The organism is Streptomyces sp. NBC_01294 (genome assembly GCF_035917235.1).
Classification (GTDB): domain Bacteria; phylum Actinomycetota; class Actinomycetes; order Streptomycetales; family Streptomycetaceae; genus Streptomyces; species Streptomyces caledonius.
This window is the reverse complement of the sequence record NZ_CP108423.1, coordinates 1250697-1481382: the sequence shown is the minus strand read 5'-3', so window position 1 is coordinate 1481382 and position 230686 is coordinate 1250697. Positions and strand designations below refer to the sequence as shown.

Below are 230686 nucleotides of genomic sequence, written 5' to 3'. Positions count from 1 at the left end.
CGAACTCGACGGCGCCACCGTGCTCGTCCTGGAGGAGGCCAAGGGGTCCCTGGACGCCCTGCTGGCCGACGGAGTGCCCGCCGCGGGGCCCGCCCTCCTCGCCCAGGTCTGCGAAGGGCTCGACCAACTGCACCGGGCGGGCTGGGTGCACGGCGACCTCAAGCCCGGCAACGTCCTGCTGATGCCCGACGGCACGGCGCGTCTCGGCGACTTCAACATGGCGGCGGAGCTGGAGGGCACCCACGCGTACTCGCCGGCTTTCGCGACGCCCGACTACACCCCGCCCGACCTGCTCTGGTCGGAGGTCGGCGAACGCGGCATGAAGATCCGCCCGACGGCCGACATCTGGGCCTTCGGGGTGCTGGCCCACGTCGTCCTGACCGGCTCGCTGCCGCTGCCCGGCGGCACGACCGCGGCCCGACGGGACGCTGCGCTGCGCTACGCCAGGGGCGAGGAGGAACTGCGCCTGTCACCGGAACTGCCGGAGCCCTGGCGGGACATCGTCCGCGACTGCCTGGCCCGACGGCACGAGGACCGGGCCGGGCACACCGCGGCGTCCCTGCTGCACCGGGTGGAGGCGGCCGCGGCGGCCGCCGCCGACGGGCCCGGCCGGGGCTGCGCACCGCCGGTAGCGCGCGGCGGCCCGGAGCCGCGCAGCCCGGTGTCGCGCGCGCCGGAGCAGGGCAGCCCGGAGCCGCGTAGCCCGCAGCCCCGCGGCCCGGAGCCGGGCGGCGCCGGCCCGCGACGGCGGCGGCGCGTACTGATCGCGGCCGGCGCGGCGGCGCTCGCGGGCCTGGGGGCCGCGTGGGGCTCCGGCCTGTTCGGCCTCGGGGGCGACGACGAGGCGAAGGGGTACGACCGGTGCCGGCGCGGGGCGGTCTGCTTCTTCGCGAAGGAGGACGGCCAGGGCGAGATGTGCTCCTGGGTCGACGGCGACGCCGACTGGAACGACGGCCTGAACCCCTGTCCGTGGACGGCCCGCAGCACGCCCCGCTCGGTCTTCAACAACGGGTTCGACCTCGCCGAGGGGGCGACCCAGGTCGACGTCCTCTACTACGCGCAGACCGACAAACGGGAGCTGCTGGGCTGTGTGAAGGTGCGCACCAGGACCAACCTCGCCGGCACCGACAACCCGCGCTCCCACTCCTGGGTCCCGAACTGCTGACCGCGCCCCGGTGTACCTCGCACCTGCGAGGTACTGCCGGGCCCGCCGCTCCGTGAGCCTTGAGGCACGTCACACCGCTCTGACAAGGGGTTCACGATGCACGTCAAGCGTTCCATTCTCGGCATGTTCGGCGCCACCGCGATGCTGCTCACGGCGGCCTACACCACCGGGTCCGCCCAGGCCGCCACGCCCGCCGACCAGGGTGCGGGTGCCCGCGTCCTGGTCGCGCCGGCCGCCCCGGCAGAGGCCCGCCCGGCGTCCCTCGCGGCCGCCGCGTCCCCGGGCATCTCGCCCGCCGTCACCACCTCCCACGTGGCCCCCGGCGGCAGCTACACCTGCAGCAGCGGGAACCTCTGCACCCTCGTCTGGGACCCGACCAGGTCGGACTGGAAGGTCTTCTACCTCTACAACTGCAACCGGTACTCGGTCTCCAACTGGAACGGCAACGGGGCCTACTGGAACAACCAGACCGGCAACCCGACCTCGTACTTCTACAACCAGAGCGGCGGCGTCGTGAAGTCCATCCAGCCCGGCGGCGGCCAGCTCGGCCAGGACTGGTCGCCGATCTGGTCCGTCCGCAACTGCTGATCTCCCCCCACAGGCCCGGCCCCGGTCACTCCCGACCGGGGCCGGGCTCTTTCCGTTTCCCCTTCCCCTCATCCGGACCCGGGTCCCCAAGGCACTTCCGGCTCACCACGGCCGTCCCACCCGCCTGCGAGGCGGCGCCTGATCTCGTCGGCCTCTCCGGAACGCCCCAGGTCGTCCAAGAGCATGACCTGCAGGTTCAACGCTGCCCGAAGATCATCGGTGAAGGCTGCCGGTGACGTGGCCGCCAGCCTCGTGTACAGCCGCGCCGCGTCCACCGCGGCCCCCAGCGCACCAGGAGAGTCGTACTGCCCCATGACCCGAACCATGGCCGACACCAGAAGGGACTTCGCGAGACCGGGCTCATGGGCGGCAGGGTTGCCGGCGGCCAGCCGACGCCGGATGTCCACCGCCCCGTCGGCCGCGACCAAGGCTTCCCCCGTGCGTCGTGCAGCCGACAGGTGGATCCCGAGGTTGGACAGCGACGTGGCGAGGTCGGGCTCGAAGGCGGCCGGATCGGCGGCCGCGAGCCGGCGCCTGACCTCCACCGCTTCCGCCTCGGGGCCCAGGGCTTCATCCTGGCGCCCCACTCCCAACAGGCGGATCCCCAGGTTGGAGAGCGACTTCGCGAGGTCGGGCTCGTGGGCGGCGGGGTTGGCGGCGGCCAGCCGGCGCCTGATCGCCACCGCCTCCAACTCGACGGTCAGCGCCTCCTCCTCCCGCTTCACCTGCGCCAGGTAGATCCCGACGTTCGACAGCGAGGTGGCGAGGTCGGGTTCGTGGGCGGCGGGGTTGGCGGCCGCGAGCCGGCGCCTGATGTCCACCGCCTCCCCTTCAGCCGCCAGGGCGTCCTCCTGGCGTCCCACCAGCGAGAGGCGGCTCCCCAGATTGGACAGCGCCCTCGCGAGGCCGGGCTCGTGGGCGGCGGGACGCGCCGCGGCCAGCCGGCGGTGGAGGACGACGGCTTCGTCGGCCACGGGCAGCGCCTCTTCCCGGAGCCCGGCTTCCGACAGGTGGAGGCCGAGGCTGGACAGCGAGGCGGCGAGGTCGGGTTCGTGGGCGGCGGGGTTGGCGGCCACGAGCCGGCGCCGGATGGCCACCGCCTCCACCTCCGCGGTCAGTGCTTCTTCCCGGCGCCCTGCCTCCGCCAGGCGGGCTGCGAGGTTGGACAGCGACGTCGCCAGGCCGGGTTCGTGGGCGGCCGGGTGGGCGGCCGCGAGCCGGCGCCGGACTTCCGCCGACTCCACGACCGCGACCAGCGCCTCCTCCCGGCGTCCTGCTTCCGCCAGGCGGGCTGCGAGGCTGGACAGTGACATCGCGAGGCCGGGTTCGTGGGCGGCGGGGTGGGTGGCCGCGAGCCGGCGCCGGATGGCCAGTGCCTCCACCTCCGCGGCCAGGGCTTCTTCCCGGCGACCCGCTTGCGACAGGCGGGACCCGAGGCTGGACAGCGTGGTGGCGAGGTGGGGCTCGTGGGCGGCGGGGTTGCCGGCGGCGAGCCGTCGGCAGATGTCGACGGCTTCTTCGGCCGGGCGCAGCGCTTCCTCCCGGCGCCCCACCCCCGACAGGTGGGTGCCGAGGTTGGACAGGGTGGTGGCGAGGCCGGGTTCGTGGGCGGCGGGGTGGGCGGCCACGAGCCGGCGCCGGATGGCCACCGCCTCCACCTCCGCGGACAGGGCCTCGTCCCGCCGCCCCACCTCCGACAGACAGGACCCGAGGCTGGACAGCATGGTGGCGAGTTCGGGCTCGTAGGCGGCGGGGTCGGTGACGGCGAGCCGCCGGTAGATCTCGACGGCCTCTGCCGCGGGGTGCGGCGCTTCTTCCCTCCGCCCTGCTTCCGACAGGTGGGTCCCGAGGTTGGACAGCGAGGCCGCGAGCTGGGGTTCATGGGCGGCGGGGTTGCCGGCGGCGAGCCGCCGGTAGATGTCGACGGCCTCCTCGGCCGGCTGCAGTGCCTCTTCCCGGCGTCCCGCATCCGCCAGGTGGACCCCGAGGTTGGAGAGCGATTTCGCGAGGTCGGGCGTGTGGGTGGCGGGCGTGGTGGCGGCGAGCCGCCGGTGGATCTCCACCGCCTCCTCGCTACGGGACTGTGCCTCCGCCCGGCGCCCCACTTCCGACAGACGGGCCCCGAGGTTGGCCAGCGAGGCGGCCAGGCCGGGCTCACCGGCCACGGGACTCGCGGCGGCCAGCCGACGGCGGATCTCCACCGCCTCCTCGGTCGGGCGCAGCGCCTCCTCCCGGCGCCCCAGGCCGGACAACATGATGCCGAGGTTGGACAGCGACAGCGCGAGGAGGGGCTCGTGCGCCGCGGGATCCGCGGCGGCCAGCCGACGGCGGATCTGCACCGCCTCCTCGGTCGGCTGCAGAGCCTCCTCGCGGCGCCCCGCATCCGACAGGAGCATGCCCAGGTTGGACAGCGCGGCGGCGAGGTCCGGCTCGTGGGCGCCGCTGTTGCCGTGATCGAGCCCGTGATCGAGCCCGTGATCGAGCCCGTGGCCGGGTCCGTGGTCGAGCCCGTGGTCGAGCAGGCGCCAGTCCCGTACGGCGTCCTGGGCCGCGGTGACGGCCTCATGGCGTAGTCCGGCGTACGCCAGGCGAGGCGCCAGGCCGTCGCGGATCCTCGCGCGCACCAGCGGATCCTCAGTGCCGGCGAGGCGGTGCCGGGCGAGCTGGTCGACCACGCGGGCGATGCCGAGGTCGAGGTCGGTGTGCCTGTCCTGCGGGAAGCGTGTCTCGACGGCTTCGAGCACCGGGATCACGTCCGGGAGCCGGGCGAGGATCGCCAGGGCGCTGCTTCCGGCGTCGATCGCCAACTGGGGGTCGTCCAGCAGGAGGGGGTTCAGGTACTGCGGGCCGAGATGCTCCCAGTGCTGTGCGGCCGACACCAGGAAGGTGATCGCGCGGGGTGTCCAGGGCGCGGGGGTGCGCTGCGGCCCGTCCCGGCGGATCAGCGCGGAGGCGGTGGGAACGGCCCAGGGCTGGGCCGGGTAGGGGGCCGCGTGGCCCGGGATGGTCAGGGCGAGGAAGTCTTCGGCGAGACGGTCCGGGTAGAGGGGCTCCAGGACCTGGCCGGTGGACTCGGCCGGCGGGTAGCAGGAGGTGTGGTCCCTCAGCAGTCCTGGAGGATCGGGAAGGCGCAGCCGATCCAGGACTTCCCTGCCCGCAGGGCGCGGGAGCGTGCCGGTGAGGATCGCGGTGAACACGGTCTGGTTCATCGCTGCGGGCGGGGTGCCGTAGCCGTTTCCGTCGGGTGTGGCGTGGGCGCCGTCGCCGTAGAGCCGTGCCCAGTGCAGCTGCTCGCGGTCCAGGAGGTACAGGGTCAGGCCGGCTCTGTCCGCCGGCGGATCCGTACGGGTGGCGTGCGCGTCGACGGCGACCAGTGCGGCCATGTGCACGGCCAGGGTCAGACCGAACTCCGCGTCGGCCAAGGGTATGGAGGACCGGATCCCGGTGGCATCGGACAGCTGGTAGACGGAGGCGAAGCTGTCACGGGCGGTGGCGAACATCGCGCCCCGCGCATCCCCCTCGACCGGCAGAGCGGCGAGGGACTGACTGGAGACCTCGGCCTGGTAGGTGTCCAGAAGGGCGCGGAGCGGGGGGAGTTCGTTGAGTGTGCGTCCCAGCAGCAACACCCGGGTGGCCTGACCGGTGTGCAGCAGCGCGTTCTTCAGCAGCCACGTCAGGTTCGTCGTCAGCCACCGGTCGGCGTAGTCGACGATCACCAGCACTCCGGTGTACCCGGTCGGGCTCAAGTCCTGGCTTCCCGGTGCGATCGGGTCGGCGTCGGGGCCGTGGAAGGCGGCGATGACCTTCCAGCCGGCCGCCGCGGACTCCGCGGCGAGCTGTGCGGCCAGCCGGGTCTTGCCCTGGCCGCCCGGTGCGTACAGCCAGCGGGCACTCAGCCGCTTGTCGCTCTCGCGCCACTGGCGCAGCCGCGCGAGTTCGTCCTGCCGTCCGGTGAAGGGCACCACGGCGCGGCGGGCGTTGAGCATCCGGCTGGGGAGTTCCTGGAGCCATTCCGGATCGGTGCCGGGCGCCATCTGCCAGTTGCCCAGCAGGTACAGCGGAAGGCCACTGCCGCCGTGTACGTGGATGTCAGCCCCTATCGCTCCGTACGCGAAGCCGTTGACGGCGACGACGTTCTGTACGAACTGCGGCCGGGGGCCGTCTGCCTCGCTCACGCGCTGCCCTCCGGCGTTCGGGCACCGTCATCGCCCTCGGCCTCGTCCTCGCTCTCGCCCTCGGGGGCGGTCTCAGCGGAGGTGGCTTCCGTCGGGCTGCCGTAGTGGTTGTGCTGAATGACGTTCCCGTGGATGGTGCCGAAGGCAGTGGACCGTGGGGCGGAGGCGGTGATGTTCTGCACGACCCAGGCCTGCTCGGCTCGGGGCAGCTCGTTCCGGGTCCGGGCGATGAGGGCAGAGAGGTCGCCGGCGGCGTCGGGGTGCCGGCTCAGGAACGTCTCCAACTGCTGTCCCCACACCGGGAGCAGGATCTGGCGGACCTGTTCGGTGTCCTCGGTCTGCCGGACGAGGTGGTCGTGGGCGGTCAGTTGGCCTTGGACGGTGTGCTGCTCGGCGGTTTCCCTGCTGCGGAACATCCGGACGACGGCGTCACGCGTACTGTCCCAGGCCGTGGTGGCCATCGCCGCCACCACGGTCGTGGCTCCGGCCATGGCCAGCGCTGTTGCTTCATCCACCATGTGCGACTCCTTGCACGAGGACGGGGATCGTTCGGCCTGCGACGGCCGCCCGCCCCTGGCGTCATGCGGCGGGCTCCTCCCGAGGGGAGAACCCCTCTGCGGCAGCCGTTCCGGCAGGGGCAGTGCCACCCCTACCCCCGCGTGCCCCAGTGCACACGGGAGGAGGAGCGGCGCTGCCCCGGCCCCGGTCCGTACCTCGCCCTCAACGAAGCAGGGTGAGTGCGCCGGCGACGGCGCCGGTCAGCGCGGCCGCGAGGGTGAGGACAGCGGCGAAGGCGGCGGCTGCGCGGGTGAGTGCGCCGGGGTAGGTGGCGCCATCCAGGCGGGCGAGTTTGCCCGCGGCCGCGGCGGCCAGCAGTGCGAAGATGATCACCAGTGCGGCGACCAGCAGGACCACGGTGATACCGGACACGGCAAGCTCCCTTGTGGGGATGGGGTGTTGACGTGCCGAACGTCGCGGAATCGCTGTGCGCCATGGTGCGGCCCGAACGAAGATGAACAACGGCAGACACACGGCCTGGGGGACGGACGCGTGCACGAGGAATCGACCGGGGCCGAGCGGGCGGGTACCGACGGGGCGGCAGCCGATGCGGAGCGTGCTGCCGGAGCGGGCGCCGATGCGGCGCTTGCCGAACTGAGGGACCACCTGGCCGATGCGCTGGCCGGCAAGCGGCTGACCAAGACCCAGCTCGCGACGCGTACGGGGCTGAGCCGCACCACCGTGCAGCTGGCGTTCCAGGGAGGTGCGACTCCTCCGTCGGCGACCACGGTGGCGACGCTGGCTCGTGCGCTGGGTCTGGCGGAGGACGAGTTGCTGGAACTCCGGCGACGCGCGGCCGCGGCGCCCGCCTGCGACACTCAGCCGGCCCCGCAGGCGGCCCGGCAGACGACCCCCCAGGGTGAGGCCGCGACCGGTGCCGAGCCGGTACCGGGCCAGCCGATCACCGATTGGAACCCCCACGACCTCGAGGTCCACCCGGCCGGACTCGCACCTGCAGGTCACGGCGCGGACGCCGGCACGCCTCCGCTGCCCGGCTACGTACGCCGGCGCCACGACGACGTACTCGCCCGGGCGGTACGAAGCGCGGTGCAGGGGCACAGCCGCATGGTCGTGCTGGTCGGAACCTCCTCGACCGGAAAGACCAGAGCGTGCTGGGAAGCGGTCCAGCCCCTCGCGAACGAAGGGTGGCGGCTGTGGCACCCCTTCGATCCGACCCGCGCCGACGCCGCACTGGAGGACCTCCAACGCGTCCGCCCGCGCACCGTCGTGTGGCTGAACGAGGCACAGCACTACTTCGGCGACTCCCTGGCCGGCGAGCGCATCGCGGCCGCCGTGCACGCCCTGCTGGCCCACCCCGGCCGGGCACCCGTCCTGGTCCTGGGGACCATGTGGCCCGAGTACGAGCGCCAGTACACCGCCCTGCCCACACCCGGCCGGCCGGATCAGCACAGCCGGGTCCGCGAGCTCCTGGCCGGACGCACCCTCACCGTCCCCGACAGCTTCGACGCGCAAGCGCTGCGGGCCGCAGCCGTACTGGCCAAGGACGGCGATCAGCTGCTGGCCGACACCCTCACCCGGGCAGGCATCCACGGGCAGGTGACACAGGACCTGGCCGGTGCCCCCGAACTCCTGCGCCGCTACGAACACGGCACGCCGGCCGCCAGGGCCGTCACGGAGGCCGCGATGGACGCCCGCCGCCTTGGCGCGGGGCTGCACCTGCCGCAGGCATTCCTGATCGACGCCGCGACCGACTACCTGAGTGACGGCGACTACGGGGATCTCGGCGACGACTGGGCGGAGGCCGCCTTCGCCGAGCTGGCCCGCCCCGTCCACGGCAAGAAGGCTCCGCTGCACCGAGCCGCCGCCCGCCCGAGGCGCGAGCCTCCGAGCAGCCTGTCCCCGTCCCCGTCTCCGTCCCCGTCTCCGTCCCCGTCCCCGTCCCCGACGCCGGTGTCGGCAGGGACGGTGTTCCGGCTGGCCGACTACCTCGAACAGCACGGCCACACCGCCCGCCGCGCCCTGTGCCCCCCTGCTTCGTTCTGGCACGCGGCTCACACCCACCTCACCCACGCGGACGACCTCAACAACCTCGCCGACGCCGCCTTCATCCGGAACCGCCTCCAGTGGGAGCACCACCTCCGCAGCAAGAGCGCCGGCGCCGGGCACACCTCCGCACTGCTGCGCCTGGCAGAACTGCGGGAGGACACGGGGGACCGGGACGGGGCCGAGGCCCTCTACCGGCAGCTCGCGGCCGACGGCCACGCCTACGCACTGCTCCGCCTCGCCGGGCTGCGGGGGAGCGCCGGCGACCTCGACGGCGCCGAGACCCTCTACCGGCAACTGGCCGACGCAGGGGACCCCTTCGCGCTGCCACGGATGGCACGGCTGCGGGAAGAAGCGGGCGACCTCGACGGCGTCGAAGCCCTCTACCAGGAGCTGGCCGACACGGGGGACACCCACGCCCTGGTCCGCGTGGCCGGTCTGCGGGAAGAGGCCGGCGACCTCGACGGCGCCGAGGCCCTCTACCAGCGGTTGGCCGATGCGGGCGACACCTACGCATTCTTCCGCCGAGCATGGCTCCGGGAGCGGGCAGGGGACCCCGACGGCGCCGAAGCCCTGTACCTGCAGGCTGCCGAGGCCGGCCACACCTCCGCACTGGTGCGACTCGCCGGGCTGCGGGCGAGCGCCGGCGACCTCGAAGGAGCCGAAACGCTCTACCGGCAGCTGGTCGACGCCGGTGACACCTACGCCCTCTTCCGCCTGGCACGGCTGCGGGAAGAGGCCGGGGACTCCGACGGCGCCGAAACCTCTACGAGCAGGCGGCCGACGCCATCAACCCCGGCACCCTGGTCCGCCTGGCCAGGTTGCGGGAGGACGCCGGCGACCTCGACGGCGCCGAAGCCCTCTACCGGAGGCTGGCCGACAGCGGCCAGACCGTCGCCCTGCTCCACCCCTCGATGAGGGTGCTCGGCGGCACGGAGCTGAAGGACCGCTGGCCGTACGGGCTGGACCCGGACGGCACCCCCTCACAGCCGTGGCGCTGGGGGCCGAGGACGCCGTGACACCGCGGCCTGATCACGCATCACCCGCCCTCCGGTTCCCTAGAATTAGTCATGCGCCTGACAGAAATAAAAGAATGACACCGCGCACGGCACTGCTGCTGCGCGCACTGCGCCACTCCCACGAAAGGCACCACACCCCAAAGGGAGCGATCAGCGATGACCAAGCCCGAGAACACGGAACAACACGACGACAACTACAACACCAACAACACCAACAACTACGACGTCGTCATAGGCGGATCCGGCCTCGCGGGCAGTGCCGCGGCGATCCTGCTCGCTCGACGCGGTGTCCGCGTCGCACTGCTGGAACGCCGCTCGGACCCCGAAGCGTACAAAGTGCTGTGCACCCACTCCCTCACTGCCAACGCCTACCCGGTGCTCGACCAACTCGGCCTCGTCCCCGCCCTGGAGAAGGCGGGAGCCGTCCGCAACGAGGCCCGCTGGTACACCCGTTGGGGATGGATCGAGCCGAGGGCCGCGCCAGGGGGACCCGAGCTGCCGTACGCGTACAACATCCGGCGCAGCATCCTCGACCCGTTGATCAGGTCCCACGCGGCGCACACCCCTGGTGTCGACCTGCTCCTCGGCCATCAGGTGTCCGGGCTGGTCCGGGAAGGCGGGCGAACCGTGGGGGTGCGCGCGTCGACACCCCGGGGCGAGCGCGAGATCCGGGCCCGCCTGGTGGTTGGCGCCGACGGCAAGGACTCGGCCGTGGCGAATTACGCCGGGGTGCCCGCCCGGCAGTACGAGAACGCGCGCTTCGGCTATCTCGCGCACTACCGCAACCTTCCGCTGCACGGCGGGATCGGTCAAACCTGGTTCCTCGAGCCGGACATGGCGTACGCGTTTCCCAACGACGACGGGGTAACGGTCATCGCGGTGCTCCCGGACAAGAAGCGGCTGCCGGCCTTCCGGGAAGACCTGGAGGGCAGCTTCTCCGCATTCGTCCGCGCCCTGCCCGAGGCACCGCCCATCGACTCCGCCGAGCGCATCACGAAGATCATCGGCTTGGTCAACTACCCGCTGCACAGCCGCCAGCCGACCGCACCGGGCCTCGCGCTCATCGGCGACGCCGCCCTGACCGGCGACCCCCTGTGGGGCGTGGGATGCGGGTGGGCTCTGGAGTCCGCGCACTGGCTGGCCGAGGCGGTCGCCCCGGCCGCGGCCGGTCGCGGAAACCTCGACAAGTCGCTCATGCTGTACGCCCGCAGACACCGCCGCCGGCTGCGAGGACACCAGTACCTGGCCGCCGACTTTGCCAGGGCCCGCCCGTTCAACCCCATGGAGCGCCTGATGTTCTCGGCGGCGGCGCGCGACGCGTCGGTGGCACGGCACATGCACCGGTTCGCATCCCGCCTGATCGGCCCCCTGCACTTCCTGAACCCCGCGGCCCTGGCCAAGGCTGCGCTCGTCAACATCAAGCACCACAGGTCGGCCACCCCACCCGCACACCTGTCCCCCACGAGGCCGTGACCGACTCCCTTCCCACAGGCTGACGCAGACGACTGCCATCAGCAGGATTGCGAAGGGGTAGCCGCCTGCCCATTTGAGTTCGGGCATGTTTTCGAAGTTCATGCCGTAGATCGTGCCGACCAGGGTGGGGGCGAAGAGGGTGGCGGCCCACGAGGAGATCTTCTTGATCTCCTCGTTCTGTTCGAAGCCGGCTTAGGCGAGGGCGCGCATTTCGGCGTTCTGTTGTGGGGAGGCCAGGGTGGCGTTGACCGTCAGAGTCTCTGTGAGGGCCTGGCGGAAGCCGTCCACGCGTTCGCTGGTGTGCGTGACGTGGTCGGCCACGTCGCGGAGGTAACGCTGGAGTTCCTCGTTCGTGCCGTACTTCGTGAAGCCGGCCCTCAGGCCGTGGAGCATGCCGACCAGGGGGCGGGTGGCGCGTTGGAACTCGACCGTTTCTCGGGAGAGTTCGTAGATGTGGAGTTCGCCGAAATCGACCTCCTCCTGGGCGTCGAGGTGGCGCGTGGCGCGCAGGGCGACGAAGAGGGTGTCTCCGTAGCGCTCCAGCTTGGGGCGCCGGTGGGATTGCAGGGCGTCTTCGACAGCGAGTTCGCCGAACTCCACTCCCTTGCCGCCGAGTTCAACCTCCACTCGGTGGGGCGGTGCAGGCCGATCCACGCCATCCCCTCGGGCTCTTCGCACAGTTGCCGGAAGGTGTCGGAACGTGTCGGCCAGGGTGCCGGGGGAGGCGACCCGGCGTTCGTCGCGGTAGACGGCCGAGTCGATCACGTTGCGGTGGTTCGGCGGTGTGGGGGCCGCAGGTGCGGGCTGTGGGGCGGCCAGCGGCCCCGCCGGGGGTGCGGCGGCCGGGGAGGCGGGGCGGCGCCATCCCGCGCGCTTCGCGGCGGACGGCGGGGGCGGGGGGCGGCGGGCAGGGCGCTCCGACGTCGCAGGTCAGCTCCCGATAGCACGTGCGTTTGCGGGTGGCAAAAGGGCAGGATGCCTGTGGGGTGGCTTCCATCGACCGTGGAGTCGGGTGGAGTTGAGCAGAGTGGAGTGGGGTTGCGGACTGAATGTGTCCGCAATGGAGGTTAGCTTGCTGTCATGGCCTCCAGGACGATGCATCCCGTACTCGACACCCGCGCTCTGAACCGTGCCACGCTCGCCCGCCAGCTGCTGCTGAGTCGCGCCGAGATGTCCGCGCGCGACGCCGTCGCGCACCTCCTCGGACTGCAGGCGCAGAACGTGAAGCCGCCCTACTTCCAGCTCCACGCCCGCCTCGCCGGCTTCCGGCCCGCCGAACTCGCCGGACTCATGGAGTCCCGGGAGGTGGTCCGGATGGTCACGATGCGCTCCACCATCCACACCCACACCGCGCACGACGCCCTGACTCTGCGCCCGCTAGTCCAGCCCGCCCGCGACCGGGAGGTCGCCTACTTCCGGAAGGGGCTCGTGGGGGTGGACCTCGACCGGCTGGCGCAGCGGGCCCGGGCCTTCGTCGAGAGCGGGCCGCGCACCATGGGCGAGATCCGCGAGGACCTGCTCGAAGAGTGGCCCGATGCCGACCCGCAGTCGCTGTCCGTCGCCGCGCGCTGCCGACTGCCGCTGGTGCAGGTCACGCCCCGCGGGGTGTGGGGACGCAGCGGGCAGGTCCGGCTCACCACCGTGGAGAACTGGCTCGGGAAGCCCGCCGGGGAGGCACGGCCCGTGGACGACGTCGTGCTGCGCTACCTCGCCGCCTTCGGGCCCGCCTCCGTCAAGGACATGCAGACCTGGGCCGGACTGACCCGGCTGCGCGAGGCGTTCGAGCGGCTGCGGCCGGGCCTGGCCGCCTTCCGGGACGAGAACGGCGTGGAGCTCTTCGACCTCCCCGACGCGCCCCGTCCCGATGCGGACACCCCGGCGCCGCCCCGCTTCCTCCCGGAGTTCGACAACCTCCTGCTCTCGCACGCCGACCGCACCCGCGTGGTCCCTCCGGAGATCAAGGGGCGTACCTGGACGGGGAACCAGGCCCACTGCACGCTGCTCGTCGACGGGTTCCTCGCCGGTCTGTGGAAGCTGCAGGACGGGGTGCTCACGGTCGAGTTGTTCGGACCGGTCCCGAAGGCGGCGAAGGACGAGATCGTTGCCGAAGGGGAGCAGATGGTCGCAGACATGAGTGGGACCGGCGAGGTCACCGAGGTCACCGGGGCCACCAAAGCCACCAAAGCCACGAAGGCCTCCGGTGCCGGAGCAGGAGTCGTGCGTTTCGGGGTGGTCAAGCCCTGATCCGACGGTAGGTCGTCGGGATGTGGCACACCCCAATTGGGCGGATACTCAAAGGAGTTGCGGGGGAGTGTGGGTGGCCGCATCATCCTCGGATGGATGACAGACCGAGCCGGATCCCGGCCTCCCTGCCGGCCCTGCGTGCCGCGGCGCGCGAAGCGGGCTTCGTCATGTCCTGCGAGGAGCGCACCGGCGGCCTGCTGGCGCTCCTCGCGGCCGCCCGCCCCGGTGGCCGCATCCTCGAACTCGGCACGGGCGCGGGAGAGGGTACGGCCTGGCTCCTCAGCGGGATGGACGCGGCCGCCCGGCTGGTCACGGTCGAACTCGACGGGACCGTACAGAAGACCGCGCGCGAGCACCTGGGGACCGATCCGAGGGTGACCTTCGTGGCCGCCGACGGCGGGGAGTGGCTGCAGGGCTACGACGGGGAACCGTTCGACCTGGTGTTCGCGGACACGTGGCCCGGCAAGTTCACACACCTGGACCGCGCCCTGGAACTCGTGGCCCCGTGCGGCATGTACCTGATCGACGACCTCTTCCCGCAGCCCGGATGGCCGGACGGCCACGGCGCCTCGGTCGAGCGCCTGTTGGCCGACCTCGAAGGGCGGGAGGACTTTCGTTGCGTCCGTATGGGCTGGGCGAGCGGGCTCCTCATGGCAGTACGGTCATCCCACGTACGGGACCGGTCAACTCCCGGCTGACGCCGCCCTGGTGGTCCGTACACCGAGCGCGGCACGATACCTGCCATGACGAGCGACAGTACGCAGGACAGCGCCATCGCCACCGCCCAGTTCCTGGCCGCGCGGGACTTCCTCCTGGAACGCCGCGGTGACTACGAGGCCGCCCACACCGGATTCACCTGGCCCCGCCCCCACCGTTTCAACTGGGCCCTGGACTGGTTCGACCACATCGCCGCCGGGAACGACGCCGACGCCCTGCGCATCGTCGAGGAGGACGGCACCAGCCAGAGCCTCTCCTTCGCGGAGCTGTCCGTGCGGTCCGCCGCGGCCGCCAACTGGCTGCGCGAGCAGGGCGTCGCGCCCGGCGACCGGATCCTGGTCATGCTCGGCAACCAGCGCGAACTGTGGGAGGTGATGCTCGGCGCGATGAAACTGCGCGCCGTCGTCATCCCCGCCACCCCCCTGCTCGGCCCCGCCGACCTGCGCGACCGGGTCGAACGCGGCCGGGTGCGCCACGTCATCGCGCGCGCCGAGGACACGGCCAAGTTCGACGAGGTGCCCGGCGGCTACACCCGGATCGCCGCCGGGCCCGCCGGGGACCGGCCCCCGGCCGGCTGGCGGCGGCTGGCGGACATGCAGAGCGCCGACGCCGCCTTCACTCCCGACGGGGAGACCCTCGCCACCGACCCGCTGATGCTGTACTTCACCTCCGGCACCACCGCCCGCCCCAAGCTCGTCGAGCACACGCACGCCTCGTACCCCATCGGGCACCTCTCCACCATGTACTGGCTCGGGCTGCGCCCCGGCGACGTACACCTCAACATCGCCTCGCCCGGCTGGGCCAAGCACGCCTGGTCCAACCTCTTCGCACCCTGGAACGCCGGCGCGACCGTCTTCGTCCACAACTACGCCCGCTTCGACGCCGAGCGGCTGATGGCCGAGATGGACCGGCACGGCGTGACCACCTTCTGCGCCCCGCCGACCGTGTGGCGGATGCTGATCCAGTCCGACCTCACCAAGCTGGCCCGGCCCCCGCGCGAGGCCGTCGCCGCCGGCGAACCGCTCAACCCCGAGGTCATCGAGAAGGTCCGGGAGGCCTGGGGCGTCACCATCCGCGACGGCTTCGGCCAGACCGAGACCACCCTCCAGGTCGGCAACTTCCCCGGGGTGCCCGTCAAGCCCGGCTCCATGGGCCGCCCGGCACCCGGCTACGAGATCGTCCTGCTGGACCCGGTCAGCGGAAAGGAGTCCCCCGACGAGGGCGAGCTCTGCGTGGACCTGCGGTCCAAGCCGGCGGGAGTGACGACCGGCTACCGCGACGACCCGGAGCGCACCGCGGAGGCGATGGCGGACGGGCTCTACCGCACCGGCGACATCGCGGCGCGCGACGCCGACGGGTACCTCACCTACGTCGGGCGCTCCGACGACGTCTTCAAGGCCTCGGACTACAAGATCAGCCCGTTCGAGCTGGAGAGCGCGCTGCTGGAGCACGAGGCGGTCGCCGAGGCCGCCGTCGTACCGGCCCCGGACGCGCTGCGGCTGGCGGTGCCGAAGGCGTACGTGACGCTCGCCGGCGGCTGGGAGCCCGGGCCGGAGACGGCCCGGGTGCTGTTCGAGCACTCCCGCGCGGTGCTGTCCCCGTACAAGAGGATCCGCCGCATCGAGTTCGGCGAGCTCCCGAAGACCGTGTCGGGCAAGATCCGCAGGGTGGAGCTGCGGGAGCTCACCGCGGCCGGCTCGACGGGGGAGTACGACGAGGCCGACCTCGACTGAGAGGTACGAGCGCCGGTACGAGCGCCGGTACGAGCGCTGGTACAAGCGCCGGTCGGGGCCGACTGCCGGGGCCCCGGCGAGGTTCCGCCGGGGTCCGCCGGGGTCCGTGCTTCGCCCCGCGCAGCAGCCCGTACGGGGGCCTTACGCCGGGAGGTGCGCCTCGATCGCGGCGATGACCTCGGGGGCCTCGGGCTCGGTGCGCGGGCGGAAGCGCGCCACGACGTCGCCGGCGGGGGAGATCAGGAACTTCTCGAAGTTCCACTGGATGTCCCCGGCCGCGCCCTCCGCGTCCGGGGTCTTCACCAGCTCCTGGTAGAGCGGGTGCCGGTTCTCGCCGTTGACCTCGGACTTCTCCAGGATCGGGAAGGTGACGCCGAAACCGGCCGCGCAGAAGGTCTGGATGTCCTCGGCGTTGCCGGGCTCCTGCTCGCCGAACTGGTTGCAGGGCACGCCGATGACCGTGAAGCCCTTCTCCTCGTACTTGAACTGCAGACGGGCCAGTCCCGAGTACTGAGGGGTGAGCCCGCACTGCGAAGCGGTGTTCACCAGGAGGATCACCTTGCCCTTGTGGGCCGCGAGGCTGGTGGGCTCGTCGGACAGGGTGGTCAGCGGGATGTCGTACAGGCTCATCAAGCTCTCCGGGGCAGGATTGGCGGCAGCGGCAGCGGCAGCCGGCGAACAGCCGCCGACGGGCGACGGGTAACTCCTACGAGCTTAGGGGGTGGCTCGCCGGGCACGCCGGGCCGGTCGCCCCGGCAAGATCCGGAAGACACGCCCTAGGCTCCCGAGCCGACCAGCTCGTCCGCCGGGTCGTTGACCGGCTGGGGCATGCCCGTGAGGTCCATGACGAACAGCGGTATCCCGAGGTCGTCCGCGCGGGCGCGGGCGTCGTCCGTGTACCCGGCTAGCGAGAAGTAGACGCTGGTCGCGGAAGCTGTGAGTCCGTTCAGCCAGACGCACTCCACCGCCCGAAGCCCGGCCGGTGCGGTGGTCGGGTCGACCTGGGCGACCAGCCCCGGAGCCCGCAGGTCCACGGTCGCCGCGGGGATCGGGCGCCCGTCGGGCTGCCGTACGTCCTGGAAGCCGAGCCAGCGCAGGTACAGCGCGGCCGTGGCCACCGCGTCGCGGGCCGTACGGATGGTCACCGGCCGGAACGCGGGCCGGGGCACCGGCGCGGTCGGGGGAAGCGGAATGTGCGCCGGGGCCGTGTGGGCCGGGTGCCCGCCCGTCCGCCGCGGTGCGTCGTTCCTGTCCCCCTTCCCCTTCCCCTTCTCGTTCTCGTTGCCTTTTTCGTTCCCCGGTCCGTCCCCTGGCCCGTCCCGGCGTTCGTCACCGCGCGGATCCGGCCGGGCGGCGGACCGGGCCGGGCCGGCCGGACCGGCAGGGGCGCCCGCGCCCGTGCCCCGCCCCGCGTCGGTGCCGTCCGCCGCGATCCCGCCGGTGGCCGGCACCGGCGCCTCGTCCCCGGGCGCGCCCGTCAGCGGGTGTACCGGAAGCCGCACCACGGTCCCGCACGATCCGCATCCCAGCTCGGGATGCGGCCACTCGCTCTCCCGCCCGCAGGCCGTGCACCGCACCGCCACCCAGCTGTCCGACCAGGTGCGGTGCGTCAGGGGCACCGGCGGCGCCGCCAGGTCCAGCGGGGGATTGACCGGGCTTCCGCACGCGCAGGGGAACACCGGAGCGGTGTAGCCGTTCTCGCGCAGGCACGCCGGGCAGCGCACCGGTACCGCTTCCGCCATGAGACCTGGACCCCCTCCGTCGCTGTGCGTAGGTCCATGCTCCACCACCGGCGACCGCAGGGGCGAGGGTGCACGCCATTTCCAGGCGATTCCCGCCGCCGGATCGGTCATTTGTACAAGTCACCGAGCGAGATGTGGCTTTTGGTGTCTTCCGGGGTCTCCAACCGCCTTGACGCCGAAGGGGTCGCCGCTTAACTTGTTCCGTATAGCAGAACAAAACTTCCGGATTACGGAAAAGCCTGACCGCCAGACCCGCAGGAGAACCTGATGCCTCGTATGACAGCCGCCGCCGCTGCAGTTGAGATCCTCAAGCTCGAGGGTGTCGAACAAGCGTTCGGCGTGCCCGGTGCTGCGATCAACCCGTTCTACCGCGAGCTCAAGAACGTGGGCGGCATCAAGCACACGCTGGCCCGCCACGTCGAGGGCGCCTCGCACATGGCCGAGGGCTACACCCGCGCCAAGGCGGGCAACATCGGTCTCTGCATCGGCACCTCGGGCCCGGCCGGCACCGACATGATCACCGGCCTGTACTCCGCGATCGCGGACTCGATCCCGATCCTGTGCATCACCGGTCAGGCTCCGGTCTCGAAGCTCCACAAGGAGGACTTCCAGGCCGTCGACATCGCCTCGATCGCCAAGCCCGTCACCAAGAAGGCCACCACCGTCCTCGAGGCCGCGCAGGTCCCGGGCGTGTTCCAGGAGGCCTTCCACCTGATGCGCTCCGGCCGTCCCGGCCCGGTCCTGATCGACCTGCCGATCGACGTCCAGCTCACCGAGATCGAGTTCGACCCGGAGACGTACGAGCCGCTGCCGGTCTACAAGCCGCGCGCCACCCGCGCCCAGGCCGCGAAGGCCGTCCGCTTCCTGCTGGAGTCCGAGCGTCCGCTGATCGTCGCCGGTGGCGGCATCATCAACGCCGACGCCTCCGACCTGCTGGTCGAGTTCGCCGAGCTGACCAACATCCCGGTCATCTCCACCCTCATGGGCTGGGGCGTCATCCCGGACGACCACGAGCTGAGCGCCGGCATGGTCGGTGTCCAGACCTCGCACCGCTACGGCAACGCGACCTTCCTGGAGTCGGACTTCGTCCTCGGCATCGGCAACCGCTGGGCCAACCGTCACACCGGTTACAACCTGGACGCGTACCGCGGCGACCGCAAGTTCGTCCACGTCGACATCGAGCCGACCCAGATCGGCAAGATCTTCGCCCCGGACTACGGCATCGCCTCCGACGCCAAGGCCGCGCTGGAGCTCTTCGTCGAGGTCGCCAAGGACCTCAAGGCCTCGGGCGAGCTGCCGGACTTCTCCTCCTGGGCCGAGTCCGCCCAGGAGCGCAAGGCCACCCTGCAGCGCCGTACGCACTTCGACAACATCCCCATGAAGCCGCAGCGCGTCTACGAGGAGATGAACAAGGCGTTCGGTCCGGAGACCCGCTACGTCACCACCATCGGTCTGTCCCAGATCGCCGGTGCGCAGATGCTGCACGTCTACAAGCCGCGCAACTGGATCAACTGCGGCCAGGCCGGCCCGCTCGGCTGGACCATCCCGGCCGCGATCGGTGCCGCCACCGCGGACCCGGAGACCCCGATCGTCGCGCTCTCGGGCGACTACGACTTCCAGTTCATGATCGAGGAGCTGGCGGTCGCCGCCCAGCACAAGGTCCCCTACGTCCACGTCCTGGTGAACAACGCCTACCTGGGTCTGATCCGTCAGGCGCAGGGCGGCCTGGGTATCAACTTCGAGGTCAACCTCGAGTTCGAGAACATCAACACCCCGGAGCTCGGCGTCTACGGCGTCGACCACGTCAAGGTCGCCGAGGGCCTGGGCGTCAAGGCCATCCGCGTCACCGACCCGAACGAGCTGGGCGCCGCCTTCGAGCAGGCCAAGAAGCTGGCCCAGGAGTTCCAGGTCCCGGTCGTCGTCGAGGCCATCCTGGAGCGCGTCACCAACATCTCGATGAGCAAGACGGTCGACATGAGCGACGTCACCGAGTTCGAGGAGCTCGCGACCGAGCCGGGCCACGCCCCGACCGCGATCAAGGCCCTCAAGGTCTGATCCGTCCGACCGGCAGGTCGAGCGGTACGCGGCGACCCCCGTCCCTCCGTCAGGAGGGGCGGGGGTCGTTCCGTTTTCGGCGCACCTGTTCCGGCCCGGTCAGGTGGCAGGCGGGTGGGCCGGAGCGGCGCTGGGCGGGCGCTAGTCAGGCACCGGGCCGAGTTCCGCGTCCACCGCGCCGGTCAGCAGCTCGCGGGCCCGGTCCAGGGTCAGGGAGCCGCTCAGCCAGCGCTCGCTGAGGCCCTCCACCAGGGCGGTCAGCCGCTCGGCGGCGTCCAGCGGCGTGACGTGGAGGTCGGCGAGGCCCGCCGCCTGGGCGTCCGAGATGGCTTCCGCCGTGTCCTGGGACCAGGAGCGGGTGGAGACGGCCAGGGTCTCGCGCAGGTCGGTGTCGAAGACGGCGCTGGCCCGCAGCTCGCCCCACGCGGTGCTGTTCTCGCGGACCCGGGGGGTGTCCTGGAGCTCGCTCAGCAGCAGCTGGAGCAGGGCGGCGCGGGCGTCCGGGGTGTGCTTGAGGGCCTCGTCGGTATAGCCGGTCGCGCGGTCGCTGATGAAGGAGAGGGTGCGCTGGACCAGGCCGGCGCGGTCCTTGAAGTGGTAGTAGATGAGCGCGGTGGAGACGCCCGCCTCGGCCGCCAGCTCCTCGACGCGCAGTCCTCTGACGCCGTTGCGCGCGATCACGCGTACGGCAGCTTCCAAGATCAACGCCTGGCGATCGGCCACTCTCGTGCGCACCTTTCGGTCGGGTACCCCTTGACTGACCTTTCAGTCAGGTCCCACGATAGCTCCCACCCGACCTCCTGACTTCGTTTTCAGTCGCGCTCTGGATCCTGACTGAAAATTTAGTCAGGATGGGTGAGGTGCGGCGCGCCGACCGCATCACCGACCGACCGCACCACCGACCGACAGCACCGACAGCACCGACAGCACCGAGGGAGCATCCGATGAGTCCGCTGACTCCGCCACATCCGCGCATGCCCGCCGAGTGGGCCGAACACGAGGCCTGCCTGATGGTCTGGCCGACGCGCGCCTCCCTGTGGGGGCCGGCCTTCGAGGCCGCCAAGCGCGAGTACGCGGCCGTGGCCCGCGCCATCGCCGACTTCGAGCCCGTGGTCATGATTGCCGCGCACGGCCTGGCCGACGAGGCCCGCGCCGCCTGCGCCGGCGACTCCGACGGGAAGGGCGACAGCGCCGCCGGCGCCGCCGGTCACTCCATCGAGGTCGTCGAGCTGCCCGTCGACGACTCCTGGCTGCGCGATTCCGGCCCGATCTTCGCCTACGACGCGCACGGCCACCGGGTCGGCGTCGACTTCCGCTTCAACGCCTGGGGCGAGAAGCACCACCCCTGGACCGCCGACGACAAGCTCGCCTCGCTCCTCCTGGACCGGCTCGGCACCCCCCGCGTCCACTCCTCCATGGTCCTGGAGGGCGGCGCCCTGACCGTCGACGGCGAGGGCACGCTCATCACCACCGAGCAGTGCCTGCTGCACCCCAACCGCAACCCGCGCATGAGCCGTACCGAGATCGAGGACGAGCTGAAGCGCCGCCTCGGCGTCGAGAAGGTCATCTGGCTGCCCTATGGCGGCCTGGAGGACACCGAGATCGACGGTCACGTCGACGGGGTCGCCGCCTACGTCGCCCCCGCCAAAGTGGTCGTCTCCCTTCCCGAGGACAAGACCCACCCCGACTACGCCCGGATGCGCGCCAACCTCGCCGTCCTGGAGGCCTCCACCGACGCCCGCGGCCGCGCCCTGGAGATCGTCGCCCTCCCGCAGACCACCCACGGAGAGGTCGAGGGCACCCCGGTCGAGGTCGGCCACCTCAACTTCTACCTCGCCAACGGCGGTTGCGTGGTCCCCGTCGGCGGCGACCCCGACTCCACGAGCGACGCCGAGGCCCTCGCCGTCCTCGCCGCCGCGCTCCCGGGCCGCAAGGTGGTCGGCGTACCGACCCCGGTCCTCGCGTACGGCGGCGGCGGAATCCACTGCATCACCCAGCAGCTCCCGAAGGACCTGAACGCATGAGCACCGACGCCACCACCAATGCCACCACCGACGCCACGACCTACGCCCTCCTGACCTCCTTCGGTTCCCCGCTCGGCTCCCCGGCCCGCACCGAGCCCGCCGAGCGCGTCCCGCTGCGCGTCGGCCTCGTCCAGATGCGCTGGTACGCCGACGAGAACGAGCACGACGACCGGCTGCGCGAGGGCGTGGCCCTGGCCGCCGCCCAGGGCGCCACGATGGTCTGCTTCCCCGAGCTCACCCGCAGCCCGTACTTCTGCACGACCGACGACCCGATGGCGCACGGCGCCGCCCGCCACCTCGAAGACGTCGAGGACGGCCCGACCGTCCGCCTGGCCGCCGAGCTCGCCACCGGACTCGGCATCACCGTGCACGCCTCGCTCTACGAGCGGGCCGAGGACGGCGGTCTCGGATACAACACCGCCGTCTGTGTGGACCCGCACGGCAAGCTGATCGCCAGGACCCGCAAGAACCACATCCCCGCGTTCCCCGGCTACCGCGAGGACCTCTGCTTCCGCCCCGGCGACAGCGGCTTCCCCGTCGTCACCCACCAGGGCGCCCGCTTCGGCTTCCCCACCTGCTGGGACGAGTGGTTCCCCGAACTCGCCCGCGCGTACGCCCTGCACGGTGCCGAGATCCTCGTCCACCCCACCGCCATAGGCTCCGAGGTGGACCTGCCGGACTTCGACACCCGGCCCATGTGGGAGCACGCCATCAGCGCCAACGGCCTCGCCAACGCGCTCTTCATGATCGTGCCCAACCGCACCGGCACCGAGGGCCGTTCCACCTTCTACGGCTCCTCCTTCATCTCCGACCCCTACGGCCGGGTCGTGCTGCGCGCCCCCCGCGACCGCCCCGCCGTCCTCGTCTCCGACCTCGACCAGCGCTGCGACTGGCTTCAGTTCGGCCTGCTGCAGACCCGCCGCCCCGAGCTGTACGGCCGCCTCACCGAGCCCCTTCACCCGTAGGGCCCGGCCGCGGGAGCCAACGCCGGCCGGCGCCGCCGGGTACGACAAAGCGCCGAGTCACGGGACCGTCCGTGGCTCGGCGCTCTGGTTTGTGACCGCCCGACGGAGCGAGGCTGGCGCGACAGGACGTTCGCACCGCCGGGCGGAGTCAATGGGGAGGTGTGTTCCTGCTGGTACAGGGGACTCTGTGCGTGGCCCCTGTACGAAGAGGATTGGCTGGGACCGTGGCGGGCGGGCGACGAGAACTCCGGCGTCGTCTCCCTCAGGTCAAGAGACGGGCCTCGGAACCCATTACCACCGCACTGGCTCGCACGCTCGCCACGGTCCTCGTCCTGCCCTCGCCGCGCACCACCCCTCATCCGGGTCCACGGGTCGGGCTCAGCACCCGGGGCCTGACCTCCCGTCAGGCCCCCGGTACAGCTGTGTGGCTCAGGCGTCGCGCAGGGCGCGGACGGCCTCCTCGACGCGCTTGCCGTAGTCGGCGTCCGCGGCGTGGAAGTGAGCCAGGTTCTTCTCGATGACGTCCTCGAGGGTGACCTGAGACAGGCCGCCGGCGATGTTCGCCACCAGACGCTGCTTCTCGGCCTCCGACATCAGGCGGTAGAGCTCACCGGCCTGGAAGAAGTCGTCGTCCTTGGTGTGGGCCGGGGCCTCGTGGGTGCCCGTGTAGCCGGAGACGGCCTTCGGGGCGCCCAGCGCCAGACCGGTCTCGGCCGGACCCTGGTACGAGTTGGGCTCGTAGTTCTTGTCGTGGCGCGAGCCGTTGCGCAGCGCCATGACACCGTCGCGGCCGTAGTTGTCGGCCTTCGTCGCCTTCGGGGCGTTGACCGGCAGCACGGTGTGGTTCACACCGAGGCGGTAGCGCTGGGCGTCGGCGTACGCGAAGAGACGGCCCTGGAGCATCTTGTCCGGCGAGGCGGTGATGCCCGGGACGAAGTTGTTCGGGGAGAAGGCGGACTGCTCGACCTCGGCGAAGACGTTGTCCGGGTTGCGGTCGAGGACCAGGCGGCCCACGCGCTGCAGCGGGTAGTCGCTGTGCGGCCACACCTTGGTGAGGTCGAACGGGTTGAAGCGGTAGTCCGCGGCCTCGGCGGCGGGCATGATCTGGACGTAGAGGGTCCAGCTCGGGTTCACACCGCGCTCGATGGCCTGGAGCAGGTCGGTCTGGTGCGAGTTCGCGTCCTTGCCGACGAGCTCGGCGGCCTGCTCGCCCGACAGGCAGCGGATGCCCTGGTTCGTCTTGAAGTGGTACTTGACGAAGAAGGCCTCGCCCTGCTCGTTGGTCCACTGGTAGGTGTGGGAGCCGTAGCCGTTCATGTGACGGTACGACGCCGGTATGCCGCGGTCACCCATGAGCCAGGTGATCTGGTGCGTCGCCTCGGGGGCGTGCGCCCAGAAGTCCCAGACGTTGTCCGGCTCCTGCTTGCCCGTGAAGGGGTCGCGCTTCTGGGAGTGGATGAAGTCGGGGAACTTGATCGGGTCCTTGATGAAGAACACCGGGGTGTTGTTGCCGACGAGGTCGTAGTTGCCCTCTTCGGTGTAGAACTTCAGCGCGAAGCCGCGCGGGTCGCGGACCGCGTCCGCGCCGCCCAGCGAGTCGGCGACGGTGGAGAACCGCAGGAAGGTCTCGGTCTTCTTGCCGACCGTGTTCAGGAACGCGGCGCTGGTGTACGCGGTGACGTCGTCGGTCACCTCGAAGTAGCCGTACGCGGCCGAGCCGCGGGCGTGCACCACACGCTCCGGGATGCGCTCACGGTTGAAGCGGGCAAGCTTCTCAAGGAGCTGCTGGTCCTGGACCAGCAGCGGGCCACCGACGCCGGCGGTGGCGGAGTTCTGATTGTCGGCGACCGGGGCGCCGGACTCGGTCGTCAGCGTGCGCTTCGACATGGTGACCTTCCGTACGGGTAACTGCCGACGGAAAGTGTCTTCCGTCATGCGGAACAGCCTAATTTCGGCGAGAACTAAACGTCAACAGTTTGTTGAACGAAGTTGAAGAGAGATATTCCGGACGGTGCCGGCGCTTGGGCGCGACAGGACAGGTGTCAGCACCGGCACCATCCGGAAACTCAGGTCCCCCGGTGAGGGGGAGGGGGTTCGGCCCGCTCAGATCTGGGCGCCGGAGAGGCGCTCGACGGCGCGGAGCAGGGCCGAGTGGTCCAGGCCGCCGTCACCCTGGGCGCGCAGCGAGGCGACCAGCTGGGCGACGACCGCGCCGACCGGAAGGGCGGCACCCACGTTGCGGGCGGCGTCGGTGACGATGCCCATGTCCTTGTGGTGCAGGTCGATCCGGAAACCGGGCTTGAAGTCGCGGTTCAGGAAGTTGTCCTTCTTGCGGGTCAGGACCGTGGAGCCGGCCAGACCGCCGTTGAGGACGTCCAGGGCGGCCTGGAGGTTCACGCCCGACTTCTCGAGGAAGACGACGGCCTCGGCGCACGCCTGGATGTTCACCGCGACGATGAGCTGGTTGGCGGCCTTGACCGTCTGGCCGGAGCCGTGCGGGCCGCAGAGCACGATGGTCTTGCCGAGGGCCTGGAGGACCGGCAGGGCCTCGTCGAAGTCGGCCTGCTCGCCACCCACCATGATCGACAGGACGGCCTCGATGGCGCCGGCCTCGCCGCCGGACACCGGGGCGTCGATGACGCGGATGCCCCTCTCGGAGGCGTTCTTCGCGAGGTCGATCGAGGTCTGCGGGGTGATCGACGACATGTCGATGATCAGCGCGCCGGACTTCGCGTTCTCCAGGATGCCGTTCTCACCGTAGGAGATGGCCTCGACCTGCGGGGAGGCGGGCACCATCGTGATGATGACGTCGGCGTCCTTGACGGCCTCGGCGATCGAGCCGGCCGCGGAGCCGCCGGCGGCGGCCAGACGGTCCAGCTTGTCCTGCTCCAGGGTGAAACCGGTGACCGGGTAGCCGGCCTTCAGGAGGTTCTCGGCCATGGGGGAGCCCATGATGCCGAGACCGATCCAGGCAATCGACGGGAGCGCAGCGGGGTTGCTCATGATGAGGGTCCTTCTCTTAAAGCTTGGTACGAAAAGTTCGTGACGTGCCTGGCTGATCGCCTGGACTTTGTCCGCCTACTTCGCGGCGCGGGCCTCGGCCGGCAGCCATGCGAAGGACGCGGCAGCGTCGGCGGCCTTGTACTCCAGGCCTACGTAGCCCTCGTATCCGGCCTTCTTCAGCTGGTCGAGCAGCTCCTCGAGGGGCAGCTCGCCGGTGCCGGGGGCACCTCGTCCGGGCTTGTCCGCGATCTGGACGTGCCCGGTCTTGGCGGCGTACTTTTCGATGACCTCGGAGAGGTCCTCATCGTTCATCGCCAGGTGGTACAGGTCGAGCAGGAACTTGGCGTTGCCGAGGCCGGTGGCCTCGTTCACCTTGTCCACTACCTCGATGCCGGCCGGGGCGCTCACCAGCGGGTAGAGCGGCGACTCGGGCTTGTTGAGGGTCTCGATCAGGAGGATCGCGCCGACGCGGTCCGCGGCCCGGGCCGCCACGACCAGGTTCTTCAGCGCCAGCTCGTCCTGAACGGCCGGGTCCACGCCTTCGACGCGGTTGCCGTAGAGGGCGTTCAGCGCCTTGCAGCCGACCGAGGCCGCGAAGTCGGCGGCCACGTTGATGTTGGCGTTGAAGCGCTCCGACTCCTCACCGGGAACCGAGACCGCACCGCGGTCCGGCCCCGGCAGCCGGCCGGCGTAGAAGTTCAGGCCCACCAGCTGGGTGCCGGCGTCCTCAAGGGCCTGCTTGAGGGCGTCGAGCTCCTCCTGTGCGGGGGTGGGGGTCTCGATCCAGGGCCACCACAGCTCGACCGCCGTGAAGCCCGCCGCGGCGGCAGCCGCGGGACGCTCCAGGAGCGGGAGTTCCGTGAAGAGGATCGAAAGGTTTACATCGAAGCGCTGGTCCGTGTATCCCATGAGGGGTGTGCGCTCCTTCCGTATTGCGGAAGTTAGTTTCTGCTTGATGGAAGACTGCATCGGGCTTGTCCCGGATGTCAAGTACGGACTGCCGGAAAATCGAGACCGCGGGGTAGCTTGACCGCGTGCGATTGAGAGTGGAGTTCACGACCGAGCCCTTCGACCTCGAAGAGGCTCCTGCCCATGCCGTGGCCGCCCGCGAGGTCATCCAGAAGGCCCAGCTGGACGCGGTGGACGTCGGCCCGTTCGGCAACACCGCAGAAGGCGAGGCCGACCGGGTGCTGGCCGCGGTGGGCGCCCTGCTGCGCGACTCCCTGGAGGCCGGAGCCACGCGCGTCTCGCTCCAGGTCAACGTGATCGGGGAGGACACCCCATGACCGAGCCCCGCGACCACCCGTTCGTCGCAGCGGTCAAGCCGCTCGTGGACGCCATGGGCGGCGAGCTGATGGATCCGGCCCTGGCGCAGCCCGACGACGTCGTGCTCACCTGGGAGGGCCAGGACCTGCTGGCCGTGCGACTTCCGCAGCTCTCCGACTCGCTGGACCACATCCTGGCGGCCCTGGAGCGCCGGCACGGCGTACCGCTGTCGCAGCTCGACCGGAAGTCCAAGCAGGACGTCGTGCGGATACTGGAGGCGCGAGGCGCCTTCTCCGTCCGGCACGGTGTGGAAACGGTCGCGGGCGCCCTGGGGGTAAGCCGTTTCACGGTCTACAACTACTTGAACAGGGACGCGGGCTCCGCCAAAGGTGGCGGCAAGACCAGCCAAGGGTGAACGATCCCTGACCCACGGTGACGAGCCGCCGCCCAATTCACCCGGGCGGCGGCTTTTGTGTACGGGAAGTTTCAACAAAGTGTTGACGCCGTGTTGTGGAGGGCGTTAGCTATGCGCAGCCCGTCAAAGCAACAACAGGCCACGGAGGCCTACCGTGACTTCGAGTCCGACCCCGGGTCTCACCCGGTTCAACGCCTTGGACGACAGCGCGGCCACGGCCGAGCTGCACGAGGTGTGCGCCAGCTCGGCGTGGGGGAGCAAGCTGCTCGCCCAGCGCCCCTTCGCCACCGCTGAATCCCTGTTCGCCGCCAACGAGGCCGCCATGGCGGAGCTCACCGCGGAGGACCTGGGCGAAGCGATGGGAGGCCACGCGCCGATCGGCCGGCCGAAGCCGGGAGACCCGACCTCCGCCCGCGAGCAGCGTGGCATGGCCGGTGCCTCGGAGGAGCTCAAGAACGAGCTCCTCGAACTGAACCTGGCCTACCAGGAGAAGTTCGGCCACGTCTTCCTCATCTGCGCCACCGGTGCGACCGGTGCGTTCATGCGGGACGCGGTCAAGGTCCGGATCGACAACTCGCCGGAACAGGAGCGGGAAATCGCCCGCGGCGAGCTCGTCAAGATCAACAAGATCCGCCTGACCCGCCTCGTCGAACTCGTAGGAGGAGAGTGAGCATGAGCACTGAGACCACCGCGTCGGTGTCCACGCACATCCTGGACACCAGCATCGGCAAGCCCGCAGAGGGCGTCGCCATCTCCCTGTCGGCCCGTACGGGTCTCGACGGCGAGTGGGCGGCCCTGGGCGGTTCCGCCACCGATGCGGACGGGCGCTGCAAGGACCTGCCGGCGCTGCCGGAGGGCACCACCCACGTGCGTCTCGACTTCGAGACCGAGACGTACTTCTCCAAGAAGCAAGCCGAGGCGCAGCAGGACGCCCCCCGCGTAAGGGACAGCGGTGCGTTCTTCCCCGAGGTCACCATCACCTTCGCGGTGAACCCGGGCGAGCATTACCACGTACCGCTGCTGCTCAACCCGTTCGGCTACTCCGTTTACCGAGGGAGCTAGCATGGCCACGATTCTGGGCCAGAACCAGTACGGCAAAGCAGAGAACCGCGTCGTCAAGATCACGCGGGACGGCGACACGCACCACATCAAGGACCTGAACGTCTCGGTCGCCCTCTCCGGCGACATGGACGACGTCCACTACTCCGGCTCGAACGCCAACGTCCTGCCGACGGACACCACCAAGAACACGGTGTACGCGTTCGCCAAGGAGTACGGCATCGAGTCCGCCGAGCAGTTCGGCATCCACCTGGCGCGCTGGTTCGTCAACAGCCAGGAGCCGATCCAGAAGGCGCGCATCCGGATCGAGGAGTACTCCTGGTCCCGGATCGCCACCTCGGACGCCAACTCCAAGTTCATCGGCTCCGACGAGGTGAACCACTCCTTCGTCCGTGAGGGCATGGAGACCCGCGTCACCCAGATCACGTACGACGGCAAGAACTGGGAGGTCATCTCCGGCCTCAAGGACCTCGTCGTCATGAACTCCACGAACTCCGAGTTCTGGGGTTACGTGAAGGACAAGTACACGACGCTGAAGGAGGCCTACGACCGCATCCTGGCCACCCAGGTGTCGGCTCGCTGGCGCTTCAACTGGTCGGACGACGAGCAGCGGATGCCCAACTGGGAGAAGTCCTACGCCGAGACCCGCAAGCACATGCTGCAGGCCTTCGCGGAGACCTACTCCCTGTCGCTGCAGCAGACCCTGTACCAGATGGGTTCGCGCATCATCAACCACCGTTCGGAGATCGACGAGGTCCGCTTCTCGCTCCCGAACAAGCACCACTTCCTCGTGGACCTTGAGCCGTTCGGCCTCAAGAACGACAACGAGGTCTACTTCGCCGCGGACCGTCCGTACGGTCTGATCGAGGCCACTGTTCTGCGGGACGGCGTCGACGCCCGTATCCCCGTGGACATGACCAACCTCTGATGCGGCACGCGCGTCCCGGGGCTCCGCAGTGGCCCCGGGACCGCGACACACCTTCACTTCCTGAATCGGCACCCGGACGCATCACTCGGGGCGGCAGTACTGTCAGCTGTCAAGGCCCCCGGCTCCGGCACTCAAATCTCCTGGGCCTTGCCGTGCCCATACCGCCACTGAAAGCACGAGGAAGTCCCATGGCAGCATCGGCAGCCCATGACAGCGCGGTCGAGCGCATCGTCATCGAGAACTGTGCGATTGCGACCGTCGACGCGAACGACACCGAGTACGCCTCGGGTCACGTCGTCGTCGCCGGCAACAAGATCGAGTCGATCGGTGCGGGCAAAGCCCCCGAGAACCTCGAGAACGTCGTCCGCCGCATCGACGGCACCGGGCACCTCGTGACCCCCGGCCTGGTCAACACGCACCACCACTTCTACCAGTGGATCACGCGTGGCCTGGCCACCGACCACAACCTCTTCAACTGGCTGGTCGCGCTGTACCCGACGTGGGCGCGCATCGACGAGCAGATGACGTACACGGCCGCGCAGGGCTCCCTCGCCGCGATGGCCAAGGGCGGCGTCACCACCGCCATGGACCACCACTACGTGTTCCCCAAGGGCTCCGGCGACCTCTCCGGCTCGATCATCCGCGCCGCGTCCGAGATGGGCGTACGGTTCACCCTCGCCCGCGGCTCGATGGACCGCAGCGAGAAGGACGGCGGCCTGCCGCCGGACCACGCCGTCGAGACCCTCGAAGGTGCGCTCGCCGACACCGAGGCGACCGTGAAGAAGCACCACGACGCCTCCTTCGACGCGATGACCCAGGTCGCCGTCGCCCCGTGCTCCCCCTTCTCGGTCTCCACCGAGCTGCTGAAGCAGGGTGCCGAGCTGGCCCGCCGCCTGGGCGTGCGCATGCACACGCACGGCTCCGAGACCGTCGAGGAAGAGCAGTTCTGCAAGGAACTGTTCGGCATGGGCCCGACCGACTACTTCGAGTCGACCGGCTGGCTCGGCGAGGACGTGTGGATGGCGCACAGCGTCCACATGAACGACTCCGACATCGCCGCGTTCGCCCGCACCAAGACCGGTGTCGCGCACTGCCCGTCCTCCAACGCCCGTCTGGCCGCCGGCATCGCCCGCGTCCCGGACATGCTCGCCGCCGGTGTCCCGGTCGGCCTCGGCGTGGACGGCACCGCCTCCAACGAGTCCGGTGAGCTGCACACCGAGCTGCGCAACGCGCTCCTCATCAACCGCCTGAACCCGGTCCACCGCGAGCGCGCCCTCAACGCGCGCCAGGCCCTGCGCCTCGGCACCTACGGCGGCGCCCAGGTCCTCGGCCGCGCCGACAACATCGGCTCGCTCGAGGTCGGCAAGTGCGCCGACCTGGTGCTGTGGAACCTGAGCACCTTCCTGCACTCCTCGATCGCCGACCCGGTCACCGCGCTGGTCTTCGGCGCCGCGGCCCCCGTGACGGCTTCGTTCGTCAACGGCAAGCAGATCGTCGAGAACAACCGACTGCTCTTCGCGGACGAGGACGCCATCGCCGTGTCCACCCGGGAAGAGGCCCAGCGCCTCGCGCGGATCTCCGCGCAGGCCTGATCCCACGGAGTCCGGCCGGGGGGGACGGCCCCCGGCCGGCGGCCGCGGACCCGAGCGGGGTCCGCGGCAGCCGTTCCCGGGAAGCGCCTGAGGACATCCGAAGGCGCCCCCGGGGCGGTGACTCGTGCCACTGGCATCGCCATGCGCAAAATACCCGCGGAACGGTTTGGGCGAATCGTTTCTGCACCCCTTGGGACAAGCATCCGCACCACCCACAACTCCATACAGCTCGACTCGCACCGCTTTCGCACCACCTCCAAGACACCCACGTCCCTGCCGACGTGTTACCCGACCGGAGGAAGCCGTGGCCCAGTCGCCCAGGTTTCGCAAAGACGCAGTCGCAGTACCGCAGGTCTCCGGGGAGAAACACCCGGTCGACGAGACCCTGCCCCCGCTGAAGATGTTCACCAGCGGTCTCCAGCACGTGGCCGCCATGTACGCGGGTGTCGTGGCCCCGCCCATGATCGTCGGCCCTGCCGTCGGCCTCTCCGCCACCGAGACCGCGTTCCTGATGGGCGCCTCGCTCTTCACCGCCGGCCTCGCCACCCTCCTCCAGACCCTCGGGTTCTGGAAGATCGGCGCCAAACTCCCCTTCGTCAACGGCGTCTCCTTCGCCGGTGTGACCCCGATGATCGCGATCGGCAAGGGGGAGGGGGACGACGCGATACCGGTCATCTTCGGCGCGATCATCGTCGCCGGAGTCATCGGCTTCTTCGCCGCCCCCTACTTCGGCAAGCTCGTCCGCTTCTTCCCACCGGTAGTGACCGGAACGGTCATCACCCTGATCGGCGTCTCGCTCCTGCCGGTGGCCTTCAACTGGTCGCAGGGCGGGAACAGCACCGCCGGCGACTACGGCTCGATGAAGAACATCGGGATGGCCGCCCTCACCCTCGTCATCGTGCTGCTGATGCGCAAGTTCCTGCGCGGCTTCCTCCAGCAGATATCCATCCTGCTCGGCCTGGTCGCGGGCACGCTCATCGCCCTCCCGCTGGGCATGACGAGCTTCGAGGCCGTCCGCAACGCCTCCGTCGTCGGCTTCCCGACGCCGTTCCACTTCGGCGCCCCGCAGTTCCAGGTCGCCGCCATCATCTCGATGTGCATCGTCATGCTCGTCTGCATGACCGAGTCCACCGCCGACATCCTGGCCCTGGGCAAGATCGTCGGCCGTCCGGCGGACGCGAAGACCATCGAGGGCGGCCTGCGCGCCGACACCCTCGGCAGCGCGATCAGCCCGCTGTTCAACGGCTTCATGTGCAGCGCCTTCGCCCAGAACATCGGGCTCGTCGCCATGACCAAGGTGCGCAGCCGGTTCGTGGTCGCCGCGGGCGGCGGCATCCTGATCCTGCTCGGCCTGTGCCCGATGGCGGCCTCCGTCATCGGCGTCGTCCCGCTGCCGGTCCTCGGCGGCGCCGGCATCGTCCTCTTCGGATCGGTCGCGGCCAGCGGCATCCAGACCCTGGCAGGCGCGGCCATGGAGAAGGGCGAGAACGCCCTGATCGTCGCCGCCTCCGTGGGCATCGGCCTGATCCCGATCGCCGCGCCGCAGTTCTACCACGCCTTCCCGAAGGACCTCCTCGTCGTCCTCGACTCCGGCATCAGCACCGGCTGCGTCGTGGCCATCCTGCTGAACCTGGCCTTCAACCACCTCGGCGCCAGGAAGGGCGCGGCCTCGGGGGCCGCGGCGGACCCGGTGCCGGTGCACTGACGCCCGGCTCCTGCCCGGGCGCACGGAACGGCGGTGCGTACGCCACCCACTGCGGGTGTGGCGTCCGCACCGCCGTTCGCGTGCCGCCGTTCGCGTGCCCGGTCAGCCGGTCAGCCGGTCAGCCGGTCAGCCGGTCAGCAGGTCGGCAGGTCAGCAGGTCGAGTGGAAGAGGCCGGCGACCCGCTCGGTGGCGGCCAGCCGGTTGTAGACCTCCACGGCCGCGGTCGTCTCCGCCACGTGTACCTCGACCCCGGCCGCCCGGAGCACCTCCAGCGTCTGCGGGACGATCCCGAGGCGCTTGTCCATGCCCTGGCTGAGCACCACCGCGGTCACCCCCAGGTCGAGGAACTCGCGCACCTCCTGCGGCTGGATGCCGGGCTCGTGCCGCGTGCCGTGCTCGGACCAGTCCCAGGGGCGGCCGCCGCCCGGGTACAGCCTGAAGTCCTTGCCGGGGGCCAGCCCTTCGGCCTCGATCCGGCCCCACGCGAGGTGCGTGATCCGCGGGGAGCGCTCGGCGGCCGGGTCCGGCACCGGGGGCTGCCACAGCATCAGGTTGCTCATCAGGTCGGCCTGTTCGATCGCGTCGTCGAGGGCGTGGTGCGTGTGCCGGCGCCGGGAGAGCAGTGCGCGGGGCATCCGGCCCTTGACCGCGGCCCGCAGCGGCACCCGCGCCTTCGTCGCGTAGAGGGTCTTCATGTCCAGGCAGCCCGAGTGGCCGAAGGGGCTGTCCCCGCCGAAGCGGATCAGGTACCAGTAGAGGAAGGTCCAGTCGAAGGAGGCCGGGTAGCCGCACATCACCGGCTGCGCCCCCGCGGAGACCTCCCGCACCCAGGTGCGGAACTCGGCCATGGCGACCGCCGGATCGGCGCCCTCCCGCACCAGCCGGTCGCGGTCGAGCCCGCTGACGGCGAGCGCCTCGGGAACGTACGCGTCGCTGATCGGCCGCAGCTCCCGGTAGAAGGTCCGCTCCTGCGGATCGGCGGCCGTGTACGTGGGGCCGTCCTGGCGGCCGGCGACCGCGGCCCCGAAGCTGATCATCGAATACGGGCCGGGAATGGGTCCGTCGGCCTCGATGTCGACGGAGATGTAGAGACTGGGACGTGCGGTGCGGGCTGCCATGCGCGAGAGCATGCCAGCCCGCACCGCACCGTTCACCCGGATTTACGCGGGCCCACGCACGGTGGCCGGCAGTGGACCCTGCGTGCGTACGGCGTCCCGCGTCCGGTCGGCGGCCGGTCGACGGTCGGCGCCGCCGGGGGGAGGACGGAAGGCGGGGAGCGCAGCGTCGGAGCGAAGGAACGGTCATGTTCGCAGACACCAAGGCATTCAGCGGATTCTCGGTCGACGACCTCGGCAAGGCCAAGGAGTTCTACGGAGGCACCCTCGGCCTGCGCGTCTCGGAGGACGAGGACATGGGCCTGCTGTCGCTGCACCTGGCGGGCGACACCACGGTCATGGTCTACCAGAAGGACGACCACGAGCCGGCGAGCTTCACGATCCTCAACTTCCCCGTCGACGACGTCGACCGGGCCGTCGACGAGCTCACCACCCGTGGCGTCCGGTTCGAGCGCTACGACGGGTTCGGCATGGACGCCAAGGGAATCGTCCGGCCGGAGGGGAACGAGCCGACCATCGCCTGGTTCAAGGACCCGGCGGGCAACGTCCTGTCCGTGCTGGACGGATCTCCCTAGCCCCTCCCGCCGGCCCCCGGCCCCCGGATCCCCCTGACCCCGCCCTACGAGGCCGGGGTCAGGAACATCCCGGTGTGGTCCCCGCCCGCGGTGTTCTTGCAGCTGAAGCCCGAGGCCGCGGGCTGCGCGACGACCAGGGAGAGGCAGCGCCCGGCGGCCAGCTGGCCGTAGTAGTTCGGGTGCATGGATTCCTGGATGAGGCCCTGCGACTCGTTGTTGTCGATCCAGCGCGCCCACTCGCTCGTCTTCGCCGACGCCGGGACGGTGGAGCTCACCTGCTTGCTCGCCTTGGCGCACACCTCGCGGCCCTGCAGCATGTCCCGCAGGTCCAGGAACTGCACTCCCTTGGCCGCGGCGACTGCCTTGATGCGGCCCGCGATCTGCGGCACGAGCGAGTCCCGCGCCCAGTCCGAGTCCCGGTTCCAGAAGGGGCAGCCGCCCGTGTTGAGCCGGCTCCAGTCGCTCTGCGTGTACCGGTTCTCGGCGCCGCGCGGGATCGGCGACGGGTAGGACTGCAGCACGATCCGGTACGAGGAGTCGGCGTACCCGGCCGCGCGCATCACGGCCCGTACCTCGTCCACGGACTTCCCGACCTTGCCCATGACCGCGTCGATCTTCTGGTCGACGGAGTACTGCTGGTCGTCGTGGCAGTAGGAGTTCCAGATGATGAAGTCGTACGCGCAGCTCTTGATGATGTCGGCGAAGCCCAGGTCGTTCCCGCCGATGGACAGGGCGATGACCTTGACGTCGTGGCTCGCGGCCACCGCGGCGAGCTGATCGGCCTGCGGGGCCTCGCCCTTGAAGGCGACGCCGCCGTTGGAGGCGCGGAACACGTTGTCCGAGACCGCCCCCGAGCAGGCCAGGTTCACGGCGACGTCGGCGATCGGTCCGGCGCTGCGCACCTCGGCGGAGTCGGAGCGGTGACATCCGCCGGCCGTGGTCCCGTAGACCTTGCCGGGGTCGTAGGTACTGCCGCTGACCCAGCCCCGGTCGGTGCCGTTGCGGCTCCCGGTGTTGGTCAGGGTGTTGCCCTTCCAGCGTCCGGCCTCGCCGGAGATGTAGCTGTCGCCCATGGACACCACGGCGGTGGGTCCGCTTCCGGGGCTGGCCGCGGAGGTCCCGGCGCCGCCGGCCACCAGGGCGGTGACGGCGAGCGGCAGAACCATCCCGGCACCGGCCAGTCGTCGCACGCGACTGCGGTCACGGTCCTTGCTGAGGTTGCGGAATCCGATCACTGCGGAACTCCTGCGTTCGGCCACGCCGAAGTCGGCAACGACTCCGTTGCGTGGCTGGGAAGTGGGGGTACCGCCGGCCGGTGGCATCGGAAAGGTGACACGGGGCCGCTTGTTACCGCTAGGTACAGGCAAGTTACGAACAAGTAACAACCGACCGGTCGTTCGGCGCCCCGCCTGCGGAACAATCACTTCCGCGGGCTTGGTCCGGGCCCCTGGCGGAGTCTGACGGCCCGTCCGGGCACATCGGCCGCATCGCACGCGGACCGGCCGCCGCACCGGGCACGGACCGGCCGCCGCACTGGGCACGGACCGGCCGCCGCACCGGGCGCGGACCGGCCGCCGCACCGGACGCCCCATCGGCGCTGCGTCGACGTCGTGTTGTGGAACGCAAACGGCTCCGCCCCCGTGCCGTGAGGCGACGGGGGCGGAGCCGGCCGGCTTCGACTGCTGTGCGATTCAGCCGAACCCGGGTCTCAGCCGACCAGCTGGTCGTACGCGGGGAGCGTGAGGAAGTCCGCGTAGTCCGCGTCCAGGGAGACCTGGAGGAGGAGGTCGTGGGCCTGCTGCCACTTGCCGGCCGCGAAGGCCTCCTCGCCGACCTCGGCGCGGATGGCGGCCAGTTCGTCGGCCGCGATCGTGCGGGTCAGGTCGGCCGTGGCCGTCTCACCGTTCTCGAACACGACGCCGGCGTTGATCCACTGCCAGATCTGCGAGCGGGAGATCTCGGCGGTGGCGGCGTCCTCCATCAGGCCGAAGATGCCGACGGCGCCGAGGCCGCGCAGCCAGGCCTCGATGTAGCGGATGCCGACCTGGACCGCGTTGCGCAGGCCCTCGTACGTGGGCTTCGCGTCCAGCGAGTCGATGGCGATGAGCTCGCCCGGGGCCACGTGGACGTCCTCGCGGAGGCGGTCCTTCTGGTTGGGCTTCTCGCCGAGGACGGCGTCGAAGGAGGCCATCGCGATCGGGACCAGGTCGGGGTGGGCGACCCAGGAGCCGTCGAAGCCGTCGCCCGCCTCGCGGTCCTTGTCGGCCTTGACCTTCTCGAAGGCGACCTTGTTGACCTCGGCGTCCTTGCGGGACGGGATGAAGGCCGCCATGCCGCCGATGGCGTGCGCGCCGCGCTTGTGGCAGGTGCGGACCAGCAGTTCGGTGTACGCCCGCATGAACGGGGCGGTCATCGTCACCGCGTTGCGGTCCGGCAGGACGAACTTCTCGCCGCCGTCGCGGAAGTTCTTCACGATGGAGAAGAGGTAGTCCCAGCGGCCCGCGTTCAGGCCGGCCGCGTGGTCGCGCAGCTCGTAGAGGATCTCCTCCATCTCGTACGCGGCGGTGATCGTCTCGATCAGGACGGTCGCGCGGACGGTGCCCTGCGGGATGCCGACGTAGTCCTGGGAGAAGACGAAGATCTCGTTCCAGAGGCGCGCCTCCAGGTGCGATTCCGTCTTCGGCAGGTAGAAGTACGGGCCCTTGCCGAGGTCGATCAGGCGCTTCGCGTTGTGGAAGAAGTACAGGCCGAAGTCCACGAGCGAGCCGGAGGCCGGGCCGCCCTCGAACTGCAGGTGGCGCTCCTCCAGGTGCCAGCCGCGCGGCCGCATGACGACGGTCGCCAGCTCCTCGGCGGGCTTGAGGGCGTAGGCCTTGCCGGTGCGCGCGTCGGTGAAGTCGATGCGGCGCTCGTAGGCGTCGATGAGGTTGAGCTGGCCGAGGACGACGTTCTCCCAGGTGGGAGCCGAGGCGTCCTCGAAGTCGGCGAGCCAGACCTTGGCGCCCGAGTTCAGGGCGTTGATGGTCATCTTGCGGTCCGTCGGACCGGTGATCTCCACACGACGGTCGTTCAGCGCGGCCGGGGCCGGCGCCACCTTCCAGTCGCCCTCGCGGACCTGTGCGGTGTCCGGGAGGAAGTCGAGGGTGGAGGTCCGGGCGATCTCCGCGCGGCGCTCGCCGCGGCGGGCGAGGAGCTCGGCGCGGCGGGGGGCGAACCGCCGGTGGAGCTCGGCCACGAAGGCGAGGGCCGCTTCGGTGAGGACTTCGTCCTGCCGGGGCAGGGGCTCGGCGTCGACGATGGCCAGCGGGGACGGCGCTGGTGCGGACATATCTGTCACTCCTTCAGCGGCGGTGCCTGGCGGCCGCGGGGGAATGCTCGCGCGAGACGGCACGCAGTGCCGTCGGGTGTGGAGAGTTCCGGGATACGGTCGCGGGCGCCGTCTGTGGGTTCAGGGCGCTTCTGACCAGTGGATAGTAATTTCCTCATGGTGGAAGTTCAATGGTTTGTTGATGTCGAGATTCTCTGGGTCGACAGATTCCGCTCTCTGGTGGCCCTCAGTGCCATTGTCGTCACGCCGTGCTCAGAGGAGACGTGCCAGGTCGGCGGGCGTGTCGATGTCGAAGGCCTCCGCGATGTCCGAGCACTCCACCAGCATGAGCTCTTCGGCATGTCGTGCGAGGTGTACCCGCGCGCCCTTGTCGCCCGTCGCCGTCGCCGCGATGTCGGCCCAGCGGTCCGCGCCGAACAGCACGGGGTGGCCGCGCTCCCCGCCGTACGCCGCCGCCACCAGGCTCGCGGGGGAGCGGTAGGCCTCCCGGACCCGGGCCACGGCCGCCGGGCCGATGCCCGGCTGGTCCACCAGCGAGACCAGGGCCGCGCGGGCGTCCGTACCGGCCAGGGAGGCGAGGCCGACCCGCAGGGAGGAGCCCATCCCCTCCGCCCAGTCGGGGTTGTCCACGACCACGCAGCCGGTCAGGTCGGCGCGCTCGCGGACCTCGGACGCCGAGGCGCCGAGCACCACGTGGACCGGGCCGCAGCCCGCCTCGCGCAGCACCCGTACGGCGTTCTCGACCAGCGGGCGGCCGCGGTAGGGGAGCAGGGCCTTGGGCCGGCCGCCGAGGCGGCGGCCGCCGCCGGCGGCCAGGAGCAGGCCCGCGATCACGGGCGCATCGGTGCGGGAGTCGGCTGACATGCCACCGATTCTCGCTCCTGCGCGCGGTCCCGTGAGTGCCGCCCCAGGGTGCGCCGTACGGAGGCCAGCGCGGCCCCGATCCGCAGCGGCCGGGAGATCCGGTTCTCGGTGGCAGACAGCAGGGCGCGTTCGTCACGGTCGGTCAACATCTCGGCGTCTCCTTGCCAATCGCGGGCCAATACGGCGAGTCTGGTCCCCGATTGGCCTGGCCGTCAGAGCCAATCAGGGGAGGTTGGCATGGCAAACGGGCGAGTGGTCCAGACAGCGGACAGAACCATCGGCAGCCGGCAGCTCGCGGCCCTGCTGCCCGCCGACGTACTGACCCGCCCCGGCTACCGGGCGCTCGCCGACGCCGTCCGCACGCTGATCCTCGACGGCCGGATCGCCCTGCACGTGCGGCTGCCCGCCGAACGCGAACTCGCCGAGGCGGTCGGCGCCAGCCGGGCCACCGTCACCGGCGCCTACGACCTGCTGCGCGAGAGCGGCTACGTCCGCAGCCGGCGCGGCTCCGGCACCTGGACCGAACTGCCCGACGGCCACCTGCCGGTCGGCTCGCCCGCCATCATCGGCGGGGGCACCGGAGGCCGGCCCGACGGCGACCCCGGGATCGACCTCGCCATCGCCGCCATGGGCGCCCCCGAGGGCAGCCTCGCCGAGGCCTTCGCCTGGGCCGCACCCCGGCTCTCCGGGCTCGCCCGCCACCCCGGCTACCACCCCTTCGGCCTGCCCGACCTGCGGGCCGCCGTCGCCGACCGGTTCACCCGGCGCGGGCTGCCCACGCGCCCCGAGCAGATCCTGGTCACGGCCGGAGCCCAGCAGGCCTTCGCGCTGGTCATGAGCCTGCTGTGCCGGGCCGGGGACCGGGTCGTGACCGAGAACCCCACCTACGCCAACGCCCTCGACGCCCTGCGCCACGCACGGCTGCGCACCGGGTCCATCGCCGTCTCCGACGCCGGCTGGGACATGGACATCGCCGAGTCCACGCTGCGCCAGACCGTGCCGAGGATGGCGTACGTGATCCCCGACTTCCAGAACCCCACGGGCGCGCTGATGCCCCCGGAGCAGCGGCTGCGGCTGCTCGCGACGACCCGGGCGACCGGGACCTGGCTGGTGGTCGACGAGACCATCGCCGACATCGCGCTGGACGTCCCCGCGCCCGCGCCGCTGGCCTCCCTCGCCCCGCGCGGCGGCGCCGACCACGTGATCACCATCGGCTCGCTCAGCAAGACGCACTGGGGCGGCCTGCGCGTGGGCTGGGTCCGGGCCACCGCGAAGATGATCACCGAGCTGACGGCCGTACGCGTCTCGGCCGACATGACCGGCTCGGTGCTCGACCAGCTGGTCGCGCTCCCGCTGATGGACGCCTTGGACCGGTCCCTGCCCGCGCGGCTCGCGCAGCTGCGGATCCAGCGCGAGGCCCTGGTGCAGTCGCTCCAGCGGCACACCCCGGAATGGTCCTGGCGGGTTCCGCCGGGCGGGCTCTCGCTCTGGGTCGACCTGGGCGAGCCGGTCAGCTCCGCGCTGGCCGAGCGGGCGGCGGCCGCCGGCGTGCACATCGGCCGCGGCGCGCGCTTCGGGGTGGACCCGGGCACCTTCGAACACCGCCTGCGGATCCCGTACACGCTCCCCGCGGACCGCCTGGACGAGGGCGTGCGCCGCCTGGCGAGCGCCTTCCACGACGGGGTCCCGCTGCCGTCGGCGGTGGAACGGCCGCACTGGGTCGCCTAGGGCGCGTCCCGTGCGTCCAGCCCGTTCGCCTTGTACGGCCCGTTCGCCTCGTACGGCCCGTTCGAGGTGTCCGGCCCGCGGAAGTACGCGTTCGCCGCGGGGGCGAACATCAGGGCCACCGCCGTCAGGACGGCCGCCAGGTGGACGGTCCTGCTGACGCCGAAGACCCACTCCAGGGCGTCTGCGCCCGCCAGCGCGCCGGCGAGCGATCCGCCGTCCAGGAGGTACCCGAGCGGTTCGACCACCAGCGAGGCGGTACCGAGGACGCCGAGGCCGAGGGCCAGGGTGATCCGGGCCCAGCCGGCCCCGCGGCGCATCCGTACGGCGACCAGCACGGCGGCGGTGAACACGGCCGACCGCACCGCCAGGCCCGCGCCCGCCCCGTCGGCCGGGTTCCGGCTGAGCATGAGGGCGGTCTCGAAGACGCCGGCGGCCACGGCCGTGATCCAGAGCGCGTAGGCGGCCCGGACGGCGGCGGGCGGCGGGCCGGGGTTCCGGCGCCTCGCGGCCCGGTGTGCGGCGGGGGACGGGGCAGGCATCGGGGGCTCGCTCTCGGTACGGGGACGGGGCACCCCGATGCTCCCGCCGGCCCCGGGCCGCGCACCCGCCGGTGGCCCGGTGTATCCGCCCGGGGGCTGGCCCCCCTACGGCGTGCGGATCAGCCGGCGGGTGGCGGCCGCCGCGACCGCCGAGGTGCGGGAGTCGACGCCGAGCTTGGCGTAGATGTGCACCAGGTGGGACTTGACCGTGGCCTGGCTGAGGAAGAGCTTCTTGGAGATCTGCTGGTTCGACAGGCCGTCCGCGACCAGCTGCAGCACCTCCAGCTCCCGCTTCGTCAGTGCCTCCGCCGGGGTCCGCATCCGGTCCATCAGACGCAGCGCCACCGCCGGGGCCAGGGCCGACTGGCCCGCGGCGGCCGTCCGTACGGCCGCCGCCAGCTCCTCCGGCGGGGCGTCCTTGAGCAGGTAGCCGGAGGCACCCGCCTCCACCGCCGCCAGGATGTCCGCGTCCGTGTCGTACGTGGTCAGCACCAGCACCCGGGGGGCGCCCGGGCGGGCGGTGATCAGGGCCGTCGCCGCGGAGCCGTGCATGCCCGGCCCGAACTGGAGGTCCATCAGGACCACGTCCACCGGCTCGCGGGCCGCCAGCTCCACCGCGCGCTCGGCGGTCGCGGCCTCGGCCACCACCGCGAAGTCCGCTTCGGTGTCCAGCACCGCGCGCAGCCCCGCCCGGACCACCGGGTGGTCGTCGGCGAGCAGCAGACGGATGGTCACGGTGCCTCCACGGGTTCCAGCGGCAACGGCAGGGTGACGGCCACGGCGGTGCCCTGGCCGGGGTCGGACTCGACGGTGAACAGCCCGCCCAGGGTCTCGGCGCGCGAGCGCATCGCGGGCAGCCCGAAGCCCCCGTCGCCGGAGCCGCCGGAGCCCGACGCGGCCGAGGAGGGATCGAAGCCGTGCCCGTCGTCGACGATGTCCAGCGTGACCGAGGCGTCCATGAAGGTCAGGGTGATCTCGGCGCGCCCGGCCCGCGCGTGCCGCACCACATTGGCCAGCGCCGACTGCGCGATCCGCAGCAGGGCCACCTCGTACGGGGTGGGCAGCACCCGCGGGCTGCCGCTCAGCGAGAACCGGACCCGCGGCCCCGGCACCCCGGAGCACAGCCGCTCCAGCGCGGCGGCGAGCGACCCGTGCTCCAGGTCCGGCGGGGTGAGGGCCCGTACGAAGCGGCGCGCCTCGGCGAGGTTGTCCTGGGCGGCCTCCCGGGCCCGGGCGATGTGCTCCAGGGCCGGAGCCTCCTCGGGCAGCGCCCGCTCGGCGGCCCGCAGCAGCAGCTGGATGGAGGACAGCCCCTGGGCGAGGGTGTCGTGGATCTCCCGGGCCAGGCGTTCGCGCTCGGCGAGGATCCCGGCGCTCCGCTCGGCCGCGGCCAGCTCGGCCCGCGTCGTGATGAGCTCCTCGATCAGCTCGCGGCGGCGTTCGCTCTCGCGGTACAGCGCCTGGTAGCCCAGGACGGTCGCCACCGCCACGGCCCCGCCCAGCAGCGGCCCGAGGAAGGCCCCGGGGGTCACCGTGCTGCTGTGCGCGAGGAAGCCGCCGATGGCCGCGCAGGCGGTCACCGCGACGGCCGCGACGCCCCAGCGCAGCCGCAGCAGGTGCAGCTCCAGGAAGTACAGCGGGAAGGCGATCCACAGCCCGTCGGGGGAGACCGCGAGCAGCGCCGTCCAGGCCGCCCCGAGCCCCGCCAGCCACACGGCCCCGGCGCGCGGCGAGCGGTGCACCGCTGGGGTCCGTACGCCGCCGGCGTACACCGCGGCCAGCACCGCGCAGGCGGCGACCACCCAGCCGGCCCGCGGCGCGGAGTCGGCGACCGCCCGCCCGGCGGCGAGCGCGAGCAGCCCGAACAGCAGCGCGTGCAGGCACAGCCGCAGCACTTTCGACACGGGGGTGAGGGCGCGGGACGCGGGGGGAGGGGGCGGACCGGGGAGCACGCGGGGAACGGGAGCAGTCATGGCCCGACCAGCGTAAGCGGGCCGGGAACGGCCCCGGTCAACCGAAAGTTTGATGTCCTGGTGCACCCTTCGATACGAGGATCTCTCCTGGGGCGCGATGCCTTGTGTCCACGGGGAAGACCAGGGTGGGGAACATGTTCGTCGCATGGAGAGATCTACGGTTCGCCAAGGGGCGCTTCGCCCTCATGGGCTCGGTCGTCCTGCTGATCACGCTGCTGGTCGGCCTGCTGTCCGGGCTCACCTCCGGCCTGGCCCGGGAGAACATCTCGGCCATCACCGGTCTGCCCGCCTCGCACCTGGCCTTCGCCGCGCCCACCGGGGACCAGAAGGTGTCCTTCACCAACTCCCAGGTGCCCGAGTCCGCCTGGCTGGCCTGGCGCGGGCAGCCCGGGGTGACGGCGGCGGAGCCGCTCGGCATCCGCACCACCAACGCCGTCTCGGGTGAGCGCACCGCCGCGGTCTCCGTCTTCGGCGTGGACCCGGCCGGCGGGCTCGGACCGCGGAAGGCCGGCCTCACCCAGGGCCGGGTGGTCCTCGCCGAGAAGGCCGCGAAGGAGCTGGGCGGCCTCACCGCCGGCGCCAAGCTCAGGATCGGCCCGCTCGAACTGACCGTGGCCGCCGTCTCCGGAACCGCCGCCTACAGCCACACCCCGGTCGTGTGGATGGACCTCAACGACTGGCAGCGCATCGGCAACCCGGGAACCTCCATCGACACCCTCGCCACCGTCGTCGCCGTCTCCGGCGGCGGCCTGGACCTCGCCGCCGCGGACCAGGCCGCCGGCACCAAGGCCCAGAGCGTCGACGAGGCACTGGGCGCCATAGGCTCGTACCAGGCCGAGAACGGCTCGCTCCAGCTGATGCGCGGCTTCCTCTTCGCCATCTCGGCCCTGGTGATAGGGGCCTTCTTCACGGTGTGGACGATCCAGCGCAGCGGGGACATCGCCGTCCTGAAGGCCCTGGGTGCCTCCACCCCGTACCTGCTGAAGGACGCCCTCGGCCAGGCCGTGGTGATGCTCGCGATCGGCACCGGCCTGGGCACCGCGCTCGCCGCCGCCTTCGGCGCGCTGATCAGCGGCGGTGACGTGCCCTTCGTCCTCGACGCCGCCACGGTGCTCGTCCCCGCCGCGATCATGATCCTGCTCGGCGCGCTGGGAGCGGCCCTGTCCATCCGGCGGATCACCGCCGTCGACCCGCTGACCGCCCTCGGGAGCGCCCGATGACCCTGCTCGTCCACGACGTCACGCTCACCTACCCCGACGGCGAGAGCCGGCTCACCGCCCTCGACTCGGTCTGCCTGGAGGTCCCCGCCGGGACGCTGACGGCGGTGATCGGACCCTCCGGATCCGGCAAGTCCAGCCTGCTCGCGGTCGCCGCCACCCTCGTCACGCCGGACTCCGGCCGGGTCGTCGTCGCGGGCCGTGACACCGCCGATCTCGGCCCCGCCGAGAAGTCGGCCCTGCGCCGGGAGAAGATCGGCATCGTCTTCCAGCAGCCGAACCTGCTGGCCTCGCTGACCGCCGCCGAACAGCTCCAGGTCATGGCGCACCTCTCCGGCCGCCCGGCGCGGGCGGTGCGCCGGCGCGCGCTGGAGCTGCTGGACGCGGTGGGCCTGGCCGACAAGGCCGACAAGCGCCCCCACCAGCTCTCCGGCGGCCAGCGCCAGCGGATCAACATCGCCCGCGCCCTGATGAACGAGCCGGCCGTGCTGCTGGTCGACGAGCCGACCAGCGCGCTGGACCACGAGCGCGGCGCGGCCGTGCTCGACCTGCTGGTCGCCCTGACCCGCGAGCGCTCCACCGCCACGGTGGTGGTCACCCACGACCACGCCCACCTGGAGCGGATGGACCGCACGGCGACGATGGCCGACGGCTGCCTGACCCAGAGCCCGGACCCGGTCCCGGCGCCCTGAGCGGCGTACGCGACGGCCCCGGCGCCCCCTGCGTGGAGAGGGGGCGCCGGGGCCGTCGCGTACGTGCCTGCGCGCTACGCCGGGGTCTGGTTGGACAGCGCCACCGACAGCTCGGCCGCGACGCCCTGCAGGATCGGCACGAAGGACTCGGCCACGGCCTCGGTGACCCGCCCCGCCGGACCCGAGATGGAGATCGCGGCGGCGGTGGGCGAGTTCGGCACGGAGACCGCGAGGCAGCGGACTCCTATCTCCTGCTCGTTGTCGTCGACCGCGTAGCCCACCTTGCGGACCTGCTCCAGCGCGTCGAGGAAGCCCTCGGGCGTGGTGATGGTCTTCTCGGTCGCCGCCGGCATCCCGGTGCGGGCCAGCAGGGCCCGTACCTCGTCGGCGGGGGTGTAGGCCAGGAGCGCCTTGCCCACGCCGGTGGAGTGCGGCAGCACCCGGCGGCCGACCTCGGTGAACATGCGCATGGAGTGCTTGGACGGCACCTGGGCGACGTAGACGATCTCGTCCCCGTCGAGCAGCGCCATGTTCGCCGTCTCGCCGGTCTCCTCGACCAGACGGGCGAGGTAGGGGCGGGCCCAGGTGCCCAGCAGGCGCGACGCGGACTCGCCGAGGCGGATCAGGCGGGGGCCGAGGGAGTACCGTCGGTTGGGCTGCTGGCGGACGTAACCGCACGCCACCAGGGTGCGCATCAGGCGGTGGATCGTGGGCAGAGGCAGACCGCTGGCGGCGGAGAGCTCGCTGAGGCCGACCTCACCCCCGGCATCGGCCATACGTTCGAGCAGATCGAAGGCGCGCTCAAGGGACTGGACGCCACCGCTGGCGGCGGGGGTCTTTGAGGAAGCGTCGGTGGTGCTGGCGCTGGACGTCGGCACGGGCGCGGTCCTTTCGGTGCTGGCAGGCAAGAGAGCAGCCTACCCGGCTGCCGGCATCGGCCCTAGTGCTGGGGTCCGGGCCGTCGTCGCCGGTCAGAGGGGGTTTGTCCTGGTGACGGACGTCCTCGGGAAGTTACCCGCCACGCTCCCGGCGGTGGTAGCTACATTCTGTATAGCGAAATCTTAATTCCATCCTGTGGAAACATCCAATTGCGGTCCTGGTGTGTCAGTGGTCCGTCCGGGCGCTCTTGACTGGCTCCGGATCGCCGGGAAGACTCCGTCAACAGAACGTTGAATTTCGCTCTGTGGAAGTAGATGGGGAGGTTCCGGTGTCCGACGTGGCTGTGGAACTGGTACTGCGCTCGACGCGCGTCATCACCCCCGAGGGGACGCGTGCCGCTTCGGTGGCCGTCGCCGGCGGGAAGATCACGGCCGTGCTGGCGTACGAGGCCGAGGTACCGGCCGGAGCCCGGCTGCAGGACTTCGGTGACGACGTCCTGCTCCCCGGCCTGGTCGACACCCACGTCCACGTGAACGACCCGGGCCGCACCGAGTGGGAGGGCTTCTGGACGGCCACCCGCGCCGCGGCGGCCGGAGGCATCACCACGATCCTCGACATGCCGCTGAACTCCCTGCCGCCGACCACCACGACCGGCAACCTGCGCGTCAAGCAGGAGGTCGCCCGCGCCAAGGCGCACGTGGACGTGGGCTTCTGGGGCGGCGCGCTGCCCGACAACGTCAAGGACCTGCGCCCGCTGCACGACGCCGGCGTCTACGGCTTCAAGTGCTTCCTGTCGCCCTCGGGCGTGGACGAGTTCCCCGAGCTCGACCAGGAGCAGCTGGCCACCTCGCTCGCCGAGATCACCGGCTTCGGCGGCCTGATGATCGTGCACGCCGAGGACCCGCACCACCTCGACGCCGCTCCCGTCGTCCCGGGCCCGAAGTACGCCGACTTCCTGGCCTCCCGTCCGCGCGACGCCGAGAACACCGCGATCGGCAACCTGATCGCCCAGGCCAAGCGGTTGAACGCCCGCGTCCACGTGCTGCACTTGTCGTCCTCCGACGCGCTGCCGCTGATCGCCGCCGCCAAGGCCGAGGGCGTCAAGATCACCGTCGAGTCCTGCCCGCACTACCTCACCCTCACGGCCGAGGAAGTGCCGGACGGCGCCAGCGAGTTCAAGTGCTGCCCGCCCATCCGCGAAGCCGCCAACCAGGACCTCCTGTGGGACGCGCTCGCCGACGGCACCATCGACTGCATCGTCTCCGACCACTCGCCCTCCACCGCGGACCTGAAGACCAGCGACTTCTCCACCGCGTGGGGCGGCATCTCCTCCCTCCAGCTGGGCCTGCCCGCCATCTGGACCGAGGCGAAGAAGCGCGGACGCTCCCTCGAGGACGTCGTGCGCTGGATGTCCGCCGCCCCGGCCGCCCTCGCAGGCCTGGCGCAGAAGGGCGCGATCGAGGCCGGCCGCGACGCCGACTTCGCCGTGCTCGCCCCCGAAGAAACGTTCACCGTGGACCCGGCCGAACTCCACCACCGCAACCGGGTCACGGCGTACGCGGGCAAGACCCTGTACGGCGTCGTGAAGTCCACCTGGCTGCGCGGTACGCAGATCGCCGACCACGGCACCCCGACCGAGCCCACGGGCCTCCTCCTCGAAAGGCAGAACTGACCAGTGGCGATTGAATCCTTCACCGGCAACGCGAACCCGTACGGAGGCGGCGACCCGTATGCGGACTACCGCACCGCGGACTTCCCCTTCACCCAGTACGCGAACCTCGCCGCCCGTGAGCTGGGCGCCGGTGTCATCGCCGCCAACGACGAGTTCTTCGCCCAGCGCGAGAACCTGCTGATCTCCGAGGCCGCGCACTTCGACCCCGAGGACTTCGGCCACAAGGGCAAGGTCATGGACGGCTGGGAGACCCGCCGCCGCCGCGGCATCTCCGCCACCCAGCCCTGGCCGACCCCCGAGGACCACGACTGGGCGCTCGTACGCCTGGGCGCCCCCGGCGTTATCCGCGGCATCGTCGTCGACACCGCCCACTTCCGCGGCAACATGCCGCAGGCCGTCTCCATCGAGGCCACCAACTGGGAGGGCGCCCTCGCGCCGACCCCGGAGGAGCTCCAGGGCGACGACGTGAAGTGGACGACCATCGTCGCCCGCACCCCGGTCGGCGGCCACGCGGCCAACGGCTTCGAGGTCGACGCCCCGCAGCGCTTCACGCACCTGCGCGTCAACCAGCACCCCGACGGCGGCATCGCCCGCCTGCGCGTCCACGGCGAGGTCCTGCCCGACCCGAAGTGGCTCGACGCGCTCGGCTCCTTCGACGTGGCGGCCCTGGAGAACGGCGGCTCCGTCCAGGACGCCTCCAACCGCTTCTACTCCCCGCCGGCCAACACCATCAACCCGGGCCGCTCCCGCAAGATGGACGACGGCTGGGAGACCGCGCGCCGCCGCGACAACGGCAACGACTGGATCCGCTACCAGCTCGTCGCCGAGTCCGAGATCCGCGCCGTCGAGATCGACACCGCGTACCTCAAGGGCAACTCGGCCGGCTGGGCCTCGCTGTCGGTCAAGACGGGCGAGGAGGGCGAGTGGACGGAGTTCCTGCCGCGCACCCGCCTGCAGCCCGACACCAACCACCGCTTCGTCCTGGACGCCCCGGCGGTCGGCACGCACGTCCGGATCGACATCTTCCCGGACGGCGGCTTCTCCCGCCTGCGCCTGTTCGGCTCCCTGACGGAGTCCGGCGCCGCGGCACTGACGGCCCGCCACCAGGAACTGGGCGGCTAGTCCGGAACCAGTGCGACGCGCGCCCCGAAGGCCGACACCTTCGGGGCGCGCTCGCATGCTCTGCCTGCCGCCATTCCGGGGCGCGGGGTGCCTTCCAGCCCCGCCGGCGTTTGAGGCGCGGGGTCCGGGGCGGAGCCCCGTGCACGCGGCCCGCACCAGCCCACCAGGCGCACGGCCCCGATCCCCGCCCGCCCGCCCGGCAGAGGGCTCCGCACGCCCGGCCCGAGAGCTACGCGGCGTGCCCGCCGTCCACCGCGAACTCCGCCCCCGTCACGTACGAGGCGTCCGGCCCCGCGAGGAACGACACCACGGCCGCCACCTCCCGCGGCGCCCCGAACCGCCCGAGGGTCGTCATCGCCGCCTGCGGACCCGCGTACGGTCCGTCCGCCGGGTTCATGTCCGTGTCCACCGGCCCCGGGTGCACGAGGTTCGCGGTGATCCCGCGCTCGCCCAACTCCCGGGCGAGGGCCTTGTTGAACCCGGTCAGCGCCGACTTGCTCATGGCGTAGAGCGTTCCGCCCGGCCCCGGCACCCGCTGGGTCATGCAGCTGCCGATGGTGATGATCCGCCCGCCGGAGCCGAGGTGCGCGGCCGCCGCCTGCGTGGTGTGGAACACCCCGCGCACGTTGACGGCGAGTACGCGCTCGACGTCGGCCGGAGCCAGGCCCTCGAGCGGCCCGAGCAGGCCCACGCCGGCGTTGTTGACCAGCACGTCGAGCTGCCCGAACTCCCGCACGACCCGCTCCACCACCGCCCCGGCGGCGCCGGGATCCCCGGCATCGGCCCGCACGGCCAGCGCCCGCCGCCCGAGCGCCTCGACCTTCCCGACGACCTCGGCCGCCGCCTCCGCGTCGCTGACGTAGGTGAGGGCGACGTCCACCCCGTCCTCGGCGAGCCGCAACGCGACGGCCGCCCCGATCCCCCTGCTCCCACCGGTCACCAGCGCCACGGTGCTGCTGCTGTCCATGTCGTTCCTCCCGCATCGATTGGTTTCTGCTTCAATCAAATCCCTGCGGGATCAACACCGCTGGCGGTAATCCGACCTGGCGTTCCCCGGCGCCGGAACGGGCGAAACGGGTGGGGGCATGCGTGGCGTCGCGATGAGTTCCGGTGGGTCCGGGAGTCTGCATTCGTGCAGGGACCGACCGAGCGAGGAGCGCAGGGCCATGGGGAAGCTGACACTGACCACCTTTGTGACGCTGGACGGCGTGATGCAGGCGCCCGGGGGGCCCGACGAGGACCGGGGCGGGGGGTTCGAGTACGGCGGGTGGGTCGCGCCGTTCGCCGATGAGGGGATGGGGGAGTTCGTCACCGAGGTGTTCGGCCGGGCCGAGGCGTTTCTGCTCGGGCGGCGGACGTACGAGATCTTCGCCGCGTACTGGCCGGAGCACGACGACCCCGCCGACCCCGTCCCGGCCAAGCTGAACCGGCTGCACAAGTACGTGGCCTCCACCACCCTGGACGAGCCGGCCTGGGGGCCGGCCACCGTGCTCGACGGGGAGCACCTGCAGAGCGAGATCGTGCGGGCCAAGGACGAGCTGGACGGGGAGCTCCAGGTGCACGGCAGCGGACAGCTCGCGCAGTGGCTGCTGGCCCGGGACCTCGTGGACGAGATCAATCTGCTGGTGTTCCCGGTGGTGCTCGGGACCGGCCGGCGGCTGTTCCCCACCGGGGGACTGCCGACCGCCTACGAGCTGACCGCCTCCCGTACGACCCCGGCCGGCACGGCCATCCACACCTACCGTCCGACGGGGCGGGCCGCCTTCGGCACGGTCGGGTGAGCAGACGGGCGGGTGGAGGGCGTCGGCTCCGTCCTCACCTGCTCGGATGCCAGCGGAACCAGTAGTCGACGCCGTCGGCCCGGTAGCGGGCGCCGTCGTCGAACCGCACCTCGCCGACCAGCCGGAGCGCATCGTCCGCCGGCTGCCGGTGCGGGGCGAGCAGCCGGGTCAGCTCGTCGTAGCGGGCGTCGACGCCGCCGTGTCCCGGATGACTCTCCGGACCGGCCGCCCCTGCTTCGCGGCGCTGGTTCCACCTGGCGAAGATCGCCCACTGCTCGCGCTCCAGCACCACCGCGGCCTCGCTCGCCGGCCACACGACGTACTCGTCGGCCTCATCGGCCTGGTCGTAGTCGTGGCTCCGGAAGTAGTGCGGCCTGCCGTCGATGTCGGCGAGGCCCGCGCGCGGGCCGTCGTGCCAGTCCAGCTCGGCGTACACGCGCCGGAACCCGTCCGCGATCAGCCGCTCTTCGTCCCAGGTCCCAGCCATGCCGGCAGGCTACACAGACACACCCCCTACCGGGGGTCCAGGGCGAGTTGGACCACGCGGCCCTCGCGGAGGACCAGCAGGTCCGGGGACTCGTGTTCGTGGTGGCGGAGGCGGCCGACCGGGCCCGGCGGGCGGACGTGGGGGGCCAGGAGCAGCAGGAGGTCCTCCAGGTCCGGGAACTGTTCCTCGTGGACCTCCTGGCGGGTGGTCAGGGCCCAGCCGCCGCGGTCGGTCGGTGCGAACTCGCCGACGAGCATGCCGCCGACCCGCCATGCCGGGCCCCGGGCCGAGAACAGTCCGTCCCCCGTCAACTGGCGCCGCACCTCCGCGAGCACGTCGTCGGGCGTGGTGTCGAGCAGGTCGAACGCCAGGTCCAGGGCGTAGAGATCAGCCATGAGCCCGATGCTACGGGTCCGGTGCGGGCGGCCCGGAAAGAGGTCGCCCCGCATGATCGACTCCGGTACGGTGTGCCCCGCACCCGTGCGAGCCGCCGAAGTCTCCACCTGTCCCGCGACATGGGAGACCTCCGATGACCGTGATCTCGCCGGCCCCCGAAGCCGCCCCCCGCCGGGCCTGGCTCGCCGATCTGCCCGTGCTGGCCGTCGCCGTCGTCTGGGGCGGCAGCTATCTCGCGGCCAAGGGCATCACCACCACGCACACCGTGATCGCCGTCCTGGTGCTCCGGTTCGCCCTGGTCCTGCCCGTCCTGGTCGTCGCCGGTTGGGCGCGGCTGCGCGCGCTCGGCCCGGCCCAGCTGCGCGGCGCCGGGGGACTGGGCCTCGTACTCGGCGGGATCTTCCTGCTGGAGACCTACGGGGTCGTCCACACCTCCGCGACCAACGCCGGGCTGATCATCAGCCTGACCATGATCTTCACTCCGCTCGCCGAATCCGCGGTGAGGCGGCGGGCGCCGTCCGCGGCCTTCCTCGGCGCCGCCGGCGTGTCCGTCGCGGGCGTCGTGCTGCTGACCCAGGGCGCCGGCTTCACCGCGCCCGGCCTCGGCGACCTGCTCATCCTCGGCGCCGCGCTCGCCCGCACCCTGCACGTCCTGCTGATGGCCCGGGTCGAGGCCGTGCAGGACGCCGACTCGCTGTCCCTGACCACCGTGCAGCTCGGCGGCGCCGTCCTCGTCTTCGCGCTGCTGGCCGCCGTGCCGGGGACCGGGGCGACGCCCTGGGCGGCCGCCGCCGGCTTCGGGGCCGCGCAGTGGGCGGGCCTGGCCTTCCTCTCCGTCTTCTGCACCCTCTTCGCCTTCTTCGTGCAGATGTGGGCCGTACGCCGTACCTCGCCCTCCCGGGTCAGCCTGCTGCTCGGCACCGAGCCCCTGTGGGCGGCCGTCGCCGGCATCGCCATCGGCGGCGAGCACCTGGGCCCGCTGGGCTACGCCGGCATGGCGCTGGTCCTCGTGGGCACCGCGTGGGGCCGCCGAGCGGTCACCTCCGCCGCCGTCCCAGTCCCCGCCGCTGTCCCCGTCCCTGCCCCCGTCACCGCCCCGGCCGCCGGCTGAGGGTGTCCGGAAAACGCCGCAGCCAGGGGTGAGCACCCGCCTTAGGGTGGCCCAATGCCCCGCCCGATGCCCGCGCGCTCAGAGGACCGGCAGGTCCGGGAGCTCCTCCAGCCGGACCCGGCGCCGCTCCCGGCGCGAGAGTTCGCAGGCCTCCGCGATCCGGAACGCGGCGAGCGCCTCCCGGCCGTCGCAGGGATTGGGGCCCCCGCCGCGCACCAGCTGCACGAAGGCCGCCAGCTCGGCCTCGTACGCCGGGGCGAACCGTTCCAGGAAGCCCGTCCACGGCTTGCTCGCCGGGGGCGGGCCGTGCGGTTCGGTCGAGGCGATCGGCGTCCGGTCGTCCAGCCCGACCGAGACCTGGTCCAGCTCCCCGGCCAGCTCCATCCGCACGTCGTAGCCGGCGCCGTTGCAACGGGTTCCGGTCGCCGTGACCAGGGTGCCGTCGTCCAGCGTCAGCACCGCGGCCGCCGTGTCGATGTCGCCCGTCTCCCGGAACAGGGCGGGCCCCGCGTCCGACCCGGCCGCGTACACCTCGACCACCTCGTGCCCGGTCACCCAGCGCACCATGTCGAAGTCGTGCACCAGGCAGTCCCGGTAGAGCCCGCCGGAGGTCGCCAGGTACGCGGCGGCCGGCGGCGCCGGATCGGCCGTCATCGTCCGGACGGTGTGCAGCCGTCCCAGGGAGCCCGAACGGACCAGCTCGCGGGCCGTGCCGTAGCCCGCGTCGAAGCGGCGCATGAAGCCCACCTGGAGCAGCCCGCCCGCGGCGGCGACCTCCCGCAGCGCCGCGAGGGACCGTTTCAGGTCCGGGGCCAGCGGTTTCTCGCAGAAGACCGGCAGCCCGCCGCGGACCGCCCGTACGACGAGGTCCGCGTGTGCCTCGGTCGCGGACGCCACCACGACCGCGTCCACGCCCCAGGTGAAGACCTGCTCCACGGAGGGCGCGGCGGTGGCCCCGAGCCGGTCGGCGAGGCGTGCCGCCCGCGCGGGATCGGCGTCCGCGAGCAGGAGCGAGCCCGCCTCTGGGTGGCGGGCCAGTACCGCCGCGTGGAAGGACCCGATCCGGCCCGTTCCGATCAGCCCGATGCGCATGCACTCAACCTGACCCTGTCGGCGGAACCTGTCAATCCGCCCGCGCATGTCAACCTGACCGAGCGTGCCCCGATGACCCTTCATGGTCGACTGTGGCGGATACTGAGCGGCTGGACCGGAATGGAGCCGGATTGACCGGATTGGTGACCGGCTCGACGACGGACCGAATTGGTGACGAGGGAAGGGCGCGGCGACGTGGCTAGGGTTCGGACAGGGGTGCGCGTCGTGGGCGCCGTGCTCGCGGCGGTACTGGGGGCCTCGCTCGCGGGCTGCAGCAGTACCGGCGGCAAGCGCGCCGAGGAGCGGGCGAAGGCCGAGGCGCAGGGCCGGCCCGCCGTCTCCACCCCGCGCTGGACCTTCGCGATGGTCACGCACGCGGGCGACGGCGACACCTTCTGGGACATCGTCCAGAAGGGCGCCAAGGAGGCCGCGGCGAAGGACAACATCAACTTCGTCTACGCCCACGACGACCAGGCGCAGCAGCAGGCGCAGTTCGTGCAGAACGCCATCGACCAGAAGGTCGACGGGATCATCGTGAGCCTGGCCAAGCCCGAGGCCCTCAAGGACGTCGTCGCCAAGGCCGTCAAGGCCGGCATCCCGGTGGTCACGGTCAATTCCGGCTCCGCCCAGTCCGCCGCGTACGGGGCGCTCACCCACATCGGCCAGGACGAGCAGATCGCCGGCGAGGCGGTCGGCACCGAGCTGAGCAAGCGCGGGAAGAAGAAGGCCGTCTGCGTCCTGCACGAGCAGGGCAACGTCGGCCACGAACAGCGCTGCGCCGGGGCCAAGAAGACCTTCTCCGGCACCATGGAGAACCTGTACGTCGAGGGCACCAACATGCCCTCCGTCCAGGCGGCCGTGCAGGCCAAGCTGCAGGCGGACCCGTCCATCGACGCGATCCTGACCCTCGGCGCTCCCTTCGCCCCCACCGCGGTCAAGGCGAAGGACGCGGCGGGCAGCAAGGCCGAGGTGGACACCTTCGACCTGAACGAGTCCGTCGCCCGCGACCTCGCGTCCGGCGCCCTCGGCTTCGCCGTCGACCAGCAGCCCTACCTCCAGGGCTACGAGGCCGTCGACCTGCTCTGGCTCTACCGCTACAACGCGAACGTGCTCGGCGGCGGCCGCCCGGTGCTCACCGGACCGCAGATCGTCACGGCCGCCGAGGCCGCCAAGCTGGAGGAGTTCATCAAGCGGGGCAGCCGATGAGCACGCACACCGGCGTGGACGAACGGCTCGCGCCCACCTCCACCGTGCGCAAGCTGCTCGGCCGCCCGGAGCTGGGCTCGGTGGTCGGCGCCGTCGCCGTCTTCGTCTTCTTCTCCATCGCCGCGCCCAGCTTCCTGCAGGCGTCCAGCCTCAGCACGATCCTGTACTCGGCCTCCACCATCGGGATCATGGCCGCCCCGGTGGCCCTGCTGATGATCGGCGGGGAGTTCGACCTCTCCGCGGGTGTCATGGTCACGACCTCGGCGCTGGTGAGCTCGATGTTCAGCTACCAGATGACCGCCAACGTCTGGGTCGGCGTTCTGGTGTCGCTCCTGGTCACCCTGGCCATCGGCTTCTTCAACGGCTTCATGCTGACGCGTACGAAACTGCCCAGCTTCATCATCACGCTCGGCACCTTCCTGATGCTGACCGGCCTGAACCTCGGCTTCACCAAGCTGATCAGCGGCACGGTCTCCACCAAGACCATCGCCGACATGGAGGGCTTCTCCTCCGCCCGCGCCCTTTTCGCCTCGCAGTGGACCGTCGGCTCGGTCACCCTCAAGATCACCATCCTGTGGTGGCTGATCCTGGTCGCCGTCGCCACCTGGATCCTGCTGCGCACCCGCGCCGGGAACTGGATCTTCGCCGTGGGCGGCGGGGCCGACGCGGCCCGCGCGACCGGCGTGCCCGTCGTGAAGACCCGTATCGGCCTCTACATGGGCGTCGCCCTGTGCGCCTGGATCTCCGGCCAGCACATCCTCTTCTCGTACGACGTGGTCCAGTCGGGCGAGGGCGTGGGCAACGAGTTCCTCTACATCATCGCGGCCGTCATCGGCGGGTGTCTGATGACCGGCGGCTACGGCTCCGCCATCGGCTCGGCGGTCGGCGCCTTCATCTTCGGCATGACCAGCAACGGCATCGTCTACGCCCAGTGGAACCCGGACTGGTTCAAGTTCTTCCTCGGCGCGATGCTCCTCCTGGCCACGCTCCTCAACGCATGGGTCCGCAAGCGGGCGGAGGCACGCGCATGACCACCCCCCTGGTGAAGCTGACCGAGGTCAGCAAGTACTACGGCAACATCCGCGCCCTCCAAGGGGTCTCCCTGGAGGTCTCGGCGGGCGAGATCACCTGTGTCCTCGGCGACAACGGCGCCGGCAAGTCCACCCTCATCAAGATCATTGCCGGGCTGCACCAGCACGACGCCGGCACCTTCGAGATCGAGGGCGAGCAGACCGTGCTCGCCAACCCGCGCGCGGCCCTGGACCGCGGCATCGCCACCGTCTACCAGGACCTCGCCGTCGTCCCGCTCATGCCCGTCTGGCGCAACTTCTTCCTCGGCTCCGAGCCCACCAGGGGACGCGGTCCCTTCCGCCGCCTCGACGTGGACCTCATGCGCGAGACCACCCGCGCCGAGCTGCTGCGGATGGGCATCGACCTGCGCGACGTCGACCAGCCCATCGGCACCCTGTCCGGCGGCGAGCGCCAGTGCGTGGCCATCGCCCGCGCCGTGTACTTCGGCGCGAAGGTCCTCGTACTCGACGAGCCCACCGCGGCCCTCGGCGTCAAGCAGTCCGGAGTGGTCCTCAAGTACGTCGCCGCCGCCCGCGACGCCGGGCTCGGCGTGGTCCTGATCACGCACAACCCGCACCACGCCCACCTGGTGGGGGACCGCTTCGTCCTCCTCAAGCGCGGCACCATGGCGGGCAGCCACACCCGCGACTCGATCACGCTCGACGAGCTCACCCGCCAGATGGCGGGCGGCTCCGAGCTGGAAGAGCTGAGCCACGAACTGGAGCGGGTGGCAGAATCAGGGGCAGACGCCACACCGACCCCGGCAGGTCCTGACGGCGCGACCGGCCCGGCGGGCACGGCCGACCCGGCTTCCCGCACCACCGCACCCAAGAGGGACGACACGACTCGATGAGCACGTACCGGGACTTCACGCTCGCCCACCGGGGGTCGGCGCGAGGCACCGTCCTGCGGACCATCGGCACCCGTGAGCGACGGTCGCACCTGACCGCCCCGCGCGTCCCGACCGTCGGCATCGACATCGGCGGCACCAAGGTCATGGCCGGCGTCGTCGACGCCGACGGGATCATCCTGGAGAAGATCCGCGCGGAGACCCCCGACAAGTCCAAGAGCGCCAAGGTCGTCGAGGACACCATCGTCGAGCTGGTGCTGGACCTCTCCGACCGGCACGACGTGCACGCGGTCGGCATCGGCGCGGCCGGCTGGGTCGACGCCGACCGCTCCCGCGTCCTGTTCGCACCCCACCTGGCCTGGCGCGACGAGCCGCTGCGCGACGCCCTGCAGTCCCGGCTCGCGGTCCCGGTCATGGTCGACAACGACGCCAACACCGCCGCGTGGGCGGAGTGGCGCTTCGGCGCCGGCCGCGGCGAGGACCACCTCGTCATGATCACGCTCGGCACCGGCATCGGCGGGGCCATCCTCGAAGGCGGCCAGGTCAAGCGCGGCCGGTACGGGGTCGCCGGCGAATTCGGCCACATGCAGGTCGTCCCCGGCGGCCACCGCTGCCCCTGCGGCAACCGCGGCTGCTGGGAGCAGTACAGCTCCGGCAACGCCCTGGTCCGCGAGGCCCGCGAGCTGGCCGCCGCCGACTCCCCGGTGGCGTACAACATCATCGCCCGGGTCGGCGGCAACGTCTCCGAGATCACCGGGCCGCTCATCACCGAGCTGGCCCGCGAGGGCGACGCCATGTGCGTCGAGCTCCTCCAGGACATCGGCCAGTGGCTCGGCGTGGGCATCGCGAACCTCGCCGCCGCCCTCGACCCGTCCTGCTTCGTCATCGGCGGCGGCGTCAGCGCCGCCGACGACCTGCTGATCGGCCCCGCCCGGGACGCCTTCCGCCGCCACCTCACCGGCCGCGGCTACCGGCCCGAGGCCCGCATCGCGAAGGCCCAGCTCGGCCCCGAGGCGGGTATGGTCGGCGCCGCCGACCTCGCCCGGCTCGTCGCCCGGCGCTTCCGCCGCGCCACCCGCAGGCGGGTCGAGCGCTACGAACGGTACGAGCGCTACGCGCAGCAGCTGGGCCGGCGCGAGCCCGCCGTCCCCGAGGACCAGGAAAAACAGTGACACCGCCCACCCTGCCCCACCAGGCCTCCGCCCCCGACGAGGGCGGCGCGCCGCCGCCCACCGCCGAGGACCGCAGGCACGTCGTCAAGCGCCGCTGGATCACCGCGATCATCATCCTGCTGCTGATCGGCGTCCCCGCGGGCTACCTGGCCATCTCCACCCAGCAGAGCCGCGAGAGCGGCCGCGACAAGGCCGCCAAGGTCGGCGCGTCCACGGTGCGCTCCGGCTGGCCCTCGCGGGTGCAGCGCAGCATCTACGAGGTGCCGATCCCGGACAAGGCCTGGCGGGTCGGGTTCCTGGAGACGAACAACTGGCGCACGAGCCGGCTGTACACCCAGTTCGCCGTGACCCCGCCCGAGCTGGACGCGTTCCTGGCCTCCGTCGGCACCAGCCGGGAGGAACTGACCCCCGGGGTGTCCATCTCCGCCCACGACACCTCGGTCGCGGGCTGGGACTGGACGGAGAGCACCGGGTGGCTCGGCACCACCATCGAGCAGGACGACCCGCGGCCCACCCGGGACATCACGGTCGACCTCACCGACCCCAAGGTCTTCAAGGTCTACGTGGTCTCCACAACCACCCCGTGACCGGGTCGGGTCCCCGGTTAGCCTGGGATCATGAAGCTCACCAAGCGGCTGCATTCCTGCGTCCAGTTGGAGAAGGACGGGCGCACGCTCGTCATCGACCCGGGCGCCTTCAGCGAACCGGACGCGGGCCTGGGGGCGGACGCCCTGCTGGTCACGCACGAACACCCCGACCACTTCGAGGAGGGCCGGCTGCGGGCCGCCCTCGACGCGAATCCGGCCGCCGCGCTGTGGACGCTGCGCAGCGTCGCCGAGAAGCTCGCCCCCGCCTATCCGGGCCGCGTGCACACCGTCGGCCACGGCGACGCCTTCACCGCCGCCGGGTTCGAGGTCCAGGTGCACGGGGAACTGCACGCGGTGATCCACCCGGACATTCCGCGGGTCACGAACGTCGGCTACCTGGTGGACGGCTCCCTCTTCCACCCCGGGGACGCGCTGACCGTGCCGGGAGTCCCGGTGGAGACCCTGATGCTCCCGGTGCACGCCCCCTGGAACAAGGTCTCCGAGGTGATCGACTACCTCCGCGAGGTGAAGCCGCACCGGGCCCTCGACATCCACGACGCCTACCTCTCCGACATCGCCCGGCCGGTCTACGACGCCGCCCTGAACGCCCTGGGCGGCACCGACCACGGCCGACTCACCGCGGGGGCCAGCGCCGACCTGTGACTGTCGGTGCCGGGCGGTAGGTTGGCACGTATGCGTATCGCCACCTACAACGTCAACTCCATCACCGCCCGGCTGCCGCGTCTGCTGGCCTGGCTGGAGAGCTCCGGCACGGACGTCCTGTGCATCCAGGAGACCAAGTGCTCGGCGGAGCAGTTCCCGCACGCCGAGCTGCGCGAGCTGGGCTACGAATCGGCCGTCAATGCCACCGGCCGGTGGAACGGCGTCGCCCTGCTCTCCAAGGTGGGCCTGGACGACGTGGTCATGGGGCTGCCCGGCGGGCCCGACTACGAGGGCGTCCAGGAGCCCCGCGCGATCTCCGCGACCTGCGGCGGGGTCCGGGTCTGGTCGGTGTACGTGCCCAACGGCCGCGAGGTCGAGCACGACCACTACGGCTACAAGCTGGACTGGTTCCGCTCCCTGGCCACCGCCGTCGCCGAGGACGCGGCCGGCCCGCGCCCCTTCGCGGTGCTCGGCGACTTCAACGTGGCCCCGACCGACGAGGACGTCTACGACCCGGCCGTCTTCGCGGGCCTCACCCACGTCACCCCCGCCGAGCGGGCCGCTCTGGACGCGCTGCGGGCCGCCGGGCTCTCGGAGGTGCTCCCGCGCCCGCTGAAGTACGACCGCGCGTACACCTTCTGGGACTACCGGATGCTCGCCTTCCCCAAGAACAAGGGCATGCGCATCGACCTGGTCTTCGGGAACGAGCCCTTCACCAAGACCGTCACCGACGCCTACGTCGACCGCGAGGAGCGCAAGGGCAAGGGCGCGTCCGACCACGCGCCCGTCGTCGTGGACCTCGACCTCGACCGCTAAGGGGCATCCCGGACATCCTGCCGACATCCGGGCCGGCGGATCCAGGCGCGCCCTGTGGCCGGCGGCGGATCCTGGTGCGACGCTGGGCGGTATGAACATCCCTTTCCTGGACAACTGGCTGAACCGGCGTGAAACGGAACAGGGTGCGGGACTGGCCGCCGCCTTCGCGGACGACCCCGAAGGCGTCGCCGAGCTGTTCTCGGAGTGCGAGATGCTGCGCGTCCAGGCACGGGCGGCCGGCCTCGAACTCGACGAGACCCAAGCCTCGTTGGAGGCACTGGACCAGCTGATGCCCCGCTGGCGGCGGGACCCCGAGGCGGTGCCCTGGCTCGGCAACGACGCGGGCTTCTACCTCGGGACCGTGATCATCCGGAGCATCCCGGGAGCCGGCTGGCAGGTGTGGCCCAACGGCCAGCCGGTCATCCGGCTGGCCTCGGGCCGGGAGCTGAACGTGATCGAGTCGGGGGTGTCCTGGGCGATGACCGGGTCCCCCGAACTCAGTCAGGCGTACGCGGAGGCTTCCGAGGGCTGAGCACCCGGCGTGTCGGAGCGAAGTGCCCTTCCGCGGCTGGATAGTTTGCGCTGACCTCGACACACCGGCAACCAAGCAGGGCAGGGCAGCGCATGGCCGTCGATCCGTTGATCGAGCTGCACGACGTCAACAAGCACTTCGGACCGCTGCACGTACTGCGGGACATCAACCTCACCGTCGGCCGCGGGGAGGTGGTGGTGGTCATCGGCCCCTCCGGTTCCGGGAAGTCCACCCTGTGCCGGGCGATCAACCGGCTGGAGACCGTCGAGTCGGGCACGATCCTGCTGGAAGGGGAGCCGCTGCCAGCCGAGGGCAAGGACCTGGCCCGGCTGCGCGCCGACGTCGGCATGGTCTTCCAGTCCTTCAACCTCTTCGCGCACAAGACCGTCCTCGCGAACATCTCGCTCGCGCAGATCAAGGTCCGCGGGCGCAAGAGGGAGGAGGCGGACCAGCGCTCCCGGGAGCTCCTGGACCGCGTGGGCCTGGCCGACCAGGCCGCGAAGTTCCCCGCCCAGCTCTCCGGCGGCCAGCAGCAGCGCGTGGCCATCGCCCGCGCCCTCGCCATGGACCCCAAGGCCCTGCTCTTCGACGAGCCCACCTCCGCGCTCGACCCGGAGATGATCAACGAGGTGCTGGAGGTCATGCAGCAGCTCGCGCGCGAGGGGATGACCATGGTCGTGGTCACCCACGAGATGGGCTTCGCCCGCTCCGCCGCGAACCGCGTGGTCTTCATGGCCGACGGGCGGATCGTCGAGGACCGGACCCCGGAGCAGTTCTTCACCGCCCCGGAGAGCGACCGGGCCAAGGACTTCCTCTCCAAGATCCTCAAGCACTGAGGCATCCCGGAGCGGCCCGTCCGGCCCGGTCGCGGCCGCGGATCACTGCTCGCGCAGCGGCACCGAGACGTAGCTGGGATCGGTGCGCGGCGAGGAGAAGGTCAGCTGCGCGCCGGTGGGGTTGTGCTCGATGTAGAGCGGGTCGACGGTGTCGACGACGAGGGCGAGCCGGTGGCCCGCCGGCACGTCGTAGGCGGTGGAGAAGAGCTCCAGGTCCACGCCGAAGGGCTGGCCCGGGGTCTTCCCGTGGAAGGTGTACGGGGCGTTGCTGACGAGCTTGCCGATGCCGAGCGGGCCGACGTCGTAGAGGTAGGCGACGAAGGTGCCGTCGCCCTTGGTGGGCGTGACGGTGGTGTGCAGCTCGACGGTGCCGCGGATCCGGCGTGCCGCGTCGTAGCGCTCCGACTGCCAGACGGCGGCGAAGGCCCGGGGGAGGAGCGGAATCGAGGCGGCCGGAGGGGCCTTGACGAACTGGTCGAGGACGCTGGAGAGCAGGACGATGCCGCCGTTGGCGCCGGAGTCGATGTTGGCGAAGACGTGCTCGCTGTCGGAGAGGGCGAGCTTCTCGGTGCCGCCGGAGCCGACCGACTTCCAGTCGGCGTAGCCCTCGTAGCCGTTGTTGCTGCGGGACTTGATCTGGACCGGGGCCTCGGTGTCGATGCCGTTGCGCTCGCCCTTGAGGTAGCGGTCGAACCAGCGGTGGGCGTTGGTCCAGGTGTCGTTGGGCAGGCCGAGCAGGCCGGTGCCCTCGGCGGTGGCGTGGTCGCCGGGCCGGAACTCCAGGCGCTTGGGGCCGGTCAGCCGCTCGTAGAACTTCGCGTACTGGTTGGGCGGGAAGATGGTGTCGCCCCAGGCGTTGCCGAGCATGATCGCGGCGCCGTTGGCGTTGATCCGGTCCACCTGCTCGGCGGCCGAGCGCTTCCTGCCCCACTCGATCATCTGCTGCTCCCGGTCCAGCCGGGAACCGAGGAAGTCGCCCAGGAGCGACTGGAGTTCGGGTCCGGGGCGGCCGGTGAGGTAGCCGGCGGCGCCGAGCAGCCCGGCGGCCTGCAGGTGCTGGGTGCGGCCGGAGTAGATGGATTCGATGAGGTCGGCCCAGCCGCTCATCGCGACCACGGCCTTGACGCGCGGATCGTGCGCGGAGGCCAGCAGGCTGATGCCGGCTGCGTACGAGACCCCGCCGAGGCCGATGCGGTCCGGGTCGGCGGGGGAGTGGGCGAGCGCCCAGTCGATGACGGCGCTGACGTCGGCGATGTCCGGCGGGCCGGCCACCTCGATCTGCCCGCCGGAGAGCCAGAATCCGCGGGAGGTGTAACTGACCACGACGTAGCCGGAGTCGGCGAGCTTTTTGGCCTGGGCGATGTATTCGATCTGCGGCAGGCCCCAGCTGGTGGGAAGCACGATCAGCGGGTACCTGCGGCCGCTCTCGGCCCCGGCCGGGGTGAAGACGTTGCCCTTGAGGGTGATGCCGCCGGAGCCGGGGATGTCGTGGAAGCTCAGCCCCGACGCGGCGGCCGAGGTGTCGGCGGCGGCTGCCACGGTGGGGGCGGTCGCCGCCTGGGCCTGGTGGGGGGCCAGGCCCAGGGCGGCTGCCGCCAGCAGGGCTGCCACGGCTGCCGCGGTGGTGGTGCGTTCCATCAATCGCTCCTCGCGTACGCCGGGGTAACCAAAGTGACCCGACGGTAACGGGAGGGGATTACTGGAGGTAACCCATGAGTAAGTTACGTGGTGGTAACAATTGAATGAGAGTCAGTCGTGAAACGTCCCGGTCAGCCGTTCTGCGGGGTGCCGGACAGGGCGCTCTTGGCCTTCCACTGGTCCCAGGACAGGTTCCACTCGCCGTACCCGTTGCCGAGGTCCGCGTTGCCCTTGGAGCCGGAACCGACCACCTCGAAGGGGTCGCCGATCTGGGACTGCGCGAAGAAGTCCTTGGCGTCGGCGTCGCTCATCCCCACGCAGCCGGAACTGCTGTTGGTGCGCCCGAAGTTGCCGCTGTTCCACGGTGCGGCGTGCGCGTACATGCCGGACCAGGTGAGCCGCATCGAGTAGTCGACCATCTTGTCGTAGGCGTCGTCGAGGCCCACCGTCTGGGAGTCCATCCGGATGGTGCCCTCCTTCGTCATGATCACCATCTTCCCGGACCAGGAGGCCTTCTTGCCGCCGGGAGTGCCGGCCGAGACCGGGATCGTCTTGAGCGCCTGGCCGTCCTCGGTCACCGACATCTTCTTGGTGTCGAGGCTGACCTCGATCCGGCGGTCCTTGCCGATCTTGAACTCGGTGTTGTAGTCCTTGGCGAAGAGGCCGCCGCCCTTGCCGGAGTCCACGCCGTTCAGGTTCATCTCGACCTTCACGTCCGTGCCGGACTTCCAGTACTCCTTGGGCCGCCAGTCGACGCGGTCATTGCCGGAGTAGTCCTTGATCCAGCCCCAGGAGCCCTCGGTGTTGTTCGAGGTGGTGACCTTGAGCTGCTTCTCCACCTCGGCCTTGTTGGTCACCGGGTTGTCGAAGACGATCGAGACCGGCATCGCCACACCCACCGTGCTGCCCTTGGGGGTGTTGATCGAGACCTTGTTCACCTTGTCGGCGGCGCTGGTCTTGAACTGCGCGGTCGCGCTCTGGCTCTCGGTGTTCTGGGCCTCGACCTTGTACTCCGCGCCGGGTGCGGCCTTGCGCTCCGAGGTCCAGGTCCTGCCGTCGTCGGATATCTTCCCCGGCAGCTCCGCGCCCTTGGCGTCGGTCACCTTCACCTGCGCCAGCTTGCCCTCGGCGATGGTCACCGTGACGGGCTCGCCCGCCTTGACCTGATCGCCCGTCAGGTTCACCGAGACCGCCATGGGGGCCTTCGGCTTGAGCTCGGCCGTGCCCGTCTTCCCCGTGCCGCCGTCACCCCCGCCCGAACAGGCGGTCAGGGCGGCGGCCAGAAGTGCGGTGCCCGCCATGGCGGTGCGGCGTGTGCGGCTCAACGAAGGCCCCTTCGGCTATTGGTGTGGTGATGACCGTTCGCACTTGTAGATGCGACCCGGTCGACTCTAGGTTGCACAATCGGCTGAAAAGATCGTCCTTTCGGTTGTGACGTGGACCGCAGCGAAACGGTCATCGTCCGGTCACAAACGCCGCGCACTTCGGTCATGGGCGGCTGTGAGAGTCCTGTGGGCAACTCGCCAGGACGAACAGGAAGGCCGTCAGTCATGTGTGCACTGCTCATGACCCCCGCCCGGCAGGACCAGGACCAGGAACTGCAGGTACGCACCCTGACCGTCCCCGAATACCGGGCATTCCTTTCCCGGCACCGTGAGGCGAGTTTTCTCCAGCAACCGTCCTGGGCCTGCGTAAAGGACCTTTGGCGCTCGGAAAGGGTCGGATGGCACTACCCGGGCGGGGAGATCGAGGGCGCCGGACTCGTGCTTTACCGCCAATTCCCCGGGACCCGCAAATACTTCGCGTACCTCCCCGAGGGGCCCGTGGCCGACTGGTCCGACCCGCGCATCGACCGCTGGCTGAACCCGCTCATGCGCCACCTGCGCGCCTCCGGCGCCTTCGCCGTCCGCATCGGCCCCACCCCCGCCTACCGCCGCTGGGACGCGGCCGCCGTCAAGTCCGCCACCGGGACCGGCCGGCAGATATCCGACGTGCTCGCCACCGAGGTCGACCCGGTGGGCGCCGCCCTCGCCGACCGGCTGCGCAGCCGCGGCTGGAAGCGGTGCGGCGGCGAGGACGACGGCGACGCCCAGCCCCGTCACGTCTTCCGCGTACCGCTGGCCGGCCGCTCCCTCGACGACCTGTGGGCCGGCCTCAACCAGGAGTGGCGGCGCAACGTGCGCAAGGCCGACAAGGCCGGGGTGGAGACCGTGGTCGGCACCGCCGCCGACCTGCCCGAGTTCTACCGGCTGCTGCGGATCACCGAGGAGCGCGACGGCTTCCGGCTCGGCCGGTCCCTCGGGTACTACGAGCAGCAGTACCGGGTCCTGAACGAGGAGGAGCCCGGCCGGATGCGGCTCTACCTCGGCATCCACCAGGGCGAGATCCTCGCCGCCCACACGATGATCGTCGCCGGCGGCCGGGTCTGGTACCAGACCGGCGCCTCCGCCGACCACCGGCGCGACGTGCGGCCGAGCAACGCCCTGCAGTGGCGCATGATGTGTGACGCACACGCCCTCGGAGCGGACGAATACGACATGCGGGGGGTACCCTCCACTCTCGACCCCGACGAACGTTCTTTCGGGCTGCTGCGCTGGAAGCTCGGCACCGGCGGACAGGTCGTCGAGACGCTCGGAGAGTGGGAGATACCGATGGACGGAGTCGCCAACACGGCGCTCTACAAGGCGTTCCAGGCCTACCTGGCCCGCCGGTGACGGCCACCGACACCAGAACGGACGCCGCGGCCGGCCCGGATGCCCCGGACGCCGCCGGCGCGTCACCGGGAAAGACCTCGGTGCTGCGCAGCGGCGCGCTCATGGCGGCCGGTTCCATCGTCTCCCGTGCCACCGGCTTCATCCGCTCCGCCGTCGTCGTCGCGGCGCTGGGCACCGGACTGCTCGGTGACGGCTACGCCGTCGCCAACACGGTCCCGAACATCATCTACATGCTGCTCATCGGCGGCGCGCTCAACGGCGTGTTCGTCCCCGAGCTGGTCCGGGCCGCCAAGGAACACGCGGACGGCGGCTCCGCCTACACCGACCGGCTGCTCACCGCCTGCACCGCGGCGCTCGTGACGCTCACCGCCGTCGCCGTCCTCGCCGCCCCGCTGATCATCTCGGTGTACACCGACTACAGCGGGGCCCAGGAGAGCACCACCGTGGCCCTGGCCCGGTACTGCCTGCCGCAGATCCTCTTCTACGGGCTGTTCACCCTGCTCGGCCAGGTGCTCAACGCCCGCGGCCGGTTCGGCGCGATGATGTGGACCCCGGTCCTCAACAACGTCGTGATCATCGCCGTCTTCGGGCTGTTCCTCTACGTCTCGCACGACGCGACCGGCGGCCTCAGCGCCGACGAGACCCGGCTGCTCGGCCTCGGCACCACCGCCGGCATCGTCGTCCAGGCCCTCGCCCTGGTCCCCTCGCTGCGCGCCGCCCGCTTCCGCTGGCGCCCCCGCTTCGACTGGCGCGGAAGCGGCCTCGGCCGTCCGCTGCGCAACGCGGGCTGGCTGGTCATGCTCGTCCTCACCAACCAGATCGGTTACTGGGTCGTCACCCGGCTCTCCACCACCACCGGACAGCACGCCGTCGAGGCCGGACTCGCCGGCGGCGCCGGCTACACCGCCTACAGCAACGCCTACCAGCTGTGGATCGTCCCGCAGGGCATCATCACCGTCTCCCTCGTGACCGCCCTGATGCCCCGGATGAGCGCGGCCGCCTCCGACGGCGAACTCGCCACCCTGCGCGGGGACATCTCCTACGCACTGCGCTCCAGCGCCGCCCTCGTCGTCCCCGCCGCCGCGCTCTTCGCCGCGCTCGCCCCCTGGGTGATGGGCAGCGTCTTCGAGTACGGCCGCACCGGCGCCGCCGACATCGAGGTCATGGCGGGCATGCTCATCGCCTTCGCCCCCGGCCTGATCGCCTACTCCGCGCAGTACGTGCTCTCGCGCGGCTTCTACGCCCTCTCCGACACCCGCACCCCCTTCTTCCTGAACCTGGTCATCGCCGCACTGAACGCCGGGCTGTCGGCCGCCGCCTACTTCCTGCTGACCCCGCGCTGGGCGGTCACCGGCATGGCCGCTGCATCCTCCGTCGCCTTCCTCGCGGGCGCCGCCGTGACCGCGTACACCCTCGCCCGCCGGCTCGGCCCGCGCACGGGAACCCGTACCGCACGGCGCACGACCGCCGTACGGACCCACCTGCGGCTGCTGGTGGCCTGCGCACCCGCGGGTGCCGCCGGGTACGCGGCCGCACGCGCCGCCGAACGCTTCGGCGACTTCGCCGCCGTCGCGGCGGGAACCGCGGCACTGGCCCTCGTCGTCGTCCTCCTCGCCGGGCCGCTGCGCCTGACGGAGATAACCGACCTGCTCGCCTCCCTGCGGCGCAAGATCCGCCGGTAGCGGGAGGAGGAGCCATGGAACACCCTGGGATACTGACCGGATGCCACGCGTACTGCTGATCGAGGACGACCCGTCCGTCCGGGAGGGGGTGGGCCTCGGCCTGCGCCGCCGCGGCCACGAGGTGAGCTCCGCCGAGACCGGCGAGGAAGGCCTCGCCCTGATGGGCACCTTCCGGCCCGAACTCGTCCTGCTCGACCTGATGCTGCCGGGGATCAACGGCGTGCAGGTCTGCCACCGCATCCGCCAGACCAGCGAGGTGCCGATCATCATGCTGACCGCGCGCGGCGACGACTTCGACATCGTCATCGGCCTGGAGGCCGGCGCCGACGACTACATCGTCAAACCCGCCCGCACCGAGGTGATAGAGGCCCGCATCAAGGCCGTACTGCGCCGGCTCATCGACCCGGTGGGCGTCCGCCCCGACGTCGAGGTCCACGCGGAACTGACCATCGACCGCAGCGGGCTCACCGTCGCCAAGAACGGCGGGCGCGTGGCCCTCGCCCCCAGCGAACTGAAGCTCCTGCTGCACCTGTCGGCCTCGCCCGAGCAGGTCTTCTCCCGCCAGCAGCTCCTCGAGTACGTCTGGGACCACAGCTACCACGCCGACGCCCGCCTCGTGGACGCCTGCGTCCGGCGCCTGCGGCACAAGATCGAGGACCCCGCCGGCAGCCCCCGCTACATACAGACCGTGCGCGGCTTCGGCTACCGCTTCGGCCCCCTGTAGGCCGCGGTGCGACGCATAGCACCGCTGGGGCTGCGCACCCGGCTGATCGCGGCCTTCCTGCTGGTCGCGGCGATCAGCGCGGGGACCACTGCCGCGCTCACCTACCAGCAGGCGCGCAACGCCATCCTCAAGCAGACCCAGGACACCGCGGTCAACAGCCTGCGGGAACAGATCGAACAGCAGGAACTGCGCCTTCCGCTGGCCCAGCAGGAGCTCCAGCGCGTCGTCATCGAGCTCGGCAAGCGCGGCAAGCCCCATCCGTGGATCATCTTCGGCGAGTACGGCGGAGTGCGCGTCTCCACCAACCCCGACACGCCCGTCTCCAGCGTGATCACCGACAGCCTGCGCGAAAAGGTCCGCCACAACCAGTACGCCGCCTTCCAGCGCGTCGAGGACCAGCGCGGCAACCCGTGGCTCACGATCGGCGTCCCCGCCCTCTTCGAGCACAAGGGCTCCAGCGAACCCACCGGGGTCGTCTTCTACGCCAGCGTCCCGCTCTCCACCGAGAAGCAGACCGTCGAGGCCATGGTCGAGGCCGCCCAGCAGGGCGCCGTCCCGGGGCTCGCCATCGCCATCGTCCCCGCGCTGCTGGCCGCCCGCAGCGTGCTGCGGCCGGTCCGCGACATGCGCCGCGCCGCCCAGCGGCTGGGCCGCGGCCGCCTCGACACCCGCATCGAGGTCCGGGGCGCCGACGAACTCGCCGGACTCGCCCGCACCTTCAACGAGACCGCACGCGCCCTGGAGCAGTCCGTGCGCGAACTGCAGGACGCGGAGACCCGCGCCCGCCGCTTCGCCTCCGACGTCTCCCACGAACTGCGCACCCCCCTCGCCGGGATGCTCGCCGTGACCGAGGTCCTCGACGAGGACGCCGCGCACCTCGACGCCGACACCGCCAAGGCCCTGCGCCTGGTCAGCGCCGAGACCGGCAAGCTCGCCGTCCTCGTCGAGGACCTGATGGAGATCTCCCGGTTCGACGCCCGGGCCGCCGAGCTCAACCTCGACGACGTGGACATCGCCGAAGCCGTGCGCAAGACCCTCGAACGACGCCACTGGAACGACCACCGCGTCGTCACCGAGCTGCCGGACCGGGTACGCGCCCGACTCGACCCGCGCCGCTTCGACGTGGTCCTCGCCAACCTCGTCGGCAACGCCCTGCGGCACGGCGGCGCCCCCGTCCACGTCACCGTGCGGACGGCACCGGGCGAGGACGGCGAGCGCCTGCTGATCCACGTCGCCGACAGCGGGCCCGGCATCGCCCCCGAGGTGCTGCCGCACATCTTCGACCGCTTCTTCAAGGCCGACGCGGCCCGGACCCGCTCCGCCGGCAGTGGCCTCGGACTCGCCATCACCCTGGAGAACGTCCGCCTGCACGGCGGCACCCTCCAGGCGGGCAACGGGCCGGCCGGGGGAGCCCTCTTCACCCTCGACATGCCGCTGGAGGCCCGCGTATGACAGCGCGGAGGACGAGGTCCCGGGCCACGGCGGTTACGGCGGCGCTGGCGGCCTGCGCCCTGCTGCTCACCGGATGCGGGATCAAGCGCAGCGGGGTGGTCGACAGTGGCCACGCCGCCACCGTCAAGGTCCCCGGCAGCAAGACCGCCGCCATCCTCTACTTCGTCTCGAGGGAGGGAGACCGGCTCGTCCCGGTCCCGTTCGCGATCAGCGCCGAGTACACCCTCGCGCCCGTCCCGCTCCTGCGGCTGCTGCTGAACGGCCCCACCGGTCCGGCGGACGCGGCGGGGTTGACCACAGCGCTGCCCCGGCTGTCCGACGCGCAGGCGGAGGCGGTGGCGGTGAGCCAGAACTCGACGGACGAGGGGCTGACGGTCCGGGTGCCGTTCGCCGTGGGCAGCCTGTCGGATCTGGGCCGCGACCAACTGGTGTGCACCGTCGGTGCCTCCGCCCTGCCGAACACCTTCAGCCCGGTCACCCTCCAGGGCACCGACACCACTCTTCCCTCCGCAGAGTGCGACACAGGGCGCTGACCCGCGGTGGACCGGCGGTGCTGACCGGCGGCGCCGACCCGCGGCGCCGACCCGTGCGGCCGGACCGCGGCCGGCCGCGGCCTTGCGGGCGGGGCCGCCCACCCGTCACGGTGGCCCCATGGACCACGCCGCGGACGTCCCCGACGTCTTCGACCCCCGGATCTACGCCGAGGGCATCCCGCACGCCCGCTACCGGGTGCTGCGCGCGCACCATCCGGTGGCCTGGCAGGAGGAGCCCGAGATCGCCGGGTGGCCCGCCGGCCCCGGCTTCTGGGCCGTCACCCGGCACGCCGACGTCGTCCGGGTCCTGCGCGACCACCGCGCGTACTCCTCCTGGGCCGGCGCCACCCAGATCCGCGACCCCGACCCGGCCGACCTGCCGTTCCTGCGCAGCACCATGCTCAACCAGGACCCGTCGAAGACCGCCGGGGACCACGGCAGGCTGCGCCGGCTCGTCGCCCGGGCCTTCACCCCCGCCCGCGTCGACGCCTTCGCCGGGCGGGTACGGGAACGCGCCCGCGGCCTGCTCGCCGGCGCCCGGAAGAACGCCGAGGACGGAGCCGCCGACCTCGTGCGCACCGTCACCGACGAGTTCGCCCTGCTGAACCTCACGGACCTGCTGGGCATCCCGGCCGCCGACCGGGCCCTGCTGCTGGAGTGGACCGTACGGATCATCGGCTACCAGGACCCCGAGGACGCGCCCGCGCCGCTGCTCGGCCCCGACGGCAAGCCGCTGAACCCGCGCTCCCCGGCGCTGCTCGGCGAGATGTTCGCGTACGCCCGCGAACTGGCCGCCCACAAGCGGGCGCACCCGGGCGACGACGTGATGACCGCCCTGGCGCACGCCGGACTCGCGGACGCCGAACTGGAGATGTTCTTCTTCCTGCTCACGGTCGCGGGCAACGACACCGTCCGCAGCGCCGCCCCAGGCGGCCTGCTCGCCCTCGCCCTCGTCCCGGACGCCTACCGCCGACTCGCCGCAGGGGAGGTCCCGGTGGACCGGGCCGTCGACGAACTCCTGCGCGTCCACCCGCCGGTGCTCAGCTTCCGCCGCACGGCCGCCGTCGACACCGAACTCGCCGGGCAGCCGATCCGGGCCGGGGACAAGGTGGTGGTCTTCCACGCCTCCGCCAACCACGACGAGCGCGTCTTCACCGACCCCGCCCGTCTCGACCTCGGCCGCACGCCCAACCCGCACGTCTCCTTCGGGGACGGCCCGCACGTCTGCCTCGGCGCGCACTTCGCCCGGCTCCAGCTGCGGACCTTCTACGAGGAGTGGTGCGCGACCATGCCCGTACCCGAATCGGCCGGCCCGCCCCGGCGGCTGGTGTCGAACTTCATCAACGGGATCACGCGGCTGCCGCTACGGGTGTCCGGGCCGCCTCGGTGACGTCCGCGACCAGCTCGGTCACGTCCGGCCCGTAGGCATCCGAGTTGATCACCTTCAGCATGATGCAGAACGACCCGTTGCGGTACTTGCCGGCCAGTGCCTCGTGGTGCCTGGCCAGGTAACGGGCCGCCGCCTGGTTGCTGTTGGCCGTCTGTCCCGACAGCAGGAACACCGGCCGGGAGCCCTGCCCGGTCGTCAGCCGCGCCAGCAGGACGTACTCGACCTGGCCCTTCACCCAGCGGTACGCCTCCCCGCCGACCCGGATGGCGGCGCGGTCCGGATGGCCCGACGGGAGCCCGATGTCGGTTTGCACGCCCGGCAGCATGGACGCCAGATGCGCGGTCGTGCGGACGTTGGAGGTCGGCCCGCCGACGCAGAACTCGGATCGCTCACCGAAGCCCTGCCGGGCCGCGTCGTGGGTGACGATCTGGACGTTCGCCCCGCAGTCCTTGATCAGGGAGGAGATCTCCAGAAGGGCGAAGGCGTCGTTGCGGTGCAGGGACGCATCGGTGCCGCCCATCTGCCGGTTGACCACGAACAGGCAGTCGGAGCCGGTCGGCAGCCCGAAGAACGCCTGCTTGCGGCGGAGCGCGCGCCGCCAGACGTAGGTCCGGGAGAACCAGCCGAAGCCGCCGCTGAGGGCCGTGGCTATCACCCCGAGCACGATGTTGCGCACGTCGTCGTTCATGCGCGGGATGCTAGGGCATCCCGCGTCCGGGGTCAGCGGCAGGTCCGGGGACTCCCGTCCGGGCGGAGTCCGGGGCGGTGAACCGCGCGTCGGGGCCGACGCCCTGACGGGACGGCGGGGCGGCGGCTAGGCTCGGCGCACGCTGCCACTGGAGGTCCGGATGCACCGTCCCGCCGCCCGCACGTTACCGCTGCTGGCCCTCGTCGCCGCACTCGTCTCGACCGGCGCCGCCGCCCCGCCGCCGGCCCCGCCCGCACCGGCCAAGGTGCCGGTCGCCGCCGGCTACGGCGGGGCCGTCGCCAGCGTCGACGCCGACGCCTCCGCCGCGGGCATCGCCGTGCTGCGCTCCGGGGGCAACGCCGTGGACGCGGCGGTGGCCACCGCCGCCGCGCTCGGTGTCACCGAGCCCTATTCGGCGGGCATCGGCGGAGGCGGCTACTTCGTCTACTACGACGCGCGCTCGCGCCGGGTGCACACCATCGACGGCCGCGAGACCGCCCCCGCCACGGCCACCGCCGCGCTGTTCCAGGAGAACGGCGCGCCCATCCCCTTCGCCGAGGGCCAGACCAGCGGCCTCGGCGTCGGCGTCCCCGGAACCCCCGCCACCTGGAAGAGCGCCCTCGACGACTGGGGCACCCGGCCGCTGCGCCACCTGCTCAAGCCCGCCGAGAAACTGGCGCGCGACGGCTTCACGGTGGACGCCACCTTCCGGGCCCAGACCGAGCTCAACGAGGCCCGCTTCAAGGACTTCCCGGACACCTCGAAGCTCTTCCTGCCGGGCGGCGCCCTCCCGGTGGTCGGCTCCACCTTCAAGAACCCCGACCTGGCCGCCACCTACGCCGAACTCGCCCGCAAGGGGACCGGCGCCCTGTACCGCGGCCCCATCGCCGAGGACATCGTCCGGGCCGTCCGCACGCCCCCGGTGGACCCGGCGGCCACCCGGAAGGTGCGGCCCGGCGACCTGACCACCCGCGACCTGCGCGCGTACGCGACCAAGCGGCAGGACCCGACCCGCGTGGGCTACCGCGGCCTGGACGTCTACGGCATGGCGCCCTCCTCCTCCGGCGGCACCACCGTCGGCGAGGCGCTGAACATCCTGGAGCGGAGCGACCTCTCGAAGCTCTCCGAGGTGCAGTACCTGCACCACTTCATCGAGGCCTCCCGGATCTCCTTCGCCGACCGGGGCCGCTGGGTCGGCGACCCGGCGGCCGAGGACGTACCGACGCGCGAACTGCTCTCGCAGCGGTTCGCCGACTCGCGGGCCTGCCTGATCCGGCCGGACCGGACGCTGACCAGCCCGCTCGCCCCCGGCGACCCGCGCCACCCCGTGCCCTGCGCCACGACCGGGCAGGCCGCCCCGACCACGTACGAAGGGGAGAACACCACCCACCTGACGGTCGCCGACCGCTGGGGCAACGTGGTGTCCTACACCCTGACCATCGAGTCCACGGGCGGCAGCGCGATCACCGTCCCGGGCCGCGGCTTCCTCCTCAACAACGAGCTCACCGACTTCTCCTTCGCCCCGGCCGCGCCCGGAGTCTCCGACCCGAACCTGCCCGGCCCCGGCAAGCGGCCGCGCTCCTCCATGTCCCCGACGATCGTGCTGGAGCACGGCCGGCCGGTGCTCGCGGTGGGTTCCCCGGGCGGCGCCACCATCATCACCACCGTCCTGCAGACCCTGACCGGCCACCTGGACAGGGGTCTGCCGCTGGTCGACGCGATCGCCGCGCCGCGGGCCAGCCAGCGCAACCAGGCCACCACCGAGCTGGAGCCGGCCCTGTGGGACAGTCCGCTGCGCGCCGAACTGGAGGCACTGGGCCAGCGCTTCCGGCAGAATCCGGAGATCGGCGCCGCCACCGGCGTCCAGCGGCTGCCGGACGGCCGCTGGCTGGCGGCGGCCGAGCCCACCCGCCGCGGCGGCGGCTCGGCCATGGTCGTCCACCCGCACGGCAGGCCGTAGCACGCGGGCGGCTCCTACAGAGCGGTCAGGATCCTGGGGCCGTCGGCGGTGATCGCGACCGTGTGCTCCGCGTGGGTGGCGCGGCTGCCGTCGACGGTGCGCAGGGTCCAGCCGTCGGCGTCGCACCGGTAGTCGTCCGTGCCGCCGGCGGTCAGCATCGGCTCGATGGCGAGGACCATGCCGGGGCGCAGCTTCATGCCGCGTCCCGGCGGTCCCTCGTTGGGCACGCCCGGGTCCTCGTGCATGCTGCGGCCGATGCCGTGGCCGCCGAAGCCGTCGGGGACGCCGTACCCGGCGGCGCGGCCGACGGTGCCCACGGCGTGGGCGATGTCCCCGATCCTGTTGCCCGGCACGGCGGCGGCGATCCCGGCCGCGAGCGCCGCTTCGGCCGTCCCGATCAGCCGCAGGTCGGCGGGGCGGGCCCGGCCGACCGTGAAGCTGACCGCCGCGTCGCCGACCCAGCCGCCGAGCTTCGCACCGCAGTCGATGCTGACCAGGTCGCCGTCGCGCAGCCGGTAGTCGTCGGGGATGCCGTGCACGATCGCGTCGTTGACCGAGGCGCACACCACGGCGGGGAAGGGCACCGGCGCGAACCGCGGCCGGTAGCCCAGGAAGGGCGAGGTCGCGCCGGCCTCGCGGAGCACCTCGCGGGCGACCCGGTCCAGGTCCAGCAGGGACACCCCGACGTGCGCGGCCTCCCGTACGGCGGCCAGCGCGTGCGCGACCACCCGGCCCGCGGCGCGCATCTTGTCGATCTCAAGGTCTGTCTTCAGTTCCACCATGCCAATAACTATACCGGTATAACTATAACGGGATACTTATTGGCGTGCGGGGTACGATGGGGGCATGGTCCGTACCCCTCTCACCCCCGAAGAGCGCGAGCGCGGCGAGCGGCTCGGCGCCCTGCTGCGCGAGGCCCGCGGCGCCCGCAGCATGGTCGAGGTCGCGGCCGGCGCCGGGCTCTCCGCCGAGACCCTCCGCAAGATCGAGACCGGCCGGGCGCCCACCCCGGCCTTCTTCACGGTCGCCGCCCTCGCCGAGGCCCTCGGGCTCTCGCTGGACGACGTCCTGCGGCGCTGCACGGTCGTACCGGCCTGAGGCCTCCGCGGGGTGAGCGCCCGGCCTGCCGTTCGGGCGGGCCCCGCGGCCGAACGGCCCAATAGGCGGTGGGAATCGGGCAGGCCGGGGCAAGCGTGAGGGTGTGTCAGCCACGAACGCAGCCAAACGACTCGGATTCGCAGCCGTCGGCGCCCTCCTCGCGGGAGGCCTGCTCCTCGCGGCGTGCGCACTGCCCGAGGACCGGCCGGGTCCCGCACGCGAAGCGGACGGCCGGGGCCGGCACGGAGCCGTGGAGCCCGGTGTACCGGGCGGCCCCTGAGGCACCGCTGCACTGCTGAACCGCTGCACCGCGCTCGTACGGGAGCGGCGGGTGGAACTCAGGTGGGCAGGCGCAGCAGGACCAGGGGCGGGGTGGTGGGCCGCAGGGATCCTCCGGCCGGTTCGAGCGTGAGGCCGACCGCGCCGGCGCCCGCCGTGTCGCCCTCCAGGAGGACCGTGCCGTCCCGGTCGATGAAGCCGGCCGGGCGCATGGTGCCCGACCGCTCCAGCCACAGCTGGTACGTACGCCCCGGCGCGGGAGCGGGCAGCCCGGCGGCGGCGAAGACGGCCCGGTTCTGCCGGGTGGAGGAGACGACGGTGGTCGCCGCCCCGTTGCGGGCGGGTGCGTGGAAGGCCCGTGCGTCGGGCGCGGCGAGGACCGCCCCGACGGTGTCGGTGTGCTGTTCGGCCTTCAGGGCGCGCTGCTCGTACTGCCGGCCCTCCTGGTGCTGCCAGGCGGCGAGTCCGCCGAACAGGGCGGCGGCGACGCTCGCGGCGACCGCGAACGGCAGGGCCCCGCGTCGCAGCGCGCCGCCGATCGCGACGGGCGTGGTGACGGTGGCCGTGCGCGGCGCGAGCTGGCGCACGCCGTCGACGGCCGCCATGGTCCGGTGCTTCATCTCGGCGGGCGGGGGCTGGGCCGCGGCGGCCGCCAGGCGAGCGGCGGTGGCCTCGAACTCCGCCGCCTCGTGCCGGCAGGCCTCGCAGGTGACGAGATGGGCGGTGAACGCCTCGCGCTCGGCCGGTTCGAGGGCGTCGAGGGCGTAGGCGCCGGCGAGGACGTGGAGGTCGTGGCGCTCCTGGTTCATGCGGTGACCCCCATGCAGTCGCGCAGCCGGATCAACCCATCGCGCATGCGTGTCTTGATCGTCGGCAGCGGCGTGTGCAGGGCTTCGGCCACCTCACGGTAGGTCAGGCCTTGGTAGTAGGCCAGTGTCACGGCGTGCCGCTGGAGTTCGGTCAGGAAGCTCATGCAACGGCGGACCTGCTCGCTCTCCAGCCGGGTTTCGACCTGCTCGGCGACGACGTCGAACGGTGTCCGGTGGTCGCGCGCGGCCTGGGCGTGGTCGCGGTCGGCCGCCGCCTGCGCGGAGCGGACCCGGTCGACGGCCCGCCGGTGGGCGATCGCCGCCGCCCAGGTGGTGACGCTGCCGGCCTCGGGCCGGTAGCGGGCGGCCTGCCGCCAGAGGTCGATCATCACCTCCTGGGCGACTTCCTCGGACTGGGCGCGGTTGCGCACGACCTTGATCACGATCCCGAACACCAGCGGCGAGAGGGCGTCGTAGAGCGCGGAGAACGCCTGCTTGTCGCCGTGGGCGACCCGTCCCATGGTCTCGGCCAGGTCGGCGCGGTCGGGGCGCCCGCCCGGGCGGGCGCGACCCGTCCGGCCGGTGTCGAACGGCAGCGGCCGGGTCACGCGACCTGCCCCGGCGACGACCCGGTACGGCGCCGTCCGGCCGCGGCCGGCCGGAGGCGGCTTGTCCCTCGCATGGCGGTCCTCCTGTGCGACGTGGCGGCCGGGCTGCCCGAGGGCGGCCCGGCCGCGGATCCTGGGGGGTGGATCCGCTGGTGCATTCGTAGCGGACGGGCGCGCGGATGGGGGCGTTTCCCGAAAGCCGGTCAACTGTCGGACCCTTCCCCGCGAGGCGGCGCCGGATCCCGTCAGGAGCCGAAGCCCCCATCACCCGAAGGAGTGAGGGACCCATCCGCCGACCGGCGGACGCCGAACCGAGGGTGTGAGCACGTTCCGCACCACCCTCGCCCGGCAAGCCCTCGCCGCCGCCCTGTCCGGCCTGTCGGCCGCGTTCACCGCGCTCGCCGTCGGCGAGCTGACGGCCGGTCTGCTCCGGCCGGCGGCCGCACCGGTGACCGTGGTCGGCCGTGCGGTCATCGACCGGACTCCGGCCCCCGTGAAGGACTTCGCGATCCGGACCTTCGGGGAGGACGACAAGCTCGTCCTGCAGCTCGGCATCCTCGCCCTGCTCGTCCCCTGCGCCGTCGCCCTGGGGCTGCTCGCGCTCCGCTCCCGCCCGCTCGGCGCGGCCGGCGTCCTCGTCTTCGGGCTCGTCGGGAGCGCTGCCGCGCTGAGCCGGCCGGACGCCACCGGCGCCGTGGACGTCCTGCCCTCGCTCCTCGGGGCCGTCGCCGGAGCCGGCGCGCTGTACGTCCTGGCGGGCCGGGCGGCTCCGCCCGGGACGGCGTCGCCGGGGCACGGGAACCCCGTGGACAGCTGGAGCCGGCGCCGCTTCCTCACCGCCGCCACCGCCGTCGTGGCGGCCGCCGGCGGGGCCGGTCTCGCGGGCCGCGGCCTGAGCGGCCGCCGCGGGCAGGGAGCCGTCGCCTCCCGCAAGGCCCTCGTCCTGCCGGCCCCTGCCTCGCCCGCCCCGCCCGTCCCCGAGGGGGCGCGGCTGAAGGCCGCCGGAATCAGCCCCTTCACCACGCCGAACCGCGACTTCTACCGGGTCGACACGGCCCTGTCCGTCCCGAAGGTCGACGCCGCCGCGTGGCGGCTGCGGATCCACGGCAAGGGTGTCACCGCGCCCCGCACCTACAGCCTCGCGGAGCTCCTCGTACGGCCCCTGATCGAGCGGGACATCACCCTGACCTGTGTCTCCAACGAGGTCGGCGGCCCGTACCTCGGCACCGCCCGCTGGCTGGGCGCCGACCTGGCGGACCTCTTGCGGGAGTGCGGCGTACGGCCGCCCTCCCAAGGCGGCGGGGCGGACCAGCTGGTCGCCCGGTCCGTGGACGGCATGACCCTCGGCTCCCCGGTCGAGGACGTCATGGACGGCCGCGACGCGATGCTCGCGGTCGGCATGAACGGCGAGCCCCTGCCGTTCGACCACGGCTTCCCGGTACGGATGCTCGTCCCCGGCCTCTACGGATACGTGTCGGCCTGCAAGTGGATCGCCGACATCGAACTCACCACCTTCGACGCCTACGACCCGTACTGGGTCCGGCGCGCATGGGCCCGCCGGGCCCCCGTCAAGACACAGGCCCGCATCGACACCCCGAGGCCCTTCGCGCGTCCCGCCGCCGGAACGGTCGTGGTCGCCGGCGTGGCCTGGGCCCAGCGCCGCGGGATCAACCGCGTCGAGGTCCGCGTCGACGAAGGCCCCTGGCAGGACGCCGACCTCGCCGCGCAGCACAGCGTCGACACCTGGCGGCAGTGGTCGTACCCGTGGCGGGCCGTACCCGGAGGACACACCCTCACCGTCCGCGCCACCGACGGCACCGGAGAGGTCCAGACCGAGGAGCGGGCCCGGACCGTCCCCGACGGGGCGAGCGGGCGGCACAGCGTCTTCGTCACCGTCCCCTGATCCGCCGCCGCTCCGGCCCTGGGCGCCGGCCGCGGCGGGAGCGCAGTCCGACCCCCGACCGCAGAACCGGGTGCGCACCGAACACGCGCCGAACGCGCGCCCGAGTGTGCACCAAATGCGCACCAAATATGCACCGAGTACGCACTGAGAACCACCGACCCAAGGAGCAATCGATCATGAACAGCATGCGCATCCGCCGTACCGCGATCGCCGTGGCCGCCGTCGCCGTCCTGCCCTTCTCGCTGGCAGCCTGCTCGGACTCCGGCGCCGGCGCCGATGCCGGGGCCGGGGCGGACGCCGGGGCCGCTCCCGCCGGAGCCGCCGGCGACCCGGCCGATGTCGGTGCCCCGGTGCCGGTGGACGGTGCGGGGACGGGCGACCAGCCCTTCGGCCCGGCGTGTGCGGGCGTACCCAAGCAGGGTGCCGGCTCCTTCGACGGCATGGCCAAGGACCCCGTCGCCACCGCGGCCTCCAACAATCCGGCCCTGTCCACACTGGTCACCGCCGTCAAGAAGGCCGGCCTGGTCGACACCCTGAACAACGCCAAGGACATCACGGTCTTCGCGCCGACGAACGACGCCTTCGCGAAGATCCCGAAGGCGGAGCTCGACAAGGTCCTCGCCGACAAGCAGACGCTGACCAAGATCCTCACCTACCACGTGGTCGGCCAGAAGCTGACGCCGAGGCAGCTGGAGAGCGGCACCTTCGAGACGCTCCAGAAGGGAGAGGTGACCACCGGCGGCGCCGGGGAGGAGTACAAGGTCAACGGCACCTCGCGTGTGGTCTGCGGCGACGTGAAGACCGCCAACGCGACCGTCTACATCGTCGACACCGTGCTGATGCCCAAGTAGCCGCGGGCCCCGGCGCCCGCGCACCACGCCGCTGGTCCGGCACCCCGTTGCTCCCGGGGTGCCGGGCCACCGGCCGTGCGGCGCGGGGGAGTGCGCGGAAGGCCGGCCGACGCCGCCGCGTGCCCGCCCGCCCGCTAGGGTCGGCGCATGGGTCTCGAAGAGCTCGGCAGGGCGCGGTACGTCAGTCTCACCACCTTCCGCAAGGACGGCACACCCGTGGCGACGCCGGTGTGGGCGGTGGCCGACGGGGGTGAGCTTTACGTGTGGACGCGCAGCGATTCGTGGAAGGTCAAGCGGATCCGCAACGACGGGCGGGTCACCGTCACCGCGTGCGACGTGCGCGGACGCGTCGCGGAAGGGGCGCCCGTGTGGGAGGGCGAGGCCCGGCTGCTCGACGAGGCGGGGCTGCGGCGGGTGCGGAAGCTGCTGTCGCGCAAGTACACCTGGCAGTTCTGGACGCTGGACGTGCCCGCCACCCTGGCGCGGCGGGGGAAGCGGCCGCACACGGCGATCGCCGTCAAGCTTTGAGATTCCCGTAGCCCGCACGTAACACGGGTGGGGTCCAATGCGGTCATGGAGACCGCGACTTCACTGGCGATCAGTCAACTCTCCGGATACTTGCGGGGGTTGACGCAGAGGCTGGACCCTGGGGCGGGCTGGTACGGGGAGTTCCTGCGCCGGGATCCACAGGGCGTGCGGGCCTGTCTCGACGGAGCGGCGATGCCTCCGTGGGACGTGGTGGAATCGCTGCTGCGGGACCTGGCGGAGGCGCGGGGCACGGAGTTCGCGGCGCGGGAGACCGTATACGCGGCCAGGCTGCGAGCGGCGGCCGTCGCCGCGTGGGACCGGCTGCCGGGCGGCGAGGACGAGCTGCGGACCCTGCTCACGGCGGCGGCCGCGCAGCGGGCCGAGTCGGAGGAGGCCCTGCGGAGCCTGACGGCCCGGCTCGGCGGGGCCGTCGGCGCGGCGGAGACGGACGCCCTGACCCGGGAACTCTCGTGGACCCAGGACGACGTGGCCCGCGCCGCGGCCCGCCACGAGGACCTGGCGGCCCGCCTGCAGGCCCTGCGCGCCGCCCCCACCGACCCCTGGCCGGCCCCGCCGAAGCCCGAGGACGCCCTCCCCGGCGTCCCCCGCCAGCGCCCGGCACCCCCACCCACCCGCCCCGACCGGACCGAAACGCTGCTCGCCCGGGCGGAGGCCCCGGCGCGGTGGCCGGACGCACCGGCCACCTGGACCGAGGCGCCCGCCGACCGGGCGCAGCCCCCCACCGACTGGGCCGCTACCGAGGACGCCCGCCCCGATGCTCCCGCCCGCTGGCCTGATGCTCCCGTCGGCCAGTCCGAGACGCTGCTCGGGCGGTCGGCGGCTCCTGGGGGTGGGGCCGATGCGCCGGCTGCCTGGACCGAGGCTCCCGTCAGCGGGGCCGAGGCGCCGCCCGGTCGGGCGCAGGCTTCAGCCGGGTGGGTTGATGCGCAGGCCGGCCGGCCTGATGCTTCCACCCGGTGGCCTGAGGTGCCCGTCGGCCGGGCTGAGGCGCCGATCGGGTGGTCGGAGGCTCCCGCCGGGTGGGTTGATGGGCAGGCCGGCCGGCCTGATGCTCTCGCCGGGCGGCCTGAGACTTCCGGCGGGCGGGCCGAGGCTCCCGTCGGGCGGGCCGAAGGGCGGTGGATGCGGGGTGGGCGGCGGGCCGGGGGTGCTCGGTATGCCGGTGCGGCGTCGCCCGAGACCCCCGCCTTCATGCCGCCGCCGGGTCACCCGGCCGACGGCGGCGCGCCCGGCAGCGGCCAACCCGCCCCACGTGGCGCCAGGTTCGGCCGCGCGCACGATCCGGCCCCCCGGGGCGCCCGGACGGAGCCCGCGCCCGGCCCCGAGGGCGCGGCGCACGGGGCGGCTTCGGCCGGGGCCACCCGGGCCGTCGCCGCCGAACTGCTCGCACTGCGCGCACAGGGCCGCACCGGTGAGGCGCACGCGCTGCTGTGCGAGGCCGCCGCCTGGCCCGCCGACCGGCTGCCCGGGCTGGCCGCCGAACTGGCCCGCGCCGGGCTCGCGGCCGACTGGGCCACCCTGCTGTGGGAGGCGGCCTCGCTCCCGCCCGAGCAGCTCGCGGCGGCCGCCGCCGCCCTCGGCGACGCCGGCCGGGAGGCCGACTGCGACGCCCTGCTGCGCCAGGGCGTGGCCCGTCCCACCGCCGAGGTCGCGGACGCGGCGCTCGCCCTCGGCGCCTCCGGCCGGATCCGCGAGGCCGACGCCCTGCTCGGCGCCTTCGTCCGGGTCCGCACCGCCGAAGAGGCGGCCGGCCTGGCGCGGCACGACCCGCAGTGGTTCGCCCCGCGCCTGCTCCACGCGGCCCGCGCCCTGCCCGGGACCCGGCACCGCGACCTGGTGCACGCCCTGCGGGTGGCGGGCATCGGAGCGGCTTAGGCGTGTCTTTCGGACTTGCCGGCCGAGCCCGCGTTGTTGTCCGGTGCCGTGCATCCCAGCGTGGAGGAGCCCGCCCGTACTCGACGGACTCGGGCGCCCCGACAACGCGGCGAGGCGCGGTGCCCGGCAGCGCGGGCCCGGCACGATCCGGAAGGTCCGGCCGGATCGATCGCACGGCGGACGCCGCCCCCGCCCCGGCCGGACCGACAAGACACCCCCTAACCCGCCCGTCTCCTGACCGCATTCGACCGCGGGGCGACGTAACGTGATCGACTACTCCAACCGCGCACGGCGGTCTTGCCCCACGCTGTGACGAGGCCTACGTTCTACTCCCTACGCACTCCGTCTACGTGCGTAGAACTCGGCGTTCCCGTCGCGAGGAGCAGCTCATGGCCCAAGTCGTCCGCGCCGCGCTGGTCCAGGCCACCTGGACCGGAGACACCGAATCGATGATCGCCAAACACGAGGAGCACGCCCGCCGGGCCGCCTCCCAGGGCGCGAAGATCATCGGCTTCCAGGAGGTGTTCAACGCCCCCTACTTCTGCCAGGTCCAGGAGCCCGAGCACTACCGCTGGGCCGAGGCCGTCCCCGACGGCCCGACCGTCCGCCGGATGCAGGACCTCGCCCGCGAAACCGGAATGGTGATCGTCGTACCGGTCTTCGAGCTGGAGAGCGCCGGCTTCTACTACAACACCGCCGCCGTCATCGACGCCGACGGCACCTACCTGGGCAAGTACCGCAAGCACCACATCCCCCAGGTCAAGGGCTTCTGGGAGAAGTACTACTTCCGCCCGGGCAACCTCGGCTGGCCCGTCTTCGACACCGCCGTCGGGAAGGTGGGCGTCTACATCTGCTACGACCGCCACTTCCCCGAGGGCTGGCGCCAACTGGGCCTGGCCGGAGCCCAGCTGGTCTTCAACCCGTCCGCCACCCACCGCGGCCTCTCCGCCTACCTCTGGCAGCTGGAACAGCCCGCCGCGGCCGTCGCCAACGAGTACTTCATCGCCGCCATCAACCGCATCGGCCAGGAGGAGTACGGCGACAACGACTTCTACGGCACCAGCTACTTCGTCGACCCGCGCGGCCGGTTCGTCGGCGACGTCGCCAGCGACAAGGAGGAGGAACTCCTCGTCCGCGACCTCGACTTCGACATGATCAAGGAGGTCCGCGACCAGTGGGCCTTCTACCGCGACCGCCGCCCCGACGCCTACGGAGGGCTCGTACAGCCGTGACCAACCCGACCCCGCTCCACAGCCGCCACCGCACCGTGCTGCCCGACTGGCTCGCGCTCTACTACAAGCACCCCATCGAGCTGACCCACGGCGAGGGCCGCCACGTCTGGGACGCCGACGGCAACCGCTACCTCGACTTCTTCGGCGGCATCCTCACCACGATGACCGCCCACGCCCTGCCCGAGGTCACCAAAGCCGTCTCCGAGCAGGCCGGGCGGATCATCCACTCCTCCACCCTGTACCTCAACCGGCCGATGATCGAGCTGGCCGAGCGGGTCGCCGCCCTGTCCGGCATCCCCGACGCGCGGGTCTTCTTCACCACCTCCGGCACCGAGGCCAACGACACCGCCCTGCTGCTCGCGACGACGTACCGCCGCTCCAACCAGATCCTGGCGATGCGCAACAGCTACCACGGCCGGTCCTTCTCCACCGTCTCGATCACCGGCAACCGCGGCTGGTCCCCGACCAGCCTCTCGCCGCTCCAGACGTACTACGTGCACGGCGCGGTCCGCACCCGCGGCCCCTTCGCGCAGCTGGACGACGCCGCCTTCACCGCCGCCGCCGTCGAGGACCTGGAAGACGTCCTCGGGCAGGCCCGCGGGGGAGTGGCCGCGCTCATCGCCGAACCCATCCAGGGCGTCGGCGGGTTCACCTCCCCGCCCGACGGCCTGTACGGGGCCTTCCGCGAGGTCCTGCGCCGCCACGGCATCCTGTGGATCAGCGACGAGGTGCAGACCGGCTGGGGCCGCACCGGCGACCACTTCTGGGGCTGGCAGGCGCACGCCCAGAACGGCCCGCCGGACATCCTCACCTTCGCCAAGGGGATCGGCAACGGCATGTCCATCGGCGGTGTCGTGGCCCGTGCCGAGGTGATGAACTGCCTGGACTCCAACTCCATCTCCACCTTCGGCGGTTCCCCGGTCACCATGGCGGCCGGCGTCGCCAACCTCGCGTACCTGCTGGAGCACGACCTCCAAGGCAACGCCCGCCGCGTCGGCGGCCTGCTGCTGGAGCGGCTGCGCGGCATCGCCGCCACCGTGCCCGCCGTACGGGAGATCCGCGGCCGGGGCCTGATGGCGGGCATCGAACTGACGAAGCCGGGCACCGACGAGGCCGACCCGGACACGGCCGCCGCCGTCCTGGAGGCCGCCCGCGAAGGCGGCCTGCTGCTCGGCAAGGGCGGCGGCCACAACACCAGCGTGCTGCGCATCGCGCCGCCGCTCTCCCTCACCGTCGCCGAGGCGGAAGAGGGCGCCGAGATCCTCGAACAGGCACTTCGCCGAGTGACCGGCATCGAGTAGGGGGACGCACATGAGCATCCGCACCCTGATCCGCGGCGGCCTCCTGGTCACCGCATCCGACGAAGTGCACGCGGACGTCCTCATCGAGGACGGCCGCGTGGCGGCCCTGGCCGCACACGGCTCGGGCGCCGCCGCGGCCTGGACGGCCGACCGTACGATCGACGCGACCGGGAAGTACGTCATCCCGGGCGGGGTGGACGCACACACCCACATGGAGCTCCCCTTCGGCGGCACCTCCGCCTCGGACACCTTCGAGACCGGAACCCGGGCCGCCGCCTGGGGCGGCACCACCACCATCGTCGACTTCGCCGTGCAGAGCGTGGGCCACTCCCTGCGCGAGGGCCTCGACACCTGGTACGCCAAGGCCGACGGCAACTGCGCCGTCGACTACGCCTTCCACATGATCCTCTCGGACGTCAACGAGGGCACCCTCAAGGAGATGGACCTCCTCGTCGGGGAAGGCGTCACCTCCTTCAAGCTGTTCATGGCCTACCCCGGCGTCTTCTACAGCGACGACGGACAGATCCTGCGCGCCATGCAGCGCGGGGCCTCGAACGGCGGGCTGATCATGATGCACGCCGAGAACGGCATCGCGATCGACGTCCTCGTCGAACAGGCCCTGGCACGCGGGGAGACCGACCCCCGCCACCACGGCGAGGTCCGCAAGGTGCTGCTGGAGGCGGAGGCCACCCACCGGGCGATCCAGCTCGCGCGGGTCGCGGGCGCCCCGCTCTACGTCGTGCACGTCTCGGCGGAGGAGGCCGTGGCCGAGCTGGCCGCCGCGCGCGACAAGGGCCTGCCCGTCTTCGGCGAGACCTGCCCGCAGTACCTCTTCCTGTCCACCGACAACCTCGCGGAGCCGGACTTCCAGGGCGCCAAGTACGTCTGCTCCACCCCGCTGCGCCCCCGCGAGCACCAGGCGGCCCTGTGGCGCGGCCTGCGGACCAACGACCTGCAAGTGGTCTCCACCGACCACTGCCCGTTCTGCTTCCGGGGCCAGAAGGAGCTCGGCCGCGGGGACTTCTCGAAGATCCCCAACGGGCTGCCGGGCGTGGAGAACCGGATGGATCTCCTCCACCAGGCCGTCCTGGACGGGCACATCAGCCGCCGCCGGTGGATCGAGATCGCCTGTGCCACCCCGGCCCGGATGTTCGGCCTATACCCCCAGAAGGGCACCATCGCGCCGGGCTCCGACGCCGACATCGTCCTCTACGATCCGCACGCCGAGCAGGTCATCTCCGCCGAGACGCACCACATGAACGTGGACTACTCGGCGTACGAGGGCAAGCGGATCACCGGACGCGTCGACACCGTGCTCTCGCGCGGCGAACTCGTCATCGACCAGCGCGAATTCACCGGCCGGGCCGGCCACGGGGTCTTCGTCCCCCGCTCCACCTGCCAGTACCTGTAAGCGTCAAGGAGCCGCCTCATGGACTTCGGCCTCGTCCTGCAAACCGACCCGCCCGCCTCGCAGGTGATCAGCCTCATGCGCCGCGCCGAGCGCAACGGCTTCCGCTACGGCTGGACCTTCGACTCCGCCGTGCTGTGGCAGGAGCCGTTCGTCATCTACAGCCAGATCCTGGAGCACACCCGCAAGCTCCACGTCGGCCCCATGGTCACCAACCCGGGCACCCGCACGTGGGAGGTCACCGCCTCCACCTTCGCCACCCTCAACGACATGTACGGCAACCGCACCGTGTGCGGGATCGGGCGCGGGGACTCGGCGATGCGGGTCGCCGGGCGCAAGCCCAACACCCTGGCCCGTCTCGGCGAGGCCATCGACGTCATCCGGGACCTCGCGGAGGGGCGCGAGGCGCTGGTCGACGGCAACCCGATCCGCCTGCCGTGGGTCCGCGACGGCCGGCTCCCGGTGTGGATGGCGGCGTACGGCCCGAAGGCCCTGGCCCTCGCCGGGCAGAAGGCGGACGGGTTCATCCTCCAGCTCGCCGACCTCTACCTCACCGAGTGGATGGTCAAGGCGGTCCGCGAGGCGGCCGCCGAGGCCGGCCGCGACCCGGCGGAGATCACCATCTGTGTGGCGGCCCCCGCGTACGTGGGCGACGACCTCGCGCACGCCCGTGACCAGTGCCGCTGGTTCGGCGGGATGGTCGGCAACCACGTCGCCGACCTCGTGACCCGCTACGGCGAGCACTCCTCGATGGTCCCGGACGAGCTCACCGAGTACATCAAGGCCCGCCAGGGCTACGACTACAGCCACCACGGCCGCGCCGGGAACCCGTCCACGGACTTCGTCCCCGACGAGATCGTCGACCGCTTCTGCCTGCTGGGCCCGCCCGAGGCCCACATCGAGAAGCTGCGGGCCCTGCGCGACCTCGGCGTCGACCAGTTCGCCGTGTACGACATGCACGACGCGCGGGAGGCCACGATCGACGCGTACGGCCAGCACGTCATCCCGTTGTTCAGCTGACGCCCGCGGGCAGCGCAGGGCCGACTAACGAGTCGGCCCTCGCAGCTTCGACTGCTGGAGAGGCTCTTGCGGACACGTTGAGTCGACTTCTACCCAGGCCGTCACAGGGACACCCGGTGTCACCTTGAGGCCAGATGAACACCGCAATCCTCTGTGCCACGGCTATCCGGCGACAGGAATTCGAGGACCTCGCCTACCCCGCCGGGGTGATGTGGCAGCAGCGGAGAACCTCGCATGTCAGTGCGACCCTCTACGCTGGAAATCAACGCGCACGCCGTGGGGCGGCAGAACGGTCAGAGGACGGCAGCGGCAGCGAACGACAGCAGAGCACATAACTGGCAGAGCATCCGGGAATGGGACGGAAGCCAGCATCGTGCCTTCGAAGAACTGTGCTTCCAGCTCCGAAAGCCGGCGATCCCCGGCTGGGAGACGATCAAGACCGCCACTCCGGACGGCGGCGTCGAATGGTACGACCAGGCCCCCGACGGCAGTGCCGCGCACGGATACCAGGTCAAGTTCGTCGACAACATCGACGAGCTGACGGACGCGTTGTTGTGCGCGGACGGGCCGATGAGGACGCCGGTGGACCTGACGCTGCTGGCCGAGCACTGCTGCGGGCACGGAGCGCTTTACGCGGCGCTGAACGACGGCCGCATCGACGTGGTCCGGCTGCGGCGAGCCCTCGCCGCGTTGCCGCAGCCGCGGGCGGCGGACAGCCGGCTGGTTCTGGCCGTGGACGTGAGTAACTGGCTGCGGCCGGACGCCGAGTGCAGCCCGGAGGGGTTGTTCTGTCACACGTTTGGCTGTGGCCGGGACCAGCACCTGATGATTCCCGGCTGGCCGTACTCGTTCGTCGCCGCCCTCGAATCCGGGCGGACATCGTGGTGTCAGCTGCTGGACGCGGTCCGCCTCAGCCCCGAGGACGACGTCGCCGAGGTCACCTCCGTCCAAGTCCGCCGCGTCGTCGAGGACCTCGTCCGCGGCGGCCGGTGGAAGGCTGGGGACCGGAGCATCCTGGTCATCTTCGATGCCAGCTCGTCGTCCAAGAACCAGTCCCGCAGACGACCTCGCCGACGTTGTCCTACGAAGCGATCGAGTCGCGTATCCCAATTAGCGGTCGAGTCGTCGCGAGGCTCCGGGCGGCCAAGTTCTTTGAGCCATCCAACGGCGACAAGCTCACAGCCATACCCAGAACCCCCGGGTCCGCCGATCTTACGAATGACCGGCTCAGACCCACGCTTGGAAGGTAGGACAAGCTTGGAAGCCCAGTGCCCGCGCAGACTGCACTGCGCGGGCACTGGGCTTCCTTGCTACGGCTCGACGGTTAGTCAGGAGCTTCTGCGAGCCTTGATGTAGGCGATGGTCTGCCGTGCGGCCGCTACCGTGATGGCGATGAAGACCGCCTTCAGCAGCAGCGGAACGAGGGTGAATTCCTCGATGTCGTCCAGCGTAAGCACTGCTGCTATCGCCCAGATTCCGAGGATCTCGGTGGGCGGTTTGATTCTGGTGGTCATGTCAGCCGTTCCGATGTGTGGTCAGTCTGCTAGAAGTATCCCTTCCACTTACGAGAGCGGTAGCGGGATGTAGGGGACATGGAGTTCAGCATTCGTCCGTAGAAGTTGCCGATGTACCGGTTCGCGTGGCGGTAGGTGTTGCGTCCGTGCCAGTAGGTGCGCGATGAACGAGAAATCGCGAACCCTGTGAGTGCGCATCGTCCCCACGTGTTGCAGGCCCGCCTGATGTACTTCGCGGTGCGGATGGGGTGCCTCACGTGGCGCCAGCGCAGTCGCGATGCTCCCTTGATGACGGGGCCGCCGTACCGGAAGGATGCGATTCCCAGGCCGAACCTCGTGGCGGAGTACGCCATGTCGAGACTGGCGTGGGACCTTTTCTGCTCTCGCACCCACTTCTTGATCGAACCCCAGAACCTGCCGTCGAGGTCGAACTGGTTGACGGGGTCGCCCGGGTATCCGTAGGCGTTGTCGCCGCCGCCGTAGACCGGGTCGGTGGACAGGAAGCGACCGCTGGTCGGGTTGTAGAGCCGGACGCCCATCAGCATGAGGCCCGAGAGGGTCTCGCTGGAGCGCTGCTTGCCTCCGAGCCAGTTGTAGCGGGTGGCCGACTGTCCGGTCCGTGCGTTGCCGTACTCGTCGTTGTCCAGCGCCACCGGTGCCTGACCGGCATCGAGCGGGAGCTGGAGAGCGACGTCACCGTGGATGTTGGTGAGCTGCAGGACGGTGTCACCGGTCTTGCTGGTGGTGGCCGCCAGGTCGCCGGAGGCTGAGTCCACGTTTCGGGTCAGCGAGCCGGTCGCCGCGTCCTCGGTGATCCAGCGGGGGTTGTCCCCGTCACCGTCGTAGTGGTTGACCTTGGAGCCGGTCTGGGTCCAGGAGGAGCCGCTTCCCGTTTCGGTCTTCCAGGAACGCAGGCGCTGGGCGGCGTCAAGCTGCCAGGTCTGCCGCTGGGAGCCGGAGACCTGCTGGTGAACCATGTCGCTGGCGTAGTAGGAAACCGTGCTGTTCGGCACGGTGGTGCTGCGGCCGAAGGCGTCGTAGGTGTAGCCGCTGTCCAGGAGCCGGTCGGCGCTGTCGTAGCTGTGGGTGGTGGTCGTGCCCCCGGTGAGGGGGCAGTCCGCGCCGGGGGTGCCGGCTGCGGAGGTGAGAGCCGTGCGGTTGGTGCGGTTGTCGAAGGCGTAGGTCCGCTTCGTGCAGATGGTGTCCGCGGTGTCCTCGACGGAGGTCAGTCGCCCGATGGCGTCGTAGCCGTAGGACTGACCGGACCAGCCGGCGTGCTTGGTGACCTGGCCGTGGATGGACTCGGAAACCCTGTCGGAGAGTACGACGATATTGTCGCTGTCGCGCGTGTAGGTCCGCTTCAGCGGGCTGCCGGTGGTGTCTTCTTCCACCTTCAGTGTGTATCCGCCCGGCAGCTTCTCGCTGCTGACGGAGCCGTCGGCGTCGTAGGTGGCCTGGAAGGCGCCTGCGATTGAGTCAGTGATCTTCGTTGCCAGGCCGCGAGGCTCGACAGCGTGATCGTAGGTGTAGGCAGCGGTGGACGGGCTGTTGTCAGCCGTCTTGACCGGACGGTTGAGAAGGTCGTACTCGGTGGTCGTCGTGCCGCCGTCGGCGTCCGTGTAGGAAGTCTGGCGGCCGAGCTTGTCGAAGGACTTGACGATGGTGCCGCCTGTGTCCGAGGTGACCTTGACGGCGCGGCCGCTGGCCGGGTCGTACTCGGTCGTGGTGGTCGGGACGGCCTGGCCGACCCCGCCCGTGACTGCTACGACCGTGGGACGGCCCGCGTTGTCGTAGGTGGTCGTGGTGGTGCGGGTGACGCCGTTCGCGGTCTCGGTCGTCTTGGCCGCGGTGCCCCACCAGTTGTACTCGACGGTGGAGGTCGGCAGCTGGCTCGGGTGAGAACCGCCGCCGGTGATCGCTCCGGCAGGTCCGGTCGAGCAGATCTGGTCCGCCCATTCGGGACGGCCCTGGCAGGTGCCGATGCCGGTCGCGGACCAGTACGTGGTCACACGGGTGCCGGCGTCGGTGCCGTTGGATCCGGGCAGCAGCTGCTTGGTGACGCGGCCCTGGGAGTCGTATTCGGTGGTCGTCGTGATCGCGAGACCGCCCGGGTCCTTGATGGACTTCGTGGGCAGACCCTTGGCCCAGTCGTACTCGGTCTGGGTGACCCGAGGCTCGCCCTGCACGGACGGGTGCTCACGCACCTGCGCCCCCGTGGTGACCCTGGTCGGCTGGTCCTTGACCTTCGCGGTGCCGTCCGTGGGGCGACCCGCGTCGTACTCGTTGGTCGTCCAGCTACGCGCTGTGGCCGACGTGCCGGCCGGGGCGAGCACGGTCGTGCCGGACTTCAGGTCGGCAGTGAGCTCGATCCGCCGCAGGGGTCCGAACTCTTCCAGTTCACGGTCACCCGCCGCGTCGTAGACCGACGAGGTGGACAGCAGGACGGCCCGCTCCGCCGAAGGCAGGGAGGCTATGCCGAGATCGTTCTGCGCGGCGCGGTCCTCGGCGGTCACGCCGAGCGCGAGGGACCGGTTCGAGGCCGAGAGCTCGCGCACGCTGTTGCCGAAGCGGTCGTGCTCGGTCGTGGTGATGTGCCCACCGGGCTTGGCCGTGTTCACCGAACGTCCGGAGACGTTCATGTACGTGATGTCGGCTCGCTGGTAGGACGAGCTCGTCAGGGCATCGCCCGAGTGGGAGGAGGGCACAGAGTCCCCGGGGAACACGGCAGCCGCGTCGGTCGGGGCGTCGTTCTGCCCCCAGGCCTTCACGTCGGCGGAACCCATGGCGTGCGGGGCCTTGGCCCCGGTCAACGGGACGTCGTAGACGACCGAGGTGACGGCGGCGCCTTCCAGCACGTCGTTGGTGCCCTGCTTGAGGCCCGAGCGGGACGCCTTCAGGAGCATGCCGTCACCGGCGGTGGCAGCATTGCCCGCCTGACCGTAGGTGAAAGACCACGGCAGCTCTCCGGACGGGGTGAGACCGGTGACCCTGCCTGCGGTGTCGTAGGCGTACTCCGTCTTCAGCCCGGCGCTCAGCTGCGGATTCCACGCCTGGCGCAGCTGGCCGTTCTTGTCATAGAGGTACGTCTGCACCACCTTGGAGGTGGCGTTCGCGGCACCCGGCTCGGTGGACCACAGACGGATCTCCCGCACCTGGCCGGTGAAGTTACCGAAGACCAGGTCAGTGGCCGTGGTGGAATCTGCGTACGCGAACTCCAGTGCCCGGCAGCCCTTCGTGGTAGGAGTCGCGGTACACGTGGCGGCCGAGGCAGCCGAGGTGGGGGCGATCACCCGCTTGGGACGGGCGAGCTTTTTGCCATCCACCGTCACCGTCTCAGAGACGACCGTGGTCGTGGTGTTGGCCAGCCCGTTCAGCAGCGTGGAGGTGACCTGCCAGGTGCTGGCGGCAGGGTCGATGCGGGTGAACTCCGTTACCGTGCCGTCCGTGTCGGACAGCGTGAAGTTGCCGCTCACGCTGCCGGTGAGGGTGAGGTCCTCGGAGCCCGGCTCGGGGATCCAGCCGTTCTTCGCCGTGTTGGCGGTGAAGTGGACAGCGTTGCCGTCGGGGTCGAGCACATCGACGGCAGTGTCGGAGATCCTGCGAAGGTTCGCGTACTGCGACTCCTCGGACTCGGCCGTGGTACCGGACACCCACTCCTTGCCGAAGATCGACGCCTGGCCCTCCTGCTTGGCCCCCTTGTCCGGGGTCCGGGAGGAAGCGGTCCGGGTGACCGACAGCCCGAAGGCGGAGACATCGGTGCCGGACAGAGCGAAGTCACCCGTCAGCAGGTTGACGGTGCCGGGACCCACCTCGTCCGTGGCCGCGCCGCTCGCGTTGCGGTCCACCACGACGGTGAGGGGCTCGGTAGCGGCGGAAGCAGAGTTCGGGCCGGTGAAGTCAGCCTTGATCTGCGCGGTGCCATCGGGGTTGACGGTGTCGGTCGCGTTCCATGCCAGCGGCGCGTTCTTGCCGTCCGTCATCGGTACGGGCCAGGCCGTGAGCGGGGTTCCGCCGGAGGTGACGTGGCCCGTTGGGATCTGGACCCAGGGGTCGGCCTCGGAGCGCCGCCACGAGAAGGAGACGTTGTTGAACTTGCCGCCGTCGGCTTCGGCGACGAGGGACAGGCGGCGAGCGGTGCGCTCGCCGGCGACCGGCTGTACGAACCCGCCGGGGCCCGCGTGGAAGGTGTAGGACACGGCGTCGGACTTGTTGTCGGCCTTGTCGACCGCCCGGACCTGGAGAGTGTGGGTGCCGTCCTTGGGCGGTGCGACCGCTATGGCCTTGGTCCCGGAGGCTCCATCGGTGGGCACCTTGGTCCAGGTGGCGCCGTCCAGCGACCATTCCAGCCAGTTGTGGTCGCCGCCGCCCGGCGGGGTCACGCTGAAGCTGCCGCTCTGGCCGGCGCCCTTGACCCAGGCATTGGCCGGGTAGTCGGTCGAGGTGAGACCCGTGGGTGCGGAGGGTGCAGCGGTGTCGACCGTGAAGGTCTTCCAGGCCGACCAGCCCAGGTTGTAGTGGGTGCCGTCGTACGGGGACGAACGGAACTTGTACGTCTTGCCGCTGGTGAGCACCCCGGCGGGGACGGTCACCGGCGCGGCCTGACCGGACGGCACGAAGGCGGAGCGCAGGACGTCGCCGACCTGGGTGTCGCTCGCCGCGTCGAAGATCTGGTAGGCGCCCTGGACAGTGTCACCGTTGGCATCGATGAACGTGTCGCGAAGGATCGGGGTCACGGTGTTGACCGAGTAGACACCGCCGTAGGAGAAGAACGGCGGACCGACCTCCTGCTTGGTGCCGGTCCTCGGCCGGTAGTTGTAGGTGACGGTCAGCTTGGGGACGTTGGCGGAGGCGTTGGCGGAGTTGACGCGCTTCCACTGCTTGGTGTTGTTCTCGTCAGTGGCGCGCAGGCCCATGCTGGAGAACGTCCACTTGTTGTTGGCCCAGTGCTGGACCAGGCTGGTGACGTCCGCGTTGATCCAGCCGTCGGGCTGGGATCCGCAGCCGGGGTTGCCCTTGGTCTGGGTGGAGGTTGCCAACTTGTCCACCATCGCCGGCTGGTTCGTCCAGCGCGAAGCGGTGGTGGGGCCGTTGGAGGTCCACACCTCCCAGGGCTGGGCCGAGCAGTCGGTGTTCCCGGAGTGGAAGTTCCACAGCGACAGCTGGGCACTGGAGATCAGCGCGTCGGAGACCGGGGCAGTGTTCCAGGTGATGAAGGAACGCGCGGTGCGGAAGGTGCCGTTGGCGTTCTTCGTACCCGGGTTTCCGAAGTCCAGTTCGGTGTCGTTGGACCAGTCGACGGTCTCGCCCTGCTGGACGTATGTGTCGAACAGGTTGCCCAGCGCGGACGTCGACGGGTCGACGGTGACCGGGTACTTGGTGGCAGGGTCGGCCAGGAATCCCGCGTCCGGAGTGATCACCAGGTCGATGCCGCCGGAGGTCTTGACGACCTTCATGTCGACCTTGGCCCGACGGGTGTGCTCGCCGGAGGCGGCATCCACGCTCGAGTCCCACATGACGGGTGCGGGCATGGTCGCGGTCTTGTTCGACTTCTTGTCGGTGAACAGCACGCTGCCGTCCGGCTGCTGCTCGGCCTTCAGACCCTTGGTACGCAGCGGCAGGGTGTACGAGAAGCCCGGCTCGGGACGGTTCTTGACCTCGACGAATTGTTCGAAGCCGGTACGAGTGGCCTCCACGACCACGTTCGCACCGGTCACGGCGTTCTCGTAGGTGGCCAGGGTGCCGTCCAGCTTCGGCGCCGGCAGACTGCCGCGCCACTGCAGGGTGATCGCCTCGTCGCCCTGGCCGAGGGTGACCAGGTCGGTGGCGGCTGCTGTCTGAGCCGAGCGCAGGGACGGAGCCGCCTGGCCGGACTTGCGTAACTGACTTACCGCACCGGACAGCTTCAGGCCGCGGGGGTGAGCCTTCGAGGCGACCGAGCCGTCGGGGGAGGAGGCGAGCGTGATGTCCACGTCCCGCCAGTCACCGGTAGTCGGGTCCTTGAAGCGCACCGGGCCTGCCGATACCTCGCTCGTCAGGGACCCGTCCTTGTTGACCCAGGTGGTGGAGGTCTCCGTACGCTCGGAGAGCGCCTCCACCCGCTGACCGGACAACCTGGCCGCGACGCCGGCGGAAGCGATGTCGGCTGCATGGGTGACCTTCGGGCCGTTCTGCGCCGCCAGTTGACCCTTCTCGACTGCCGCCGCAGCGGTGGATATGTCAAGGACGGCTATCGCCATGGCCAGAGAGACGCCGCCTGCGATAGTTCGCAGACTTCTCCCTGACCACAGCCGCCCGCGCTCTGGCGCGGGGTCGAGCTGATTGTCGCTCATGTTCCCTCGGTGAGTTGCTTGTTGCACTACGTGCAGAGTGCCGGATGAAGTTAACCGAGTTCCGAAGAGCAGCCAGGGCGCAAAAGCGACATAGATGCCATATGGCATTCATGGAATGATGTGATATGGGGCACAAGTCGACGTGGTGACCATACCGACAGAATCCCTGGTCAACGCAGATGGTGTCCCGGTGCGTGGTGTAGTCGATCGAGTAACCCTGCCCCGAGGGCGTCGACCCTGCTACACGGTTCTTGACCGCGGTCTCGATGGCCATGTGCGCCGTGAAAAGTGAGGGGCCGGGGCCTTTATGAAACGGCCGGAGCTGGCGGTCAGGCCTGTTGCGAACGGTCCGATCATCATCGCCTGCGCGAGGGAATTCGCCCTTGAAACAGTCGGCGTGCTCGCGACGGCCTGCTAGCGGAAGCCTCCGCGGCGGAGCGGCTGGTATTCGATGTCACACGCGTCGTGTTGGCGGACTCGTCTTTCCTGACCCAGCTGATCCGGCTGCGCAAAACCCGGCCGGTCGTACTGGCCGGTCCCCTCCCCACCCAGCTTCCGGCGCCCCGTGGTGGTCAGACAGCGGAACATCTCTCGGGCGATGGCTCGCTTCAGGAGCCGGATGATCTCCTTCTTCGTGCGGCCGGCGGCTATTGTCGTGCCACGTACTCGCGGGTGCGGGAGTCTGCGGACATGCGGAGCAATGCGATGCGGTAGAGGGCGGCGTTGGCTGCTCGGTCGCCGCCTCGTGAGAGGCGGTGCCGGTTGCCCAGCCGTCGCATCGACGGCCGGCAGGGAGATGTCGATGCCCAGCACCTCGTGCCCGCGCTCCACCAGCCGTCCCGGTCCGCAGCCGATGTCCAGAACCGCTCTGGCGCACCGGCGCACCACGGTCATGTCGCAGGCATCTGCCCCCGCGGACCAGCGTCCGATGTCCAGCGGCAAAACCCATCCGGTGCCATCGCGCAGAAAGATTTCGCCCCGGCCCGCACTGAGCGCGTTGGTGTAGCCGGGGCTGTTCCAGTTCTGTGTGGCGGCCCCCGCGTACGTGGGCGACGAACTCGCGCACGCCCGTGACCAGTGCCGCTGGTTCGGCGGGATGGTCGGCAACCACGTCGCCGACCTCGTGACCCGCTACGGCGAGCACTCCTCGATGGTCCCGGACGAGCTCACCGAGTACATCAAGGCCCGCCAGGGCTACGACTACAGCCACCACGGCCGCGCCGGGAACCCGTCCACGGACTTCGTCCCCGACGAGATCGTCGACCGCTTCTGCCTGCTGGGCCCGCCCGAGGCCCACATCGAGAAGCTGCGGGCCCTGCGCGACCTCGGCGTCGACCAGTTCGCCGTGTACGACATGCACGACGCGCGGGAGGCCACGATCGACGCGTACGGCCAGCACATCATTCCGGTCCTGCGGGACTGACCGACCCTCCCCGGCCGGTACCCGGTACCCCGTACTCGGTGCCGGTGCCGGCCGGGGTCAGCCGGTGCAGGTGATGGAGAAGGGGACCGGGTTGGAGGTGGTGCGGGTGGGGCTCTGGAGTTCCACGGCCATCCCCGTGGTCAGGGTGCCGGTCTTGGCCCAGGTCGTCAGCCGTACGGTGTCGTGTTTGGTGGGGTTGGCCTTGTCCCCGATGGACAGGGTGCGCCAGTGCGGATCCACCACCGAGCCGTCGCCGGACACCCAGCGGTAGGAGATCAGGGTCGGCTCGGAGGCGGTGAAGGTCGCGGTGAACGCCGGGGCCTTGCTCTCGGGGGTCGGGCAGCTGCCGGTGTAGGTGGTGTTCGCGCCCGCCACCGACATCCGTACGCCCGAAATCGGCGCGGAGTCCTCGTCGTTGCGGTCGAGGGCGTAGACCAGCCCGGCGGAGACCAGTACGCAGGCGGCCGCGCCAGCCGCGACGAAGGCCGCCGTACGGCGCTTGCGGGGCGGGGCCGCGGGTGTGGCGTGCGCGGGCGACTCGTGCGCCGGCGTGACGGGAGCCGCTGTCGCCGCCGCCGTCGCGGGCTCCGCGGCGGTGCCGGCCGGCGCCGCCGCGGCGACGGGTCTCGCCACCGTGGCGGGTTCAGCGGGTTCGGGTTCGGGTTCCGCGGATTCCGCGGGGGTCGACAGGGCGCGCGTGGCGGTCGTGGTGGCGTCGGGCTCGTGGGCGATGCCCCGCAGGGCCTCGGCGGCCTCGGCGGCGGGGGTCCGCTCGGCCGGGTCCTTGCGGAGCAGCCCGGCGATGACCGGGGCGAGCGGGCCGGCCCGGACCGGCACCGGCGGTTCCTCGTCCACGACGGCCCGCAGGGTGCTCAGTGCGGTGTCCTGCCGGAACGGGGAGATCCCCTCCACGGCCGCGTACAGCGTCACGCCGAGGGACCACAGGTCCGACTCGGGGCCCGAGGGGCGGCCCAGCGCCCGCTCCGGGGGCAGGTACTCGGGGGAGCCGACCACCTCGCCGGTCATGGTCAGCGCGGTGCTGCCCTCGACCATCGCGATGCCGAAGTCGCTGAGCACCACCCGCCCGTCCTCGGCGATCAGCACGTTCGCCGGCTTCACGTCGCGGTGCTCCACCCCGACGGCGTGCGCGGCGCGCAGCGCGCTCAGCACCTCCGCGCCGATGTGCGCGGCGTGGCGCGGCGTCAGCGGCCCCTCGGCACGCAGCAGATCGGCCAGCGACTGGCCGCGGATCAGTTCCATGACGATCCAGGGCCGGTCGTCGTCCATGGCCACGTCGTGGACCGTCACCACGTTGCGGTCGGGTATCCGGGCCGCCGCCCACGCCTCCCGCTCCAGCCTGCTGTACATCCGCGCGATGTCGCCGGCCCGCAGGTGGGCCGGGGCCCGGACCTCCTTGACGGCGACCTCGCGGTGCAGCGTCTCGTCGCGGGCCCGCCACACGGTGCCCATACCGCCCTCGCCGAGCCGCGACAGCAGCCGGTAGCGGCCGGCGATCAGCCGTTCCCCGGCCGGTGCACCCGGTGCGGCCGCGGTGGTGGCCGCGGTCGTGGCCATGCCCGCGGTGGTGGCCGTGTCCTCGGTGGTGGCGGCGAGCGTGCTGTCCGTCACGGTCTCGGATTCCTCGTTGTGCATGGGGGCCGTTCTCCCTCTGATCGCCTGTCGACGCCAACATCACGTACGGATCGTGATCCCCGGTTCAACGAAGTGACCGGAAATTTTCGAAAATGGTTGAACCAGACACCTTCATGAGGGCGTGTTGCTGTCGTACGAGGAGTCAGCAGGCGTCTTTTTCAAGGAGTGTGGAGTGCCTTCGGTCATCGTTGGACGCACGGGTCCCTTTACCGGGCAGAGCGTGGTCCTGAGCGGCGAGCCCGTCAGTTTCGGGCGCAAGAACGACAACAGCGTCGTCATCGTCAGCCCCAGTGCCTCCCGGCTGCACGCCGAGATTCTCACCGAGGACGCCGGTTTCGTCCTCTACGACCGGGACAGCCGGAACGGCACATTCGTCAACGACCAGCGCGTCACGCGGCATGTGCTGCGTCCGAACGACTCCATCCGGATCGGCGATGAAACGTTCCTCTACGAGGCACAGGACGCCATGGAGACGGTCATGGACCTCTCCCTGATGGACGTGCCCCGGCCGAGCGCCGCGGACCCCGGAACGCTGCGGGTCACCATCACCGGCGGCGGCCCGGTGGGCCTCGCCTTCGCCCTGGCGCTCGACGAGATGCTGCCCGGTCGGACTGCCATCACCGTCTACGACGGGCGCTGGACCAGGAAGGGCCCCTCGGTCGTCTGGAAGGACGAGACCCAGGGCAACTTCCGCCGCCAGCAGGTGGTGACCGTCCAGAGCCGGCAGTACCTCGCCCTGCCCGAGGAGGTGCTCGCCGCCCTTTTCGACGACGGCGCCGCCTACTCCGAGATGTGGCCCGTCGGCCCCGACTCGGTCGACGGCCGCCCGCCCCGCAACATCCGGATCGCCCACATCGAGGACCGGCTGCTGGACCTGGCCAACCGGAAGCCGTCGATCCGGCTCGTTCCCAAGCGTTTCGACGTGGCGGAGGAGCAGAACCGGGTCACCCAGGAACACGTCCTGGTGGTCGCCGAGGGCGGCCGCTCCCGCACCCGGGAGCACTACGCCGACCGGTTCGGCGCGGCCGACGCCTCGATCTACTCCCTCGACGGCGAGCACCTCCAGGACATCGTGCTGGGGCTGCGCGTCAAGTCGAAGCTGCCGGACCCGATGAGCGTGCTGCTCACCGTGTCGCAGAACCGGTTCCTGCTCAACTCGCTGCGCGGCGAGGGCTTCCTGAACATGCGGCTCACCCGGGAGGAGACCAAGAGCGTCATCGGCATCGACCCGGTCCGCCACGTCTTCGAGGAGTGCATCGCCGCCCGCCCCTGCCTGATGAGCCGCCAGGAGGAGGACAACGAGTTCCGCTGCCCCACCCACGGCACCCTCTTCCTGCCCGCCCTCCTGCGCGGTTCCCCGCTGTGGAAGGAGATCCGGCAGGGCCTGAGCCTGTTCGGGGTGGCCGAGGAGGACCTGTCCGCGATCACCTCGTTCCGGCTGGACATGGTGCAGCGCCCGCGGTTCACCGCACAGCTGCACCGGCCGACCGCGACCACCCCCGGCACCTACGGCTTCCTGCTGGGCGACGCGGCCAACGCGATCCACTTCTGGCCGGGCCGAGGCCTCAACAGCGGTCTGGCCTCGGCCACTTCGCTGGCCCGCTCGCTCAGCCGCGCATGGCGGGGCAAGCCGCTGCGGGACGCCGACTTCATCCGGCACGAGGCGGCGATGTCCATGCTCCAGTACCGGCACAAGAGCAGGGCCTGGAACGCCATGGTGACCACCGATGAACAGGGTGTCACCCGCGCGATCAAGGACATCATCGCGCGCAGCGCGGAGGCCGTCGGGGGTGCGGCTGCCGGTGCCGGTGCCGGTGCTGGTGGTGGTGGTGCCGCCGGTGTCGCCGACGCCGCGGACGGGAGCGACCTGGACGCGCTGCTGGACCGGATGGCCGGGATCCGTGAACGGCTGGCCCCCCGGATGCCCGGCCTGCCCGACGACGCGGAACTCCGCTCCCACCTCGCCTCGATCGCCCCGGCCACCCTGCGCACCCTGCGGGAGAGCGGCGCCTGGGACACCCTGATCGTCGGCGGCGAGGAGGCCGACATCGACCTCTTCTACCAGTCGGACTCCCCGGTCTTCGTCCCCCGCCCGGCCGACCCCCGCCCGGCCGACCCGCGGAGTCCCTCACCGGTCGGCTGACACCCGTACGGGGTCTGCGCGCCCCGGCCGTCCGAGCGGAGCGCCGGCTCCGTGCGGACGGCCGCCGGCGACCCGGTTCACCCGCGGTACATCGGGAATCCAGCGGTCGGACAGGGATTGTCGGTGGGGTTTGCCGCGCGGGCGTGATGTGATGGACGCATGATCGATGAGTTCCTTACCCATGGCCTGTCGGATGTGGAAGAGGCCGTCCGCAAGGCGGCGGCGATCGAGATCATGCCGAGATTCAGGCAGCTCGCCGAGCACGAGGTCGACGAGAAGAGCGGCCCCCACGACCTGGTGACCGTCGCCGACCGCAGGGCCGAGGAGCACCTCACCGCCGCCCTGACGCGCCTGCTGCCCGGCTCGGCCGTGGTCGGCGAGGAGGCCGTCCACGCCGATCCCACGGTGTACGAGGCGCTGCGCGCGGACGCCCCGGTGTGGATCGTCGACCCCGTCGACGGCACCCGCCAGTTCGTGAACGGTGAGCCCGGCTTCTGCACGCTGGTCGCGCTGGCCGTGCGCGGGGAGATCCTCGCCTCGTGGACCTTCGCCCCGGCGCTGGAGGAGCTGGCGACCGCCGTGCGCGGGGAGGGCGCGTACGTCAACGGCGAGCGGATCCGCAGCGGTTCGCCCGATCCCGGCGCCGACCTGCGGGTCGCCATCGCCCACCCGCTCTACACGTCCGACGAGAACAAGCGGACGCTGGCCCGGCTGGACGTGCCCGGGGTCGCGGCCAGGCCGTGCGGCTCGGCCGGCCTGGAGTACCTGAAGGTGGCCCGCGGCGAGATGGACGGCCTGGCCTTCACCTGGCCCTCGGCCTGGGACCACGCGGCCGGGCTGCTGCTGGTCGGCGAGGCCGGCGGGGCGCAGAGCACGGTCGACGGTGTCCCCTTCCGGGTGGACCGGGACAACGCGCTGCCGTTCGCGGTCGGGCGGGACGAGGCCACCGCGGTCCGCATCCGGGAGCTGCTGCGGGGCGAGTGAGGGTGCCGGTCCGCCGCGCGTGGCGGAATATCCTGGGGGCGCAGGCGCCGCCGGAGACGAAGGAGTCGCAAGTGCCGTCGATTCTCGATGTGGTCGTGGTAGGGGCGGGGCCCAACGGGCTGACGGCCGCCGTCGAACTGGCGCGGCGCGGCTTCTCGGTGGCCGTTTTCGAAGCCGCCGACACGGTCGGCGGCGGGGCCCGGACGGAGGAGCTCACGCTCCCCGGCTTCCGGCACGACCCCTGCTCGGCGGTGCACCCGCTCGGCGCCGGCTCGCCGGTCTTCGCCACGATGCCGCTGAAGCGGTACGGGCTGGAGTGGCTGCACGCCCCGCTGCCCATGGCGCACCCCTTCGACGACGGCACGGCCGCCGTCCTGTCCCGCTCGGTCGCGCAGACGGCGGCGTCCTTCGGGCCGCGCGACGCGGGCACCTACCGGCGCCTGGTCCGGCCGTTCCTCGGCAAGTGGGACACCCTGGCACGCGACTTCATGTCGCTGCCGAACACCGCGCTGCCCCGGGATCCGGTCACCCTCGCCCGCTTCGGGCTCGCCGGGCTGCCGCCCTCCACCTGGCTCCTCCGCCGCTTCCGCGACGAACCGGCCCGGGCGTTGTTCGCGGGACTGGTGGCGCACGTCATCGCACCGCTCGGCGGCATCGCCACCGGCGCCGTCGGCCTGGTCTTCGCGCTGGCCGCGCACGCGAACGGCTGGCCGCTGCCGCGCGGCGGCTCGCAGTCCGTCTCCGACGCGCTCGCCGCGTACCTGCGCGACCTGGGCGGCACGATCCACACCGGCTTCGAGGTCAAGCGGCTCGACGACCTCCCGCCCGCCCGCGCCTACGTCTTCGACACCTCGCCGACCGCGCTGGCCCGGATCGCCCGTCTGGGGCGCGTCTACGACGGCTACCGGTACGGCGCCTCCGTGTTCAAGATCGACTACGCGCTGGACGGCCCGGTCCCGTGGACGGCCGAGGAGCCGCGCCGGGCCGGCACCGTCCAGATCGGCCCGCGCACCCGCGACATCGACGCCGCCCTGCAGCTCGCCTCCGGCGGCCGGGCCCCCCGCAACCCCTTCCTCATCACGGCGCAGCCCAGCCTGGTCGACCCCGGCCGGGCGCCCGAGGGCAAGCACGTGTTCTGGGCGTACGGGCACGTCCCCGCGGGCTGGGACGGCGACCTCACCGACGCCGTCGAACGTCAGCTGGAGCGCTTCGCCCCCGGTTTCCGCGACCTGGTCCTGGCCCGCGCCACAGCCGGACCGCCCCAGCTCGCCGCCCGCAACCCGAACTACGTCGGAGGGGACATCGCGTGCGGTGCCGCCTCCGGGCTGCAGCTCCTGCTGCGCCCCAGGCTCTCCTTCTCCCCGTACACGACGCCCCACCCGGCGGTCTTCCTCTGCTCCTCGGCGACCCCGCCGGGCCCGGGCGTGCACGGGATGTCCGGACACAACGCCGCCAAGGCGGTCTGGCGCCACCTGCGAAAGGACTCCTGATGGTCCGCATCACCCTGGTCCGCGGCGACATCACCGCCGAGAAGGCCGACGCGATCGTCAACGCGGCCAACTCCTCGCTGCTGGGCGGTGGCGGGGTCGACGGCGCCATCCACCGGCGCGGCGGGCCGGAGATCCTCGCGGCCTGCGAGGACCTGCGGCGCTCGCACTACGGCAAGGGCCTGGCGACGGGCCGGGCGGTCCCCACCACGGCGGGGCGGCTCGCGGCCGAGCACGTCATCCACACGGTGGGCCCGGTCTGGTCGCGGGACGAGGACCGGTCGGAGCTGCTGGCCTCCTGCTACCGCGAGTCGCTGCGGGTCGCCGACGAGCTGGGGGCCCGTACGGTCGCCTTCCCGGCCATCTCCACCGGCATCTACGGCTGGCCCATGGACGACGGGGCGCGGATCGCCGTGGAGACGGTGCGGGCCGCCCGTACCGAGGTCCAGGAGGTGCGGTTCGTCCTGTTCGACGCCGCCGCGTACGCCGTCTTCGAGGCGGCGGTCGGGGCCTCCTCGTAGGCCCTGCGCGGCTTCGTCACGGCGACCGCCGCGAAGCGCCCGGGCTGGGCCGCGGGTACGTCCGGGACTGCTTGACGCTGCCGTACGCGAAGCTCGATTCGATCGAGGCGATGCCGGGGATCGCGTGGATCCGGTGGCGCACCAGGGCCTCGTACGCTTCGAGGTCCTCGATGACGACCCGGAGCAGGTAGTCGCTGCTGCCCGCCATCAGGTAGCAGTCCTGGATGTGCTCGATGACCGCGACGTGCTCCTCGAAGAGCCGCACCGCCTCCGCCGTGTGGCGTTCCAGGCGGATCCGGACGAAGACGGTGACCGGGAGCCCGAAGGCGACCTGGTCGACCATGGCCGTGTAGCCGCGGATGAGACCCGCCTCCTCCAGGCGTCGCACACGGCGCAGGCAGGGCGACGGGGACAGCCGTACGCGGTCGGCCAGGTCCTGGTTGGACAGGCGCCCGTCGGCCTGCAATTCCCGGATGATCTGCAGATCGACTGCGTCCACGGCCACTCCTTGGCAGATTCTGCCCCAAACGTATGTCCGAGCGACAGAACTGGCAATCGGCTGCCCCGGCGAAAGCCCTAACGTTGCGACCGAACCGGACCGGATCGGTCCGGGTCTCAGAGGCTGGAGCAATTTCCTTGGTCGCGACGCACACCCCCCGGGCGACCCTGCCTCCCGACGCGGCGGGCCCGCGGGCCGGACACCCCGGCCGTCGCGGGCTCACCCCACAGGCCGAGGGCATGCTGGCCCTCCTGGTGACCGTGGCGATCTGGGCGGCCTTCGCGCTCAGCGCCCGGGCCCTGAGCACCTCCTCCCTGCTGCCCGCCGACGCGGCCCTGCTGCGCTTCGGCGTCCCCCTCGTCGTCCTGTTCCCCGCCCTGTGGCGGCGCCGCCACCGCATCGTCGCGGTACGGCCGGGAGCCGCGGCCAAGATCATCTGTGGTGCCGGGGTGCCCTTCTTCCTGGCCGCGATGCACGGCGGCGCCCTGACCTCCGCGGCCTTCGTGGGCTCGATCGTCCCCGGCATGGTCCCGCTGTTCGTCTCCGCGATCATGATCCGCCGCGGACACGCCGTGCCCCGGGGGACGCAGGCGGTCGGCCTCGCGCTGATCGCGGCCGGCGTCGCCGCCCTCGTATGGCGCTACGTCGTCCCGGTGGACACGGACGTGCTCGCCGGCTCCGGCACCCTCCTGGTGGCCAGCGGGCTGTGGGCCCTCTACACGGTGGGACTGCGCGAGGTGGACCTCGATCCCGTCGGATCGATCGGCCTGCTGTGCCTGCCCTCCTTCGCCGTGATCGGCGTCCTGGTCCTCACCGGGGTGCTCCCGACGGGCATCGCCCACGCCGCGGGCAGCGACATCGCGCTGTTCCTGGTGGTCCAGGGGCTCGGCGTCGGACTGTGCGCGGGCCTGCTCTACGCCTTCGCCATCCGCAGGCTGGGCGCCGAGCGCAGCTCCGTCGTCGGCAGCCTCAGCCCCGTCGCCGTCGTCCTGCTCGCCATCCCGCTGCTCGGCGAGGCGCCGACCGTCGCCGTGCTCGCCGGCGTCCCCCTCATCACCGCCGGCGTCGTCCTCGCCAACCGCCGCCCACGACCCAAGGTTCCCGCAGATGCTTGAGCTCCTCCCCCCGCCGCCCACCGACCCGCTGTGGGACCTGACCTACGAGTTCGGCAGCGACGAGCGGCCCGAACGCCTGAACCTCGTCCTCGGCGTCTACCGGGACCAGACCGGCGCCACGCCCGTGATGACCGCGGTCCGCGAGGCCGAGATCCGCCTGGCGGAGCGCTCCGCGTCCAAGGAGTACCGCGGGCTCTCCGGCAACGCCGCCTTCAACCGCTCCCTGCTCGACCTGGTCCTGGGCCCCAACGGGCCGGCCGACCGGGCCGCGGCCGTCCAGACCGTCGCGGGCTCCGGCGCGCTGCGGCTGCTGGCCGACCTGATCTGCCGGACCCGCCCGGGCACCACGGTGTGGATCAGCGACCCGGCCTACGTAAACCACCGGCCCATCCTGGAGGCCGCCGGGCTGAACGTCCGCACGTACGGCTGGCGCGACGCCGCGGGCGGCTTCGACACGGCCGGCGTGCTGGCGGAGCTGGCGGAGGCGCGCCGCGACGACGTCGTCCTGCTGCAGGGCTGCTGCCACAACCCGACGGGCGTGGACCCGCTGCTGGACGACTGGGAGGCGCTGGCCGAGTCGGCCGTCCGCGGCGGCTGGGTGCCGTTCGTCGACCTCGCCTACCACGGTCTCGGCGACGGCCTGGAGGCCGACCTGCTGCCCACCCGGATGCTGGCGGCGCGCGTGCCGGAAATGCTGATCGCCGTGAGCTGCTCGAAGAACTTCGGCCTCTACAGCGACCGCGTCGGCTGCGCGATCGTGCTCGGCGCCTCGGGCCAGGCCGTACGGCATGCGGAGACGGCCCTGCAGAACGCCGCCCGGACGCTGTACTCGATGCCGCCCGAGCACGGCGCTGCCGTCGTGACCACGATCCTTGAGGACGAGGGGCTCCGTGCGTCCTGGCGGGCGGAACTCGATGTCATGCGGGGCCGGATCATGGCCAACCGGGCCGATCTGACGGCCCACTTGAGCACGCTCGGCTGCGCCGAGCAGGCGCGGTCGCTGGCGCGGCAGAAGGGGATGTTCTCGATGCTGCCGCTGACGTCGCACCAGATGCTGCGGCTGCGCAGGCAGTACGCCATCTACGGCACGACCTCGGGGCGGATCAACATCGCGGGCATCCCGGCGCACCGGATCCCCTGCCTCGCCCAGGGCATCGCCGCGGTCCTCGACCCGGCCGGCGCACCCCGCCCGGTCCAGCCGGCCTAGAGGCCACTTGACGGATCGCCGCCGGTCCCCGGCGCGCCCCCCGCCAACTCCCGGCCCCCGCCCGACGCTTAGGGTGACGTGGATCAACCCGTCGGTTGATCCGGGATCGGGGGGAGAGACCGATGGGCAACGCCACCGAGGTGTTCCAGCCGCTGCAGGCCGACGATCCGCCGGCGGTGGCGGGCTACCGGCTGGCGGCCCGGCTCGGCGCGGGCGGCATGGGCCGGGTCTACCTGTCGCACACGCAGGGCGGCCGCCCGGTGGCGATCAAGGTGGTGCGGCCGGAGCTGGCCGAGGACCCGGCGTTCCGGCGGCGGTTCCGCCGCGAGGTGGAGGCGGCCCGGCGGGTCCGCGGGGCGTACACCGCCGAGCTGATCGACGCCGACGCGGACGGGACGCCGCCCTGGCTGGCCACCCTGTACGTGCCCGGGCCCTCGCTGACCGAGGCCGTCGCCCGGCGCGGACCGCTGCCGGTGCCCGCGCTCCTGTGGCTGGTGGCGGGAGTGGCCGAGGCCCTGCAGGCCATCCACGGCTCGGGGATCGTGCACAGGGACCTGAAGCCGTCGAACGTGCTCCTGGCCGCCGACGGACCGCGGGTGATCGACTTCGGCATCTCGCTGGCGTCCGGCACCACCGCGCACACCGCCACGGGCGGCGCCATCGGCACGCCCCAGTTCATGGCCCCCGAACAGGCGTCGGCGGGCGAGGTCACCGCCGCCACCGACATCTTCGCGCTGGGCCAGACGGCGGCGTTCGCGGCGCTGGGCGAGCCGCTGTACGGAGACGGCCCCTCCGTCAGCGTGCTGTACCGGATCGTGCACTCCGCCCCCGACCTCTCCCGGCTGCCGGAGCCCCTGCGTCCGCTGATCGCCCGCTGCCTGGCCGCCGATCCGCAGGATCGTGCCACCCCGGCCGAGATCGTGGCGTGGTGCAGGCAGCGGCTGGGCAAGGACGCCGACGGGGGCGGCGGCCCGGCCGTCTGGCGCGAGGTGGCGGGGCCGGAGGCGGCGCTCCCGGCCCCCGTCCCGGATCCCACCCCGGTGCGCACGGCGCCGCTGGTCCCGCGACCGACGCAGCCGTCGGAGCTCGAGGACCCCGTACTGGTCTGGCGGCCGCCGCAGTCGGCGCCGCTCGACCCGCAGGAGCGGCGGGCGCGCAGGCGGCGTACCGCGCTGATCACCACGGCGGCGGCGACGGCGGTGGCCGCGCTGCTGGGAGGCCTGACCTGGATGGCCGTGGAGGCGGCGGACAGGGCCCGCGCCAAGGCCGACGCCACACCGTCGTCGCCCGGTCCCGGGGCGTCCGCCCGGGCGTCGACGTCCGCACAGTCGTCGGGGGCGCCCCTGGCAGCGGCGGCGACACCGGGGTCCGGGGGCCGCACCCCGGGGGCGTCGCCGTCCCCCTCGGGCACGCCCAAGCCGAAGGCCGTCCCGTACCCCGGAGTGTGGCTGGGTGAAGACAACTCGCTCTACATCAGGAACGGGAGCTTCCCCACGGACCGCAAGGGGGACATCCGCCTCAACTGCAAGGACAGCAAGACCGGTTGCACCCTGGAGAGCGACACCAGCGTGATCTCCGGCATCCCCGGCACTCCGGACGGCTCCCTCCTGGGGTGCCAGATCCTGCTCTCGGGCCCCGGTGAACGAAGCTTCCCGCTGGCCGCGGCGGCAGCCGGCAGCGGGATCTGCGTCAAGCACCCGTCGGGGGACGTCGCCCTGCTGGTGATCCAGGCCAAGGCGACCCCGGAGGTGAAGGGCGTGCCCAACTTCGTCACCGCGGACCTGACGGTCTGGCGCGCGGCCTGACGGCCCGCAGCCGGCCGCCCGCGCGCGACGCGCGCACAAGACAGTCCCCGGCAGTCGGTCGATTCCATGAGCCATCCGCCGTCGCCGATGGCTCCCGTGGTTCGACACGTGCTGCCGGGGGCCTGGCCAGAGCCTGGACAAGTGTCACGCGGGCCTGAGGACGTCTCCAGAGGCGGGTGCGGCTCTTTCCGGTGATCCGGTGTATTGATGAGTTTCCTCCCTATTTGTCCGTAGTCAAGACTTTGGCGGACGTAGTCTGAAAGAAATCCGCGTCGCGCTCGGCACGAGCCCGACGGAAGGTGTTCGCCATGACCGCAGCGCCGGTTTCACATGGTTCACGCGGGCTCGGTGCCACGGCCTGGGCGCCCGAGATGGTCACCGCCGACCCGTACAACGCCCAGACGCCGTCGGCCGCGCTCGCCGAGCCGCTCACGCCCGTGGGGGCCTTCTTCGTACGCGACCACTTCGGCAGCCCGCCGGCCACGCCCGGCCGGTGGCAGCTGAGGATCGGCGGCGCCGCGGCGGCTCCCTTCGGCATCGGCCACGACGAGCTGCTCGCGATGGAGCACCGGGAACTCGACGTCGTGGTGGAATGCGCGGGCAACGGCCGCAGCCTGATGACACCCCGCCCGCCCGGCCTGCCGTGGAGCCAGCAGGCGGTGGGCTGCGCGCACTTCGCGGGAGTCCCCTTCCGCTTCCTCGCCGACCGGGCCCGGATCGATCCGGCGGCCGTGGAGATCGTCTTCACCGGAGCCGACTCCGGCACGGTGCGCGGCCACCGCACGGCCTTCGAGCGCAGCCTGCCGCTCGCCGTGGCCCTGCACCCGGACACCCTCCTCGCCACCCGCATGAACGGCGAGCCGCTCGCCCCCGAACACGGGGCGCCCGTGCGCCTGGTGGTCCCCGGCCGGTACGCGGTCGCCGATGTGAAATGGCTGGTCGGGGCGCGGGCCGTGACACAGCCGTTCACCGGTGTCTTCCAGGCCGAGGAGTACCGGTACGTCGACTCGCGCGGCACCCCCGACGGGCCCGTGACGACCGTGCGGGTCAAGTCGCTGATCACCGAGCCGGAGCAGGACGACGCCGTGCGCCGCGGCCACGAGACCCTCGTCCGCGGCCGGGCCTGGTCGGGCGACGGGGTGCCCGTACGGCGGGTCGAGGTGCGGGCCGCCTACGAGGAGGACGACCGGGACGGGGAGCGGGGCTGGCACGAGGCCGTCCTCGATCCGCCGGCCGGCCCCTACGGCTGGACCGGCTGGTCCTACCGGTGGACGCCGCAGCAGCCCGGGCCCTACCGGCTGCTCTCCCGTGCGACCGACGCCCGCGGCGACCGGCAGCCGTCGCAGGCCCCGTGGAATGCCCATGGCTACGGCTGCAACCCCGTGGCCTGCGTCGAGGTGGTGGTCGTATGAACGCTCCAGGGGCGACGATCGAGCTCGTGACGACCGAGGCGCTCGGCGACACGGGCTACCTGCTGGTGAGCGGTGACGAGGCCGCGCTGGTCGACCCGCAGCGGGACAGCTGGGGGCTGGTCGAGTCCTGTACGGACAGGGGGGTGCGGATCCGGTACGTCCTGGAGACGCACGTGCACAACGACTACGTCTCCGGCGCCCTGGAGGTCCGCGCGGCGACCGGCGCCACCGTGGCCGCACCGGCGCGCGCGCCGTACGCGTTCGACCACCTGGCGATGGCGGAGGACGACGAGATCTCCTTCGGAGACGTGACCGTGCGGGCGATGGAGACGCCCGGTCACACCGCCGAGCACACCGCGTACCTGGTCTTCGACGGCGCGCGGCAGGCGCCGTCGGCCGTCTTCACCGGCGGCAGCCTCCTCGTCGGCAACGCCGGCCGCACCGACCTGTCCGGCAGCCACCGTACGGAGGAACTCGCCCGGGCCCAGTACCGGAGCCTGCGGCGGCTCGCGCTGCTGCCGGACGCCACCCGGGTGCTGCCGACGCACGGAGCGGGGAGTTCCTGCGCGGCCGGTCCGGTGTCGGGGGAGCGGACCACCACCGTGGGCGCCGAGCGGCGCACCAACCCCGTGCTGACCACCCAGGACGAGGAGGAGTTCGTCAGCGGGCGGCTGTCCGGCCTGCCGCCGTACCCCGCCTACTACCACCACATGGCGCCGATCAACCGGTCCGGGCCGCGGGTGCTCGGCGGACCGCCCGCGCCCCGGCCGCTGACCCCGGCCGTGGTGGAGGGGCTGGTCGGGGGCGGCGCGCAGATCGTCGACGGGCGCGACCGCGCGGCCTTCGCCGACGCCCACCTGCCCGACTCGATCTGCGACGAACTGGACGAGCGCTTCGCGAGCCTGGTCGGCGAGGTCGTGCCGTTCGGCACGCGCCTGGTGCTGGTGCTGCCGGAACCGGCAGAGGACGCGGCCCACGAGGCGATGGTCCAGCTGCTGCGGATCGGATACGAGGACGTCGCCGGGTACCTGGCGGGAGGCGTCGAGGCCTGGGCCGCGGCCGGCCGGCCGCTGCGCCGCTTCCGTACCGCGGACGTGACCCGGCTGGCCGGGCACGTCGACGGGAAGCGGGTGCTCGACGTGCGGCCGGACCGCCCGGAGGGCGGCATCCCGGGCACGCTCGCCGTGCCGCTCGCCGAACTGCCCCGCAGGATCGGCGAGCTGCCGCGGGACCGCGAGATCTGGGTGGTGTGCGGGAGCGGCCGCCGGGCGACCGTCGCGGCGGGCCTGCTCGACCGGGCCGGGATCCCGGTGACGGCGGTGACCAGCGGCGGGGTGCCGGAGCTGATGGACCACGCGTGACACCGGGTCGGCAGGGCCGACGGTCGACGGTCGGCGGCAGACGGCCCCGTCGGCTCACACACGTCGCCTGCGCGTCCGTCCGCGCGTCCGCGTCCGCATGATGCCGATCCATCATGATTTCACCCGGTCTGTGGGGTCGCAATGCGGCCCGAGCCCGTGCACCCGCCGCCCGGCGGCCGCCGGTCCGTGCGTGGCATCCGTACGCGTTCCGCCGGACACAGAGCCCCGCGCCCATGCCTCGGATAGGGTGAATCGGTAGGAATCAGGCCCCCCGGGGTGAGGTCGGTGCGTTGGACACTTACCAGTCGACGAGCGAGGTGCCGGACCAGCCGGCGGCGGCTGTCGGGTACGCCGGCGTGCTCCGCGAGCTGCTGCCGATCGCCCTGTGGCGGGAGGACGCCGACGGGCGCATCGTGGAGTGGTCGCTGGCCGCCCAGGACCTGCTCGGGCACCGCCCCGAGGACATCATCGGCCTCCTCGGCACCTCCGTGCTCGTCCCCGACGCCAACCACGAGCTCGCCGACCAGCTGACCCGGCGCGTCCAGGCGGGCGAGACGGTCGTCGGCACCCTGCCCGTGCGCCACCTCGACGGCCACCGCGTCCCGATGGAGATGTGGATCGTCCCCGCCCTCGACCCCCAGGGCCGGATGGGCGCCATGCTCATCGCCGCGGAGACCTCCGAGGTCCTCCACATGCGGGACTCGCTCGCCGCCCTCCAGAGCCTCTTCACGCAGTCGCCCATCGGCCTCGCCACCCTCGGCCCCGACCTGCGGTTCCTCCGGGTCAACGACGCGCTCGCCCGGATGAACGGCGTCTCCGCCGCCGAGCACCTCGGCAAGCGGCTCACCGAGGTGGTGCCCGGGGTCAACGCCGTCGCGCTGGAGGCGACGATGCAGCAGGTCCTCGACCGGGGCACCGCCGTCGTCGACGTCCGCCGCACCGGACGGACCCCCGCCGACCCCGAGCACGACCGGACCTGGTCCTGCTCGTACGCCCCGCTGCTGGACGGCTCCGGGCGCACCCTCGGCGTGATCGCCTCCCTCATCGACATCACCGCGAGCCAGCGGGCCCAGGCCGACGCCGAACGGGCCCAGCACGGGTTCGCCCTGCTCGCGGAGGCCGGCACCCGCATCGGCACGACCCTGGACCTCCACCAGACCGCCCAGGAGATCGTGGAGGTGCTCGTCCCGCAGCTCGCGGACTCGGCCGACGTACAGCTCCTCGAAGCCGTCCTGGGGCCCGACGAGGCGGCGGCGCCCGCGGCCTCCGCGCGCGGTGTGCTGCGCCGTCTGGCGGCCCACTTCCCCGACCCGACCGCCCCCACCGCGAGACTCGTCGCCGGGCAGACCTTCCAGATCCCCATGGGCTCGGTCTACGAGCAGGTCATCGACGAGGGCCTGCCCATGAACCTCTACCTCGCCGACATCCCGGCCCTGATCACGTCCCCGCGCGCCGACGCGCTGCGCGGATACCTCGCCACCCTGGGCTCGGCGCGCATGGTCCCGCTCGTCGCGCGCGGCACGGTGCTCGGCGCGGTCGCCGTGACCCGCACCCGCGACCGGGAGCCCTTCGACGAGCAGGACTGCGTCCTCGTCGACGAGCTGGTCGCCCGGGCGGCCCTCAACATCGACAACGCCCGGATGTACACCCGCCAGCGGCAGGCGGCCCTGACCCTGCAGCGCAGCCTCACCAACAGCGCGCTGCCCGAGGTCCCCGGCCTGCGGCTGACCGGGCGCTACCTGCCCGCCAGCGACCACGACGTCGGCGGGGACTGGTTCGACGCCATCCCGCTGCCCGGCGGCCGGACCGGGCTGGTCATCGGGGACGTCATGGGCCACGGGGTCCACGCGGCGGCCGTCATGGGACAGCTGCGGACGGCGGTACGGACCCTCGCGCGCCACGGCGTGCCCCCGGCGCAGCTGCTCCGCTCGCTCGACGCCGTGGTGGCCGACCTGGGCGAGGACGAAATGGCGACCTGCGTGTACGCCGTCCACGACGCGGCGTCGGGCGCCTGCGTGATCGCCCGCGCGGGCCACCCGCCGCCCGCCGTGGTCACCCCCGACGGGACCGTCACCTTCCTCGACGGGCCGCCCGGGACCCCGCTGGGCGCGGGCGGGCAGGACTTCCGCACCGAGGAGGTGCTGCTGCCCCCGGGAAGCCTGCTGGTGCTGTACACCGACGGCCTCATCGAGGCCCGCGACCGGGACCTCGACCAGGGCATGGGCGAGCTGGCGCAGGCCCTGCGCGGGGCCGAGCAGCCGCTGGACGCCCTGTGCGACGGGATCCTGCGGCGGCTCCTGCCGTGCGCCCAGCAGGACGACGTGGCGGTCCTGCTGGCCCGGGCCGGGCCCGTGTGACCCGGCAGGGGGCACCGGACGGGCAGGCGGGCGGAGGGGCGGAGGAGCGGACCGGCGCCGGACCCCGCGGGCTCACCAGGCCAGGTTCTCCAGCGCGTCCAGGTCCGGGGCCGGAACCTGCGGCTCCGCGCCCCCGGTCAGCGGCAGCTCGGCCCAGATGACCTTGCCGCGGTCGGTGTAGCGGGTGCCCCACCGGTCGGCGTACTGCGCGACGAGGAACAGCCCGCGCCCGCCCTCGTCGGTGGTGGCCGCGTACCGCAGGTGCGGGGAGGTGCTGCTGCCGTCGGAGACCTCGCAGATGAGACTGCGGTCACGCAGCAGGCGGACCCGGACCGGAGCGCTCCCGTACCGGATGGAGTTGGTGATCAGCTCGCTGAGGATCAGCTCGGCGGGGAAGGCGATGTCCTCCAGCCCCCACGCGGTGAGCTGCGCCGAGCCCGCGTTGCGCACCCGCGAGACGGCCGAGGCTTCGCCGGGCACCTCCCACTCGGCGATCCGGTCGGCCTCCAGCCGCCGGGTGTCGGCGATCAGCAGGGCGATGTCGTCGTCGGGCACCGGGAACAGCATCGCGGTGAGCACGTCCGCACAGGCCTGGTCGGGACTGTGGCCGGGCCGCGCCAGGGCGTCGCCCAGCAGGCGCAGACCGGTGTCGAAGTCCCGGTCACGGTCCTCCACCAGGCCGTCGGTGAACAGCACGAGCCGGCTCCCCTCGGGAAGCAGGAACTCCGTGGCCTCGAAGGGCATGCCTCCCACGCCGAGCGGCAGCCCGGTCGGCAGTTCGGGGAACTCCACGGCGCCGCCGGGACGGATCAACGCGGGCCCGGGGTGACCGGCGCTGGCCATCGCGCACCGCCCGGACACCGGGTCGTAGACCGCGTAGAGACAGGTGGCACCGGTGATCCCGGCCGGCCCGGCCACACCGGACGAGGCGCCGTCGCCGTCTTCCCCGCCTCCGCTCTCGTCCTGGTCGATCCGGTTGATCAGCTCGTCCAGGTGTCCGAGCAGCTCGTCGGGCGGCAGGTCCAGGGTGGAGAAGTTGTGCACGGCGGTCCGCAGCCGGCCCATGGTGGCCGCGGCGTGCACCCCGTGCCCGACGACATCGCCGACGACCAGCGCGACCCGGGCGCCCGGCAGCGGGATCACGTCGAACCAGTCCCCGCCCACCCCCGCCTTCGCGGGCAGGTAGCGGTGGGCCACGTCCACGGCGTTCTGGTCGGGCAGCACCCGGGGCAGGAGGCTGCGCTGCAGGGTCACGGCCGTCGCGTGCTCGCGGGTGAAGCGGCGGGCGTTGTCGATGGAGACGGCGGCGCGCGCCCCCAGCTCCTCCGCGAAGGACAGGTCCTCCTCGTCGAAGGCCTCCGGGGTGTCGGCCCGCCAGAAGTTGGCCATGCCGAGGACCACGCCCCGCGCCTGGAGCGGTACGGAGATCAATGAGTGCAGCCCGTAGTCGAGGGCCTCGCGGGTCCCGGACTCGTCCTGGGCCCGCCAGCCCATGGCCGCGTTCAGGTCGGCCGCGAGCACCGCGTGCCCGGCGTCCAGGGCGGCCGCCATCGGTGCCGTCGGCACGACGAACCGGATGACGTCGCCGACCGGCTGGAGCGGCGAGTCGGTGCGGACGCCGCTGATGGCCGCCCGGCGCATCTCGGTGTACACGCGGGTCGCCAGGGAGGGCTCGTCGCCGTGCAGGACCGGCTCCAGCAGCTCCACCGTGACGAAGTCCGCGAAGCGGGGGACGGCGACCTCGGAGAGCTCCTCGGCCGTCCGCACCACGTCCAGGGTCGTACCGATCCGCACGCCGGCGTCGTACAGCAGCTGGAGCCGGCTGCGGGCCACCTCGGCCCGCCCGGAGAGCGCGGCGAGCTCGGTGGAGTCGCGCAGGGTCACGACGCTGCCGGCGGGGCTGCCCGCGTACGGCTGGGTGGGCCGTACGTTCACCGCGAGCAGCCGGTCGCCCGCCAGGTGCACGTGGTCCGTCACGACCCGGCCCGAGGCGAGCAGCTCGGTGGTGCGCGGGTCGAGGCCGAGTTCCGCGACGGGCCGGCCCTCGGCGTCGGGGGTCAGGTCCAGGAGCCGGCGGGCCTCGTCGTTGGCCAGGACGAGCCGCTGGTCCACGCCGATGATCAGCACGCCCTCGCGCACGGCGTGCAGGACGGCCTCGTGGTGCTCGTTGATGCGGGTCATCTCGGCGGCGCCCAGGCCGCGGGTCTGGCGCCGCAGCCGGCGGCTGACCAGGGCGGCGCCGACGGTGCCGAGCAGCAGGCCGCCCGCCGCGGCGCCGAGCAGCAGCGGCAGCTGGCCCTCGACCACTTCGGAGACGTTCTCCACCTCGATGCCGGTGCCGATCAGGCCGACGATGGTGCCGTCGGCGGCCCGCACGGGGACGATGGCCCGGACGGCGTCGCTCGGCTCGCCCGTGAAGGTCTCGGTGAAGGACTGCCCGGCGAGGGCGCGGTCGAGGTCGCCGGTGGTCCGTTGGCCGATCAGCTCGGGGCGCGAGTCGGTGTAGCGGATCCCGTCGGTGCCCATCACGGCGATGAAGTCGAGGCCCGACGCCCGGCGGGCGCTCTCGGCCAGCGGCTGCAGTTCGGCGGTCGGATCCCTCGACTGCAGTGCCTGCGCGAGACCGGGGGCGTGGGCGAAGGCCTCGGCGGCCGCGAGCGAGCGGTGGCGCGCGTCGCGCTCGCTGTCGTACCGGGCCTGGACGACCAGGGCCACCGCCGCGGCGCTGATCAGCAGCACCACGATCACAGCCTGGAGGGCGAAGACCTGACCGGCGAGACTCTTCGCCCCCAAGGACAGGCGAGCGAGCAGGCGCGAGCCCCACCCGGTCGGCTGGCGACCAAAACGTCCGGTCATGAGCCCTTTCTAACACTGTCCGGAGAATTGGGGGCTGCCCCATCCAGCCCCGCGGGAGCCAAACCCAGGCTCGCGGGAGCCAAACCCAGGCTCGCCGGAGCCAAACCCAGCCTCGCTGGAGCAAACCCAGCCTCGCCGGCGTTTGAGGCGCGGGTCCGGGCGGAGCCCGGTGCCCGGCGGAGCCGGGTTTCCTGGGGCTCCGCCCCGGGCCCCGGGCCTCAAACGCCGGCGAGGCTGAAGGATCGGGGCTCCGTCCCGGGCCCCGGGCCTCAAACGCCGGCGGGGCTGAGAGGTCGGGGCTCCGTCCCGGGCCCCGGGCCTCAAACGCCGGCGGGGCTGAGAGGTCGGGGCTCCGTCCCGGGCCCCGGGCCTCAAACGCCGGCGGGGCTGAGAGGTCGGGGCTCCGCCCCAGACCTCGTGCCCTTCGGTGGGACGGAACAGCTGAGGCCCGGACCCCCGGCAGGGGGGTCCGGGCCTCGGGGCCTGGTGGGGTCAGAGGACGTCGGCGGCGATGGCGGCCGCGACCCGCTCCAGCAGGGGACCCGCGTTCGGAATGGACTTGGCCGGGTCGGGCTCCAGGTCCGTGAGCGGGTACGCCTTGCGGATGCCGGCCGCCTCCAGTGCCTCCTGGCTCAGCAGCAGACGGCCGCAGACCGCCACGACCGGCTTGCCCGCCGCGCGCGCCGCGGCCGCGACGCCCGCCGGGGCCTTGCCGTGCAGGGTCTGCTCGTCCAGCGAGCCCTCACCGGTGATGACCAGGGTCGCCCGCTCCAGCGCCGGCGCGAAGCCCAGCACCTCCAGCATCAGCTCGATGCCCGGACGGAACGTCGCGCCGAGCAGCAGGGCCCCGTAGCCGATGCCGCCCGCGCCGCCCGCACCCGGGAGCACCGCGCACTCGGCGGCCTTCGCTCCGATCCACTTCTCCAGCACCACCGCGAAGTGCGCCAGCGCCGCGTCGAGCGTCGCCACGTCCTCGGGCGAGGCGCCCTTCTGCGGGCCGTAGACCGCCGCGCAGCCCTTCGGGCCGGTCAGCGGGTTGTCCACGTCGCTCGCGAGGACGAAGTCCACGTCCGCGAAGCGCGGGTCGACGCCCGACAGGTCCGCCGAGGCCAGGTCGGCCAACGCGCCGCCGCCCGGACCGACCGGTTCGCCGTTCGCATCCAGGAACACGGCGCCCAGCGCGGCCAGCATGCCGGCGCCGCCGTCGGTGGTGGCGCTGCCGCCCACGCCGAAGACGATCGAGCGCGCGCCGGCGTCGAGCGCGGCCTTCAGCAGCTCGCCGGAGCCGTACGTGGTGGCCGTCAGCGGGGCGAAGGTGCCCGCCGGCAGCAGCTGCAGTCCGGAGGCCTCCGCCATCTCGACCACCGCGGTGCCCTCGCGCAGCGCGAAGGCGGCCGTGACCTGCTCGCCGAGGGGCCCGGTGACCCGTACCTCCCGGCGCTCGAAACCGGCCGCCACGGCGGCCGCGACCGTACCGTCGCCGCCGTCCGCGACGGGGAGGGTCTCGATCTCCACGTCCGGTACGGCCGAGCGGAGGCCGGCCGTCACCCGCTCCGCGACCTGAACGGCTGTGAGCGAGCCCTTGAATTTGTCCGCGGCGATGAGCACGCGCGCGGTCTCAGTTACTGCTCCGTCCGTCACCTTGCTATTCCCTTGCTATCGAACAGTGCAGTCGCGCCGCCATGAGCTTATCCGGAGGATCCTCCTATGCCCATGAGTGGCCTGGGCCACACGCGGCGCGCCATGCGGCTAAATAGGGATATACGCCTGCATAGTGTGGCCGCATGAGCGCGGAATCACTGGATGGCTCACGTCCGGATCCCCCGGGCGGGGGCCCCGGCGGCCCGGCGGACGGCGCACCCGACCACGCCGTCGTCACCGTGGGCGTGATCGCCGTGCTGGCCGTCGTCGCCTGGGCGGCCCTCGCCAAAGGCTCCTTCGACACGGCGTCGGGCACCGCGCTCGCCTGGGTGCTGGACAACTTCGCCTGGCTGTTCGTGACCGCCGCCGACCTCTTCCTCGTCATGTGCGTCGTACTCGCGATCAGCCGCTTCGGCCGGATCCGCCTCGGCGCCGACGACTCCGAGCCCGAGTTCACCAACCTCGCGTGGATCGCGATGATGTTCAGCGCCGGCATGGGCATCGGCCTGATGTTCTACGGGGTGGGGGGAGCCGCTCACCCACTACCTGGCCCCGCCCCCGGCCTCCGGCGCGGCCCCCCGCACGGGCGCCGCCGCCCTCGCGGCCATGGAGTACTCCTTCTTCCACTGGACCCTCACCCCCTGGGCGATCTACGGCATCGCCGGCCTCGCCCTCGCCTACGCGACCTTCCGCAAGGGCCGCGGCAACCGCCTCAGCTCCGCCTTCGTCCCCCTGATGGGCGAGGAACGGGCCGACGGATGGCCCGGCAAGGCCATCGACCTGCTCGCCGTCTTCGCCACCGTCTTCGGCACCGCCACCAGCCTCGGGCTCGGTGCGCTCCAGGTCTCCAAGGGCCTCGAACTCACCGCCGGAGTCGAGGACTCCACCAGCGTCGAGCTGATCATCATCGGCTCGCTGTCGGCGGCCTTCGTCCTCTCCGCCTTCTCCGGCCTGCACAAGGGGGTGAAGTGGCTGAGCACCATCAACATCGTGCTCGCCGCCACCCTGATGTTCTTCGTCTTCGTGCTCGGCCCCACCGTCTACATCCTCGACGTGATCCCGTCGAGCATCGGCGGCTACCTGGACGAGCTGCTGCCGATGGCCACCCGCACCGGCGCCTTCACCGACGCCGACTGGCTGGGCGCGTGGACGATCTTCTACTGGGCGTGGTGGCTCTCCTGGGCCCCGTTCGTCGGCACCTTCATCGCCCGGATCTCGCGCGGCCGCACCATCCGCGAGTTCCTCGTCGGCGTGCTGCTCGTGCCCAGCGGGGCCACCGTCGTCTGGTTCTGCGTGATGGGCGGCACCGCCATCCGCCTCGACTCCACCGGAGCCGTCGACTTCGCCGTCACGCTCAAGGAGGGTACGGAGGCCTCGCTCTTCGGGATGCTGGACGCGCTGCCGCTGTCCACGCTCACCTCGTGGGTCGCGATGCTGCTGGTGATGACCTACTTCGTCACCAGCGCCGACTCGGCCTCCCTGGTGATGGGATCGCTCACCAGCCGGGGCTCGCTGCACCCGCCCACCTGGCTCGTCGTCACCTGGGGCGTGCTGATGGCCGCAGTCGCCGCGGTCCTGCTCGTCGCTGGCGGCCTGAAGTCCCTGCAGACCGCGACCATCCTGGTCGCGCTGCCCTTCGCCGTCGTCATGGTGCTGCTCTGCTGGGCCCTGGTGAAGGAACTGCGCGAGGACCCCGGCGCCGGACCCGCCCGCCACCACGCCCTGCACGGGATGCGGGACGCGGTCCGGGCCATGGTCGGCGACGCCCTCACCGAACAGGGACCGGGCCGGCACCCGAGGCTGCGGCGCGTCGCGCAGTCCAAGGGCCGGGACCGCGAGGACGGCGGGAGCCCGGGGGCCCCGCAGGCGTGAGACACCGGCCCGGCGGTACTCCCTCGCGGGGCACCGCCCCGGCGGTACTCCCTCGCGGGGCACCGGCCCGGGGACGCCCCGAGCCGGTGTCCGGCGGGTGGTCAGGACAGCTCGTAGACCGCGACCTTGCCGTTGTCCAGGACCTTCTTCGCCAGGCCGGCGAGGAGCGGCGACTCCTCGCCCGACGCGCGGTGCGCCACCACGTAGCGGACCCGGTACTCGTCGTGCAGTCGCCGCAGGTTCGCGGCCGTGGGGCGGTAGACGGCGTCCTCGTTGAGCCGGAACACCTCCTGGTCCCAGAAGGGACCGTCGTAGGCCGGCAGCCCACGGGTGAGCGCCACGCCCCGCGGGGCGTACGCCCAGCCCTCGACCAGTACCGAGCGTTCCGAGTAGCCGCTGAGCCACTGGGAACGGGTGTTGGCGCAGGCGGGGGCGGCGGCGCTGCCGCCCTCGAACGGCCAGCAGTGGCTGTTGGTGACCAGGACGTCCGAGGGATCGCTGTGCGCGCGGATCCAACGCCCCGCGTCCACCTGCGAGGCGGGCATCACCCAGGAGTACGCCCACAGGGACTGGCGGGACTGGAGCATGTCGTGGAACAGACCCGGGGTCGCCGCGACGAGCGAGGCGGTCAGCAGCACGATGCCGCCGCGGCCGCGCAGCGCGGGCCACACCCGGCTTCCGATCCGCCACAGGACGCCGCAGACCAGGGCGATCAGGGCCAGTCCCGCAGCCGCGCCGAGAGCCACCAGGAGCGGACTGTAGGTCTTGTCGCCGGCCTCGTCCCCGACGGAGCGGCGCAACCAGAGCGCCCAGTCCTGCGACATGCGGTAGATGACGTAGGTGAGCGCCGTGGACAGGGCGACCGCGCCGGCGGCGAGCGCGGCCCTGCCCCGTGCGGGCAGTGCGGCGCGCTGGAAGGTCTCGCAGAAGCCCCAGGCCGAGAGGACGACGCCGAACGGCAGCGCCGCGATGGTGAAGTAGCTGGAGTTGTAGCCGTTGACGACCAGGAAGGCGGCCGGTCCCGCCACCGCGGCACCGAGCAGGAACCACTGGAGCGGTTCCAGGTTCAGCCGCCGGCGCCAGAGCAGCGGCACCATGCCGAGCAGCTTGATGTGGTGGTTCAGCACGAAGGCGATCAGGGTCGCCGCCACGACGAGGGCCTGGAACGCCGGCGGGCGCAGGTCGCCCGGATCCTTCCAGAACTGCTGGACGTTGCCGAACGGGACGATCTGGAGGCCGTAGCTCTCGAAGTTGAAGATCACCGCCGTGGCGAAGAGCTGCGAGCCGGCCAGGATTCCGCCCAGCCCGACCACGGTCCACGGGATGCGGCGGGCGGTGATCAGCAGCACGAGCCCGGCCAGGGCGAGCCCGGAGAGGATGACGGGCAGGGTGCTCGCCTTCGCCGCACTGGAGGCCAGGGCGAACAGCGCGGCCAGTACGAACACGCCCCGGCCGAACAGCGGCGCGGGATCGGCGCCCTCGACGCCCGCCTTGTCGCGGTGGCTCCTGCGCAGCGCGTCGCCGACGACGCCCATCAGCGCGAGCAGCAGCGGCTGGCTGTACGTCAGGGAGAGGCTCGACCAGGACATCACGCGGACGGCCGGGGCACCGAAGGTCCAGGTGTCCCCGCCGTTGGGATAGGCGGCGGTGAACTCGCCGGCGGCGAAGACCAGGAGGGCGGCCAGCGGACCGGCCCAGGCGTGCCCGGTCAGCCGCCGGGCCACCACGGCGGTGATCACCATGGCGAGCGCGGACAGCGCCGGGACCATCAGCCGGGACTCGATCACCGCGAGGTCGATGTGACCGACCATGTCGGTCATCGCCATGTGGGCGAAGGTGAACCAGTGGTAGTGCAGCGGCTCGCCGGCCGCCTGCGGGAACGTCAGCGGGACGTTCTGCTTGGCGTTCGCGGCGAGCGACAGCATGTAGGGCATGTCGCCGAAGGTCCGGCTTCCCTCCCGGTCCGGCAGGACCGGGTACAGGGACAGGAAGACCTGGTGGAAATAGACGCTGCTGAGGACGACCGTCCCGCTCACCGACCAGGACCAGCCCAGCGACACGCTGCGGTAGCCGCGCGGCCGCCAGTGCCGCCGGAGCCGGGGCACCAGCGCGAAGGGGATCACCACGGCGAGCGGCCAGGCGAGCGCGAACGACTGCGCCCCGACGCCGACCAGGACCGCCCAGGCCGCCAGTTCCAGGGCGAGTCCGGTGACGGCGCCGAAGGCGAGGTCCTCGACCAGGGTGTGCGGCCGCCGGCGCAGCGAGCGGAACACCAGGGTGCCGGGGAGCATGACGCCCCAGAGCACGTAGAAGGTGTACCGCGCCACGTCGCCGACCGAGGTGTCGGTGGCCAGCAGCAGGCCGACCGTGACGAGATAGGCGGCCGCCGCCGGCAGGAACCGCCAGAAGGCGTGCGCTACGGGCTGCCCCGGCGTGCCCGATGTCGCGGCGCCCTCCGGCCTTCCGGTCGGCGGGGCCGTCCGCACGGCCGCGGGGCTGTCAGTGGTGCCCATACGTCTTGTCTACTTCCCTACCTGCTGTGCGTCGCCGGCCCCGGTCCGGGGCCGCCCGGATCAGGCCGCGTACGCCGAGCCGCCGGATCCGCGCTCCGCGGTGGCGTCGTCGGCGGAGTCGTAGCCGACGAAGTAGGCGGGCCGGGCCTGGACGGCCGAGTAGATCCGTCCGATGTACTCGCCGAGCAGTCCGACGCAGATGAGCTGGACGCCGCCGATGAAGTGCATGCCTATGAACAGCGAGGACCAGCCGGGCACCGTCGAGCCGAGTGCGAACTGGACCGTGGTGTAGACGGCCAGCAGGAGGCAGACCAGGAAGCTCGTCAGGCCCAGCCACGTGGCGAGGCGCAGCGGGGCGGCGGAGAAGTTCGTGATGCTGTCGAGGGCGAGGCGCACCATCTTGGACAGCGGGTAGTGGGTGCTTCCGGCGACCCGCTCCTCGCGGATGTAGACGACCTCGCCGCTGCTGAAGCCGAGCCACGGCACGAGCAGCCGGTAGACCGGCTGGTGCTCGGGCAGGGACTTCAGCGCGTCGACGGCGGCCCGGCTGAGCAGACGGAAGTCGCCGGCCTGGTTGGGCATGTTCTTGCCGACGAGCTTGCGCATCAGCCAGTAGTACGCGCCGGCCGTGCGCCGCTTGAAGAAGGTGTCGGTGCCGCGGTCGCCGCGCACGCCGTAGACGATGTCCAGGTTCTTCTCGCGCGCCAGCGCGAACATCTCCGTGATCTTCTCCGGCGGGTCCTGGAGGTCGGCGTCGATGCTGACGACGTACTCGCCGAAGGCACGGTGGATGCCGGCGGTCAGCGCCGCCTGGTGTCCGGAATTGCGGGCGAAGCGCACGATGCGCAGTTCGGGCCAGTCCTGCCGGATCTTCTGCATGATCACGGGGGTGGCGTCGGTGCTGCCGTCGTCGATGCCGACGACCTCGTAGTCGACGCCCAGGCCGTCCAGGATCGGACGCAGACGCGCCACCGTCAGCGGCAGTGCTTCCTGCTCGTTGTAAATGGGGATGACGACCGACAACACGGGAACCGGCGGGGTGGCCTCGTCGAGAGCCGGGGCTGCTGCGTTGTGCATGGCTGTCTGCTTGTCTTCAATCTCCGAGAGCGGAAGACCGGCGGCGGGCGCGCTGACGGTCCGGGCGGCCGAGCGCGGCCGGTCGAGCAGGTGCGCCGGGCCTACAGGAGGTCAGCGGCTCCGGAATCCCCCCGGGACGCGGCGGAGCAGAAACAGGTAGCCCAGGCGAGCGGTAACAATATCATCGGAAAAGAAGCGTCATCCGCCCGGCCTCGGGGCCGGAAGCAGGGCCCGGGACCGGGGCGGGGAACGGCCGTCCGGGGTACGCCGCCCGGCGCGGACGGCTGGGTAGGGTGGCCGGGTGACCACCACGGATGACTACGCCACGTACATCGCGAGCCTGCCCCGGGTGCTGGCCGGCGCGGCCGCCCTCTACCGGGACGCCGAGGGCAGGGTCCTGCTCGTCGAGCCCAACTACCGTGAGGGATGGGCGCTTCCGGGCGGCACCATCGAGTCGGACGAGGGCGAGTCGCCGCGTGCGGCCGCCCGCCGCGAGAGCGCCGAGGAGATCGGCATCGACGTCCCGCTCGGCCGGCTCCTCGCCGTCGACTGGACCGTTGGTGCGGGCCGCCCGCCGCTGGTCGCGTACCTCTACGACGGCGGCGTACTCGACGAGTCCCAGCTCGCCTCGATCAGGCTCCAGGAGGAGGAGCTGCTCTCGTGGCGGCTGGTCGAGCCCGCCGAACTCACCACGTACCTGCTCGGATCGCTCGGCCCGCGCACCCAAGAGGCGTACCGGGTCCTGCAGTCGGGCGAGGGCGCGGCGGAACTGGAAAACGGCCGCCGCCCGGTCTCCCCGTAACAGCCGGACCCCGGACGCCGGGCTTACTTCGAGCAGGACAGAATCAGCAGATGATCACGATGTACGCCTGGCCCAGCACGGCCGACGGGCCCGACGCCCTTCCCATGGTCCACTTCACCACCGACCAGCAGGCCGGCGGTGAGGTCACCCCCGAGGGGACCCCGGTCTGGCTGTTCGACACCGCGATACGCGACGGCGGCTGGGCCCTGTTCAACGATTTCGAGGGCTGGTCCGCGCCCGCCGCGGGCTGGCAGGCCTTCTACCGCCGCGAGGACGACCTGCTCGCCGTCACCGGACCCGGCTCCTGCGACGGCTGGTACCAGGGCAACCTCGGTGCCGACGCCGACTGGGTGGCGGCCGCCGCCGCCCAGCAGAGCGTGGTCCTCCTCGCCGCCCCCGTCCAGCACCCCTCGCTCTACAGCTACGCGGTGGAGGCGGGCGCCGGCTTCGCCCTCCTCGTCCCGCTCCTCGTCGTCTGACGGCTAGCGGGTACCGGAAGCCCCCGGCAACCGGTCCCCGGACTCGAAGGCCAGCAGCTGCACCTTGCGCTCGACGCCGCCGCCGTAGCCCGTCATGCCGCCCGAGGCGCCGATCACCCGGTGGCACGGCACGATGATGCCGACCGGGTTCTTCCCGTTCGCCAGCCCCACCGCGCGCGAGGCGTTCGGCTTGCCCAGCCTGGCCGCGAGCTCCCCGTACGACCACGTCTCGCCGTACGGGATCCGTACGAGCTGGTCCCAGACGCTGCGCTGGAAGTCCGTGCCCTCCAGGCGCAGCGGGAGGTCGAACTCGGTGAGCTCCCCGGCGAAGTACGCGGTCAGCTGGCGGACCGCTTCGGGGAAGGGCTCCTCGGTGGCCGCGACCCGAACCCCGAAGGACTCCTCGGCGGGCCGGTGGCGCTGCCCGGTCATGTAGAGGCCGCTGAGGACGCCGTCCTCGGCGACCAGGGTGAGCGGCCCGTAGGGGCTGTCGACGACGGTGTGCTGCCTGGCGCCGTTCACGGTGCCGTTCACGGTGTCTCGCATGGCTGTTGCTCCTCGGAGGTCCTCAGACGGGCAGGTGGTTGATGGGGTGGGCGTCGGTGGCCCACAGGTACTGCACGGCGTACGCGCGCCACGGCCGCCATCCGGCCGCCCTGGCCGTCAGCGCGGAAGGGGTGGACGGCAGCCCGAGCCCCTGCGCCGCCCGCCGGACGCCCAGATCGGACGGCAGGAACGCGTCCGGATCGCCGAGCGCCCGCATCGCGATCACCTCGGTGGTCCACGGGCCGAACCCGGACAGTGCGGAGAGCCGCGCCCGCGCCGCCTCCCAGTCGCTGTCGAAGCCGAGGGGCAGCGAACCGTCGGCGAGCGCCGCGACCAGGGTCGTGAGCGTGTCACGCCGGCTGCGCGGCAGGGCCAGGGACTGCGGGTCCAGCCCGGCGAGCGCCTGCGGGGAGGGGAACAGGTGGGTCAGCCCGCCCAGCGGGTCCTCGACGGGCTCGCCGTACGCGGTGACCAGCCGGGCCGCGTGCGTGCGCGCCGCCGCGGTGGAGACCTGCTGGCCCAGGACCGCCCGTACGGCGAACTCCGCCGGGTCGACCGTACGGGGAACGCGGCGCCCGGGAGCCTTGTCCACGAGCGGGGCCAGCAGCGGGTCGGAGCGCAGCTGCTCGTCGACCGCCTCCGGGTCCGCGTCCAGGTCGAGCATCCAGCGGCAGCGGCTGATGGCGATGGTGAGGTCGCGCAGGTCGGTCAGGGCGAGGCGGCAGCCGATGTGGTCGGGCTGCGGGGTGAGGGCGACGACCCCCGTGCCGTAGGGGAGGCGCAGGGTGCGGCGGTAGGCGCCGTCGCGCCACTCCTCGACGCCGGGCACGGCCGTCGCGGCGAGGTGCCCGAAGAGGTTGTCGGGGTTGAGGGGGGCCCGGAACGGCAGCCGCAGGCTGATCGTCCCGGGGATCCGGGGTGCGGCGTTCTTGTTGCGGCTGGCCTTCACGGCCCGCTCCCGCAGCTCGCTCGGGGACAGGGCGAAGACCTCGCGCACGGTGTCGTTGAACGTGCGGATGGAGGAGAACCCGGCGGCGAAGGCCACGTCGCCCATCGGGAGTTCGGAGGTCTCGATGAGCAGCCGGGCGGTCTGCGCGCGCTGGGCCCTGGCCAGGGCGAGCGGGCCGGCGCCGAGTTCGGCGTTCAGCTGCCGCTCCACCTGGCGGGTGGAGTAGCCGAGACGGGTGGCCAGGCCCGGGACGCCCTCGCGGTCCACCACCCCGTCCTGGATCAGCCGCATCGCCCGCGCGACGGCATCGGCCCGCGCGTTCCACTCGGGCGAACCGGGACTCGTGTCGGGCCGGCACCGCTTGCAGGCCCGGAACCCGGCCTGCTGGCATGCGGCGGCGCTGGGCAGGAAGGTCATGTTCTCGACCTTCGGCGGTACGGCGGGGCAGCTGGGCCGGCAGTAGATCCCGGTGGTCCTGACCGCGGTGAAGAACCAGCCGTCGAAGCGTGCGTCCTTCGACTGCACGGCCCTTACGCAGCGCTCGGTATCGGTGTGCATGGCTCCAGGATCCGGTCCGGAACCCCCCAGGGCTGGCGACTTTCCGACATCAAGCGTACGGCCGCCGGCGGGGCTGAAAGATTCAGCCCCGCCGGCGTATGAGGCGCGGGGCTCGGGGCGGAGCCCCGGTCTTTGAGCCGCACCGGCGATTGAGGTGCAGGGGTCCGGGGCGGAGCCCTGGTTCTTTGAGCCCCGCCGGCGATTGAGGCGCGGGGTACGGGCCGAGCCCGTCGGCGCCGCGCCGCAGCGGCTCAGCCCCCCGCCGACCCACCCGCGCCGGCCAGGCGATGCGCGTCCACGGCCAGGGTCAGCGCGATCAGGTCCCGCGGCCGCGACAGGGAACGGGACGTCAGGTGCTCCAGCCGCCGCAGCCGGTTGAAGACCGTGTTCCGGTGGCAGTACAGCCGCGTCGCCGCCCGCCCGGCGGAGCCCTCCGCGGTGAGCCACGCGTCCAGGGTCTCCAGCAGCACCGCCCGGTCCGCCGGGTCCAGTTCCAACAGGGGTCCCAGGATCGCCTGGACCAGCTCCCCGGCCAGCTCGGGCTGCCGCACGACCAGCGCCGTGGGGAGCCGCTCCGACAACCGGACCAGCGCCCGCTCCTCCGCGCCGCACGTGGCCAGCGCCGTCTCCGCCAGCCGCCGCGCCCGGCCCAGTTCCGCCAGCCCGCCCACCACCGGGCCGATCCCGCCGGGGCCCGGGCACCGGTCGGCCAGCTCCGCCGCCAGCTCGTCCAGCGAGGACGACCCGAGGGCCACCACCGCCAGCTCCTGCTCCGCCCGCATCCGCCAGAACAGCCGCATCCCGCCCGCGGACGTCACCCGGTGGACCGAGTCCCGCCGGTCCACCGGGAGCACGACCACCGCGTACCGTCCCTGCTCCGGCAGGTCCAGGCCGGCCGCCGCCCGCGCCGCCAGGCCCGGCGCCGCGTCCCCCTCCAGCAGCGCGTCCAGCAGCGCCTGCACCCGCTCGTCGCTGCGCCGGCGCATCTCCAGCTCGCCCGCCCGGTAGGCCTCGGCCGTCGCGGCCGCCTGCTGTTCGATCCCGGCCCACATCGCGCCCGCCGTCCGGGCCAGGACCGGCAGGGCGTCCGGCTCGTCCTCCGTGACGATGTCCAGCAGCGCGTCCCACGTCAGCCGGCCGGCGCGCCGGTAGGCGTACAGCAACAGGTCCAGCGGCAGGCCCTGTTCGGCCCTGCGCCGTCCCAGCTCCTCCGCATAGGCCAGGTCCTTGCGCAGGTCCGAGCGGCGCGCGGCGAAGGCCTCGATGCCGTACCGCATCGCCTCGCTGATCTGCTGCCAGTGCTCGTCCCGCGGTACCGCCAGGTCGAACAGCGGCGAGTGCTTCGCCAGATCCCCGATGAGCTGCTCCGTCAGCGCGGGGACACGCTCCAGCAGCACCTCCGCCGCAGTCAGCAGCACCGACCATTCCGCTTCCGTCCGTGCCCGGCGTCCGCTCATGGCCGCTGAGGATGTCACCCGCGACCCGTCGGCGTAAGAGGCCCCGTCGGCAGGTCTGTGCCGCTGCACAACCGCACCCCGTCCCGGGCTGGTCATCGGCAGCGATTCCGGTTCGGGCCGTGGACGCCCGCCCCGCCCGGTGCTGGTCTGTGCGCCAGCACAATGCCAAGCAGTGGGAGGGGAAGTGGCCTCGCTCCAGGTGAGCTCGCTGTCCGTCGGCTACGGGCCGGTACGGGCACTGCGCGCCGTGTCGCTCGACGTACCCGCGGGCGCCGTGGTCGTCGTACTCGGCGGGAACGGCGCAGGAAAAACGACCCTGCTGCGGGCGGTGTCCCGGACGCTCGCCTTCCACCGGGGCGCCGCCACCGGCGGGAACATCAGCTTCGACGGCCGCCCGCTGGACGACCGCGGCCCGGCCCAGGCGGTCGCCGCCGGGGTCGTGCAGGTCCCCGAGGGGCGGCAGGTGTTCACCCGGATGACCGTCGCGGACAACCTCCGCGCCGGGACCCTCGGCGCCCGGGCCGGCTCCCGCGCCGACACCGCCCGCTCGCTGGCCCGCGTCCACGAGCTGTTCCCCGTGCTGGCCCGGCGGGCCCGGCAGCGGGCCGGCCTGCTGTCCGGCGGCGAGCAGCAGATGCTGGCGCTCGGCCGGGCGCTGATGGCACGCCCCCGGCTGCTCCTCCTCGACGAGCCCTCGCTGGGCCTCGCGCCGAAGATGGCCGCCACCATCGCCGAGACGATCACCGAGATCAACGCCTCGGGCACCTCGGTGCTGCTGGTGGAGCAGAACGCGGCCCTCGCGCTCCGGCTGGCCTCGTACGCGTACGTCCTGGAGGTCGGCGAGGTCACCCTGTCGGGGCCGGCCGCCGAGCTGGCGGCCTCCGACGAGGTGCGCCGCCGCTATCTCGGCATCACCGACGAGGACGCCCCGGCCCCGCAGGCGACGCGCACCCTGAGCAGGTGGTCCGCGTGATCCGGCCCGCGGCATCCCCGTCGGCGGGCGACGTCGACACGTTCCCGTCCGGCGCGCCCCCACTGGGCATGCCCCCGCCCGGCACGCTCCCACCCGGCACACCCCGGCACGGCACTGCGCAGGCGGCCGGCAGGTGGTCGCCGTGACCACGCCCGCACCGGCGCAGCCGGCCGGCCCGCCGACCCTCCGGGTCACCGACGTGACCGTCCGGTTCGCCGGCCTCACCGCCCTCGACTCCGTCTCCTTCACCGTCGAGCCCGGCAGCGTGCACGCCGTCATCGGACCCAACGGAGCCGGCAAGTCCACCTGCTTCAACGTGCTCTCCGGGGTCTACCGGGCCACCTCCGGCAGCGTGCGCTTCGGCGCCACCGAACTCACCGGCCTCGCCCCGCACGCCGTCGCCGCCCTCGGTGTCGCCCGCACCTTCCAGAACCTGGCGCTGCCCCCGCACACCACGGTCGCCGACAGCCTGCTGCTCGGCCGCCACCGGCTGATGCGCTCGGGGTTCCTCGCCACCGGGCTGCGGCTGCCGTCAGCCGTCCGCGAGGACCGGCTGCACCGCGAACGGGTCCGCGAGATCGCCGCCTTCGTCGGCCTGGAGGCCGATCTGGCCGCCCCCGCGGGCTCCCTCCCGTACGGCAAACAGAAACTCGTCGAACTGGCCCGGGCCCTGTGCATGGAGCCCCGGCTGCTGCTCCTGGACGAACCCGTCGCCGGGATGACCGCGGACGAACGCACGCGCACCGCCGCCGTCGTCGCGGGCGTCCGCGACGGCCTCGGCATCTCGATCGTGCTGGTCGAACACGACATGGGGGTGGTGATGCGGCTCGCGGACGCGGTGACCGTGCTCGACTTCGGAAAACGGATCGGCGGCGGGACGCCCGCCCAGGTGCAGAACGACCCGGCGGTCGTCCGCGCCTACCTCGGCGAGGAGGAACCGGCCGCGTGACCACCTTCCTGGAACTGCTCCTCGGCGGCCTCTCCATGGGCTCCGTCTACGCCCTGATCGCCCTCGGCTTCGTGGTCATCTTCAAGGCCACGGAGGTCGTCAACTTCGCCCACGCCTCCCTCCTCCTGGCGGGCGGTTACGTCACCGCCGTCCTGCACGACGACATCGGCTTCTGGCCCGCCCTCGCGGTGGGCACCGGCGCGGCCGCCGCGGTCGGCGCCGGCGTGGAGTTCCTGGTGATGCGGCGCTACCGGGGCCAGGACCCGGGCGTCCTGGCCATCGTCACCATCGGCGTGGACATCCTGCTCATCACCGACCTCACCCGTCGCATCGGTACGGACGTGCTCGCCCTCGGCGACCCGTGGGGCGCGGCCGTGATCCACCTCGGACCGGTCACCGTGCCGCAGACCCGCATCGCCGCCCTGATCGCCGCCTCCCTGATGATCACCGTTTTCCTCCTCGCCTTCCGCCACACCGCGTGGGGCGTGGCCATGCGGGCCGCCGCCGAGAAACCGGAGACGGCCGCGCTGATGGGCGTACGGCTGGGCCGGGTGTCGCTGGCCGCGTGGGCGGTCGCCGGAGCCCTCGCCGCGGTCGCCGCGCTCTTCCTCACCGTCTTCCCCACCCCCGGACTGGAACGGGCCACCTCGCTGGCCGCCCTCAAGGCCTTCCCCGCGGCCATCCTCGGCGGCCTCGACTCCACCACCGGAGCCCTGGCGGGAGGCCTGATCGTCGGCGTCACCGAGGCCATGGCCACCGGCTACCAGAGCCAGCTCACCTTCCTCGGCCGCGGCATCGGCGACCTCGCCCCGTACGTGGTGATGGTCGTGGTCCTGCTCCTGCGTCCGGCCGGCCTCTTCGGCACGAAGGAGCTCGCCCGTGTCTGACACCCTCCGCCGGAGCCTGCTGGCCGCCGGGGCCGTGGTCCTGCTCGCCCTGCCGTTCTACCTGGAGCGGTTCTGGCTCCAGGCCGGGCTGTTCGCCATCGCCGCCGGGATCGGCGCCATCGGGCTCAACCTGCTCACCGGTGCCACCGGCCAGCTGTCCATGGGGCACGCCTTCTTCCTCGCCGTCGGCGCGTACGGGTACTGCGCGCTCGCCGGTGACGGCGGACGCTCCGGCGGGCACGCACTCGTCGGCCTCGGCCTGCCCAGCTGGCTCGCGGCGATCCTCGCCGTCGCGCTCGCGGGAGCCGCCGGCGGGCTCTTCAGCCCCATCGCCGGCCGGCTGCGGGGCGCCTACCTGGGCATCGCCACCCTCGCCCTGATCTTCATCGGGCAGCACGTCCTGTTCAACGCCACCTCCCTGACCGGCGGTTTCAACGGCCGCGCCGTCGAACCCCTCTCCCTCTTCGGCATCACCTTCGACGACACCGAGAGCGTGATCGCCGCCGTCCCCTTCCAGTCCGCGGAGAAGCTCTGGTACGTCGCCCTCGCGGCCCTGCTGGGCTGCGCCCTCCTCGCCCGCGGCATCCTGCGCGGGCGCCCGGGCCGCGCCATGAACGCCATCCGCGACCACAACATCGCCGCCGGGGTCATGGGCGTCCCCGTCGCCCGCTACCGGGCCGCCGTCTTCGTCCTGTCCTCCATGTACGCCGGCCTGGCGGGGGTGCTGCTCGCCCTCGTCTTCCAGCGCACCGTGCCGGACTACTTCGGCATGGTGCTGTCCCTCGAATACCTCGCCATGATCGTGATCGGCGGCCTCGGCACGGTCGCGGGCTCCGTCATCGGCGCGGCCTTCGTCTCCCTGCTGCCCCAGCTGCTCACCCGCTACAGCGACGCCCTCCCGCTCGTCTCCGCCCCGGGCACCGGCGGCGTCTCCCCGGGCGAGGCGTCCCGCTACCTGTACGGCGCGGCCGTCGTCGCCGTCGTCCTGTTCCTCCCGGGCGGCCTCGCCCGGATCCGGCCCACCCAGCCCGCACGTCCCCCGAAGGAGCCAGCGTGATCAGACCCAGTGCGAACAAGCGAGCGCGACTCGGTACGGCGGCCCTCACGGCCGCGCTCGTCCTCACCGCCGCCGGCTGCAGCGCCAAGGCGGGCGGCGGCAGCGAGGACAAGCAGGCCGAAGGCGGGGTCAAGACCGGCAAGGGGGTCACGGCCACCGGCATCCGGCTCGGCGCCCTCACCGACATGACCGGCGTGTACGCCTCCCTCGGCAAGAGCGTCACCCAGGCTCAGCAGCTCTGGATCAAGCAGACCAACGACGCGGGCGGCATCTGCGGCCGCCGGCTGGAACTGACCGTCCGCGACCACGGCTACGACCCGCAGAAGGCCCTCGCCGGCTACACCGAGCTGGAGCCCGAGGTGCTGGGCTTCGCCCAGTTCATCGGCTCGCCCTTCGTCGCCGCGGTCAAGGACCGCATCGACGGCCAGGACAAGGGCCTGGTCATCCCGCAGGCCTGGTCCGCCTCCTTGCTGGGCAGCGCGTCCATCCGTACGGTCGGGGCCACGTACGACATCGAGACGGTCAACGCCATCGGCTACCTCCTCGACCAGAAGCGCATCGCCTCCGGCGACAAGATCGGGCACGTGTACTTCGAGGGGGACTACGGCGAGAACTCCCTCACCGGGTCCAAGCACGCGGCCAAGGAGGCCGGGCTCACCGTCGTCGAGCAGAAGATCAAGCCCACCGACAACGACATGTCCGCGCAGGTCGCGGCCCTCAAACAGGCCGGGGTCAAGGCCGTGGTGATCAGCGCGGGGCCCAAGCAGGCGGCCTCGCTGGTCGGCGTCGCGGCGGCCGGCGGCTGGAACGTCCCCGTGGTCGGCAACAACTCCGCCTTCGCCCCCCAGCTGCTCGCCACCCCGGCGGGCGCGGCCCTGCAGAAGGACTACTACGTGGCCGCGTCCACCCTGCCCATCGGGTCCACGGCGGCCGGCCCGGCGGCCCTCGCCGCGGCCTACAAGGCCGCGTACCCGGACGCCGGGCTCGACAACGGCGTGGTGGCCGGGTACACGGCCGCAGCGGTCTACGGAGAGGCCCTGAAGAAGGCCTGCGCCGACAAGGACCTCACCCGAGAGGGCGTCGGCAAGGCCCTGCTGACCCTGAAGGCCTACGACAGCGGCTTCGGCATCACGCACGACTTCTCCGATCCGAAGGCCCCCTCCACCCGGCAGAGCGTGATCATGAAGCCGGACGAGCAGACCCCGGGCGGCCTGAAGGTGATCAAGGAAGCCGCCGTCACCCCGGCGGCCCAGTCCTACACCCCGCCAGGCTGAGCCCCACCGCCCCTCTCCGGCCCCGGCAGGCACCCCTCCACCCCTGCCGGGGCCGGAGCCCTGCCAGGGCCCTCTCCACCCTGCCGGGACCCCTCCGCCCCTGCCAGGGCCCTCTCCACCCTGCCGGGACCCCTCCGCCCCTGCCAGGGCCCTCCCCACCCTGCCGGGCCCCTCTCTGCCCCTGCCGGGGTTCGAGGCCTGCCGGGACCCCTTTCAGCCCCGCCGGCGTTTGAGGCGCGGGGTACGGGGCGGAGCCCCGGTCTTTGAGCCCCGCCGGCGATTGAGGCGCGGGGTCTGGGGCGGAGCCCCGGGAAGCCCGGGCGCAGCCCGGGGCCGCTTGCGCCGCGGCGCGCCGCACATGACGAGAGGGCCCCGGATGCCATCGGCATCCGGGGCCCTCTCGTACGAGCAGTGGTGCGGCTAGCGCAGCGAAGCGCGGGCCTCGCGACGGTTGTGCCGGAAGGTGTTCGCCTTCCGGGTCGTCGCGAACAGCGGAATGGTCGCCGCCATCGCGATCTGCAGGGCGCAGCCGGTCTGGAGCAGCATCTGACCGCCCGGGGCGTCGAACGCCCAGGCCGCCAGCAGCCCCATCGCGCCGATGATCCAGCAGAGCATCGCCACGGCGAGAACGCCCCGAGGCTTGGGGTACTCGACCCGGCTCACCATCAGCCAGGCCACCCCGATGATCGCGAGCAGCGTCGGGATGAACGGCAGCTCCAGCAGCACGATCGAGACGACCGTCAGCGCGCCGAAGGGGCTCGGCATGCCCTGGAACATGCCGTCCTTCATCGTCACGCAGCTGAATCTCGCGAGTCTGAGCACCACGGCGAGCAGCACCACGATCGCGGCCAGCGCCGACATCTTCTGGTGCGCGTCCACGGCGACCATGCCGTAGACGAGCACGAAGTAGGCCGGAGCCAGGCCGAAGCTGATCAGGTCGGACAGGTTGTCCAGCTCGGCACCCATCGGCGAGCTGCGCAGCTTGCGGGCCACGATGCCGTCGAAGAGGTCGAAGACCGCGGCGAGCAGCATCAGTATCACTGCCGTCGCGGCGCTGTTACGGGCCATGCCCGATTCGCCACTGCCGGTGAGGTGCGGGATGAGGATCCCGGTGGTGGTGAAGTACACCGCCATGAATCCGCACGTCGCGTTGCCGAGCGTGAGGGTGTCCGCTATCGACAGCCGCAGCGAGAGCGGCATGTCGTCCTCGGCGGACTCCTCCTCGGCAGGCTCGGGCACCCAGCCGGCGGCCGGAGTCTCTGGGTCAGTCACGGTCAATTCGTGTCACCCCCGCGGTGGTGGCCTGACCGACCTCGACCGCGACCTCGACGCCCTCCGGGAGGTAGATGTCGACGCGGGAGCCGAAGCGGATCAGACCGATGCGTTCGCCCTGCTCCACCTTGGTACCGGCCGGCAGGTAGGGCACGATGCGACGGGCCACGGCGCCGGCGATCTGCACCATCTCGATGTCACCGAGCTCGGTGTCGAAGTGCCAGACAACGCGCTCGTTGTTCTCGCTCTCCTTGTTGAACGCCGGGACGAATCCGCCGGGGATGTGCTCCACGGACGTCACCGTGCCCGCGAGGGGCGCGCGGTTGACGTGGACGTTCAGCGGGCTCATGAAGATCGCGACCCGGGTCCGCCCGCCCTTCCACGGCATGATGCTCTGCACCACACCGTCGGCGGGCGAGATGACACGGCCCTGAGTGATCTCACGCTCGGGGTCGCGGAAGAACCACAGCATGCCCGCGGCGAGCGCGGTGGCGGGCACGGCCGCCGCGGCCCAGCGTCCGGACTTGCGCGCCCGGGCGAGGCTGAGCGCCGCGGTGGCGACGGTCGGCAGAAGCCACGGCGATGCTCCGCGCGCGAGGCGGACGCTGCCGCGAGGTGCAGAGGTTTGGCTGTGGGGCATGGATGACCTTCGTAGCGGGTGATTGCCGCGCCGCAAACAGGGGGACGGGACGGCGGCTTTACTGGAATGCTATCGGTTGCGCGCAACAACTGGGCAAGCCAGAAGCCGAGTCGATGACCGCCGGCCAGTGACTGGGAGTGACCCCTTTGCGACGAACCTGGGTGCGATCCGCCGCAAAAGGGACTTTCAGCCCTGGAGTCGGTACTCCTCGAGCAAGCGTCGCCCAATGATCATTTTCTGGATCTCGGCGGTACCTTCACCGATCAGCAGCATCGGAGCCTCGCGGTAGAGGCGCTCGATCTCGTACTCCTTCGAGAACCCGTATCCGCCGTGGATACGGAAGGCGTCCTCGACCACCTCCTTGCAGTACTCGGAGGCGAGGTACTTCGCCATCCCTGCTTCGAGGTCGTTTCGTTCCCCGGAGTCCTTTTTGCGTGCCGCATTGACCATCATCGCATGGGCGGCTTCGACCTTGGTAGCCATCTCGGCGAGCTTGAACTGGATGGCCTGGTGTTCGGCGATCGCCTTGCCGAAAGTGTGACGTTGCTGGGCATATGAGACACCCAGTTCGAAAGCACGCTGAGCGACGCCGCAGCCACGTGCCGCCACGTTGACGCGGCCGACCTCGACCCCGTCCATCATTTGGTAAAACCCTCGGCCGGTCTGGCCGCCGAGGACCCGATTGGCCGGAATGCGCAGTCCGTCCATGATGAGCTCGGTCGTGTCGACGCCCTTGTAGCCCATCTTGTCGATCTTGCCGGGGATGGTGAGGCCGGGCCGCACCTCGCCGAAGCCGGGCTCCTTCTCGATGAGGAAGGTCGTCATCGACTTGTGGGGCGCCGTGCCCTCGGGGTGTCCTTCGTCACTTCGGACGAGGACGGCCACCAGGGTGGAGGTGCCGCCGTTCGTCAGCCACATCTTCTGGCCGTTCAGGACGTACTCGTCGCCGTCCTTCACCGCCTTGGACGAGATGGCCGACACGTCCGAGCCCAGCGCCGGCTCGGACATCGAGAACGCGCCGCGCACCTCGCCCAGCGCCATCCGGGGGAGGAAGTAGTCCTTCTGCTCCTGCGTGCCGTGCTGCTTGATCATGTACGCCACGATGAAGTGGGTGTTGATGATGCCCGAGACGGACATCCAGCCCCGCGCGATCTCCTCGACGCACAGGGCGTAGGTGAGAAGCGACTCACCCAGGCCGCCGTACTCCTCGGGGATCATCAGCCCGAAGAGGCCGAGCTCCTTGAGACCGTCGACGATCTGTTGCGGGTACTCGTCGCGGTGCTCCAGCTCGGTCGCGACTGGGATGATCTCCTTGTCGACGAACTCGCGGACGGTCTTCAGGATCTCCCGCTGGACGTCCGTGAGCCCGGCGGTCTGGGCGAGTCGGGCCATGGCTACTTCTCCTGGGTCTTCAGCTGGGGGCGGCCGGGCTGCTCGCCGCCGCGCTCCTTGATGTACGTCTCGGTCGGGACCATCACCTTGCGCCGGAAGACGCAGACGAGGGTGCCGTCCTGCTTGTAGCCCTTGGTCTCGACGTAGACGATGCCGCGGTCGTTCTTCGACTTCGACGGGGTCTTGTCGAGGACCGTGGTCTCGCCGTAGATCGTGTCGCCGTGGAAGGTCGGCGCCACGTGCCGCAGGGACTCGATCTCCAGGTTGGCGATGGCCTTCCCGGAGACGTCCGGCACGGACATGCCGAGCAGCAGCGAGTAGATGTAGTTGCCCACGACCACGTTCTTGCCGAAGTCGGTCGTGTTCTCGGCGTAGTTGCTGTCCATGTGGAGCGGGTGGTGGTTCATGGTCAGCAGACAGAAGAGGTGGTCGTCGTACTCCGTGACCGTCTTCCCGGGCCAGTGCTTGTAGACCGCCCCGATCTCGAACTCTTCGTACGTGCGTCCGAACTGCATGGGGATCTGTCCTTGTCAGCTGGTGGGAATCTCGAACTTGCTGGTGCGCTGCATGCCCGCGGCGCGGCCCTTGCCCGCGATGACCAGGGCCATCTTGCGGCTGGCCTCGTCGATCATCTCGTCGCCGAGCATCGCCGAGCCCTTCTTGCCGCCGGCCTCCGAGGTGCACCAGTCGTACGCGTCGAGGATCAGCTCGGAGTGGTCGTAGTCCTCCTGCGAGGGGGAGAAGACCTCGTTGGCAGCGTCGACCTGACCGGGGTGCAGCACCCACTTGCCGTCGAAGCCCAGAGCCGCCGCCCGGCCGGCCACCTCGCGGTAGGCGTCCACGTCACGGATCTGGAGGAAGGGGCCGTCGATCGCCTGGAGGTTGTGCATGCGGGCGGCCATCAGGATGCGCATCAGGATGTAGTGGTAGGCGTCCGCGCCGTAGCCGGGCGGCTGCATGCCCACGACCAGCGACTTCATGTTGATGGAGGCCATGAAGTCGGCCGGGCCGAAGATGATGGTCTCCAGCCGGGGCGAGGCGGCGGCGATCTCGTCGACGTTCACCAGGCCCTTGGCGTTCTCGATCTGCGCCTCGATGCCGATCTTGCCGACCTCGAAGCCCATCGTCTTCTCGATCTGCGTCAGCAGCAGGTCCAGCGCGACGACCTGCTGGGCGTCCTGGACCTTCGGCAGCATGATGCAGTCGAGGTTCTGGCCGGCGCCCTCGACGACCGTGATGACATCGCGGTACGTCCAGTGCGTCGTCCAGTCGTTCACGCGGACGACCCGGGTCTTGCCCGTCCAGTCGCCGTTGTTCAGCGCGTCCACGATCGTGTGGCGGGCGCCTTCCTTGGCGAGCGGCGCACAGGCGTCCTCCAGGTCCAGGAAGACCTGGTCGGCCGGCAGTCCCTGGGCCTTCTCCAGGAACCGCGGGTTGGAGCCCGGCACGGCGAGGCAGGAGCGACGCGGGCGAAGGCGGTTCACCACAGGACCAGGGGTGTCCGACGCGGAGCGGAGGCCAGGCAGGGCGGTGGCGGGCGACGGGTGGGCAGGCGTGGTCATGCGGGGACCTCCGTGCTTGCAAGGTTTGCGGTGTTCTGAAGGGGGTCGAGCTTGTTGGCTTTGCGGATCTCGTCGACGATACGGCCGATGATCTCCGTGATGCCGAAGTCCTTCGGCGTGAAGACGGCGGCCACACCGGCCGCCTTCAGCGTCACGGCATCCGCGTTCGGAATGATGCCTCCGACGATGACGGGGATGTCACCCGCCCCCGCCGCACGCAGGCGTTCGAGGACATCCGGGACGAGTGCGCTGTGGGATCCGGACAGGATGGACAGTCCCACGCAGTGCACGTCCTCGGCCAGCGCGGCGGCGGAGATCTCCTCCGGCGTCAGCCTGATGCCCTGGTAGACCACTTCGAAGCCGGCGTCGCGGGCCCGCACGGCGATCTGCTCGGCGCCGTTGGAGTGCCCGTCCAGGCCGGGCTTGCCCACCAGCAGGCGCAGCCGGCCCGAGCCGAGCTCGTCGGCCGTACGGGCCACCTTCTCGCGGACCTCGTGCATCGGCGTGCCGGGCTCGGCGGTGACCGCCACCGGGGCCGAGGAGACCCCCGTCGGGGCGCGGAACTCGCCGAACACCTCGCGCAGCGCGCTCGACCACTCGCCGGTGGTGACACCGGCCCGGGCGCACTCCAGGGTGGCCTCCATCAGGTTCTCGGTGCCGGCCGCGGCCTGCTTCAGCCGGTCCAGGGCCTGGCCGACGGTCGGGAAGACGAACGGGTCGCCGCCGCCCTGCCGGTCCGAGGACTCCTGGCGCTCGGCCCGCCAGCGGCCGATGCGCTCGACGGTCAGGGCCTCGACGGCCGGGTCCACCGTCATGATGGCGCCGTCCAGGTCCGAGGTGAGCGGGTTCTCCTCGGTCTGCTGGAAGCAGTTGACGCCGACGATCTTGTCCTCGCCGGCCTCGATCCGCGCCCGCCGCTCGGCGTGCGAGGAGACCAGCTCGCCCTTCAGGTACCCGGACTCGACGGCGGCCATGGCGCCGCCCATCTCCTGGATCCGGTCGATCTCGGCCAGGCAGTCGGCGACCAGGGAGTCGACTTTGGCCTCGATGACGTGGGATCCGGCGAAGATGTCCTCGTACTCCAGCAGGTCGCTCTCGTGGGCGAGGACCTGCTGGATGCGCAGCGACCACTGCTGGTCCCAGGGACGGGGCAGGCCCAGCGCCTCGTTCCAGGCGGGCAGCTGCACGGCGCGGGCGCGGGCGTCCTTGGAGAGGGTGACCGCGAGCATCTCCAGCACGATGCGCTGGACGTTGTTCTCCGGCTGCGCCTCGGTCAGACCCAGGGAGTTGACCTGGACGCCGTAACGGAAGCGGCGCTGCTTCGCGTTCTCGATGCCGTAGCGCTCCTTGGTGACCTTGTCCCAGATGCGGCCGAAGGCGCGCATCTTGCACATCTCCTCGACGAAGCGGACGCCCGCGTTCACGAAGAAGGAGATCCGGGCCACGACCTCGCCGAAGCGCTCCTCGGGCACCTGCCCCGAGTCGCGCACCGAGTCGAGGACCGCGATCGCCGTGGACATCGCGTACGAGATCTCCTGGACCGGCGTGGCCCCGGCCTCCTGCAGGTGGTAGCTGCAGATGTTGATCGGGTTCCACTTCGGGATGTGGTTGACCGTGTACGCGATCATGTCCGTCGTCAGCCGCAGGGACGGCCCCGGCGGGAAGACGTGCGTCCCGCGCGAGAGGTACTCCTTGACGATGTCGTTCTGTGTGGTGCCCTGGAGCTGGGAGATGTCCGCCCCCTGCTCCTCGGCGGCCACCTGGTAGAGCGCCAGCAGCCACATGGCGGTGGCGTTGATCGTCATCGAGGTGTTCATCTGCTCCAGGGGTATGTCCTGGAACAGCCGCCGCATGTCGCCCAGGTGGGAGACGGGGACCCCGACCCGGCCCACCTCGCCGCGGGCGAGGATGTGGTCGGGGTCGTAGCCGGTCTGGGTCGGCAGGTCGAACGCGACCGACAGGCCCGTCTGGCCCTTGGCCAGGTTGCGGCGGTACAGCTCGTTGGACGCCTCGGCCGTGGAGTGGCCGGCGTACGTCCGCATGAGCCACGGACGGTCCTTCTGGCGCTCTGTCATCTCAGGCTGTCCCTTAGGCCTTTGAACGGACTCAGACGTTACGGAAGCGGTTGATCGCGTCGAGGTGCGTGGCGCGCAGCTCGTGGTCGCGCACGCCCAGGCCCTCCTCGGGGGCCAGCGCGAGGACGCCGACCTTGCCCTGGTGGAGGTTGCGGTGCACGTCGTAGGCGGCCTGGCCGGTGTCCTCCAGGGAGTAGACCTTCGAGAGGGTGGGGTGGATCTTGCCCTTCGAGATCAGACGGTTGGCCTCCCACGCCTCGCGGTAGTTCGCGAAGTGCGAGCCGATGATCCGCTTGAGCGACATCCACAGGTAGCGGTTGTCGTACTCGTGCATGTAGCCCGAGGTCGAGGCGCAGGTGGTGATGGTGCCGCCCTTGCGGGTGACGTAGACGCTCGCGCCGAAGGTCTCCCGGCCGGGGTGCTCGAAGACGATGTCGATGTCCTCGCCGCCGGTCAGCTCGCGGATGCGCTTGCCGAAGCGCTTCCACTCCTTCGGGTCCTGGGTGTGCTCGTCCTTCCAGAACTTGTAGCCCTCGGCGTTGCGGTCGATGACCGCGGTCGCGCCCATCGCCCTGCAGATGTCCGCCTTCTCGGGGCTGGAGACCACACAGATCGGGTTGGCGCCGCCGGCCAGGGCGAACTGGGTGGCGTACGAGCCGAGCCCGCCGCTCGCGCCCCAGATCAGGACGTTGTCGCCCTGCTTCATGCCGGCGCCGTTGCGGGAGACCAGCTGGCGGTAGGCGGTGGAGTTGACCAGACCGGGGGAGGCGGCCTCCTCCCAGCTCAGGTGGCCGGGCTTGGGCATCAGCTGGTTCGACTTGACCAGCGCGATCTCCGCCAGGCCGCCGAAGTTGGTCTCGAAGCCCCAGATGCGCTGCTCGGGGTCGAGCATCGTGTCGTTGTGGCCGTCCGAGGACTCCAGCTCGACCGAGAGGCAGTGCGCGACGACCTCGTCGCCCGGCTTCCAGGCGTTGACGCCGGGGCCGGTGCGCAGCACGACGCCCGCGAGGTCGGAGCCGATGACGTGGTACGGGAGGTCGTGGCGCTTGGTGAGCTCCGACAGGCGCCCGTAGCGCTCCAGGAAGCTGAAGGTGGACACCGGCTCGAAGATCGAGGTCCACACCGAGTTGTAGTTGACCGAGGAGGCCATGACGGCCACCAGGGCCTCGCCCGGACCCAGCTCCGGCACGGGGACCTGGTCCAGGTGCAGCGACTTGCGCGGGTCCTTCTCGCGCGTCGTGAGCCCCGCGAACATCTCCGCCTCGTCCTTGTGCACGGTGATCGCGCGGTAGGAGTCGGGAAGCGGCAGGGCCGCGAAGTCTGCGGCGGTGGCGGACTGCGACTGAATCGCGTCCAGGATGTCCTTCACGGTGAGCCTCCGGCTAGCGCTGATGAGGGTGCGCTGAGGTAAAGGGGGTGCGTGGTGCAGGTGTGGTGTGCCGTCGGTCCGGCTGGTGCGGTGGTGCGGGGCGACGCCCGTGGTGGGGCGTGCGGTGCCTGGTGACGCAGGCGGCATCCGGGGCGCGTTCCGTGCCGTGTGGGCGTGGGTCGCGGGGACATCCGGACGAGATTCAACGTATGGCACCCCGTGTCACCCGGCAAGGCACCGCGTGCCAAAACTTTCTCTCATTTGCCGATTGACCTGCACCGATGAGCGATGATCGATCAGAGTTACCCGTGAGTAGGGGCAAGTCGGACATACGAAAGCGGCCGCCCCCGTGACGGGGGCGGCCGCTGTGACGCGTGTCGCTACTTGGCGCGCAGTGCCTCTTCGATGGTCCGCATGACCTCGTCGAGGGGTGCGTCGGTCCGGGCCACCGCCACCAGCACCTCGCCCTCGGTGCGGACCGCGGCCGGCGCGGCCGGCGCCGTGCTCAGGGTGCGGCCCGCGCCGATCCCCGTGCCGAAGGTCTTCCGGACGATCGAGAAGGCGTGGTCCAGCTGGGCCTCAACGTCTCCCTGACCGCCCGCCCGCAGCCAGCGCCGCAGCACGTGGTTGTGGGCGGTGACCACGGCAGAGGCGGCCACCTCGGCCAGCAGCGGATCGTCGTTGCCGTCGTGGTGGTCGGTCTCGTCGAAGTGGGCCAGCAGGTAGCGGGTGAACAGCCGCTCGTACCGGGCCACCGAGGCGATCTCCCGCTCCCGCAGCGCCGGCACCTCGCGGGTCAGCCGGTAGCGCTCCACCGACACCGCGGGCGAGGCGGCGTACATCTTCATGACTTCCTTGATCCCGCGGCACACCGTGTCGAGCGGGTGCTCGTGCGCCGGGGCCACGTCGAGGACGGCCTCGGCGCGGGTCAGGGTGTCGTCGTGGTCCGGGAAGATCGCCTCTTCCTTGGACCGGAAGTGCCGGAAGAAGGTCCGGCGCGCCACCCCGGCGGTCGCGGCGATCTCGTCGACCGTCGTCGCCTCGTACCCCTTGGTCGCGAAGAGCTCCATGGCCGCGGCGGCGAGCTCGCGGCGCATTTTGAGCCGCTGGGCGGCCGCCTTGGTGCCGGCCGTGCTCTCCGGGACGTCGGATGCCGTGGCGGCGCGGGGCGAGGTCTTGGCGGGCTGGGACATAGAGCGAAAGTACTTCATTCGTGCAGGGGAGCGCGCCTGCGGGGGGTGAGAGGGGGGTGGATGCGGGGGAGAGCCCGCACTGGGCTCGGGAGGGTCAGTCCGCCGTGAGGGTCCGGCGGACCCGAGCAGCCCTCCCCACGCATCCGGCTCGTGGCCCGACCGGTTACCGGCGGGCGGCGTACTCACGGAAACCGCGGCCGGTCTTCCGGCCCAGGCAGCCCGCCGCCACCAGGTGCTCCAGCAGCGGGGACGGGGCCAGGCCCGGGTCGCGGAACTCCTCGTGGAGGACCTTCTCGATGGCCAGCGACACATCGAGGCCGACCACGTCGAGCAGCTCGAACGGTCCCATCGGGTAGCCGCCGCCCAGCTTCATCGCCGCGTCGATCTGGTCGATGTCGGCGTAGTGCTGCTCGACCATCTTGATCGCGTTGTTGAGGTACGGGAACAGCAGCGCGTTCACGATGAAGCCGGCCCGGTCGCCGCAGTCCACCGGGTGCTTGCGCACCTTGGTGCAGATCGCGCGGACCGTGGCGTGCACGTCGTCGGCCGTCAGGACGGTCCGGACCACCTCGACCAGCTTCATCGCCGGGGCCGGGTTGAAGAAGTGCATGCCGATCACGTCCTGCGGGCGCGAGGTCACGCGGGCCACCGCGATCACCGGCAGCGAGGAGGTGGTGGTCGCCAGCACCGCACCCGGCTTGCAGACCTTGTCCAGGGCCGCGAACAGCTCCTGCTTGACCGCCAGGTCCTCGGCGACCGCCTCGACGGCCAGGTCCACGTCGGCGAAGGCGTCCAGCGAACCGGCCGGGGTGATCCGGCCCAGGGTCTGCGCGGCGGCCTCCTCCGTCAGCCTGCCCCTGGACACCGCACGGCCCAGGGACTTGCCGATGGCGGCCTTCGCCGCGTCCGCCTTCTCCTGGCTGCGCGCGGCCAGGACCACATCGAACCCGGACTGCGCGAAGACCTGCGCGATCCCGCTCGCCATGGTGCCCGAGCCGGCCACGCCGACCGAGGAGACGGGACGGCCCGTGCCGAGCAGGGATCCGTCCGGCGGGGTCTGGAGGTCACGGACGATCACCGAGCTGCCGGGCGCCTCGTACGTGTAGAAGCCGCGTCCGGACTTCTGCCCGGTCAGGCCCGCGGCGGCGAGCTGGCCCAGGACCGGGGCCGGGGCGTGCAGCCGGTCGCCGGAGGAGGTGTACATGGCCTCCAGGACGGTGCGGGCCGTGTCCACGCCGATCAGGTCGAGCAGCGCCAGCGGGCCCATGGGCAGGCCGCAGCCGAGCCGCATCGCCGCGTCGATGTCCTCGCGGGAGGCGTACTTCGCCTCGTACATCGCGGCGGCCTGGTTCAGGTAGCCGAAGAGCAGGCCGTCCGCGACGAAACCGGGCCGGTCGCCGACCGCGACGGGCTCCTTGCCGAGCGCGCGGGCCAGCTCGGTGACCGCCTCCACGGCCGGCGGGGCGGTGAGGACGCAGCTGACGACCTCGACCAGCTTCATCGCCGGGGCCGGGTTGAAGAAGTGCAGGCCCAGCACGCGCTCGGGGCGCTGGGACTCGGCGGCGAGCCGGGTCACCGACAGGGCGTTGGTGCCCGTGGCCAGGATCGTGCCGGGGCGGACGATCGCGTCCAGCTCGCGGAACACCTGCTGCTTGACCTCGTACGACTCGGGCACGACCTCGATGACGAGATCGGCCTCGGCGGCGGCCGCCAGGTCGGTGAAGGTACGGAAGCGGGCGAGCACGTCCGCCCGCTCCTGCTCGGTGATGCGCTCGCGGGTGACGGAGCGCGCGGTGGACGCGGCGAGGGAGGCGGCGGCCCGGCGGGCGGCGGTCTCGCTGATGTCGATGCCGATGACCTCGCGGCCGGCCCGGGCGAGGACCTCGGCGATGCCGGTGCCCATCGTGCCGAGGCCGACGACGGCGATGGTCTGGAGGGTGGGCTGACTGGACTGACGGTCCATCGAGGGACTCCAGTGGAAGAGGGTGACGACTGAGGGGCGCGCGGCGCACAGCGCGCGCGGATGCCGTACGGAGTGCCGTGCGGTGAAAGAGCCCGGAGGGATGCGGGCCCGAGGGGAGAGAACCCGGCGGGAACGAGTCCCGGGGGTGGAAACGGCGCAGCCCTGTCCCGGGATCACGCCGTGCATACGAACCGACCGACACGAGGCGGCTGCGTCACCAGGCCGCCCTCGTACGTGTTGTAAGGACAGTAACTCGCCGGTAACTGGTCCGCCAGAGCGCGGAGATGTGACCTGTACCGCCCAAATGTACCGATCATCGATCATCGATCAACCGGCGTTGTCCAACTCCGGGAACCCGGCGTGCCGACCCCCTCCGTCCCCCTAGGGTGGCCGGGTGAACGACGTGCTGGAACGCCTGCGGGCGGAGGCGGGGCAGTCACCCGAGTACGAGGTGCTGCTCGCGGCCGGCCCCGACGACCTGGCGGCCTCCCTGACCTCGGCCGGGCTGCCCCTGTGGGCCCGCGAGCTGGCCGCGTACCGGCTGGGCCTCGCGGGCGACCGCCGCGCCTTCGAGCCGCTGGTGCTGCTGCTCAACCACCGGGACCCGCCCCGCTGCGCGGCCGCCGCGGAGGCGATGGCCGTCCTCGGCGACCCGCGCACCGCCCGCGCGGCCGCCGCCCTCGCCACCAACGGCCTGCGCACGGCCTACGCCCTGCAGCCCGTCCGGCTGCTCACCGCCCTGCGCGCCCCCGAGTCCGTACCGGCCCTGCTGGCCACCCTGTCGCGGCTCCTGTCCCCGAACGACCCGTACTGGCGGGTGGCCCTGGCCTGCGTGGAGGGCCTCGGCGCCCTCGGCGACCCCCGGGCCCGCGAACTCCTCACCCGCGCCCAGTCCCACCCCCGCCTGGCGGTGGCCGCGACGGCCGCCCTGCGCGGGCTCGGATGACAGGATCGGCCCATGACTGATCACCGGACCGGCCACCTCACCCGCATACCCGCACCTGAAGGGGTCGCCCCCGCCGCCGGCTACGCCCACGTCGTCACCGGCACCGGGCGGTTCGTCGCCGTCTCGGGGCAGTGCGCCCTCGACGAGAAGGGCGCGGTCGTCGGCGAGGGCGACCCCGCCGCGCAGGCCCGCCAGGTCTTCGAGAACCTCCGGCGCTGCCTGGCGGCCGCCGGGGCGACCTTCGACGACGTCGTGAAGCTGACGTACTTCGTGACGGACGTCGCGCACCTCCCGGCGGTACGGGAGGCGCGCGACGCCGTCATCCCCGCCGACCGGCTGCCCGCGTCCTCGGCCGTCCAGGTCGCCGCACTGTTCCGGCCCGAACTGCTGCTGGAGGTGGAGGCCTTCGCGGTGCTGCCGGCCGGCTGATCGTCAGCCCCGGAAGCCGAGCAGGCCGTGCAGGCCCGCGCCGCCCGCCGACGGGGGAACCGCCCGGGTCGCCGTGGCCGGCTTCGGGGCCGCCGGGGCGGGGCAGGTGGCGTCCGCGGCCGTCCCGGTCCTCAGGTACGCCGACACCTTCTCGTCCAGGCACTTGTTGCCGCTGAGCGAGATGCCGTGGTTGCCGCCGCCCTCCTCGACCACCAGGGCCGAGCCCTTGAGCTTGTCCCGCATGCTGAGCGCCCCGGCGAAGGGGGTCGCCGCGTCCTCCGTCGCCTGGAGGAGGAGGGCGGGAGGGAGGTCCGCGTTGGTCACGTCCGGGGCCTGGAGCGGCTCCGTCGGCCAGAACGCGCACGGGGCGTTGTACCAGGCGTTGTTCCAGGTCATGAACGGCGCCTCGGCGTGCGTCCGCCACATGTCCGCGCGCCACTCGTTCCAGTCCCTCGGCCAGGCCGAGTCCCGGCACTGCACCGCCGTGTAGACGCTGTAGCTGTTGCCCGCGGAGGGCTCCACCGCGCCGAACCGCTCGTAGGCCGCCACCAGAGGCTTCGGGTCCTGCTTCACCGCGTACGCCGCGAAGGCCTCGGCGAGGTTCGGCCAGTAGCCGTTGTAGTAGCCGCCCGGCAGGTAGGTGTCCTCCAGCTCCGACGGGCCCACCTTGCCGCCCGCCGGGGCCCCGCGCAGCGCCTCCCGCATCGCGTACCAGCGCTCCTCGACCTGCACCGGGTCGGTGCCGAGCCGGTAGGTGGCGTCGTGCTGCGCCACCCAGGCCAGGAACGCCTTGTGGCGGGCGTCGAAGGCACGGTCCTGGGCGAGGTTGTCCTCGTACCAGACCCCGCCCGGGTCGACCACCGAGTCCAGGACGAGCCGGTGCACCCGGCCCGGGTGGAGCTTGGCGTACACCGCGCCCAGGTAGGTGCCGTACGAGTAGCCGAAGTAGCTGATCCGCTCCGCGCCGAGGGCGCCGCGCAGCACCTCGATGTCCCGGGCGGCCGAGACCGTGCCGATGTGCGGCAGCACGTCCGCGTGCTTGGAGCCGCAGGACTCGGCGAAGGCCCGCACCCGGTCCAGGTTGGCCCGCTCGGTCTCCTCGTCCACGGGCACGGAGTCCGGCCGCACGGGCGTGAAGTGGCCGGACCCGCAGTCGAGGGAGGGCTCGCTCTTGCCGACGCCCCGGGGGTCGAAGCCGATCACGTCGTACTGGGCGGCCACCTCCTTGGGGAGGGCGGAGGCGACGAACCCGGCCAGGCTGCGGCCGCTGCCGCCCGGCCCGCCGGGGTTGACCAGCAGCGGGCCCTGGGAGATGGCGGCGGTGTGGGGGACCCGGGTCAGCGCGAGGGTGATCTGCCGGCCGCCGGGCCGGGCGTGGTCGAGGGGCACCTTGAGGGACGCGCACTGCAGCGTGGGGTAACGCGGGGTCGCGCAGCCGGTCCAGCCCAGCGCGGCCTGCGCCGGTGCCGGTGCGGCCGCCGCGGAAGAAGCCGCCGGCGCGGCCGTGACCGGGCTCGCGAGGGCGGCGGCGACGGTGGAGATCGACAGCAGGACAGCGGCGCGCTTCTTCAAGGGGTGGAGCATGGGGCCTCCCAGCCGAGGGTTCTGGGCGGAATCGTCCCGGAAAACACGCCTGGAAGGCGGGATTGGGCTGCGTATTGGCCCGATGTGATGACCGTTCAGGGGGTGCCGGGCATCAGAGGAGGCTGAGCTGGGTCGCCGCGGCGGGCGCCGCCCCGGCCGGGCGCTCGGGCGTGACGACGGCGCGGGCCGCCCCCCGCCGGGAGGGGCCGATGCCGAATTCCGCCGCGAGCTCGTGGACTTGGCGGGTGATCCGGCGCTGGTACCAGGTGGGCGCGGACGCGCCGCCCGCGTACATCCGCTCGTAGCGCGGCGCCAGGTGGGGATGGTGCGCGCCGAGCCAGGCCGTGAACCACTCGCGCGCCCCGGGCCGCAGATGGAGTACCAGGGGTGTCACGGAGGTCGCGCCGGACTCGGCGACGGCCCGGACGGTCGCCCGCAGCTGCTCCGGCGCGTCCCCCAGGAAGGGGATCACCGGGGCCATCAGCACACCGCACTCGATCCCGGCGTCGGTCAGGGCCCGTACGGCGCCCAGCCGGGCGGCGGGGGAGGGGGTGCCGGGCTCGACGGTCCGCCAGAGCGGGGTGTCGGTCAACCCGACGGTCTCGAGAGTCGCGGTGTACCGCACCCGGCCTCACGGTCCGGACGAGGGCGCGTTGCGGGGGGCGACTCGATAGCCGCCCCCCACGGAGCCTGACTAGGTGTCGCGCTTGACGTACTGAAGAACCACCATGCCTGCCGTGAACGCGGCAGCGAACGCACTGCCCGCCGATCCCAGGCCGACGAGCGCAGCGGCCTTCAATGCCATGACGACGATGTACGTGACGAGGGCGATAAGGGACGCGAGGAGCGCCACGATCGTGATGTCACGACCGGGATGACTGCACGCGCGCTGATGGGTCGTGTTGGTCGACACTACCGTTCCTCCATGTTGTGGTGGCGAACCGCTGACTGAGGGCACACCTCACCTAGGGGCGAGGCACGAGGCCTTCAGCGGTCGACAGGCGGTTACGCCTGTAGCTGCCACGCGTTCAACATGGGTTTTCCTAACCGGTAGTTGGCGATCCCGGACAGGCTACAACCCGGCCCATGGCCCGCGCAACGGGATGCGGCCCAGAGGTGGAGCACCCGCTTTGGGAGCGGGTGGAGAACATCGGAACGCCACCGAGCACGATGGCATTCCGTGTCGTGCGGGCGGTGGACGGCCTGGCTGTCACGCCCCGGACGGAAACGCCGGCAGCCGGAGTGAAGGAAGGGTTCGGGCTCATGGGCCCAGCCGACTGCCCCCGACGGGCGCCCCTGCCGCGCGGCGGGGGCGTCTTCACGCCACTGACGTGCCTGAGGCGCGTGAGCCGGAAGTCGCGGGTTGGGTGCATGGGGCCGTAGGGAAGCATCTGCTAACGGAAAATGTACGGTTCGGTGACCGTCAGCGAGCGCTGGACAGCAGATTTTACGGTGATCATGGAGTTCCTTCGCAGATTCTCTTGCCTGGCGGGCGCGTCCTTGCGAGGCTTGACGCATTGCCCAACCCTCACGGCAAGAGGTCCGCATGCGATCAGCACCGAAAAATGCACCCAAATTCAAGGCCGTGCAGCATGGGGTTCCCGAGCCCTCCGCTCCGACGGGCCGACCTTCAGTTGAACTTCGCTTGGGTGGGCTGCACTTGACCATTCAGCGCATTCCCGCATGGCTGATCACGCTGGCCACGACAGCCGCTGGAAGTGGGGTCGCCTGGTGGACGACTCGTTAGAGCGGCCCCACCGGTACCGACGCACTACGTGAGCCCCGGTCGTCATCGGATGACCGGGGCTTTGCCGTGTGGTGACGCCCTCTCATGCCTTGTGGGGCCCAGTCTGTGAGCGCCCGAGAACAGGGCAATTCGACTGGGTGGCCCCCACGACCCCCGAGGACGTGGAAGGCATCCGGCGGCATGCCTACGCGCTTCCCGGTCCCCTGTCCACGCCCTGATCCGAATGTACGGATCCTGGTGACCCGCCCGGCCGGACCCGGACGGCCCGGGGCCGGGCGCGGCCGAGGTGGGCGCGGCCCGGGCGCGGGACGGATTTGGGCGGCCGGGCCGGAGGTGGTTGGCTTCGCCGTGACGAGCGGGACACAACTGCTGGAGGAACAGCTATGGCGCAGGTCGAGGCCACCACGGAGCGGATCATCGCAGCCGACGCGGAGACCGTGTTCGACGCGCTGGCGGACTACACCGGGATCCGGGGCAAGGTGCTGCCCGAGCACTTCAGCGAGTACGAGGTGCGCGAGGGCGGCGACGGCGAGGGCACGCTGGTGCACTGGAAGCTCCAGGCCACCAGCAAGCGCGTACGCGACTGCCTGCTCGAGGTCACCGAGCCCACCGACGGACAGCTGGTGGAGAAGGACCGCAACTCCTCCATGGTCACGACCTGGCTGGTCACCCCGGCCGGCGAGGGCAAGTCCAAGGCCGTCGTCACCACCGTGTGGGACGGCGCCGGCGGCATCGGCGGCTTCTTCGAGCGCACCTTCGCGCCCAAGGGCCTCGGCCGGATCTACGACACCCTGCTCGCGAACCTGGCCGCCGAAGTCGAGGCCTGAGCCCGGGCGCTGCCCGGGCGGTGGGCGGCTCACCGGATCGGGTGGATTTCCCGGCCCGGGTGGGCCGCCGGAAGCCGGGCGTGGCCCCGCGGCAGGCGGGGCACGGGCGGCTAGGGTGGGGGCCCTGAGCGCTACCGACCGCCCGGGGGCCCGATGAAGATCCTCATCTCCGCCGACATGGAAGGCGCCACCGGCGTCACCTGGCCCGCCGACGTGCTGCCCGGCACGCCGCAGTGGGAACGCTGCCGCGGAATGTTCACCTCCGACGTCAACGCCGCCGTGCTCGGCTTCCACGACGGCGGCGCCGACCGGGTCGTCATCAACGAGGCGCACTGGACGATGCGCAATCTGCTGCTGGAGCGGCTCGACGCCCGCGCGGAGATGCTCACCGGCCGTCACAAGACCCTCTCCATGGTCGAGGGCGTCCAGCGCGGCGACGTCGACGGCATCGCCTTCGTCGGATACCACACGGGCGCCGGCACCGAGGGCGTCCTCGCCCACACCTACCTCGCCAACTCCATCACCGGCGTCTGGGTCAACGGGGTGCGCGCCAGCGAGGGGCTGCTCAACGCCCACGTCGTCGCCGAGTACGGCGTCCCCGTCATCCTCGTCACCGGCGACGACCTGACCTGCATCGACGCCGCCGGCTACGCCCCGGACGCGGTGACCGTCGCGGTCAAGGACCACGTCTCGCGCTACGCCGCCGTCTGCCGGACCCCGGCCCGCACCGCCGCCGACATCCGGACCGCCGCCAAGGAGGCCACCGCCCTGGCGGTACGGCACGAGCCGGTCCTCGGCGGCCCCTTCTCCGTGGAGCTGGAGTTCGACGCCGAGCACCTGTCCATGGCCGCGACCGTGGTCCCGGGCGTGGAGCGGTGCGGGGAACGGCGGGTCGCGTACACCAGCGAGACGATGTACGAGGGGATCCGGGCCTTCAAGGCGGTCACGACGGTCGTCTCGGCGGCCGTGGAGGAGCAGTATGGCTGACATGCGCGCAATCGACACCGAGGCCCCTGTCGACGCCGTGGACGAGGTGGCGCTCGACGAGGCGGTCGAATTCACCTCCGGCCTGATCAGGATCGACACCACCAACCGGGGCGGCGGCGACTGCCGCGAGCGACCCGCCGCCGAATACGTCGCCGAGCGGCTCGCCGCCGCCGGTCTGCAGCCGCTCCTGCTGGAGCGCACCCCCGGCCGCACCAACGTGGTGGCCCGGATCGAGGGCACTGACCCCTCCGCCGACGCCCTCCTCGTCCACGGTCACCTCGACGTGGTCCCGGCCGAGGCCGCCGACTGGAGCGTGGACCCCTTCTCCGGCGAGGTCCGCGATGGCGTGGTCTGGGGCCGCGGCGCCGTCGACATGAAGAACATGGACGCCATGGTGCTGGCCGTCGTAAGGGCCTGGGCGCGCGCCGGGGTGAAGCCGCGGCGGGACATCGTCATCGCCTACACCGCCGACGAGGAGGACAGCGCGATCGACGGATCCGGCTTCCTCGCCGACCGGCACCCGCACCTCTTCGAAGGCTGCACCGAGGGCCTCAGCGAGTCCGGCGCCTTCACCGTGCACACCGCCCCCGGCCGGGCCCTCTACCCGATCGCGGCCGGCGAACGGGGCACCGCCTGGCTGAAGTTGACCGCGCACGGCACCGCCGGCCACGGCTCCAAGCCCAACCGGGCCAACGCCGTCACCCGCCTCGCCGCCGCTGTCGCGCGGATCGGCGCGTACGAGTGGCCGGTGCGCCTCACCGACACCGTCACCGCCTGCATCAGGGAACTCGCCGCCCTCCAGGGCCTGTCGGTGGACCCGCGCCACCCACGCTTCGACCTCGACGCGGTCCTCGCCGAACTGGGCCCGGCCGCCGCCCTGGTCGAGGCGACCGTCCGCAACAGCGCCAACCCGACGATGCTCAGCGCCGGTTACAAGCTCAACGTGGTCCCCGGACAGGCCACCGCCTACGTCGACGGGCGCATGCTGCCCGGCGGCGAGCGCGAGTTCATCGCGACCCTGGACGCCCTCACCGGCCCCGACGTTCGGTGGGAGTTCCACCACCGGGAGGTCGCCCTCGAAGCCCCCGTGGACGGGCGGACGTACGCGATCCTGCGCGAGTCCGTCGAGCGGTTCGACCCGGACGGGCACGTGGTGCCCTTCTGCATGGCGGGCGGCACCGACGCCAAGCAGTTCTCCCGCGTCGGCGTCACCGGCTACGGCTTCTCCCCGTTGAAGCTGCCGCCCGGCTTCGACTACTGGTCCCTCTTCCACGGTGTGGACGAGCGGGTGCCCGTCGAGGCCCTGCACTTCGGCGTCCGCGTCCTCGACCACGCACTGCGGACCCTGTGAGCGGGGCCCGGTGATGATGGCTGCGCAGACCCGGCCCTACGGAAGCTGGCCCTCACCCATCGACGCCGCGCTCGCCGCCTCGCTCGACGGACGTCCCGAGTACGTCGGCACGGTCGGCCCCGAGGTGTGGTGGACCGAGCCCAGGCCCGAGGAGGCCGGCCGCCGCACCCTGGTCCGCCGCCGGCTCGCCGCCGACGACGGCCCCGCCGGCGCACACGTCACCGAGCTGCCCGCGCCGTGGAACGTGCGCAGCCGGGTCACCGAGTACGGCGGACGGCCCTGGGCCGGAGCCGAACGGCCCGCCGGCGGGCCCCTGCTGGTCTTCGTCCACTTCGCCGACCAGCGGCTGTACGCGTACGAGCCCGACGCGCCCGGCGGCCCCGCGCCGCGGCCCCTCACCCCCGTGTCCGCGACCGGCGGCGGGCTGCGCTGGGCCGACCCGGTGCTGCGCGGCGGTGAGGTCTGGTGCGTGCTGGAGGAGTTCACCGGGCCCGCGCCGACCGACGTGCGCCGGGTGCTGGCCGCCGTACCGCTGGACGGGTCGGCGGCCGGGGACCGCGCCGCCGTACGGGAGCTGACGGACGACCGGCACCGCTTCACCACCGGGCCCCGGCTCTCCCCGGACGGCCGGCGCGCGGCCTGGCTGGTGTGGGACCACCCCCGGATGCCCTGGGACGGCACCGAGCTGCAGCTGGCCGAGGTCACCGCGGACGGCGCACTGGCCGGGACCCGCACCGTGCTCGGCGGCCCCGGCGAGGCGGTCGCCCAGGCCGACTGGGCCGCCGACGGAACCCTCCTCGCGGTGAGCGACCGCGGCGGCTGGTGGAACCCGTACCGCGTGGACCCTCACACGGGCGGGGCGGTCAACCTCTGCGCCCGCGACGAGGAGTTCGGCGGCCCGCTGTGGAAGCCCGGGCTGCGCTGGCTCGCCCCGCTGCCCGACGGACTCGTCGCCGTCCTGCACGGCCAGGGCTCCCCGGTGCTCGGCGTCCTGGACCCGGAGAGCGGCGACCTGGTGGACGCGGCCGGGCCGTGGACCGCCTGGCAGCCGACGCTCGCCGTGCACGGCACCCGCGTCTACGGGGTCGCCGCCAGCCCGCGCAGCGCGTACGAGGTGGTCGAGCTGGACACCGCCACCGGGCACGCCCGGGCGGTGGGTGCGCAGGCGACGGACCCGGTGGACCCGGCCTGCTACCCGGAGCCGCAGAGCCGGACCTTCCTCGGCCCCGACAACCGGGAGATCCACGCCCACGTCTACCCGCCGCACCACCCGGCCTGCCGGGCCGCCGCCGACGAACTGCCCCCGTACGTGGTGTGGGCGCACGGCGGTCCCACCGACCACGTGCCGCCCGTACTCGACCTGCACATCGCGTACTTCACCTCGCGCGGCATCGGCGTGGTCGAGGTCAACTACGGCGGCTCCACCGGCTACGGCCGCGCCTACCGGGAGCGGCTGCGCGAGCAATGGGGCGTGGTCGACGTGGAGGACTGCGCGGCGGTGGCCCGGGCACTGGCCGCCGAGGGCACCGCCGACCCCGCCCGGCTCGCCATCCGCGGCGCCAGCGCGGGCGGCTGGACGGCCGCGGCCTCGCTCGCCGCCACCGACCTGTACGCCTGCGCCGCGATCATCTACCCGGTACTGGACCTGCGCGGCTTCGCCGAGGAGACCCACGACCTGGAATCGCACTACATCGACGGCCTCGCCGGGCCGCCGCAGACCCTCGCCGTGGTGTGCCGCGAACGCTCCCCGGTGGCCCGTGCCGACCGGATCACGGCGTCGTTCGTCCTGCTCCAGGGGCTGGACGACCCGGTCTGCCCCCCGGCCCAGGCGGAACGCCTCCTGGCCGCCATGCGCGGCCGGGGGGTGCCGCACGCCTACCTGGCCTTCGAGGGCGAGGGCCACGGCTTCCGGCGGGCGGACACCATGATCCGGGCGCTGGAGGCCGAACTGTCCCTGTACGCCCAGGTCTTCGGCATCGAGCGGACCGACATCCCGCGGCTGGAACTCCGGACGTAGGGCGCTCCGTCAGGCGGTGTGGAGCCAGATCCGCAGCGAGCCGATCGGGGTGAAGCCCGCGCGGACGGCGGCGTCGAGGTCCTCCCCGTGCTCGTAGCCCACGACCGGCAGGTCCGGCCGGCGGGCGGCGATAGCGGCGAGGGCACCCGCCCAGACGGCGTCGACGGCTACGTCTTCGCCGGCGTCGTCGTGGGCGAACAGGTTGGACAGGCCTACGACACCGCCGCCGGTGCTCGCCACGGCCCCGGCCACGATCCGGCCGCCGGAGCGGGCCGCCAGGAAGACGATGTCCTCGCCGAGCAGGGCCGGGCGGAACAGCCCGGTGCTCTCCGAGCCGCTCCAGGCGGCCTCCCAGGCCTCCAGCTCCCGGGCGGTGGCGACCTGCGACCACTCCGGGCCGGACGCCGCCTCCGGGACCGGGGCTCCGGCCGGGCGGTGGATCCACTCGGCCTCGAACAGCACCTCGAAGCCGTGCCCGGCCAGGTCCAGGTCGGCGAAGCTGTCCTTCACCGAGCAGCCGGGGGCCTCGGTGTCGATCCCGGCTACCAGCGAGGCCGCCGCCGCGCCGGGGGCGAGGGTCACGGCATCGGGGTAGAGGGGCGGGGTCCGGCGGGCGCTCGCCCAGTGGTCCGGCGCGAACGCGCCGGCCGGTCCGTGGCCGCGCACGACCGCGTCGCACCAGTCTGCGTTGTTGCGCGCCGCGGCGAGCAGGAGTTCCCGGGTGTCGCGAGTGATGATCACACCGGAGATCCTGCCACGGCATTAGTTTCGGAAGATGACCTTTCCCACGTACCTGCGGGAGGGCGCGCGGGTGGGCCTGCGCCCCTTCCGGCTCGCCGACGGGCCCGAGTTCACCACGCGCGCGCACGAGAGCCTCGACCTCCACCGCCCCTGGCTGTTCCCGCCCACCACCGTCGAGGAGTACGAGCCCTACGCGACCCGGCTCACCGAGGGCGCCGGCCGCGCCGGGTTCCTCGTGTGCGAGCTGGGGACCGGGGCCCTGGCCGGCTTCGTCAACGTCAACAACATCGTCGGCGGCGCCTTCCAGTGCGGGGCCCTCGGCTACGGGGCCTTCGCGCACGCCGCCGGGCGCGGGCTGCTGCGCGAAGCCCTCGGCCTGGTGCTCGCGCACGCCTTCGCCCCCGCCGGGGAGGGCCTCGGCCTGCACCGCCTGGAAGCCAACATCCAGCCCGGCAACACCGCCTCGATCGCGCTGGTCCGCGGCGCCGGCTTCCGGCTGGAGGGCTTCTCCCCGGACTTCCTCCACATCGACGGCGCCTGGCGCGACCACGAGCGCTGGGCCGTCACCGCCGAAATGCCGACCCCCGAGGGGGCGCATCGCACAGGATGAGGGCATGCGAACCCTCGTGCTCCTCGATGCCCCGTCCAACCTCGGCCTGCGCCCGCCCGCGCCCGGCACCGTACCCGGCGTCTACAAGCTCGCCGGGGCCCTGCGCGAACAGGGCCTGCTGGCCCGTCTCGGCGCGCGCGAGGGCGGGGTGGTCGTCCCGCCGCGCTACGACCGCGGCGACTGGAAGGAGGGCGACGGCGTGTTCCACGCCGCCGCCCTCGCCGCGTACACCGTCACCCTCGCCGACCGGATCGAACGGCACCTGCGCGCCGGGGAGTTCCCCGTCGTGCTCGGCGGCGACTGCTCGATCCAGCTCGGCGCCGCCCTCGCCATGCGCCGCCTCGGCCGGTACGGACTGGCCGCGATCGACGGCTCGGCCGACTTCCGCCATCCGGGCAACGAGGCCGTCAACGGGCCCGTCGGCGCCGCCGGCGGCGAGGAGCTGGCCCTGTCCACCGGGCGCGGCCAGGCCGATCTCTCCGACCTGGAGGGCCGGTCGCCGTACCTGCGGGACGAGGACGTGCGCCTCTTCGGGCTGCGGAACGGCGACCCGGACCTCGCGGAGCTGCGCGCCGCGGGGATCTTTGCGGCCACCGTCGGGGCGATCCGCGATCGAGGCGCCGGGCCGGTCGCGCGGGCCGCGCTGGAGGGGCTGCACCCGCCGGCCACCGCCGGATTCTGGGTGCACCTCGACGCCGACGTGCTCGACCCGGGCGTCATGCCGGCCGTGGACAGCCCCGACCCCGGCGGCCTGATCCCCGACGAACTCGCCGAACTCCTCGCGGTACTGGTGCACTCGCCGCGCTGCGTCGGGATCAACGTCACGATCTACGACCCGGACCTGGACCCGGAGGGACGCGCGGGCGCGCTCCTCGCCGACCTGGTGGCGGGCGCGTTCGCGTAGCGCCCGGCGGGGCTGCGGGCAGGGCTGCGGGGCGCTCTGCGCGCGCGTCCGGGCACGCGTCCGGGCACGGGGCTGCGCGCGGGTCCGCGTACGGGGTCTGCGGGTGCCTTCACGTCATCCTGACCGGTGGTCATCCGCGGAACCTCTGTGCAGCGGCCGCCGCGGCGTGTTCCATTTCCCTCATGGCCACCACCGTCCGACGCGCCGTACTGACCCTCCCCGCAGCCCCGTTGGGCCCCGAGAGCCCGCTGCCCGCCCTGCGCGCGCCCGACGGCGTGCACGTCCTGGACGCGCGCTCGCGCGACGGGCTGCCCCGCGACATGGCCCGGCAGATCGGGTACGAGCCGTTGCGCTCGCTGCTGCCCGTACGGATCCGCGACGGGTACCGACGGGAGCGCGCGGAGCGGGAGTTCGAGGCGGTCGTCATCGAGAACGAGCACCTGCGGGTCACCGTGCTCCCGGAACTCGGCGGGCGCGTCCACTCGCTCGTACACCTGCCGACCGGACGCGAACTCCTGTACCGCAACCCGGTGTTCCAGCCCGCCAACTTCGCGCTGAACGGGGCCTGGTTCTCCGGCGGCATCGAGTGGAACATCGGCGCGACCGGGCACACCGCCCTGTCCTGCGCCCCGCTGCACGCCGCGCTCGTCCCGGCCCCCGACGGGGGCGTGATGGTCCGGCTGTGGGAGTGGGAGCGGCTGCGCGACCTGCCCTTCCAGGTGGACCTGTGGCTGCCGGAGGACTCCGAGTTCCTCTACGTCGGCGTCCGCGTGCGCAATCCGCACGAGCGGCCGGCGCCCGTCTACTGGTGGTCCAACATCGCCGTCCCGGAGGACGCGGGCACCCGCGTGCTCGCCCCCGCCGACGAGGCCTGGCACTTCGGGTACGAGCGCTCGCTGCGCCGCGTCCCGGTGCCGCGGTGGGAGGGCGCGGACCGCACCTACCCGCTGGGCAGCGCGTATCCGGCCGACTTCTTCTACGAGGTCCAGGGCGCGGCCCGGCCCTGGATCGCCGCCCTGGACGCCGCCGGGCAGGGGCTCGTACAGACCTCCACCGCCCTGCTGCGCGGGCGCAAGCTGTTCGTGTGGGGCGCGGGCGGCGGCGGCCGGCGCTGGCAGGAGTGGCTGACCGAGCCGGGCACCGGAGGCTACGCGGAGATCCAGGCCGGGCTGGCCCGGACCCAGCTGGAGCACGTACGGCTGGAGGGCGGCGGGGAGTTCGGCTGGCTGGAGGCGTACGGACCGCTGTCGGCGGAGCCCGCGCGGGTGCACGGAGACGACTGGACCGCGGCCCGCGGCGCGGCCGAGAGCGCGCTGGACGCCGTACTCCCGCGGGAGCGGGTGGACGCGGCGTACGAGGCGTGGCGCGGCTGCGCCGACACCGAACCGGGGGAGCGGCTGGCGACGGGCTCGGGCTGGGGCGCCCTGGAGGTGCTGTGCGGGGGCCTCAGGCTGCCGGGCACGCCCTTCGAGGAGTCCATGCTCGGCCCGGAGCAGGAGCCGTGGCTGGAGCTGTGGCGCACGGGCGTCTTCCCCGCTCCGCGCCGGGCGCTCCCGCCGGGGCCGAGCCTGGTCGCCGCGCACTGGCGGGACATGCTGGAGACGGCTCCGGCCGATCCGCTGACCGAGTACCACCTGGGCGTGGCCCAGTGGCACGCCGGGGACGTGGCCCAGGCGGTACGGAGCTGGGAGCGCGGGCTGGCGCCGGTCCCCTCCCGGTGGCCCCTGCTGCGCTGCCTGGCGATGGCGGACGCGCTGGCCGGCGATCCGGGGCGGGCGGCCGACGGGTACGCGGCGGCCTTCGAGCACCTGGCCGCGGAGAGCCGGGGCGAGGAGCCGTGGACGGCGGCGGAGTCCGCGCTCGGCCAGGAGGCGATGACGGCCCTCCTCGCCGCCGGGCGCCTGGCGCAGGCCCGCGCCGTCTGGGACCGGCTGCGGCCCGCCCTGCGCGAGGAGGGCCGCTTCCGGCTCCTCGCCGCGCGGCTGCTCGCGGCGGAGGGCCATGTGGCGGCGGCCCGCCGGGTCTTCGAGGACGGCTTCGAACTCGCGGACCTCCGGGAGGGCGAGGAGACCCTCTCCGAGGTCTGGTCCACCCTCACCGACCGCCCCCTGCCCCCGACCTACGACTTCCGCATGCGCCCACCGGGCTAGGCTGAAATACAGCCCCGCCGGCGTTTGAGGCGCGGGGTCTGGGGCGGAGCCCCGGCAGCGGAGCCGCGGCCGCATCCCCTGTGGTCAGGCCCGGCAGAGGATCTCGCCGTTCAGCACCGAGAACCACGCGTCGGGCTCCGCCCCCCACGCCCGCCAGGCCTCCGCAACGGCCGCCAGGTCCGAGCCGCTCGCATGCCCCCCGCCGATGGCATTGGCCGCGTACGCGGAGGCCGTCGTCCGCTCCGCCCACAGGGCCGACCACCAACCGGTCTCCTCCGGCGTGGCGAAACACCAGGCCGTGGCCGATGAGGTCACGTCCGTGAACCCGGCCTCCCGCGCCCACCCCCGCAGCCGCCGCCCCGCATCCGGCTCGCCGCCGTTCGCGCGGGCGACCCGCCGGTACAGGCTCAGCCAGTCGTCCAGGCCCGGCGCGGCCGGGTACCAGGTCATCGCCGCGTAGTCGGCGTCGCGCGCGGCCACGATCCCACCCGGCCGGCACACCCTGCGCATCTCGCGCAGCGCCTGCACCGGGTCGCCGACGTGCTGCAGCACCTGGTGGGCGTGGACCACGTCGAAGGAGTCGTCCGGGAAGTCCAGCGCGTGGACGTCCGCCGTGCCGAAGGACACGAGGGCGCCCAGGCCGCGTTCCTCCGCGTGGGCGCGGGCCTGCGCGAGGACGTCCTCGGCGGCGTCGACGGCGGTGACCCGGCCGCCCGGCGCGACCAGCTCCGCCAGGTCCGCGGTGATCGTGCCCGGGCCGCAGCCGACGTCCAGCACCGACATCCCCGGGCGCAGCTCGCCGATCAGGTACGCGGCGGAGTTCTCGGCGGTGCGCCAGCGGTGCGAGCGCAGGACCGACTCGTGGTGGCCGTGCGTGTAGACGGCGGTCTCCTTGGCGGCGTTCATGGCCGTACCCCTCCTCGTCGAAGCGTGCATCCCACGGTAGACGATCAGTTCGGCATCTGAGATTGCCGTTTTGACATGTGGACAACCTTAATGTGGGGCAAGGGGATCGGGCGGGTCGGTGGCAGGGCGATGCGGGTGCGAGGAGAGTGGCTCCAGGGGACATCCCATGGCAGAGGACGGTGAGAGCCATGCCGGAGACGCTGCTCGAACGGCACGCCGAGGCGCTGCGGCTCTTCGGCGAGCGGGTGCGCGCCGTCAAGGGCGATCAGTGGGACGCACCCACCCCGTGCAGGGACTGGAACGTGCGGGAGCTGGTCAACCACGTCGCCGGGGAACAGCTCTGGATCCCGCCGCTGGTCACCGACGGGCGCACGGTCGAGGACGTCGGCGACGCGTTCTCCGGCGACGTGCTGGGTGACGACCCGGTCGCGGCCTGGGACAGGGCCTCGGCCGCCGCGCACGCCGCCTTCGCCGCGCCCGGCGCGCTGGACCGGACCGTGCGGCTCTCGTACGGGCCCGCGCTCGGGTCGGCGTACTGCTCGCAGCTGACCGCCGACTGCGTCGTGCACACCTGGGACCTCGTCCGGGGCATCGGAGCCGACGACCGGCTGCCCGACGGCCTCGTCGAGTTCTCCATCAAGGAGGTCATGCCGTACGCCGACGAGCTCGCGGCCAGTGGTGCGTACGACCCGCCGCTGGAGGTCCCGGCGGGCGCGAACGCGCAGACCAGGCTCCTCGCGCTGGTGGGGCGGAAGGGCTGAGGTCCGAGATCGAGGCTGCGATAACGGGCATACAGCCTTAAATAATCGTATAAAGGTCGTGATCGGTGAGCGCGGCAGCACGAGGGCGGCAGGGAGCGCGGCAGCACGAGGGCGGCGAGGCGAGCGCGGAAGGCGGGAAGCGGTGGCGGGGATGCAGCGCACGGCGACGGAGGGCCGCGGCCCGGTCCGGTACGGCCCGCCCGCGCCCCAGCCGGGCCTGCCCGTGCTGCCCGAGCTGCTCGCCGTCCTCGCCGCGGCCGCCGGGCGCTCCGCCCCCGAACCCCCGGGCGGCGGGGCGTCCCTGCGCGAGGCCGCCTGCCGGCACTGGGGGCGGCGCGGGCTCGCCACCTCGCCGGAGAACGTGGCCGCCGGACCCGGAGCCCCCGCCCTGCTCCTGGCCCTGCTCGGGGCGTACGGGGGCGACGTGATGCTGCCCCGGCCCTGTCCCGCCTGGTGGACTCCGCAGGTCCGGCTGCTGGGCCGGCGTGCCTATCACGTACCGACCCCGGCCGAGTGCGGCGGCGTACCGGACCCCTACGCGCTGCTGGAGACCGTACGGCGGGTGCGCGCCGAGGGCGGCGACCCGCGGGTGCTGCTGCTGTCGGTCGCCGACGACCCCACCGCGACCGTGCCGCCGCCCGAGATGGTGCACGAGGCCTGCGAGGCCGCCGAATCCGCCGGACTGTTCGTCGTCAGCGACGAGAGCTGGCGCGACACCGTCCACCGCCCGCGCGACACCCTGGTGCTGAGCCCCGCCGAGATGCTCCCGGACCGGGCCGCCGTCCTGGTCGACCTGTCGGGCGCGCTGCTGCCCGCCGGCTGGCCCGCCGCCGTGGTCCGCTTCCCCGGCACCCCGCGCGGGACCTGGCTGTGCGCCCGCACCCTCGACGTCCTCACCGCCACCGGTGCGATGGTCGCCGGACCCGTCGCGGGCGCCGCCGCGCACGCCCTCGACGAACCCGAAGCCGTCGCCGGACGCGCCTCCGCGGCCGCCGCCCTGCACGGCATGGTGGCCGCCGCCGCGCACCGGCGACTGCTCGAATCCGGGGTGCTGGCCCGGCCCCCGCAGGCCGGCCGGCACCTGTACGCCGACCTCACTCCACTGCGCGCCGGACTCGCGCGGCACGGGGTCGCGGACGCCATGGAACTGGAGGGCTGGCTGGGCGGCCGGCTCGGCGCGGCCACGCCCGGCGGACAGCGGTTCGCGGACGAACTGGGCGCGCTGCGGGTGAGGCTGTCCACCGGGCCGCTGCTGGGCGCCACCCCGCAGGAGCGGCTGGCGGCCCTCACCGCCCGTGATCCGCTGGCGCTCCCGCACGTACAGAACTCCCTGGACCTCCTCGGCTCCGTCCTGGCGGGCCTGGCCTGACCCCCCGGCCGCCCCGACGCCGCCTTGCCCCGACCCGACCCCGACCCGACCGAACCGGAACGGAGACTTCTCGATGAGGGACCGGACGGACGCCACCGCCTCGGCCCACGCCTCCGCGTCACCAGCGCCGGTACGGCCCGCGCCCCGTCCGGCACCGGCACCGGCACCGGCACCGGCACCGGCACCGGGACGGACGCCGACACCGGCGCAGCCCCCGACGCCGGAGCCCGAGTGTCCCTCCGCCCCGCGCCCGCTCGGTGCGCACCGCCGCCGGCCCGGCTCCTTCGCCGACCGGCTGACCGCCCCGCTCCCCGGCGTCCGCGCCTTCGCCCGGCTCGCCCGCGAGGGCGCCTTCCGGCCCGGACCCGAAGGGCTGCGCGGCATCCCCGACCTGCCGTACGAGCCGGATCCGCTGCCTGCCGCGCCCCCCGGCACGGTCTGCGTCACCTGGGCCGGGCACGCCGGCTGGGTGCTGCGCACCGGCGGGCTGACCGTGCTGACCGACCCCGTCTGGTCCCGGCGGATCCTTGGTACGCCGACCCGGATGACTCCCGTCGGGGTCCGCTGGGAGGATCTGCCGCCAGTGGACGCGGTGGTGATCAGCCACAACCACTACGACCACCTCGACGCCCCCACCGTCAAGCGGTTGCCCCGGCACACGGCCCTGTTCGTCCCCGCCGGGCTCGCCGGCTGGTTCCGCCGCCGCGGCTTCACCAGGGTCACCGATCTCGACTGGTGGGAATCGGCCGAACTGGACGGCGTACGCTTCGAGTTCGTCCCCGCCCACCACTGGTCGAAGCGGTCCCTGATCGACACCTGCCGGTCCCTGTGGGGCGGCTGGATCCTCACCGACACCCTCAGCCCGGCCCCGAGGAAGGTCTACTTCGCGGGTGACACCGGCTACGGCCACTGGTTCGGCGAGATCGGCCGCCGGCACCCCGGCATCGACCTCGCCCTCCTGCCGGTCGGCGCCTACGCCCCCCGCTGGTGGCTCGGCGACGTCCACGCCGACCCGGAGGAAGCCGTCCGGGCCTGCCTCGACCTCGGTGCCCGCCGGATGGCCCCCATGCACTGGGCCACCTTCGTCCTCTCCGCCGAACCGGTCATGGAACCCCTGCACCGCACCCGGTCCGCATGGTCCCGCGCGGGCCTGCCCCGCGACGACCTGTGGGACCTCCCGATCGGCGCCTCCCGCACCCTGCCCGACCCGTAGGTCCCCGGAGGGGACGGACCACGTACGACCCGGCGTGGCGGCGCGTGGTACCGCGAGCACGGCGATCTGCCGCAGCGCCGGCCGGCCGTACGGTGCGGGCATCCAGGTCCGCTAGGCGGTGTCCTGACGCCCGTCCGTCCCCCAGCCGAGCTCGACCGACCGGCGGCACCGGCCGGGTTCGTCTCCCGCGGCGACGAACAGGGCGGTCATCAGAGGGACGTTGTGGGAGAGCGCTTCGCGCGGCAGGGGGCCCGTGGCGACGAGCGAAGCGAGTCCGTGGCCGATGGCCCAGCTCTGCGTCGCGAGTTCCAGCGGGTCGACGTCGTCGCGGAAGCGGCCGGCCGCCTTGGCGCGCTCGACGGCGCCGACCAGGCAGTGCAGGGACCGGTCCGCCGCGTCGGCGTCCTCGAGTTCGAAGCCCGCGTCGAACATGACGCGGTAGAGATCGGGGTTCTCCAGGGCGTTGGACACATAGGCGGCTCCCAGGGCGGCGAGGTCGCGCACCGGATCCGCGGACGTCGACACGGCCGCGAGTTTGGCGGCCAGGCGCGTGAAGCCCTCCTGCCGCAATGCCTTCCAGAGGCCGTCCATGCCGCCGAAGTAGGTGTAGACGGCCATCGTCGATACGCCGGTGCCGGCGACCAGCGAGCGGAGCGTCACCGGTTGCCGCGTCCGGAGCATCTGCGCCGCTCGGTCCAGTAGTTGAGAACGGACCCGCGGATCTTTCACCCTCGCCATGGCGCCATATTACATAGCATCGCTATGCTTCGATGGGCTGCTGCTCCTGCCGCCCTGGATGCCGAGGAGGGCCCATGTCCGTCACGCTGGTCAATCCCGAGGGATTGCCGAAGCCCGATGTCTACCGGCAGTTGTCGATCGCCACGGGATCGAAGCTGGTGTTCCTCGCGGGGCAGGTCGCCCGCGACGCAGATGGCCGGCCGGTCGGTGAAGGGGATCTCGCCGCACAGGTCGAACAGTGCTACCGCAACATCAACACGGCGCTGACCGAGATCGGCGGCTCCTTCGACGACGTGGCGAAGCTGACCGTCTACGTCGTCGACTGGAGCCCCGAGAAGATGCCGCTGCTGGGCGAGGGGGTGGGCCGGGCGGCGGCCGCGCTGGGGATCGACCCGGTCAAGCCGATCACCCTGCTGGGCGTTGCGGCGCTGGGGGAGCCGGACCTCCTCGTGGAGGTCGAGGCCACCGCGGTCATCGAGTAGCCCCCCCGGCGCCCATCGGCCGCGGTCCGCCCGTCGACCGCCGCCCATCGACCGCGCGACCGGACCCCGCCGCACCCTAGTGGTGCCAGGCCCGGCCGCCCGTGTTGTGGATGAAGCGCTGCAGCACCTTGAGGGTGGCCAGGTACTCCTCGTCCGAGATGCCGGCGTGCCGCTCCGCCCACAGCTCCTTCTGCAGGGCCGCGGCCTTGTCGAAGAACTCCCTCCCCTCGGAGGTGATCCCGAGGCGCTCCTCGGCGTCCTGCGTGATCCAGCCCCGGGCGATGGCCGTGTCGATCTCCTCGGCCACCATCTCGCCGCCGACGGCGAGGTAACCCTGCAGGATCCGGGTCACCTCCTCGCGGGTCTTCACCTCCGAGGCCTGGGCCACCTGGGCCAGGATCCACCACTGCGGCTGGGTGGTGCCGATCCCGGCGAGCGCGCCGCGGGTGCGGGTCACGACCGCGTCGTAGGCGGCCCAGCTCCAGTAGCCGATGGGCTGCTGGATCAGTTCGGCGTCGTCGTGCGAGTACTCCATGGTGGATCCGCTCCGTTCGCTGTTCAAGATCGCCCGTTGAGGAAGACCCTAGAACCCGAAGCGCACTTGAGGTCCAGGGCCTGTTTCCGCTCAGCCGGCGGTGGCGGCTCCGAACCACTTCGGGAGGTGGTCGAGCAGGTCCCGCTGGTCCTCGCCGACCCATGCCACGTGGCCGTCCGGGCGCAGCAGCACGGCGGGAGCGTCCAGTTCCTCGCTGACGTCGACGACGTGGTCGACCCGGTCCGCCCAGCCCGCAACCGAGAGCCGGCCGGTCTGGTCGAGCAGCAGCCCGCGGCCTGCGTGCATCAGCTCGTACAGGCGCCCCTGCTTCAGCTCCAGGTCACGCAGCCGCCGGCCGAGCAGGTCGTGGCCCTCGCCGAGGTCGTAGCGCACCCCGACCGCAGTGATCATCTCGGTGACGTACCGGTTCACCTCCTCGAAGTCCAGCAGCTTCGAGAACAGTTCCCGCAGCGCGGTCGCACCCGCGTCGGACCCCAGCAGCACGCCCTGCGCGAGATTGCTGGTCAACACGCGGGCGCCCTCCGGGTGCCGTTCGGCGTGGTAGCTGTCCAGCAGCCCCTCCGGCGCCCAGCCGGCCACCTCGGCGGCCAGCTTCCAGCCCAGGTTGAACGCGTCCTGGATGCCGAGGCTGAGCCCCTGGCCGCCGGTCGGCGGGTGGATGTGCGCGGCGTCGCCGGCCAGCAGCACCCGGCCGACGCGGTAGCGCTCGGCCTGCCGGCTGGCGTCGCCGACCCGGGACAGCCAGCGCGGCGAGTGCACGCCGAAGTCGGTGTTGGCGAACACCCGCAGCCGCTCCTTGAACTCCTCGAAGGTCGGCGCCGTCCCACGCTCCTCGGAGACCCCTTCGGCGGGCACGATGACGCGGTACACCCCGTCCCCCATGGGCACGGTGCCGAACCGCACGTGGGTCTTGCGGATCTCGGCCGTGACGGCGGCCAGCGTCGCCGGATCCTCGGTCACCTCCATGTCGCCCAGCAGCGTCTCGACCTTGGCGGGCTCACCGGGGAAACCGACGCCGAGCAGCTTGCGCACCGTACTGCGGCCGCCGTCGCAGCCCACCAGGTAGCGGGCCCGCAGCCGCGTGCCGTCGGCCAGTTCGGCGGTCACTCCGTCCTCGTCCTGGCTCAGCCCGACCAGTTCGCAACCGCGCCGGATCTCGGTTCCGAGTTCGACGGCCCGCTCGGTCAGCAGGCGCTCGGTGTCCGGCTGCTGGATGGTGATGCCGTACGCGTGTGCGGTGTCCACCCCGGCGGGCCACGGCTTGGCGATGCCCGCGAAGAACCCGCCGACCTGGAACTTCTCGCTGACCGCGAGGAACCGGTCCAGCACCCCGCGCTGGTCCATCATCTCGACGCTGCGCGCGTGCAGGCCCCGCCCGCGGGACTCCTTGGTCGGCTCCGTCAGCCTCTCCAGCACGACCACCTGTACGCCGTGCAGCCGCAGCTCGCTCGCCAGCATCAGTCCGGTCGGCCCACCGCCGGCAATGATCACGTCAGTCATGGAAATCCCCCGCTCGACACACTCGCCTGGTCAGCCGGCTGCTCGGCGCAGTCAGGCGGCGCGGACACCCGCGCGTCCGCGCCGAGTGCCCGCAGCCGCACCGCGACATGGACGTCGCGCAACCCCGCTTTTCGCAGGTCCCGGCTTCGACCGCTGATTCTGCATCATGATCCACATCTTGCCGCAAGGCCCCCCGTGGGCTATATACCTGAAAGCGGCAAGGAGCGGACAACCCCCCTTGCCTGCGCCCTACTGATCCTCGCGCCGGGCGCGCAGGCGGCGCCACAGGGCCGGGCCCGCGCTGATCAGGAGGGTCAGGCCGACGGCCAGGGCCACTCCCTTCCAGGGTTCGGTGAAGAGCGAGCCGCCCAGGATGCCGATCAGGCCGTACGTCGCCGCCCAGGCCAGGCACGCCGGGCCGTCCCCGCGGGCGAAGCGGCGCAGGGGCATCTGGGCCAGGAGACAGGCCAGCATCACCGGGATCCGGCCCGCCGGCACCAGCCGCGAGACGACCAGGACGAGCACGCCGTGCTCGTCCAGCTTCGTCTGCGCCTGTTCCAGCCGCTCCGGCGTGGCCCGGCCGCGCAACGCCTCCAGCCAGCGCGAGCCGCCCCGCGAACGCACCCCGCGCTGCCCCAGCCAGTACAGCGCGAGGTCCCCGGTGAAGGCCGCCAGCGCCGACACGCCGAACACCAGCAACACCCCCTGGGGAAGCGGCTGGTGGTGGAAGGCCACCACCGCCGCCGAACTCACGATCGCCCCCGTCGGGATCACCGGCACCAGCGCGCCCAGCGCCACCAGCAGGAACAACGCCGGGTATCCCACCGCCTGCTGGGTGGCCTCCGGCGGCACCTGGCCGGCCCCGGCCGCGAGTTCGCGCCACGTCACGGCAGCCGCACCCGCTCGCCGTGGCCGGGCACCCGTACGGTCACCTTCGGCGCGAGCTGCCGTGCGAACCGCTCGAACTCGTCGCCCGGCGCGTGGAATTCGTGCGGCCGCACCGCGTCCATCCCGACGGGCCAGTACGTCCCGTAGTGCACCGGCACCGCCGCCGCGGGCGCGAGCCGGGCCAGCGCCCGCGCCGCCCGCCCCGCGTCCAGGTGCCCGGGGCCCAGGTACGGGCCCCAGCCGCCCACCGGCAGCAGGGCCACGTCCACCGGCCCGACCTCCTCGGCCATGCTGTCGAACAGCCCGGTGTCCCCGGCGAAGTAGGTCCGCGCCGCGCCCTGGACCACGTACCCGAGCGCCGGCGCGAGGTGCGGCCCGAACGGCAGCCGCCGCCCGTCGTGCCGCGCGCTGACGGCCCGGACCCGTACGCCGTCCCGTACGTCGACCTCCTCGCCCGGCGCCACCTCCGTCACCCGCAGCCCGCGCAGCCCGGCGACCCGCGCCAGCCCCGGCACGGCCCGGCGCGCCCCGCGCGGCACCAGCAGCCTGGTCCCGGACGCGAGGCGCTCCAGCGACGGCAGGTGCAGGTGATCGGCGTGCAGGTGCGACACCAGCACCACGTCCGCCACCGCGGCCTCGGGCGGGGGCACCGCACCGCGCCGCCGCCGCAGGTGCGCGAGCCGCCGCGCGAACAGCGGGTCCGTCAGCAGCCGCACCCCGGAGTCCTCGACCGTGCACGTGGCATGACCCCACCAGGTGATCTCCACCGGCACCCGGCCCTCCCTCCCTCGCGCCTCGTTCACGAGCGTAGAGGCTGCCCCGTGGATCCGCCGGGAACCGGAACTGCCCGGCCCCTCCTCTCGGGCGGCGGATCGGAGTAGGGTCCGGCGGCATGGAAGAGTTGCGCGTGGCCGCGATCGCCAGCCTGGCCCCGCTCGAAGACCTGGACGCCGACCCGTTCGCCGTGGACACCCGCGGCCAGCACGCCATGTGCGCGCGCTGGGCGGCCGACCGCGGCTACGTGGTGACGAAGCAGTTCCTGGTCTACGGGTTGCGCGCCGACCACTGCGGCCTCTGGTCCGACATCGACGCCGGGCAGGTCGACCTCTTCGTCGCCGCCAACCACCGGGTGCTGGCCCGCGCGCTGCGCTCCGTCGAGGAGTTCACCGCCGAGTGCGAGCGGCGCGGCGTACGGCTGGAGACCGCCGGGGACGACGAGCCCCGGTACACCTCCGCGATGAAGGCCGAGGTGCACCGCCGGCTCTCCATGCCGACCGCGGGCTACGACGGCACCTGACCCGACCCGACTCGCCCCCGACGGCACCTGACCCGACCCGACCTGCCCCGCCCCTCCCCGCCACGACTTCGCCTGACCCCGGCCTGACCTGCTCACCCGCACCCCTGTGCGCCGTACGTGTCACCCGGCCGGCGGCGCCCCGCTGTGCGAGCCTGGAAGGCGGGACGGGGCGCGCGGGAGGTGGCGGAGTGGGGCGAGGACGGTGGCGGACCGCGGGCAGCGCCCTGGTGCGGGTGATCCTCGTCTGGGCGGTGTCCACCCTCACGATGCTCGCCCTGGCCGGGATCCTGCCGGACTTTCGGCTCCAGTCCGACGACGGCGACAGCGTCACCCAGATCGGGCTGACCGCCGCCTGGGGCGCCGGGGCCTTCGGTCTGCTGAGCGCGCTGGTCTGGCCGGTGCTCGTACGGGCCCTGCTGCTGGTGCCCGCCCTGGTGCTCGGGCTCCTCGTCTTCTTCCTGAACGGCTCGCTCCTGCTGATCGCGCTCAGCCTGATCCCGGCCGGCCACGGCGAGGCGGCCCCCGAGACCGCGGTGGTCGTGGCCGCCGTGATGTCCGCGGTGGCGTCGGCGACTTCCACCGCGCTCGCGGTGCGCGACGACGAGGCGTACCGGCGCCGGCTCTACCGGCTCGCCGACCGGCGCCGCCGCCGGCAGGGCCGGGCCGGCCAGGCGGGCCGGGCCCGGTCCGGCGCGGCCGCGCCCGGGCTCGTCTTCCTCCAGCTCGACGGGGTCGGTCACGAGGCGCTGCGCCACGCGTGCGACAGCGCGCTGATGCCCACCGTCGCCGGCTGGCTGGACGGCAGCCACCGCCTCGCGTCCTGGCGCACGGACTGGTCGAGCCAGACCGGAGCCAGCCAGCTCGGCATCCTGCACGGCTCCAACTTCGACGTGCCCGCCTTCCGCTGGTACGAGAAGGACACCGGCGAGGTGGTGGTCTGCAACCGGCCCACCAGCGCCGCCGAACTCCAGCGGCGGGCCATCGAGCGCACCGGGTACGGCGGACTCCTCACGCACGACGGGGCGAGCCGGGGCAACCTCTTCAGCGGGGGCGCCGACCAGTTGGCGCTCGTGCTCTCGGTGTCGGCGCGGCGGGGCCGGGCGAACCGGTCCCGCGCCGGCTACTTCGCGTACTTCTCCGATCCGGCCAACGCCGTCCGCACGGCCGTGTCCTTCGTCGCCGAGGCGGCCCGGGAGGTCGGCCAGTCGCTGCGGGCCCGGATCCGCGGGGACCGGCCGCGGGTGGCGCGCGGCGGGCTGTACCCGCTGATCCGGGCCTTCGCGACCGTGGTCGAACGGGACGTCGTCGTCGCGGCGGTGATCGGCGACATGCTCGCCGGCCGCGCCGCGGTCTACGCCGACCTGGTCGCCTACGACGAGGTCGCGCACCACTCGGGGCCGCACGGCCCGGACACCGACCGGGTGCTGCAGCGCCTCGACCGGAGCCTCGCGCTGATCGCCCGGGTCGCCGAGCACGCACCGCGGGAGTACCGGATCGTGCTGCTGTCCGACCACGGCCAGAGCCCGGGGGAGACCTTCCTCGGCCGGTACGGACTGACCCTGAAGGACCTGGTCCGGGCGGGCTGCGGGCTGCCGGTCTCCCGCCGGGCCGGCCGCACCCGCAGCGGGGCCGAGGCCCGGGCGGCCGTCCTGGCGGCCCTCCACCGGCCGGTGGAGGAGGGCGAGGAGGCCCACCCGGGGGCGGGCTCCGACCCGGTGGTGCTCGCCTCGGGCAACCTCGCCCTGATCTCCTTCCCGGACATCCGCGGACGGGCCTCGCGCGAGCGCATCGAACGCGCGCACCCCGCCCTGCTGGCGACCCTCGCGAACCACCCGGGCGTGGGCTTCCTGCTGGTGGACGGGGTGGTGCTGGGCCCGGGCGCGGCGGCGGCCCGCCTCGACGTCCCGGGGGAGGCGGAAGAGCTGCTCGCTCCCTTCGGGCCCGGCGCGGCCGAGGCGGTGCGCCGCACCGACGGCTTCCCGCACGTGGCCGACATCATGGTGAACTCGGCGTACGACCCGGGGACGGGCGCGGTGCACGCCTTCGAGGAACAGATCGGCTCGCACGGCGGCCTGGGCGGGGAGCAGGGGGCGCCGTTCCTGATGTGGCCCGCGGAGCTGTCGGACCCGGGGACCGTACTCGTCGGCGCGGAGGCGGTGCACGGCGTCCTGCGCCGCTGGCTGCGGGAGGCGGACGGGCCGCAGATCCCGCTGGCTCCGCCGGGCGGGCCTGTGGCTGCGTCGGAGGGTGAGCCCGCACCCGCGTCGGCCGGTGAGCCTGTGCCCGCGCCGGCGGGTGAGCCCGCACCCGCGTCGGAGGGTGAGCCTGTGCCCGCGCCGGTGCGGCCCGCCGTGGGGAGGCTCGGTCGGAGGTCCGGTCGGAAGTCCGTTCGGAGGGTTGTGCGGGCGGTGCCGCAGGATTCCCCGCCGGAGGGTGCCGACGGCGGAATCTTTCCTTCCGGAGGGACTCCCGCGCGGGACGAAACCCGCTGATTTGGTGCCGCCCGTACCGTGGCCGACCATGTGTCCCGACCTGCCCACGATGTGAGACAGACCGAGGCGCACCACCGATGACCAGCACCGTAGCCCCGCCGCCCACCGAGACCCACAGGACTGCGGAGCCCCGCCCGCAGGGCGACCGCCGCTTCGGCCTGCCCGTCGCGACCTGCCTGGTCATGGGCAACATCATCGGCGGCGGGATCTTCCTCCTCCCCGCCTCGGTGGCCCCCTTCGGCACCATCAGCCTCGTCGCCTTCGGCGTGCTCACCCTGGGCGCGATAGCCCTCGCCCTCGTCTTCGGCCGCCTCGCCCACCGGCACCCGCAGACCGGCGGCCCGTACGTCTACGCCCGCGCCGCCTTCGGCGACTTCGCCGGGTTCCTCGCCGCCTGGAGCTACTGGATCACCACCTGGGTCTCCAACGCGGCGCTCGCGGTGGCGGCCGTCGGCTACCTCACCGTGCTCGTGCCCGGCATCGGCGAGCACAAGTGGTCCATGTGCCTGGCCGCCCTCGCCGTGCAGTGGCTCCCGGCGCTCGCCAACCTGGCCGGCACCCGCTGCGTCGGCGCCGTCCAGCTGGTCTCCACCGTGCTGAAATTCGCCCCGCTGCTGCTCGTGGCCGTGGGCGGGCTCTTCTTCTTCGACCCGGCCAACCTCGGCCCCTTCCAGGCCACCGACCAGAGCGCGGTCGGCGCCGTCTCCGCGTCCGCCGCGATCCTGCTCTTCAGCTACCTCGGCGTCGAGTCCGCCGCCGTCAGCGCGGGCGAGGTCCGCGACCCGGCCCGCAACGTCGGCCGGGCCACGATCCTGGGCACCGCGGGCGCGGCCACCGTGTACCTGCTCGGCACCCTCGCCGTCTTCGGCCTGGTCGCACACGAGAAGCTGATCTCCTCCGAGGCCCCCTTCACCGACGCCGTCAACGCGATGTTCGGCGGGACGTGGGGCGGCACGCTCGTCGCCTGCGCCGCCGTGATCTCGATGGCCGGCGCGCTCAACGGCTGGACCCTGCTCAGCGCGCAGACCCCGTACGCCGCCGCCAAGGACGGGCTCTTCCCCCGGGTCTTCGAGACCAGGAGGCGCGGCGTCCCGGTGGTCGGTGTCCTCGTCACGGTCGCCCTCGCCTCGGCGCTGACCGTCTACAACCACACCGCCGGCTCGCAGCGCGTCTTCGAGGTCCTGGTCCTCGTCACCACCTTCACGGCGACCGTCCCCTACCTGCTCTCCACCGCCGCGCAGATCTACTTCCTCGCCTCGGGCCGGTCCGACCGGGTCCGGCCCGGCCGCCTGGTCCGCGACGCCGCCCTGGCCTGCCTGGCCTTCGGCTTCTCGATGTGGCTGGTCGCCGGCTCCGGCTACGCGGCCGTCTACCAGGGCGTGCTGTTCCTCTTCGCGGGCGTCCTCGTGTACGCCGTGATGGCCGCGAAGAAGCAGCGCGCCGCCGCCCCGCCTGCGGCGCGGTAGCTTGGAACCAGAGGACAGTCAGGGGGGCTCCGAGGAGTCGCCATGTCCGCGATCAGGAAGAGCATCGACATCGACCGCACGCCGGAGGACGTCTACTCGTACCTCACGGACCTCACGCACCTGCCGGAGTGGCAGGACAGCGCCGTGGCCGCCGTCCCGATGGGCGAGCTCCCCCTCCACGTCGGTTCGCAGGTCGTCGTCACCCGCCGGATCGGCAGGCGGAGCATTCCCACGAAGATGGAGTACACGGAACTCGACCCGCCGCGGAGCTGGCACCTCCACGGAATCGAGGGGCCGGTCCGGCCGGACGTGCGGGGCACCATCGAACCCCTCGACGGCGGAGCCCGCTCCCGCCTCACCCTGGCCGTCGACTTCGAGGGCCACGGGATGGGCCGCGCCCTCGTCCCGGTCGTGGTCAAGCCCATGGTCCGCAAGGAGATGCCGCGGAGCGAGGAGAAGCTCAAGCACCTGCTCGAAGCGTGAGCGCCTCCCGTAAAACCGGATGCCTCCGGGTGCGTGGTGCGGCCACACTGGCCGCACCACGCACCCGACACCCCTGAGGACATCCGCGCTCGTGCAGGCAGCCGTCACCGTCACCCCCGCCCAGATCCCCGAACTGCTCCTCGGCCTCGCCACTGTGCGGCCCGTGTTCCTCTGGGGGGCGCCCGGCATCGGGAAGTCCTCGCTCGTGCGGAAGTTCGCCGACTCGCTGGGCCTGGAGTGCGTCAGCCTGCTCGGTACGCAGCTCGCCCCCGAGGACCTGATCGGCATACCGCAGATCCGGGACGGCCGCTCCGTCTTCTGCCCGCCGGAGGCCATCGCCCGCGACGAGCCGTACTGCCTCTTCCTCGACGAGCTCAACGCCGCGAGCCCGGACGTCCAGAAGGCCTTCTACTCGCTGATCCTCGACCGCCGGATCGGCTCCTACGAGCTCCCCGCGGGCTCCATCGTCATCGGCGCCGGCAACCGCGCCACCGACAACGCGCTGGCCCGGCCCATCGCCTCCGCGCTGGTCAACCGCCTCACGCACGTCCACCTCCAGGCGTCCGCACGGGACTGGCTGGTCTGGGCCGGCGAGCACGGCATCCACCCCTGGGTCACCGACCACCTCACCGACCGCCCCGACCACCTGTGGTCGCAGCCTCCCAAGACCGAGGAGCCCTTCTCCACCCCGCGCTCCTGGCACATGCTCTCCGACGCCCTGCACTCCTTCGGCGCGGAGCTGGACGAGCAGACCCTGAAGGTGATCGCGCACGGCACCCTCACCCCCGCGCACGCCGTCTCCTTCTGCGGCTACGCCAAGATCGTCCGCCACAGCTTCGGCATCGAGGCGATCATGAAGGGCGACGCCTCCTGGCCCACCCGCCCCGCCGACCGCGATCTGCTCTACTACCTCGCCGAGGCCTTCCGGGGCCGCCTGGTCAAGGAGCTGCCCGCGCGGCGCGAACACGTCTCGCCCGCCCTGCAGCAGACCGCCTACCGCGCCAAGGCGCTGCTGGTCCAGCTCGCCGAGATCTCCGTGGAGGTGGCGCAGACCGTCATCGCCGACGACGCCGACGGCCTGCCCGTGCTGCCCTCCTGGTTCCTCGTGGAGGCCGCCCGGGACATGCCGCGCCTGGTCGAGGCCCGCCGATGACCGGGCCCCGCCCGGGCGCGGGCGCGCGGACCGCCCCGGCCCGCCGAACGGGGGCCGGCGCATGAGCCGGACCGGCCCGCGCGGCAAGAACGGCAAGGAGGCCAAGGCCGACCCGGCCACCCGGGCCTTCACCGAAGGCCTGACCCTGGTCAAGCGGAATCCGGCCCTCGGCGCGGTCGACGCGAAGATCTGCCGCCAGGCCAAGTGCTCGGACAACCCGGCCGGGGGACTGGCCGTCGTGACCTCCAACGGCATGATCCACGTCCACCCCACACGGCGCGCCGAACCCGCGGAATGGGCCTGGACGATCGCCCACGCCCTGCTCCACCTCGGCTTCGGCCACGTACCCGCCGCCGCCGACCGCCGCCGCCCCCAGCCCGACCGCTTCGACGTCGCCGCCCGCTGCGCCGTCGTCAACCGCTTCCTGCTGACCTTCCCCGTCGGCCGGGCCCCGGACCACCTGCCCGCCGCGTACCCCGGCGGCGACGAGGAGCTGCTCGCCGCCCGCTGGCGCCGCGACGGCATCCCGGCCGCCTACGAGCACTGCGGCACCGCCGGGGACCACCCCGACCAGGTCCTGGCGTCCTGGAACGCCTGGCAGAACGCGCCGGTCCCCGACTGGCAGACCGCCTTCGCGCACGCCCTGACCCGCAGCGTCTCCGCCTCCATGGAGGTGGCCGGCGGGCGGCGCGACCGGGTCACGGGGGAACGCGTGGCGCAGCGCCCCTGGGACCGGGCGCTGAACTGGTTCGTCTCCTCCTACCCGCTCCTCGGAGGGCTCGCGGCCGGTCTGACCGTCGTCGCCGACGCCGAGCTCGCCCGCTCCCAGGGCATCGCCGTCGCCGCCGTCAGCGCCACCGCGGGGGAGATCTACGTCAACCCGCTGCGCACCTTCGAGGACGAGGAATGGCGGTTCATCCTGGCCCACGAGATGCTGCACGCCGCCCTGCGCCACGGCGGGCGCCGCGGCGCCCGGGACCCGTACCTGCACAACGTGGCCGCCGACTACGTGGTCAACGGCTGGCTCGTGGAGATGGGCGTCGGCGAGATGCCGGCCGGGCTGCTGTACGACCCGGCGCTGAAGGACCTGTCCGTGGAGGAGGTCTACGACCGCATCACCACCGACGCGCGCAGGATGCGACGCCTCGCCACCCTGCGCGGCAAGGGCCTCGGGGACATCCTGGGCGAGCCGCTGCCCCACGCGGGCAGCCTCCCGTACACGGATCTGGACGAGTTCTACCGGCGCGGCCTGGTCCAGGGCTTCGACCTGCACGCGGCGGGGGAGCGCGGCCTGCTGCCCGCCGGCCTGATCCAGGAGATCCGGGCCCTGGCGCACCCGCCCGTGCCCTGGGACGCCCGGCTGGCCCGCTGGTTCGACGAGTACGTCCCGCGGCCCGTGGCCGTACGGTCCTACGCGCGCCCGGCCCGCCGCCAGGCCTCCACCCCGGACATCCCGCGGGCGGGCCGCCACTTCCCGCCCGAGGAGATCGCCCGCTGCACCTTCGGCGTGGTGCTCGACACCTCGGGATCGATGAGCGCCGCCCTGCTCGGCAAGGCGCTGGGCGCGATCGCCTCGTACGCGGAAGCCCGCGACGTACCGGCGGCACGTGTCGTCTTCTGCGACGCGGCGCCGTACGACGCGGGCTATCTGCCCCCGACCGAGATCGCGGGCCGGGTACGGGTGCGGGGGCGCGGCGGGACCGTGCTGCAGCCGGGCATCGACCTGCTGCAGCGGGCGGAGGACTTCCCGCCCGGGGCCCCGGTGCTGGTGATCACGGACGGGTGGTGCGACACCCTGCGGATCCGGCGCGAACACGCCTATCTGGTTCCGCAGGGTGCCTCCCTGCCGTTCACCCCCAAGGGGCCCGTCTTCCGACTGGCCTGAGGGCTTAGTCGAGGTAGTCGCGCAGCACCTGCGAACGCGACGGGTGGCGCAGCTTCGACATGGTCTTCGACTCGATCTGGCGGATGCGCTCACGGGTGACCCCGTACACGCGGCCGATCTCGTCCAGGGTCTTCGGCTGGCCGTCGTTGAGGCCGTAGCGCATGGAGACCACGCCCGCCTCGCGCTCCGAGAGCGTGCCCAGGATCGACTGGAGCTGCTCCTGGAGGAAGGTGAAGGACACCGCGTCCGCGGGCACGACCGCCTCGGAGTCCTCGATGAGGTCACCGAACTCGCTGTCGCCCTCCTCACCCAGGGGGGTGTGCAGGGAGATCGGCTCGCGGCCGTACTTCTGGACCTCGATGACCTTCTCGGGGGTCATGTCGAGTTCCTTGCCCAGCTCCTCCGGAGTGGGCTCCCGGCCGAGGTCCTGCAGCATCTGGCGCTGCACACGGGCGAGCTTGTTGATGATCTCGACCATGTGGACGGGGATGCGGATGGTGCGCGACTGGTCGGCCATGGCACGCGTGATCGCCTGCCGGATCCACCAGGTCGCATACGTGGAGAACTTGAAGCCCTTGGTGTAGTCGAACTTCTCCACGGCGCGGATCAGGCCGACGTTGCCCTCCTGGATCAGGTCCAGGAAGAGCATGCCGCGGCCGGTGTAGCGCTTGGCGAGGGAGACCACGAGACGGAGGTTGGCCTCCAGCAGGTGGTTCTTCGCCCGGCGGCCGTCCTCGACGAGGATCTCCAGCTCGCGCTTGAACGCGGGCTTGTGGTCCTCCTCCTCTTCGAGCTTGTACTCGGAGAACAGGCCCGCCTCGATGCGCTTGGCGAGCTCCACCTCCTGCTCGGCGTTGAGGAGCGGCACCTTGCCGATGAGCTTGAGGTAGTCCTTGACGGGGTCGGCGGTGGCGCCGGCCACCATGACCGTCTGCGCCGGGGCGTCGTCCTCGTCGTCGTCGGACAGGACGAAGCCCTGGGTGCCGCCGGCCTTGGGGGTCTCTTCCTCGGCCTCGTCGGCGAGGTCCTCGGCTGCCCAGTCCTCGCCCTCGGCCGCGGGGGTCTCGCCCTCGTCGGCGTCCTTGGCGCTGGTCTTCTTCGCCGCGGCGGTCTTCTTCACGGCGGTCTTCTTGGCGGCGGCCTTCTTGACCGTGCGCTTCTTCGGCTCGGCGGCGGCCTCGGCCGACGCCTCGTCCGCGGTCGCGGCGGCCGGCGATGCGGATATCGCCGAAGCGGTGGTGGCCGCGGCCGTGGCCGAGGTCTTGCGCGCGCCGATGGGGCGGGGCGCGGCGGGGGCCTTCTTGGCGACGGTGCGGGCCGGGGCGGCGGCAGCCTTGCGGGGCTTCTTGGCGGCAGCCTTGGTGGCGGGGGCCGCGCTGACGTGAAGGGCGACACCCTCCTCGTCCAGGACCTGGTTCAGGCTGCGCAGGACCCGCTTCCACTGGTCCACCGGGATGCGGCCGGCCTCGAAGGCCTGGCGCACGTCGTCACCGTTGATGTGACCCTGCTCGCGGCCGCGCTCGACGAGCGCGACCAGGGCCTCGGATTCGGCGATCTCCGGAGGGAACGTACGGGACGGGCTGAGCGACACAAGGAGCCTCTCGTTGCGAACAGATATGGGGTGGGCGGGACATCATCGCGCGAACTCGGGAAACAGACCCGAGGGGGGTCTGTATTCCGGGCCGCGCGAGGACACCTGTCGGTTCATCGCATGCCCGAGTCGATTCGTTACGCGCTGAATTGAGTGACCTGCGCCACGCTGTGGCCACGCAACCCGATCCGGGGTGGATCCGTCCGCCCTCCCTTCAGCCCGTTTTGCGGGCTTCGACGAGGAAGCGGGCGGTGTGCGCGACGAACGGACCTTCGCGTTCGATCTGTTCGTGCAGCTCGCGCAGCCGGTCCCGGTACTGCCCGACCGTGAAGCCGGGCACCATCCAGATCACCTTCCGTAGAAAGTAGATCACGGCTCCGATGTCGTGGAACTCCGTGCGCAGTCGTTCGGAGCGCAGATCGAGGACTTCGAGGCCGGCCTTCGTGGCGTCGGTCACCGCGTCGTCGGGGTGCCGGCCGCGCCGGACCTCCTCCGGCTGCGGGCCGAGGAAGTACTCGACGAGCTCGAAGACGCTCGCCGGACCGACCTGCTGCGACAGGTAGGTGCCGCCCGGTGTCAGCACCCGCGCGATCTCCTCCCACCAGATGGTCACCGGGTGCCGGCTGGTCACCAGCTCGAAGGCCTCGTCGCCGAAGGGCAGCGGCGGCTCGTCGGAGTCCGCGACCACCACCGCGCCCAGCGGATGGAGCAGCCGGGTCGCCTTCGCGATGTTCGGGGGCCAGGACTCGGTGGCCACCGTCAGCGGCGGCAGCGGCCCGGCCCCGGCGAGGACCTCGCCGCCGCCGGTCTGGATGTCCAGTACCGACCGGACCCGGGCCAGGTGCTCGCCCAGCAGCCGCTGGTAGCCCCAGGAGGGACGCTGCTCGGTGGCCCTGCCGTCGAGCCACGAGAAGTCCCAGCCGTCGACGGAGACGGACTCGGCCTCCGCGACAAGATGGTCGAAAGTACGCGTCATGTACCGATCGTCCCAGGTCGGGCACCGTTCATCCAGTGGATAAGTCGACTACAGTGGTCGGCGGGCCGTGACTGGCGTTCGGGTGGATCACCACCGGGGAGCGGCCCGGCGTACCACGGACCTCCGGTACGTCGTCTGCCGCGCGCCTGGGCGAACCGCGATCCGCAGCGACGTTCAGGAGACCCCGTGACGACTGCCCAGACTGCCACCGCCAGTGCCCAGCTGATGGACGGCACCGCCCTCGCCCGCCGCATCTCGGAGCAGACCGCCGCCTACGCGGCGAAGATCACCGAGCGCACCGGCACCGCGCCCTGTCTCGCGACCGTGCTGGTCGGTGAGGACCCCGCCTCCGTCACCTACGTGCGGATGAAGCAGAACCGCTGCGCCAAGGCCGGGATCACCTCGCGCCACGTGGAGCTGCCGGCCGCGACCACCACGGAGGAGCTGGTGGCCACCCTCACCGCGCTCTCCGAGGACCCCGAGATCAGCGGCATCCTGCTCCAGCACCCCGTCCCGCACCACATCGACGAGCGCGCCGCCTTCGAGGCCATCGCCCCCGGCAAGGACGTCGACGGGGTCACCATGCACTCCTTCGCCGCCATGGGCTTCGGGCTGCCGGGCTTCGTCTCCTGCACCCCGGGCGGCATCATGCGGCTGCTCGCCGCGTACGACGTGGACCTGACCGGCAAGCACGCCGTCGTGGTCGGTCGCAGCGCGATCCTGGGCAAGCCGGCCGGCATGCTGCTGCTGGAGCAGAACGCCACCGTCACCTACTGTCACTCCCGCACCGTGGACCTCCCCTCGATCGTGCGCCAGGCGGACGTGCTGGTCGCCGCGGTCGGCAAGGCCGAATTCATCCGGGGCGAGGACATCAAGCCGGGCGCGGTGGTCCTGGACGCCGGGTACAACGAGGGCAACGTCGGCGACGTCCACTTCGAGTCGGCCGCCGCCCGGGCCTCGCTGATCACGCCGGTGCCGGGCGGAGTCGGCCCGATGACCATCGCCGTCCTGCTGGAGCAGACCGTGCAGGCGGCCGCCGCGCAGGCCGGGCTGGACCTCGCGGAACTCTGACCCGGGCCGCGCCCGGGCGCGTACGGCGAACGCCCCGGGCCCCCACGGGCCCGGGGCGTCGCGTTTCAGGCCTTGGTGGTCCCGGAGGCTCCAGGGGCCCCGGAGGCCCCAGAGGCCCCGGCGGCAGCGGCGGAGCGGGCCGCAGCGGCTGAGCGGGCGGCGGCGACGATGGGGGAGCTGCGGAATTCGCGGGCCAGGGCGGTCAGCGGCTGGCTGGACAGGCGCGGCGGCTCGGGGTCCCGGAGCGGTCCGCCGTCGGCGGCGGTGCGGCGCCCGCACGCGGCGGCGAGCATGGCGGCGTCGGCCACGGCCGCGGCCCGGGCCTCGCTCATGCCCTGCCCGCGCGCGGCCTCGTACGCCGCACCGCGCACGGCGGGGTCGAACCAGCGGGCCAGCGCCAGGATCCCGTCGTCGATGACCGACTCGCGGTGGATCAGCCGGATCCCGACGGGTGACCACCAGGTGAGCGGGACCGTCCGCACGCTGGACGCGGCGAAGCCGCGCAGGGCCTTCCACAACGGGTGCAGCCGCCGGTACTGGCTGAAGTCCCGCCAGGTCGCCGACCCGCCGACCAGCGGCACGATGAACCCGGTCGCCACCATCAGGGCCGCCCCCGAGGCCAGCGGCGGCGCCGTGTCCGTGGACAGGGCGTCCCAGTCGCGGCCGCTCCACCGGGCTCCCAGGGCGGTCCACTTGGCGACGAGGTAGCCGAGGTCCAGCAGCCCGCCGAGCATGATCAGCGCCAGCCCGGTCCGCAGCGGCCGCAGGCAGGGGTCGGTGCGCCGCAGCCACCGCGCGGTCAGCACGGTCAGTGCGGAGCTGCCCACGGTGTGCGCCAGCAGGTAGCAGACGACCATCTCCCGGATCCACGGCGTGTCCGCGTAGTACGTGTCCAGGTCGCGCAGGCGTTCCACCGGAGCGTCCCCGATCACGAACAGGACGACGATCGCCGCCGCGACGGCGCCGAACCCGGCCACCGTCAGCAGCGTGGCCCGGCGCACCGCGGCCGGCGGGCCGCCGCCCCACTGCAGGACGAGGACGACGCAGGCTCCGGAGAACGCGGTGATCAGGCCGAACACCAGCGGCGCCGAGAAGTTCGGCACACCGGTGAGGCGGTTGACCGCCGCGATCGTGGGGGGCGCCGCCAGGATCAGTACGAGGCAGCCCACGACCAGCAGCGCGCACACGGCCCGCATCAGGGGCTGGTCCCAGCCCCGGCGCAGGGTCGGCGCCTTGACCAGCAGGATCAGGATCAGCAGGCCCCCCGGCACGTAGAGGATGAGGCCGTCTGTCACCGGGCCCGGCCGACGGGGTCGGCCGGATCGGACCGCTGGTCGTCGAGCCCGGCGACCGTGCGCTCGGCGGCCGTGAGCGGCGGCGCCTTCAGCGCGCCCCGCTCCGACGCGCGCACGACGCGCCAGACCACCGACGGCCGCAGCCAGTGCGTGGGCGCACTGCTCATGGTGATGACCTGGAGGAAGGCGGCGGTGAGCGCCTCCCGGGTCGTCGCGCCCGTCATCAGCCGGCTGACGTAGGAGTTGAGCAGCCCGGCTCCGGCCCGCGGCTTCATGCCGGTGGCGCCCGGGTAGAGGATGTCCTGCGAGGTGGCGAGGTCCCAGGCGGTCGCCACCTGCGGGGCGATCGCGCGCTGCGCCTCCCGCCCGAAGGCGGGGTGGGCCAGTCCCTTGGCGCGGAGCAGGGCGCGTACGGCCAGCAGCCCCTGCGCGGCGACCGTCATGCCCTGTCCGTACAGCGGGTTGAAGGTGGCGACCGAGTCGCCGACGGCGAAGAAGCCGTCGGGCAGGTCGACCTTCTCGAAGTAGATCCGGCGGTTGGCGGTGCCCTGGGTGACGGCGACGTCCGTGAGGGGTTTGCGGCCCTCCAGGAGCTCGCCGACGATCGGGTCCCGGATGCCCTTGGCGAAGGGGATGAACGCGTCGGGGTCGCCGGTCGGCTGGCCGCCGCGGGTGCCGGACAGGGTGGCCTGCCACTGGCCGTTCTCGATGGGCACGATGGTGGCCGTCTGGCCCGGGACGGGCACGCGGGGGTCGGACTGCACGTTGACTATGGGGAAGCCCGACGCGTGTGCTCCGTCGGGCGCCTCGAAGATCCGGGTCGCGTAGACCAGGCCGGAGTCGACCTCGGCCTGCCGGATGCCGCCCACGCCGAGCTCCTGCAGCCAGCTGCGGGCGCGGGAGCCGCGGCCGCTCGCGTCGACCACGAGATCGGCGGGCACGAGCCTGCCCTCTTCCTCCGGGGTGTCGACGCGGACGCCGGTGATCCGGGCCGCCGTGCCCTCCAGCCCCCGTACGCGGCTGCGCTGGAGGGTGGACACGCCGTCCAGCGCGGTCACCCGGGCCCGGACCACCGAGTCGAGGAGGTCGCGGCTGCACGAGATGTTGAACTGCATCTCCGCGAAGCGCGGGATCCAGCCCTCGGCGGTCTTGGTGACCAGGTCGGTGGGCAGGCTGCGGCGGATCGCGCCCGCCGCCGTCCAGTCCTCGGTGATGCCGGGCAGGATGTCCTCGATCGCGCGCGCCCCGCCGGACCACATGACGTGGACGTGCCGGGCCTGGGGCAGTCCGCGGCGCGGCTCCGGGCTGTCCGGGAGGGTGTCGGCGTCGATGATCGTGACCGTCGCGTGCTCGGCCAGGACGGCGGCCGCGAGCAGGCCGGCCATGCTGCCGCCGATGACGACGGCGTGGCGGGGCGGGGAAGACTGGGTCATCGTGTCGTGCTCTCTGTCAGGGCCGTGCTGAGGGCATCGGCGCAAGGGGTGCGGCGGGGGCGGGGAGATGGTCACCGGCGTGACACTCAACGCCCCCAGCCGAGCGAGGTCTTGATGCGCTCGATCGCCTCGGGGAACTGTTGTTCCCGGGGTGGTGGCAGATAGGGCTTGAGGAGGCTGCCCAGGTACAGGCCGAAGGTCTCGGCCCTGATCTCCGCGGGGTCCTCCCGGTCGGCGCGGGCGGCGGCCTGCCGCACCACGGTGCTCAGCCCGGTGTCCGAGAGCAGGAGTTCGGCGAGGTCGCCGGTGCCGCCGGTGCCGCCGGTGCCGCCGGTCAGCCGGGCGGCCACGGCCATGCCCGGTCCGTGGCTGTCGCAGGTTCCCTCGTCCACGTGCCACAACTCATGGCAGGCGATGACGAGTTGATGCTCGGGGCGGGTCCGCTCCTCGACCACGATCAGGTCGCGCTCGTCCATCTCCAGCCACAGCCCGCTGGCCGTGTCGGGCGGGAAGGAGGCGAAACGGAAGTCGACCTTCCGCCCGCCGCGCCGCCGGCTGTACGCGCCGCACAGCGCCCCGATGAGCTCGGGGGCACCGCCCGGCGCCGACAGACGCGCCCCGGCCAGCAGCTCCCCGCCGAGCTGCCGCATGGCCCGCGTGGTCCTCATGAGGCGCCCCCCTCGGCCATCGGGTTTTCGGCGGTGGTCGGGTCGTCGGTGGTGCGGCCCTCCGGCAGCCGCCCAGGCGGTCGGCCGAGTTGACCCTCCCGCGCGAGCAGGTCGTCCAGATGGTCGGCGAGCGACTTCCAGCCCCGCGGGGAGAGCCGGCCGGCCCGCGTGACGATGCTCCGTACGTCGTGCGCCCGCATCACGGCCAGCATCGGGTTCTCCCTTTCCCGCTCCGCGGAGTCCAGTTCACCCTCGATCACCGCAAGGGCGGTGGAGAGCGCCTCGGCGTCGTCGGCCAGCAGGAACCCGCCCTCGACGCCGTAGAAGCGCTGGATCCCGGCGGCCGCGGCGAGGTTCGGCAGGCCTTCGCCCTGGGCGAGGCGGGTCAGCGACTGCCCCGACGCGTCGAAGGACTTGGCGATGGCCGCCAGCGAATGCGGCTGGCCGTCCTCCCGCAGGCGGGTGCGGCGCAGATGCTCGAACCGCTGGTGCACCTGCTCCTTGAGGGGGAGCCGGGGCGGTCTGCCGTCGAGGGTGAGCCGGATGGCCTGCGGGGTGATGCCGGTGAGGTGCGACAGGTGCTCCAGGTCGTCGCGGCCGTCCGGGACGGTCGTGGCCGACAGGGCGAGGGCCCGTTCCACCGCGCTCTTGCTGTCGGCGAGGAGGAAGCCGGCGTACACGCCGAAGAACCGCTGCACGCCCGCCGCATGGCCCATCCGGGGCAGCCCGGTGCCCGCGTTGAGGGGGCCGAGGGAGGCGCCGGGGGCGTCGAAGTCGTCGGCGATGGCCGCGAGCGGCCACTCCCGGCCGTGCTTGTCGCGCCGCGTGGCGCGCAGCCGCAGGAAGCGCTGGTGCACGCGCCGCTCCAGCGGAGCCTCGACGGCGGTGCCCGCCACCACCTGCGGGACGTACACGGGCTCGACGCCGGACAGGTGACTCAGCCGCTCCACCGACAGCACCGACGCCGGGTCCTGACCGCTCCGTTCCGACAGAGCCTCGACGCGACGCCAGATCGCGGCGAGATCGGGACGGACGGCGGCTCGCACCGGCGGAATCTCCATATGTCGACAAGACGTTCGAGTTGACGGGCTGCGTGAAGCCTAGCCTCCCGCCCCTGGCCGAACCAGGGAAACCCCCAACGTTTCCTGCCGTACAACTCAAAAAGGGTTGGCATGCCCCCGGCAGCCCTCGCCCCCGAGGCGCTACCGCGCCCGGGCCTCGCTGTGTGGAGGCCAACTGGAGCTGTGTACAGGCGAGTTCATGTCCCGTGGCTGGTGAGAGTGAATCCCCCACCTTGACGGAGTCGCAGTCCGGTAATCCCGCGGTCAGGCCGGTGGCTTGTCGATCGCCGCGTCGCTGCCGGCCCAGAGGTAGATGCGCGTGATGCCTGGCTGGAACTCGTGCAGGTGGATCTCCGCGCACAGCCGGAGGGAGTCGCTCTCGGGTGTCTTGGTCACCCGGGGGCAGGCGTTGGTGATGCGCATGCCCTCGACGAAGGTCTCGGGCTCGGGGAGGCCGAGGTGGGTGAAGCCGTCGCTGCGGGTGTAGCCCGGCTCCTCCGGGTGCTCGTTGCGGACCATCTGGGTGCCCTCGCGCCGAAGCGGCTGCACGAACCGGTCCGCCTCCGCAGTTGTCACGGTGAACGCGAGCAGCGCGGCGTCGTACTGCAGGTTGGTGTGGAGACCGGCCCGCCGGTCGGTGGCCGTCTCCGGCACCCGGAGGCCCATCACACCCGCCGTCCACTCGGGCGTGGCGTTCTCCTCCCAGCAGCAGTACTTCTCGTGCTCGGCCGGCTCCCGCAACCCGTACCCCACCATCACGAGCAGGCCGAGCACACCGAGGATGCACAAGCCCGAGAACACCCAGGCGCCGACGGCGAGGCGCCGCTGCCAGGACCACTTCCGCTTCCCGGGCCCCGCCGGAGCCGCCGGACCGCTCACCGGTCGACCTCCCCGCCGCCGGCCGTCGTCACCGTCACGGACTGCTTGGCATCCGCCCATTCCACGTCGAACGTCACCGGTCCCCTCCATGGCTGCACAACGCAGAAGAATTCACCCTAACAAGCGACCCCGGAAGGGACGTTCGATGCCACAGGTGCAGGTCGGCCGCATCGGTCCATGAGTACAGCCTCGGCGCCGAAACGGGCTGGGCACGTCCCCGAGTGGGGCTGGTTACCTCCGAGGTAATCGACCCCGTCGCGGGTGGGTCGCACAGTGGGGGTGTCGGGTTCCGGGGCCGCGCACTCGGCTCCGGGATCCGGGTTTCGTTCGGTCGTTCGACCTCGATGGAGGCTGATTTCCCATGTCTGCAACCCTGCTCGGCAGCATCGCCCGTACCAGCGTTCCGCAGGCCGCGCTGCGTCGGTTTCTCGCCCTCGACTCCGTGGTCACCACCGGCAACGGGCTTGCGTACGTTGCCTTCTCCGCCCCGCTGGAGCGGCTGCTCGGCGTCGGGCAGGGGCTGCTGCTCGGGCTCGGGGTGCTGCTCGTCGTGTACGGGGCCGCCGTCGGCCTGCTCGCCTCGCGGCCGCAGCCGCCGGCTCTCGCCGTGAAGCTCGTGATCGAGACCAACTACGCCTGGGCGGCCCTGAGTCTGGTCGCGCTTGCGGTCTGGTTCACGCCCACCGTCGCCGGGGCCGTGTGGATCCCCGCGCAGGCCCTCACCGTCGCCGGCTTCGCCGTGCTCCAGCAGCTCGCCCTGCGCTCAGTCTCCGAGTGAGCGCAGGTACTTCACCGTCGCCGGGTCGGCCGGGAGCATGGTCTCGATGGCCAGCTCGGCGACGGTCACGTCCATCGGCGTGTTGAAGGTCGCGATGGACGACACGAAGGACAGCAGGTGGCCGTCGTGCTCGATGACCAGCGGAAGCGCGATGTACGGGACGGGCCCGGCCGGCTCGCCGTCGCCGCCGCCCGGGCGTTCGGGGACCGGGTACGACGACACCTCCTCGTACAGCGCACGGAGCGGCTCGGAGCGGGCCAGCGCGATCTGGCGCTCCATCTGGGCCAGCAGGTGACCGCGCCACTCCCTGAGGTTGTGGATCTTCGGGGCCAGGCCCTCCGGGTGCAGGGTGATCCGCATGGCGTTCAGCGGCGGGGTCAGCAGGTGGTCCGGCAGCCCGTCCAGCAGCATCACGATGCCCTGGTTGGCGGCGACGACGTTGTAGGTGGCGTCCACGACCAGCGCGGGATAGGGCTCGTATCCCGTCAGCAGTCGCTCGATGCCCTCGCGCAGCGTCTCCATCGACGGGTCGTCCAGAGCGGTCTGCGCGTAGCGCGGGGCGTAACCCGCCGCCAGCAGGAGGGCGTTGCGCTCCCGCACCGGCACGTCGAGGCGGTCGGCGAGCCTCAGCACCATCTCCTGGCTCGGCCGTGACCGCCCGGTCTCGATGAAGCTGATGTGCCGGGACGAGGAGTCGGCGCGGCCCGCCAGCTCCAGCTGGCTGATGCCGCGCCGCTCCCGCCATGTCCGGAGCAGGGCGCCGACCGCGGGTGTCGTGGGGGTCATGCCCACGACGGTAGCCGAGCGTGTGTGCGGCCGGGATCAGCCGAGGTCGAAGACGTTCCGCAGGCCGAGGCGGTGGCGCCACAGGTCGTGCCGTTTGGCGGACTCCAGCTCCGGCGCCCGGTACATCGGCTTGACCGTGCACCGTTCGGCCCGCGAACCGTCCCGGTCCAGCAGGGAGTTGACGGCCGCCCGGGCCGAGGCGTTGGCACCCTCCATCGTCGCCAGGTCGATGTCGACCGCGACGTAGTCCCCGCTGAGGAAGAAGTTCGGGATCCGGGTCCCCGCGCTCGGCCGGTTGTGGAGGGTGCCGACCGGGTGGATCAGCAGCTCGTCCTCGTTGGTGGGGTTCGGGGTGCCGAGTCCGTCCACCCCCGGGTCCAGGAACCACGAGTGCAGCCTGGAGTCGGACAGCAGGGTCTTCCCCGTGTCGTTGAGGGAGGCCTTCAACTGCGCCCACACCTCGCGCGCCACCTCCTCGCGGGTGCACTGCTTGGCCGTCTTCCCGTACAGGATCCCGGGCTTGTCCCACTCCGAGATGTCCACCGACAGGCAGTCGACGGCCGTGCCGTCGCCGTAGTCGGCGGGGAAGTCGCGGGACGGCCAGTGCTCCGCCTGCTGGATGGCCGTCAACGACCAGGCGGAGTCGATGCAGTTGAGGTGCCCGTGCACCAGCGGGGCCCGCTCGGTGAGGTAGAACTGGATGCCGGTCATCCAGTCGGTCTCCAGCTTGTCGCAGCGCCCCAGCATCGGATCGGCGGCCCGCAGCCCCGCGCTCCAGGTGCGGCGGGCGTGCTCCACGGGCAGCGCGCTCACGTAGTGGTCCGCGGTGACGGTCTGCCGGGCGCCGTCCGGGCCCTCGACGGCGACCCCGCTCACCCGGCCGCCGCCGTACTGCACCTCCCGTACCGTCCACCCGATCCTGAACTCCACGCCGAGGGAGCGCAGATGGGTCTCCCACGGGTCGATCCAGGCCTCGTTGGTGGGCAGGTTCAGGATCCGGTCCGGCGGGCCGTCCGCCCCGCGCCCCAGCAGGTTGAAGACGAAGGCCTCGCCGAGGGTGCCGACCGTACGGGTCGAGGCCTCCTCGGCCTTGGTCGCCACGATGTTGCGGGTGATGCCGACGGCGAGGATGCGCCGGTACTCGTTCGACATGCGCTCCGCGCGCACGAAGTCCCACCACGGGGTCCGCTCCCAGACCTGGTCCCGCCGCTCGTCGCAGCTGGTGAGGAAGACGAGTACGCGGTCGACGAAGTACGCCGTCTCGTGCAGCGGGAGCCGCACCAGCGTCTGCAGGATGCCGGTCAGGGCGCGCCGGATCTCCTCGGGCGTCAGCTCGGCGGGGGAGTGGCCGGGCCAGGGGATGGGCGCGCGCAGGTCCTCGCGCCCGGCCGCGCGGGCGAACATCATCTCGCGCGGGGCGACGAGGTTGTCCCACACGCCGCCCGCGTTCCCGGGGAAGGGGATGCGCCGCATCGTGTCGGGCAGGTTGTGGTAGATGCCCGGGATGAAGCGGAAGCCGTGCTCGGCGGGCAGTGGTCTGCGGCCGCCGCGGGCGCTGCCGGGTACGTCCATGCTGCGCGCCTTGCCGCCGAGCGCCCGGCGCTCGTAGACGGTGACGGCGTAGCCGCGCTCGGCGAGTTCGTGCGCCGCGGTCAGGCCGGCCACCCCGCCGCCGAGGACCGCCACACGGCGGCCGTTCGGCGGTGTGGCAACGACCGCCGCTTCTGCCGCCGCCGCTTCCGCCGCTGCCGTCGGGGCCGTCGCGACCGCGCCGGCCAGGGCGCCGACGGTGGCCGCCGCACCCGCGCCCGCGCCCGCGATGAACGTACGCCGGGAACTTCCTGTGTCCGTCATGGCGAATGCCCTCTCGTTACCGCTGGTAACAGTCACGTCCGGCGCAGGAGCATATGGGGGGCGCGTTCGGCGTGGAAGGCGCAGAAGTACCCGGGCGCACTATGGCGCGAAAGGTTCGTTCCGGCGTGCACTGTGGGAACCTTGACCACACGTCACGGGAAAAGGAGCCGGTGCATGCCGAGTGAGCCGCTGTCGCAGAAGGAGATCGAGGACCGGTTGCGGGAACTCCCCGGCTGGGCCTTCGAGGACGACCGGATCTTCCGCACCTACCGGCTGGGCTCGCACTTCGCCGCGAGCGCCCTGGTGGCCCACATCGCCACCGTCCAGGAGGAGTTGAACCATCACTCGGACCTGACGCTCGGCTACAACACCGTCCGGCTCTCCGTGAACAGCCACGACGCCGGCGGCGTGGTGACGGAGTCCGACTTCGCGCTCGCCGAACGCGTCGAAGCCCTCGCCCCCGCCCACGGCGCGAGCTGATGACCACGCACATACCGCCCGTGAAGACCCTGCTCGACTACGACGCCGAGGCCGGTGCCTACGACGCCACCCGCGGCGGCTCCCCGCGTGCCGAAGCCGCCGCGGCGGCCGTCCTCGGGCTGCTCCCGGCGGACGCGGGCACCCTCCTCGACCTCGGCTGCGGCACCGGCATCGTCACCGCCCGGATGGACCGCCCCGGACTGCGCGTCCTCGGCGCGGACGCCTCCCACGGCATGGCCTCGACGGCCCTGCGGCGCGGCGTCCCGGTGACCCTCGCCGACGCGGCCCGGCTGCCGGTGCGGTCGGGCTCGCTGGACGCGGTGAGCGCCGTGTGGCTGCTGCACCTGCTGCGCGAGCCGGGACTGGTGCCGGTGGTGATCGCCGAGGCCGGGCGGGTGCTGCGCCCCGGCGGGGTCTTCGTCGCCACCGTCGACAAGGACTCCGCGCACGACGTCGGCAGCGACATCGACGCCGTGTTCGCCGCGCACCTGACGCCGACCCCCTCGGACGCCTCCGGCGAGGTCGAGGCGTACGCGGCGCGGTCGGGCCTGCGCCCGGCAGGCGAGGCCCGCTTCACCGGCCACGGCCAGGGCCGCACCCCGCGCGGCTCCGCCGAGGCGCTGCTCGCGGGCCGGTACGCCTCCCGCATCGTCCCGCGCGGCATCACCGCGCGGGAGCTGGCGGCCCGGCTCGAACTGCTGCCCGACCAGGACGTCCCGCGCGCGGAGCCGACGTACCGGCTGCGGAGCTTCGTACGCCTCTGAGACGGACGCATACGAAGCCCCGCGCGGCGCGGTGCGGCGCCGCGGTGCGCCCGCGATGGCCGCCGTGGCCGGGCTGCGCCGTGGCTACGCCGGCTCCAGCCGCCACCACTGGGACGGGGAGTCGGTGTCCTCGCCCTGCCGGGCCCGGCCCTCCCCGTCGGCCTCCAGCGGCAGGCCGCTGATGCACGCGATCAGGGACACCACGCCCGGATCGTCGAGGTGTTCCTCGACGATCCACTCCTGCGCGCCGAAGGCGTTGGCCCGCCACACCTGCACCCGGGCGCCGCTGTCCGTCGATGCGTTCGCGACGTCCAGACGCCGCTCGTTGTCCTCGCTCACCACGTGGAAGATCCCGCCGCCGCTGTGCACCGGCGCGATCCGCCAGCGGCGGGCGGCCACCGGCGCGGGCGGCCCGTCCGGGCCCACCCGCACCCGGGAGGCGCCCTCCAGCTGGAGCACCAGCCCACTGTCCACGTTGCGGATCCGGTAGAGCCCGTCGGGAACGTTCACCCGGTCCGCCCTCACACGTCGAATTCGGCCGGGTCCGGCCCGATCCGGCGGCCCGCCGCGCCCGCGCCCAGGGCGTCCAGCGCGGCCATGTCGGCGGTGCCCAGCTCGAAGTCGAAGACGTCCAGGTTCTCCCGGATGCGTGCGGGCGTCACGGACTTCGGGATGACGATGTTCCCGTGCTGCAGGTGCCAGCGCAGCACCACCTGCGCGGCGCTGCGGCCGTGCGCGGCGGCGATCGCCGCAACGGCCGGGAGGGTGAGGAGTTCCTTGCCCTGGCCGAGCGGGGACCAGGCCTCCGTGGCGATCCCGCGCCCGGCGTGCACGGCGCGCAGCTCGGCCTGCGGGAAGAGCGGGTGCAGCTCGACCTGGTTCACGGCCGGCACCAGCTCACTCTCGGCGGCGAGCCGCTCCAGGTCCGCCGGGCGGAAGTTCGACACGCCGACCGCCTTGGCGCGGCCGCTCGCCGCGATCTCCTCGAAGGTCTTCCAGATGGAGACGAAGTCGTCGCGCATCGGGCGCGGCCAGTGGATCAGGTACAGGTCGACGTGGTCGAGACCCAGCTTGGAGAGGGAGTCGTCGAAGGCGCGCAGCACCTCGTCGCGGCCCCACCGCTGCTTCGGGCCGTTCCACAGCTTGGTGGTGACGAACAGCTCCTCGCGCGGCACCCCGGAGGCGGCGACGCCCTTGCCCGTGCCCTTCTCGTTGCCGTAGACGGCGGCCGTGTCGATGCTGCGGTAACCGGCCTCCAGGGCGGTCCCGACGGCGCGCTCCGCCTCCGCGTCCGGCACTTGCCAGACGCCGTAGCCGAGCTGGGGCATGAGCGTGCCGTTGTTGAGCTTGATGGCCGGGACCTGGTTCACGTCTGGTCGTTCCCTCACGTCGTTGTGTCGGTGGCTCGGTGTGCCGGTGTGCCGGTGTGCCGGCAGTCAGGGGTGCAGCGTCGTACGAGGGGCGACAACCGGCCCCTCGTACGACGTATTCCCGCCATCCCGTCATCCCGACGAGCCCCGGACGCCGTACAGGGGGATTCGTCTCACGCGGTCCCGAGGTACGCCTCCCGCACGAGCGGGTCCGCCCGCACCTCGGCCGCCGTGCCCTCGGCCAGCACCGTCCCGAGGTCCAGGACGACGACCCGCGTGCAGAGGTCCATCACGAAGGCCACGTTGTGCTCGACCAGCAGCACCGCACAGCCCTCCTGCTCCGCCAGCCGCCGGACCACCGCCGCGAGCTGCTCGCGCTCGGGCGCCGACATGCCCGACGCGGGCTCGTCCAGCAGCAGCACCCGGGGCGGATCGGCCACCGCCCGGGCCATCTCGACCATCCGGGCCTGCCCGACGGGCAGCCCACCCGCGTACGAGGTCCCGAGCGCGCCGATCCCGCAGTCGGCCAGCACCCGCTCGCCGCGGACCCGGCGCGCACGCTCCCGGGCCCGCCGGGACGGGAGCGCGAGGAGGTCGGCGGCCAGCCCGCCCCCGCCGCCCCGCCACTCCTGCGCCACCAGCACGTTGTCGGCCACGCTGAGCTGCCCGAACAGCTGCTGCCGCTGGAACGTCCGCCGCATCCCGTGCCGGGCCCGCCAGACGGGGGAGCGGCGGGTGATGTCGGACCCGTCCAGAACGATCCGCCCCTGGTCGGGGCGGCGGATCCCCGACAGGACGTCGAACAGCGTGGTCTTCCCGGCCCCGTTCGGACCGATCAGCCCGCACACCTCGCCCGCCCGGATCCCGAGGTCCACCCCGGCGAGCGCCCGTACGCCGCCGAAGCGCACGCCGACACCACGGGCTTCCAGCACGTAGCCGCTCATGTCCCCATCCCCAGGTAGGCCTCGGTGAGCCGGTCCGCCTCCACCTCGGCCCGGGGGCCGCACCAGGAGACCCGGCCCTGGGAGAGGTAGGCCACGGTGTCGGCGATGCCCAGGATCTCCGCGGCCTTCTCCTCCACCAGGAGCAGGGCGGTCCCGGCGTCGCGGAGCTCGGTGAGCAGCGCGTACACCTCCTCCACCACGCGCGGGGCGAGCCCGAGGGACGGCTCGTCGGCGATCAGCACCTCGGGCGGCCGCTGCAGTAGAGGTGCCAGGGCCAGCATCTGCTGCTCCCCGCCGGACAGGGCCCCGGCGGGGATCCCGCGCCGCTCCGCGAGGCGGGGGAAGCGGGCGTAGACGGCGGCCCGTGCATCGGCCTCCTTGAGGTACAGGGCCAGGTTCTCCTCGATGGTGAGCGCGGGGAAGATCCCGCGCCCTTCGGGGGCGAGCAGCACCCCGGCCCGGGCGCGCCGCACGGCGCCGTCGCGGGTGGCGTCCCGCCCGGCCACGTACACCGCTCCGCCCGTGACGGGCAGCGAGCCGGCGGCCACCCGGCAGGCCGTGCTCTTCCCGGCCCCGTTGGGCCCGAGCACGGCGAGGATCTCCCCCTTGCGGACGGTGAGGTCGACCCCGTGCAGCACGAGCCCCCCGTCGTACCCGGCCGCCACGCCGCGCAGCACGAGGGCGGGCGCGGGTTGGGCGGGCGTGGGGGGCGTGGCCCCTGCGGGGGCTCCGCCCCCGGCTCCGCCCCCGAACCCCCGCGCCTCGAACGCCGGCGAGGCCGCTTCTTCAGCCCCTCCGGCGTTCGAGGAGCGGGGTCCGGGGCGGAGCCCCGGTTCGCCCGCCGCCCGCCGCTTCGCCAAGCGCACCGGCACCGCCGCGCAGTACCCGTCCGGGTCATTGGCCAGGGCCAACCCCGCCAGGCCGAACAGGATCACCGGCAGGTGCGCGGACTCCGTCACGTAGTCGGACAGCAGCCGCGGGGCCACCGCGAACACGAGCCCCGCCACCACCGCGTACTGCGGCCGCCGGACCCCCGCCGCCACGACCACCGCCAGCCACACCAGCCCCGTCATCGCCGTGAAGTCCGTGGCCGTGATCCGGGTGTTGTACGACGCGTACATCACGCCCCCGAACCCGGCCAGCCCCGCCGACAGCGTGAACAGCAGCAGCTTCGTGCGCAGCACGGACACCCCCGAGGCCACCGCCGCAGCCGGGGCCGACCGCACCGCCAGCATCGCCCGCCCCGACGGGGAGTTCCGCAGGGCGCTCAGCCCCGCGGCGACCAGCGCGGCCAGGACGACCAGGGCCACCCCCAGCGCCCGGTCGTCGGACAGGTCCACCGGCCCGAACACCGGCCGCGGGATCGACCACCCCGTGTCGCCGTTGCGCAGCCACCTCAGCTGGAACAGCACCTGGTCGGCCAGGAACGCCAGCGCCAGCGTGGCCAGCGCCAGGGACCGGCCCCCCAGCCGCAGCGCCGGCAGCGCGACCAGCGCCCCCAGCAGCGCCGCCGCGCACGTGCCCACCGCCAGCGCCGCCACGAACGGCCAGCCCCGGCTCATGAGCAGGCCGGCCACGAGCGCCGCCCCGGTCACGATGGTGCCCTGCGCCAGCGACACCATCGCCCCCAGCCCGGTCACCACGGTGAAGGACATGAACACCAGCGCGATGGCCAGCCCCTGCGCCAGCAGCCCGCTCCAGAAGGGAGTCGTGACGGTGTAGAAGGCCACGCACAGCAGTCCGCCGGCCCCTGCCCACACCCCCCATCGGCGCCCCCACGACGCCCCGGCCAGATGGTCCACGGGCGGCGCGTCCACGGCCGCGACACCCGCCGCCCGCGCCCTGCGGGTCAGCACCAGCAGCCCGCCGAACAGGATCAGGAAGGGCACCGCCGTCCGGAAGCCGGTGATGCCCTCGGCGAAGGAGGCGTACCCGGCCACCAGGTTCTGCAGGACCCCCAGCCCCAGCCCGCCCGCGAACGCGAGCGGCACGGACGCGAACCGGCCGATGACCGCCGCCGTCGCCGAGACGAACAGGAACAGCGTGAAGTCGTGCGCCGACAGCCCCAGCAGCGGCGTCGCGAGCACACCCGCCAGCCCGGCCAGCCCCGACGCGATCATCCACGCCACCGACGACAGCCGGTCGGCGCTGATCCCGCGCAGTTCCGTCAGCGAGCGGTTGTCGACGGCGGCCCGCAGCTGCAGCCCGAGGCGTGTGTGCCGCATCAGCACCCACAGCGCCACCGCCACCAGCGCCGTCACCACCCACGTGATCAGCTGGTCGGAGTCGATGCCGACGCCGTCGGCGATCTGCCAGGACTTCGCGGGACTCGGCCCCACCCCCGGCAGCCCGAACTGGTTCTCCGCCGGCTTCACCGGCGCACCGGCCTGCGCCAGCAGCTCCACCAGCCACAGCCCGGCGGCCGGCAGCGCCACCAGCAGCCCGATGGTCGCCACGATCTGCGCCGTCTCCCCGACCCGCGCGAGCCGCCGGAACATCAGCCGGTCCAGCCCCCAGCCGAGACCGGGGGCCAGGACGCACACCACCAGCAGCGCCGCCGGGACGGCCGGCCAGCCCAGCCCCGAGTGCAGCTCGTAGAAGGTGAGCGCGCACAGGTAGGCGGTGGCCCCGTGCGCGAAGTTGAACAGCCCGGACGCCGAGTACGACAGCACCAGCCCGGTGGCGAGCAGTGCGTACAGGGCGCCCGAGACCAGACCGCTCAGGACGAAGACGAGCAGATCTCCCATGCCGCGGCCCTACTTGAAGGGGATGGGCTCGTAGCACTTGAACGGGACGGAGACCTCGTACGCGCCGTTCTTCAGCTGGACGAGCGCTCCGCAGCCGAAGCTGTCCTTCTGCCCCTTGGGTTCCGCGCGGTCGCCGACGAGCGTGCCGGTGTCGGAGAAGCCCTGCGCGGCGCTCTGGAAGGACTCGACGGTCAGGTCCTTGCCCGCCTTCTGCGCGATCGACACGAACAGGTCGGCCGACATGTACCCGGTCAGCATGTGCATGTTGAGCGGTACTTCCTTGCCGCCCGCGGCCGCCTTGATGTCGGCCTTGAACTGCGCCATCTTCGGATCGGTCGACTCGAACGGCTGGAACTGCAGCAGCACGTGCACCCCGTCGAGCGCCTGCTTGGTGGCGTCCTGGGCGAGCAGTCCCGGGTCGTAGTCGGTGGGGTCGGAGAGCAGCCCCTTGTACCCGCTGCGCTTGAGGGCGGTGAAGAGCCCGATGTTGTTGGGGGTCTGCATGACGGAGACGACCGCGTCCGGGGCCTTGCCGTCGTTGCCGGTGAGGATCTCCTTCACGTACGCGGACCAGTCGCTCGGGACGGCGGTGCCCGGTACGGAGGCCTTGGCGTAGGAGACCTTGAAGCCGGCGCTGGTGAAGCCCTGCTGGAAGGTGCGGATGCCGAACTTCCCGGCGTCGCTGTCGTTCGCGATGATCGCGACCGACTTGCCCTGGGCCCCGCCGAGGATCTGGGCGATGCCCTCGGGCCAGGTCTGGTTCAGGGTGCCGCCGGGGGTGGGGACCAGACAGCCGTTGAAGCCGTAGATGTACTTGGGTCCGCAGAAGGAGGGGAGGGTGCCCCAGCCGAAGGTGGGGACCTTCTCCTGCTCCAGGAAGTCGGCTCCGGAGAAGGTCACCGAGCTCATCGGGGAGACGGCGAAGACCTTGTCCTGCTGGACGAGCTTGCGGGCGGCCGCCATGTTCTTCGCGGGGTCCTGGCCGTCGTCCTCCGCGCCGATGTAGTCGATCTTGCGGCCGTTGATTCCGCCCTCGGCGTTGGCTCTGAGGTAGCGGGCCTTGGCGCCGAGGTCGGTGTCCTTCTTGCTGTAGCCGCTGGCGGTGGTCATCGACACGATCCCGCCGACCTTGATCGAGTCGGCGGTCACCCCGCGGGAGTTGCCGGGCGCGTCCCCGGGTGTGCCGGGGCTGGTGCCGTTGGTGGAGGCGGAGTTGCAGGCGGAGACGAGTGCGAGGGCCGCTGCCGCGGCGGCCAGGGTGCGGATCGGTCGCAACATGTCGGGGATCCCCTCCGGTCGGAATCCCCGCATTCTGTGCGCGACCTGACGCACCGTCAATATCCACGGCAAAGAGAAATGACGGACCGTCAGTTATGGGCGAGGGTGGCCGGGAAGGCGCCGGGACCTGCGGCGGCAAGGTGGGTGGCGTGTCGGGCCGGCCTCCCCGGCCCGGATGCGACGCCCCACCCGCCGGAGCGGCAAGCCGTACCGTACCGGGCTAAAATAGGCTGGAAAGGTTCATACGGTATGTCCGGCGGCCTCGTGGTACCCCTGCGGGCGCTGTCCGGCCGGCCCGGGAGGCGTGATGACCGTACCCCCCGACGCGGCACCGCAGCACACGCAGAGCGACCCCGAGGACGTGCTCAAGCAGCTCGGAGGCTCATGGCACTGGGCACTCGGATTCGCCCTCGCGACCCTGATCCCGGGCATCCTGGTGCTCGTCTGGCCCGACGAGACGCTGCACATCCTGGCCGTGATCATCGGCCTGCAGCTCCTGGTGGCGGGCGGCTTCCGCTTCGTCTCGGCCTTCTCGCACAGCAGCGACGGGGGCGGCAGCAGACTGGCGGGCGTCCTGATCGCCATACTGGCGTTCCTGGCGGGCGTCCTGGTGCTGCGCCATCCGATGCAGACGATCGGCGCGCTGTCCCTGATCGTCGGGGTGTTCTGGCTGCTGACCGGAGTGCTCACGGCGTACGTCGCGATCGCCGACCGCGGGGTCCTGCACCGCGGCCTGCTCTTCGGCCTGGGCGCCCTCGGCACGGTCGCCGGAATCGTCGTGCTCTGCTTCCCGGTGGACTCCGCGGTCGCCCTGACGCGCCTGCTGGGCCTATGGCTTGTCCTGCTCGGCGTGTTCGAGGTCGTGATGGCCTTCGCGCTGCGCTCCGCCACCCGCCGGACAGCCGCGCCCCCCGCACCACGGTAAAGACCGCCGGGCCGGGCCTCGGGGACCGGCCCGTGCCGGGCGCCGGGGACCCGGCCCGTACGCGGGGCCTGTTCTCGGCCCCGCTCAGGACTCGTAGAGGGCCGCGACCTCCTTCGCGTACGCCTTCTCGATCGCCCGGCGCTTGAGCTTCAGCGAGGGCGTCAGCAGCCCCCGCTCCTCCGTGAACTCCTCCGCCAGCACGCGGAACGTGCGGATCGCCTCGGCCTGCGAGACCAGCGTGTTGGCCGCGACCACCGCCCGGCGCACCTCCGCCGTCAGGTCCGGATCGTGCACCAGGTCCGCCGCGGGCAACTGGGGCCGGCCGCGCATCGACAGCCAGTGCGCGATCCCCTCCATGTCCAGGGTGAGCAGGGCGGCGATGTACGGCCGGTCATTGCCCACCAGCACGCACTGCGACACCAGCGGGTGCGAACGGACCCGCTCCTCCAGCGCGGCCGGCGCGACGCTCTTGCCGCTGGAGGTCACCAGGATCTCCTTCTTGCGCCCGGTGATGGTGAGGTAGCCGTCCTCGTCGAGCCGCCCCAGGTCCCCGGTCGCCAGCCAGCCGCCGCGCAGCACGGCGTCCGTGGAGTCGGGGTCGTTGAGGTACCCGGAGAAGATGTGGCCGCCGTGCAGCCAGACCTCCCCGTCGTCCGCGATGTGCACGGTGCTGCCCGGAATCGGCGGGCCCACCGTGCCGTACTTCGTCGCCCCCGGCGGGTTCGCGGTGGCCGCCGCGCACGACTCGGTCAGGCCGTATCCCTCGAACACCGTGATCCCGGCGCCTTCGAAGAACAGCCCGAGGCGGCGCGACATCGCCGACCCGCCCGACATGGCGTACCGCACCCGGCCGCCCATCGCCTCGCGGACCTTCCCGTAGGCGAGCTTCTCGAAGAGCTGGTGCTCCATGCGCAGGGCGGCGGAGGGCCCCGGCCCGAGGCCGAAGGCCTTGCGCTCGCGTGCCTCCGCGTAGCGCACGGCCGTCTCCACCGACCGGTCGAAGGGTCCGGTGCGCCCCTCCGCCTCGGCCTTGCGGCGAGCGGCCGCGAAGACCTTCTCGAAGACGTACGGGACGCCGAGCACGAAGGTCGGCTGGAAGGCGGCGAGGTCCGGCAGCAACTCGGAGGCCACCAGCATGGGTTGGTGCCCGAGCTTGACACGCGCCCGGACGGCGGCCACCTCCACCATCCGCCCGAAGACGTGCGCCAGCGGCAGGAACAGCAGGGTGGACGGCCGGTCGCCCTGGCGGGCCTGGAACACGGACTCCCAGCGGGTCACCAGGGTGTCGGCCTCGTACATGAAGTTGGCGTGCGTGAGCACGCACCCTTTGGGGCGGCCGGTGGTCCCGGAGGTGTAGATGACCGTGGCGGTCGCGTCCGGGGTCACGGCGCCGCGATGGCGGTGCACGACGTCCTCGGCGACCCCGCGGCCGTCGGAGACGAGCCCATCCACGGCCCCGGCGTCGAGCTGCCACAGCCTGCGCAGGTGGGGGAGGCGGTCGATGACCGAGCCCACCGTCATGGCCTGGTCCTCGTTCTCGACGACGCAGGCCGTGCAGTCGGTGTCGTACAGGATCCAGTACACCTGCTCGGTGGACGACGTCGGGTAGACGGGCACGGGCTGGGCGCCGATCGCCCACAGTGCGAAGTCGAAGAGCGTCCACTCGTACCGGGTACGGGACATGACGGCGACCCGGTCCCCGAAGCGCACCCCCTGCGCCAGCAGCCCCTTGGCGAGCGCGAGCACCTCGGCGGCCAGCTGCCCGGATGTCACGTCCCGCCAGACCCCGTCGGTCTTGCGGCCGAGCACCACCCGGTCCGGCTCCTGGCGGGCGTGCTCGAAGACGACGTCGGCCAGCCCGCCGACGGGCGCGCCCGTGACGACCGGTGGGACGGTGATCTCGTGCAAGGCCCCGCTCCTCTCCGCGCGCCGCGGTGAACGTACCTCACGGTCAAGGGGGCTTGACGGGCGTTCGGATACCTCCACAAGACCTCCCCAGTGATCACGCCCCCTAAGCCTTTGACGTGCGGGGTTCGGGGTGGGAAGCGGCTCGGCGCGGAGGCGCGCCCGGGCGGTGCGGAAGGGTGCCGGGTGCGGTGCCGGTGGTACGGCCCGCCGCTGCCGGGGGTGTGACCCGCCGGTGCCCGTGGTGCGACGGTCGGGGGCGGCGGGTGACCCGGGCGGCGGCGGGGGTGTGACGGGCGGTGTCGGGGGTGGGGCGGTCCGCGTCGGGCGGGTGGGGGCGGTCCGTGTCGGGGCGGCGGTCCGCGGCGGGGTGGGACCGACCGGCGGCCGGTGGGACCGGGCGTCGGCGGTGTGGGACCGGCCGGCGGTGGGTGAGAGCGGCCGGTGGGCGGGGTGGGGCGACCGGCCGACGGCGGGAGTGTGACCGGCTCAGCCGGTGCGGCTGAGCCGGTCCGCACCGGACAGAACGGCCGCGGCCAAGGCCTCCGCGGCGGCGGAGGCGCGCGGCCCGCGGAGCAGCGCGAACTCCACCGGCCCCAGCTCCGGCAGCCCGCCGACCCGCACCAGGCCCGGCGGGATCAGCCCCCGGGTGTGCGCCATCACGCCCAGTCCGACCCGCGCCGCCGCGATCAGACCGCTCAGGCTGCCGCTCGTGCACGCGATCCGCCACGCCCGCCCGTCCCGCTCCAGCACCTCCAGCGCGCGGGCCCGGGTGATGCCCGGCGGCGGGAAGACGATCAACGGGACCGGGCGCTCCGGGTCCACCCGCAGCCCCTCCGCGCCGATCCACACCATCCGGTCCCGCCAGACGAGGCGGCCCCGCTCGTCCCCCGGCCCCCGCCGCTTCGCGAGCACCAGGTCGAGGCGCCCCGCGTCCAGCCGCTCGTGCAGCGTCCCCGACAGCTCCACCGACAGCTCCAGATCCACCTCGGGGTGCTCGTGCCGGAACGCTTCGAGGATCTCCGGGAGCCGCGTCAGCACGAAGTCCTCCGAGGCCCCGAAGCGCAGCCGCCCCCGCAGCCGCGTCCCCGTGAAGAAGGCCGCCGCGCGCTCGTGCGCCTCCAGGATCGTCCGCGCGAAGCCGAGCAGCGCCTCGCCGTCCTCCGTCAGCTCGACGCTGTGCGTGTCCCGGACGAACAGCGGCCGCCCGGTCGCCTCCTCCAGCCGCCGCACGTGCTGGCTGACCGTGGACTGCCGTACGCCGAGCCGCCCCGCGGCCTGCGTGAAGCTGAGCGTCTGGGCCACCGTGAGGAAGGTGCGCAGCTGGACGGGGTCGTACATACCGCCCATGCTAGCCGCGCCCATCGCGGATCGTGATGACAGTGAGTGCAGTGTGCAGGTTTCCCGATCACCACTCGAACCCCGACCATGGGGGAGCACCCCAGGGCATCGGCCGCACCGCGCACCACCCGCCCCTGCGCCACGACCCCCCACGACCACCCGCCCCGACACGCCTCCTGCACCACCGCCCGACCGGCCACTGCTCCACCGGCCACTGCTCCACCGGCCACTGCCCGACCGGCCACCGCTCCACCGGCCCCGCTGACCGGCCACTGCCCCACGGGTCACCGCTCCACCGGCCACCGCCCCCGCCCCACCGACACCACCCGCCCCGACAGCAAGTGAGCACCCCGCACATGCGCCGCCCGCACTTCCCCGCCCGGCTGCCCCTGGACCCGTACATCCTGGTCCTCCTCGGCACCGTCGGCCTCGCCGCCCTGCTGCCCGCCCGCGGCACGGCCGCCACCGTCGCCGACGGCGCCTCCACCGCGGCCGTGGCCCTGCTCTTCTTCCTCTACGGCGCCCGGCTCTCCACCCGCGAGGCCCTCGAAGGCCTGCGCCACTGGCGGCTCCACCTCACCGTGCTCGCCTGCACCTTCCTGCTCTTCCCGCTCCTCGGCCTGGCCGCCCGCGGCCTCGTCCCCGGCCTCCTCACACCCCCGCTGTACGTCGGCCTCCTCTTCCTCTGCCTGGTTCCCTCGACCGTCCAGTCCTCCATCGCCTTCACCTCGATCGCCCGCGGCAACGTCCCCGCCGCGATCTGCGCCGGCTCCTTCTCCAGCCTGGCCGGCATCGTCCTCACCCCGCTCCTCGCCGCGGCCCTGCTCGGCGCGGACGCGGGCGGCTTCTCCCCCGACTCCGTCCTCAAGATCACCCTCCAGCTCCTGCTCCCCTTCCTCCTCGGCCAGGCCCTGCGCCGCTGGATCGGCGGCTTCCTCGTCCGCCACAAGCAGGTCCTCGGCTACGTCGACCGCGGCTCGATCCTGCTCGTCGTCTACGCCGCGTTCAGCGCGGGCGTGGCCGCGGGCATCTGGCACCAGGTCAGCCTCCCGCAGCTTGCCGCCCTGCTGCTGGTGGAGGCCGCACTCCTCGCCGTCATGCTCATCGCCACCTGGTACGGCGCGGCCCGCCTCGGCTTCGGCCGCGCGGACCGCATCGCCATCCAGTTCGCCGGGTCGAAGAAGAGCCTGGCCGCCGGACTCCCCATGGCCAGCGTGCTGTTCGGGGCCCAGGCAGGCCTGGCCGTGCTCCCGCTGATGCTCTTCCACCAGATGCAGCTGATGGTCTGCGCGGTCATCGCCCGCCGCCGCGCCCGCGATCCCGAGCCCGAACACGCGGCGGAGCGTGGGCCAGACCGTGTGGCGGAGGTCTCGCCCCCGACCCAACACCCCGCTCCCCGGGGCCGTTAACGTGCGGTAGTGACCTGGATACGCCCGCTCGGCGCGCACGCCGAACGCCCCTGCACCCTGGTGGTCTGCCGCGGCTGCTGCTGCGGCGACCCCCGCAAGAACCCCGGCACCGACCACGACGGCCAACTCGCCCGGCTGCGCGAGGCCGCGGCCGCCTCCGGGGGCCGCCTGGCCGTCCGTACGAGCGAATGCCTCGGGCCGTGCGCCCAGGCCAACGTCATCGTGGTCCAGCCCACCACCGAAGCCCGCCGCCGCGGCGCCCGCGCGGTGTGGTTCGGCTGGGCCCTGGACGACACCGCGACCGACGAGATCATCGCCTGGGCCGAATCCGGCGGCCCGGGCTCCACCCCGCTCCCGGCCACCCTGGACCTCCACCGCATCGACCCGCCGACCCCGAAGCCGGCCGAGGCCTCCACACGCCGCTCCCGCCGGGGGCGATGAGGTGCAGAACCTTGCCCGCGTGGTGGTCGTGCTGTTCGGCCTGTTTGTCGGTCTGGTGATCCTTCTGGCCCTGTCCCTCGACCTGAGGGACGGCAAACCCTTCGTTCCGCTGACGGCGGAGGACGTCACCGGCACGTGGCAGGGCGACCGCGGAGGCCGGCTCGAGGTGCTGGCCGACGGCCGGGTCCGCCTCGCGGAGCTCTCGGGCTGGCCATGCACCCCAGGCCCGAAGCGGGCCGTGCTCACCGGCGAGGGCAGCTGGATCATCGATCGGCACTCCGACGAGGATCCGGGTATCCAGATCCTGATCAAGTTCCCCGTCGACGGAACGCCCGCGGTACAGGCCTGCGACAACTGGTTCACGCTGCACGGCACCGGCAAGGAGGGCGCCACGGGCGACGGCAGCGACGTGTGGGCCACGTTCCTCGGCTACGAGAGCGGCGCCGTGGAGCGGTTCCGGCGCGCCGCTACAGGGTGATCCGCTCCTCGCCCGCGTAGATGTTCATGTCCGGGCCCCGCAGGAAGCCGACCAGGGTCATGCCCGACTCCAGTGCCAGGTCCACCGCCAGCGAGGACGGTGCGGAGACGGCCGCCAGGAGCGGGATGCCCGCCATCACGGCCTTCTGTACGAGCTCGAAGGAGGCGCGGCCCGACACCAGCAGGACCGCGCCCGTCAGCGGGAGCCGGCCCGCCTGGAACGCACGGCCGATGATCTTGTCCACCGCGTTGTGCCGGCCCACGTCCTCCCGCAGGTCCAGCAGCTCGCCCTGCGCCGTGAACAGCCCGGCCGCATGCAGCCCGCCCGTGCGGTCGAAGACCTTCTGGGCCGCTCGCAGCCGGTCCGGGAGCTCGGTGAGGACCTCCACGGGGACCCGTACCGGATCGGCGGCGATCCCCGGGAAGCGGGTCGCGGTCCGGACCGCGTCCAGGCTGGCCTTGCCGCACAGGCCGCACGAGGAGGTGGTGTAGACGTTGCGCTCCAGCGTGATGTCCGGAACGGGGACCCCGGCGGCCAGCTGCACGTTCACCACGTTGTAGGTGTTGGAACCGTCCTCGGTCGCCCCCTCGCAGTAGGTGACGGCCTGGACGTCCGAGGCGGCGCCGAGCACCCCCTCGCTCACCAGGAAGCCCACCGCCAGGGCGAAGTCGTCACCCGGCGTGCGCATCGTGATGGCCAGCGGCCTGCCGTTCAGCCGTATCTCCAGCGGCTCCTCGGCCACCAGTGTGTCCGGGCGGACGCCCGCCCCGCCGTTCCGGATCCGGACGACGCGACGGCGCTCGGTGACCCGTCCCATGGTGATCAGCCCACCCCTTCTGTTCTCGCCTCGGTTCTCGTCGGTATCCGACCTGCTCATTGTCCTGGTTCCGCTTACGCCCACGTCCCCGGCAGGGAGATCCTCGGGAATCTCCAAAATCCGGGGCCGGATTCCTGTCGGGTCACACGCACACGTACCCACCAGTAGCAGGCGAAGCTGGGTGATCCTGACTTCCGTACAAGGGGGGACCCCGCCCATGACCGGTTCACGAGTGGTGGCGCTAGGGCACTACCAGCCCGCCAGAGTGCTCACCAACGAGGACCTCGCGGCCATGGTGGACACCACCGACGAGTGGATCCGGTCCCGCGTCGGCATCCGCACCCGCCACATGGCGGGCCCGGACGAGCCGGTGGACGAGCTGGCCTACCAGGCGGCGGGCAAGGCGCTGGCCGGCGCCGGCCTGAGCCCGGACGACATCGACCTCGTCCTGGTCGCCACCTCCACCGCGATCGACCGTTCCCCCAACATGGCCGCGCGCGTCGCCGCCAAGCTGGGCATGGGCGGCAGCCCCGCCGTGATGGACATCAACGTCGTCTGCTCGGGCTTCACCCACGCCCTGGCCACCGCCGACCACGCCATCCGGGCCGGCTCCGCCACCCGCGCCCTGGTCATCGGCGCCGACAAGATGACCGAGATCACCGACTGGAACGACCGCTCCACCTGCGTCCTCACGGGCGACGGGGCGGGCGCGGCCATCGTCGAGGCCTGCGAGGAGCCGGGCATCGGCCCGGTGCTGTGGGGATCGGTCCCCGAGATGGGCAATGCCGTGCGGATCGAGGGCTCCCCGCCGGTCTTCGCGCAGGAGGGCCAGTCCGTCTACCGCTGGACCACCAGCCAGCTCCCGCCGCTCGCCCGCAAGGTGTGCGAGAAGGCCGGAGTCGCCCCGGAGGAACTGGCCGCGGTCGTCCTCCACCAGGCGAACCTGCGGATCATCGAACCGCTCGCCGCCAAGATCGGCGCCGTCAACGCCGTCGTCGCCCGCGATGTCATCGACTCCGGCAACACCTCGGCCGCCAGCATCCCGATGGCCCTGTCGAAGCTGGTCCAGCGCGGCGAGATCCCCTCCGGCGCCCCGGTCCTCCTCTTCGGCTTCGGCGGCAACCTCTCCTACGCCGGCCAGGTCATCCGCTGCCCGTGACGGCCGCCGCGGCCGTTCCCCCCGCCGGTGCGGCGGGGGAGCGGCCGCCCTCGGCGACCAGTGCGCCGACCAGGACGCACCCCAGGGCCACCAGCTGGCCGGCTCCCGTCCACCCCGTGCCCACGGGGACGGTGGCGAGCGCGAGCACCAGTGCCGCCGCGCGGTACCGGGCCGGCCCGATGCCCAGCGCCGCACGGAAGGCCAGGTCACCCGCCAGGTACAGGGCGACCCCGCCCGCCAGCGCGACCGCCGGGCCGGTGTGCAGGTGCTCGCCGAGGTGCCCGATGGTCTTCTTCACGCCCGCCGCGAAGACGGCGATGCCCAGGAGCATGGGCAGGAAGGCGTAGTAGTACGCGACCATCGCCAGCTTGAAACGCCGCTCCGGCGGGGTCCGCGCGAAGACCTCCTCGGCCCGGCCCTCGTCGCGCACGAAGTACATCCACCACATCGCGGACGCGATCGTCAGGGCCAGGAACGCCCCGCCCGCGATGCCGAAGGACAGGGGCAGCGAGCCCACCCCGATGCCGATCGCGATCACGGACTCGCCGAAGACGATGATCAGCAGCAGGCCGTGCCGCTCCACCAGGTGCGCCGCGTTCATTCCGCCGAGCTGGTCGCCGACCGTCTGCTCGGCCGCCTCGGGCTTCGCCTCCGCTTCGGCCTCCACCGAGCTGCCCGCCGAGCCGCTCGCCGCGACCCGCTGCACGACCACGGGCGTCACGAACTGGAGCAGCAGCGCCAGCATCCACAGCCCCCAGGCCGGCAGCCCGTCGAAGAACCCGGCGGCCGTCACCGACAGCGCGCACAGGGCGTTGGGCAGCGCGAACCACAGCACCCCGCGCCCGTGCGCCTGCGTGAACAGCGCGCTGTGAACCAGGACCACCAGCAGGTACCCGAGGCCGAAGGCGATGCCGCCCGCCCCGAAAGCGGTGGGCACGGCCAGGGCGCACACCAGGAACGCCCCCATGGCCAGCATCAGCAGCACCCGCCGGACGGTCCGGTCCGGCGGCACCTGGTTGGTCAGGTGCGCGTAGCCCCCGTACATCCAGAACAGCACGGTGAAGATCAACACCACCTGCCCCGCGCCCCGCAGGCTCAGGTCGTCGGCCAGAAGCACCGTCAACTGCGTGATGGTGAAGACGAAGACGAGGTCGAAGAACAGCTCCAGCGTGCTGACGCGGTGCTCGGTTTCCATGCGCGGCTCCCCCCGGATGTGTGCCCGGCCATCCGACCGCCCCGGCGCTCCTCATGTCCAGCCGGTATCAGGATCCGGAAGGCGGCGGGGACCGCGCGACGCCCTTTCGGACGGGGCCGCCCGACCGCCCGCACTGCCGCGAGACATCCCGTCTCGCTGCGGCCATCAGTGCATGCGTGCAGGTCAGCCCGGCGTGGCGGACGCCCACCGCTCGGAAATGTGGTCGGAACCCCGCCGATCCTTTGCTATTGTTGTCCATGTCGCCGCGGGAAACCGGGGCCGACCACCTGGTCCGGGTGGCGGAATGGCAGACGCGCTAGCTTGAGGTGCTAGTGCCCTTTATCGGGCGTGGGGGTTCAAGTCCCCCCTCGGACACAAGCGAGAACCCCACACATCGTGTGGGGTTCTTCTGTTTTCCCGTCCCCGTCTCCGACCCGCCCCCGTCGGGGCCGTTCACGTACCCAGCACCACCAGGCCCGTCGGCGTGGTCAGGCTGCCCGGGGTCACCGACGTGAAGGTGTGGGGCAGGGACAGGCGGGGCCGGTCGGTGGCCGGGGCGGCGTCGAAGAGGTAGGCCGCGGCCGCCGTGGTGTCGCTGACCAGGTGCGGGCCGCCCGCCGTGGCCGTGCCTCCGGTGAGCGGGGTGCGGAAGAGGCGCCGGAGGTGGCGCAGGGTCTCCGGCGTGACCGGGGCCTTCATGGGGAGGGGCTGCGCCGGGGGTTCCGCGGCGGGAGCGTCCGCCGGGGCCGGGGCGGCCGCGGCATCCGCGGCGTCCGGGGGGATGGCGCCGGTCAGGAGCAGGGCCAGGAGGATCGGGACGGCCTTGTGGCGCAGGGCCTCGGTGGCCGAGCGCAGGCGGTGCGCGTGGGTGGCGGGAAGCGAGAGCGCGAGGCTTCCGGCGGCCTCGCCGGTGGCGATCGGGACGGCCGCGCAGACGACCCCGGGGGAGTACTCGAGCAGGTCGAAGACGGGCGCGCCCGGGGCCACCGCGTCCAGGGCGGTGAACAGGGCCCTGCTGTCGGTGATGGTCTGCGGAGTGAGCCGGGCGGGCCGGTGCCGGGCCACGTGGTCGGCGCGGAGGTCGTGGTCGAGCTGGGTCAGCAGGCACTTGCCGACCGCGCTGGCGTGGGCGGCGGCCCGGAAGTCGACCCACTCCCGTACCGGCGGGGTCGCGGGCCCGTCCGCCATCTGTGTGATCCGGACCTCGCCCTCGGCGTACCGGCTGAGGTAGACCGCGGCCCCCGCGCTGTCCCGGGCCAGGGCCAGGGTCCGCTGGAGCTGCCCGGCCAGGCCGTGGCCGCCGGGGGCGGCGAGCCGGTCCAGCGCGGGCCCCCGCCCGTACACCCCCACGCCCGGGCGGTACGCGTACTCCTCCTCGCACAGCATCGACAGCAGGGGGCGCAGCTCCCCCTCGGCGAGGCCGGACTCCCGGGCGAGCTGCGCGGCCCGGACCCCCAACGGGTGCTGCTCCAGGACCCGTACGACGGCCAGCGCGCGGCGGGCCTCCGCCAGGGCCTCGCTCGTCCCCTCCTGCACGACGGTCCCGCGGGCCGCCGCCGTCAGCGCGGGGTGGCGCAGCGGACCCGCCGCCGGCCTGGGCGCGGCCACCGGCGCCGGCAGCGCCGCCACCGACACCGTGACGGCGGGCGGCAGGAACGCGGCCAGCACTCCGGAGAGCCCGGGCAGGGGCAGCGGCACCGGGCCCAGATCGGGATCCTCCAGCTGGTCGACGTAGCGCAGGACGGCCGCCTGCGCGCACAGCCGGACCTCCCGCAGATCCCGTCGGCCGCTCGGGCGGAAGCCGCGCCGGCCCAGTTCGCGCGCCCAGTGCCGGGCGTCGTGGTGCTCACCGCGCCGGGAGTGGTCGAGGAACAGGCAGTACGCGGCGGCGGAGGTGCGCTGGCTCCCGGAACCGGCGGCGAACTGCCACCAGAAGCGGGCGCCTTCGCGCATCCCGGAGAGGTGCAGCAGACAGCCGAAGACCACGGCCCCGGCCAGGTCCGTGTGCCCACAGGCGAGGAAGGCGTCGAGGTCCGTCCCGGCCTTCGGCGCGCACACGGAGGTCAGGCAGACGGCCTTGAGGTCGCGCCGGGCCCGTTCGGCGTCGAGCGGGCAGTCCCGGGCGGGGTCGCTCCAGCCGAACGCCGACCGGCGCCGGGCGCGGTGTCCGGGGACCCGCGCGTGCGGCGTGGCGCGCAGCAGGCGGGCCTCGGCCGCCCCGAGGTCGTAATACCGGTAGCGGTCGCGGACGCCCGCCCGGGCGAGGAAGTCGGCCAGGGAGCGGGAGGTTCCGTCTCGGTCGTCCTGCCGCCCCTGCCGTTCGTACCGGTTCATGATTCGGCTGATTCGGCTGATGCGACGGACGTGTCGAGCAGGCGGGCGAGCCGCCGGTGTGCCTGGCCGAGGTAGGAGCGGACCGTGGCCTCGTCGACGCCCATCACGGCGGCGGCCTCACCGGGGGTGCACCGGAGCCCGTACCGCAGGAGGACGGCGTCACGCTGCCGCTCGGCGAGCCGGGAGACGGCGGAGTAGAAGCGGATGGTGTCCGTCAGTACCTCGTACTGGTCGGCGTGGGCCTCCTTGAGGGCGGCCTCGAAGGCGCTGATGTCCATCGGCTCGGGCTGCTGCTGCCAGGGGTGGCGCCGGCGCCGCCCGTCGACCAGGCACTGCTTGAGCACGGTCCACGCGTAGGCGTCCAGGCGGTCCATGTGGAGCATCCGGAGCCACTCGCCCATGATCGAGTCGAAGGCGGCGTCCACCGCTTCCTCCGCCGCCGCGTCGGAACCCAGCTGCAGGTACGCGAAGCGCATGTACGCGGGGCGCCGGTTCGCGTGGAAGGCCCAGTACGACAGGCGCGCCGTCGGATCCCACTGGCTCATGGGAGTCGGCCGCCGGCGACGGCTCGGTAGTCCCACCGCCCCACCGGACTCCTCCGGTCCGCCATCGCTCACCGCTCCACCTCATCCCCTGTGAGCTGAACAGGAAAGCAGCGCGGGCGCACTCGGAGGGCGCGGAGAAGAAAGCTGGAAGCAATAGGTCGGGGATGATCGGCCCGTGATCGATGCCGATCGCGCGGGGCTCCAGCCAGCACGTATGCATATGCCCGCTGCCGGTGCCTCTGCCGGTGCTGCTGCCGGTGCCCATGCCGGTGCCGCCCGGCCTCCGGTCGGGTCTGCCACCGCCCGGCTGTACCATGGGCCCGATCGCGAGGGCCGTGACGGAGAGGTCACTGCCCTCGCTTTTGCGTTACGTCCACCATGAACAAATGCGGCGCGTGGCCTTTCGGCGGTTCGCTACGATGAACCGCATTCACAATCCGTCACGTCACGTTGTACGCACAGAGGAAATGGAGCATCCGAGGATGGCTCGACACCTGATCACCAGCGCGCTTCCGTACATCAACGGGATCAAGCACCTGGGCAACATGGTCGGGTCGATGCTTCCGGCGGATGTGTACTCCCGGTACCTCCGCCAGCGCGGCCACGACGTCCTCTACATCTGCGCCACCGACGAGCACGGCACCCCCGCCGAGCTCGCCGCCAAGGAGGCCGGCATCTCGGTCGCCGAGTTCTGCGCGCAGGCCCACGACGCCCAGAAGGCGGTCTACGACGGCTTCGAGCTGTCCTTCGACTACTTCGGCCGCAGCTCCTCCGCGCAGAACCGCGAGATCACCCAGCACTTCGCGCGCCGCCTCCAGGAGAACGGCTTCATCGAGGAGCGCGCGATCCGGCAGGTGTACTCGCCGGTCGACGGCCGCTTCCTGCCGGACCGCTACGTCGAGGGCACCTGCCCGCACTGCGGCTACGACAAGGCCCGCGGCGACCAGTGCGAGAACTGCACCCGCGTCCTGGACCCCACGGACCTGATCGAGCCCCGCTCGGCCATCTCCGGCTCCACCGAGCTGGAGGTCCGCGAGACCAAGCACCTGTTCCTCCTGCAGTCCAAGCTCCAGCACGAGGTCGAGGCCTGGGTCGCCGAGCACGAGGAGGAGTGGCCGCAGCTCGCCTCCTCCATCGCCCGCAAGTGGCTGACCGAGGGCCTGCACGACCGCGCCATCACCCGTGACCTCGACTGGGGCGTCCCGGTGCCGGCCGACACCTGGCCCGAGCTCGCCGCCGAGGGCAAGGTCTTCTACGTCTGGTTCGACGCCCCGATCGAGTACATCGGCTCGACCAAGGAGTGGTCGGACCTGGACCCGGCGAACCGCGACTACAAGGCGTGGTGGTACGAGGCCGAGGACGTCCGCTACACCCAGTTCATGGCCAAGGACAACGTCCCGTTCCACACGGTGATGTTCCCCGCCACCGAGCTGGCCACCCGCGAGCCCTGGAAGAAGGTCGACTACGTCAAGGCCTTCAACTGGCTGACGTACTACGGCGGCAAGTTCTCCACCTCGCAGAAGCGCGGCGTCTTCACCGACCAGGCGCTGGAGATCCTCCCGGCCGACTTCTGGCGCTACTTCCTCATCGCCAACGCGCCCGAGTCCGACGACTCGTCCTTCACGTGGGAGCACTTCGCCGCCACGGTCAACAAGGACCTCGGCGGCACCCTCGGCAACTTCGTCAACCGCGTACTGACCTTCTCCCGCAAGAAGTTCGGCGACGACGTCCCCGCCGGCAGCCCCGCCGGCGAGGTCGAGGCCAAGCTGGGCGAGCAGATCGCCGAGCTGCTGGCCGAGTACGAGGGCCACATGGAGGCCCTGCAGTACCGCAAGGCGGCGGCCGCGCTGCGCGCCCTGTGGTCGGCCGGCAACGCCTACCTGGACGAGAAGGCCCCCTGGCTGGAGGTCAAGACCGACCTGGAGGGCGCGGCGCTGACCCTGCGCACCGCGATGAACCTGATCCACCTCTACTCGGTGGTCTCCGAGCCGTTCATCCCGGCCTCGGCGCGCGCCATGCGCTCCTCCTTCGCGCTCGCCGACGACACGGCCGCCTGGATCACCCCGGAGCAGGCCAGGTCGCTGGACGCGGTCCCGGCCGGTACGCCGTTCACCGTGCCGCCGGTGCTCTTCGCGCGGGTCACCGAGGAGGACCTGGAGTCCTACCGCGAGCGCTTCGGCGGTTCCCCGGAGGCCTGAGCCTTCGAGTGACAACTCCGTGAGGGGCGCGACCCTCTCCCAGCCACCGCTGGGAGGTACCCCCAGGGTCGCGCCCCTTTCGCATGCCCGCGGGGCCGGGCGCGGCGCGGCGCGGCGCGGTGGGATGGGCGGGACGGTAGGGAAAACCCCACCGCGAACCGTCCACCTGGGTGTGCAGACCCGGGTGGGGCCGCGCGGCTGGAATGGGCCCATGACCCCTTCCCGTACCGCCTGGTGGACCACCGGCTGGCTGACCGCCGCCGGGTGGGCGCTGTCCTTCCCGCTGTTCTCCTCGCTGGAACCGCACCGGCTGTGGGGCTGGTGCGCGGCCGCCGGATACCTCGGGGCCGCCGGAGCCACCGCCCTCGGCCGCCGCCGGGCGGCGCTCGCCGCCGCCCTGCTGGGCGCCGTCGCCGTACCGCTCCTGTGGCTCGTCCTGACCGGCCAGGGGCAGTCGGAGGTGACGGTCATCGAACGCTCGGGGCGGCTCCTGCTGGAGTCCGGCCGGATCTACGTGGACCGGCCCGAGCAGGTCGAGGAGTACACCCCGTACCTGCCGGCCATGGCGCTGCTCGGCCTTCCTCGGGCGCTGCTCGGGGGCGACACCGGAGGGGACGTCTGGGCGGTGCGGCTGCTGGGGGACGCCCGGATCTGGTGCGCGGCGGCCCTGTTCGGCTGCCTGTGGGCGGCCCGGCGGCTGCTGGGCGCGGACGGGAGGCCGGGTCGGCTGCTGGACGGGGACGGCGGAACGGGCGCCGACGCGGTGCCGGGGCGGCTGCTGTCCGTCCTGGTCGCGTCGCCGGTGGTGGCCCTGCCCCTGGCGGTGAGTGGGGTGGACCTGCCGCTGGCCGGGCTCTGCTGCCTGGCGCTGGCGGCCGCCGCCGCCGGCCGGCCCGTTCCGGCCGGGGCGGCCCTCGCCGGGGCGTGCGCGCTGAAGTGGACGGCGCTGCCCGCGGTGGCCGTGGTGGTGGCCCTGCTCGCCGTCTGCCGGGGCGGCCGGCCGGCGGTGCGCTGCGCGCTGACGGCGGCCGGCGGCACGGCCCTGCTGGTGCTGCCGGGAGCGCTGCTCCAGCCGGCGGAGGTGTGGCGCCAGGTGTTCGCCTTCCCCACCGGGCGGGCGGAGGTGCCGACCCCGGCGAGCAGCCCGCTGCCGGGACACCTGCTGGCCGAACTGGGCCCCTGGGGCTGGTACCTGACGATGGGTCTGCTGGCGGTGGGCGGCCTCGCGGTGGCGCTCTCCCTGTTCGTCCGCCCGCCGCGCACGGTGGTGGCCGCGGCCGACCGCCTGGCCCTCGGGCTCACGCTGGCCTTCCTGCTGGCCCCGGCGGGTCGCTTCGGATACCTGGCCCTGCCGGTCCTGCTGGTGGTCTGGGCCCGCTCCACGCCGCCCCGCCGTCCCGGCGCCTCCCGGATCGTGGCCGGCTCGGGAGCCGCCGGCCGTCGTCCGGCGCGCGCCTCCTAGGAGGCGCCCCGACCGCGGATCAGCGACATCAGGAGGTCGTGGGTCTCGGCGTCCGCGGCCGCCACGAGCCCGCGGCCCGCCGGCCCGACCGGACCGCCGTCGACGCCGGTGACGACGCAGCCGGAGGCCCGGCACAGTGCGATGCCGGCGGCGAAGTGCACGTTCCCGGTCAGGTCACCGCCGTCGGTGACGTACGCGGCGCGCTTGCCGGCCGCCACCCAGGCCAGCGCCAGCGTCGTGGACACGACCCGCGGCCGGAGCCGTTCGACGAAGCCGGGGTGGGCGAGCAGCTCCACGGCTCGGAATCCCGGCGCGCTCGGAAAGGGCGGATCCAGGTTCACGTCCACCAACCGGGTGGCAGCCGTCGGGGCCGCCTGCGTGTCGCTGCCGTCGCGCCGAACCCACGCGGTCTCACCGTCGGTGAAGAAGACCTCGCCACTGAACGGATCGGCCACCGCGGCCGGTCCGCCTCGCAGTGCCACGTTGACGGCGACCAGCGTGGTGCCGACGGCGTAGTTGAGCGTGCCGCACAAGGGGTCCACCAGCCACTGGCGCGCCGCGCCGGCCGCGCCCTGCTGCCCGCCCTCCTCGCCGTGCACCGCATCCTCGGGCCGTGCGGCACGGATGACGCCGAGGATCGCCTCCTCGGCCGCCAGATCGGCGTCGGTGGCGAAGTCCCCGGCGCCCTTGTCGATGCGGGCGAGCCGCTGTCCGTACCTGGCGCGCACGGCCTCGGCGCCGGCACGCGCCGCTGCTATCGCGACATCGGTGTCGTTGACGCTCGTGTTCGAGTTGATCACGGCGTCCAGCGTATCGGGACGATGCACGATCCACGTTCCCCCTAGGCCGGGTCGAGGCCCCGGAGGTGGGCGAGTACGGCCAGGACGCGGCGGTTGCCCTCGGTGGCGTCGAGGTCGAGCTTCATGAAGATGCTGGAGGCGTGTTTGACGACGGCGGCCTCCGTGATGAACAGGCGCCGCGCCAGGGCCTGGTTGTTGAGGCCCGAGGCCATCAGGGTCAGCACCTCCCGCTCGCGCGGGGTCAGCCGGGCCAGCGGCCGGTCCTCGGACTGCCGGCTCAGCAGGACCCTGACGACCTCGGGGTCGATGACGGTCTCGCCGTCGGCGACCCGCTGCAGGGCGTCGAGGAACTCGGCGACCTCGCCGACGCGGTCCTTGAGGAGATAGCCCAGCCCGGCCGCCGAGGCGCCGGTGAGCAGCTGCGTGGCGTAGGCCGTGGCGATGTACTGGGAGAGCACGAGCACGGGCAACGACCCGTCCCGGGAGCGGAGTTCGAGCGCAGCCCGCAGGCCCTCGTCGCGGAAACCGGGCGGCATCCGGACGTCGGTGACCACGGCGTCCGGCCGCTCCGCCTCCACCGCCCGTACGAGTTCCTCGGCGGTCCCGACGGCCGCGAGGACCCGGTGGCCGCCGCGGGTGAGGAGTTCCGTCAGCCCCGCGCGCAGCAGCACGGAGTCCTCGGCGAGGATCAGCCGGAGCACGGCACCTCCACGCGCAGTTCGGTCGGCCCGCCCACCGGACTGGACACCACCAGCCTGCCCTTCAACATCGCCAACCTGTCCGCGAGTCCCGCCAGGCCCGCCCCCGCGCCGGGATCGGCGCCGCCGCGGCCGTCGTCGGTGACGGAGAGGGTGAGCCGGTCGCCCTCGACCTTACCGACGACGGCGACGCGGGAGGCGCCGCTGTGCTTGGCCGCGTTGGCCAGCGCCTCGGTGACGGTGAAGTACGCGGTGATCTCCACGGCCTCGGCCAGCCGCGGCACGTCGAGGTCCACGCTCACCGGTACGGGATGGCGCAGGGCCACCTCGGCCACGGCCGCCGCGAGCCCGTGGTCGGTGAGGACCTGCGGGTGGATTCCCCGTACGAGGTCGCGCAGTTGCTCCAGGGCGACCTTGGCCTCGCCGCGGCCGCGGGCCACCAGTGCGGCGGCTTCGGCGGCCTGCGGAAGGCCCCGCAGTTCCAGCTCGGCGAGGCCCAGGGTCATGCTGAGCGCGACCAGTTGCTGCTGGGCGCCGTCGTGCAGGTCCCGCTCGATGCGCCGCCGTTCGGCCTCGAAGGCGTCCACGAGGCGGACCCGGGAGCGGGTGAGCTCCAGCACCCGGTCGGGTTCCCGGCGCGGCCCGAGCAGCCGGCGGGCGGTCCGTACCTGGGCCCCGGTGAGCAGGCCGCCCGCGTACGCCGCCACGGCCGTCCCGGCCAGTCCGGCCGCCGTGCCGCCCAGGGCCTCCAGCGGCCCGGAGACGGGCCGGCCGGGGATCAGCATCATGTGGTCCGGGGCGATGGCCCAGACGATGACGGGGGCCGCGACGAGGATCAGGGAGAACGCCAGCAGCGTGACGACGGCGAACCCGGCCGCTCCGAAGGCCGGTCCGAGCAGGGCGGCGTAGCCGAACTCCCGCCATGTGGCCCGCTCGCGCAGCCGCGTCCGCAGCCAGGCCGCGGGCCGGGCCCCGGCGAGCGAGGCGTGCGGATCCGCCACCCGTACGGGTTCCACCCACCGCAGCCGCCGCCGCTCCAGCGCCCCCAGCGGTACCCCGGCGAGGACGGCGCAGAGCAGGAGCAGCAGCCCGACGCCGGCCACCGCCAGCACCATCCCGAGCCCCACGAGCAGCCCGAGGGCCACCAGGACCGGATACCCGACGAGGAAGCCGCTGCCCAGGTACGCCCAGCACCGCCAGGGCCACCACGAGCCCAGGAACCGCAGCGGCCGTCGCATCGCCGTCCGGACGGCGACGGGAGGCTCGTCAGCCGGTTCGCCGGCCGGTTCGAGGAGGGGGAGGGGGAGGGGGAGGGGGAGGGGGAGGGGGACGGAGTCGGACATGTGTCCCCAGTTTAGAGGGTGTCGGGAGCCTGAGGCGGGGTCAGGTCTTCGGCAGTGATCTCAGCGCGGAACGACGAGGCGTCCCTCAGAAATGGATCGGGCGGGCGCGAAGTTGGTCCTCACCGGCATCCGGGACCTGTTTCCGCAGGTCGGACTGGTCTGGGCCGACGGCGGCCACGTCAACGTGGTCGATACCGGCCTGGTCGGCTGGCGGCCGAGCACGAGAACCTTCTTACGCGCGCGTTCGGCCAATCACGGGGTCGGCCTCGCAGTTCCTCCAGCCCCTGATGGTGAGACCGTGTACACCTTCCCGTAGGCCCGGAGGGTTTCGGCCGGGTCGCCGGGGCGGCCTCGCAGGACGGCGTCCAGGAAGGCGAGGGTGGCTCCGGCGACGACGCGCGGGCTCTCTGTGCGGCCCAGGGTGCCGACGATCGAGGGCACCGGCGGCAGGTAGAGCGGGCCGTCCATGAAGGTGAGGTGCCCGGCGCCGGGGACGGCAAGCCGGTAGCTCGTCGCGGTGCTGTGCTCGAGGGCGTCGGTGAGGCGGGGCAGGTAGCGCGGGTCGGTGCCGGCGGTGATCTCCTGGGTGAGCGCGAGCGCCGGCTGCTCGAGGGCGGGCGCGGTGGGGCCGTGGGGGTAGCCGTCCAGGTCGACGACGGCGCCGAACCGGCGGTCCTGCCGGGCCGCCTGCAGGGCGGCGGCACCGCCCAGGGAGTGGCCGGCCACCGCGGCGCGGCCGGTGTCCAGGCGTCCGGTCAGCGGGTCGGCGGTCTCGCCCCGGTCCAGCCGTTCCAGCTGGGTGAGGACGAAGCCGAGGTCGGCGGCCCGGACGGCGGTCCAGCCCGCCGCCAGCTCCTCGTCCCGGTCCCGGTCCCCGCTGGAGGCGGTCGTGGCGCGGATCGTGCGGCCGTCTGCGAGGACGACGACGGCGGAGTCGTACGGGTGGTCGAGGGCGGCGACCAGGTAGCCGTGGCCGGCCAGCTCCTCCGCCCAGGCGGTGTTCTGGGTCCGCACCCCGCCCGACCCCGGGGAGAACAGGACGACCGGGAACCGTTCTCCCCCACCGGCCACCGGGGCGTCGACGACCGCACGGCTGCGAGCCCGCGGGACGCCGTCGACCAGGAAGCCGGGCAGGCCGACCCCGCCGGCGAGGGCCTCGGCGACGGTGCGCGCCTCCTGCTCCGTGCGTCCCAGGTACTGGGCCCGCTGGGTGCCGGCGGGGCTCTTCTGCGCGGGGTACCAGAGCTGGGCCACGACCGTGCGCCGGTCGTCCGGATCGGCGGTGAAGCTCTCGGGGCGGAGCGGGTCGGTCCACTGCACCACCCGGGTGCCGACCGCGAAGCCGCCCGACGGCTCGGGGAACTCGGGCACGGGGAAGGCCCAGGCCGCCACCGGGCCAATGGCGATCAGGCCGGCGCAGGCCAGCGATCCCGGCAGGGCCAGCCACCAGCGGGCCCGCCACGCCGGTCGGCCGGTACGGCGTCGCAGCAGGGGCGGGAGAGCGAACGCCGACGCCAGGGCGGCGCCGGCCAGGACCGGCAGCAGCTGCCAGCGGATCCCCACCACGCCCAGCACGGTCGCGGACGCCACGAGCACCGCCCCCGCCCCGATCGTGACGGGCCGGCGGGCGGCCGGGGGGAGCCAGCGCGCCGCCACCAGCGCGAGGGCACCCAGCAGGACGAGGACTTCCGGAAGGGACATCGACAGCCCCGTGATGGTTTCGGTCACCCGGCCATGCTCGACGCCGGGTCCGCGCCGCCGCATCGGTCCCGGGTCGCCGTCGGCTGCCACTCCGGTCGCAACCCGGGCGGGCCGCGGTGCGACCGGAGTGGCAACCGGTCACGCCCGTCCGGCGGCCGCTCTGCGACCGCGGGAGGTGGTGGGCCTCCTCCTGCGGTCGTACCCCGGCAGGGTGCGGTCGGACGGTGGGCTGATGCGCGCCGCCGCCCCCGCGGCCTAGGCTCCGGCTGTACGCGCTGACGGTGCCGGTCGGGCCGCCACGACGACCGATCGACGGGGAGGTGTGACGGTGCGCCACCGGGACCGGGTACCGCCCCTGGTGTGGGACGCGGCGCTGCCGGTCCTTCTCCTCCTCAACGTCGTGACCGCCTACCCGGTGCGGGAGCTGCCGGTGGCCGCGGCGCTCACCGCCGCCCTGGCGCTCCCCCTGCTGTGGCGGCGCCGGGCCCCGCTCGCGGTGTTCGGCGCCGTGGCGGCCGCGGCCTTCGTCCAGTGGCTGATGGACGTCCAACTGCCCGCGGACATCGCCCTGCTGGTGGCCCTCTACACGGCGGCCACGCACGCAGGCCGGCGCGGCACGCTCCTCGCCGGCGCCGTCGTGGAGGGCGGAGCCGTGCTGGCCTGCCTGCGCTGGGCACCGGACGGCGCGTTCCTGACCCCCTTCGTCGCGCTCTCCGCGACGGTCGTCGCCGCCGCCGTCCTCGGGGTGAACGTGCGGACCAGCCGGGCCTACCTCGCCGCCGTGCAGGAACGGGCCGAACGGCTGGCGCTGCACCAGGAGCAGCAGGCACGGCTGGCCGTCGCCGAGGAGCGGGCCCGGATCACCCGCGAGATGCACGACATCGTCACCCACAACCTGTCCGTCATGGTCGCGCTCACCGACGCCGCCGTCTACGCCCAGCACAGGTCCCCGGACCGGGCCACCGCCGCGATGCTGCAGATCTCCGAGACGGGCCGGCAGGCGCTGACCGACATGCGGCGCTCGCTGGGCGTCCTGCGGACCGGCGAGCGGGACGCGGAGCGCCACCCGCCGCCCGGCATCGCCCAGCTGGAGGCCCTCGCCGACCAGATGGGCGCCGCCGGGCTACCGACCCGCCTGGAGGTCCGCGACGGCCACACCCACGTCCCCGCCACCGCACAACTCACCGTCTACCGTCTGGTGCAGGAAGCCTTGACCAACACCCTCAAGCACACACCCGCCGGCACCCGCGCGACGGTCCTGGTCGACTGCTCGGCCCAGGCCGTCGGCGTGGAAGTCACCGACAGCGGCCCCCGCCCGGCGCGGCCCGCCGCCGCACCGCCCGGCCACGGCATCCCCGGCATGCGCGAGCGCGCGGCCGCCTACGGGGGGACGCTGCAGGCCGGACCGCTTCCGGGCGGCGGCTGGGGCGTCCGTACCCGACTCCTCCTCAACGGCGGCGGGGCGGCCTCCGCATGACGATCCGCATCCTGATCGCCGACGACGAGGCGCTGCTCCGGATGGCCTTCGGCACGGTCCTGGAGGCCCAGCCCGACATGACACCGGTCGGCGAGGCCGCGGACGGCGCCGAGGCCGTCCGCCTCGCCCGGGAGCTGCGGCCCGATGTCGTCCTCATGGACGTCCGGATGCCCGGGACGGACGGGATCGAGGCGACCCGACAGGTCGTCGAGGTCTCCCCGCAGAGCAGAGTGCTGATCCTGACCACCTTCGACCTGGACGCGTACGCCTTCGCCGGTCTCGCCGCCGGAGCCTCGGGCTTCCTGCTGAAGAACACCAGGCCGGAGGAGCTGCTCACCGCGATCCGCAACGTCGCGGCGGGCGACGCGGTGCTCTCCCCGCGGATCACCCGGCGCCTGCTGGAGGACTTCCGTCTGCACGCGCCCGACGGCGGCGCCGCCGTCCGCGACGAGCGGCTGGACCGGCTGAGCGCCCGTGAGCGCGAGGTGCTCGTCGAGGTCGGCCGCGGCCTGTCCAACGCCGAGATCGCGGCCGCGCTGTACCTCGCGGAGGCGACCGTGAAGTCCCATCTGGGGCGGATCCTGCACAAGCTCGAACTCCGCGACCGGATCCAGGCCGTGGTCTTCGCCCACGACAACCGCCTGGTCCGCCAGGCCTGAGAGGGTGTTGGGCAAGCGGGTGATCACTCGTTCTTGAGGTCGTCGGCGAGGCGGCGGGCTGCTTCGGTCTCGCGGTAACAGCCGCCACGCACAGCCGCTGACCAGCACGTACAACACGGTGTCCACAACCGGCCGGCGCGGGAACTTATGCAGTTGATCAATTATCCAACACTTTCTCAGCCGCCGGTGCGGGCGAAGGTCCGCACCGCGGTGTCGAAGTAGCCCCGGGCCTCGCCGGTCCGCCCCACCGGTGCGGACACCCACACGTCGTACAGCCGGCCGCCCTCCTCCCAGCACAGGTCGCGGGTGTGCCGGGGTCCCTCGGCCGACGAGAAGCCGTTCCAGGTGAACAGCCAGAGGGCGGCCTCATGGCCGTTGTGGTGGTCGGCCACGACCGTGGCGTCACGGTAACCGGGGTTGCTCGCCGGGCCCTTGGCGTGGGCCCGCTGGTGCACGGCGAGCGGGCCGCCCGACTCCGGATCCGCCACCTTGATGCCGATGCGGAACGTCTCACCGGGCGACATGTAGAAGATCCGCGGACCGTCGAGCTTGCGCGTGAAGCCGAGGGGGACGGCGAGCGAGAAGCCCGCCGGGTCCTGGACGACCTGGTACCCGGCGGGGGCGGCCTTGTCGTCGGACGAGGGGGAGACCGGCTGCGGCGCCGACGGGCTCACCGTCTGCTCCGGCTGCTCGCGAGGGACGCCGGGCGTGGGGGAGGGGGAGGGAGGGGCGGACGACGGTGTGGGCGCGGAGCCGTTCCCGTCCGGCGGTGTGGTCCGGGCGCCGGCCGCTCCGCTCGTGGACGCCTGACCCCGGCGTTCGTCGTCGTTCATCAGCAGCGCGGCGGCGGACACGCCCGCCCCGGCGATCGCGGCCACCAGCAGGCCGGCGATCAGCGAGGCTCCCGGCCGCCGCTTCCCGGGCGCGCGGTCGGTGGCGGTGGCGGTGGGTGTAGCGGACACGGGCGTGGGCGTGGGCGTTGGGGTCGGCGCCGGGGTCGGCACGGGTGCAGGCGTCTGCATGGCCACGGGTACGGGCATCGGCTGCGGCTCGGTCGGCCGGGTCGTGCCGCGCTGCGTCGGCGTGTACTGCGGCGCCGTGTCCGCGAGCGCCCGCAGCATCTGCTCCGCCTGATCCGCGCCGAGCCGCTCGGCGGGATCGCGTTCCAGCAGCCCCCGCACCACGGGCAGCAGCGGCCCGCACGCGGCGGGTGGCCGGATCTCGTCGAAGACCACCGCGTGCAGCACCCCGCCCAGCGAGTCCCGCCGGAAGGGCGACGCGCCGCTGACGGCCGCGCACAGCAGCGCGCCCAGCGACCACAGGTCGGACTCGGGGCCCACCGGTGTCTGCGCCGACATCCGTTCGGGCGCCGTGTACTCGGGGGACCCCACGAAGGCCCCGGTCGAGGTCAGTGTCGTCGCGCCGGCCACCTGGGCGATCCCGAAGTCGGTGAGGACGGCCCGGCCGCCTGGTGCCTCCAGCAGGACGTTCGCCGGCTTGATGTCCCGGTGCAGCACGCCTGCCGCGTGCGCCGTGCGCAGCGCGCCGAGCAGTGCGATCCCGATGCGGGCCCCCTCGAGGGGGTCCACCGGCCCGGTGCGGGCGAGCCGGTCGGCGAGCGAGCCGCCTTCGACCAGCTCCATGACGATGTAAGGGAGTTCGCGATCCTCGACGATGTCGTGCACCACGATGATGTGGGGGTGCTTGAGCTGCGCGGCCGCCCGCGCCTCGCGGAGCGTGCGCTCACGCTGGACGAGTGCCTCGTCCTCGGACAGCGCGGGGTCGAGCGACACTTCCTTGACGGCGACGCTCCGGCCGAGCAGCTGGTCGGTGGCGCGCCACACGACGCCCATGCCGCCGCGTCCGAGCTTGGCGTCCAGTCGGTAACGCCCTGCGATGAGACGGGCGTTCTCCCCCTCGGTCCCCATGGCGCCATCATGCCGCATCGACGCCCACGCCACGGCCGGGGGCCGGGGCGTGTGCTCGACCGGGTGACGTGCACCCTCCGTCGGGATCTCGACCGTCTGCCGCGTGTCGAAGCCGGGCCTTGATCGTTTCTTCTGCGGTAGCCCTTACATCTGCTGCGGAATCGGGAGGACGCGCGGTGGCCGCTTGGCAGTACTTCGCCGGGGCGGGTCTGGTGGCGGCGCTCTGTCCGCTGCACGGCCACGTGGCGGTCGCGGGCGACGGCCACGGCCGCGGAGCCCGCGTCGACGTGTGCGTTCCGGGCGGGCCGCCGAAGGGGCCCGCCCCGGATGGCGTACGGCCTTCCGGGCGCCCCTCGGTCCGCGCGGCCGCGCCCGGTCCCGACCGGCCGACCGTGCGCCATCCGGGGCGGGTCCCCGTGCCGGCCGTCGCCGCGGAGCGGCCTGAACGGCCCGAGCGGCCCGAGCGGTCCGCCGAGCCCGCGTCGCCCGGTCAGCCGGAGCCGCCGGGCGCGGCGGGGCCTTCCGCGCAGGCCGTGCCCGGGGAGCCGGAGCCGCCGGAGCCCGCGCCGGGTCCCGGGGACGCGAGCGGACCGGCGCCGGCCGAAGCACCCGCCCCGGCCCGGCCCAGGGCCGCCGCCGCGCCCGTGAGCGCCTTCCACGTGCGTCCGTACCGTGCGGTGGCCTTGGAGCGGCGCGGCCCGGACGGCATGTCCACCATGACGCTCATGGTCGTCGTCACCACCCCGGCCGTACTCGCCGCCGCCGCCCTGCGCCCACGCTCCAAGAGCCGCGGCTGACCGCCGCGCACCCACGGTCCCGACCCCGAAGCCCGACCCCGAAGCCCGACCCCGAAGCCAGACTCTGAAGTCCGACGCCGAAGTCCGTCCGGCAGTCCGTTCGAGCAGTCCCCGTCCGCAGTCCATCCACAGATCCACACCGGGAGAACCCACGTGTCCGAATGGCTGGTCCTGGCCATCGCCATGGTGCTCGTCTGCGCCCTCGTCCTCGCCATCACCGCGATCCGGCACCGCCGGGCCGCCGACGACGAGGACACCAGCGAAACCCCCGATGTCATCGAGTACATGACGATGATGGTGGGCGTGGTCTACGCGATCGTGCTGGGCCTGGCCATCGCCGGCGTCTGGGAGGCGCGCGGCGCCGCCGAGGACAGCGTGCGCCGCGAGGCCCAGGCGCTGTACGAGGTCACCCAGCGCGCCGACGTCTACCCGGCGGCGGTCCGCGACCGGATCCGCGGCGAGGTGGACGCGTACGTCTCCCACACCGTCGCCGTGGACTGGCCGCTGATGACCTCCGGAGAGGGCGCGTCCGCCGAGGGCGCCCAGCTGCTGGGCAAGCTGCGCAGCGACGTCACCCACCAGAGCCCGGCCACCGAGCTCCAGGCACAGGCCTACCAGCCGCTGCTGGACCACATCGCCGCCGCCGACGACGCCCGCCACTCGCGGACCCAGAGCTCCGAGTCCACGCTGCCGGGCGTGGTGTGGTTCGGGCTGCTGGTCGGAGGGGTGGTCACCGTCGGGCTGATCTTCACCCTGCAGATCCGCCGCTCCGGGCGGGAGTTGCTGCTCGCCGGACTGTTCAGCGCGCTGATCGTGTTCCTGCTCTTCATGGTGTGGAGCTTCGACGCGCCGTACGGGAGGGACGGGAACGACTCGGCCGGGCCGTTCCAGGACCTGTTCCCGGCGACGGCGGTGGCCGCCGCCCGCTGAGCGCCGACGGACACCGCCTGCTGACCGGCCCGCCGGCACCCACCGAGGCCGCCGGCCGGACGGCCCGCGCTACACGGTCACCTGTTTGCGGACCGCCTGCACCAGCGGCGAGTGCCGCAGGGCGTGGGAGATCCGCAGGAGGTCGCGCGGGCCGTCGGCGGTGTCGAGCAGGGTCTCCTCGTCCTCCCCGATGATCTTGCCCTCGGGGTCCGCCGAGCGGGCCTGCACGGCGGCCGCGACCATGGCGGCGTCGGCGACCGCGCGGGCGGTCTCCTCGTCGGCCCCCTCGGCGACGGCGCTCTCGTAGGCGCCGTCGCGCAGGTCCTTGTCGAAGTACGGGCCGAGGTGCAGGAAGCCGTCGTGGATGTCCGACTCCCGCTGGATCACCCGCAGTTCCGCCGCGGACCACCAGGCCATCTGCACGGAGGGCGTGCCGCTGGGCGCGGAGATCTGCACCTCCTGCCAGAGCGCGCCGAGCCGCCGGTACGTCGCCCAGGTCTGCCAGTGGTCCGACAGCCGCTGGCAGACGAGCGGGACCACGAAGCCCATCGCGCTGATCAGCGCGCCCAGCGCGGCGAGCGGCGGAGCGACGTACGTGCTCAGGTCGTCGAGGTTGTGGCCGAGCCAGCGCGCGACGACCGCGGAGATCTTGGTGGCGTCGTAGGTGAGGTTGAAGATGTAGCCGGCGACGATGATCATCAGGCCGACCCGCAGCCAGCCGCGCACCTGCAGCGACCAGCGCCAGCACAGGACCACCATCACCACCGCGGCCACGTGGTGCGCCAGCAGGTAGAGGCCGATCATCTGGCCGATGTAGGGCGTCTTCGCGTAGAAGGTGTCGAAGTCGCGCAGCCGCTCCACCGGGGTCTCACCGAGGGCGAACAGCACGATCAGGACCACGATGACGGCGCTGTAGCCCAGGATCCAGCGGCGCGAGACGCGTCGGGTCTGTTCGGGCGGTCCGCCACGCCAGTTGACCATCAGGACCAGGCACGAGGCGCTGAACGCGGTGATCAGGCAGTACACCAGCGGGGCCGAGACGTTGACGATCCCGGTCCAGCGGTTGACCGCCGCGATGGTCGGCGGGGCGGCGAAGAAGAAGACCGCTCCCGCCAGGGTCAGCAGGGCGACGACCGACCGCAGGAGCGGGTCGCGCCAGTTGTGCCGCAGGGCGGGAAGCTTGAAGGCGAGTGAGATCGCCATCGCGGCCGCCGGTATGTAGTAGTCCTCGCCGTTCAACGGTCGTTCCTGTGCCCCCGGTAGCCCAGCGAGGCCTCGATCCGGCCCGCCAGTTGATCGCGCTGGACCGGAGCCCGGTGGCTCGCCGATCCGGCCAGCCAGTTCCGGCACCGGCTGCCCAGCAGTAAGCCGAAGGTCTCGGCCTCGGTCTCCTCCTGTACGTCGGCGCGCGTGCGCGCGGCGACGCGGCGGACCGTCTCGCCGATGTCGGCCTCGTCGGACAGCAGCCGTGCGGCGACGGCGGCGCCGTCGACGTGGTGGCTGCAGTGGCCGGCCTTCATGTGCCACAACTCGTGGCCGAGGATCACCAGTTGGTGGTCCGGCGCCGTGCGTTCCTCGATGACCACGAGATCGCGGTCCGCCATGTCGAGCCACAGGCCGCTGGCCGTCCGCGGGGGGAACGAGGCCATCCGGAAGTCCACCCGACGGCCGCGGTGTCTGCTCATGCCCTCGCAGAGGGCAGCGTAGAGGTCCACGGGTTCCACGGGCGCGGTCAGCCGGATGCCGGCCACCAGCTCCCCGCACAACCGCCGCTGCTCTCTGCCTATGCTCACCGTTCTCCCCGTCGGCGCGGATCCGGATCAGGACTCAAGGATCAGACCCAGACTTTCGACTGGGTCAGGATTCGTTCGGTTTTACGCTTTCGAGGAGCATGTCCAGCCATTCGGTCACCTTGTCCCGGTGCTTGTCGCTGGGCAGTTGGGCGGCGCGCCAGGCGATGCCCCGTACACCGTGGTTCTGCAGGAGTCTTGCCAGCGGATCGCCCGCCGATGCGGCCGCGGCAGGTACGGTTTCCCGCGCGCGCCCCGCGAAGTCCTGGAGCAGCTGTTGCTCGGTCCGCTGGAGCGCGTCGGTGAGCGCGTCGGAGTCGTGCGCCGTCAGGAACCCGGCGTGCACCCCGAAGAAGCGCTGGATCGCGTCGCAATGCTCCATGGTGGGGCGGCGGTCGCCGTTGATCAGGGCCCCGGCCTGCTGCCGCGACATGCCGGCGCCGTCCGCGATCTCCTGCTGCGTGTAGCGGCGGCCGTTCGGTTTGACGCGGGTGCGCCGGAGCAGGTCGAGCCGCTGGAGGAACCGGGTCTGCAGATCGGGTTCGCCGGCCGGCCTGCCGTCGAGCAGGGTCCTGACCACGTCCGTGGGCACGCCGGAGGCCTCGGAGAGCCGCCGCAGGTCGAAGACCTGGTTCAGGTCGCGGCCCATCTTGCCCGCGAGTTCGGCGACACGCGTGATGGTGGCTGCCAGGGGTGCGTTGGCCACCGCGACGGGAGCCGGGAAGCCGTCTGTCACCAGTGGTTCTCCTAGATCGCGCGAAGTCGGTACGGCACATGGTCGGCTTCTGGAATCTAGCCGCTCTCGCCCGTAAGGGCTAGAACGTGCCACAGCTGTGGCGGGAATGAGCTGTCAAGAGGCTGGAATTGCCACAATAGTTGACACTCGAATGAAGTCGGTAGCAGGATCGCCACACGGAAATGAAGATCCAGACCGGAGGAGGGGGAGCTCTCGGTGCCACATCTCGCAGCGGTGGGCCCGTCCGATGGCCTCGCCCGAGCCGGTGAGGAGCGCTTGGCGGGCGAGGAGTCCGCACGCGGCGCCGTGCGGTCGGAGCGACGCAAGGAGATTTTGCGCCAGCGCCGCGAGGAGCTGGGCCTGAGCCAGGAGGACCTCGCCGCCCGACTCCGCATCAGTGTGCGTGCGTACGGGAACTGGGAACGGGGCCTGGTCAAGGAGTGGACCGACCGCAAACTGCTCGCCCTGGCCGAGGCCTTGGAGATGAGCGAGCGGCAGTGCTTCTGGCTCTTCCGCGTCATGGTCGACCGCGACCCGCCGCCCACGTGGCGGGCCGCCGAGGAGAACAGACTGCCCGAGGACCCCGCGCAGCGCGACTACCTGTGCGACTACGCGGCCCTCATGGAGGCCGTGCCGTACCCGAGTTTCCTGGTGGACCACCGCTGGGACGTCGCGCTCACCAACTCGGCCTTCGACCAGCTCTTCCAGTCCGTACGGCCGCACCCGACGGCCCTGCCGGACGACAACTTCCTGCGCTTCGTCCTGTTCCACCCGGACGCTGCGGCCGTGCTGGAGGACCACGAACCGGCCTGGTGCGTCCCGCTGCTGGCCCGGTTCGCGGCCGCGCTGGCCGAGGCCCCGGAGGACGAGGGGCTGCGCAGCATCCGCCAGGAGGTGGCCCGTGATCCGTTCATGGAGGCGGCCTACCGGTACGGGGTGCCGCACTGGCTGAGCACGCACGGGGCCGCCGCCGCCGAGCAGGACGGGGCCGTGCGGACCGTACGCCACCCCGACCCGCGGTGGGGGCTGGTGCGCTGCCGGATGGTGGCCGAGACCAGTCGGATGCTGGACGGGATGGGGCTGATCCGGGTCACCCTGATCCTCTCCGCACCGCAGGGCGGGCCGGTGCGTCCCGTCCGGGGCGGCGGCGCGGTCACGCACCAGCAGGGTGCCCGGCTGCGCGCCGTGCCGTCGCTGGGGGAGTGACCCTCCGGGGCAGACTGGTGCCGGCGGACGCGTGCCACGGCTGTCGTGCCACCGATCGTGTCACCGATCGTGGCACGGGCAGCGGTACGGCCGGCGGTACGGGCAACGGAACGGGCGCCGGCGCCGGTATCGGCACGGGCGCCTTGCGACGGCACCTGGACGGGCGAAGGGCGGTAGGGACGTGCGGCTGACGATCCTCGGCGGAGGCGGCTTCCGGGTACCGCTCGTGTACGGAGCCCTGCTCGGCGACCACGCCGAGGGCCGGGTCTCCGAGGTGACGCTCTACGACGAGGACCCGGCGCGGCTCACCGCCATGGCCCGCGTGCTCCGGGACCAGGCCGCGGCCGCCGGGGTGCCCGACGCCCCCGCCGTCACCGCCACCGGGGACCTGGACGAGGCCCTGCGCGGGGCCGACTTCGTCTTCTCCGCCATCCGTGTCGGCGGCCTGGAAGGACGGGCCGCGGACGAGCGGATCGCCCTGGCCGAAGGCGTGCTGGGCCAGGAGACGGTGGGCGCGGGCGGGATCGCGTACGGCCTGCGGACCGTGCCGGTGGCCCGCGAACTCGCGCGCAGGATCGCCCGCACCGCCCCCGACGCCTGGGTCATCAACTTCACCAACCCGGCCGGACTGGTCACCGAGGCCATGGCCGAGGAACTCGGCGAGCGGGTGATCGGCATCTGCGACTCCCCCGTGGGGCTCGGCCGGCGCATCGCGCGGCTGCTGGGAGCCCGGCCGCAGGAGGCCTGGATCGACTACGTCGGCCTCAACCACCTGGGCTGGGTGCGCGGGCTGCGCATCGGCGGCCGCGACGAACTGCCCCGGCTGCTGGCCGACACCAAGGCGCTGGAGTCCTTCGAGGAGGGCCGGCTCTTCGGGGCCGAGTGGCTGCGCTCGCTCGGCGCGATCCCCAACGAGTACCTGCACTACTACTACTTCAACCGGGACACCGTACGGGCGTACCAGGAGGCCGGGCAGACGCGCGGGGCCTTCCTGCGCGACCAGCAGCGCGGCTTCTACGCCGAGGCCGGCCGGGCCGGGCAGCCGGCCGGGGCGGCGCTGGCCGCCTGGGACCGGACCCGGGCCGAGCGCGAGGCCACGTACATGGCCGAAAACCGCGAGGCGGCCGGCGTCGGCGAGCGCGACGAGAGCGACCTGGAGCCCGGGGGCTACGAGAAGGTCGCGCTCGCGCTGATGCGGGCCATCGCGCGCGACGAGCGGGCCACGCTGATCCTGAACGTGCCCAACCGCTCGACGCTGTCCGTCCTCGACGCCGAGGCGGTCATCGAGGTGCCCTGTCTGGTCGACGCGAACGGCGCCCACCCGGTGGGCGTCGCGCCGCTGCCCCTGCACGCGGTGGGGCTGGTGACGGCGGTCAAGGCGGTCGAGCGGGAGGTCCTGGCGGCGGCCGCGAGCGGGTCCAGGGCGGCCGCGGTCAAGGCCTTCGCGCTGCATCCGCTGGTGGACTCCGTGGGTGTGGCGCGGCGGCTGCTCGACGGGTACGCGGCGGAGCACCCGGGGCTGGCCTACCTGCGCTGACGCCCGGCGCGTGGTGGCCCCGGCCGGCGTGCGGTCATCCCTTCCGGCCTGCGGTTCATCCGTGCGAAGCGCGTTCCTCCGTCCGGCCCAGCGCCGCATGCGGTGGGGCGGGGCCGCTGTGACAGTGCGAGGGTGACCACTGCCCCCGACGTCGCCGCCGCCGTGCCACCCGTGATCGACCGGCGGCGGCGCAACGTCATCTTCGGCACGATCATGCTGGGCGTGCTGCTCGCGGCACTGGACCAGACGATCGTCGGGACCGCCCTGCCCACGATCGTGGGGGACCTGGGCGGCGGGGACCACATGTCGTGGGTGGTGACTTCGTACCTGCTCGCGGAGACCGTGGCGACGGTGCTGGTGGGCAAGTTCGGCGATCTCTTCGGCCGGAAACTGATCTTCCAGATCTCCGCCATCATCTTCATCAGCGGCTCCTTCCTGTGCGGCCTGGCCGGCAACATGACGTTCCTGATCGTGTGGCGCGGCGTCCAGGGCATCGGAGCGGGCGGGCTGATGGTCACCGCGATGGCGCTGATCGCCGACGTGGTGCCGCTGCGCGAGCGCGGCAAGTACCAGGGCGTGATCGGCGCCGTCTTCGGCGTCGCCACCGTGATCGGACCGCTGCTCGGCGGGTTCTTCACGGACCAGCTCAGCTGGCGGTGGTGCTTCTACGTCAACGTCCCGATCGCGATCCTCGTCGTCATCGCGGCCGCCCGGACGATCCCGGTGGTACGGGCCACGGGCAAACCGGTCATCGACTACCTGGGCATCGCCCTGGTCGCCGCCGGCGCGAGCGCGCTGATCCTGGCCACCAGCTGGGGCGGGAACGAGTACGCCTGGACCTCGCCCGTGATCATCGGCCTGTTCGTGGGCGGCGCCGTCGCGCTAGCCCTGTTCTGCCTGGTCGAAACGCGGGCCGCGGAGCCGATGCTGCCGATGCGGCTCTTCCGCAATCCGGTGTTCGCCGTGTGCTCCGTCCTGAGCTTCGTCGTCGGCTTCGCGATGCTCGGAGCGCTGACGTTCCTGCCGACCTATCTCCAGTACGTCGACGGGGACTCGGCCACGATCTCGGGCGTCCGGACCCTGCCCCTGGTCCTCGGGCTGCTGATCGCCTCCGTCTTCAGCGGCAACGTCACCAGCAAGACCGGCCAGTACAAGATCTTCCCGATCGTGGGCAACGCCGTCATGGGCGTCGGTCTGTACCTGATGTCGCGGATGGAGCCGGGGACCAGCACCTGGACGGAATCGCTGTACATGTTCGTGCTCGGCACCGGCATCGGCCTGTCCATGCAGGTGCTGACGATCGCCGTGCAGAACACCGTCGACTACGCCGACCTCGGCACGGCCACCTCCGGGGTCACGTTCTTCCGCACTCTCGGCAGCGCCTTCGGGACGGCGGTCTTCGGAACGATCTACGCGAACCACCTGGGGCCCGAACTGGAGGCCGCGGTCGAGGAGTCGGCGCGGCTCACCGGAGAGGATCCGGCGCACCTCGCCAAGGCCGCGTCGACCCCGGAAGGAGTACACGCGCTCGATCCGGCGACCGCGGCTCCGATCATCGAGGCGTACGCGCAGGCCCTGCAGATGGTGTTCCTCTGGGGCGTGCCGGTGGTGGTGTTCGGGTTCGTCGTCGCGCTCTTCCTCAAGCAGGTCAAGCTGCGCGACAGCGCCCGGGCCGGCTCCACGGACATGGGCGACGGCTTCGGCTCGCCGGCCACGGCCTCCGGGAACTCGGCCAAGCTGCTGGAGCTGGCGGTCGGCAAACTCGTGCGGAACATGGGGGCGGACACGGCGCGCGCGATCGTCCGGGACTCCGACACCCGGCTGGACATGGCGGGCGCGTGGGCGGTGATGCAGGTGGAACTGATGACCAGGACGGTCGGCGCCGCCAGCATCGGGCTGATCGCCGGGCGCCGGTCGCTGCCGCCGGAGGTCCTGCTCCCGGTCTTCGACCGGATGATCGAGGAGGGCTTCCTCAGCCGCGAGGGCACCTTCTTCACCCTCACCGGGGCCGGGCAGCGGGAGGCCGCCGTCATCTCGGCGGCGTGGGCCAAGTGGCTCGGCGACCAGCTGGAGAAGGACCGGGGGCGGCCGCGGAGCGCCGAACTGCGGGTGGCGGCGGACGCGATCGCGAAGCGGCTGCTGGCCGAGGACCTGGGTGACGGGAACTTCGCGCCGAAGGTGGTGGTGCGCAGGTAGGGCGGCGCCGGCTCGGCCCGGCCGCGCGGCGGGCACGGAACGTCCGGTGGCCACCAGGCGTCCTGCCCTTCAAGGCACGGGCGCGGGCGCAGCGCGCGGAGGACGGGGGAGCGGACATGGCGATCACACTGGCCGAGGAGATCATGCTGCTCTCCCTGGACGACGAATCCGGGGCGGCGCGGCAGCGCCAGTCGGCGGGCTGGGCCGTGGCGGGCGCGATCCTGCTCGAACTCGTCATGGCGGAACGGGTGTCGGTGACCGGCACGTACCTGGAGCTCCGGGACACCACGTCCACCGGGGAGCAGCTGCTCGACGGCCGCGTCCTGCTGATCGAGGGCTGGCTGCGCGGCCGCGCCAAGGGCCGGGTGACGGACTGGCTGACGAAGCACCACACCAAGGCGGCCGGCGCCGCGCTGGAGCGCATGGCGGAGCGCGGGCTGGTGGTGGCCGAGGTGACCAAGGTGTTCGGGATGTTCCCGCAGCGGCGCTACCCCGAGGCGGACGCCGCCGTCGGGCGCGCCCTGCGGGAGCGGCTCGGCGACGTCGTGCTCGGCGGCACCGAGCCGGACGGGCGCACGGCCGGCCTGATCGCCCTGATCCACTCGGCCCGACTGCACCGGCTGGCCTTCCCCGACCATCAGCACGGCTCGGTGGCCCCCAGGATGGCGGAGATGGCCGCCGGCCAGTGGGCGGCCGAAAGCGTCCGCTCGGCCATCCGGGACATGCAGGCCGCGATGGTCGCGGTGACGACGGTGTCGGTCCTGACGGCCGCCCCGCCGGCGGGTTAGGGCTGCAGGCAGGACAGGGCCGTCGGCGTGACACCGCGGTCGGGGGACAGGACTGGGCCCGGGCTGTGGCCCGAGCCTCAGGCGCTCGCGGTCGGGTAGTCGTACGAAGGGACGTGCGGCAGCGTCGTGAGGTCCGGGCGCCAGGCGCGCAGCACCGCCGCCGACGGGGCGTACAGCGCCGAGGGGATCTCGGCGGGGACGAACCACTGCCAGCGGGCGATCTTGTGGGGCTCGGTGACGGTGGGGACACCCTCCGCCGAGGTGGTGACGGCCGCCGCCGTCAGCCGGGTCAGGCCGGACTGCGCGTCGATCTGGACGGAGAGCACGCGGATCCCCTCGGGGACCGCCCGCAGATCCGTCTCCTCGGCGAGTTCCCGGGCCGCGGCCTGCTCGAAGCCCTCCCCGGGGTCGACCTTCCCGCCGGGCAGCTCCCAGCGGCCGTCGTGCGCCTGGCCGAGCAGCACCCGCCCGTCCGGGCCGATGACGACCAGTCCGACGCCGACGACGGCGTTGGGCTGGGGCACGGCCCGCTCGGGGCGTTCGTCGGTGGTGGTCATGGACGTCCTTCCGGAGGAGTGGTGGGCCGGGCGCGGACGTGGATCCGCTCTCCCTGGGGGCCGAAGAGGCTGAGGAACTCCGCCGCCTGCGGACCCGCGTTGAAGAAGGCGTGCGGGGTGCGGGTGTCGAACTCGGCGGCCTCACCGGCGGAGAGGACCAGGTCGTGCTCGCCGAGCAGCAGCCGGACGCGCCCCGAGAGCACGTACAGCCACTCGTAGCCCTCGTGGACCTTGAGCTCGGGCTCGACCGGCGGACCGTCGA

The 230686-nt window shown here is 72.5% G+C and carries 192 protein-coding genes, 1 tRNA gene, 7 pseudogenes and 1 riboswitch (2 of these 201 only partly in view); of the genes and pseudogenes, 110 read left to right on the top strand and 90 right to left on the bottom strand.

Annotation, left to right across the window (positions count from 1 at the left end; translation table 11 throughout):
- Positions 1 to 1165 carry the 3' portion of a serine/threonine-protein kinase gene (locus tag OG534_RS06830; RefSeq protein WP_326593507.1) on the top strand. The gene continues 311 nt to the left of window position 1, outside the view, so only the last 1165 of its 1476 coding nucleotides appear in the window; its start codon lies off the left edge, out of view; it ends in the stop codon at positions 1163 to 1165.
- A 96-nt stretch (positions 1166 to 1261) separates the two neighbouring features.
- The gene (locus OG534_RS06825; RefSeq protein ID WP_326587172.1) at positions 1262 to 1753 is read left to right on the top strand and encodes a hypothetical protein; all 492 of its coding nucleotides are present in this window, start codon (positions 1262 to 1264) and stop codon (positions 1751 to 1753) included.
- A gap of 68 nt (positions 1754 to 1821) precedes the next feature.
- On the opposite strand, the gene OG534_RS06820 is transcribed toward OG534_RS06825, so the two are convergent.
- The 3 genes from OG534_RS06820 to OG534_RS06810 all read right to left on the bottom strand — a co-directional run bounded on the left by OG534_RS06820 (position 1822) and on the right by OG534_RS06810 (position 6858).
- The gene (locus OG534_RS06820) at positions 1822 to 5928 is read right to left on the bottom strand and encodes a tetratricopeptide repeat protein (RefSeq protein WP_326587171.1); all 4107 of its coding nucleotides are present in this window, start codon (positions 5926 to 5928) and stop codon (positions 1822 to 1824) included.
- Positions 5925 to 6446, bottom strand: coding sequence for a hypothetical protein (locus OG534_RS06815; protein WP_326587170.1), 522 nt, complete (start codon positions 6444 to 6446; stop codon positions 5925 to 5927). The genes OG534_RS06820 and OG534_RS06815 overlap by 4 nt, the downstream gene beginning before the upstream one ends.
- Positions 6447 to 6648: 202 nt before the next feature.
- A complete protein-coding gene (locus OG534_RS06810; RefSeq protein ID WP_442807045.1) occupies positions 6649 to 6858 on the bottom strand; it encodes a hypothetical protein in 210 nt (69 codons plus the stop codon).
- A 120-nt stretch (positions 6859 to 6978) separates the two neighbouring features.
- Between OG534_RS06810 and OG534_RS06805 the strand changes: the two genes are divergently transcribed.
- Together OG534_RS06805 and OG534_RS06800 are read left to right on the top strand one after the other, a co-directional pair.
- Complete coding sequence (locus tag OG534_RS06805; protein ID WP_326587169.1) at positions 6979 to 9408, top strand: tetratricopeptide repeat protein; 2430 nt, start codon at positions 6979 to 6981, stop codon at positions 9406 to 9408.
- Positions 9409 to 9665: 257 nt separating this feature from the next.
- Positions 9666 to 10982, top strand: a complete 1317-nt coding sequence (locus tag OG534_RS06800) for an NAD(P)/FAD-dependent oxidoreductase (protein ID WP_326587168.1) — start codon at positions 9666 to 9668, stop codon at positions 10980 to 10982.
- 12 nt (positions 10983 to 10994) lie between these two features.
- On the opposite strand, the pseudogene OG534_RS06795 reads toward OG534_RS06800, so the two are convergent.
- A pseudogene (locus OG534_RS06795) lies at positions 10995 to 11747 on the bottom strand (CorA family divalent cation transporter); the annotation flags it as partial.
- Between the two features lie 315 nt (positions 11748 to 12062).
- Here OG534_RS06795 and OG534_RS06790 point away from each other — a divergent pair.
- The 3 genes from OG534_RS06790 to OG534_RS06780 all read left to right on the top strand — a co-directional run bounded on the left by OG534_RS06790 (position 12063) and on the right by OG534_RS06780 (position 15676).
- Positions 12063 to 13226: a winged helix DNA-binding domain-containing protein gene (locus OG534_RS06790; RefSeq protein WP_326587167.1), complete on the top strand. Its 1164-nt coding sequence runs from the start codon at positions 12063 to 12065 to the stop codon at positions 13224 to 13226.
- A 92-nt stretch (positions 13227 to 13318) separates the two neighbouring features.
- Positions 13319 to 13924, top strand: a complete 606-nt coding sequence (locus OG534_RS06785; RefSeq protein ID WP_326587166.1) for an O-methyltransferase — start codon at positions 13319 to 13321, stop codon at positions 13922 to 13924.
- A 45-nt stretch (positions 13925 to 13969) separates the two neighbouring features.
- A complete protein-coding gene (locus tag OG534_RS06780) occupies positions 13970 to 15676 on the top strand; it encodes an AMP-binding protein (RefSeq protein WP_326587165.1) in 1707 nt (568 codons plus the stop codon).
- 141 nt (positions 15677 to 15817) lie between these two features.
- Here OG534_RS06780 and OG534_RS06775 read toward each other — a convergent pair whose 3' ends face one another.
- Positions 15818 to 16306, bottom strand: coding sequence for a glutathione peroxidase (locus OG534_RS06775; RefSeq protein ID WP_326587164.1), 489 nt, complete (start codon positions 16304 to 16306; stop codon positions 15818 to 15820).
- Positions 16307 to 16452: 146 nt separating this feature from the next.
- Positions 16453 to 17418, bottom strand: a complete 966-nt coding sequence (locus OG534_RS06770; protein WP_326587163.1) for a hypothetical protein — start codon at positions 17416 to 17418, stop codon at positions 16453 to 16455.
- Between the two features lie 267 nt (positions 17419 to 17685).
- Between OG534_RS06770 and gcl the strand changes: the two genes are divergently transcribed.
- Entirely contained in the window at positions 17686 to 19473 is a 1788-nt protein-coding gene (gene gcl, locus OG534_RS06765) for a glyoxylate carboligase (RefSeq protein WP_326587162.1), read from the top strand.
- A gap of 141 nt (positions 19474 to 19614) precedes the next feature.
- Here gcl and OG534_RS06760 read toward each other — a convergent pair whose 3' ends face one another.
- Positions 19615 to 20196 (bottom strand): TetR/AcrR family transcriptional regulator, encoded by a 582-nt coding sequence (locus tag OG534_RS06760; protein ID WP_326587161.1) that lies wholly within the window; start codon positions 20194 to 20196, stop codon positions 19615 to 19617.
- A gap of 221 nt (positions 20197 to 20417) precedes the next feature.
- On the opposite strand from OG534_RS06760, the gene OG534_RS06755 reads away from it, so the two are divergent.
- Both OG534_RS06755 and OG534_RS06750 read left to right on the top strand, forming a co-directional pair.
- Positions 20418 to 21497, top strand: a complete 1080-nt coding sequence (locus tag OG534_RS06755) for an agmatine deiminase family protein (protein WP_326587160.1) — start codon at positions 20418 to 20420, stop codon at positions 21495 to 21497.
- Positions 21494 to 22462, top strand: a complete 969-nt coding sequence (locus OG534_RS06750) for a nitrilase-related carbon-nitrogen hydrolase (protein WP_326587159.1) — start codon at positions 21494 to 21496, stop codon at positions 22460 to 22462. The genes OG534_RS06755 and OG534_RS06750 overlap by 4 nt, the downstream gene beginning before the upstream one ends.
- Before the next feature lie 429 nt (positions 22463 to 22891).
- On the opposite strand, the gene OG534_RS06745 is transcribed toward OG534_RS06750, so the two are convergent.
- From OG534_RS06745 to OG534_RS06735, 3 genes are all read right to left on the bottom strand, one after another.
- On the bottom strand, positions 22892 to 24349 hold the full coding sequence (locus OG534_RS06745) for a catalase (RefSeq protein ID WP_326593504.1): 1458 nt from the start codon (positions 24347 to 24349) through the stop codon (positions 22892 to 22894).
- A 216-nt stretch (positions 24350 to 24565) separates the two neighbouring features.
- The gene (locus OG534_RS06740) at positions 24566 to 25465 is read right to left on the bottom strand and encodes a 2-hydroxy-3-oxopropionate reductase (protein ID WP_326587158.1); all 900 of its coding nucleotides are present in this window, start codon (positions 25463 to 25465) and stop codon (positions 24566 to 24568) included.
- A 75-nt stretch (positions 25466 to 25540) separates the two neighbouring features.
- Positions 25541 to 26374 (bottom strand): TIM barrel protein, encoded by an 834-nt coding sequence (locus tag OG534_RS06735; protein ID WP_326587157.1) that lies wholly within the window; start codon positions 26372 to 26374, stop codon positions 25541 to 25543.
- 125 nt (positions 26375 to 26499) lie between these two features.
- Between OG534_RS06735 and OG534_RS06730 the strand changes: the two genes are divergently transcribed.
- From OG534_RS06730 to OG534_RS06700, 7 genes are all read left to right on the top strand, one after another.
- A complete protein-coding gene (locus OG534_RS06730) occupies positions 26500 to 26751 on the top strand; it encodes a thiamine-binding protein (protein ID WP_326587156.1) in 252 nt (83 codons plus the stop codon).
- Complete coding sequence (locus OG534_RS06725; protein ID WP_326587155.1) at positions 26748 to 27146, top strand: helix-turn-helix domain-containing protein; 399 nt, start codon at positions 26748 to 26750, stop codon at positions 27144 to 27146. Before OG534_RS06730 ends, OG534_RS06725 begins: the two co-directional genes overlap by 4 nt.
- A gap of 154 nt (positions 27147 to 27300) precedes the next feature.
- Entirely contained in the window at positions 27301 to 27816 is a 516-nt protein-coding gene (gene uraD / locus OG534_RS06720) for a 2-oxo-4-hydroxy-4-carboxy-5-ureidoimidazoline decarboxylase (RefSeq protein ID WP_326587154.1), read from the top strand.
- A 2-nt stretch (positions 27817 to 27818) separates the two neighbouring features.
- Positions 27819 to 28208 (top strand): hydroxyisourate hydrolase, encoded by a 390-nt coding sequence (gene uraH / locus OG534_RS06715; protein ID WP_030715205.1) that lies wholly within the window; start codon positions 27819 to 27821, stop codon positions 28206 to 28208.
- A gap of 1 nt (position 28209) precedes the next feature.
- A complete protein-coding gene (gene pucL, locus OG534_RS06710; protein WP_031149253.1) occupies positions 28210 to 29133 on the top strand; it encodes a factor-independent urate hydroxylase in 924 nt (307 codons plus the stop codon).
- A 188-nt stretch (positions 29134 to 29321) separates the two neighbouring features.
- Complete coding sequence (locus OG534_RS06705; protein ID WP_326587153.1) at positions 29322 to 30725, top strand: 8-oxoguanine deaminase; 1404 nt, start codon at positions 29322 to 29324, stop codon at positions 30723 to 30725.
- 304 nt (positions 30726 to 31029) lie between these two features.
- A complete protein-coding gene (locus OG534_RS06700; protein WP_326587152.1) occupies positions 31030 to 32430 on the top strand; it encodes a nucleobase:cation symporter-2 family protein in 1401 nt (466 codons plus the stop codon).
- A gap of 150 nt (positions 32431 to 32580) precedes the next feature.
- Here the strand turns inward: OG534_RS06700 and OG534_RS06695 are convergent, their stop codons facing one another.
- Complete coding sequence (locus tag OG534_RS06695) at positions 32581 to 33549, bottom strand: MTH938/NDUFAF3 family protein (protein ID WP_326587151.1); 969 nt, start codon at positions 33547 to 33549, stop codon at positions 32581 to 32583.
- Positions 33550 to 33734: 185 nt separating this feature from the next.
- Between OG534_RS06695 and OG534_RS06690 the strand changes: the two genes are divergently transcribed.
- Complete coding sequence (locus OG534_RS06690) at positions 33735 to 34121, top strand: VOC family protein (RefSeq protein WP_326587150.1); 387 nt, start codon at positions 33735 to 33737, stop codon at positions 34119 to 34121.
- A gap of 44 nt (positions 34122 to 34165) precedes the next feature.
- Here the strand turns inward: OG534_RS06690 and OG534_RS06685 are convergent, their stop codons facing one another.
- The 4 genes from OG534_RS06685 to OG534_RS06670 all read right to left on the bottom strand — a co-directional run bounded on the left by OG534_RS06685 (position 34166) and on the right by OG534_RS06670 (position 38462).
- Complete coding sequence (locus OG534_RS06685; protein WP_442807217.1) at positions 34166 to 35287, bottom strand: GDSL-type esterase/lipase family protein; 1122 nt, start codon at positions 35285 to 35287, stop codon at positions 34166 to 34168.
- Between the two features lie 542 nt (positions 35288 to 35829).
- Positions 35830 to 37449 carry a malate synthase A gene (gene aceB / locus OG534_RS06680; RefSeq protein WP_326587148.1) on the bottom strand — a complete coding sequence of 540 codons (1620 nt, stop codon included), beginning with the start codon at positions 37447 to 37449 and terminating at the stop codon, positions 35830 to 35832.
- Positions 37450 to 37701: 252 nt separating this feature from the next.
- Positions 37702 to 38313: a nucleotidyltransferase family protein gene (locus OG534_RS06675; RefSeq protein ID WP_326587147.1), complete on the bottom strand. Its 612-nt coding sequence runs from the start codon at positions 38311 to 38313 to the stop codon at positions 37702 to 37704.
- Entirely contained in the window at positions 38280 to 38462 is a 183-nt protein-coding gene (locus tag OG534_RS06670) for a hypothetical protein (RefSeq protein WP_326587146.1), read from the bottom strand. Before OG534_RS06670 ends, OG534_RS06675 begins: the two co-directional genes overlap by 34 nt.
- Before the next feature lie 88 nt (positions 38463 to 38550).
- Between OG534_RS06670 and yczR the strand changes: the two genes are divergently transcribed.
- The gene (gene yczR / locus OG534_RS06665; protein WP_326587145.1) at positions 38551 to 40041 is read left to right on the top strand and encodes a MocR-like transcription factor YczR; all 1491 of its coding nucleotides are present in this window, start codon (positions 38551 to 38553) and stop codon (positions 40039 to 40041) included.
- Here the strand turns inward: yczR and OG534_RS06660 are convergent.
- From OG534_RS06660 to OG534_RS06650, 3 genes are all read right to left on the bottom strand, one after another.
- Positions 40038 to 40580, bottom strand: coding sequence for a hypothetical protein (locus OG534_RS06660; protein WP_326587144.1), 543 nt, complete (start codon positions 40578 to 40580; stop codon positions 40038 to 40040). The two genes, yczR and OG534_RS06660, sit on opposite strands and share 4 nt — an antisense overlap.
- A gap of 105 nt (positions 40581 to 40685) precedes the next feature.
- Positions 40686 to 41315 (bottom strand): response regulator transcription factor, encoded by a 630-nt coding sequence (locus OG534_RS06655; protein ID WP_326587143.1) that lies wholly within the window; start codon positions 41313 to 41315, stop codon positions 40686 to 40688.
- Complete coding sequence (locus OG534_RS06650; protein ID WP_326587142.1) at positions 41312 to 42553, bottom strand: sensor histidine kinase; 1242 nt, start codon at positions 42551 to 42553, stop codon at positions 41312 to 41314. Before OG534_RS06650 ends, OG534_RS06655 begins: the two co-directional genes overlap by 4 nt.
- 134 nt (positions 42554 to 42687) lie before the next feature.
- On the opposite strand from OG534_RS06650, the gene OG534_RS06645 reads away from it, so the two are divergent.
- Entirely contained in the window at positions 42688 to 43773 is a 1086-nt protein-coding gene (locus OG534_RS06645; RefSeq protein WP_326587141.1) for an ABC transporter permease, read from the top strand.
- Positions 43770 to 44462 (top strand): ABC transporter ATP-binding protein, encoded by a 693-nt coding sequence (locus OG534_RS06640; protein ID WP_326587140.1) that lies wholly within the window; start codon positions 43770 to 43772, stop codon positions 44460 to 44462. The genes OG534_RS06645 and OG534_RS06640 overlap by 4 nt, the downstream gene beginning before the upstream one ends.
- Before the next feature lie 74 nt (positions 44463 to 44536).
- On the opposite strand, the gene OG534_RS06635 is transcribed toward OG534_RS06640, so the two are convergent.
- Positions 44537 to 45340 carry an IclR family transcriptional regulator gene (locus tag OG534_RS06635; protein WP_326587139.1) on the bottom strand — a complete coding sequence of 268 codons (804 nt, stop codon included), beginning with the start codon at positions 45338 to 45340 and terminating at the stop codon, positions 44537 to 44539.
- A gap of 338 nt (positions 45341 to 45678) precedes the next feature.
- Between OG534_RS06635 and allB the strand changes: the two genes are divergently transcribed.
- Both allB and alc read left to right on the top strand, forming a co-directional pair.
- Positions 45679 to 47013, top strand: a complete 1335-nt coding sequence (gene allB, locus OG534_RS06630; RefSeq protein WP_442807216.1) for an allantoinase AllB — start codon at positions 45679 to 45681, stop codon at positions 47011 to 47013.
- A 3-nt stretch (positions 47014 to 47016) separates the two neighbouring features.
- Positions 47017 to 48135, top strand: coding sequence for an allantoicase (gene alc, locus OG534_RS06625; protein WP_326587137.1), 1119 nt, complete (start codon positions 47017 to 47019; stop codon positions 48133 to 48135).
- Between the two features lie 229 nt (positions 48136 to 48364).
- On the opposite strand, the gene OG534_RS06620 is transcribed toward alc, so the two are convergent.
- Complete coding sequence (locus OG534_RS06620) at positions 48365 to 49102, bottom strand: SDR family oxidoreductase (protein WP_326587136.1); 738 nt, start codon at positions 49100 to 49102, stop codon at positions 48365 to 48367.
- A gap of 199 nt (positions 49103 to 49301) precedes the next feature.
- Here OG534_RS06620 and OG534_RS06615 point away from each other — a divergent pair, with 199 nt between their 5' ends.
- The gene (locus tag OG534_RS06615) at positions 49302 to 49916 is read left to right on the top strand and encodes a dihydrofolate reductase family protein (protein WP_326587135.1); all 615 of its coding nucleotides are present in this window, start codon (positions 49302 to 49304) and stop codon (positions 49914 to 49916) included.
- 34 nt (positions 49917 to 49950) lie between these two features.
- On the opposite strand, the gene OG534_RS06610 is transcribed toward OG534_RS06615, so the two are convergent.
- Positions 49951 to 50403 (bottom strand): hypothetical protein, encoded by a 453-nt coding sequence (locus OG534_RS06610; RefSeq protein ID WP_326587134.1) that lies wholly within the window; start codon positions 50401 to 50403, stop codon positions 49951 to 49953.
- Between the two features lie 26 nt (positions 50404 to 50429).
- Positions 50430 to 50798 carry a hypothetical protein gene (locus tag OG534_RS06605; protein WP_326587133.1) on the bottom strand — a complete coding sequence of 123 codons (369 nt, stop codon included), beginning with the start codon at positions 50796 to 50798 and terminating at the stop codon, positions 50430 to 50432.
- Between the two features lie 134 nt (positions 50799 to 50932).
- Between OG534_RS06605 and OG534_RS06600 the strand changes: the two genes are divergently transcribed.
- Positions 50933 to 51910, top strand: a complete 978-nt coding sequence (locus tag OG534_RS06600; RefSeq protein WP_326587132.1) for a DMT family transporter — start codon at positions 50933 to 50935, stop codon at positions 51908 to 51910.
- Between the two features lie 78 nt (positions 51911 to 51988).
- Here OG534_RS06600 and OG534_RS06595 read toward each other — a convergent pair whose 3' ends face one another.
- On the bottom strand, positions 51989 to 53002 hold the full coding sequence (locus OG534_RS06595) for a Gfo/Idh/MocA family protein (protein ID WP_326587131.1): 1014 nt from the start codon (positions 53000 to 53002) through the stop codon (positions 51989 to 51991).
- Between the two features lie 195 nt (positions 53003 to 53197).
- Here OG534_RS06595 and OG534_RS06590 point away from each other — a divergent pair, with 195 nt between their 5' ends.
- From OG534_RS06590 to OG534_RS06550, 9 genes are all read left to right on the top strand, one after another.
- Positions 53198 to 54208 (top strand): sugar ABC transporter substrate-binding protein, encoded by a 1011-nt coding sequence (locus tag OG534_RS06590; protein ID WP_442807044.1) that lies wholly within the window; start codon positions 53198 to 53200, stop codon positions 54206 to 54208.
- The gene (locus tag OG534_RS06585; protein ID WP_326587130.1) at positions 54205 to 55239 is read left to right on the top strand and encodes an ABC transporter permease; all 1035 of its coding nucleotides are present in this window, start codon (positions 54205 to 54207) and stop codon (positions 55237 to 55239) included. The genes OG534_RS06590 and OG534_RS06585 overlap by 4 nt, the downstream gene beginning before the upstream one ends.
- Positions 55206 to 56132: an ATP-binding cassette domain-containing protein gene (locus OG534_RS06580; protein ID WP_398562809.1), complete on the top strand. Its 927-nt coding sequence runs from the start codon at positions 55206 to 55208 to the stop codon at positions 56130 to 56132. The genes OG534_RS06585 and OG534_RS06580 overlap by 34 nt, the downstream gene beginning before the upstream one ends.
- Positions 56129 to 57301 (top strand): ROK family glucokinase, encoded by a 1173-nt coding sequence (locus tag OG534_RS06575; RefSeq protein WP_326587128.1) that lies wholly within the window; start codon positions 56129 to 56131, stop codon positions 57299 to 57301. The genes OG534_RS06580 and OG534_RS06575 overlap by 4 nt, the downstream gene beginning before the upstream one ends.
- On the top strand, positions 57298 to 57888 hold the full coding sequence (locus OG534_RS06570; protein WP_326587127.1) for a hypothetical protein: 591 nt from the start codon (positions 57298 to 57300) through the stop codon (positions 57886 to 57888). Before OG534_RS06575 ends, OG534_RS06570 begins: the two co-directional genes overlap by 4 nt.
- Before the next feature lie 30 nt (positions 57889 to 57918).
- Positions 57919 to 58551 (top strand): MBL fold metallo-hydrolase, encoded by a 633-nt coding sequence (locus tag OG534_RS06565; RefSeq protein WP_326587126.1) that lies wholly within the window; start codon positions 57919 to 57921, stop codon positions 58549 to 58551.
- A 30-nt stretch (positions 58552 to 58581) separates the two neighbouring features.
- The gene (locus tag OG534_RS06560; RefSeq protein WP_326587125.1) at positions 58582 to 59367 is read left to right on the top strand and encodes an exodeoxyribonuclease III; all 786 of its coding nucleotides are present in this window, start codon (positions 58582 to 58584) and stop codon (positions 59365 to 59367) included.
- A 91-nt stretch (positions 59368 to 59458) separates the two neighbouring features.
- Positions 59459 to 59899 (top strand): DUF6278 family protein, encoded by a 441-nt coding sequence (locus tag OG534_RS06555; protein WP_326587124.1) that lies wholly within the window; start codon positions 59459 to 59461, stop codon positions 59897 to 59899.
- Between the two features lie 92 nt (positions 59900 to 59991).
- Positions 59992 to 60735: an amino acid ABC transporter ATP-binding protein gene (locus OG534_RS06550; RefSeq protein ID WP_326587123.1), complete on the top strand. Its 744-nt coding sequence runs from the start codon at positions 59992 to 59994 to the stop codon at positions 60733 to 60735.
- A gap of 42 nt (positions 60736 to 60777) precedes the next feature.
- Here OG534_RS06550 and OG534_RS06545 read toward each other — a convergent pair whose 3' ends face one another.
- Positions 60778 to 62373 (bottom strand): CocE/NonD family hydrolase, encoded by a 1596-nt coding sequence (locus OG534_RS06545; protein ID WP_326587122.1) that lies wholly within the window; start codon positions 62371 to 62373, stop codon positions 60778 to 60780.
- Between the two features lie 131 nt (positions 62374 to 62504).
- On the bottom strand, positions 62505 to 63674 hold the full coding sequence (locus OG534_RS06540; RefSeq protein WP_326593502.1) for a L,D-transpeptidase: 1170 nt from the start codon (positions 63672 to 63674) through the stop codon (positions 62505 to 62507).
- 249 nt (positions 63675 to 63923) lie between these two features.
- Between OG534_RS06540 and OG534_RS06535 the strand changes: the two genes are divergently transcribed.
- From OG534_RS06535 to OG534_RS06510, 6 genes are all read left to right on the top strand, one after another.
- Positions 63924 to 65087, top strand: coding sequence for a lipid II:glycine glycyltransferase FemX (locus tag OG534_RS06535; protein ID WP_326587121.1), 1164 nt, complete (start codon positions 63924 to 63926; stop codon positions 65085 to 65087).
- Entirely contained in the window at positions 65084 to 66769 is a 1686-nt protein-coding gene (murJ, locus tag OG534_RS06530) for a murein biosynthesis integral membrane protein MurJ (RefSeq protein WP_442807042.1), read from the top strand. The genes OG534_RS06535 and murJ overlap by 4 nt, the downstream gene beginning before the upstream one ends.
- 40 nt (positions 66770 to 66809) lie before the next feature.
- Positions 66810 to 67493, top strand: a complete 684-nt coding sequence (locus tag OG534_RS06525) for a response regulator transcription factor (protein ID WP_326587120.1) — start codon at positions 66810 to 66812, stop codon at positions 67491 to 67493.
- Positions 67494 to 67499: 6 nt separating this feature from the next.
- Positions 67500 to 68945, top strand: coding sequence for a HAMP domain-containing sensor histidine kinase (locus OG534_RS06520; RefSeq protein WP_326587119.1), 1446 nt, complete (start codon positions 67500 to 67502; stop codon positions 68943 to 68945).
- Positions 68942 to 69478, top strand: a complete 537-nt coding sequence (locus OG534_RS06515; protein ID WP_326587118.1) for a hypothetical protein — start codon at positions 68942 to 68944, stop codon at positions 69476 to 69478. Before OG534_RS06520 ends, OG534_RS06515 begins: the two co-directional genes overlap by 4 nt.
- Positions 69479 to 69596: 118 nt before the next feature.
- The gene (locus OG534_RS06510) at positions 69597 to 70868 is read left to right on the top strand and encodes a cytochrome P450 (RefSeq protein WP_326587117.1); all 1272 of its coding nucleotides are present in this window, start codon (positions 69597 to 69599) and stop codon (positions 70866 to 70868) included.
- On the opposite strand, the gene OG534_RS06505 is transcribed toward OG534_RS06510, so the two are convergent.
- Positions 70828 to 71556, bottom strand: a complete 729-nt coding sequence (locus OG534_RS06505; RefSeq protein WP_326587116.1) for a hypothetical protein — start codon at positions 71554 to 71556, stop codon at positions 70828 to 70830. The two genes, OG534_RS06510 and OG534_RS06505, sit on opposite strands and share 41 nt — an antisense overlap.
- 160 nt (positions 71557 to 71716) lie before the next feature.
- Between OG534_RS06505 and ggt the strand changes: the two genes are divergently transcribed.
- Positions 71717 to 73516 carry a gamma-glutamyltransferase gene (gene ggt / locus OG534_RS06500; RefSeq protein ID WP_326587115.1) on the top strand — a complete coding sequence of 600 codons (1800 nt, stop codon included), beginning with the start codon at positions 71717 to 71719 and terminating at the stop codon, positions 73514 to 73516.
- A 14-nt stretch (positions 73517 to 73530) separates the two neighbouring features.
- Here ggt and map read toward each other — a convergent pair whose 3' ends face one another.
- A complete protein-coding gene (gene map / locus OG534_RS06495; RefSeq protein WP_326587114.1) occupies positions 73531 to 74298 on the bottom strand; it encodes a type I methionyl aminopeptidase in 768 nt (255 codons plus the stop codon).
- Positions 74299 to 74362: 64 nt separating this feature from the next.
- Between map and OG534_RS06490 the strand changes: the two genes are divergently transcribed.
- Together OG534_RS06490 and OG534_RS06485 are read left to right on the top strand one after the other, a co-directional pair.
- Positions 74363 to 74614, top strand: coding sequence for a helix-turn-helix domain-containing protein (locus tag OG534_RS06490; RefSeq protein ID WP_326587113.1), 252 nt, complete (start codon positions 74363 to 74365; stop codon positions 74612 to 74614).
- Positions 74615 to 74717: 103 nt separating this feature from the next.
- Entirely contained in the window at positions 74718 to 74894 is a 177-nt protein-coding gene (locus OG534_RS06485; RefSeq protein ID WP_326587112.1) for a hypothetical protein, read from the top strand.
- A gap of 58 nt (positions 74895 to 74952) precedes the next feature.
- On the opposite strand, the gene OG534_RS06480 is transcribed toward OG534_RS06485, so the two are convergent.
- Complete coding sequence (locus OG534_RS06480; protein WP_326587111.1) at positions 74953 to 75702, bottom strand: anti-sigma factor; 750 nt, start codon at positions 75700 to 75702, stop codon at positions 74953 to 74955.
- Positions 75699 to 76310, bottom strand: coding sequence for an ECF RNA polymerase sigma factor SigK (gene sigK / locus OG534_RS06475; RefSeq protein ID WP_326587110.1), 612 nt, complete (start codon positions 76308 to 76310; stop codon positions 75699 to 75701). The genes OG534_RS06480 and sigK overlap by 4 nt, the downstream gene beginning before the upstream one ends.
- Before the next feature lie 319 nt (positions 76311 to 76629).
- Between sigK and OG534_RS06470 the strand changes: the two genes are divergently transcribed.
- From OG534_RS06470 to OG534_RS06430, 9 genes and pseudogenes are all read left to right on the top strand, one after another.
- A complete protein-coding gene (locus tag OG534_RS06470) occupies positions 76630 to 78213 on the top strand; it encodes a molybdopterin-dependent oxidoreductase (RefSeq protein WP_326587109.1) in 1584 nt (527 codons plus the stop codon).
- Between the two features lie 176 nt (positions 78214 to 78389).
- Positions 78390 to 79064 carry a fasciclin domain-containing protein gene (locus tag OG534_RS06465; RefSeq protein ID WP_326587108.1) on the top strand — a complete coding sequence of 225 codons (675 nt, stop codon included), beginning with the start codon at positions 78390 to 78392 and terminating at the stop codon, positions 79062 to 79064.
- 147 nt (positions 79065 to 79211) lie between these two features.
- On the top strand, positions 79212 to 79592 hold the full coding sequence (locus OG534_RS06460) for a PPOX class F420-dependent oxidoreductase (protein ID WP_326587107.1): 381 nt from the start codon (positions 79212 to 79214) through the stop codon (positions 79590 to 79592).
- A 99-nt stretch (positions 79593 to 79691) separates the two neighbouring features.
- A complete protein-coding gene (locus tag OG534_RS06455) occupies positions 79692 to 81488 on the top strand; it encodes a hypothetical protein (RefSeq protein ID WP_326587106.1) in 1797 nt (598 codons plus the stop codon).
- Positions 81489 to 81877: 389 nt separating this feature from the next.
- The gene (locus tag OG534_RS06450) at positions 81878 to 82720 is read left to right on the top strand and encodes a nitrilase-related carbon-nitrogen hydrolase (RefSeq protein WP_326587105.1); all 843 of its coding nucleotides are present in this window, start codon (positions 81878 to 81880) and stop codon (positions 82718 to 82720) included.
- Positions 82717 to 84021 carry an aspartate aminotransferase family protein gene (locus tag OG534_RS06445; RefSeq protein WP_326587104.1) on the top strand — a complete coding sequence of 435 codons (1305 nt, stop codon included), beginning with the start codon at positions 82717 to 82719 and terminating at the stop codon, positions 84019 to 84021. Before OG534_RS06450 ends, OG534_RS06445 begins: the two co-directional genes overlap by 4 nt.
- A gap of 10 nt (positions 84022 to 84031) precedes the next feature.
- Positions 84032 to 85432, top strand: coding sequence for a dihydropyrimidinase (gene hydA, locus OG534_RS06440; protein WP_326587103.1), 1401 nt, complete (start codon positions 84032 to 84034; stop codon positions 85430 to 85432).
- Positions 85433 to 85450: 18 nt separating this feature from the next.
- Positions 85451 to 86449: a TIGR03842 family LLM class F420-dependent oxidoreductase gene (locus tag OG534_RS06435; RefSeq protein ID WP_326587102.1), complete on the top strand. Its 999-nt coding sequence runs from the start codon at positions 85451 to 85453 to the stop codon at positions 86447 to 86449.
- A gap of 528 nt (positions 86450 to 86977) precedes the next feature.
- A pseudogene (locus tag OG534_RS06430) lies at positions 86978 to 87481 on the top strand (transposase); the annotation flags it as partial.
- Between the two features lie 296 nt (positions 87482 to 87777).
- Here OG534_RS06430 and OG534_RS06425 read toward each other — a convergent pair.
- The 3 genes and pseudogenes from OG534_RS06425 to OG534_RS06415 form a co-directional block, all read right to left on the bottom strand.
- Entirely contained in the window at positions 87778 to 87963 is a 186-nt protein-coding gene (locus tag OG534_RS06425) for a hypothetical protein (RefSeq protein ID WP_326587101.1), read from the bottom strand.
- A 29-nt stretch (positions 87964 to 87992) separates the two neighbouring features.
- Entirely contained in the window at positions 87993 to 94199 is a 6207-nt protein-coding gene (locus OG534_RS06420; protein WP_326587100.1) for a DNRLRE domain-containing protein, read from the bottom strand.
- A gap of 663 nt (positions 94200 to 94862) precedes the next feature.
- Positions 94863 to 95053 (bottom strand): annotated as a pseudogene (locus OG534_RS06415) (IS110 family transposase); the annotation flags it as partial.
- A 260-nt stretch (positions 95054 to 95313) separates the two neighbouring features.
- On the opposite strand from OG534_RS06415, the pseudogene OG534_RS06410 reads away from it, so the two are divergent.
- Positions 95314 to 95715 (top strand): annotated as a pseudogene (locus tag OG534_RS06410) (LLM class flavin-dependent oxidoreductase); the annotation flags it as partial.
- Positions 95716 to 95772: 57 nt separating this feature from the next.
- On the opposite strand, the gene OG534_RS06405 reads toward OG534_RS06410, so the two are convergent.
- Positions 95773 to 97290, bottom strand: coding sequence for a serine/threonine-protein kinase (locus OG534_RS06405; RefSeq protein ID WP_326593499.1), 1518 nt, complete (start codon positions 97288 to 97290; stop codon positions 95773 to 95775).
- A gap of 250 nt (positions 97291 to 97540) precedes the next feature.
- Here OG534_RS06405 and OG534_RS06400 point away from each other — a divergent pair, with 250 nt between their 5' ends.
- From OG534_RS06400 to OG534_RS06385, 4 genes are all read left to right on the top strand, one after another.
- Positions 97541 to 99511: an FHA domain-containing protein gene (locus OG534_RS06400; protein WP_326587099.1), complete on the top strand. Its 1971-nt coding sequence runs from the start codon at positions 97541 to 97543 to the stop codon at positions 99509 to 99511.
- Between the two features lie 159 nt (positions 99512 to 99670).
- Complete coding sequence (locus tag OG534_RS06395; protein WP_326587098.1) at positions 99671 to 100495, top strand: inositol monophosphatase family protein; 825 nt, start codon at positions 99671 to 99673, stop codon at positions 100493 to 100495.
- Between the two features lie 71 nt (positions 100496 to 100566).
- Positions 100567 to 101985, top strand: a complete 1419-nt coding sequence (locus OG534_RS06390) for a phytoene desaturase family protein (RefSeq protein ID WP_326587097.1) — start codon at positions 100567 to 100569, stop codon at positions 101983 to 101985.
- Positions 101985 to 102503: an O-acetyl-ADP-ribose deacetylase gene (locus OG534_RS06385; protein WP_326587096.1), complete on the top strand. Its 519-nt coding sequence runs from the start codon at positions 101985 to 101987 to the stop codon at positions 102501 to 102503. Before OG534_RS06390 ends, OG534_RS06385 begins: the two co-directional genes overlap by 1 nt.
- Before the next feature lie 16 nt (positions 102504 to 102519).
- On the opposite strand, the gene OG534_RS06380 is transcribed toward OG534_RS06385, so the two are convergent.
- A complete protein-coding gene (locus OG534_RS06380) occupies positions 102520 to 103002 on the bottom strand; it encodes an Lrp/AsnC family transcriptional regulator (protein ID WP_326587095.1) in 483 nt (160 codons plus the stop codon).
- A 137-nt stretch (positions 103003 to 103139) separates the two neighbouring features.
- Between OG534_RS06380 and OG534_RS06375 the strand changes: the two genes are divergently transcribed.
- The 6 genes from OG534_RS06375 to OG534_RS06350 all read left to right on the top strand — a co-directional run bounded on the left by OG534_RS06375 (position 103140) and on the right by OG534_RS06350 (position 112259).
- Complete coding sequence (locus OG534_RS06375) at positions 103140 to 104117, top strand: DMT family transporter (RefSeq protein ID WP_326587094.1); 978 nt, start codon at positions 103140 to 103142, stop codon at positions 104115 to 104117.
- Positions 104110 to 105324 carry an amino acid aminotransferase gene (locus tag OG534_RS06370; RefSeq protein ID WP_326587093.1) on the top strand — a complete coding sequence of 405 codons (1215 nt, stop codon included), beginning with the start codon at positions 104110 to 104112 and terminating at the stop codon, positions 105322 to 105324. The genes OG534_RS06375 and OG534_RS06370 overlap by 8 nt, the downstream gene beginning before the upstream one ends.
- Before the next feature lie 122 nt (positions 105325 to 105446).
- Positions 105447 to 107129: a protein kinase domain-containing protein gene (locus OG534_RS06365; protein WP_326587092.1), complete on the top strand. Its 1683-nt coding sequence runs from the start codon at positions 105447 to 105449 to the stop codon at positions 107127 to 107129.
- Between the two features lie 308 nt (positions 107130 to 107437).
- Positions 107438 to 108541, top strand: a complete 1104-nt coding sequence (locus tag OG534_RS06360) for a molybdopterin-dependent oxidoreductase (protein WP_326587091.1) — start codon at positions 107438 to 107440, stop codon at positions 108539 to 108541.
- A complete protein-coding gene (locus OG534_RS06355; RefSeq protein WP_326587090.1) occupies positions 108538 to 109902 on the top strand; it encodes an MBL fold metallo-hydrolase in 1365 nt (454 codons plus the stop codon). Before OG534_RS06360 ends, OG534_RS06355 begins: the two co-directional genes overlap by 4 nt.
- A 290-nt stretch (positions 109903 to 110192) precedes the next feature.
- Positions 110193 to 112259 (top strand): SpoIIE family protein phosphatase, encoded by a 2067-nt coding sequence (locus tag OG534_RS06350; RefSeq protein WP_326587089.1) that lies wholly within the window; start codon positions 110193 to 110195, stop codon positions 112257 to 112259.
- 72 nt (positions 112260 to 112331) lie between these two features.
- Here OG534_RS06350 and OG534_RS06345 read toward each other — a convergent pair whose 3' ends face one another.
- Together OG534_RS06345 and OG534_RS06340 are read right to left on the bottom strand one after the other, a co-directional pair.
- The gene (locus tag OG534_RS06345) at positions 112332 to 115115 is read right to left on the bottom strand and encodes a SpoIIE family protein phosphatase (RefSeq protein WP_326587088.1); all 2784 of its coding nucleotides are present in this window, start codon (positions 115113 to 115115) and stop codon (positions 112332 to 112334) included.
- A gap of 492 nt (positions 115116 to 115607) precedes the next feature.
- Positions 115608 to 116756, bottom strand: coding sequence for a glycerate kinase (locus OG534_RS06340; protein ID WP_326587087.1), 1149 nt, complete (start codon positions 116754 to 116756; stop codon positions 115608 to 115610).
- 143 nt (positions 116757 to 116899) lie between these two features.
- Here OG534_RS06340 and OG534_RS06335 point away from each other — a divergent pair.
- Positions 116900 to 118628, top strand: a pseudogene (locus OG534_RS06335) (BCCT family transporter).
- 101 nt (positions 118629 to 118729) lie between these two features.
- Here the strand turns inward: OG534_RS06335 and OG534_RS06330 are convergent.
- Complete coding sequence (locus OG534_RS06330; RefSeq protein ID WP_326587086.1) at positions 118730 to 121141, bottom strand: hypothetical protein; 2412 nt, start codon at positions 121139 to 121141, stop codon at positions 118730 to 118732.
- A gap of 60 nt (positions 121142 to 121201) precedes the next feature.
- Positions 121202 to 122218 carry a glycosyltransferase family 2 protein gene (locus OG534_RS06325; RefSeq protein ID WP_326587085.1) on the bottom strand — a complete coding sequence of 339 codons (1017 nt, stop codon included), beginning with the start codon at positions 122216 to 122218 and terminating at the stop codon, positions 121202 to 121204.
- Positions 122219 to 122519: 301 nt separating this feature from the next.
- Here OG534_RS06325 and OG534_RS06320 point away from each other — a divergent pair, with 301 nt between their 5' ends.
- Both OG534_RS06320 and OG534_RS06315 read left to right on the top strand, forming a co-directional pair.
- Positions 122520 to 123020, top strand: coding sequence for an NUDIX hydrolase (locus OG534_RS06320; protein ID WP_326587084.1), 501 nt, complete (start codon positions 122520 to 122522; stop codon positions 123018 to 123020).
- A 50-nt stretch (positions 123021 to 123070) separates the two neighbouring features.
- Complete coding sequence (locus tag OG534_RS06315) at positions 123071 to 123499, top strand: hypothetical protein (RefSeq protein WP_326587083.1); 429 nt, start codon at positions 123071 to 123073, stop codon at positions 123497 to 123499.
- Positions 123500 to 123502: 3 nt separating this feature from the next.
- On the opposite strand, the gene OG534_RS06310 is transcribed toward OG534_RS06315, so the two are convergent.
- From OG534_RS06310 to OG534_RS06300, 3 genes are all read right to left on the bottom strand, one after another.
- A complete protein-coding gene (locus OG534_RS06310; RefSeq protein WP_326587082.1) occupies positions 123503 to 124045 on the bottom strand; it encodes a methylated-DNA--[protein]-cysteine S-methyltransferase in 543 nt (180 codons plus the stop codon).
- 22 nt (positions 124046 to 124067) lie between these two features.
- Positions 124068 to 125552, bottom strand: coding sequence for a DNA-3-methyladenine glycosylase 2 family protein (locus tag OG534_RS06305; protein ID WP_326587081.1), 1485 nt, complete (start codon positions 125550 to 125552; stop codon positions 124068 to 124070).
- Between the two features lie 251 nt (positions 125553 to 125803).
- Complete coding sequence (locus tag OG534_RS06300; RefSeq protein WP_326587080.1) at positions 125804 to 127009, bottom strand: PucR family transcriptional regulator; 1206 nt, start codon at positions 127007 to 127009, stop codon at positions 125804 to 125806.
- Positions 127010 to 127193: 184 nt separating this feature from the next.
- Here OG534_RS06300 and OG534_RS06295 point away from each other — a divergent pair, with 184 nt between their 5' ends.
- From OG534_RS06295 to OG534_RS06275, 5 genes are all read left to right on the top strand, one after another.
- Positions 127194 to 127982, top strand: coding sequence for an ABC transporter ATP-binding protein (locus OG534_RS06295; protein ID WP_326593498.1), 789 nt, complete (start codon positions 127194 to 127196; stop codon positions 127980 to 127982).
- A 142-nt stretch (positions 127983 to 128124) separates the two neighbouring features.
- A complete protein-coding gene (locus tag OG534_RS06290) occupies positions 128125 to 128931 on the top strand; it encodes an ABC transporter ATP-binding protein (RefSeq protein WP_326587079.1) in 807 nt (268 codons plus the stop codon).
- A complete protein-coding gene (locus tag OG534_RS06285; RefSeq protein WP_326587078.1) occupies positions 128928 to 129818 on the top strand; it encodes a branched-chain amino acid ABC transporter permease in 891 nt (296 codons plus the stop codon). Before OG534_RS06290 ends, OG534_RS06285 begins: the two co-directional genes overlap by 4 nt.
- The gene (locus OG534_RS06280; RefSeq protein WP_326587077.1) at positions 129811 to 130875 is read left to right on the top strand and encodes a branched-chain amino acid ABC transporter permease; all 1065 of its coding nucleotides are present in this window, start codon (positions 129811 to 129813) and stop codon (positions 130873 to 130875) included. The genes OG534_RS06285 and OG534_RS06280 overlap by 8 nt, the downstream gene beginning before the upstream one ends.
- Positions 130872 to 132149, top strand: coding sequence for an ABC transporter substrate-binding protein (locus tag OG534_RS06275; RefSeq protein WP_326587076.1), 1278 nt, complete (start codon positions 130872 to 130874; stop codon positions 132147 to 132149). The genes OG534_RS06280 and OG534_RS06275 overlap by 4 nt, the downstream gene beginning before the upstream one ends.
- A 420-nt stretch (positions 132150 to 132569) precedes the next feature.
- Here OG534_RS06275 and pssA read toward each other — a convergent pair whose 3' ends face one another.
- The 9 genes from pssA to OG534_RS06230 form a co-directional block, all read right to left on the bottom strand.
- Positions 132570 to 133349 (bottom strand): CDP-diacylglycerol--serine O-phosphatidyltransferase, encoded by a 780-nt coding sequence (pssA, locus tag OG534_RS06270; RefSeq protein ID WP_398562926.1) that lies wholly within the window; start codon positions 133347 to 133349, stop codon positions 132570 to 132572.
- 64 nt (positions 133350 to 133413) lie between these two features.
- On the bottom strand, positions 133414 to 134061 hold the full coding sequence (locus OG534_RS06265) for a phosphatidylserine decarboxylase (protein ID WP_326587074.1): 648 nt from the start codon (positions 134059 to 134061) through the stop codon (positions 133414 to 133416).
- Between the two features lie 186 nt (positions 134062 to 134247).
- A complete protein-coding gene (locus OG534_RS06260; protein ID WP_326587073.1) occupies positions 134248 to 135453 on the bottom strand; it encodes an acyl-CoA dehydrogenase family protein in 1206 nt (401 codons plus the stop codon).
- A 2-nt stretch (positions 135454 to 135455) separates the two neighbouring features.
- A complete protein-coding gene (locus OG534_RS06255; protein WP_326587072.1) occupies positions 135456 to 135968 on the bottom strand; it encodes a MaoC family dehydratase in 513 nt (170 codons plus the stop codon).
- A gap of 15 nt (positions 135969 to 135983) precedes the next feature.
- Complete coding sequence (locus tag OG534_RS06250) at positions 135984 to 136937, bottom strand: HpcH/HpaI aldolase/citrate lyase family protein (protein ID WP_326593497.1); 954 nt, start codon at positions 136935 to 136937, stop codon at positions 135984 to 135986.
- A 74-nt stretch (positions 136938 to 137011) separates the two neighbouring features.
- A complete protein-coding gene (locus OG534_RS06245; protein WP_326587071.1) occupies positions 137012 to 139090 on the bottom strand; it encodes a protein meaA in 2079 nt (692 codons plus the stop codon).
- A 31-nt stretch (positions 139091 to 139121) separates the two neighbouring features.
- Positions 139122 to 140459 carry a crotonyl-CoA carboxylase/reductase gene (ccrA, locus tag OG534_RS06240; RefSeq protein ID WP_326587070.1) on the bottom strand — a complete coding sequence of 446 codons (1338 nt, stop codon included), beginning with the start codon at positions 140457 to 140459 and terminating at the stop codon, positions 139122 to 139124.
- Positions 140460 to 140839: 380 nt separating this feature from the next.
- A complete protein-coding gene (locus OG534_RS06235) occupies positions 140840 to 141652 on the bottom strand; it encodes a TetR family transcriptional regulator (RefSeq protein ID WP_326587069.1) in 813 nt (270 codons plus the stop codon).
- Between the two features lie 163 nt (positions 141653 to 141815).
- Complete coding sequence (locus OG534_RS06230; RefSeq protein ID WP_326587068.1) at positions 141816 to 143615, bottom strand: 3-hydroxyacyl-CoA dehydrogenase family protein; 1800 nt, start codon at positions 143613 to 143615, stop codon at positions 141816 to 141818.
- A 394-nt stretch (positions 143616 to 144009) separates the two neighbouring features.
- On the opposite strand from OG534_RS06230, the gene OG534_RS06225 reads away from it, so the two are divergent.
- The gene (locus tag OG534_RS06225) at positions 144010 to 144561 is read left to right on the top strand and encodes a HEAT repeat domain-containing protein (RefSeq protein ID WP_326587067.1); all 552 of its coding nucleotides are present in this window, start codon (positions 144010 to 144012) and stop codon (positions 144559 to 144561) included.
- 12 nt (positions 144562 to 144573) lie between these two features.
- On the top strand, positions 144574 to 144990 hold the full coding sequence (locus tag OG534_RS06220) for a RidA family protein (protein ID WP_326587066.1): 417 nt from the start codon (positions 144574 to 144576) through the stop codon (positions 144988 to 144990).
- 3 nt (positions 144991 to 144993) lie between these two features.
- On the opposite strand, the gene OG534_RS06215 is transcribed toward OG534_RS06220, so the two are convergent.
- The 3 genes and pseudogenes from OG534_RS06215 to OG534_RS06205 all read right to left on the bottom strand — a co-directional run bounded on the left by OG534_RS06215 (position 144994) and on the right by OG534_RS06205 (position 147487).
- Positions 144994 to 146574, bottom strand: coding sequence for an alpha/beta hydrolase (locus tag OG534_RS06215; protein ID WP_326587065.1), 1581 nt, complete (start codon positions 146572 to 146574; stop codon positions 144994 to 144996).
- A gap of 112 nt (positions 146575 to 146686) precedes the next feature.
- A pseudogene (locus OG534_RS06210) lies at positions 146687 to 147175 on the bottom strand (Rv2578c family radical SAM protein); the annotation flags it as partial.
- A 93-nt stretch (positions 147176 to 147268) separates the two neighbouring features.
- Entirely contained in the window at positions 147269 to 147487 is a 219-nt protein-coding gene (locus OG534_RS06205; protein ID WP_326587064.1) for a hypothetical protein, read from the bottom strand.
- Positions 147488 to 148704: 1217 nt separating this feature from the next.
- On the opposite strand from OG534_RS06205, the gene OG534_RS06200 reads away from it, so the two are divergent.
- The 4 genes from OG534_RS06200 to OG534_RS06185 all read left to right on the top strand — a co-directional run bounded on the left by OG534_RS06200 (position 148705) and on the right by OG534_RS06185 (position 153503).
- Entirely contained in the window at positions 148705 to 149148 is a 444-nt protein-coding gene (locus OG534_RS06200) for an SRPBCC family protein (protein ID WP_326587063.1), read from the top strand.
- A 153-nt stretch (positions 149149 to 149301) separates the two neighbouring features.
- Positions 149302 to 150135 (top strand): M55 family metallopeptidase, encoded by an 834-nt coding sequence (locus tag OG534_RS06195; RefSeq protein ID WP_326587062.1) that lies wholly within the window; start codon positions 149302 to 149304, stop codon positions 150133 to 150135.
- Position 150136: 1 nt separating this feature from the next.
- Positions 150137 to 151486: a M20/M25/M40 family metallo-hydrolase gene (locus OG534_RS06190; protein WP_442807041.1), complete on the top strand. Its 1350-nt coding sequence runs from the start codon at positions 150137 to 150139 to the stop codon at positions 151484 to 151486.
- Positions 151487 to 151499: 13 nt separating this feature from the next.
- The gene (locus tag OG534_RS06185) at positions 151500 to 153503 is read left to right on the top strand and encodes a prolyl oligopeptidase family serine peptidase (protein WP_326587060.1); all 2004 of its coding nucleotides are present in this window, start codon (positions 151500 to 151502) and stop codon (positions 153501 to 153503) included.
- Positions 153504 to 153512: 9 nt separating this feature from the next.
- Here OG534_RS06185 and OG534_RS06180 read toward each other — a convergent pair whose 3' ends face one another.
- Positions 153513 to 154238 (bottom strand): hypothetical protein, encoded by a 726-nt coding sequence (locus OG534_RS06180; RefSeq protein WP_326593496.1) that lies wholly within the window; start codon positions 154236 to 154238, stop codon positions 153513 to 153515.
- Between the two features lie 40 nt (positions 154239 to 154278).
- On the opposite strand from OG534_RS06180, the gene OG534_RS06175 reads away from it, so the two are divergent.
- From OG534_RS06175 to OG534_RS06165, 3 genes are all read left to right on the top strand, one after another.
- The gene (locus OG534_RS06175) at positions 154279 to 154854 is read left to right on the top strand and encodes a GNAT family N-acetyltransferase (RefSeq protein ID WP_326587059.1); all 576 of its coding nucleotides are present in this window, start codon (positions 154279 to 154281) and stop codon (positions 154852 to 154854) included.
- Positions 154855 to 154858: 4 nt separating this feature from the next.
- On the top strand, positions 154859 to 155758 hold the full coding sequence (locus tag OG534_RS06170) for an arginase family protein (protein ID WP_326587058.1): 900 nt from the start codon (positions 154859 to 154861) through the stop codon (positions 155756 to 155758).
- A 182-nt stretch (positions 155759 to 155940) separates the two neighbouring features.
- Positions 155941 to 157908 carry a DUF5107 domain-containing protein gene (locus OG534_RS06165; RefSeq protein WP_326587057.1) on the top strand — a complete coding sequence of 656 codons (1968 nt, stop codon included), beginning with the start codon at positions 155941 to 155943 and terminating at the stop codon, positions 157906 to 157908.
- A gap of 84 nt (positions 157909 to 157992) precedes the next feature.
- On the opposite strand, the gene OG534_RS06160 is transcribed toward OG534_RS06165, so the two are convergent.
- Complete coding sequence (locus OG534_RS06160; protein WP_326587056.1) at positions 157993 to 158814, bottom strand: methyltransferase domain-containing protein; 822 nt, start codon at positions 158812 to 158814, stop codon at positions 157993 to 157995.
- Between the two features lie 188 nt (positions 158815 to 159002).
- Between OG534_RS06160 and OG534_RS06155 the strand changes: the two genes are divergently transcribed.
- The 3 genes from OG534_RS06155 to OG534_RS06145 all read left to right on the top strand — a co-directional run bounded on the left by OG534_RS06155 (position 159003) and on the right by OG534_RS06145 (position 162157).
- A complete protein-coding gene (locus OG534_RS06155; protein WP_326587055.1) occupies positions 159003 to 159575 on the top strand; it encodes a TIGR03086 family metal-binding protein in 573 nt (190 codons plus the stop codon).
- 151 nt (positions 159576 to 159726) lie between these two features.
- A complete protein-coding gene (locus OG534_RS06150) occupies positions 159727 to 160944 on the top strand; it encodes an aminotransferase class I/II-fold pyridoxal phosphate-dependent enzyme (protein ID WP_326593495.1) in 1218 nt (405 codons plus the stop codon).
- A 73-nt stretch (positions 160945 to 161017) separates the two neighbouring features.
- Entirely contained in the window at positions 161018 to 162157 is a 1140-nt protein-coding gene (locus OG534_RS06145; RefSeq protein WP_326587054.1) for an MBL fold metallo-hydrolase, read from the top strand.
- A 111-nt stretch (positions 162158 to 162268) separates the two neighbouring features.
- On the opposite strand, the gene OG534_RS06140 is transcribed toward OG534_RS06145, so the two are convergent.
- Complete coding sequence (locus OG534_RS06140) at positions 162269 to 162817, bottom strand: TetR/AcrR family transcriptional regulator (protein WP_326587053.1); 549 nt, start codon at positions 162815 to 162817, stop codon at positions 162269 to 162271.
- Between the two features lie 152 nt (positions 162818 to 162969).
- On the opposite strand from OG534_RS06140, the gene OG534_RS06135 reads away from it, so the two are divergent.
- Positions 162970 to 163377, top strand: coding sequence for a RidA family protein (locus OG534_RS06135; protein ID WP_326587052.1), 408 nt, complete (start codon positions 162970 to 162972; stop codon positions 163375 to 163377).
- A 76-nt stretch (positions 163378 to 163453) separates the two neighbouring features.
- Here the strand turns inward: OG534_RS06135 and OG534_RS06130 are convergent, their stop codons facing one another.
- The 4 genes from OG534_RS06130 to OG534_RS06115 form a co-directional block, all read right to left on the bottom strand.
- Positions 163454 to 163912: a MarR family winged helix-turn-helix transcriptional regulator gene (locus tag OG534_RS06130; protein ID WP_326587051.1), complete on the bottom strand. Its 459-nt coding sequence runs from the start codon at positions 163910 to 163912 to the stop codon at positions 163454 to 163456.
- Positions 163913 to 164002: 90 nt separating this feature from the next.
- On the bottom strand, positions 164003 to 165433 hold the full coding sequence (gene rox / locus OG534_RS06125; RefSeq protein WP_326587050.1) for a rifampin monooxygenase: 1431 nt from the start codon (positions 165431 to 165433) through the stop codon (positions 164003 to 164005).
- 249 nt (positions 165434 to 165682) lie between these two features.
- Positions 165683 to 166321 carry a DedA family protein gene (locus tag OG534_RS06120; protein ID WP_326587049.1) on the bottom strand — a complete coding sequence of 213 codons (639 nt, stop codon included), beginning with the start codon at positions 166319 to 166321 and terminating at the stop codon, positions 165683 to 165685.
- A complete protein-coding gene (locus OG534_RS06115) occupies positions 166318 to 167094 on the bottom strand; it encodes an MBL fold metallo-hydrolase (RefSeq protein WP_326593494.1) in 777 nt (258 codons plus the stop codon). Before OG534_RS06115 ends, OG534_RS06120 begins: the two co-directional genes overlap by 4 nt.
- A 119-nt stretch (positions 167095 to 167213) precedes the next feature.
- On the opposite strand from OG534_RS06115, the gene OG534_RS06110 reads away from it, so the two are divergent.
- From OG534_RS06110 to OG534_RS06085, 6 genes are all read left to right on the top strand, one after another.
- On the top strand, positions 167214 to 167618 hold the full coding sequence (locus tag OG534_RS06110) for a hypothetical protein (protein WP_326587048.1): 405 nt from the start codon (positions 167214 to 167216) through the stop codon (positions 167616 to 167618).
- 188 nt (positions 167619 to 167806) lie between these two features.
- The gene (locus tag OG534_RS06105) at positions 167807 to 170110 is read left to right on the top strand and encodes a phage holin family protein (protein WP_326587047.1); all 2304 of its coding nucleotides are present in this window, start codon (positions 167807 to 167809) and stop codon (positions 170108 to 170110) included.
- Between the two features lie 77 nt (positions 170111 to 170187).
- Entirely contained in the window at positions 170188 to 171576 is a 1389-nt protein-coding gene (locus OG534_RS06100) for an amino acid permease (protein ID WP_326587046.1), read from the top strand.
- 42 nt (positions 171577 to 171618) lie between these two features.
- Positions 171619 to 172059, top strand: a complete 441-nt coding sequence (locus OG534_RS06095; protein ID WP_326587045.1) for an SRPBCC family protein — start codon at positions 171619 to 171621, stop codon at positions 172057 to 172059.
- 91 nt (positions 172060 to 172150) lie between these two features.
- Positions 172151 to 173212: an ATP-binding protein gene (locus OG534_RS06090; RefSeq protein ID WP_326587044.1), complete on the top strand. Its 1062-nt coding sequence runs from the start codon at positions 172151 to 172153 to the stop codon at positions 173210 to 173212.
- A 61-nt stretch (positions 173213 to 173273) separates the two neighbouring features.
- Positions 173274 to 175097, top strand: coding sequence for a vWA domain-containing protein (locus tag OG534_RS06085; RefSeq protein ID WP_326587043.1), 1824 nt, complete (start codon positions 173274 to 173276; stop codon positions 175095 to 175097).
- Between the two features lie 4 nt (positions 175098 to 175101).
- On the opposite strand, the gene OG534_RS06080 is transcribed toward OG534_RS06085, so the two are convergent.
- Both OG534_RS06080 and OG534_RS06075 read right to left on the bottom strand, forming a co-directional pair.
- Complete coding sequence (locus tag OG534_RS06080; RefSeq protein WP_326587042.1) at positions 175102 to 176688, bottom strand: RNA polymerase sigma factor; 1587 nt, start codon at positions 176686 to 176688, stop codon at positions 175102 to 175104.
- A 214-nt stretch (positions 176689 to 176902) separates the two neighbouring features.
- Positions 176903 to 177664, bottom strand: a complete 762-nt coding sequence (locus tag OG534_RS06075) for a methyltransferase domain-containing protein (protein ID WP_326587041.1) — start codon at positions 177662 to 177664, stop codon at positions 176903 to 176905.
- Positions 177665 to 177721: 57 nt separating this feature from the next.
- Positions 177722 to 177823, top strand: a riboswitch (ZMP/ZTP riboswitch).
- Positions 177824 to 177889: 66 nt separating this feature from the next.
- Between OG534_RS06075 and OG534_RS06070 the strand changes: the two genes are divergently transcribed.
- Positions 177890 to 178735 (top strand): bifunctional 5,10-methylenetetrahydrofolate dehydrogenase/5,10-methenyltetrahydrofolate cyclohydrolase, encoded by an 846-nt coding sequence (locus OG534_RS06070; protein WP_326593492.1) that lies wholly within the window; start codon positions 177890 to 177892, stop codon positions 178733 to 178735.
- Positions 178736 to 178800: 65 nt separating this feature from the next.
- Here OG534_RS06070 and OG534_RS06065 read toward each other — a convergent pair whose 3' ends face one another.
- The 5 genes from OG534_RS06065 to OG534_RS06045 all read right to left on the bottom strand — a co-directional run bounded on the left by OG534_RS06065 (position 178801) and on the right by OG534_RS06045 (position 184071).
- A complete protein-coding gene (locus tag OG534_RS06065; RefSeq protein WP_326587040.1) occupies positions 178801 to 180030 on the bottom strand; it encodes an MAB_1171c family putative transporter in 1230 nt (409 codons plus the stop codon).
- Positions 180027 to 181463: an NAD(P)/FAD-dependent oxidoreductase gene (locus OG534_RS06060; protein WP_326587039.1), complete on the bottom strand. Its 1437-nt coding sequence runs from the start codon at positions 181461 to 181463 to the stop codon at positions 180027 to 180029. Before OG534_RS06060 ends, OG534_RS06065 begins: the two co-directional genes overlap by 4 nt.
- Positions 181464 to 181549: 86 nt before the next feature.
- Positions 181550 to 182131 carry a toxin-antitoxin system, toxin component gene (locus tag OG534_RS06055; protein WP_326587038.1) on the bottom strand — a complete coding sequence of 194 codons (582 nt, stop codon included), beginning with the start codon at positions 182129 to 182131 and terminating at the stop codon, positions 181550 to 181552.
- On the bottom strand, positions 182128 to 183177 hold the full coding sequence (locus OG534_RS06050; protein ID WP_326587037.1) for a hypothetical protein: 1050 nt from the start codon (positions 183175 to 183177) through the stop codon (positions 182128 to 182130). The genes OG534_RS06055 and OG534_RS06050 overlap by 4 nt, the downstream gene beginning before the upstream one ends.
- A gap of 279 nt (positions 183178 to 183456) precedes the next feature.
- A complete protein-coding gene (locus OG534_RS06045) occupies positions 183457 to 184071 on the bottom strand; it encodes a hypothetical protein (protein ID WP_326587036.1) in 615 nt (204 codons plus the stop codon).
- 361 nt (positions 184072 to 184432) lie between these two features.
- Here OG534_RS06045 and OG534_RS06040 point away from each other — a divergent pair, with 361 nt between their 5' ends.
- Positions 184433 to 184849, top strand: a complete 417-nt coding sequence (locus OG534_RS06040; protein ID WP_326587035.1) for a hypothetical protein — start codon at positions 184433 to 184435, stop codon at positions 184847 to 184849.
- On the opposite strand, the gene OG534_RS06035 is transcribed toward OG534_RS06040, so the two are convergent.
- Together OG534_RS06035 and OG534_RS06030 are read right to left on the bottom strand one after the other, a co-directional pair.
- Positions 184835 to 185635, bottom strand: a complete 801-nt coding sequence (locus tag OG534_RS06035) for a helix-turn-helix domain-containing protein (protein WP_326587034.1) — start codon at positions 185633 to 185635, stop codon at positions 184835 to 184837. The two genes, OG534_RS06040 and OG534_RS06035, sit on opposite strands and share 15 nt — an antisense overlap.
- A 36-nt stretch (positions 185636 to 185671) precedes the next feature.
- Positions 185672 to 187489 carry a hydroxysqualene dehydroxylase gene (locus OG534_RS06030; protein ID WP_326587033.1) on the bottom strand — a complete coding sequence of 606 codons (1818 nt, stop codon included), beginning with the start codon at positions 187487 to 187489 and terminating at the stop codon, positions 185672 to 185674.
- 174 nt (positions 187490 to 187663) lie between these two features.
- Between OG534_RS06030 and OG534_RS06025 the strand changes: the two genes are divergently transcribed.
- Positions 187664 to 187969, top strand: coding sequence for a 4a-hydroxytetrahydrobiopterin dehydratase (locus tag OG534_RS06025; protein ID WP_326587032.1), 306 nt, complete (start codon positions 187664 to 187666; stop codon positions 187967 to 187969).
- Between the two features lie 29 nt (positions 187970 to 187998).
- Positions 187999 to 188733, top strand: coding sequence for a class I SAM-dependent methyltransferase (locus OG534_RS06020; protein WP_326593491.1), 735 nt, complete (start codon positions 187999 to 188001; stop codon positions 188731 to 188733).
- An 84-nt stretch (positions 188734 to 188817) separates the two neighbouring features.
- Here OG534_RS06020 and OG534_RS06015 read toward each other — a convergent pair whose 3' ends face one another.
- The 5 genes from OG534_RS06015 to OG534_RS05995 form a co-directional block, all read right to left on the bottom strand.
- Entirely contained in the window at positions 188818 to 189243 is a 426-nt protein-coding gene (locus OG534_RS06015) for an RICIN domain-containing protein (RefSeq protein ID WP_326587031.1), read from the bottom strand.
- Positions 189244 to 189254: 11 nt separating this feature from the next.
- On the bottom strand, positions 189255 to 190103 hold the full coding sequence (locus tag OG534_RS06010; RefSeq protein ID WP_326587030.1) for an aldo/keto reductase: 849 nt from the start codon (positions 190101 to 190103) through the stop codon (positions 189255 to 189257).
- 173 nt (positions 190104 to 190276) lie between these two features.
- A complete protein-coding gene (locus OG534_RS06005) occupies positions 190277 to 191047 on the bottom strand; it encodes an ABC transporter ATP-binding protein (protein WP_326587029.1) in 771 nt (256 codons plus the stop codon).
- Complete coding sequence (locus tag OG534_RS06000) at positions 191044 to 193794, bottom strand: ABC transporter permease subunit (RefSeq protein ID WP_326587028.1); 2751 nt, start codon at positions 193792 to 193794, stop codon at positions 191044 to 191046. The genes OG534_RS06005 and OG534_RS06000 overlap by 4 nt, the downstream gene beginning before the upstream one ends.
- Positions 193795 to 193803: 9 nt before the next feature.
- Entirely contained in the window at positions 193804 to 195072 is a 1269-nt protein-coding gene (locus OG534_RS05995; protein ID WP_326587027.1) for an ABC transporter substrate-binding protein, read from the bottom strand.
- A gap of 307 nt (positions 195073 to 195379) precedes the next feature.
- On the opposite strand from OG534_RS05995, the gene OG534_RS05990 reads away from it, so the two are divergent.
- Positions 195380 to 195997, top strand: a complete 618-nt coding sequence (locus OG534_RS05990; RefSeq protein WP_326587026.1) for an HdeD family acid-resistance protein — start codon at positions 195380 to 195382, stop codon at positions 195995 to 195997.
- Positions 195998 to 196081: 84 nt separating this feature from the next.
- Here OG534_RS05990 and OG534_RS05985 read toward each other — a convergent pair whose 3' ends face one another.
- The gene (locus tag OG534_RS05985) at positions 196082 to 197905 is read right to left on the bottom strand and encodes an AMP-dependent synthetase/ligase (protein ID WP_326587025.1); all 1824 of its coding nucleotides are present in this window, start codon (positions 197903 to 197905) and stop codon (positions 196082 to 196084) included.
- Positions 197906 to 198391: 486 nt separating this feature from the next.
- Positions 198392 to 199243 carry a LysR substrate-binding domain-containing protein gene (locus tag OG534_RS05980; protein ID WP_326587024.1) on the bottom strand — a complete coding sequence of 284 codons (852 nt, stop codon included), beginning with the start codon at positions 199241 to 199243 and terminating at the stop codon, positions 198392 to 198394.
- A gap of 356 nt (positions 199244 to 199599) precedes the next feature.
- On the opposite strand from OG534_RS05980, the gene OG534_RS05975 reads away from it, so the two are divergent.
- From OG534_RS05975 to OG534_RS05965, 3 genes are read left to right on the top strand one after another with little or no spacing between them, the layout of a single operon-like run.
- Complete coding sequence (locus OG534_RS05975) at positions 199600 to 200652, top strand: bile acid:sodium symporter family protein (RefSeq protein ID WP_326593490.1); 1053 nt, start codon at positions 199600 to 199602, stop codon at positions 200650 to 200652.
- A gap of 9 nt (positions 200653 to 200661) precedes the next feature.
- Positions 200662 to 201093, top strand: coding sequence for a (2Fe-2S) ferredoxin domain-containing protein (locus tag OG534_RS05970; RefSeq protein ID WP_326587023.1), 432 nt, complete (start codon positions 200662 to 200664; stop codon positions 201091 to 201093).
- A gap of 1 nt (position 201094) precedes the next feature.
- Positions 201095 to 201571 (top strand): hypothetical protein, encoded by a 477-nt coding sequence (locus OG534_RS05965; protein WP_326587022.1) that lies wholly within the window; start codon positions 201095 to 201097, stop codon positions 201569 to 201571.
- Here OG534_RS05965 and fdhD read toward each other — a convergent pair.
- Entirely contained in the window at positions 201561 to 202388 is an 828-nt protein-coding gene (fdhD, locus tag OG534_RS05960; protein ID WP_326587021.1) for a formate dehydrogenase accessory sulfurtransferase FdhD, read from the bottom strand. The genes OG534_RS05965 and fdhD overlap by 11 nt on opposite strands.
- 217 nt (positions 202389 to 202605) lie before the next feature.
- Between fdhD and OG534_RS05955 the strand changes: the two genes are divergently transcribed.
- A complete protein-coding gene (locus OG534_RS05955; protein WP_326587020.1) occupies positions 202606 to 203547 on the top strand; it encodes a beta-ketoacyl-ACP synthase III in 942 nt (313 codons plus the stop codon).
- On the opposite strand, the gene OG534_RS05950 is transcribed toward OG534_RS05955, so the two are convergent.
- Positions 203531 to 204742: a low temperature requirement protein A gene (locus tag OG534_RS05950; protein ID WP_326587019.1), complete on the bottom strand. Its 1212-nt coding sequence runs from the start codon at positions 204740 to 204742 to the stop codon at positions 203531 to 203533. The two genes, OG534_RS05955 and OG534_RS05950, sit on opposite strands and share 17 nt — an antisense overlap.
- 290 nt (positions 204743 to 205032) lie before the next feature.
- On the opposite strand from OG534_RS05950, the gene OG534_RS05945 reads away from it, so the two are divergent.
- Positions 205033 to 205117 (top strand) — tRNA-Leu (locus OG534_RS05945).
- A 417-nt stretch (positions 205118 to 205534) separates the two neighbouring features.
- On the opposite strand, the pseudogene OG534_RS05940 reads toward OG534_RS05945, so the two are convergent.
- Positions 205535 to 206278, bottom strand: a pseudogene (locus tag OG534_RS05940) (IclR family transcriptional regulator domain-containing protein); the annotation flags it as partial.
- A gap of 794 nt (positions 206279 to 207072) precedes the next feature.
- The gene (locus tag OG534_RS05935; RefSeq protein WP_326587018.1) at positions 207073 to 207621 is read right to left on the bottom strand and encodes a sigma-70 family RNA polymerase sigma factor; all 549 of its coding nucleotides are present in this window, start codon (positions 207619 to 207621) and stop codon (positions 207073 to 207075) included.
- 482 nt (positions 207622 to 208103) lie between these two features.
- Here OG534_RS05935 and metG point away from each other — a divergent pair, with 482 nt between their 5' ends.
- Together metG and OG534_RS05925 are read left to right on the top strand one after the other, a co-directional pair.
- A complete protein-coding gene (gene metG, locus OG534_RS05930; RefSeq protein ID WP_326587017.1) occupies positions 208104 to 209819 on the top strand; it encodes a methionine--tRNA ligase in 1716 nt (571 codons plus the stop codon).
- Positions 209820 to 210030: 211 nt separating this feature from the next.
- A complete protein-coding gene (locus tag OG534_RS05925; protein WP_326587016.1) occupies positions 210031 to 211281 on the top strand; it encodes a glycosyltransferase 87 family protein in 1251 nt (416 codons plus the stop codon).
- Here the strand turns inward: OG534_RS05925 and OG534_RS05920 are convergent.
- The 4 genes from OG534_RS05920 to OG534_RS05900 all read right to left on the bottom strand — a co-directional run bounded on the left by OG534_RS05920 (position 211278) and on the right by OG534_RS05900 (position 215850).
- Positions 211278 to 212081 carry an inositol monophosphatase family protein gene (locus tag OG534_RS05920; RefSeq protein ID WP_326587015.1) on the bottom strand — a complete coding sequence of 268 codons (804 nt, stop codon included), beginning with the start codon at positions 212079 to 212081 and terminating at the stop codon, positions 211278 to 211280. The two genes, OG534_RS05925 and OG534_RS05920, sit on opposite strands and share 4 nt — an antisense overlap.
- 41 nt (positions 212082 to 212122) lie before the next feature.
- Complete coding sequence (locus OG534_RS05915; protein ID WP_326587014.1) at positions 212123 to 212782, bottom strand: response regulator transcription factor; 660 nt, start codon at positions 212780 to 212782, stop codon at positions 212123 to 212125.
- The gene (locus tag OG534_RS05910) at positions 212770 to 214017 is read right to left on the bottom strand and encodes a sensor histidine kinase (protein WP_326593488.1); all 1248 of its coding nucleotides are present in this window, start codon (positions 214015 to 214017) and stop codon (positions 212770 to 212772) included. Before OG534_RS05910 ends, OG534_RS05915 begins: the two co-directional genes overlap by 13 nt.
- A gap of 357 nt (positions 214018 to 214374) precedes the next feature.
- Positions 214375 to 215850, bottom strand: a complete 1476-nt coding sequence (locus tag OG534_RS05900) for an alpha/beta hydrolase family protein (protein ID WP_442807039.1) — start codon at positions 215848 to 215850, stop codon at positions 214375 to 214377.
- 301 nt (positions 215851 to 216151) lie between these two features.
- Between OG534_RS05900 and OG534_RS05895 the strand changes: the two genes are divergently transcribed.
- Both OG534_RS05895 and OG534_RS05890 read left to right on the top strand, forming a co-directional pair.
- The gene (locus tag OG534_RS05895) at positions 216152 to 217300 is read left to right on the top strand and encodes a sensor histidine kinase (protein WP_326587013.1); all 1149 of its coding nucleotides are present in this window, start codon (positions 216152 to 216154) and stop codon (positions 217298 to 217300) included.
- Entirely contained in the window at positions 217297 to 217959 is a 663-nt protein-coding gene (locus OG534_RS05890; protein ID WP_326587012.1) for a response regulator transcription factor, read from the top strand. Before OG534_RS05895 ends, OG534_RS05890 begins: the two co-directional genes overlap by 4 nt.
- Before the next feature lie 176 nt (positions 217960 to 218135).
- On the opposite strand, the gene OG534_RS05880 is transcribed toward OG534_RS05890, so the two are convergent.
- Entirely contained in the window at positions 218136 to 219887 is a 1752-nt protein-coding gene (locus OG534_RS05880; protein WP_326587011.1) for a serine/threonine-protein kinase, read from the bottom strand.
- Positions 219888 to 220063: 176 nt separating this feature from the next.
- Here OG534_RS05880 and OG534_RS05875 point away from each other — a divergent pair, with 176 nt between their 5' ends.
- Together OG534_RS05875 and OG534_RS05870 are read left to right on the top strand one after the other, a co-directional pair.
- The gene (locus OG534_RS05875; RefSeq protein ID WP_326587010.1) at positions 220064 to 220684 is read left to right on the top strand and encodes a hypothetical protein; all 621 of its coding nucleotides are present in this window, start codon (positions 220064 to 220066) and stop codon (positions 220682 to 220684) included.
- Between the two features lie 153 nt (positions 220685 to 220837).
- Complete coding sequence (locus OG534_RS05870) at positions 220838 to 221614, top strand: bestrophin-like domain (protein WP_326587009.1); 777 nt, start codon at positions 220838 to 220840, stop codon at positions 221612 to 221614.
- 69 nt (positions 221615 to 221683) lie between these two features.
- Here the strand turns inward: OG534_RS05870 and OG534_RS05865 are convergent, their stop codons facing one another.
- The 3 genes from OG534_RS05865 to OG534_RS05855 all read right to left on the bottom strand — a co-directional run bounded on the left by OG534_RS05865 (position 221684) and on the right by OG534_RS05855 (position 224140).
- Positions 221684 to 222853, bottom strand: a complete 1170-nt coding sequence (locus OG534_RS05865) for an MAB_1171c family putative transporter (protein ID WP_326587008.1) — start codon at positions 222851 to 222853, stop codon at positions 221684 to 221686.
- Positions 222850 to 223407 carry a toxin-antitoxin system, toxin component gene (locus OG534_RS05860; RefSeq protein ID WP_326587007.1) on the bottom strand — a complete coding sequence of 186 codons (558 nt, stop codon included), beginning with the start codon at positions 223405 to 223407 and terminating at the stop codon, positions 222850 to 222852. Before OG534_RS05860 ends, OG534_RS05865 begins: the two co-directional genes overlap by 4 nt.
- Before the next feature lie 64 nt (positions 223408 to 223471).
- Positions 223472 to 224140: a helix-turn-helix domain-containing protein gene (locus tag OG534_RS05855; RefSeq protein ID WP_326587006.1), complete on the bottom strand. Its 669-nt coding sequence runs from the start codon at positions 224138 to 224140 to the stop codon at positions 223472 to 223474.
- 216 nt (positions 224141 to 224356) lie between these two features.
- Here OG534_RS05855 and OG534_RS05850 point away from each other — a divergent pair, with 216 nt between their 5' ends.
- The 4 genes from OG534_RS05850 to OG534_RS05835 all read left to right on the top strand — a co-directional run bounded on the left by OG534_RS05850 (position 224357) and on the right by OG534_RS05835 (position 229867).
- Positions 224357 to 225346 carry a helix-turn-helix domain-containing protein gene (locus OG534_RS05850; RefSeq protein WP_326587005.1) on the top strand — a complete coding sequence of 330 codons (990 nt, stop codon included), beginning with the start codon at positions 224357 to 224359 and terminating at the stop codon, positions 225344 to 225346.
- Between the two features lie 181 nt (positions 225347 to 225527).
- Positions 225528 to 226883 (top strand): 6-phospho-beta-glucosidase, encoded by a 1356-nt coding sequence (locus OG534_RS05845; RefSeq protein WP_326587004.1) that lies wholly within the window; start codon positions 225528 to 225530, stop codon positions 226881 to 226883.
- A 132-nt stretch (positions 226884 to 227015) separates the two neighbouring features.
- The gene (locus tag OG534_RS05840; protein WP_326587003.1) at positions 227016 to 229079 is read left to right on the top strand and encodes an MDR family MFS transporter; all 2064 of its coding nucleotides are present in this window, start codon (positions 227016 to 227018) and stop codon (positions 229077 to 229079) included.
- A gap of 116 nt (positions 229080 to 229195) precedes the next feature.
- Positions 229196 to 229867, top strand: a complete 672-nt coding sequence (locus OG534_RS05835; protein ID WP_326587002.1) for a GOLPH3/VPS74 family protein — start codon at positions 229196 to 229198, stop codon at positions 229865 to 229867.
- A gap of 77 nt (positions 229868 to 229944) precedes the next feature.
- Here the strand turns inward: OG534_RS05835 and OG534_RS05830 are convergent, their stop codons facing one another.
- Entirely contained in the window at positions 229945 to 230424 is a 480-nt protein-coding gene (locus tag OG534_RS05830; RefSeq protein WP_326587001.1) for a nucleotide triphosphate diphosphatase NUDT15, read from the bottom strand.
- A protein-coding gene (locus tag OG534_RS05825) for a helix-turn-helix domain-containing protein (protein WP_326587000.1) crosses the window boundary here: on the bottom strand, positions 230421 to 230686 show its end. It continues 352 nt past the right edge of the window; the window shows 266 of its 618 coding nt (coding positions 353–618); its start codon lies off the right edge, out of view — the gene reads right to left on this strand; it ends in the stop codon at positions 230421 to 230423. The genes OG534_RS05830 and OG534_RS05825 overlap by 4 nt, the downstream gene beginning before the upstream one ends.

Bases quoted from the DNA above. Each gene is read 5' to 3' on its own strand.
- OG534_RS06165 (WP_326587057.1), top strand. From the start codon at position 155,941: ATGGCCACCACCGTCCGACGCGCCGTACTGACCCTCCCCGCAGCCCCG.
- OG534_RS06255 (WP_326587072.1), bottom strand. From the start codon at position 135,968: ATGCAGTTCGGACGCACGTACGAAGAGTTCGAGATCGGGGCGGTCTAC.
- OG534_RS06245 (WP_326587071.1), bottom strand. From the start codon at position 139,090: ATGACAGAGCGCCAGAAGGACCGTCCGTGGCTCATGCGGACGTACGCC.
- OG534_RS06740 (WP_326587158.1), bottom strand. From the start codon at position 25,465: ATGAGCAACCCCGCTGCGCTCCCGTCGATTGCCTGGATCGGTCTCGGC.
- OG534_RS06145 (WP_326587054.1), top strand. From the start codon at position 161,018: ATGAGGGACCGGACGGACGCCACCGCCTCGGCCCACGCCTCCGCGTCA.
- OG534_RS06300 (WP_326587080.1), bottom strand. From the start codon at position 127,009: ATGAGCGGACGCCGGGCACGGACGGAAGCGGAATGGTCGGTGCTGCTG.
- OG534_RS06585 (WP_326587130.1), top strand. From the start codon at position 54,205: ATGAGCACGCACACCGGCGTGGACGAACGGCTCGCGCCCACCTCCACC.
- OG534_RS06000 (WP_326587028.1), bottom strand. From the start codon at position 193,794: ATGGGAGATCTGCTCGTCTTCGTCCTGAGCGGTCTGGTCTCGGGCGCC.
- OG534_RS06540 (WP_326593502.1), bottom strand. From the start codon at position 63,674: ATGGCGGGCACCGCACTTCTGGCCGCCGCCCTGACCGCCTGTTCGGGC.
- OG534_RS06425 (WP_326587101.1), bottom strand. From the start codon at position 87,963: ATGACCACCAGAATCAAACCGCCCACCGAGATCCTCGGAATCTGGGCG.
- OG534_RS06695 (WP_326587151.1), bottom strand. From the start codon at position 33,549: ATGGCAGCCCGCACCGCACGTCCCAGTCTCTACATCTCCGTCGACATC.
- OG534_RS06525 (WP_326587120.1), top strand. From the start codon at position 66,810: ATGCCACGCGTACTGCTGATCGAGGACGACCCGTCCGTCCGGGAGGGG.
- OG534_RS06690 (WP_326587150.1), top strand. From the start codon at position 33,735: ATGTTCGCAGACACCAAGGCATTCAGCGGATTCTCGGTCGACGACCTC.
- OG534_RS06325 (WP_326587085.1), bottom strand. From the start codon at position 122,218: ATGCACAACGCAGCAGCCCCGGCTCTCGACGAGGCCACCCCGCCGGTT.
- OG534_RS06615 (WP_326587135.1), top strand. From the start codon at position 49,302: ATGGGGAAGCTGACACTGACCACCTTTGTGACGCTGGACGGCGTGATG.
- OG534_RS06395 (WP_326587098.1), top strand. From the start codon at position 99,671: ATGATCGATGAGTTCCTTACCCATGGCCTGTCGGATGTGGAAGAGGCC.
- OG534_RS06360 (WP_326587091.1), top strand. From the start codon at position 107,438: ATGACCGCAGCGCCGGTTTCACATGGTTCACGCGGGCTCGGTGCCACG.
- OG534_RS06785 (WP_326587166.1), top strand. From the start codon at position 13,319: ATGGATGACAGACCGAGCCGGATCCCGGCCTCCCTGCCGGCCCTGCGT.
- OG534_RS06685 (WP_442807217.1), bottom strand. From the start codon at position 35,287: ATGGTTCTGCCGCTCGCCGTCACCGCCCTGGTGGCCGGCGGCGCCGGG.
- OG534_RS06490 (WP_326587113.1), top strand. From the start codon at position 74,363: ATGGTCCGTACCCCTCTCACCCCCGAAGAGCGCGAGCGCGGCGAGCGG.
- OG534_RS06195 (WP_326587062.1), top strand. From the start codon at position 149,302: ATGAAGATCCTCATCTCCGCCGACATGGAAGGCGCCACCGGCGTCACC.
- OG534_RS05950 (WP_326587019.1), bottom strand. From the start codon at position 204,742: ATGGAAACCGAGCACCGCGTCAGCACGCTGGAGCTGTTCTTCGACCTC.
- uraH (WP_030715205.1), top strand. From the start codon at position 27,819: ATGAGCACTGAGACCACCGCGTCGGTGTCCACGCACATCCTGGACACC.
- OG534_RS06150 (WP_326593495.1), top strand. From the start codon at position 159,727: ATGCAGCGCACGGCGACGGAGGGCCGCGGCCCGGTCCGGTACGGCCCG.
- OG534_RS06480 (WP_326587111.1), bottom strand. From the start codon at position 75,702: ATGAACCAGGAGCGCCACGACCTCCACGTCCTCGCCGGCGCCTACGCC.
- OG534_RS06040 (WP_326587035.1), top strand. From the start codon at position 184,433: ATGTCTGCAACCCTGCTCGGCAGCATCGCCCGTACCAGCGTTCCGCAG.
- OG534_RS05975 (WP_326593490.1), top strand. From the start codon at position 199,600: ATGCGCCGCCCGCACTTCCCCGCCCGGCTGCCCCTGGACCCGTACATC.
- OG534_RS06705 (WP_326587153.1), top strand. From the start codon at position 29,322: ATGGCAGCATCGGCAGCCCATGACAGCGCGGTCGAGCGCATCGTCATC.
- OG534_RS06510 (WP_326587117.1), top strand. From the start codon at position 69,597: ATGGACCACGCCGCGGACGTCCCCGACGTCTTCGACCCCCGGATCTAC.
- OG534_RS06085 (WP_326587043.1), top strand. From the start codon at position 173,274: ATGAGCCGGACCGGCCCGCGCGGCAAGAACGGCAAGGAGGCCAAGGCC.
- OG534_RS06070 (WP_326593492.1), top strand. From the start codon at position 177,890: ATGGACGGCACCGCCCTCGCCCGCCGCATCTCGGAGCAGACCGCCGCC.
- OG534_RS06770 (WP_326587163.1), bottom strand. From the start codon at position 17,418: ATGGCGGAAGCGGTACCGGTGCGCTGCCCGGCGTGCCTGCGCGAGAAC.
- OG534_RS06750 (WP_326587159.1), top strand. From the start codon at position 21,494: ATGAGCACCGACGCCACCACCAATGCCACCACCGACGCCACGACCTAC.
- OG534_RS05890 (WP_326587012.1), top strand. From the start codon at position 217,297: ATGACGATCCGCATCCTGATCGCCGACGACGAGGCGCTGCTCCGGATG.
- OG534_RS05830 (WP_326587001.1), bottom strand. From the start codon at position 230,424: ATGACCACCACCGACGAACGCCCCGAGCGGGCCGTGCCCCAGCCCAAC.
- OG534_RS05995 (WP_326587027.1), bottom strand. From the start codon at position 195,072: ATGTTGCGACCGATCCGCACCCTGGCCGCCGCGGCAGCGGCCCTCGCA.
- OG534_RS06505 (WP_326587116.1), bottom strand. From the start codon at position 71,556: ATGAACGACGACGTGCGCAACATCGTGCTCGGGGTGATAGCCACGGCC.
- yczR (WP_326587145.1), top strand. From the start codon at position 38,551: ATGGCAAACGGGCGAGTGGTCCAGACAGCGGACAGAACCATCGGCAGC.
- OG534_RS06170 (WP_326587058.1), top strand. From the start codon at position 154,859: ATGCGAACCCTCGTGCTCCTCGATGCCCCGTCCAACCTCGGCCTGCGC.
- OG534_RS06545 (WP_326587122.1), bottom strand. From the start codon at position 62,373: ATGGAACGCACCACCACCGCGGCAGCCGTGGCAGCCCTGCTGGCGGCA.
- OG534_RS06130 (WP_326587051.1), bottom strand. From the start codon at position 163,912: ATGGAGTACTCGCACGACGACGCCGAACTGATCCAGCAGCCCATCGGC.
- OG534_RS06110 (WP_326587048.1), top strand. From the start codon at position 167,214: ATGGAAGAGTTGCGCGTGGCCGCGATCGCCAGCCTGGCCCCGCTCGAA.
- aceB (WP_326587148.1), bottom strand. From the start codon at position 37,449: ATGTCCGCACCAGCGCCGTCCCCGCTGGCCATCGTCGACGCCGAGCCC.
- OG534_RS06675 (WP_326587147.1), bottom strand. From the start codon at position 38,313: ATGTCAGCCGACTCCCGCACCGATGCGCCCGTGATCGCGGGCCTGCTC.
- OG534_RS06790 (WP_326587167.1), top strand. From the start codon at position 12,063: ATGGCCTCCAGGACGATGCATCCCGTACTCGACACCCGCGCTCTGAAC.
- OG534_RS06385 (WP_326587096.1), top strand. From the start codon at position 101,985: ATGGTCCGCATCACCCTGGTCCGCGGCGACATCACCGCCGAGAAGGCC.
- OG534_RS06650 (WP_326587142.1), bottom strand. From the start codon at position 42,553: ATGACTGCTCCCGTTCCCCGCGTGCTCCCCGGTCCGCCCCCTCCCCCC.
- OG534_RS06555 (WP_326587124.1), top strand. From the start codon at position 59,459: ATGAACATCCCTTTCCTGGACAACTGGCTGAACCGGCGTGAAACGGAA.
- fdhD (WP_326587021.1), bottom strand. From the start codon at position 202,388: ATGGGACGGGTCACCGAGCGCCGTCGCGTCGTCCGGATCCGGAACGGC.
- ggt (WP_326587115.1), top strand. From the start codon at position 71,717: ATGCACCGTCCCGCCGCCCGCACGTTACCGCTGCTGGCCCTCGTCGCC.
- OG534_RS06305 (WP_326587081.1), bottom strand. From the start codon at position 125,552: ATGCACACCGATACCGAGCGCTGCGTAAGGGCCGTGCAGTCGAAGGAC.
- OG534_RS06060 (WP_326587039.1), bottom strand. From the start codon at position 181,463: ATGACCCAGTCTTCCCCGCCCCGCCACGCCGTCGTCATCGGCGGCAGC.
- OG534_RS06515 (WP_326587118.1), top strand. From the start codon at position 68,942: ATGACAGCGCGGAGGACGAGGTCCCGGGCCACGGCGGTTACGGCGGCG.
- OG534_RS06610 (WP_326587134.1), bottom strand. From the start codon at position 50,403: ATGGCTGGGACCTGGGACGAAGAGCGGCTGATCGCGGACGGGTTCCGG.
- OG534_RS05990 (WP_326587026.1), top strand. From the start codon at position 195,380: ATGACCGTACCCCCCGACGCGGCACCGCAGCACACGCAGAGCGACCCC.
- OG534_RS06660 (WP_326587144.1), bottom strand. From the start codon at position 40,580: ATGCCTGCCCCGTCCCCCGCCGCACACCGGGCCGCGAGGCGCCGGAAC.
- OG534_RS06075 (WP_326587041.1), bottom strand. From the start codon at position 177,664: ATGACGCGTACTTTCGACCATCTTGTCGCGGAGGCCGAGTCCGTCTCC.
- OG534_RS06030 (WP_326587033.1), bottom strand. From the start codon at position 187,489: ATGACGGACACAGGAAGTTCCCGGCGTACGTTCATCGCGGGCGCGGGC.
- OG534_RS06230 (WP_326587068.1), bottom strand. From the start codon at position 143,615: ATGGACCGTCAGTCCAGTCAGCCCACCCTCCAGACCATCGCCGTCGTC.
- map (WP_326587114.1), bottom strand. From the start codon at position 74,298: ATGGTGGAACTGAAGACAGACCTTGAGATCGACAAGATGCGCGCCGCG.
- OG534_RS06265 (WP_326587074.1), bottom strand. From the start codon at position 134,061: ATGCCCCACAGCCAAACCTCTGCACCTCGCGGCAGCGTCCGCCTCGCG.
- OG534_RS06100 (WP_326587046.1), top strand. From the start codon at position 170,188: ATGACCAGCACCGTAGCCCCGCCGCCCACCGAGACCCACAGGACTGCG.
- OG534_RS06260 (WP_326587073.1), bottom strand. From the start codon at position 135,453: ATGGCCCGACTCGCCCAGACCGCCGGGCTCACGGACGTCCAGCGGGAG.
- OG534_RS06435 (WP_326587102.1), top strand. From the start codon at position 85,451: ATGGACTTCGGCCTCGTCCTGCAAACCGACCCGCCCGCCTCGCAGGTG.
- OG534_RS06215 (WP_326587065.1), bottom strand. From the start codon at position 146,574: ATGCTCCACCCCTTGAAGAAGCGCGCCGCTGTCCTGCTGTCGATCTCC.
- OG534_RS06355 (WP_326587090.1), top strand. From the start codon at position 108,538: ATGAACGCTCCAGGGGCGACGATCGAGCTCGTGACGACCGAGGCGCTC.
- OG534_RS06755 (WP_326587160.1), top strand. From the start codon at position 20,418: ATGAGTCCGCTGACTCCGCCACATCCGCGCATGCCCGCCGAGTGGGCC.
- OG534_RS06220 (WP_326587066.1), top strand. From the start codon at position 144,574: ATGACTGATCACCGGACCGGCCACCTCACCCGCATACCCGCACCTGAA.
- OG534_RS06605 (WP_326587133.1), bottom strand. From the start codon at position 50,798: ATGGCTGATCTCTACGCCCTGGACCTGGCGTTCGACCTGCTCGACACC.
- pucL (WP_031149253.1), top strand. From the start codon at position 28,210: ATGGCCACGATTCTGGGCCAGAACCAGTACGGCAAAGCAGAGAACCGC.
- OG534_RS06535 (WP_326587121.1), top strand. From the start codon at position 63,924: ATGTGTGCACTGCTCATGACCCCCGCCCGGCAGGACCAGGACCAGGAA.
- OG534_RS05935 (WP_326587018.1), bottom strand. From the start codon at position 207,621: ATGAGCCAGTGGGATCCGACGGCGCGCCTGTCGTACTGGGCCTTCCAC.
- OG534_RS06450 (WP_326587105.1), top strand. From the start codon at position 81,878: ATGGCCCAAGTCGTCCGCGCCGCGCTGGTCCAGGCCACCTGGACCGGA.
- OG534_RS06735 (WP_326587157.1), bottom strand. From the start codon at position 26,374: ATGGGATACACGGACCAGCGCTTCGATGTAAACCTTTCGATCCTCTTC.
- OG534_RS06580 (WP_398562809.1), top strand. From the start codon at position 55,206: ATGGGTCCGCAAGCGGGCGGAGGCACGCGCATGACCACCCCCCTGGTG.
- OG534_RS06370 (WP_326587093.1), top strand. From the start codon at position 104,110: ATGCTTGAGCTCCTCCCCCCGCCGCCCACCGACCCGCTGTGGGACCTG.
- OG534_RS06460 (WP_326587107.1), top strand. From the start codon at position 79,212: ATGGGTCTCGAAGAGCTCGGCAGGGCGCGGTACGTCAGTCTCACCACC.
- OG534_RS06560 (WP_326587125.1), top strand. From the start codon at position 58,582: ATGCGTATCGCCACCTACAACGTCAACTCCATCACCGCCCGGCTGCCG.
- OG534_RS06175 (WP_326587059.1), top strand. From the start codon at position 154,279: ATGACCTTTCCCACGTACCTGCGGGAGGGCGCGCGGGTGGGCCTGCGC.
- OG534_RS05910 (WP_326593488.1), bottom strand. From the start codon at position 214,017: ATGCGACGGCCGCTGCGGTTCCTGGGCTCGTGGTGGCCCTGGCGGTGC.
- OG534_RS06330 (WP_326587086.1), bottom strand. From the start codon at position 121,141: ATGGGCACCACTGACAGCCCCGCGGCCGTGCGGACGGCCCCGCCGACC.
- OG534_RS06645 (WP_326587141.1), top strand. From the start codon at position 42,688: ATGTTCGTCGCATGGAGAGATCTACGGTTCGCCAAGGGGCGCTTCGCC.
- OG534_RS05980 (WP_326587024.1), bottom strand. From the start codon at position 199,243: ATGTACGACCCCGTCCAGCTGCGCACCTTCCTCACGGTGGCCCAGACG.
- OG534_RS06345 (WP_326587088.1), bottom strand. From the start codon at position 115,115: ATGACCGGACGTTTTGGTCGCCAGCCGACCGGGTGGGGCTCGCGCCTG.
- OG534_RS06190 (WP_442807041.1), top strand. From the start codon at position 150,137: ATGCGCGCAATCGACACCGAGGCCCCTGTCGACGCCGTGGACGAGGTG.
- OG534_RS06235 (WP_326587069.1), bottom strand. From the start codon at position 141,652: ATGTCCCAGCCCGCCAAGACCTCGCCCCGCGCCGCCACGGCATCCGAC.
- OG534_RS06780 (WP_326587165.1), top strand. From the start codon at position 13,970: ATGACGAGCGACAGTACGCAGGACAGCGCCATCGCCACCGCCCAGTTC.
- OG534_RS06055 (WP_326587038.1), bottom strand. From the start codon at position 182,131: ATGAGGACCACGCGGGCCATGCGGCAGCTCGGCGGGGAGCTGCTGGCC.
- OG534_RS06775 (WP_326587164.1), bottom strand. From the start codon at position 16,306: ATGAGCCTGTACGACATCCCGCTGACCACCCTGTCCGACGAGCCCACC.
- OG534_RS06005 (WP_326587029.1), bottom strand. From the start codon at position 191,047: ATGAGCGGCTACGTGCTGGAAGCCCGTGGTGTCGGCGTGCGCTTCGGC.
- OG534_RS06640 (WP_326587140.1), top strand. From the start codon at position 43,770: ATGACCCTGCTCGTCCACGACGTCACGCTCACCTACCCCGACGGCGAG.
- pssA (WP_398562926.1), bottom strand. From the start codon at position 133,349: ATGCCGCTCTCGCTGCGGCTGTCGATAGCGGACACCCTCACGCTCGGC.
- OG534_RS06745 (WP_326593504.1), bottom strand. From the start codon at position 24,349: ATGTCGAAGCGCACGCTGACGACCGAGTCCGGCGCCCCGGTCGCCGAC.
- OG534_RS06405 (WP_326593499.1), bottom strand. From the start codon at position 97,290: ATGGCCACGACCGCGGCCACCACCGCGGCCGCACCGGGTGCACCGGCC.
- OG534_RS06600 (WP_326587132.1), top strand. From the start codon at position 50,933: ATGACCGTGATCTCGCCGGCCCCCGAAGCCGCCCCCCGCCGGGCCTGG.
- OG534_RS06155 (WP_326587055.1), top strand. From the start codon at position 159,003: ATGCCGGAGACGCTGCTCGAACGGCACGCCGAGGCGCTGCGGCTCTTC.
- rox (WP_326587050.1), bottom strand. From the start codon at position 165,433: ATGACTGACGTGATCATTGCCGGCGGTGGGCCGACCGGACTGATGCTG.
- OG534_RS06420 (WP_326587100.1), bottom strand. From the start codon at position 94,199: ATGGCGATAGCCGTCCTTGACATATCCACCGCTGCGGCGGCAGTCGAG.
- OG534_RS06365 (WP_326587092.1), top strand. From the start codon at position 105,447: ATGGGCAACGCCACCGAGGTGTTCCAGCCGCTGCAGGCCGACGATCCG.
- OG534_RS06670 (WP_326587146.1), bottom strand. From the start codon at position 38,462: ATGTTGACCGACCGTGACGAACGCGCCCTGCTGTCTGCCACCGAGAAC.
- OG534_RS06310 (WP_326587082.1), bottom strand. From the start codon at position 124,045: ATGCGAGACACCGTGAACGGCACCGTGAACGGCGCCAGGCAGCACACC.
- OG534_RS05880 (WP_326587011.1), bottom strand. From the start codon at position 219,887: ATGGGGACCGAGGGGGAGAACGCCCGTCTCATCGCAGGGCGTTACCGA.
- OG534_RS06815 (WP_326587170.1), bottom strand. From the start codon at position 6,446: ATGGTGGATGAAGCAACAGCGCTGGCCATGGCCGGAGCCACGACCGTG.
- OG534_RS05955 (WP_326587020.1), top strand. From the start codon at position 202,606: ATGACCGGTTCACGAGTGGTGGCGCTAGGGCACTACCAGCCCGCCAGA.
- OG534_RS06160 (WP_326587056.1), bottom strand. From the start codon at position 158,814: ATGAACGCCGCCAAGGAGACCGCCGTCTACACGCACGGCCACCACGAG.
- OG534_RS06095 (WP_326587045.1), top strand. From the start codon at position 171,619: ATGTCCGCGATCAGGAAGAGCATCGACATCGACCGCACGCCGGAGGAC.
- OG534_RS05925 (WP_326587016.1), top strand. From the start codon at position 210,031: ATGACCCCTTCCCGTACCGCCTGGTGGACCACCGGCTGGCTGACCGCC.
- OG534_RS05835 (WP_326587002.1), top strand. From the start codon at position 229,196: ATGGCGATCACACTGGCCGAGGAGATCATGCTGCTCTCCCTGGACGAC.
- OG534_RS06575 (WP_326587128.1), top strand. From the start codon at position 56,129: ATGAGCACGTACCGGGACTTCACGCTCGCCCACCGGGGGTCGGCGCGA.
- OG534_RS06725 (WP_326587155.1), top strand. From the start codon at position 26,748: ATGACCGAGCCCCGCGACCACCCGTTCGTCGCAGCGGTCAAGCCGCTC.
- OG534_RS06825 (WP_326587172.1), top strand. From the start codon at position 1,262: ATGCACGTCAAGCGTTCCATTCTCGGCATGTTCGGCGCCACCGCGATG.
- OG534_RS06465 (WP_326587108.1), top strand. From the start codon at position 78,390: ATGAACAGCATGCGCATCCGCCGTACCGCGATCGCCGTGGCCGCCGTC.
- OG534_RS06185 (WP_326587060.1), top strand. From the start codon at position 151,500: ATGATGGCTGCGCAGACCCGGCCCTACGGAAGCTGGCCCTCACCCATC.
- gcl (WP_326587162.1), top strand. From the start codon at position 17,686: ATGCCTCGTATGACAGCCGCCGCCGCTGCAGTTGAGATCCTCAAGCTC.
- OG534_RS06565 (WP_326587126.1), top strand. From the start codon at position 57,919: ATGAAGCTCACCAAGCGGCTGCATTCCTGCGTCCAGTTGGAGAAGGAC.
- OG534_RS06800 (WP_326587168.1), top strand. From the start codon at position 9,666: ATGACCAAGCCCGAGAACACGGAACAACACGACGACAACTACAACACC.
- OG534_RS06200 (WP_326587063.1), top strand. From the start codon at position 148,705: ATGGCGCAGGTCGAGGCCACCACGGAGCGGATCATCGCAGCCGACGCG.
- OG534_RS06550 (WP_326587123.1), top strand. From the start codon at position 59,992: ATGGCCGTCGATCCGTTGATCGAGCTGCACGACGTCAACAAGCACTTC.
- metG (WP_326587017.1), top strand. From the start codon at position 208,104: ATGGCTCGACACCTGATCACCAGCGCGCTTCCGTACATCAACGGGATC.
- OG534_RS06135 (WP_326587052.1), top strand. From the start codon at position 162,970: ATGTCCGTCACGCTGGTCAATCCCGAGGGATTGCCGAAGCCCGATGTC.
- OG534_RS06035 (WP_326587034.1), bottom strand. From the start codon at position 185,635: ATGACCCCCACGACACCCGCGGTCGGCGCCCTGCTCCGGACATGGCGG.
- OG534_RS06595 (WP_326587131.1), bottom strand. From the start codon at position 53,002: ATGCGCATCGGGCTGATCGGAACGGGCCGGATCGGGTCCTTCCACGCG.
- OG534_RS06315 (WP_326587083.1), top strand. From the start codon at position 123,071: ATGATCACGATGTACGCCTGGCCCAGCACGGCCGACGGGCCCGACGCC.
- OG534_RS06620 (WP_326587136.1), bottom strand. From the start codon at position 49,102: ATGGACAGCAGCAGCACCGTGGCGCTGGTGACCGGTGGGAGCAGGGGG.
- hydA (WP_326587103.1), top strand. From the start codon at position 84,032: ATGAGCATCCGCACCCTGATCCGCGGCGGCCTCCTGGTCACCGCATCC.
- OG534_RS06025 (WP_326587032.1), top strand. From the start codon at position 187,664: ATGCCGAGTGAGCCGCTGTCGCAGAAGGAGATCGAGGACCGGTTGCGG.